The 230,686-nt window shown below is 45.8% G+C and carries 193 protein-coding genes, 1 tRNA gene and 1 pseudogene (2 of these 195 cut by a window edge); 108 read left to right on the forward strand and 87 right to left on the reverse strand.

Annotated features, from left to right (window positions below; translation table 11 throughout):
- From vmeQ to DYB02_RS22575, 3 genes are all read left to right on the forward strand, one after another.
- On the forward strand, positions 1-2,897 hold the 3' portion of the coding sequence (gene vmeQ / locus DYB02_RS22565; RefSeq protein ID WP_029804071.1) for an efflux RND transporter permease subunit VmeQ. Its footprint begins 244 nt before the window's first position; the window shows 2,897 of its 3,141 coding nt (coding positions 245-3,141); its start codon lies beyond the left edge, outside the window; its stop codon occupies positions 2,895-2,897.
- A 116-nt stretch (positions 2,898-3,013) separates the two neighbouring features.
- The gene (locus tag DYB02_RS22570; protein ID WP_023624730.1) at positions 3,014-4,117 is read left to right on the forward strand and encodes an OmpP1/FadL family transporter; all 1,104 of its coding nucleotides are present in this window, start codon (positions 3,014-3,016) and stop codon (positions 4,115-4,117) included.
- 176 nt (positions 4,118-4,293) lie between these two features.
- Positions 4,294-5,091: a hypothetical protein gene (locus tag DYB02_RS22575; protein WP_029804070.1), complete on the forward strand. Its 798-nt coding sequence runs from the start codon at positions 4,294-4,296 to the stop codon at positions 5,089-5,091.
- Between the two features lie 181 nt (positions 5,092-5,272).
- On the opposite strand, the gene speG is transcribed toward DYB02_RS22575, so the two are convergent.
- Positions 5,273-5,803 carry a spermidine N1-acetyltransferase gene (gene speG, locus DYB02_RS22580; protein WP_005459711.1) on the reverse strand — a complete coding sequence of 177 codons (531 nt, stop codon included), beginning with the start codon at positions 5,801-5,803 and terminating at the stop codon, positions 5,273-5,275.
- A 273-nt stretch (positions 5,804-6,076) separates the two neighbouring features.
- Between speG and DYB02_RS22585 the strand changes: the two genes are divergently transcribed.
- Entirely contained in the window at positions 6,077-6,229 is a 153-nt protein-coding gene (locus tag DYB02_RS22585) for a hypothetical protein (RefSeq protein WP_005459713.1), read from the forward strand.
- A gap of 127 nt (positions 6,230-6,356) precedes the next feature.
- Here the strand turns inward: DYB02_RS22585 and DYB02_RS22590 are convergent, their stop codons facing one another.
- Entirely contained in the window at positions 6,357-7,424 is a 1,068-nt protein-coding gene (locus tag DYB02_RS22590) for a sensor domain-containing diguanylate cyclase (protein WP_029804067.1), read from the reverse strand.
- Between the two features lie 302 nt (positions 7,425-7,726).
- The gene (locus tag DYB02_RS22595) at positions 7,727-8,578 is read right to left on the reverse strand and encodes a carbenicillin-hydrolyzing class A beta-lactamase CARB-18 (protein WP_005459715.1); all 852 of its coding nucleotides are present in this window, start codon (positions 8,576-8,578) and stop codon (positions 7,727-7,729) included.
- Positions 8,579-8,820: 242 nt separating this feature from the next.
- Here DYB02_RS22595 and DYB02_RS22600 point away from each other — a divergent pair, with 242 nt between their 5' ends.
- Positions 8,821-10,170 carry a ferredoxin reductase family protein gene (locus tag DYB02_RS22600; RefSeq protein WP_029804066.1) on the forward strand — a complete coding sequence of 450 codons (1,350 nt, stop codon included), beginning with the start codon at positions 8,821-8,823 and terminating at the stop codon, positions 10,168-10,170.
- Positions 10,171-10,289: 119 nt separating this feature from the next.
- On the opposite strand, the gene copI is transcribed toward DYB02_RS22600, so the two are convergent.
- The 5 genes from copI to DYB02_RS22630 form a co-directional block, all read right to left on the reverse strand.
- Positions 10,290-10,871 (reverse strand): copper-resistant cuproprotein CopI, encoded by a 582-nt coding sequence (gene copI / locus DYB02_RS22605; protein WP_029804065.1) that lies wholly within the window; start codon positions 10,869-10,871, stop codon positions 10,290-10,292.
- Between the two features lie 64 nt (positions 10,872-10,935).
- On the reverse strand, positions 10,936-14,076 hold the full coding sequence (locus tag DYB02_RS22610) for an efflux RND transporter permease subunit (RefSeq protein WP_029804063.1): 3,141 nt from the start codon (positions 14,074-14,076) through the stop codon (positions 10,936-10,938).
- A 2-nt stretch (positions 14,077-14,078) separates the two neighbouring features.
- On the reverse strand, positions 14,079-15,794 hold the full coding sequence (locus DYB02_RS22615; RefSeq protein ID WP_029822543.1) for an efflux RND transporter periplasmic adaptor subunit: 1,716 nt from the start codon (positions 15,792-15,794) through the stop codon (positions 14,079-14,081).
- Positions 15,795-15,897: 103 nt separating this feature from the next.
- Positions 15,898-17,319 (reverse strand): TolC family protein, encoded by a 1,422-nt coding sequence (locus tag DYB02_RS22620; protein ID WP_029804190.1) that lies wholly within the window; start codon positions 17,317-17,319, stop codon positions 15,898-15,900.
- A 218-nt stretch (positions 17,320-17,537) separates the two neighbouring features.
- Positions 17,538-17,957, reverse strand: coding sequence for a hypothetical protein (locus tag DYB02_RS22630; RefSeq protein ID WP_017447880.1), 420 nt, complete (start codon positions 17,955-17,957; stop codon positions 17,538-17,540).
- A 242-nt stretch (positions 17,958-18,199) separates the two neighbouring features.
- On the opposite strand from DYB02_RS22630, the gene fdhF reads away from it, so the two are divergent.
- From fdhF to DYB02_RS22645, 3 genes are all read left to right on the forward strand, one after another.
- On the forward strand, positions 18,200-22,468 hold the full coding sequence (gene fdhF / locus DYB02_RS22635; RefSeq protein WP_029804192.1) for a formate dehydrogenase subunit alpha: 4,269 nt from the start codon (positions 18,200-18,202) through the stop codon (positions 22,466-22,468).
- A 72-nt stretch (positions 22,469-22,540) separates the two neighbouring features.
- Complete coding sequence (locus tag DYB02_RS22640; protein WP_031822838.1) at positions 22,541-23,488, forward strand: endonuclease/exonuclease/phosphatase family protein; 948 nt, start codon at positions 22,541-22,543, stop codon at positions 23,486-23,488.
- Between the two features lie 176 nt (positions 23,489-23,664).
- The gene (locus DYB02_RS22645; RefSeq protein ID WP_005487881.1) at positions 23,665-24,036 is read left to right on the forward strand and encodes a hypothetical protein; all 372 of its coding nucleotides are present in this window, start codon (positions 23,665-23,667) and stop codon (positions 24,034-24,036) included.
- Positions 24,037-24,145: 109 nt separating this feature from the next.
- Here the strand turns inward: DYB02_RS22645 and DYB02_RS22650 are convergent, their stop codons facing one another.
- From DYB02_RS22650 to DYB02_RS22665, 4 genes are all read right to left on the reverse strand, one after another.
- On the reverse strand, positions 24,146-25,243 hold the full coding sequence (locus DYB02_RS22650; protein ID WP_005498311.1) for an ABC transporter permease: 1,098 nt from the start codon (positions 25,241-25,243) through the stop codon (positions 24,146-24,148).
- Positions 25,243-26,169: an ABC transporter ATP-binding protein gene (locus DYB02_RS22655; RefSeq protein ID WP_015312993.1), complete on the reverse strand. Its 927-nt coding sequence runs from the start codon at positions 26,167-26,169 to the stop codon at positions 25,243-25,245. The genes DYB02_RS22650 and DYB02_RS22655 overlap by 1 nt, the downstream gene beginning before the upstream one ends.
- A 4-nt stretch (positions 26,170-26,173) precedes the next feature.
- Positions 26,174-27,121 carry an HlyD family secretion protein gene (locus DYB02_RS22660; protein WP_005462020.1) on the reverse strand — a complete coding sequence of 316 codons (948 nt, stop codon included), beginning with the start codon at positions 27,119-27,121 and terminating at the stop codon, positions 26,174-26,176.
- A 293-nt stretch (positions 27,122-27,414) separates the two neighbouring features.
- Positions 27,415-29,046, reverse strand: coding sequence for a methyl-accepting chemotaxis protein (locus tag DYB02_RS22665; protein WP_015312995.1), 1,632 nt, complete (start codon positions 29,044-29,046; stop codon positions 27,415-27,417).
- Between the two features lie 544 nt (positions 29,047-29,590).
- On the opposite strand from DYB02_RS22665, the gene DYB02_RS22675 reads away from it, so the two are divergent.
- On the forward strand, positions 29,591-30,616 hold the full coding sequence (locus DYB02_RS22675) for a lactonase family protein (protein ID WP_029804194.1): 1,026 nt from the start codon (positions 29,591-29,593) through the stop codon (positions 30,614-30,616).
- 92 nt (positions 30,617-30,708) lie between these two features.
- Here DYB02_RS22675 and DYB02_RS22680 read toward each other — a convergent pair whose 3' ends face one another.
- Complete coding sequence (locus DYB02_RS22680) at positions 30,709-31,500, reverse strand: PhzF family phenazine biosynthesis protein (RefSeq protein WP_029804195.1); 792 nt, start codon at positions 31,498-31,500, stop codon at positions 30,709-30,711.
- A gap of 188 nt (positions 31,501-31,688) precedes the next feature.
- Here DYB02_RS22680 and DYB02_RS22685 point away from each other — a divergent pair, with 188 nt between their 5' ends.
- Positions 31,689-32,222 carry a YbhB/YbcL family Raf kinase inhibitor-like protein gene (locus tag DYB02_RS22685; RefSeq protein ID WP_029804197.1) on the forward strand — a complete coding sequence of 178 codons (534 nt, stop codon included), beginning with the start codon at positions 31,689-31,691 and terminating at the stop codon, positions 32,220-32,222.
- A gap of 21 nt (positions 32,223-32,243) precedes the next feature.
- Positions 32,244-33,023, forward strand: coding sequence for a helix-turn-helix transcriptional regulator (locus DYB02_RS22690; RefSeq protein ID WP_029804199.1), 780 nt, complete (start codon positions 32,244-32,246; stop codon positions 33,021-33,023).
- 42 nt (positions 33,024-33,065) lie between these two features.
- On the opposite strand, the gene arsB is transcribed toward DYB02_RS22690, so the two are convergent.
- Both arsB and DYB02_RS22700 read right to left on the reverse strand, forming a co-directional pair.
- Positions 33,066-34,121: an ACR3 family arsenite efflux transporter gene (arsB, locus tag DYB02_RS22695; RefSeq protein ID WP_015313000.1), complete on the reverse strand. Its 1,056-nt coding sequence runs from the start codon at positions 34,119-34,121 to the stop codon at positions 33,066-33,068.
- Between the two features lie 84 nt (positions 34,122-34,205).
- Complete coding sequence (locus DYB02_RS22700) at positions 34,206-34,547, reverse strand: ArsR/SmtB family transcription factor (protein ID WP_005482591.1); 342 nt, start codon at positions 34,545-34,547, stop codon at positions 34,206-34,208.
- Positions 34,548-35,035: 488 nt separating this feature from the next.
- Between DYB02_RS22700 and DYB02_RS22705 the strand changes: the two genes are divergently transcribed.
- From DYB02_RS22705 to DYB02_RS22740, 7 genes are all read left to right on the forward strand, one after another.
- On the forward strand, positions 35,036-36,793 hold the full coding sequence (locus DYB02_RS22705) for an SgrR family transcriptional regulator (RefSeq protein WP_029862089.1): 1,758 nt from the start codon (positions 35,036-35,038) through the stop codon (positions 36,791-36,793).
- Between the two features lie 432 nt (positions 36,794-37,225).
- The gene (locus DYB02_RS22715) at positions 37,226-37,669 is read left to right on the forward strand and encodes a PTS sugar transporter subunit IIA (RefSeq protein WP_005391226.1); all 444 of its coding nucleotides are present in this window, start codon (positions 37,226-37,228) and stop codon (positions 37,667-37,669) included.
- Between the two features lie 12 nt (positions 37,670-37,681).
- Positions 37,682-39,106, forward strand: a complete 1,425-nt coding sequence (locus DYB02_RS22720; RefSeq protein WP_015313003.1) for a PTS mannitol transporter subunit IIBC — start codon at positions 37,682-37,684, stop codon at positions 39,104-39,106.
- Between the two features lie 47 nt (positions 39,107-39,153).
- Positions 39,154-40,425 (forward strand): zinc-binding dehydrogenase, encoded by a 1,272-nt coding sequence (locus DYB02_RS22725; protein ID WP_029804201.1) that lies wholly within the window; start codon positions 39,154-39,156, stop codon positions 40,423-40,425.
- Between the two features lie 59 nt (positions 40,426-40,484).
- Positions 40,485-41,003 carry an MltR family transcriptional regulator gene (locus DYB02_RS22730; RefSeq protein ID WP_005462031.1) on the forward strand — a complete coding sequence of 173 codons (519 nt, stop codon included), beginning with the start codon at positions 40,485-40,487 and terminating at the stop codon, positions 41,001-41,003.
- Between the two features lie 9 nt (positions 41,004-41,012).
- Positions 41,013-41,747, forward strand: coding sequence for a nucleoside/nucleotide kinase family protein (locus DYB02_RS22735; protein WP_025628692.1), 735 nt, complete (start codon positions 41,013-41,015; stop codon positions 41,745-41,747).
- Positions 41,748-41,772: 25 nt separating this feature from the next.
- Positions 41,773-42,519, forward strand: coding sequence for a phosphatase (locus DYB02_RS22740; RefSeq protein ID WP_025575240.1), 747 nt, complete (start codon positions 41,773-41,775; stop codon positions 42,517-42,519).
- A gap of 76 nt (positions 42,520-42,595) precedes the next feature.
- Here the strand turns inward: DYB02_RS22740 and DYB02_RS22745 are convergent, their stop codons facing one another.
- Both DYB02_RS22745 and DYB02_RS22750 read right to left on the reverse strand, forming a co-directional pair.
- On the reverse strand, positions 42,596-43,360 hold the full coding sequence (locus DYB02_RS22745) for a hypothetical protein (RefSeq protein ID WP_029806579.1): 765 nt from the start codon (positions 43,358-43,360) through the stop codon (positions 42,596-42,598).
- 65 nt (positions 43,361-43,425) lie between these two features.
- The gene (locus DYB02_RS22750) at positions 43,426-43,761 is read right to left on the reverse strand and encodes a helix-turn-helix transcriptional regulator (RefSeq protein WP_029806577.1); all 336 of its coding nucleotides are present in this window, start codon (positions 43,759-43,761) and stop codon (positions 43,426-43,428) included.
- Between the two features lie 143 nt (positions 43,762-43,904).
- Here DYB02_RS22750 and DYB02_RS22755 point away from each other — a divergent pair, with 143 nt between their 5' ends.
- The 3 genes from DYB02_RS22755 to DYB02_RS25790 all read left to right on the forward strand — a co-directional run bounded on the left by DYB02_RS22755 (position 43,905) and on the right by DYB02_RS25790 (position 46,630).
- Positions 43,905-44,216: a hypothetical protein gene (locus DYB02_RS22755; protein WP_021448112.1), complete on the forward strand. Its 312-nt coding sequence runs from the start codon at positions 43,905-43,907 to the stop codon at positions 44,214-44,216.
- A gap of 711 nt (positions 44,217-44,927) precedes the next feature.
- The gene (locus DYB02_RS22760) at positions 44,928-46,085 is read left to right on the forward strand and encodes an amino acid permease (RefSeq protein ID WP_005462067.1); all 1,158 of its coding nucleotides are present in this window, start codon (positions 44,928-44,930) and stop codon (positions 46,083-46,085) included.
- Between the two features lie 215 nt (positions 46,086-46,300).
- Complete coding sequence (locus DYB02_RS25790) at positions 46,301-46,630, forward strand: VPA0510 family protein (protein WP_029806575.1); 330 nt, start codon at positions 46,301-46,303, stop codon at positions 46,628-46,630.
- Between the two features lie 46 nt (positions 46,631-46,676).
- On the opposite strand, the gene DYB02_RS22770 is transcribed toward DYB02_RS25790, so the two are convergent.
- The 4 genes from DYB02_RS22770 to DYB02_RS22790 all read right to left on the reverse strand — a co-directional run bounded on the left by DYB02_RS22770 (position 46,677) and on the right by DYB02_RS22790 (position 52,053).
- Positions 46,677-48,548 carry a methyl-accepting chemotaxis protein gene (locus DYB02_RS22770; protein ID WP_020835035.1) on the reverse strand — a complete coding sequence of 624 codons (1,872 nt, stop codon included), beginning with the start codon at positions 48,546-48,548 and terminating at the stop codon, positions 46,677-46,679.
- 445 nt (positions 48,549-48,993) lie between these two features.
- Positions 48,994-50,358, reverse strand: a complete 1,365-nt coding sequence (locus DYB02_RS22775; protein ID WP_005462024.1) for a YjiH family protein — start codon at positions 50,356-50,358, stop codon at positions 48,994-48,996.
- A gap of 468 nt (positions 50,359-50,826) precedes the next feature.
- Entirely contained in the window at positions 50,827-51,498 is a 672-nt protein-coding gene (locus tag DYB02_RS22785) for a YoaK family protein (protein WP_015313010.1), read from the reverse strand.
- Between the two features lie 153 nt (positions 51,499-51,651).
- Complete coding sequence (locus DYB02_RS22790) at positions 51,652-52,053, reverse strand: GFA family protein (protein WP_025552882.1); 402 nt, start codon at positions 52,051-52,053, stop codon at positions 51,652-51,654.
- Between the two features lie 160 nt (positions 52,054-52,213).
- Here DYB02_RS22790 and DYB02_RS22795 point away from each other — a divergent pair, with 160 nt between their 5' ends.
- Complete coding sequence (locus tag DYB02_RS22795) at positions 52,214-52,843, forward strand: hypothetical protein (protein WP_005482728.1); 630 nt, start codon at positions 52,214-52,216, stop codon at positions 52,841-52,843.
- 124 nt (positions 52,844-52,967) lie between these two features.
- Entirely contained in the window at positions 52,968-54,251 is a 1,284-nt protein-coding gene (gene shyA / locus DYB02_RS22800) for a peptidoglycan DD-endopeptidase ShyA (RefSeq protein WP_011106286.1), read from the forward strand.
- A 52-nt stretch (positions 54,252-54,303) separates the two neighbouring features.
- On the opposite strand, the gene DYB02_RS22805 is transcribed toward shyA, so the two are convergent.
- Together DYB02_RS22805 and DYB02_RS22810 are read right to left on the reverse strand one after the other, a co-directional pair.
- Positions 54,304-56,124, reverse strand: a complete 1,821-nt coding sequence (locus tag DYB02_RS22805) for a putative bifunctional diguanylate cyclase/phosphodiesterase (RefSeq protein ID WP_005461969.1) — start codon at positions 56,122-56,124, stop codon at positions 54,304-54,306.
- 248 nt (positions 56,125-56,372) lie between these two features.
- The gene (locus tag DYB02_RS22810; protein WP_005461973.1) at positions 56,373-57,260 is read right to left on the reverse strand and encodes a LysR family transcriptional regulator; all 888 of its coding nucleotides are present in this window, start codon (positions 57,258-57,260) and stop codon (positions 56,373-56,375) included.
- A gap of 107 nt (positions 57,261-57,367) precedes the next feature.
- Here DYB02_RS22810 and DYB02_RS22815 point away from each other — a divergent pair, with 107 nt between their 5' ends.
- From DYB02_RS22815 to DYB02_RS26000, 3 genes are all read left to right on the forward strand, one after another.
- On the forward strand, positions 57,368-58,561 hold the full coding sequence (locus DYB02_RS22815; RefSeq protein ID WP_005482745.1) for a multidrug effflux MFS transporter: 1,194 nt from the start codon (positions 57,368-57,370) through the stop codon (positions 58,559-58,561).
- Positions 58,562-58,770: 209 nt separating this feature from the next.
- The gene (locus tag DYB02_RS22825; RefSeq protein ID WP_020835039.1) at positions 58,771-59,118 is read left to right on the forward strand and encodes a hypothetical protein; all 348 of its coding nucleotides are present in this window, start codon (positions 58,771-58,773) and stop codon (positions 59,116-59,118) included.
- 132 nt (positions 59,119-59,250) lie between these two features.
- Positions 59,251-59,385, forward strand: coding sequence for a hypothetical protein (locus DYB02_RS26000; RefSeq protein WP_005461920.1), 135 nt, complete (start codon positions 59,251-59,253; stop codon positions 59,383-59,385).
- Positions 59,386-59,471: 86 nt separating this feature from the next.
- On the opposite strand, the gene DYB02_RS22835 is transcribed toward DYB02_RS26000, so the two are convergent.
- The 3 genes from DYB02_RS22835 to DYB02_RS22845 form a co-directional block, all read right to left on the reverse strand.
- Positions 59,472-60,086, reverse strand: a complete 615-nt coding sequence (locus tag DYB02_RS22835) for a glutaredoxin domain-containing protein (protein ID WP_029804672.1) — start codon at positions 60,084-60,086, stop codon at positions 59,472-59,474.
- Positions 60,087-60,130: 44 nt separating this feature from the next.
- Entirely contained in the window at positions 60,131-60,988 is an 858-nt protein-coding gene (locus tag DYB02_RS22840; protein WP_005491704.1) for a DMT family transporter, read from the reverse strand.
- Between the two features lie 474 nt (positions 60,989-61,462).
- A complete protein-coding gene (locus DYB02_RS22845) occupies positions 61,463-62,434 on the reverse strand; it encodes a porin (RefSeq protein WP_005498366.1) in 972 nt (323 codons plus the stop codon).
- A gap of 613 nt (positions 62,435-63,047) precedes the next feature.
- On the opposite strand from DYB02_RS22845, the gene DYB02_RS22850 reads away from it, so the two are divergent.
- Positions 63,048-64,076, forward strand: a complete 1,029-nt coding sequence (locus DYB02_RS22850; protein ID WP_029804671.1) for a porin — start codon at positions 63,048-63,050, stop codon at positions 64,074-64,076.
- A gap of 202 nt (positions 64,077-64,278) precedes the next feature.
- A complete protein-coding gene (locus DYB02_RS22855) occupies positions 64,279-64,893 on the forward strand; it encodes a fumarylacetoacetate hydrolase family protein (protein ID WP_005461913.1) in 615 nt (204 codons plus the stop codon).
- On the opposite strand, the gene DYB02_RS22860 is transcribed toward DYB02_RS22855, so the two are convergent.
- From DYB02_RS22860 to DYB02_RS22870, 3 genes and pseudogenes are all read right to left on the reverse strand, one after another.
- A complete protein-coding gene (locus tag DYB02_RS22860) occupies positions 64,890-65,201 on the reverse strand; it encodes an AzlD domain-containing protein (protein ID WP_015313014.1) in 312 nt (103 codons plus the stop codon). The two genes, DYB02_RS22855 and DYB02_RS22860, sit on opposite strands and share 4 nt — an antisense overlap.
- Entirely contained in the window at positions 65,201-65,911 is a 711-nt protein-coding gene (locus tag DYB02_RS22865; protein WP_020842318.1) for an AzlC family ABC transporter permease, read from the reverse strand. The genes DYB02_RS22860 and DYB02_RS22865 overlap by 1 nt, the downstream gene beginning before the upstream one ends.
- Positions 65,912-65,990: 79 nt before the next feature.
- Positions 65,991-66,817, reverse strand: a pseudogene (locus tag DYB02_RS22870) (AraC family transcriptional regulator).
- 228 nt (positions 66,818-67,045) lie between these two features.
- On the opposite strand from DYB02_RS22870, the gene DYB02_RS22875 reads away from it, so the two are divergent.
- Both DYB02_RS22875 and DYB02_RS22880 read left to right on the forward strand, forming a co-directional pair.
- Entirely contained in the window at positions 67,046-67,678 is a 633-nt protein-coding gene (locus tag DYB02_RS22875) for a LysE family translocator (protein ID WP_005498379.1), read from the forward strand.
- 79 nt (positions 67,679-67,757) lie between these two features.
- Positions 67,758-68,180, forward strand: coding sequence for a GNAT family N-acetyltransferase (locus DYB02_RS22880; protein WP_024703311.1), 423 nt, complete (start codon positions 67,758-67,760; stop codon positions 68,178-68,180).
- Positions 68,181-68,283: 103 nt separating this feature from the next.
- Here DYB02_RS22880 and DYB02_RS22885 read toward each other — a convergent pair whose 3' ends face one another.
- Positions 68,284-69,978 (reverse strand): phospho-sugar mutase, encoded by a 1,695-nt coding sequence (locus DYB02_RS22885; RefSeq protein ID WP_005482641.1) that lies wholly within the window; start codon positions 69,976-69,978, stop codon positions 68,284-68,286.
- Between the two features lie 330 nt (positions 69,979-70,308).
- Between DYB02_RS22885 and coxB the strand changes: the two genes are divergently transcribed.
- The 4 genes from coxB to DYB02_RS22905 are packed head-to-tail and all read left to right on the forward strand — an operon-like array spanning position 70,309 to position 74,602.
- Positions 70,309-71,472, forward strand: a complete 1,164-nt coding sequence (gene coxB / locus DYB02_RS22890) for a cytochrome c oxidase subunit II (protein ID WP_029804670.1) — start codon at positions 70,309-70,311, stop codon at positions 71,470-71,472.
- A complete protein-coding gene (ctaD, locus tag DYB02_RS22895; RefSeq protein WP_021450720.1) occupies positions 71,469-73,106 on the forward strand; it encodes a cytochrome c oxidase subunit I in 1,638 nt (545 codons plus the stop codon). The genes coxB and ctaD overlap by 4 nt, the downstream gene beginning before the upstream one ends.
- A 20-nt stretch (positions 73,107-73,126) precedes the next feature.
- The gene (locus DYB02_RS22900; RefSeq protein WP_005498389.1) at positions 73,127-73,666 is read left to right on the forward strand and encodes a cytochrome c oxidase assembly protein; all 540 of its coding nucleotides are present in this window, start codon (positions 73,127-73,129) and stop codon (positions 73,664-73,666) included.
- Positions 73,667-73,717: 51 nt separating this feature from the next.
- Positions 73,718-74,602, forward strand: coding sequence for a cytochrome c oxidase subunit 3 (locus DYB02_RS22905; RefSeq protein WP_015313021.1), 885 nt, complete (start codon positions 73,718-73,720; stop codon positions 74,600-74,602).
- A gap of 8 nt (positions 74,603-74,610) precedes the next feature.
- On the opposite strand, the gene DYB02_RS22910 is transcribed toward DYB02_RS22905, so the two are convergent.
- Entirely contained in the window at positions 74,611-74,847 is a 237-nt protein-coding gene (locus tag DYB02_RS22910; protein WP_005482739.1) for a DUF2909 family protein, read from the reverse strand.
- Here DYB02_RS22910 and DYB02_RS22915 point away from each other — a divergent pair.
- From DYB02_RS22915 to cyoE (DYB02_RS22930), 4 genes are read left to right on the forward strand one after another with little or no spacing between them, the layout of a single operon-like run.
- Positions 74,795-75,631: an SURF1 family protein gene (locus DYB02_RS22915; protein ID WP_041953109.1), complete on the forward strand. Its 837-nt coding sequence runs from the start codon at positions 74,795-74,797 to the stop codon at positions 75,629-75,631. The genes DYB02_RS22910 and DYB02_RS22915 overlap by 53 nt on opposite strands.
- Positions 75,628-76,164: a redox-active disulfide-containing membrane protein gene (locus DYB02_RS22920; RefSeq protein WP_005482681.1), complete on the forward strand. Its 537-nt coding sequence runs from the start codon at positions 75,628-75,630 to the stop codon at positions 76,162-76,164. Before DYB02_RS22915 ends, DYB02_RS22920 begins: the two co-directional genes overlap by 4 nt.
- Before the next feature lie 10 nt (positions 76,165-76,174).
- Positions 76,175-77,194, forward strand: coding sequence for a COX15/CtaA family protein (locus DYB02_RS22925; protein WP_005462008.1), 1,020 nt, complete (start codon positions 76,175-76,177; stop codon positions 77,192-77,194).
- A complete protein-coding gene (cyoE, locus tag DYB02_RS22930) occupies positions 77,187-78,095 on the forward strand; it encodes a heme o synthase (protein WP_005461901.1) in 909 nt (302 codons plus the stop codon). The genes DYB02_RS22925 and cyoE (DYB02_RS22930) overlap by 8 nt, the downstream gene beginning before the upstream one ends.
- 78 nt (positions 78,096-78,173) lie before the next feature.
- On the opposite strand, the gene bamJ is transcribed toward cyoE (DYB02_RS22930), so the two are convergent.
- Complete coding sequence (gene bamJ, locus DYB02_RS22935; protein WP_029806937.1) at positions 78,174-78,647, reverse strand: BamJ family beta-barrel-assembly machinery protein; 474 nt, start codon at positions 78,645-78,647, stop codon at positions 78,174-78,176.
- Positions 78,648-78,660: 13 nt separating this feature from the next.
- The gene (locus DYB02_RS22940) at positions 78,661-79,293 is read right to left on the reverse strand and encodes a thiol:disulfide interchange protein DsbA/DsbL (protein ID WP_005482658.1); all 633 of its coding nucleotides are present in this window, start codon (positions 79,291-79,293) and stop codon (positions 78,661-78,663) included.
- A gap of 290 nt (positions 79,294-79,583) precedes the next feature.
- Here DYB02_RS22940 and DYB02_RS22950 point away from each other — a divergent pair, with 290 nt between their 5' ends.
- On the forward strand, positions 79,584-80,210 hold the full coding sequence (locus DYB02_RS22950; protein ID WP_005482692.1) for an OmpA family protein: 627 nt from the start codon (positions 79,584-79,586) through the stop codon (positions 80,208-80,210).
- Positions 80,211-80,301: 91 nt separating this feature from the next.
- Here DYB02_RS22950 and DYB02_RS22955 read toward each other — a convergent pair whose 3' ends face one another.
- The 4 genes from DYB02_RS22955 to DYB02_RS22970 all read right to left on the reverse strand — a co-directional run bounded on the left by DYB02_RS22955 (position 80,302) and on the right by DYB02_RS22970 (position 82,146).
- Positions 80,302-80,661 (reverse strand): glutaredoxin family protein, encoded by a 360-nt coding sequence (locus DYB02_RS22955; protein ID WP_029804529.1) that lies wholly within the window; start codon positions 80,659-80,661, stop codon positions 80,302-80,304.
- 110 nt (positions 80,662-80,771) lie between these two features.
- Positions 80,772-81,314, reverse strand: a complete 543-nt coding sequence (locus tag DYB02_RS22960; RefSeq protein WP_005482688.1) for a hypothetical protein — start codon at positions 81,312-81,314, stop codon at positions 80,772-80,774.
- Positions 81,301-81,846 (reverse strand): YaeQ family protein, encoded by a 546-nt coding sequence (locus DYB02_RS22965; RefSeq protein WP_005482675.1) that lies wholly within the window; start codon positions 81,844-81,846, stop codon positions 81,301-81,303. Before DYB02_RS22965 ends, DYB02_RS22960 begins: the two co-directional genes overlap by 14 nt.
- 90 nt (positions 81,847-81,936) lie before the next feature.
- On the reverse strand, positions 81,937-82,146 hold the full coding sequence (locus DYB02_RS22970; RefSeq protein ID WP_005375625.1) for a cold-shock protein: 210 nt from the start codon (positions 82,144-82,146) through the stop codon (positions 81,937-81,939).
- 367 nt (positions 82,147-82,513) lie between these two features.
- Here DYB02_RS22970 and DYB02_RS22975 point away from each other — a divergent pair, with 367 nt between their 5' ends.
- Positions 82,514-82,807: an alternative ribosome-rescue factor A gene (locus DYB02_RS22975; RefSeq protein ID WP_025637468.1), complete on the forward strand. Its 294-nt coding sequence runs from the start codon at positions 82,514-82,516 to the stop codon at positions 82,805-82,807.
- A 28-nt stretch (positions 82,808-82,835) separates the two neighbouring features.
- Here DYB02_RS22975 and DYB02_RS22980 read toward each other — a convergent pair whose 3' ends face one another.
- A complete protein-coding gene (locus DYB02_RS22980; protein WP_029804527.1) occupies positions 82,836-84,179 on the reverse strand; it encodes a methyl-accepting chemotaxis protein in 1,344 nt (447 codons plus the stop codon).
- Between the two features lie 475 nt (positions 84,180-84,654).
- Here DYB02_RS22980 and DYB02_RS22990 point away from each other — a divergent pair, with 475 nt between their 5' ends.
- The 8 genes from DYB02_RS22990 (at position 84,655) to DYB02_RS23025 (ending at position 94,220) form a co-directional block, all read left to right on the forward strand.
- Entirely contained in the window at positions 84,655-86,097 is a 1,443-nt protein-coding gene (locus tag DYB02_RS22990) for a transporter substrate-binding domain-containing diguanylate cyclase (protein ID WP_023584669.1), read from the forward strand.
- Positions 86,098-86,213: 116 nt separating this feature from the next.
- Complete coding sequence (locus tag DYB02_RS22995; protein WP_025501367.1) at positions 86,214-86,960, forward strand: outer membrane lipoprotein-sorting protein; 747 nt, start codon at positions 86,214-86,216, stop codon at positions 86,958-86,960.
- Positions 86,961-87,000: 40 nt separating this feature from the next.
- Positions 87,001-88,230 carry an ABC transporter permease gene (locus tag DYB02_RS23000; RefSeq protein ID WP_029804526.1) on the forward strand — a complete coding sequence of 410 codons (1,230 nt, stop codon included), beginning with the start codon at positions 87,001-87,003 and terminating at the stop codon, positions 88,228-88,230.
- Positions 88,220-89,455, forward strand: a complete 1,236-nt coding sequence (locus DYB02_RS23005; protein ID WP_029804525.1) for an ABC transporter permease — start codon at positions 88,220-88,222, stop codon at positions 89,453-89,455. The genes DYB02_RS23000 and DYB02_RS23005 overlap by 11 nt, the downstream gene beginning before the upstream one ends.
- Positions 89,455-90,168: an ABC transporter ATP-binding protein gene (locus DYB02_RS23010; RefSeq protein WP_005482754.1), complete on the forward strand. Its 714-nt coding sequence runs from the start codon at positions 89,455-89,457 to the stop codon at positions 90,166-90,168. Before DYB02_RS23005 ends, DYB02_RS23010 begins: the two co-directional genes overlap by 1 nt.
- Positions 90,161-91,378 (forward strand): hypothetical protein, encoded by a 1,218-nt coding sequence (locus DYB02_RS23015; RefSeq protein WP_029804523.1) that lies wholly within the window; start codon positions 90,161-90,163, stop codon positions 91,376-91,378. The genes DYB02_RS23010 and DYB02_RS23015 overlap by 8 nt, the downstream gene beginning before the upstream one ends.
- 144 nt (positions 91,379-91,522) lie before the next feature.
- On the forward strand, positions 91,523-93,523 hold the full coding sequence (locus tag DYB02_RS23020; protein WP_029804522.1) for a HAMP domain-containing methyl-accepting chemotaxis protein: 2,001 nt from the start codon (positions 91,523-91,525) through the stop codon (positions 93,521-93,523).
- A 217-nt stretch (positions 93,524-93,740) separates the two neighbouring features.
- Entirely contained in the window at positions 93,741-94,220 is a 480-nt protein-coding gene (locus tag DYB02_RS23025; RefSeq protein WP_005461991.1) for a Dps family protein, read from the forward strand.
- 111 nt (positions 94,221-94,331) lie between these two features.
- On the opposite strand, the gene DYB02_RS23030 is transcribed toward DYB02_RS23025, so the two are convergent.
- From DYB02_RS23030 to DYB02_RS23050, 5 genes are all read right to left on the reverse strand, one after another.
- Positions 94,332-94,940, reverse strand: coding sequence for an HAD family hydrolase (locus tag DYB02_RS23030; RefSeq protein WP_017448065.1), 609 nt, complete (start codon positions 94,938-94,940; stop codon positions 94,332-94,334).
- Positions 94,941-95,073: 133 nt separating this feature from the next.
- Positions 95,074-96,150, reverse strand: coding sequence for a PQQ-dependent sugar dehydrogenase (locus DYB02_RS23035; protein ID WP_029804520.1), 1,077 nt, complete (start codon positions 96,148-96,150; stop codon positions 95,074-95,076).
- A gap of 164 nt (positions 96,151-96,314) precedes the next feature.
- Positions 96,315-97,463 carry an L-threonine dehydrogenase gene (gene yiaY / locus DYB02_RS23040; protein ID WP_005461954.1) on the reverse strand — a complete coding sequence of 383 codons (1,149 nt, stop codon included), beginning with the start codon at positions 97,461-97,463 and terminating at the stop codon, positions 96,315-96,317.
- Positions 97,464-97,797: 334 nt separating this feature from the next.
- Positions 97,798-98,448 carry an isoprenoid biosynthesis glyoxalase ElbB gene (gene elbB / locus DYB02_RS23045; RefSeq protein ID WP_020842295.1) on the reverse strand — a complete coding sequence of 217 codons (651 nt, stop codon included), beginning with the start codon at positions 98,446-98,448 and terminating at the stop codon, positions 97,798-97,800.
- A 12-nt stretch (positions 98,449-98,460) separates the two neighbouring features.
- Positions 98,461-98,616 carry a hypothetical protein gene (locus tag DYB02_RS23050; protein WP_005461930.1) on the reverse strand — a complete coding sequence of 52 codons (156 nt, stop codon included), beginning with the start codon at positions 98,614-98,616 and terminating at the stop codon, positions 98,461-98,463.
- 120 nt (positions 98,617-98,736) lie between these two features.
- Here DYB02_RS23050 and yddG point away from each other — a divergent pair, with 120 nt between their 5' ends.
- A complete protein-coding gene (gene yddG, locus DYB02_RS23055) occupies positions 98,737-99,639 on the forward strand; it encodes an aromatic amino acid DMT transporter YddG (RefSeq protein ID WP_005482638.1) in 903 nt (300 codons plus the stop codon).
- 190 nt (positions 99,640-99,829) lie between these two features.
- On the opposite strand, the gene DYB02_RS23060 is transcribed toward yddG, so the two are convergent.
- Complete coding sequence (locus DYB02_RS23060) at positions 99,830-100,396, reverse strand: hypothetical protein (RefSeq protein WP_029804519.1); 567 nt, start codon at positions 100,394-100,396, stop codon at positions 99,830-99,832.
- A 529-nt stretch (positions 100,397-100,925) separates the two neighbouring features.
- On the opposite strand from DYB02_RS23060, the gene DYB02_RS25795 reads away from it, so the two are divergent.
- Together DYB02_RS25795 and DYB02_RS26005 are read left to right on the forward strand one after the other, a co-directional pair.
- Complete coding sequence (locus DYB02_RS25795) at positions 100,926-101,255, forward strand: hypothetical protein (protein WP_017448068.1); 330 nt, start codon at positions 100,926-100,928, stop codon at positions 101,253-101,255.
- Between the two features lie 230 nt (positions 101,256-101,485).
- Positions 101,486-101,779 carry a hypothetical protein gene (locus DYB02_RS26005; protein WP_050551424.1) on the forward strand — a complete coding sequence of 98 codons (294 nt, stop codon included), beginning with the start codon at positions 101,486-101,488 and terminating at the stop codon, positions 101,777-101,779.
- Between the two features lie 106 nt (positions 101,780-101,885).
- Here the strand turns inward: DYB02_RS26005 and DYB02_RS23075 are convergent, their stop codons facing one another.
- The gene (locus tag DYB02_RS23075) at positions 101,886-102,782 is read right to left on the reverse strand and encodes a cation diffusion facilitator family transporter (protein WP_005462012.1); all 897 of its coding nucleotides are present in this window, start codon (positions 102,780-102,782) and stop codon (positions 101,886-101,888) included.
- A gap of 175 nt (positions 102,783-102,957) precedes the next feature.
- Positions 102,958-103,836 (reverse strand): LysR family transcriptional regulator, encoded by an 879-nt coding sequence (locus tag DYB02_RS23080; RefSeq protein ID WP_005461877.1) that lies wholly within the window; start codon positions 103,834-103,836, stop codon positions 102,958-102,960.
- A 225-nt stretch (positions 103,837-104,061) separates the two neighbouring features.
- On the opposite strand from DYB02_RS23080, the gene DYB02_RS23085 reads away from it, so the two are divergent.
- The gene (locus DYB02_RS23085) at positions 104,062-104,637 is read left to right on the forward strand and encodes a class I SAM-dependent DNA methyltransferase (RefSeq protein ID WP_029806261.1); all 576 of its coding nucleotides are present in this window, start codon (positions 104,062-104,064) and stop codon (positions 104,635-104,637) included.
- 57 nt (positions 104,638-104,694) lie between these two features.
- Here the strand turns inward: DYB02_RS23085 and DYB02_RS23090 are convergent, their stop codons facing one another.
- Entirely contained in the window at positions 104,695-106,665 is a 1,971-nt protein-coding gene (locus tag DYB02_RS23090; protein WP_029853448.1) for an acetoacetate--CoA ligase, read from the reverse strand.
- A gap of 221 nt (positions 106,666-106,886) precedes the next feature.
- Here DYB02_RS23090 and phhA point away from each other — a divergent pair, with 221 nt between their 5' ends.
- Together phhA and DYB02_RS23100 are read left to right on the forward strand one after the other, a co-directional pair.
- Positions 106,887-107,681, forward strand: coding sequence for a phenylalanine 4-monooxygenase (gene phhA, locus DYB02_RS23095; RefSeq protein ID WP_020835067.1), 795 nt, complete (start codon positions 106,887-106,889; stop codon positions 107,679-107,681).
- Positions 107,671-108,009, forward strand: coding sequence for a 4a-hydroxytetrahydrobiopterin dehydratase (locus DYB02_RS23100; protein WP_005482617.1), 339 nt, complete (start codon positions 107,671-107,673; stop codon positions 108,007-108,009). Before phhA ends, DYB02_RS23100 begins: the two co-directional genes overlap by 11 nt.
- Before the next feature lie 170 nt (positions 108,010-108,179).
- Here the strand turns inward: DYB02_RS23100 and DYB02_RS23105 are convergent, their stop codons facing one another.
- The gene (locus DYB02_RS23105) at positions 108,180-109,949 is read right to left on the reverse strand and encodes a choice-of-anchor I family protein (RefSeq protein ID WP_029806195.1); all 1,770 of its coding nucleotides are present in this window, start codon (positions 109,947-109,949) and stop codon (positions 108,180-108,182) included.
- A gap of 211 nt (positions 109,950-110,160) precedes the next feature.
- Between DYB02_RS23105 and DYB02_RS23115 the strand changes: the two genes are divergently transcribed.
- A complete protein-coding gene (locus DYB02_RS23115) occupies positions 110,161-110,505 on the forward strand; it encodes a HopJ type III effector protein (RefSeq protein WP_021451084.1) in 345 nt (114 codons plus the stop codon).
- Positions 110,506-110,546: 41 nt separating this feature from the next.
- On the opposite strand, the gene DYB02_RS23120 is transcribed toward DYB02_RS23115, so the two are convergent.
- Positions 110,547-110,855 (reverse strand): cysteine-rich CWC family protein, encoded by a 309-nt coding sequence (locus DYB02_RS23120; RefSeq protein WP_017448075.1) that lies wholly within the window; start codon positions 110,853-110,855, stop codon positions 110,547-110,549.
- A 173-nt stretch (positions 110,856-111,028) separates the two neighbouring features.
- On the opposite strand from DYB02_RS23120, the gene DYB02_RS23125 reads away from it, so the two are divergent.
- Positions 111,029-111,244, forward strand: a complete 216-nt coding sequence (locus DYB02_RS23125; RefSeq protein ID WP_005375557.1) for a DUF3820 family protein — start codon at positions 111,029-111,031, stop codon at positions 111,242-111,244.
- Positions 111,245-111,513: 269 nt separating this feature from the next.
- Positions 111,514-112,764 (forward strand): DEAD/DEAH box helicase, encoded by a 1,251-nt coding sequence (locus DYB02_RS23130; RefSeq protein WP_005462089.1) that lies wholly within the window; start codon positions 111,514-111,516, stop codon positions 112,762-112,764.
- Between the two features lie 151 nt (positions 112,765-112,915).
- Here the strand turns inward: DYB02_RS23130 and DYB02_RS23135 are convergent, their stop codons facing one another.
- The 3 genes from DYB02_RS23135 to DYB02_RS23145 form a co-directional block, all read right to left on the reverse strand.
- Positions 112,916-113,329 carry a VF530 family protein gene (locus DYB02_RS23135; RefSeq protein WP_005462112.1) on the reverse strand — a complete coding sequence of 138 codons (414 nt, stop codon included), beginning with the start codon at positions 113,327-113,329 and terminating at the stop codon, positions 112,916-112,918.
- 230 nt (positions 113,330-113,559) lie between these two features.
- Positions 113,560-114,783, reverse strand: a complete 1,224-nt coding sequence (gene trpB / locus DYB02_RS23140; protein WP_029806193.1) for a tryptophan synthase subunit beta — start codon at positions 114,781-114,783, stop codon at positions 113,560-113,562.
- Between the two features lie 480 nt (positions 114,784-115,263).
- On the reverse strand, positions 115,264-115,512 hold the full coding sequence (locus tag DYB02_RS23145) for a hypothetical protein (RefSeq protein WP_005462100.1): 249 nt from the start codon (positions 115,510-115,512) through the stop codon (positions 115,264-115,266).
- A 241-nt stretch (positions 115,513-115,753) separates the two neighbouring features.
- Between DYB02_RS23145 and pcp the strand changes: the two genes are divergently transcribed.
- The 4 genes from pcp (at position 115,754) to DYB02_RS23165 (ending at position 119,364) form a co-directional block, all read left to right on the forward strand.
- Positions 115,754-116,392: a pyroglutamyl-peptidase I gene (pcp, locus tag DYB02_RS23150; protein WP_017448077.1), complete on the forward strand. Its 639-nt coding sequence runs from the start codon at positions 115,754-115,756 to the stop codon at positions 116,390-116,392.
- Positions 116,393-116,573: 181 nt separating this feature from the next.
- A complete protein-coding gene (locus DYB02_RS23155) occupies positions 116,574-116,837 on the forward strand; it encodes a hypothetical protein (RefSeq protein ID WP_005462091.1) in 264 nt (87 codons plus the stop codon).
- A gap of 63 nt (positions 116,838-116,900) precedes the next feature.
- Positions 116,901-117,887 (forward strand): CobW family GTP-binding protein, encoded by a 987-nt coding sequence (locus DYB02_RS23160; protein WP_021487104.1) that lies wholly within the window; start codon positions 116,901-116,903, stop codon positions 117,885-117,887.
- Positions 117,888-118,071: 184 nt separating this feature from the next.
- Positions 118,072-119,364, forward strand: coding sequence for a DEAD/DEAH box helicase (locus DYB02_RS23165; protein ID WP_005482719.1), 1,293 nt, complete (start codon positions 118,072-118,074; stop codon positions 119,362-119,364).
- A gap of 91 nt (positions 119,365-119,455) precedes the next feature.
- Here DYB02_RS23165 and DYB02_RS23170 read toward each other — a convergent pair whose 3' ends face one another.
- From DYB02_RS23170 to DYB02_RS23180, 3 genes are all read right to left on the reverse strand, one after another.
- Complete coding sequence (locus DYB02_RS23170) at positions 119,456-122,476, reverse strand: DUF6701 domain-containing protein (RefSeq protein ID WP_029804872.1); 3,021 nt, start codon at positions 122,474-122,476, stop codon at positions 119,456-119,458.
- A gap of 300 nt (positions 122,477-122,776) precedes the next feature.
- Positions 122,777-123,616: an arginase family protein gene (locus DYB02_RS23175; RefSeq protein ID WP_005482584.1), complete on the reverse strand. Its 840-nt coding sequence runs from the start codon at positions 123,614-123,616 to the stop codon at positions 122,777-122,779.
- Between the two features lie 6 nt (positions 123,617-123,622).
- Positions 123,623-124,357, reverse strand: a complete 735-nt coding sequence (locus DYB02_RS23180; RefSeq protein ID WP_005482748.1) for an IclR family transcriptional regulator — start codon at positions 124,355-124,357, stop codon at positions 123,623-123,625.
- 334 nt (positions 124,358-124,691) lie between these two features.
- Between DYB02_RS23180 and DYB02_RS23185 the strand changes: the two genes are divergently transcribed.
- Positions 124,692-126,158, forward strand: coding sequence for an EAL domain-containing protein (locus DYB02_RS23185; RefSeq protein WP_029862166.1), 1,467 nt, complete (start codon positions 124,692-124,694; stop codon positions 126,156-126,158).
- A gap of 13 nt (positions 126,159-126,171) precedes the next feature.
- Here DYB02_RS23185 and modF read toward each other — a convergent pair whose 3' ends face one another.
- Entirely contained in the window at positions 126,172-127,626 is a 1,455-nt protein-coding gene (modF, locus tag DYB02_RS23190) for a molybdate ABC transporter ATP-binding protein ModF (RefSeq protein ID WP_029804867.1), read from the reverse strand.
- A 252-nt stretch (positions 127,627-127,878) separates the two neighbouring features.
- Between modF and DYB02_RS23195 the strand changes: the two genes are divergently transcribed.
- Together DYB02_RS23195 and DYB02_RS23200 are read left to right on the forward strand one after the other, a co-directional pair.
- The gene (locus tag DYB02_RS23195) at positions 127,879-129,429 is read left to right on the forward strand and encodes a methyl-accepting chemotaxis protein (RefSeq protein WP_005487868.1); all 1,551 of its coding nucleotides are present in this window, start codon (positions 127,879-127,881) and stop codon (positions 129,427-129,429) included.
- Positions 129,430-129,486: 57 nt separating this feature from the next.
- The gene (locus tag DYB02_RS23200) at positions 129,487-129,660 is read left to right on the forward strand and encodes a hypothetical protein (protein ID WP_005482667.1); all 174 of its coding nucleotides are present in this window, start codon (positions 129,487-129,489) and stop codon (positions 129,658-129,660) included.
- Positions 129,661-129,772: 112 nt separating this feature from the next.
- Here DYB02_RS23200 and DYB02_RS23210 read toward each other — a convergent pair whose 3' ends face one another.
- The 3 genes from DYB02_RS23210 to DYB02_RS23220 form a co-directional block, all read right to left on the reverse strand.
- Positions 129,773-130,636 carry a LysR family transcriptional regulator gene (locus tag DYB02_RS23210; protein WP_029862165.1) on the reverse strand — a complete coding sequence of 288 codons (864 nt, stop codon included), beginning with the start codon at positions 130,634-130,636 and terminating at the stop codon, positions 129,773-129,775.
- Between the two features lie 93 nt (positions 130,637-130,729).
- A complete protein-coding gene (locus DYB02_RS23215; RefSeq protein ID WP_029804864.1) occupies positions 130,730-133,099 on the reverse strand; it encodes an arylsulfatase in 2,370 nt (789 codons plus the stop codon).
- Between the two features lie 7 nt (positions 133,100-133,106).
- A complete protein-coding gene (locus DYB02_RS23220) occupies positions 133,107-134,345 on the reverse strand; it encodes an anaerobic sulfatase maturase (RefSeq protein ID WP_029804862.1) in 1,239 nt (412 codons plus the stop codon).
- A 135-nt stretch (positions 134,346-134,480) separates the two neighbouring features.
- On the opposite strand from DYB02_RS23220, the gene DYB02_RS23225 reads away from it, so the two are divergent.
- A complete protein-coding gene (locus tag DYB02_RS23225) occupies positions 134,481-135,434 on the forward strand; it encodes a LysR family transcriptional regulator (RefSeq protein WP_029847424.1) in 954 nt (317 codons plus the stop codon).
- Between the two features lie 24 nt (positions 135,435-135,458).
- Here the strand turns inward: DYB02_RS23225 and DYB02_RS23230 are convergent.
- Positions 135,459-135,549, reverse strand: a tRNA-Ser gene (locus tag DYB02_RS23230).
- A gap of 329 nt (positions 135,550-135,878) precedes the next feature.
- On the opposite strand from DYB02_RS23230, the gene DYB02_RS23235 reads away from it, so the two are divergent.
- Entirely contained in the window at positions 135,879-136,559 is a 681-nt protein-coding gene (locus DYB02_RS23235; protein WP_005462115.1) for a MaoC family dehydratase, read from the forward strand.
- A gap of 54 nt (positions 136,560-136,613) precedes the next feature.
- Here DYB02_RS23235 and DYB02_RS23240 read toward each other — a convergent pair whose 3' ends face one another.
- Entirely contained in the window at positions 136,614-137,441 is an 828-nt protein-coding gene (locus DYB02_RS23240) for a phosphate ABC transporter substrate-binding protein (protein WP_005462121.1), read from the reverse strand.
- Between the two features lie 256 nt (positions 137,442-137,697).
- On the opposite strand from DYB02_RS23240, the gene DYB02_RS23245 reads away from it, so the two are divergent.
- Positions 137,698-138,051 carry a DUF3024 domain-containing protein gene (locus DYB02_RS23245; protein ID WP_005462123.1) on the forward strand — a complete coding sequence of 118 codons (354 nt, stop codon included), beginning with the start codon at positions 137,698-137,700 and terminating at the stop codon, positions 138,049-138,051.
- A gap of 4 nt (positions 138,052-138,055) precedes the next feature.
- Here DYB02_RS23245 and DYB02_RS23250 read toward each other — a convergent pair whose 3' ends face one another.
- Both DYB02_RS23250 and rnb read right to left on the reverse strand, forming a co-directional pair.
- The gene (locus DYB02_RS23250) at positions 138,056-138,859 is read right to left on the reverse strand and encodes a helix-turn-helix transcriptional regulator (RefSeq protein ID WP_015313061.1); all 804 of its coding nucleotides are present in this window, start codon (positions 138,857-138,859) and stop codon (positions 138,056-138,058) included.
- A gap of 71 nt (positions 138,860-138,930) precedes the next feature.
- Positions 138,931-140,937, reverse strand: coding sequence for an exoribonuclease II (gene rnb / locus DYB02_RS23255; RefSeq protein ID WP_023585026.1), 2,007 nt, complete (start codon positions 140,935-140,937; stop codon positions 138,931-138,933).
- Positions 140,938-141,316: 379 nt separating this feature from the next.
- Between rnb and DYB02_RS23260 the strand changes: the two genes are divergently transcribed.
- Positions 141,317-143,236 (forward strand): DEAD/DEAH box helicase, encoded by a 1,920-nt coding sequence (locus DYB02_RS23260; protein ID WP_025547263.1) that lies wholly within the window; start codon positions 141,317-141,319, stop codon positions 143,234-143,236.
- Positions 143,237-143,310: 74 nt separating this feature from the next.
- On the opposite strand, the gene DYB02_RS23265 is transcribed toward DYB02_RS23260, so the two are convergent.
- Positions 143,311-144,849 carry a putative bifunctional diguanylate cyclase/phosphodiesterase gene (locus DYB02_RS23265; RefSeq protein WP_029806077.1) on the reverse strand — a complete coding sequence of 513 codons (1,539 nt, stop codon included), beginning with the start codon at positions 144,847-144,849 and terminating at the stop codon, positions 143,311-143,313.
- 360 nt (positions 144,850-145,209) lie between these two features.
- Here DYB02_RS23265 and DYB02_RS23275 point away from each other — a divergent pair, with 360 nt between their 5' ends.
- The 4 genes from DYB02_RS23275 (at position 145,210) to DYB02_RS23290 (ending at position 149,737) form a co-directional block, all read left to right on the forward strand.
- Positions 145,210-146,403, forward strand: coding sequence for an acetate/propionate family kinase (locus tag DYB02_RS23275; RefSeq protein WP_005483382.1), 1,194 nt, complete (start codon positions 145,210-145,212; stop codon positions 146,401-146,403).
- A 279-nt stretch (positions 146,404-146,682) separates the two neighbouring features.
- Positions 146,683-147,996 carry a methyl-accepting chemotaxis protein gene (locus DYB02_RS23280; RefSeq protein WP_005498481.1) on the forward strand — a complete coding sequence of 438 codons (1,314 nt, stop codon included), beginning with the start codon at positions 146,683-146,685 and terminating at the stop codon, positions 147,994-147,996.
- 285 nt (positions 147,997-148,281) lie between these two features.
- Positions 148,282-149,160, forward strand: a complete 879-nt coding sequence (locus tag DYB02_RS23285) for a DMT family transporter (RefSeq protein WP_005485953.1) — start codon at positions 148,282-148,284, stop codon at positions 149,158-149,160.
- 25 nt (positions 149,161-149,185) lie between these two features.
- Positions 149,186-149,737 (forward strand): DUF2301 domain-containing membrane protein, encoded by a 552-nt coding sequence (locus DYB02_RS23290; RefSeq protein WP_029803799.1) that lies wholly within the window; start codon positions 149,186-149,188, stop codon positions 149,735-149,737.
- A gap of 35 nt (positions 149,738-149,772) precedes the next feature.
- On the opposite strand, the gene DYB02_RS23295 is transcribed toward DYB02_RS23290, so the two are convergent.
- The 5 genes from DYB02_RS23295 to DYB02_RS23315 all read right to left on the reverse strand — a co-directional run bounded on the left by DYB02_RS23295 (position 149,773) and on the right by DYB02_RS23315 (position 154,816).
- The gene (locus tag DYB02_RS23295; protein WP_029803800.1) at positions 149,773-150,675 is read right to left on the reverse strand and encodes a hydroxymethylglutaryl-CoA lyase; all 903 of its coding nucleotides are present in this window, start codon (positions 150,673-150,675) and stop codon (positions 149,773-149,775) included.
- Positions 150,672-151,517, reverse strand: coding sequence for an enoyl-CoA hydratase-related protein (locus tag DYB02_RS23300; RefSeq protein WP_029803802.1), 846 nt, complete (start codon positions 151,515-151,517; stop codon positions 150,672-150,674). The genes DYB02_RS23295 and DYB02_RS23300 overlap by 4 nt, the downstream gene beginning before the upstream one ends.
- Positions 151,518-151,554: 37 nt before the next feature.
- On the reverse strand, positions 151,555-153,159 hold the full coding sequence (locus tag DYB02_RS23305; RefSeq protein WP_029803803.1) for a carboxyl transferase domain-containing protein: 1,605 nt from the start codon (positions 153,157-153,159) through the stop codon (positions 151,555-151,557).
- A 34-nt stretch (positions 153,160-153,193) separates the two neighbouring features.
- Positions 153,194-154,363: an isovaleryl-CoA dehydrogenase gene (locus DYB02_RS23310; RefSeq protein ID WP_029803804.1), complete on the reverse strand. Its 1,170-nt coding sequence runs from the start codon at positions 154,361-154,363 to the stop codon at positions 153,194-153,196.
- A 78-nt stretch (positions 154,364-154,441) separates the two neighbouring features.
- Positions 154,442-154,816, reverse strand: coding sequence for a MerR family transcriptional regulator (locus DYB02_RS23315; RefSeq protein ID WP_025502706.1), 375 nt, complete (start codon positions 154,814-154,816; stop codon positions 154,442-154,444).
- A 258-nt stretch (positions 154,817-155,074) separates the two neighbouring features.
- Between DYB02_RS23315 and DYB02_RS23320 the strand changes: the two genes are divergently transcribed.
- The 19 genes from DYB02_RS23320 (at position 155,075) to DYB02_RS23410 (ending at position 175,635) form a co-directional block, all read left to right on the forward strand.
- On the forward strand, positions 155,075-156,301 hold the full coding sequence (locus DYB02_RS23320; RefSeq protein WP_029803806.1) for a thiolase family protein: 1,227 nt from the start codon (positions 155,075-155,077) through the stop codon (positions 156,299-156,301).
- 29 nt (positions 156,302-156,330) lie between these two features.
- Positions 156,331-157,824, forward strand: coding sequence for a CoA-acylating methylmalonate-semialdehyde dehydrogenase (locus tag DYB02_RS23325; protein ID WP_029803808.1), 1,494 nt, complete (start codon positions 156,331-156,333; stop codon positions 157,822-157,824).
- A gap of 20 nt (positions 157,825-157,844) precedes the next feature.
- Complete coding sequence (locus DYB02_RS23330) at positions 157,845-158,999, forward strand: acyl-CoA dehydrogenase family protein (protein ID WP_029803809.1); 1,155 nt, start codon at positions 157,845-157,847, stop codon at positions 158,997-158,999.
- 41 nt (positions 159,000-159,040) lie between these two features.
- Complete coding sequence (locus tag DYB02_RS23335) at positions 159,041-159,826, forward strand: enoyl-CoA hydratase (protein WP_021450773.1); 786 nt, start codon at positions 159,041-159,043, stop codon at positions 159,824-159,826.
- A gap of 8 nt (positions 159,827-159,834) precedes the next feature.
- Positions 159,835-160,971, forward strand: coding sequence for an enoyl-CoA hydratase/isomerase family protein (locus DYB02_RS23340; RefSeq protein ID WP_029803810.1), 1,137 nt, complete (start codon positions 159,835-159,837; stop codon positions 160,969-160,971).
- Positions 160,972-160,997: 26 nt separating this feature from the next.
- Positions 160,998-161,900 carry a 3-hydroxyisobutyrate dehydrogenase gene (gene mmsB / locus DYB02_RS23345; RefSeq protein ID WP_025787751.1) on the forward strand — a complete coding sequence of 301 codons (903 nt, stop codon included), beginning with the start codon at positions 160,998-161,000 and terminating at the stop codon, positions 161,898-161,900.
- 75 nt (positions 161,901-161,975) lie between these two features.
- Positions 161,976-162,734: an SDR family oxidoreductase gene (locus DYB02_RS23350; protein WP_024703243.1), complete on the forward strand. Its 759-nt coding sequence runs from the start codon at positions 161,976-161,978 to the stop codon at positions 162,732-162,734.
- A gap of 638 nt (positions 162,735-163,372) precedes the next feature.
- Entirely contained in the window at positions 163,373-164,254 is an 882-nt protein-coding gene (gene cyoA, locus DYB02_RS23355) for a ubiquinol oxidase subunit II (RefSeq protein ID WP_005485985.1), read from the forward strand.
- 4 nt (positions 164,255-164,258) lie between these two features.
- On the forward strand, positions 164,259-166,295 hold the full coding sequence (cyoB, locus tag DYB02_RS23360) for a cytochrome o ubiquinol oxidase subunit I (RefSeq protein WP_005483356.1): 2,037 nt from the start codon (positions 164,259-164,261) through the stop codon (positions 166,293-166,295).
- Positions 166,285-166,887, forward strand: coding sequence for a cytochrome o ubiquinol oxidase subunit III (gene cyoC, locus DYB02_RS23365; protein ID WP_021821510.1), 603 nt, complete (start codon positions 166,285-166,287; stop codon positions 166,885-166,887). Before cyoB ends, cyoC begins: the two co-directional genes overlap by 11 nt.
- The gene (cyoD, locus tag DYB02_RS23370) at positions 166,887-167,198 is read left to right on the forward strand and encodes a cytochrome o ubiquinol oxidase subunit IV (protein ID WP_029861955.1); all 312 of its coding nucleotides are present in this window, start codon (positions 166,887-166,889) and stop codon (positions 167,196-167,198) included. Before cyoC ends, cyoD begins: the two co-directional genes overlap by 1 nt.
- Positions 167,159-168,073 (forward strand): heme o synthase, encoded by a 915-nt coding sequence (gene cyoE, locus DYB02_RS23375; RefSeq protein WP_195744615.1) that lies wholly within the window; start codon positions 167,159-167,161, stop codon positions 168,071-168,073. Before cyoD ends, cyoE (DYB02_RS23375) begins: the two co-directional genes overlap by 40 nt.
- Before the next feature lie 563 nt (positions 168,074-168,636).
- On the forward strand, positions 168,637-169,740 hold the full coding sequence (locus DYB02_RS23380) for an NADH:flavin oxidoreductase (protein ID WP_029803816.1): 1,104 nt from the start codon (positions 168,637-168,639) through the stop codon (positions 169,738-169,740).
- Between the two features lie 501 nt (positions 169,741-170,241).
- On the forward strand, positions 170,242-171,627 hold the full coding sequence (locus tag DYB02_RS23385) for an FAD-binding oxidoreductase (protein ID WP_029803817.1): 1,386 nt from the start codon (positions 170,242-170,244) through the stop codon (positions 171,625-171,627).
- A gap of 348 nt (positions 171,628-171,975) precedes the next feature.
- Positions 171,976-172,704 carry an arginine ABC transporter ATP-binding protein ArtP gene (gene artP / locus DYB02_RS23390; protein ID WP_005483352.1) on the forward strand — a complete coding sequence of 243 codons (729 nt, stop codon included), beginning with the start codon at positions 171,976-171,978 and terminating at the stop codon, positions 172,702-172,704.
- An 88-nt stretch (positions 172,705-172,792) separates the two neighbouring features.
- A complete protein-coding gene (locus DYB02_RS23395; protein ID WP_029803820.1) occupies positions 172,793-173,536 on the forward strand; it encodes an arginine ABC transporter substrate-binding protein in 744 nt (247 codons plus the stop codon).
- A 1-nt stretch (position 173,537) separates the two neighbouring features.
- Positions 173,538-174,227 carry an arginine ABC transporter permease ArtQ gene (gene artQ / locus DYB02_RS23400; RefSeq protein ID WP_005498519.1) on the forward strand — a complete coding sequence of 230 codons (690 nt, stop codon included), beginning with the start codon at positions 173,538-173,540 and terminating at the stop codon, positions 174,225-174,227.
- On the forward strand, positions 174,224-174,892 hold the full coding sequence (gene artM, locus DYB02_RS23405) for an arginine ABC transporter permease ArtM (RefSeq protein ID WP_020842245.1): 669 nt from the start codon (positions 174,224-174,226) through the stop codon (positions 174,890-174,892). The genes artQ and artM overlap by 4 nt, the downstream gene beginning before the upstream one ends.
- Before the next feature lie 170 nt (positions 174,893-175,062).
- The gene (locus DYB02_RS23410; RefSeq protein WP_029803821.1) at positions 175,063-175,635 is read left to right on the forward strand and encodes a dioxygenase family protein; all 573 of its coding nucleotides are present in this window, start codon (positions 175,063-175,065) and stop codon (positions 175,633-175,635) included.
- A 15-nt stretch (positions 175,636-175,650) separates the two neighbouring features.
- Here DYB02_RS23410 and DYB02_RS23415 read toward each other — a convergent pair whose 3' ends face one another.
- Positions 175,651-176,484 carry a LysR family transcriptional regulator gene (locus DYB02_RS23415; RefSeq protein WP_021452621.1) on the reverse strand — a complete coding sequence of 278 codons (834 nt, stop codon included), beginning with the start codon at positions 176,482-176,484 and terminating at the stop codon, positions 175,651-175,653.
- Positions 176,485-176,612: 128 nt separating this feature from the next.
- Between DYB02_RS23415 and DYB02_RS23420 the strand changes: the two genes are divergently transcribed.
- Positions 176,613-177,260 carry a glutathione S-transferase family protein gene (locus tag DYB02_RS23420; protein WP_029803824.1) on the forward strand — a complete coding sequence of 216 codons (648 nt, stop codon included), beginning with the start codon at positions 176,613-176,615 and terminating at the stop codon, positions 177,258-177,260.
- Positions 177,261-177,327: 67 nt separating this feature from the next.
- Here the strand turns inward: DYB02_RS23420 and DYB02_RS23425 are convergent, their stop codons facing one another.
- The 4 genes from DYB02_RS23425 to pdhA form a co-directional block, all read right to left on the reverse strand.
- The gene (locus DYB02_RS23425; RefSeq protein ID WP_029803825.1) at positions 177,328-178,989 is read right to left on the reverse strand and encodes an electron transfer flavoprotein-ubiquinone oxidoreductase; all 1,662 of its coding nucleotides are present in this window, start codon (positions 178,987-178,989) and stop codon (positions 177,328-177,330) included.
- 234 nt (positions 178,990-179,223) lie between these two features.
- On the reverse strand, positions 179,224-180,378 hold the full coding sequence (locus DYB02_RS23435; RefSeq protein WP_017448113.1) for a dihydrolipoamide acetyltransferase family protein: 1,155 nt from the start codon (positions 180,376-180,378) through the stop codon (positions 179,224-179,226).
- Positions 180,375-181,358: an alpha-ketoacid dehydrogenase subunit beta gene (locus tag DYB02_RS23440; RefSeq protein WP_029803827.1), complete on the reverse strand. Its 984-nt coding sequence runs from the start codon at positions 181,356-181,358 to the stop codon at positions 180,375-180,377. Before DYB02_RS23440 ends, DYB02_RS23435 begins: the two co-directional genes overlap by 4 nt.
- Positions 181,351-182,445, reverse strand: coding sequence for a pyruvate dehydrogenase (acetyl-transferring) E1 component subunit alpha (pdhA, locus tag DYB02_RS23445; RefSeq protein WP_029803828.1), 1,095 nt, complete (start codon positions 182,443-182,445; stop codon positions 181,351-181,353). The genes DYB02_RS23440 and pdhA overlap by 8 nt, the downstream gene beginning before the upstream one ends.
- A 685-nt stretch (positions 182,446-183,130) precedes the next feature.
- Here pdhA and DYB02_RS23450 point away from each other — a divergent pair.
- From DYB02_RS23450 to yegD, 3 genes are all read left to right on the forward strand, one after another.
- On the forward strand, positions 183,131-183,451 hold the full coding sequence (locus DYB02_RS23450) for a DOPA 4,5-dioxygenase family protein (RefSeq protein WP_029803829.1): 321 nt from the start codon (positions 183,131-183,133) through the stop codon (positions 183,449-183,451).
- A gap of 331 nt (positions 183,452-183,782) precedes the next feature.
- Positions 183,783-184,409, forward strand: a complete 627-nt coding sequence (locus tag DYB02_RS23455) for a hypothetical protein (RefSeq protein ID WP_005483333.1) — start codon at positions 183,783-183,785, stop codon at positions 184,407-184,409.
- An 85-nt stretch (positions 184,410-184,494) separates the two neighbouring features.
- On the forward strand, positions 184,495-185,847 hold the full coding sequence (gene yegD, locus DYB02_RS23460) for a molecular chaperone (RefSeq protein ID WP_023585052.1): 1,353 nt from the start codon (positions 184,495-184,497) through the stop codon (positions 185,845-185,847).
- Between the two features lie 106 nt (positions 185,848-185,953).
- On the opposite strand, the gene DYB02_RS23465 is transcribed toward yegD, so the two are convergent.
- Both DYB02_RS23465 and DYB02_RS23475 read right to left on the reverse strand, forming a co-directional pair.
- On the reverse strand, positions 185,954-186,427 hold the full coding sequence (locus DYB02_RS23465; protein WP_005455763.1) for a copper chaperone PCu(A)C: 474 nt from the start codon (positions 186,425-186,427) through the stop codon (positions 185,954-185,956).
- A 90-nt stretch (positions 186,428-186,517) separates the two neighbouring features.
- Positions 186,518-186,979: a hypothetical protein gene (locus DYB02_RS23475; RefSeq protein WP_029806848.1), complete on the reverse strand. Its 462-nt coding sequence runs from the start codon at positions 186,977-186,979 to the stop codon at positions 186,518-186,520.
- A 379-nt stretch (positions 186,980-187,358) separates the two neighbouring features.
- Between DYB02_RS23475 and DYB02_RS23480 the strand changes: the two genes are divergently transcribed.
- The 6 genes from DYB02_RS23480 to vctC all read left to right on the forward strand — a co-directional run bounded on the left by DYB02_RS23480 (position 187,359) and on the right by vctC (position 193,052).
- A complete protein-coding gene (locus tag DYB02_RS23480; protein ID WP_029806850.1) occupies positions 187,359-188,402 on the forward strand; it encodes a hypothetical protein in 1,044 nt (347 codons plus the stop codon).
- Positions 188,403-188,640: 238 nt separating this feature from the next.
- Positions 188,641-189,321 (forward strand): Crp/Fnr family transcriptional regulator, encoded by a 681-nt coding sequence (locus tag DYB02_RS23485; protein WP_029805121.1) that lies wholly within the window; start codon positions 188,641-188,643, stop codon positions 189,319-189,321.
- A gap of 163 nt (positions 189,322-189,484) precedes the next feature.
- Complete coding sequence (locus DYB02_RS23490) at positions 189,485-190,393, forward strand: siderophore ABC transporter substrate-binding protein (protein ID WP_029805123.1); 909 nt, start codon at positions 189,485-189,487, stop codon at positions 190,391-190,393.
- A gap of 22 nt (positions 190,394-190,415) precedes the next feature.
- Positions 190,416-191,351 carry an iron chelate uptake ABC transporter permease subunit VctD gene (gene vctD, locus DYB02_RS23495; protein WP_029805124.1) on the forward strand — a complete coding sequence of 312 codons (936 nt, stop codon included), beginning with the start codon at positions 190,416-190,418 and terminating at the stop codon, positions 191,349-191,351.
- Positions 191,344-192,294: an iron chelate uptake ABC transporter permease subunit VctG gene (gene vctG, locus DYB02_RS23500; RefSeq protein WP_005482136.1), complete on the forward strand. Its 951-nt coding sequence runs from the start codon at positions 191,344-191,346 to the stop codon at positions 192,292-192,294. Before vctD ends, vctG begins: the two co-directional genes overlap by 8 nt.
- 2 nt (positions 192,295-192,296) lie before the next feature.
- Positions 192,297-193,052, forward strand: coding sequence for an iron chelate ABC transporter ATP-binding protein VctC (vctC, locus tag DYB02_RS23505; RefSeq protein ID WP_005482130.1), 756 nt, complete (start codon positions 192,297-192,299; stop codon positions 193,050-193,052).
- A gap of 47 nt (positions 193,053-193,099) precedes the next feature.
- Here vctC and cueR read toward each other — a convergent pair whose 3' ends face one another.
- On the reverse strand, positions 193,100-193,486 hold the full coding sequence (cueR, locus tag DYB02_RS23510; protein WP_005486235.1) for a Cu(I)-responsive transcriptional regulator: 387 nt from the start codon (positions 193,484-193,486) through the stop codon (positions 193,100-193,102).
- A gap of 208 nt (positions 193,487-193,694) precedes the next feature.
- Positions 193,695-194,681 carry a helix-turn-helix domain-containing protein gene (locus DYB02_RS23520; protein WP_029805125.1) on the reverse strand — a complete coding sequence of 329 codons (987 nt, stop codon included), beginning with the start codon at positions 194,679-194,681 and terminating at the stop codon, positions 193,695-193,697.
- A 116-nt stretch (positions 194,682-194,797) separates the two neighbouring features.
- Between DYB02_RS23520 and DYB02_RS23525 the strand changes: the two genes are divergently transcribed.
- Together DYB02_RS23525 and DYB02_RS23530 are read left to right on the forward strand one after the other, a co-directional pair.
- Positions 194,798-196,804, forward strand: a complete 2,007-nt coding sequence (locus tag DYB02_RS23525; protein ID WP_029805126.1) for a TonB-dependent siderophore receptor — start codon at positions 194,798-194,800, stop codon at positions 196,802-196,804.
- A 59-nt stretch (positions 196,805-196,863) separates the two neighbouring features.
- Positions 196,864-197,145: a DUF2218 domain-containing protein gene (locus DYB02_RS23530; protein WP_005486246.1), complete on the forward strand. Its 282-nt coding sequence runs from the start codon at positions 196,864-196,866 to the stop codon at positions 197,143-197,145.
- Positions 197,146-197,210: 65 nt separating this feature from the next.
- Here DYB02_RS23530 and DYB02_RS23535 read toward each other — a convergent pair whose 3' ends face one another.
- Complete coding sequence (locus tag DYB02_RS23535) at positions 197,211-197,462, reverse strand: YgjV family protein (protein WP_005454365.1); 252 nt, start codon at positions 197,460-197,462, stop codon at positions 197,211-197,213.
- Positions 197,463-198,329: 867 nt separating this feature from the next.
- On the opposite strand from DYB02_RS23535, the gene DYB02_RS23545 reads away from it, so the two are divergent.
- Entirely contained in the window at positions 198,330-214,013 is a 15,684-nt protein-coding gene (locus DYB02_RS23545) for a retention module-containing protein (protein WP_047022951.1), read from the forward strand.
- A gap of 114 nt (positions 214,014-214,127) precedes the next feature.
- Here the strand turns inward: DYB02_RS23545 and DYB02_RS23550 are convergent, their stop codons facing one another.
- The 3 genes from DYB02_RS23550 to yccS all read right to left on the reverse strand — a co-directional run bounded on the left by DYB02_RS23550 (position 214,128) and on the right by yccS (position 217,112).
- Positions 214,128-214,427, reverse strand: coding sequence for a hypothetical protein (locus tag DYB02_RS23550; RefSeq protein ID WP_029804398.1), 300 nt, complete (start codon positions 214,425-214,427; stop codon positions 214,128-214,130).
- An 81-nt stretch (positions 214,428-214,508) separates the two neighbouring features.
- On the reverse strand, positions 214,509-214,706 hold the full coding sequence (locus DYB02_RS23555) for a hypothetical protein (protein ID WP_017448124.1): 198 nt from the start codon (positions 214,704-214,706) through the stop codon (positions 214,509-214,511).
- 252 nt (positions 214,707-214,958) lie between these two features.
- A complete protein-coding gene (gene yccS, locus DYB02_RS23560) occupies positions 214,959-217,112 on the reverse strand; it encodes a YccS family putative transporter (protein WP_005454352.1) in 2,154 nt (717 codons plus the stop codon).
- Positions 217,113-217,568: 456 nt separating this feature from the next.
- Here yccS and helD point away from each other — a divergent pair, with 456 nt between their 5' ends.
- Positions 217,569-219,638 carry a DNA helicase IV gene (gene helD / locus DYB02_RS23565; RefSeq protein WP_029804399.1) on the forward strand — a complete coding sequence of 690 codons (2,070 nt, stop codon included), beginning with the start codon at positions 217,569-217,571 and terminating at the stop codon, positions 219,636-219,638.
- Positions 219,639-219,716: 78 nt separating this feature from the next.
- Here helD and DYB02_RS23570 read toward each other — a convergent pair whose 3' ends face one another.
- Positions 219,717-220,172 carry a methylglyoxal synthase gene (locus DYB02_RS23570; RefSeq protein WP_005454351.1) on the reverse strand — a complete coding sequence of 152 codons (456 nt, stop codon included), beginning with the start codon at positions 220,170-220,172 and terminating at the stop codon, positions 219,717-219,719.
- A 63-nt stretch (positions 220,173-220,235) separates the two neighbouring features.
- A complete protein-coding gene (gene torT, locus DYB02_RS23575; RefSeq protein ID WP_228750870.1) occupies positions 220,236-221,285 on the reverse strand; it encodes a TMAO reductase system periplasmic protein TorT in 1,050 nt (349 codons plus the stop codon).
- 43 nt (positions 221,286-221,328) lie between these two features.
- Here torT and torS point away from each other — a divergent pair, with 43 nt between their 5' ends.
- Positions 221,329-224,295 carry a TMAO reductase system sensor histidine kinase/response regulator TorS gene (gene torS / locus DYB02_RS23580; RefSeq protein WP_029804400.1) on the forward strand — a complete coding sequence of 989 codons (2,967 nt, stop codon included), beginning with the start codon at positions 221,329-221,331 and terminating at the stop codon, positions 224,293-224,295.
- Positions 224,296-224,363: 68 nt separating this feature from the next.
- Here the strand turns inward: torS and DYB02_RS23585 are convergent, their stop codons facing one another.
- The 3 genes from DYB02_RS23585 to DYB02_RS23595 all read right to left on the reverse strand — a co-directional run bounded on the left by DYB02_RS23585 (position 224,364) and on the right by DYB02_RS23595 (position 227,404).
- On the reverse strand, positions 224,364-224,555 hold the full coding sequence (locus tag DYB02_RS23585) for a hypothetical protein (protein ID WP_005454225.1): 192 nt from the start codon (positions 224,553-224,555) through the stop codon (positions 224,364-224,366).
- Between the two features lie 18 nt (positions 224,556-224,573).
- Positions 224,574-226,928, reverse strand: a complete 2,355-nt coding sequence (locus tag DYB02_RS23590; protein ID WP_029804402.1) for a fatty acid cis/trans isomerase — start codon at positions 226,926-226,928, stop codon at positions 224,574-224,576.
- Positions 226,929-227,017: 89 nt separating this feature from the next.
- Positions 227,018-227,404 carry a winged helix-turn-helix domain-containing protein gene (locus tag DYB02_RS23595; protein ID WP_077345884.1) on the reverse strand — a complete coding sequence of 129 codons (387 nt, stop codon included), beginning with the start codon at positions 227,402-227,404 and terminating at the stop codon, positions 227,018-227,020.
- A gap of 281 nt (positions 227,405-227,685) precedes the next feature.
- Between DYB02_RS23595 and DYB02_RS23600 the strand changes: the two genes are divergently transcribed.
- Complete coding sequence (locus DYB02_RS23600; protein ID WP_021451831.1) at positions 227,686-229,200, forward strand: arylsulfatase; 1,515 nt, start codon at positions 227,686-227,688, stop codon at positions 229,198-229,200.
- 309 nt (positions 229,201-229,509) lie between these two features.
- Positions 229,510-230,686 carry the 5' portion of an arylsulfatase gene (locus DYB02_RS23605; protein WP_005454162.1) on the forward strand. The gene runs 371 nt beyond the window's last position, so the window shows 1,177 of its 1,548 coding nt (coding positions 1-1,177); the start codon lies at positions 229,510-229,512; its stop codon lies beyond the right edge, outside the window.

The raw sequence follows: 230,686 nt of genomic DNA on the forward strand, positions 1-230,686 counted from the left end.
TGATTGGTAACGATGGTTCATACACACTACGTATCTATTTTCGAGTGGGCGCAGATGGCGATATGGCGCAGGTTCGTGTGAACAACTTGGTGGCGCAAGCGACGTCGTCTCTACCACAAGAAGTAAACCAAATCGGTGTGACGGTTAAGAAGAAATCTTCCGATATGCTGGGCGTTATTACACTGCGTTCTCCGAAACAGTCTCACGATAGTATCTACCTCTCTAACTATGCGGATCTCAATATTGTTGAGCGTTTAAAACGTATCGAAGGTATGAGTGACATTACGCTGCTGGGTAAGAAAGACTACTCAATGCGTATTTGGTTGAACCCAAATAAACTGGCCACCTTGAAGCTTTCCGCTAGTGATGTTATTGGCGCAATTAAAACGCAAAACATCCAAGTGGCGGCGGGTAAGATCGGTGGTATGCCAGCTCCGGGTGACCAGCAATATCAATATGTTTTGCAAACCAAAGGTCGCCTTACTTCTGCGGAAGAGTTCGAGAACATCATCATCCGCGCGAGCAAGAAAGGTTCTTTGATTCGCTTGAAAGATGTGGCTCGTGTGGAAGTTGGCGCACAAGGTTACGAAGCTGATGGTCGTATGAATAACGAACCAGCCGCCGTTCTGGCCTTGTACCAGTTGCCGACAGCGAACGCGCTAGACGTGATGGAACGCGTGAAAGAGGCCATGAAAGAGTACGAGAAATCGTTCCCAGATGATTTGGTCTACGACATCGCTTATGACTCTACCGAATACGTAGAGACATCGATTGATGAAGTGTATGAGACGCTGGTGATTGCGGTACTTCTTGTAACCTTCGTGGTGTACGTTTTCTTGCAGAACTGGCGAGCGACCATCATTCCAACCTTAGCGATTCCGGTTTCCATCATTGCGACGTTCGCAATCATGGGCGTGATGGGCATGACCATTAACACGATCTCGTTGTTTGGCTTGATCCTCGCCATCGGTATCGTGGTGGACGATGCGATCATCGTGGTGGAGAACGTGGAGCGGGTTATCCATGAAGAGCATTTAGACCCGATTCCGGCCACGATCCAAGCTATGAAAGAAGTGACGGGTCCAGTATTGGCAACAACGCTTATTTTGTTGGCGGTATTCGTACCGGTTGCGCTATTGCCGGGTATTTCTGGTCGAATGTTCAACCAGTTCGCGGTCACCATCTGTGTGTCGGTGCTGATCTCTGCGATCAACGCATTAACGTTAACGCCAGCGCTTTGTGCGTTGATGTTGAAATCTACTCACTCGCAACCTATTGCGCCTTTGCGTGCGTTTAACCGCGGTTTTGAAGCAATAACGCGCAAATACCAAGGTTTAGTTGGCTTCTTGAGCCGTCGTATTGTGCTGAGTATCGGTGTGTATGGCGCGCTTATTGCGGTGCTGGCGTTTGCGTTCATGACCGTACCTTCTTCTTTCGTACCGAACGAAGATAAAGGCGTGTTCATGGTCGAAATGCGTTTGCCAGATGCAGCAGCATTGCAGCGTACTGCGCCATTAATGAAGAAGTACGTTGATGAGCTAAAACAGATGGAAGGTGTGGAGAACGTGGTTTCGGTTGCGGGCTTCTCGGTAATTAACATGGCGTCGATTCCAAACTCGGGCATGTTGATCATCAAACTGGATAACTGGAGCAAACGTAAAGACCCTGAGCTACACCAACGCGCATTGATGAATAAAGTTAACCAAATGCTGAACTCAACGCCAGATGCCGCTTCGTTCGTTTTCGCGACGCCGGCAATCAAAGGCATGGGTGCGGTGGATGGTTTCAACCTTGTGCTGCAAGACAACTTGGGCCGTTCTCCACAAGAGTTGGCAAAAACAACCGCTGATTTTGTTGCCCAAATCAATCAACTGCCTGAAGTGGCGCGTGCGTTCTCGATTTTCCGTGCGAACATTCCGCAACGTTACATTGATATTGACCGCGATAAAGCGATTTCGATGGGCGTACCGTTGAATGAAATCTTCAGCACACTGCAAGCACAGTTGGGCGGCGCCTACATTTCTGACTTCAACTTGTTTGGTCGTTCGTACCAAGTGAAAGTGCAAGCAGAAGAGCAATACCGTGACAACATCGACGACATCGACCATCTGTTTGTTCGCTCAAGCTCTGGAAAAATGGTGTCACTGGCAACGCTAGTGAAAGTGAAGCCGATCTTCGGCCCTGATACCTTATCGAACTACAACATGTTCAGTTCTGCAACCGTGAACGGTGCGCCAGCGCCAGGTTACAGCTCGGGTGATGTTGTAAAAGCCATTGAAAAACTGGCTGCGGAATCTTTGCCAAGTGGTTACTCGTACGAGTGGTCAGGCATGACTTACCAAGAGATGAAAGCAGGCAACATGGCGCCAATCGCGTTCGCATTGTCTTTGCTGTTCACCTACTTGTTCTTGGTGGCTCAGTACGAAAGTTGGACTATTCCTGCTGCGGTAATGATGGCGGTTCCAGTCGCGATTCTCGGCGCAATGGGCACGCTACTGCTGGTGGGACAACCGTTCGATTTGTACGTGCAGATTGGTGTGGTCATCTTGATCGGTATGTCCGCCAAAGTGGCGATTCTTATCGTGGAATTTGCCAAAGTTCTGCGAGAAGAAAAGGGCTTATCCATCATTGATGCTGCCAAAGAAGCTGCTCGAATTCGTTTCCGTGCAGTACAGATGACCGCATTCGCCTTCATCTGGGGGGTATTCCCGTTGGTGATTGCATCGGGTGCTGGTGCGGCATCTCGTCACTCACTGGGCTTTGCGGTATTCGGCGGCATGATTCTCTCTACGTTTGTAGGCACGTTGCTGACGCCGGTGTTCTTCGTGATGATGCAATCTCTGCGCGAGAAGTTTAAGCGAAAGAAACCCACTGAACTTGAGGTGAGCGAGCAATAACGCTGATTTCAACTGACTCCACAACACCCCCACGCTGTGTGCGATTGGCCAATGCCTTTCATTGATATACAACCACCGTCGCAGCGTGGGTTCCCCTAACAATAATAGGTTTTAGCATGAAAAATCTTTCAAAAATCGTCGTAGCGAGCTCTCTACTGACGTGTGCTGCTGCGCAAGCGGGTGGGTTATACCTTTACGAAACTACAGCATCGGATATTGGTTTGGCATCCGCTGGTATGGCGGCTCGTGCGCAAGATGCCTCAGTAATGGCAGCAAACCCGGCTGGTCTGGCGAATGTTTCTGGTAAATCTTTCTCTGGTAACCTGATTGGCCTTTACGGTGACGCGCAACTAGACACGATGACTGGCGATGCGGGCAACGTGATTGGTTTTGTTCCTATGGCGTCGGCATTTTACAGCCAACAAGTGAACGACAAATGGACGCTGGGTATTGGTCTGTATGGCAACTACGGTCTTGGCCTCGAGTACGAAGGTCTTTTGGGGGATCATTTAGATATTCCTACAGCAACGACGCAAGCCTTAACCATTCAACCTTCCGCTTCTTACCGCATCAATGATCACTGGTCTGTGGGTGCGGCGCTTGGCATTCAGTACGGTATGTATGAAGTGGAAACGAAGGGAGCCTTGAACTTCAATGACGAAGACCAAGATACTCAGCTCAACGGCCGAGTAGGTGTACTTTATGAGGCAACACCAGGCACGCGTCTTGGCCTGTCTTACTCTTCTGAAACCGAATTTGAATTCGACAATAGCAACTCCATTGCTCCGCAACAACTGATCTTCAGTGCTTACCACGAAGTGAATGATGACCTAGCAGTGATGTGGAACGTGAACTGGCAAGACTGGAGCGAATACACAACCACGCTTAAGGCTGCAGATTTGGTCGATGTAGAGACACAAGACACTTACCAAATCGCATTGGGTACTCAGTACAAACTGAATGAAAAAATGATGTGGAATGCAGGTTTTGCATTCGATACCAGCATGTATGAAAGCCAATCAAACGGTGACATTACCGTTCCTACTGGCAAGGCGTACCGCATTGGTACAGGTATTGATTACAAATTGGATTCAGAAAACTCAATTGGTTTCGCGTTTGAAGCGATCTTGATGGAATCGTCAGAAACGCCACGCTTACAAGCTGGCTTTGATGAGCCTGCTCTGTACTTCATGAGCATGAGCTACAACTGGAAAAACTAATCATTCCTAATCGCTAAAACGCCTTCCTTACAGGCCATTCTACCCTAACTACCTGCACTGGATGCTGTCATGCCATCTAAGGTAGTTAGGGCGCTTCTGTCACATCCAGTGAGTGATGATTCAAAAAGTATCTGCGCAGCTAAGTGCGGGTATTCAACATCTCAAAGGACTAAAAAATGAAAAATAAACTAGCGTTAGTGTGTACGACTTTGTTGGTCAGTACGCTGGCTCATGGTGCCGAGCATCGAGTAAAAGACAATAAAAACAAGTTGGCGGATGACCCAACAAAAGTCATCACGAAATTTGGCGCGTCGTACGCAAACAACTACGATTTTGATGATCAAAACATCTCATTCTCGGGCTCACTTGCGCTTGACCAAGCGCGCAAAATTAACCTGCGTATCAATGATGATGCGAGCGAGTGGCGTATTGGTGGCTCGTGGTTGTTTCCGGTCGGTATCGTGAACTTCAACTTCGGTAAAAATGAATACGTAAACGGCGCGGATCAAACCAACTACAGCGTTGGTACCTTTATGCCGCTAAGTTATTTCGGGATTGAGCCAGCTGGCTTCCAAATTTTCCCAATGGCAGGCTATACGTACAACACTGGTGATGTTCCTGTTTGTGACGGTGCAGAAAGTAGCCACTGTAGCGAGCCTAACTTTACGGGCACGCCAAGTGCAGAGAATGGCTTCAATATGATGAGCTCTTCAGGCAGCAGCGGTTACGTTGGTGCATTTGCGCTGAAATCGTTTACCAAAGAACTGACGTTAATCAGCTTCGCCGCGGGCACTTACGGCTCAGAAAACAGTGAAGGAGAGAACTACAAAGGCTTCTTTGGTGGTATGGGCCTTGGTTACCTTGTGAACAAACGCCACTCGTTTAACGTAATGACGTTTGTCATGGACAACAACACCTATCTGGATGAAGCAGACAAGCGTGTTGCGGTATCGTACCAATATCAATTTGAATAATGGAAACACAGCGCTAATGCGTTTGTGACGTCTAGTCCGTCAACACAAGCAAGCCTGTGATTCGAGCGTGTCACTGACATTATTTCAGCCCTTGCTCAGCGATGAATACTGAGGAAATTCTCAAGCAGCAATGCGAGAGATAGCACAGCATGAATAACGCCAGTGATAACGTTCAATCGGTTTACGCTTGTTCTTCAATACTCTTCTGGTATTGATGTTTCAAAACGTACATGCGCTTCACGTCACGATAGCTGCCATTAATGAAGTACTCTTCGATAAGATGGCCTTCCTCAATAAAGCCGCACTTTTTATACAGATGGATGGCAACTTCGTTCTCAACCGCAACCAATAGGTAGATTTTGCGTAAGTTTAGGATGGAGAAAGAGTAATCCAATGCGCGATGAATCATTTCCATCGCATAACCACGGCCTTGATGGTCTGGCGCGATGATGATTTGAAATTCCGCACTGCGGTGGATGTAGTTGATTTCAATCAGCTCCACCAAACCAATCAAAATGCCGTCAGCGTCTTCAACGACAAAGCGTCGTTCTGCGTCATCGTGAATGTGTTTACGGTAAAGTTCTTCGAGCTCGTCATAGGACTCGTAAGGTTCTTCAAACCAGTAGGCCATGATATTGCGATTGTTGTTGAGTTCGTGGATAAAACGCAAATCAGAGCGTTCTAACGCACGCATTTTTAGGCCTTTTTTCATCCTGCTTCTCCAATGAGTGGGAGGGAAAATCCTCCCCGGTTGATGCTAGAAAATCTTAACGTATCTTAGGGAAAACACCTCGCATATTTTCATCAACTTTGTCATTTGTATCAACGGATATTTGACCTGCGTCAAACTTTGTAAGTTGCTAAAATCATTAATAATACTCGTTAATCCAGACGATAAAAAAGCTGATTAGTAAGGGAGGCTGATTTCATATTAAATACCGCGCAACGACTTCGTGTCTTAATCTAAACAAACAAGGTATTCAATATGTTTTCAATCGGTGACGTAGTAGTAGCGACTAAAGGTGTCGAGCAAGGCGAAATGGTTGTTACAGGTTTAAGCAGCGGCGGTTTTTACGCTCACGTTAAAGCTGGCGAAAAGACGCTAACTTACCCTGCTAAAGATCTTAAGAAAGCATAATTCAATTTGCTGACTTCTTAATCCCAAGTCAGCGCAAGGTGATTCACTCCTCATCTTGAATTTACTTGGGAATCGCAAAGGTAGCGCATCAGTCGCTACCTTTTTTATTGTTGATTCATCATCTCACTCATTGCTCATTCGATACGCCTTGATGCTCGCTGTGGTTGATTTCTACGCGATTTCTCCCGGTTTCTTTCGCTTTGTATAACGCTAAATCAGCACGTTTCACTAACGGCTCAAAAGAATCATCCAAGCCACACACTTGAGTTACCCCAATACTGGCGGTGAATGTCATATCACGCCCTGAATATCGAATCGTCGTGGTTTCTAAGGCATTTCGGATGGTTTCTAACGTATCCATTGCTTCTTGAGAAGAGCGGCTTCTCAGGACGATAGCAAATTCTTCACCACCGACACGAGCAAGCAGGTCGCATTCTCGTAAATGCCCTTTAATGGTATTGGCAGCATGGATGAGAGATTTGTCGCCAGCGTCGTGCCCAAACTTGTCATTCAGTTTTTTAAAGTTATCTAAATCCAAAATCGCGACGTGGAATTTGATCCCTTGCGTGCGAAATTCAGAAAGACGATGCTCAATTTGACGCATGAATTCTCTGCGGTTTGGAATGCCAGTAAGATCGTCTGTGGTGGCGAGGTGCTCCATTTTCATGATCTGAATATGCAGTGCAATGTTCAACGCTATCCAGTTGGCAATGCATTGCAACTGTGCTGCTTGTTCCTTGGTATAAAAATGGGTTTGATGATGCGCGACGTTAAGCGTGCCCAAGCACATTTGACCATGCATCAGCGGCGCATCCATACACGTGCCCATACCGCTGGAGGTCAACATGACGCAATCTAGCTCGTCAGATTGAGAAACGTCGTCACAAATGATCAGTTGTTGGTTTTTGAACACACGCCCGACGAAGGCTTGTTCAATCGGCACGAGAAAATCGGCAGGAATCGCTTTATTGCCGGAAAAAGAGTAGACCTTGAGGTAGTCACTGTTTTCGTACAGCGTAATGCTGGTGCGGTCAGATTCAAAAATCCGATTGATCCATTCTGCGACAGTATCGAGCACCTGCTGTAACGTCTGTGATTGAGCCAAAAAGTGAACAAAGCCGATCGGTAAACATATTGGGCTTTCCATGTTTTGCGTCGACAAGTCATTTGGGTCAAAAGTTCTTTCAAGTCTCAATAGCCATCTCCCTAGACATTCCTCTAAATGTAAACAATAAGTAACACGCAGCTATTTTCAAGAAAAATACGTTCCTTTAACAGAGTATGGTTTATTTCTCGCCACTTGTGAGTGTCAGGTTGCTTAATGTGAGCTTGAACTCATGTCTAAACCGATAATTTTTATGCCTAATTAGCAAGAGGTGACCATTCGGTAAAGCGTAGCGAAGACAGCAAGAATAAGAGAGATTTGTTAAGCATTTGAGAGAGCAGGTAAGAAAAAGCCCCTCTGAATGAGAAGGGCTTGGTTGCTCGAGTTCGAGCTTAACTTTCTTTGTAGTGCTCTAAAATCAGTTGGCTGATTTGCGCGATCAGTTGATCGCGAGCTTGAAGCGAAAGGTCTGTGTCTGTGACGTAAATACTGATGTAAACCGGCTTGTAGTTGTCTTTCCAAATCATCGCGCTAATGCCGCGTGAACCGTAGTTACCTGCGCCAGAGCGGTCTGCAATCGACCAGCCTTTTGGCAGAACAGAGCGCATGAGCGAATCCGATACTTTGTTGTCTTGCATCCAGATTTTCAGCTGTGTGCGTGACTCGTAAGATAGGGCGTTATCTTCCATCAAGGTATGTAGGGTGTTTACCATGGCGTTAGGCGTTGTGGTGTCTCGCTTATCGCCCGGTTTTGCTTCATTCAAACGGGGTTCCAATCGGTCAAGTCGCGTTGCTTTGTCGCCAATAGATCGCAAAAACAGCGTGACCGCTTTAGGACCACCAATTTCATTTAGCACTAAGTTCGCGGCGGTGTTGTCGCTCATCAACATGGCGGCCTCACAAGCGTGTTCGATACGTGTGCTTTGTCCAGCCAGTTTATCCATCACCGGAGACCAAACCACAATATTGCGTTCATCGATTTTCGCTGTGGCATTTTTGTTGAGTTTGCCGCTGTCCATGTCGCTTAGCATGGTGGCACACGCTAACGTTTTGAATGTGCTCATTAATGGGAAACGTTCGTCTCCGCGATAATCCCAACGCTCGTCCGTTTGTGTATCCCAGACTGACACTCCAATTCGCCCAGATGTTTGTTTCTCGATGAGGGATATGTCTTCGTTTAATTTGGAGGCGTAACTAACAGTTGAGCAAACCATCAGCCCAACCAACAGGAATAACTTTTTCATGCGTGGTGTTCTTCGTTCTTTTGGTTTTGATTCGCACTTTGGCGATGTTAAGCAAACTATAACGAGTGAATACTCTAACCACTGTTAAATCCCTGTCGATTTTCTGTAGGATTCTGCGCAATACCTCCAAGTTTGTTATTGACCTTAGGTATATTGTGGGTTTACTCAACTTTACGAATATTGACGTTGCATTACGCTAGAAAAACTAAACTAGAGTTGTCGTCAATTTGAGAGTGATGTTCATGAAAACTGTACGAAATTTTGTATGGATGATAATTGCCGCCGTGTCTGTGTTGTGGTGGATGAGTGAACCGCAACTGCTGTCCTCGACCCAATTCTTCCAATGGCGTTCCGCGCTTATTCAATATTCTGGTGTTTTGTCGTTGGCTTTGATGTCTATTGCGATGGTGTTGGCGCTGCGCTTACCTGTGATCGAGCAATGGGTTCACGGGATGGATAAGGCCTATCGTGTGCATAAATGGCTCGGCATTGCGGGGGTTAGCCTCGGAGTCGTGCATTGGTTGACGTATAAAGTGCCAAAATGGCTGGTGTCGGCAGGAGTGCTCGAAAAACCAATCAAACACACCGGGGTTGGGCCTTCTGGGAACAACTTTGTCGGTTTAGAACTCTGGGTCAAAGAGTTGCGCGATGTGGGGCTTGGTTTGGGGGAGTGGGGTTTTTACCTGCTCTTAGCATTGCTCGTGGTGTCATTGTGGACGGTTGTTAAATACAAGCCATTTAAGTTGTCGCATCGTTTAATGGCTGCTGTGTATTTGATGATTGCTGTTCACTCCGTTTTGCTGATCAAACATGCGCACTGGGGTGAGCCAATTCATTTTGCTGCCTTGGGCTTTGCCTTGATGGGCTCTGCAGCTGCCGTTTATAGCTTGCTTGGTTTTGTCGGACGAGCAAATCGCCATCCCGCCAAAGTGGTGTCGACTCGCTACTTCCCTCAAGCGCGAGTGATGGAGCTGGTTTTGGCGCCAAGCAATAGCGGCCAAGGAAAACCTTGGCAAGGACACAAAGCTGGGCAGTTTGCTTATGTTCGTTTTGGTAATGAAGATCCGCATCCGTTTACGATTGTTTCAGGTGAGCATGAAGCAGAGGTACGCTTTTTGATCAAAGAGTTGGGTGATTTCACCACGGATTTGTACCACAGGGTTAAAATTGGTGAAGAAGTGATGGTTGAAGGCCCTTACGGACGCTTGGCGTTTGACGTCAATAAGCCGCAGATTTGGATTGCGGGTGGTGTTGGGGTCGCATCGTTCTTTGCCATCTTAGCGTCACTCAAATCGCTAAAAACGCATCCTCCTGTGCATTTGTTTTACTGCACGCGAGGTTTGGACAGTCACTTAGTGGACGAGTTGTGGAAAATGGCACGTCTTGCGCAAGTGAAGCTGAACGTGATTGATACGGCGGTGTCTCCTCGACTTAACGTAGAGCGTATCGCGAGCGAATGTGGCGATTTAGAGCGTTATGAGTTCTATTTCTGCGGGCCTGAAGCTTTTTCGCAAACACTGAAAAAAGAGTTGAATGCTTATCGCGTCGATACCAAACGTCATTACCATGAAGAGCTGTTCGTCATGCGATAGTGGCAGGGATGAACGAAACAAAAAGGAGCTGAGTGCAGCTCCTTTTGTCTTATTGTATTCATGTCTAACGTATTGTCATCATTAGATTATTTTGTTTAATCCGAAGCCTACTTATAACCTTACAACTTCACTTTTTTGACCATGCCAGCTTCTGCGTGGCCTGGAATGTTACAAGCAAACTCTACGTTGTTGTCTCCGTGGAAGTGCCACGAAATCTGTTTTGCTTTACCCGGTTCTACGGTGACAGCATTGCCTGAGTCGTGCATGTGATTACCTGACATGTTTTTCATCATCTCACGGTGCTTAAGTTGTTCTGCTGCTGAACCGATGGTGAACTCATGATCGATTTTGCCCGTGTTCATCACCACGAACTGCACGACGTCGTTCGGTTCGATTTTTACGTCTTTCTTGAAGGTGATTTTCATGTCATCGCTCAAAATTACATGGACGACTTTATCCGGTTTCGCCCCATTCGCTGGCATACCCACGGCTGACATTCCTGCCATGCCTTGCATGTTGGAGTGATCCATTTTTGAATGATCCATCGGCATCTCGTCCATGTTCATGTTATCCATCGACATCGAACCATGGTCCATTTTGCCGTGATCCATGTTGTCGTGGTTCATGTTCGAGCTATCCATTTGCGCGAATGCGCCTGCTGATACCATAGTTAGAGCAAGAGTGATAAGTGTCTTTTTCATGTTGATTTCCTTTACTATCAATGAGGTAGTGCGCCATTGCGGTTTGTACAATGGCGCTTGTTGTTTATTTCTCTGGGTTTTGAGTTTTGTTGACTTCTCGCTGCTTCCACAGCTTGAAGATTGCTGGTAACACCAGCAGAGTCAGTAGTAGGGCAGAGGCCATGCCGCCAATCATTGGTGCAGCAATGCGCTGCATGACTTGAGAGCCAGTACCTGAGCCATACATGATAGGGATAAGGCCAATGATGACCGTGAGAACCGTCATCATGACCGGACGCACACGCAGCCCCGCGCCTTCTCGAATGGCATCGGTTAAATCACCAATTTTCAGAGCTTGTTGGTTTTCTTCTGCGTGAAGTTTTTTGTGGTGCCACGCTTGGTTGAGATACACTAGCATGATGACGCCTATTTCCACCGCAACGCCAGCGAGAGCAATAAATCCGACCCCCACGGCGATGGAGAAGTTGTAGTTGAGGTAGTGCATCAACCACAAGCCACCAACCATCGCTAAAGGCAAAGTCAGCATGATGATCAGCACCTCACCCACACGGCGGAAGCTGAAGTAAAGCAACATCATGATGATCACCAAGGTTATCGGCACGACCACACTCAAGCGATCTTTCGCGCGTTCCATGTATTCGTATTGACCAGACCAAGCGAGCGAATATCCAGCCGGGAGCACCAGTTGGTCAGCCACTGCTTGCTGCGCTTCCACCACATAAGAACCAAGGTCTCGGCCATCGATATCCACAAACACCCAGCCGTTAGGACGTGCGTTTTCGGTTTTGATCATCGGCGGACCGTCTTCGTAACGAATGTCAGCGACATCAGCGAGTGCGATACGCGCTCCATTTGGTGTCACTAGCGGTAAGTTTTGCAGCTTAACCACAGAGTCACGGTAGTCTTGCGGGTAGCGAACGTTAATCGGGTAGCGTTCCAAGCCTTCAATGGTTTCTCCAACATTCATACCACCGACAGCGGTTGAGATGACTTGCTGAACGTCTTTGATGCTCAATCCATATCTCGCGGCAGCGCGGCGTTTAATGTCGATTGTTACGTAACGGCCACCGGCTACACGCTCGGCATAAACCGATGAAGTGCCGCGAACGTTGTTCAAGATAGGTTCTAACTGCGCGCCAATCTTTTCGATCTCTTTCAGGTCTGGGCCTGCGATTTTGATCCCGATTGGCGTCTTAATGCCCGTCGCAAGCATGTCGATACGCGTTTTGATCGGCATTACCCACGCGTTGGTTAGCCCCGGGAACTGCACGAGATTGTCGAATTCTTTGCGCAATGACTCTGTGGTCACGCCTTCACGCCATTGGTCATGAGGTTTGAGCTGAATTACCGTTTCAATCATGGTGAGTGGTGCTGGGTCGGTGGCGGTTTCTGCACGGCCAATCTTGCCCCAAACCGTTTTGACTTCCGGTACGGTTTTGATCAGCTTGTTCGTTTGCTGAACCAACTCACGTGCTTTACCGATGGAAATGCCCGGGTAGGTGGTCGGCATGTACATCAAATCGCCTTCATCCAATGGTGGGATGAATTCGCTGCCTAGTTGGCTAGTTGGGTAGTACGCCGATGCTAATAGGCCGAGCGCCAGTACGATCATCGCTTTCGGATATTTCAAGCTCAGATTAAGCAATGGACGATACAGCGCAACCAGACCACGGTTAACAGGGTTCTTATGTTCTGGCAGTATTTTACCGCGAATAAAGTAACCCATTAGAACTGGCACGAGCGTGATCGCAAGTGCTGCCGCTGATGCCATGGCATACGTCTTGGTAAAGGCGAGAGGAGAGAACATCTTGCCTTCTTGACCTTCCAGTGCAAACACTGGAACAAAGCTTAACGTGATGATAAGCAGCGAGAAGAATAGGGGCGCGCCCACTTCTTCAGCGGCTTTGCCAATCACTTGCCAGCGGTTCTTATCCGTGAGTGGTGTTCGCTCAATGTGCTTGTGGACGTTTTCTATCATCACGATGGCACCATCCACCATTGCACCGATGGCGATGGCAATCCCCCCGAGCGACATGATGTTGGCATTAATGCCTTGAGAATGCATCACGATGAACGCAGCAAGGATACCTACAGGCAAGCTCAGGGCGATAACCAATGAAGAGCGAATGTGGAACAAGAACAGTGCACAGACGATGGCTACGACGATGAACTCTTCCGCTAATTTCTTCCAAAGGTTATCGACAGCTGCATTGATCAGCGTAGAACGGTCGTAAGTGGCGACGATTTCAACGCCATCCGGCAAGCTACGCTGTAAATCTTCTAACTTGTCTTTAACTTTGCTGATCACTTCACTTGCGTTTTCGCCATAGCGCATCACGATCACACCACCCACCGCTTCACCTTCGCCGTTAAGCTCAGAGATACCGCGACGCATTTGTGGACCTAAGTTGATGTCAGCAATGTCACCCAATAAGAGCGGTGTACCTTTGTCGGTCACTTTAAGCGGCAGCGATTTAATGTCTTCGATGCTGGTCAAGTAACCGGTGGTGCGAACCATGTGCTCAGCTTCAGCAACTTCAACTACGGATGCCCCCGTTTCTTGGTTGCCGTTTTGAATCGCCATGTTTACTTGTTGCAGCGTTAAGTTGTATGCACGCAGCTTCGCCGGATCAATCTGGACTTGATACTGCTTAACCATACCGCCTACGGTTGCAACTTCAGAAACGCCATCGACGGTTTGCAGTTCGTACTTTAAGAACCAATCTTGCAAACTGCGCAGCTCGGCAAGGTCATGTTGACCCGTTTTGTCTTGCAATACATAGCTGTAGACCCAGCCCACACCCGTAGCATCTGGGCCTAAGGTTGGTTTTGCACTTGGTGGTAATTTAGGTGCAACTTGGCTTAGGTATTCCAAAACACGTGAACGTGCCCAGTACATGTCGGTATCGTCGTTGAAAATGATGTAAACGTACGAATCCCCGAAGAACGAATACCCACGAACGGTTTCTGCACCCGGTACGGCGAGCATCGCGGTGGTTAGCGGATAAGTGACTTGATCTTCCACCACTTGCGGTGCTTGACCCGGGTAGCTGGTTTTGATGATCACCTGAACATCAGAAAGATCCGGAATTGCATCAACAGGCGTATTCTTTACACTGTAAAGTCCTGCTAAAACAAGCATTAAGGTCGCGATCAAAACCATAAAGCGGTTGTTGAGTGACCAGCGGATAATTGCTCCAATCATAGTTAGCCCTCGATCGCTTCAATTTGTTTCAAAACGTAGTCAGAACCTTGTTTTTCAACTAGAAATCGGACTTTCTGACCTTCCTTGAAACCGGATAAATCCACTTCATCACCCACAGAGAAGTTCATTTCACCGGCATCCCAGTTCCATTCTGAAACCGGAAGGTGATTGAGCGTGATCATGCCAAAATCCGCCATTAGCATGCTGATGTCTCCCGTTACCCAAACGTCAGTCGCGAGAACGGTGTCATCGGCTTTGTAATCGACGATTTCGTATTGACCCGATGCGGCTTTTTGAATTTCGAACTCAATAGCTTGGCCCTTTTGCAGCGAGCCCATATCGACGCCGTCAGCGAGGGTAAAGTTCATAACCATCCCCGGCCAATCCCACTCTGGTACGGGCTGGTGGTTGATGGTCAACATGCGATGGTCTTTCATCACATCAGTGATCTCGCCCTTCGTCCAAGCCGTTTGTGCAGTGGCTTCGGTCGGTGATGAAATGCGCGATAGATCAGCCGTTTGGCTCGATTCTGAATCCAACATAAAGTGAGCTGAGGTTACGATGCGATCGTCTTGAGTCAGGCCTTGTAGTACCTCGATTTTGTCGTCAGCTTCTCGCCCGACTTCGATGCGCGTTGAGCGGTATTTGCCGTCTCCTTCAGACAACACGACGCGAGTCATACCCCCCGAGCGGATAACGGACGACTTGGGAATGGTTAATACCGCGTTGTCGCTGACAGGTTGTAAGGCAATATTGGCGAACATGTTCGGTTTCAGCTCGCCATTGGGATTAGAGAATTTAAGACGAACACGAAGCGTGCGCGTTTTAGGATCCAAAATTGGATATACATAATCGACGCTGCCTTGCCACTCTTTACCCGGAATCGCATCCAACGTCATAGTGGCGTCGCTGCCTGCTTTCATCCAGTGAGCTTGGCGCTCAAACACTTCGGCATCCACCCATACGTTTTCAAGTGGGCCTGCGCTGATCACTGCTTGAGCAGGGGATAGGTAACCACCTTCACGAACGTTCAAACTCGCGATGACGCCATCTTCCGGAGCTTTAATTTCAATAGTTTGTGATGCTTTCCCACGTTGAGTGATGGCTCTGATTTGAGAGCGATCAACACCCAGTGTCACCAAACGTTCTGTCGCGCCTTTCACCAGGCCACTACGTCCAGTTCGGTAGGCGTTCAGCAGCTCTTCTTGTGCTTTGACTAGCTCAGGCGAATACAACGTGAACAGCACGTCGCCTTTGTTGACCTTTTCACCCACGGCATTGATGTAAAGCTTTTCAACCCAGCCCGCCACGCGAACGTTGGTTTGCCACAAATGGCTTTCGTCAAACGCGATGTAGCCAACAGTTTCAATTCGAGGTGAAAGTTGCTCTAAAGAGACTTGAGCGGTTTTTACACCTAAGTTGTTTTCAACCGATGGGTCAATTTTTACCGTGCCGGGTTTGTCTTGTTCACCTGCGAGGTCTTCGGCGTACACTGGGATCAAGTCCATACCCATTGGCGATTTGCCCGGTTTGTCGCGCTTATAATTTGGATCCATTGGTGCAACCCAATAGAGTGGCTCGTTTGAGCTGCTTGCAGCGCTACCGCCTGTGCCGCTCATGTCGTGGTTTGCACCAGATAGGTACTGATTAACGCCAAACCCTAGTGCCCCGCCAACAAGCAGAGCGATGGTTGCTATCTTGATTGAATTTGAATTCATTCCTAATTCCTTATTTTCCCCATGAGGCATGACAGCGATGTTGATTGTTTATTGGTGTGCATTCGCCATCGTCCCCAAACTTGGGTTCTTTTATGTTTTTGTTTTAGTTCGCGCTTGCTTCAGGCGTGATGTTGGGTGTGGATACTTGATATTCGAAACCACCCAATAAAGCCGCTAAGTTGCTGTTTACGATGTTTAAATCGGTAATAAGACGTTGCTGTTCGAGCTTTAGCGCCAGCTCGTCTGTGCTTGCCATGATCACGTCGTTAAACTGTGCGGTGTTGTTTTGATAACCCCTTTCTACCGCGTGAATTCGAGCTTGAACTTGGGGAAGTAAGGTGGATTGATAACGCTCTAAACGCTGACTCAAGTTGGCGCGATCAACCAGCAATGTGTTGACCTTCGCGTTCATCTGAGTCAGTAACGTATCTTTTTGTGAGCGAGCAGCACCCACTTGATACTGAGCGGCGGCTAAGTTGCGGTCTTGGCGATTGCCAGTGAACAGGGGTATGTCCATTGTTAGATACGCGCTCACCAAGTCCGATGCAGGTTCGCCTTTCATATTGTTGGCTTGACGATAGGCGTACATCACTTCCACACCGAATTGAGGCGTGTAGGCTTGCTCTGCAATGTCCACTTGAGTTTCATTGGCAGAAATACTTACGTCTGCCATTTTCACCATCGGGTGCTCACTCAACTGTTGGTAGTGTTTGGTCGTTTCGCTATTTGCAGACAACTTTTGGTTCAATGACGCCCAAGTCAGTGTGTTGCTGGCTTGGAGTGTTGAGCGTCCGTTTTGGGTATAGGTATTGAGCCAGTCAGAGCCCAACCATTCTGAGAGTTGGGAGACCAAACGGCGCTGCATTTGTGCGTTGGCTTGCAGCTTTTCATCCAACTTACTCACTTGAAGCTGTGCATTCAGTAAATCTTGCGCTTCACTTTTGCCGATTGAGTAATTGGTTTGAATGAAGTTTTCCATTTCCGTCATGAGCCGACGGTTTTCTAGCAAAATTTGCTCTGCCTTCTGCTGATAGCCTAGCTCCAACCAAAGCTGAGTCATGCTGTTTGCCACTTCAAGCTCCCGTGCGTGAACTTGCAACGACAAACCATCGGCTTGTTGATTGGCTTTCTTTTGTTGAAGATCGAGCGTCGAGCCACGTTCGAACTGTTGCATCAAACCGACGGAGATATTGGTCATCGGATCTTCGTCAAATTTGAAGCTATCGACAGGCAAACCACCAAAACCGACTTTCAGTTTCGGGTCCATCAAGGTTGCGCTGGCTACGCCTGTTTCACGCATCGCTTCCGATTGAGCATAGAATTGCTTGCGGTTGCCATCGTTGCTCAACGCGATGCTAATGAGGTTTGCTAGCTCATTGGTTGATTGGGCTTGGATTGATTGAGCTTGCGCTTCTTGTTGTGCTTTCGTATTGGTTGGCGATTGCGCCACCACATTGAAAGCTGGTAGGGCAACCAGAACCAGTGAGCATGCTGGTGCCACTAAGCGATTTGGGTTGAATTCCATAATTTACATCCAAATTGATACCAAGCTCTTTTGCGTTTCGGGAACGATTGAACCGAGCGGGAGAGCGTTGGTATTTGCCAAACGGATGACGCACTTTTCTATCGCTAAATAGCAGGTAACAAGTGGAGTTACGAGCGAATAGCTGAGGTGAGCACGCTATCAGTTGGGCGCAAAGAAACTGCCTGCAAAGGGATGCAGGGTCGAATGCTTTGTATGGATTAAACTATCGGAGGCCGATACAAATCATGGGTGACTTGTACCACTGGAGCGGTGATTTCTGAGGCAATGGATGCGCGATAAGCCAGTGGGGATAGCTGGCTGACAGGGGCTGGTAACGGGACGAAAACGAATGAACAAGATGCTGTGCAGCAATTGTGGATCATGCCGGAACCATCAACACAGCTCATGGTCATTTCTGTAGAGTCGGAGCTCAACGATGAGGCCATCTCCATGCTCATGCTCGGGGAGCCACAGTGATCGTTCGCGCTTGCCATTTCTGTCATGTGTTCAGGCATCATAGCGCCACTCGACATCATTTTGATACTCATTAAAGGCGCGCTGTTAACCACGCTAGATACCAGCAGTATCAGCGTTGTACATAACGTTAGCCAAATTGTATGCAGTGATTTAAGGCGCATACGGAGTCCAGTCAAAATGAGTGTAAATAACGAGTAACCGCTTAATAATAAAGGTTACCCTAGGGGGAAAGTCAAGCATTCACCCCCAAGTAAGCGTGAGATATTTGGTGCATCTTGGGAGAGGTTAGACATATTAATCGCCAATAAATATCTCTTTATTGAGTTTTTTGTCACACGAACTTTCCATGGTAGGGGTTATCCTTATAGAATGTAAGGTTTAACGTGCCTGCTTCGGGGGTTGTATGATAGAAATTGTCATCGATGGAAAATATAGAATTGTAGAAGAGGGGCTAACCCTTCTGGAAGCAGCCAAAGTGTGTGGGGTCGAAATCCCTTCACTGTGCGGAATGAACAAAAGTAACGAGAAAATTCCGTGTGATTTGTGTGTTGTCGAAGTGGAAAGTGGCGGAACTAAGCGCGCTTGTGACCTCAAAGTGTACCGCGGTCTCAATGTCGTCACGCAATCAGAACAACTGAGTGAGCACCGCAGAAAAGCGCTCAACCGAATCATGACGGACCACTACGCCGACTGTGAAGCTCCATGCAAAACGGCGTGCCCTGCTGGGGTAGACATCCAATCTTACCTCTACCATATCTCGCAAAACGATCATCAAAAAGCGATTGAAGTTATTAAACGCACACTGCCAATGCCGTTGTCGATTGGGCGCGTGTGTCCGGCATTCTGCGAAAGTGAGTGTCGCCGTTCTTTGGTGGATGAGCCGATTGCCATTCGCCAACTCAAACGCCATGCCGCAGACGCAGATTTAGCGGCGCATGAAGCGTATGTCCCAGAGAAAAAACCAGCGAAGCATCGCAAGATCGCCGTTGTTGGTAGTGGCCCCGGTGGCTTAACGGCAGGTTATTACTTGTCGAATGAAGGTTATGACGTCACCGTATTTGAGTCCATGCCAAAAGCAGGCGGTTGGCTACGCTACGGCATTCCTGAATATCGCCTACCCAAAGACATTCTAGACAAAGAAATCGAACTGATGTGCCGCAACGGAATGCAAGTTGAAACCAACAAAAAGCTTGGTGTTGATTTCACGCTGTCTCAATTGAGTGAAGACTACGATGCTGTCTGTTTGGCTGTGGGGGCGTCTCAAGCGGTAGAAATGAATTATCCTGGTAGCGACTTGGACGGTTGCTACCTCGGTGTTGATTATCTGAAAGATTACGTTACAGAACAAAACTACGCGACGGGCAGAAAAGTTGCCGTGATTGGTGGTGGTAACACTGCGATCGACTGTGCGCGTACGGCGCGTCGTGCGGGTGCCGATACCACTTTGATCTATCGTCGAACTCGCGACGAAATGCCGGCCGAAGACTACGAAATCGTCGAAGCTGAACATGAGGGCGTGAAGTTCCATTTCTTGACGAATCCGGCGGAAAACATCGCGGATGAAAACGGCCGCGTGAAGGCAATTCGATTAGAGCGAATGGCGTTAGGTGAGCCAGATTCGTCTGGTCGTCGTAGCCCGAAACCAACGGGTGAGTTCTTTACTGAAGCATTTGATACCGTGATTGCAGCGGTATCGCAAAAGCCGGATCTCAGCTTCTTAGAAAACGATGAGCTGTCCATTCCTCTAACGCGTTGGAACACATCTGAATCCGATGCGCAAACCATGCACACGGGTACGGGCAATATCTTCAGTATCGGTGATTTTCGTCGTGGTCCTGCAACAGCGGTTGAAGCGGTGGGAGATGGGCGAGTTGCGGCAAAAGCGATTGATCTGTTCCTCAATGGAGATATGGCGGATATGCCGAAACCTGCGTTCAACTCTCGTAAAGAGAAAAAACTGGCGCAGGTTGACCCACTTCATTTTGAAAACATCCAAAAAGTTGCTCGTTCAATCATGCAGGAGTTGACTCCAGCGCAGCGTGAGCAGAGTTTTGCTGAAGTGGAACTGGGCTTTGATAACGAAGAGGCCATGAAAGAAGCGGCGCGCTGCTTAGAGTGTGGTTGTCAAGCGAACACCGACTGTGCCTTGCGAGATTACTCAACGGAATATCATGCTGAGCAACATTTCGATGTTTCCGTGGACGTTTCCTCTGCTAGCGTGATTGGCCATCAAGATTGGCTCGATTTACGTGCGAAAGATCTTCGTCATAAATACGAAGTAGACCGCAGTTCTGAGTTCATTGAATTTGATGCTAACCGCTGCATCAGTTGTGGTCAGTGTATTCAAGCATGCCGCGAGCAAGCGGTACATGGTGTGTTGAGTTTTGTGTCGGATAAAAATGGCCGACCAGCTTTACGACCAGATGATCGTCCACGATTCCGCTCCGATGAAAAAGGCGCAAGTTGCAACGGTTTGACGCTCATGGGCGATTCAAAATGCGTGCAATGTGGGGCGTGTGTTCAGGCATGTCCAACGGGCGCGATGGTGGACAGCCGTGACCGCTCTCAAGGCAGAACCGAACAGCTAAAAGCCGTCGATACCATTTGTACCTATTGTGGTGTGGGTTGTAAGTTGACCATGTTTGTCGATGAGCGACAAAACAAAATCCGCTATGTAAAAGGGGCGGATTCGCCAGTTAACCAAGGAATGCTGTGCGTGAAAGGCCGTTTTGGTTTTGATTTCATTAGCAGCGAAGAGCGTTTAACGACACCACTGATTCGTAAAGATGGTTGGTTGCAGCCAGCGAGTTGGGACGAAGCGATTCAGCTAGTGGCTTCGAAGCTTTCGACCATCAAGCAAGATTTTGGTAGCAACGCACTGGCCGGATTCTCTTCAGCGAAAACCACTAACGAAGATAACTACGCGTTTCAAAAATTCATCCGTCGTGAACTTGGTACGAACAACGTTGATCACTGCGCACGTTTGTGTCACGCATCAAGTGTGACAGGGCTTGAAGCATCGTTGGGGAGTGGTGCGATGACCAACGATATTCCGAGCATTAAGCATTCCGATGTGATCTTTATTATTGGTTCTGACACCACATCTGCGCACCCGATCATCGCTTCGCACATCAAACAGGCGATTCGTCATCACGGGGCGCGCTTGATTGTGGCAGACCCGAAACGAGTGGACATGGCTGAACATGCAGAGCTGTACTTAGCGCATCGTCCGGGCACGGATGTTATGTTGCTCAACGGCGTGATGCAGCAAATCATCAAAAATGGTTGGTACGATCAAGAATACATCGAAGAGCGCGTAGACGGCTTTGATACCTTGCTTCAAGAGGTGATGTCGCCAGCGTACAACCTCGACAAAGTTGAGTTAGTGACGGGCGTAAAAGCGGACGATATTTTCGCGATGGCGCGAATGATTGGTACGGCAAAACGCACGGCGGTGTATTACTCAATGGGTATTACCCAGCATACAACAGGGCACGACAACGTTCGTTCGATTGCAAACCTGCAATTGTTGTGTGGCAACATCGGTATTGAGGGTGGTGGTATTAACCCACTGCGTGGTCAATCAAACGTACAAGGTGCGTGTGATATGGGCGCTTTGCCGAACTGCTATCCGGGATATCAAAAAGTGTATAACCCGATTGTTCGTCAGAAATTCGCGATTGAGTGGGATGCGCCGAATTTACCTTCTGAGCAAGGGCTTACCCTAACGGAAATCATCGATGCGGCGTGCAAACGAGAAGTTCGCGGGATGTACATCATGGGCGAAAACCCAGTACTGAGCGATCCAAACCAAGCACACGTGATTGAAGGGTTAGAAGCACTCGACTTCTTGGTCGTGCAAGACATCTTCCTCACCGAGACGGCGCAGTACGCCGATGTGGTATTGCCTTCTTGTTCATTTGCGGAAAAATCCGGTCACTTCACCAATACTGAGCGACGCGTGCAGCGCGTTAATGCGGCAGTGAAAGCGCCGGGTGAGGCGAAAGAAGATTGGTGGATCATTCAAGCGATCGCAAACGCGATGGGCAGCGATTGGCATTACCAGTGTGTTTCTGAAATCACTAGCGAGATCGCGCGTGTAACGCCGCAATATGCAGGGTTGCGTTGGGACGCGATCACGCCGAACGGTGTTCAATGGCCAAGTAACAAGAACAATCCAAACGGTACTCGTATTATGCACCAAACCCAATTTACCCGAGGGAAAGGGCAAATGGTGGGCGTGCCGTTCCGTTATGCAGCCGAGTTGCCTGATGAAGAGTATCCTTTGGTGCTTACAACAGGGCGTGTGCTAGAACAGTTCCATACCGGTACGATGACACGCAAAACGAAAGGGTTGGATAACCTTGCTGGGCCAAGAGCGATGATCAGTGTTGAAGATGCTGAAGCAATTGGTATCCATAATGGTCAGCGCCTAAAAGTGTCGACTCGTCGTGGCAGTATCGAAATTGATGCGTTTGTGACCAAGCGAATGCAAAAAGGCGTCGTGTTTATCCCGTTCCATTTTGTTGAGTCGCCAGTCAACCGCTTGACGACTACGGCAACGGACCCGCATGCGAAAATTCCTGAATTCAAAGTCGCAGCGGTTAAGATTGAAATCAGTGAAACGGCCGCTCAACCAGAGCCTGTCGAGGAGGCGGTACACCACGTCTAACATCAACGCTTCACGCACTGGCGAGTTGAGAAATTGCATTTAAGCTTATGATATGTAATAGCGAAACGAGCAGTGCGTGTGTCGAGCGTTTTTAAGTGGATCATATTGCTTCTACCCGCTCTTATTTGGCTGGCGGTCAGGCAAATTGAACATATTTGGTGGGCGGAGAATCTTACCTCGATTCCCGCCCTCATTGTGTTCACTTACGTTATTTTAGCCTCGGCGTTTTTTATCGCTCGCAGATGGTTGCAAAGTGCATTTTCTGCCTTTGTCGCTATTTTGTTTGTCTCGTTACTTGTTCCGCCGCAGCGCAGTCATGTGGCGTCTTGCTCGCACTCGTTGAGCGTCATTCAATTTAATCTTTTTTACGAAAACTCAGACATCAATCAGTTCATCAACTATCTGTTGAGGCATCCTGCTGATTTGGTGGTGATGCAAGAGCTGACGCCGCGAGTTGGTAGCCTCTTGCACATGTTGGATGATGTCTATCCGCATTATCATGGTGGCCAACGTGACGTAGGGTACCCATCAAATTTGATGATTCTTAGCCGACACCCGATCACGGAGGTTTCGGTTTATCGTGCGCCAAATGGACAAGAAGTCATCAGAGCGGTTTGGTTGCCTAAAGGTCAAGCACCGATCACTTTGTTTGCGGCTCATCCACCATCACCAAGAACCAGCGAGCTTTGGCATCAAAGAAATGCGCTGGTGCGAACCATAGAAACTCTGACCGCGCTTTATCCCGAGCCAGAGGTGTTGGTTGTGGGGGATTTCAATCTCTCCTCGGTTAGCCCTCGTTTTTCTGCGCTGTTCCCGAGTTTTCAAACCGCGCCAGTGACGAGCTGGCCAACTAACATCAAAGGCATAAACGTGCCAGAGCCGATGATGATAGGTATTGATCACTTGTGGCTAAAATCTGAGCAAGGACAGCGAATCATTTGCTCTCGTGAATCCTCTGCTTTTCCACAAGGCTCAGATCACCGCATGGTGACAACCCAGATCGGTGTGCATATTCCATAGTTCAAGCTCTTAGAATTTGTCATGTTTCATAAGTAAAACCGGTGCTGAGCTTGTCATAGAATTGACTGTCTCTGACGATCCTCTGTTATTTGAGCAAGTTCTATAACCTAAACTTTGCTCGCTTCCTATACTGAATTAACGAAGCAGAGTTTTTATAACAACAAGAGGCAGCTTGCATGACAAGAACAACCTCATTTGCACTCGTTCTATTACTGATGTGCGCATACTTTGGTTACAACCGTTATTACGTGTATCCGCAGCAGTTGGAAACACAGGCCAAATCCATGTTGATACAAATGGCAAATCGCGAAGAGTGGATGGATGTGTTTGAAATGATGAACCGCGTAGAAGCTCACAAAGGGCATTTAGAGCTTGCAGCGCATGTTAAATCCTCTGATGGCAAGCGTGCTTACAGTGAAGGGTTCATCACCTATACCGACCGAGACGGGATGGTATGTAAAGAAGTGGTTTTTAACTTCAAAATTAACTCGTTGAAGAATTACAGCATTTCTGACTTACGCGATTGTTCTTTTGGTGAATATTACTAAACTGAATCGTGCCATTGAGCATTGTCAGTAAGGCATTCAAATTTCCAAACAAAAATAGCCTCTTTGTCGAGGCTATTTTTGTTTTTGCGAAAGAGAAAAATGGGTAACTTTAATCGAGCGATTTCTTAAACCTTAGTGACGCGACGACCAATCCAAATACGGTAAACCCGAGCAACCAAAGTGTATCTCGCCATAAGTCCATCAGATCCGCTCCTCGCAACACTATGCCTCGAATCATGCGCATAAAGTGAGTGGCGGGCAGGGCTTCTGAAATCCACTGTGCTGCGACTGGCATGCCCTCGTAAGGAAACATAAATCCAGACAGCAGAATCGAAGGCAGAAGAATGAACACCGTCATTTGCATGGCTTGAAGCTGTGTTGTGGCGATGGTGGATATGACCAATCCTAAAGTTAAGCTGGCGGCGATAAACAACAAGGTTCCAAACAGAATTTGGCTGATTGCACCGTTAATCGGTACGCCGAAAATCCAATGTCCCAACCCTAGAATGATGAAAACCTGAATTAAGCCGACAAAGATATATGGCACGATTTTCGCCACCATTAGCTCTATCGAGTGGATGGGCGTGGTGATCAATAGCTCCAAATTTCCCCGTTCACGTTCTCGTACAATCGCGGCACTGGTGAACAAAATCATCGTCATGGTGAGAATCACACCGAGTAAGCCGGGTACGATATTGACCGCAGAACGCCGACTTGGGTTGTAGTAGAGTGCGACTTCGAATGTTTTGCTTGGCGCTGGGCGAATCTCGAAATCAAAATCGGTCAATGGCATGGTTTGCAACGACAATATTGCCGAGCTGATCATGGTATCTGACCCATCCACAATCCATTGGCCAAGCTCTCGACCTTGCATCATGCGTTGTGTGAGATCGCTTGGCAAAATCAGCACGGCGCGCACAATACCATCTTGAATCGCTTGTTCAGCCTCTTGCGCGGTGGCATAGGTTTCTTTGATATCCACCACTTGAGTGACTTTGACGGACTGGGTAATGATCCGCCCGGCGGTACTGCCACTTTGGTCGACAACACCTACCGGAATGTTGCGAATGTCCGTATTGATTGCGAAACCGAACAGCAAAAGCTGGATAAGTGGGATCATCACCACCATGCCAAATGTGATTCGGTCACGGGAAAGTTGGCGAATCTCTTTGATCATGACGGCTTTCATGCGAGCGATAGGTTTCATCATTGGCGGCCTTTCCCTGTCACGCTGACAAAAACATCTTCTAAGCTTGGGCGAGCGTGGTTCATCTCAGCGTTTTGAAGTTCAGGAAACGTCTGCTTTAACCATTCAATCGGCTGCTCGACATGCTGGTGGATAAGGATGCGTAAACGAATCCCCAACTGCGCCGCAGAGCGAACTTCGTCACGTTGAATCAGCTTTTCTTTGAGTTCACGAAGTTTGTCGGCTTTCACCTCAATGATATTAACGCCCATCTGTTCCATTAACTGTTCGGGTTCGCCATCAGCACGAATTTCGCCCGATTCCATGATCGCCAGACGGTGGCAGCGTTCCGCTTCGTCCATGTAATGCGTGGTGACCAAAATCGTCGTACCTTGATCGCACAAGTCGAACAACTGCTCCCAAAAATCGCGTCGATTTTCGGGGTCAACGGCGGATGTCGGCTCATCTAAAAATAGCAGTTCGGGTTTGTGCATGGTCGCCGCGGCGAGTGAAAGGCGCTGCTTTTGACCGCCACTCATGCCGCTTACGCGCTGTTTGCGCAATTGATCCAACCCGTAAGTGGTGAGCTGCTCTTCTATCCGCTCTTTCAGCGACTGGCTGCTTAAACCGAAAATTTGCCCAATAAATTCGAGGTTTTCTTGAACGGATAGGTCGTCGTACAACGAGAACTTTTGTGTCATGTAGCCAATTTTGAGCCGCAGTTGTTCGGATTGTTTTGGGATTTCTAATCCAAGCACATCCACACTGCCTTCGCTTGGGCTGAGAAGGCCGGTGAGCACACGAATGGTGGTCGACTTACCGCAACCATTTGGCCCCAAAAATCCGTAAATGCTGCCTTTGGGCACGTTGAGTGTGATGTTATTGATAGCAGTAAAGTCGCCGAACTTTTTGACCACATTTTGAGCTTGAATTGCATACTCGGTCATTGGCTTACTCCACCAAATCTACTTGGGCAGGCACACCTGACGGCAACGTTTTTGCAGACTCAGGTAAATCAACTTCTGCTAGATACATCAATCGTGAACGTTCTTCTTCGGTTAGTGCGAAGTAGGGCGTGAATGAAGGCTCACTAGCCACCCAACGAACGGTGCCTTGTAATGGACTCTCAAGACCATCGACATTCACCGTCACGGTTTTCCCAGGAATAAACCCGATTCGATAATCGGCAGGAACATACACTCGCGCATACGGCACGCGGTTGGCTTGAATCACGGCAACCACACCGTTCACTGGTACGCGTTCGCCAAGATTGTAAGGCAAATTATCGAGCGTACCGTCACGCGTGGCCGTGATGGTGAGTTCTGCCAGCTTTTGCTCTTGCAACGCCACTTCGGCTTTTGCCGCCATTAAAGCGGCTTTAGCTTGTTCGATGTCTTCGAGGCGGGAACCTGCGGTGAGCTTACTGAACTCTTCTTTTGCTGAGTCTAATTCGGCTCTCGCCGAGTCCCTTGCCGCAAGAGCGGAATCTTTTTCGGATTGACTGATGAGTTTTTTACGCACTAGTTCTGCTTTGCGTTGATAGTTTTTCTGCGCTTCGGTGAGCTGCGCTTCCGCTCGGGCTACGCGAGCCGATGCGGCAGCAATGTCTTCTGGGCGTTCACCATTGGTCAATTTAAGCAAATACGCTCCCGCTTTGGCTTGCTCGGCAACGGCGTGTGCAAGAACTGCTTGTTGATTCTTGGTATCGAGCTGAACCAACACTTCCCCTTCACTGACCAAGCTGCCTTCTTTTACTGGAAGGGCTCTAATTATCTCATTAGATGTGGCGGTAAACGTTACGCGGTCACGCTCTAGGGTGCCAAGCGCTTGGTGCGTGTTATCTTTTGAACAGGCGCTTAAAAGGGCAATAATCAATGTGCCAAAAATGATTCGCTTCATAGTGCGGTGCTTCCTTTGAAGAAGTAATGCATGAATAGATAACTTGCGAACGGGAGCGTGTTGATTGAGCCCGCTAACCCGTCGCTAACCGCCATCCATAACGATTTCTTTTTAGAGCTTAGCATTTTATCTACAAGCGATTCTTTTTAAATAGAGAGGCTTAGCGTTGGAAGTGGGCTATGAAGGCCTCAATTTAAAGAACCTTGACCAAGCTCCGGTTTTTATCGGCAAATGACATTAAAAAAGCCCAGCGATCATCGCTGGGCTTGAATAGATAAGAATGACGTTAGTGACTATGCCGTTTTGAATTGGCCGACGATCTCTTGTAGACCTACCGCCAGCTCACTTAAATCGCGACATGCAATTGCTGTTTGGCGTGAACCTGTCGCCACTTCGCTAGAGAACTGGTTGATGTGTTCCACGTTACGATGCAGCTCTTCTGTTACCGAGCTTTGCTCGCTGCAAGCACTCGCAATTTGAATGCTCATTTCAGCAATGTTATCTGCGCCTTTTTCGATTTGGTCGATGGTTGCACCGGCTTTTTGTGCTTGCTCAACGCACTCTTGAATCAAATCGCTGCTGTTGTTTGTTGCTGAAACGGCACTCTTCGAACAATTTTGCAGTTTAGAGATGATCGTGATGATCTCTTCGGTTGAAGCTTGAGTGCGGCTTGCTAGCGTTCTCACTTCATCCGCTACGACGGCAAAACCACGGCCTTGTTCACCAGCGCGCGCAGCTTCAATGGCAGCGTTAAGCGCAAGCAAGTTGGTTTGTTCCGCGATGTCTTGGATAACGTCAACCACAACACTGATGTTAGACGCATCTTGTTCCAGTTCTGTCACCATGTTGCCAACCGATTGAATCGCCAATGATGCTTCGTGGATTTGGTTAATACATTCTTGAACGACACCGCGGCCTTCTTTCGCATCGTGAGAAGCACTGTTTGCTGTTTCTGACGCGGCTTCGGTGTTGCTGGCGACTTCATTTACTGTCGCTTGCATCTCGTTCATTGCTGTTGCGATAAGGTTTAGCTGAACTTGTTGTTCATCCATGCCTGTTGAAGTCTGTTCGGAAATCGCGCTCACTTCTTCAATGGCGGTGCCTACTTGAGCTGTGGTTGACGAGATACTGTCGACCAAAGTAAGCAACTTCGCTTGCATATCAACGCAGGCATCTGCCAAGGTGCCAAGCTCATCATGGCCAATTTTGTTACGTGGAAGCTGGTAAGTTAGGTCGCCTGACGCGATTTTCGACGCCATGTTTACCACGTAATTTAGTGGTGTGCAGATCTGTTTGGTTAGGAATAGGCCTAGCGTAAAACTCAATGCCAATAGCGCGACGATAGCAATAATGCTGTAGGTGATTGCGCTGCGCACTGCTTCATGAGCGCTAGCAATATCTTCTTGTACGTAGGTTTGGTTTAGTTCCACTAAATCACGAATCGCATCGGATAATTGTGTGAATGTAGAAAATCCGTTTAACAATGTTTCATTTGCTTCATCGATTTTATTGTTCAATAGCAACTTCGCGTATTCATTGTTAAACGCACTGTATTTAACCCAGGCACTTTTTACTTTATTGAAAGCGTCTCGGTCGCGTTGATCCCATAGTCCTTTCTCATATTGGTCTAGATATTTATCAATTTTCTGTTCAGATTTTTCTAATCCGGCTACCCATTCCATGAATTGAGGGTGATTCACATTGGTTAATAAAGAGAATTCATCCTTTCTTAAAATTCCGAGTTCAATTTCGGTATTTTTTACGAGCAATACGCTAGGTACGGTGGTTTCAGAAAATACGGTAAGTTTTCCTTCTATCATCTTGATTTCAGATGTAAAGAAAACGGAGAGAGCGATAACAGATAACGAAATGATCAAAATCAGCGCACTGATTTTATACTTGATACTTAAATTAGAAAGTTTCATAGACTCACTGATAATGGGGGTTTGAAAGGCTCGGAGTCTATTACTGAGATTTGAAATATAGTGTGATTAATGTCTCAAATAAATTTATCGTGAATAAAATTAAGTCGTAATCTAAATGTTCATAATTAAAATAAATCCTTGTTATTTATGAAATTAATTATAATTTATAAATAAATGGAAATTAATAATGTGTTTCAATTTGGTATTTATAGGAAAATTAACTGTTACATGGTTATTATTTATTTTATCCCGATTTTTGTTTCTTATTATAGCGTTTGCTAATGAAACTTAGATCTTGAACATAAAATACATTCTTCGTCTTTAATATAACACTTGAAAATAACCGTAAGTCGAGGCTTTCATACTCAAGGCTGACATACAGTTTAAAACGCTAAACCACTTTAACTGCAAACGGCGATGTCGTTGCGGTTTTAAATGAGCAATTGCTTCACATTTTAAGTGGCTGATTCGTAAAATGGATTGCGGTCTGCCATGACAATAGGCAAGGTGTTGAATAATACGAATCACTCATATAAGGCCATCCATGACAACAACTGGTCACGTGCATTTTTATATTGGCACTTACACCAACCCACCGAGTACGAGCACGGGCATTGCGCGTCTATCGTTGAACACTGAAACGGGTGAGCTGACTCGGCTTGACGATGTTGTAGTTCAACGTAATCCGTCCTATCTCACGACCACCGAACACGGGCTGTATACGTTTAGCGAAATGGATAGAAATGAAGGTGCAGAGCTCGCGTTTTTTCGCGGTAGTGAATCCGTCTCTTTGCCGATTAATGGCGATTATCCGTGTCATTTGGATATCAAAGAACCGTTGTTGGCGGTTGCTAATTATGGCTCTGGAAATGTTAGCGTATTTCAATTGGATCGCGATGGTAAACCGCTTGGTTTATTGGCGGATTTATACGTTGATGGATGCGGGCCGAATTTAGAGCGCCAAACTTCTCCTCACGCTCATCAAGTCACGTTTTTAAAGCACAGTCATCAATTGGTTGTCGTAGACTTAGGCAGCGATAGCGTCCTTATTTATGATTACGATGCCCAGCCGGATTTTTCACTGTCGCAAGTGATTCATTTACCCGCAGGTTCGGGACCGCGCCATCTGGTGTTTAACCAACAAGAGTCGACAGCGTATGTGGTTTGCGAACTGTCAGAAACCATGATTGTGCTGGTTAAGCACCAAGATAAATGGCTTATCTCGAATCAAACAGAATTATTAGAAGGGGAAGAGAATCAGCAAGCGGCGGCGGCGATTCGTCTTTCGCAAGATGAAACGTTTTTGTATGTCTCTTGCCGAGCTCAGAACAAAATCAGTGTGTTTGATGTGTCTGGCGATACGCCGAAAAGGCGAGCAGCCATTCACTGTGAAGGGTTTTTTCCACGAGATTTTGTGTTGTCTCATGATCAAAAGTGGTTGTTGGTTGCCAATCAACATTCCAACAATGTGGTGAGCTTTCGTCGCAATCCTCAAACAGGTGAAATTACCCCCACGGGTTATGACTGTGAGATAGGCTCTCCAGTGTGTATTGTCGAACAACCTTTGTAACGAATAACGCAGAAGCAGCAGGAAATAGAAAAGCCTAGCGGGCGGCTAGGCTTTCAGGATAAAAACAGTTAACGCCAATCTTCAACGTACAGTTAGACGTAAATTTTGCCTTTCATATACAACACACCATCACCAGATACTTTGACGTAATCCTCCTTGACTTCGCAGTACAGAACGCCACCACGCGCTGATGCTTGATACGCCACTAAAGATGCTTTGCCGAGCTCTTGCGCCCAATATGGTGCTAAGCCTGCGTGGATTGATCCTGTGACAGGGTCTTCATCTCCGCCGTTCGCTGGCCAAAAGTAGCGAGATACAAAGTCGTATTGACTGCCTTTTGATGTGACGACGACGTCGTAAGGGGCGAGTTGTTTCAGTTGGTCGGATCGATATTGAACATCGAAAACGGTTTGCTCATCTTCCACGATGACGAAGTAAGCTTGTGGGCTAAGCAGTACGTGTGTTACTTCGCAGTTTAATCCCTCAATTAATTGCGTAGGAATGGCGTTGACGGGGTGTGGCGCTCTTGTCGGAAATGTCATTTCAATCTTGCCAAGTGCGTTCTTAATTACGGTTAAGGTGCCCACTTTTAATGTGTGAAACTCAATACTTCCTGTAACGCCGAGTTGATCGAACAACACCATGGAAGCGGCGAGCGTTGCGTGTCCACAAAAGTCGATTTCTGTAAGTGGTGAAAACCAGCGTATTTCATATTGATTCGTCCCAATCGTTTTAACAAACGCGGTTTCAGAGAGGTTGTTTTCCGTTGCAATGTTTTGCATCAGCTCTGGTTCTAACCACTCTTGCAAGGGCACGACTGCTGCTGAGTTGCCTTTAAATTGCGTGTCTGTAAATGCGTCAACGACGTAGATATCCAGTTCCATTTTGTCTTCCTTGTTCTCTGAGCAATTAGTTAGCATAAACCAGATGCAACTCAGAGAATAAGAAATTTATGCTTGAATCTTAAAGTGTCAAAATAGACGATGATTTTATATTTTGTGATACTTATTGATGTGTCTTGGCCTGTGTTGATGAATAGACTTGAATTGAACTCACTAAAAGGAAGAAACACATGAAAGCGATTCACAAGTCTGTTTTGGCCCTTAGCGTTTTGGTGATCGGCTCTGCCCATGCTTTTGAACTAACGAGCAAAGATATTCAAGAAGGTCATCCAATGGCGAAGACATTTGAATATTCAGGTTGGGGATGTGATGGTGCGAACCAGTCTCCACAACTGATGTGGAAAGACGTTCCAAAGGGTACAAAAAGCTTTGCGATTACCGCGTACGATCCCGATGCACCAACAGGTAGTGGTTTTTGGCATTGGATAGCGTTTGATATTCCAGCCTCAGTTAACGAATTGCCTCGTGGCGTTGATATCAGCAAGCTCGGCGGTAGGGAGTCTCGTATCGATTACGGTACTACTGGTTTTGGCGGCGCATGTCCTCCAGAAAAAGATGGTATGCACCGCTATCAGTTTACCGTTTGGGCCTTACCAAGTGACAAGTTGAACTTGGATGAGAACACGCCAGCGGCGGTTGTGGGATTCACGTTGAATAATGTCGCATTGGACAAAGCGAAGTTAACCGCCACTTACACACGATAATTGAATAAGAAAGGGGAGAAGATGAGTCACCAATATCAAGTCACGTTATTTCGTGCGGAGCAGCAGCAAAAGCTGCGTAACGTTCGGATTCATTCCCCGAGTATTATCCAGATCATTAAAGGGAGTAAGCGTCTGTTTTGGAAAGACGAAGCGTTCGATATTCTTCATCCTAATATCATGCTTTGTGAAGCAAACGCTTCGCTGAATTTTGAAAACCTTCCTCAGCAAGGGCGTTTTCTCTCTCGAATGTTCAGCTTTCACTGTGTGCCTAGTGATGACATGCTGGAGCTGAGTATGAGCAATGCGTTTGGCGAAAATGTACCCGCAGTGGAGGCAGATAAAGCATTGCAAGCAACGCTGAATGCGCTGTTTTCTTTTGAGCAAGAAAGCTTGAGTGAAGCGACGCAACGTTATTGGGTGTTGGGGTTGTATCAGCAGTTAGCGGAAAGGGGATTGTTGCATCGACTTTTTACCAGCTCGAATACCTCATTTAGCGAAAAACTCAGCCGCTATTTGTCACGCTCTCCGGGCGATGAGCATCCTTTGGAACGGGTAGCTGAGCGCTTTGCTATGAGCCGAGCAACGTTGATACGCAAACTCAAGCAAGAGGGTACTCAGTATCGGGAAGTGCTGGCAGAAGTGCGTTTAAATCACGCACTCTACCTGATGCAAAATGGTGCGTATAACGTAGCGTTGCTCGCGCAGTTGTGTGGCTATCAATCGGAAGGGCGTTTTAGCCAACGCTTTAAAGGCAAGTTTGGTTTAACGCCCAGCGAGTACATCAAAACCGTTGCCAGTTAGTACCTAACATTGCTATTTGGCTCGGTCTCAATGTTTCCCATTTTAGCTTTTGTATTTGGTTTTCATCCGCAGTGCGACGTTAACCAAAGCAATCAGAACCGGAACTTCGATCAACGGGCCAATTACGCCAGCGAATGCCTGGTCGGAATTCAGGCCAAATACAGCAATGGAAACCGCAATTGCCAACTCAAAGTTGTTACCCGTTGCCGTAAATGCGATTGAGGCATTTTTATCGTAGGGGATGCCCATTCTCTTCCCGATAAAGAAGCTGGCAAAAAACATCAGTACGAAGTAGATCGCTAGTGGGACTGCGACGCGGAACACATCCATTGGCAGTTGTAAAATCATCTCTCCTTTGAGGCTGAACATCAGCACGATGGTGGCGAGCAAAGCGATCAAAGTAATGGGTGAAATTCGAGGAATAAACACATCGTTGTACCACTTCTCACCCTTTGCAGCGACTAACCACTTGCGACTGAGAAAACCAGCAAGGAAAGGAATTCCTAAGTAAATCAATACGCTTTCTGCAATGTCACCCATGGAAATATCAACCACAAAGCCTTCATAGCCAAAGAATGGTGGAAGTACCGTGATGAATAGCCAAGCCATAACGCTGTAAGTCAGAATTTGAAATGCGCTATTTAATGCCACTAAGGCCGCGCCATATTCTTTGTTGCCGCCGCCAATATCATTCCACACTAAAACCATAGCGATGCAGCGTGCAAGGCCAATCAAAATAATGCCAACCATGTAACCCGGATGATCACCAAGAAAGGTTAAGGCAAGAACGAACATCAGGATTGGACCGACGATCCAGTTCATAACCAGAGACAGCGTGATGGCCTTTTTATCTCTCGTTACCGTTCCCAATAGACCGTAGTTCACCTTGGCGAGTGGTGGGTACATCATCAAAATCAAACCAATGGCGAGCGGTACGTTCGTACTACCAACGGACATTGCTTCGTTCCATTCTGCTACTTGCGGGTAGACTGCGCCTATCCCCACGCCGATGGCCATTGCGACAAAAATCCAGACCGTTAAGTAGCGATCAAGAAAGCTCATTTTTTCACTGGCACTATTTAAAACTTCAGTCGTCATAGTGGTCTCTATTCGTTTATCGTCGAAAGGCGATGTATTAAGTTATAGTTTATCTTTGCGCGCGTGGAAAGCGCGCAACGTGTCTTAGCTAAATAAACCGGAAAACTGAGCGTTAAACGCGTTCAGTTTTTCACGTTGAATACGGTAACAAACCTTTGGCGGGTTGGGTTCTGCACTGATAAACCCGGCCTGTTTTAGAATGCGTAAGTGTTCTGATACAGTCGATTGCGCTAAACCTAACTCAGAGACTAAATCGCTATTTAAGCAGCCACCCATGGTGTCTAAAGTGTGAAGAATATGCAGAATGCGTAAGCGAGCAGGATGAGACAGCGCTTTCGCTTGAGCGGCGAGTGCTTGTTCTTTATCGAGTTGTTGTTGCGTGGTTTCAAAAGCAATTTGGCACGTTTCGTTGCATTTGTTGCTCATGAGCAGACCTTTATAGTTAATCGTCGAATTGCGATTAAGTGTACGTGTGCTTTTTCTAAGGCGCAACTGTTGAAAGGAGAATTGAAGATAAGAGATGTCAAAAAAAGGGAAGGGATGTGTCTCGCAAATATTTGGCGGACTAACAAAGAATTCGGTCAAATGGCAGCAAGTAAAAAAGCAGAACTCAAAGATACGACGAATTGGGGGTGTGGTATCAGGAGCTAAGTTCTGCTTGGGGGTTAGGTTGTGAGCAATTTTCTATATTTCCTGCGAGCCAAATCAGTATGGTGAAAAAAGGGGAGGTAAAAAAGAGAGTAGATTTCTTCGCTTTATTCCCGATAAGACCAAATAGGTGGGTTTTTCCTACAATATAGGGACGAAATGCTAGTAAAAGGGGAACAAAGTGTTTGGAAGTTTTCTTATTTTATTGCCGCCAAGTTCAGTAAAATACGCCTATTCAATGACCTCCTAGAGTTAAGGTACGTGCGGTGTCTGATCTCAACTTATTTCGTTATTACCAACGCTTGCTCTCTTTTGGTGTTGGTAATGAAGCAAAAACTACGCTGCAAGAAATCGCCGATTTGTTGTTTACTTCGCCTCGTCATGCGCGCAGTTTGTTGGCGCAGATGCAAGAGATAGCGTGGTTAAGTTGGCGACCAAAACCAGGACGGAACCAACGTTCAACATTGTTGTTAAACGTTGAACTCAGCGCGCTGAAAGAAAGCCTTGCACTAGAGCGGATCAAGCTTGGTAAGTACGAGAAAGCGCTGTCGATTCTGGATGAAGATGAAGCCGCATTTGGGCGACTCCTCAAAACAACGTCGGGCGCATCGGTAAAAGAGGGGCGGCTCAATATTCAGCTAACCTACAAACGCATGTTTGAGCGTGTTGTTCCTCATCAATTGCAGCGAAGCAGTGAGCGCTTTTTGCTACGCCAAATTTATTGCTGTTTGGTATCAAGTGATTATTACGGGCGCGTAAAACCAGAGCTGGCGCACCATTGGCGATACGATGAGCAAAAATTCGAATGGACGTTTTACCTTCGCCCCGGACTTACCTTCCACAATGGCAACCCAATAGATGCCGACACGGTGGTGAGTTTGTTTGCCAAATTGAGCTCACTAGAATACTACGAGAAAGAACTCGCGCATGTGGCGAACGTGACTGCGCCAAACCCTCTCAAAGTGGTGTTTACACTTAACCGACCTGACTTGGGTTTTGCTGGGCTTATTTCTGGCGTGAAATATGGCATTCGGCCCGTGAGTCAGGTGAACGTTGCGAACAACAAGTTGGTGGTGGGGAGTGGTCCATTTTCCGTCGTTGAACACAGTGAAAACCGTTTGAAACTGCAAGCGTTTGATGGCTATTACGCGTGTCGAGTACTAACGGATTTGGTGACGATCTGGATCGTCAACGATGAAAAGATGGAGAACCCATCGCTCGCTGCGAATACTCTGCAACCACAGCCAGTCCTTGTTGATGACATGTGCGGTCACTACATGTCGACACCGAACAGTGAAACGTCCCCAGCGAGCAAACGCAGTCGAACGGAAGACGGTTGTTTGTTCGCACTGTTTAACCATCATGCGAAGCACGCTTTGTCTCAGGCTCAGCGCCGATACATCAGTGATTTGATTCGACCGGAGCAGTTAGCCGAAGTGATGAAGAGCGAAAAGATCAATTTTGGTAGCGTCGCTGCTTATAACTTGTTGCCAAACTGGAAACCGGTGTTGCGCCCCTTTGGAGATGTGGTCAAGTTGCCAAAGCTGATCACCATCGCAGGGTACAATTACACGGCGCTACGCCGGTGCGCGCGAGCGATTTCTTCGCGTTTAGAGCGTGCGGGCAGCCGAGTGGAGATTGTTATGTACTCCTACCGAGAACTGAGCGAGAAAGCCAAAAACGGCACGCTTGATGAGACTCTGGTTGTCACCAATATCAACTTGGACGATAACCGTCATGCGTCTGCGTTTAGCAACTTCTTTAGCAATGCTGTGCTTTACCACACCTTAGGGGCGCAAAATGCGGCGTGGTTGGATGCTCAAATGGAAAATGTCCGTGCATTCTCACCGCTTGAAGATTACTTGAGCGCGTTAGAGCCGATCGCGTCCACATTGATTAGCGAATATTGGATTGCACCGATGTTCCACCATACTCAGACGCTACGTTTTCAAGGGGTCTTGGAAGATGTCGCACTCACAAACTGGGGATGGCCAGACATACGATCCGTTTGGTCTGCGGACTGATCAAAACCGCCTGAAGGGCGGTTTTTTTGTGTCTGTAGTTTGGTGAAAGCCAGTGACGTTTTTATTTCTTCTAGCCAACAAATGTGATGTTTATCTACGTTTTAGTGTGAGCTATCAATAAATGGCCCGAAATGAACTTTGAAATTAATCACGAATTATATCGAGTCAATAGGTCTAATGTGATCTGATTTAAATAATGTAACTTTAAGAATGTTTTCTAGAAAGTGATTTTGTTCAAAATTCGTCTATTGACTTGTTGTTCAAATAAAATTTGTAGATTTTTTACGTGCGGGATTTTTGAGATCTGTCCATTTAAACAAATTGACAGGCTTTAAAGTGTGATTCGAAGCGCAAAAGTAGCTCGGTTGCGCGGTTGGGACTCTGTTATTGATAATTAACCCATCAGATGACGAACTGTTGATAGGGTTAAATATGCTGTACGAGTTAATCGACCACGAACTAGTAGATGTAATTAATGATCGCGCTTACCAATGGCAAGATGCGGTTAAAAAGACCACTCAATACCTAGAAAATAAAGGTTACGTCTCCCAGCACTATGCTGATGCGATCATCCGTTCAACGGAAGAAAACGGTCCTTACTATGTGTTATGCCCTGGATTGGCTATGCCACATGCCCGACCTGAAACTGGCGTTTTAAAAACAGGCTTAGGCATCCATATTTTCCCATCACCTGTTGATTTTGGATCGGATCTCGGTCCGGCCAATATTCTTATTACCTTAGCTGCGAAAGACTCTGATACCCACATTGAGGTGATTCAAGCGTTGAGCGAGATGTTTGTGGATGAAGAGAACATTGCAAAACTGGCACAAGCCTCTTCCAAAGAACAAGTGCTAGACATAATAAAAGCATACTAAAAGGAACATAACGTGAAAGCAAACATGCGAGCCAATGTGCAAGCCTTCGGAGGTCATTTGACCGCCATGGTGCTGCCAAATATCGGAGCCTTTATCGCTTGGGGCTTTATTACTGCACTCTTTATTCCTACGGGCTGGATGCCAAACGAAGCCTTTGGCGAACTCGTGGGGCCAATGATCACTTACTTGCTGCCACTTTTGATTGGTTACACCGGTGGTCAGATTGTTGGTGAAAAACGCGGCGCGGTAGCGGGGGCTATCGGTACGATGGGCGTGATTGTCGGGGCTGATATACCCATGTTTGTTGGCGCAATGATCATGGGCCCACTGAGCGCTTGGGTTGTGGTGCAAGTGGATAAACGTATTCAACACCGCATACCTTCTGGTTTTGAAATGGTGGTCAACAACTTTTCGTTGGGTATCGTCGGTATGTTGTTGTGTTTGTTCGCTTACGAGATTGTTGGCCCTTCAGTCACCGCAGCAAACTTGTTTGTGAAATCAGGCATCGAAGCGTTGGTTGCAACGGGTTTCCTGCCTTTGTTAGCGATCATTAACGAACCAGCAAAAGTGTTGTTCCTGAACAACGCCATTGATCAAGGCATCTACTACCCACTAGGCCTGCAAGCGGCCGCAGAAACAGGCAAGTCCATCTTCTTTATGGTGGCATCTAACCCAGGCCCTGGTCTTGGTATGCTGCTGGCCTACGCGAAGTTTGGTCAGGGTTTGTCTAAACGTTCTGCGCCAAGTGCCATCATCATTCACTTCTTTGGTGGTATTCATGAGTTGTATTTCCCATACGTACTCATGAAACCAATCATGATTGTGGCAATGATTGCTGGTGCGGCGACAGGCATCGCAACCTTCAACCTATTCGATGCCGGTTTGGTCGCGGGTCCAAGTCCAGGCTCTATCTTCTCTTACCTTGCTCTTACTCCGAAAGGTAGCTTCATCGCGACCATCGCAGGTGTGACAAGTGCAACGATTGTCTCTTTCTTAGTAGCAAGTGCGATTTTGAAAGTGAGCAAATCAGAAGAAAAAGAAAGCGAGTTTGAGAAATCAGTTTCTGACATGAAAGAGATGAAAGCGGAAGGCGCAGTTAAGCCAGTTGCAGCTGCGACGACGCAAGAACTGAGCAAGCCAATTTCATTTGTCGCATTCGCATGTGATGCGGGTATGGGCTCTAGTGCAATGGGCGCATCGACCTTCAAACGCAAGCTGGTACAAGCTGGGATAGAGATTGAAGTGAAGAACTTTGCCATCGAGAAAGTCCCGAGTGAAGCCGATATCGTCGTGACACACGAGAGCTTAGAAAGCCGCGCAGTCAACGCGACAGGTTTACCAGTCGTAACGCTCAAGAACTTCCTCAACGACCCAGCGCTTGACGAGCTGATGGATAAGATTAAGCAACAAACGGTCGCGACTGAGCAACCAGCCTAACAATGCAGTTTGGGGCGGCAGATATCGCCCCAATTAGGAGAGAAATCATGGTACAAACAACGGCAGCGGTTATCTGTGGTGAGAAAAACGTTCAATTAAGAACCTTTGATTTACCAAACATTTCAGCCGACGAACTTCTGGTTAAAAACATTTCAAACAGCATTTGTCTATCCACTTACAAAGCAGCATTGTTAGGTAGCAAACACAAACGCGTTCCTGAAAACATTGACGAAGTGCCAGTGATGACAGGTCATGAATACGCAGGTGTTATTGTTGAAGTTGGTGAGAATCTAAAAGATCAATTCAAAGCTGGTGACTACTTTGTTTTGCAACCTGCCATGGGCTTGCCAACAGGCTACTCAGCGGGCTATAGCTATGAGACATTTGGTGGCAACGCGACGTATTCCGTTATTCCTAAAATCGCTATCGACCTAGGTTGCGTACTGCCTTACCACGGCGATTACTTTGCTGATGCGTCTCTGGCTGAGCCAATGTCTTGCATTATTGGTGCGTACCACGCGAGCTACCACACCACGCAATACGTGTACGAGCACGATATGGGCATTAAAGAAGGTGGTGCGTTAGCGCTTTTGGCGTGTGCTGGCCCAATGGGGATTGGTGCAATTGACTACGCGATCAACGGCCCTGTAAAGCCAAAACTGATCGTGGTGACGGACATCGACGCTGCGCGTTTAGACCGAGCTGAAAGTCTCATTCCCGTTGCAAAAGCTAAAGAGCAGGGCGTAGAACTGCACTACGTGAATACCGCTCAAATAGACGATCCGGTCGCGTATCTCAAAGCACTCAACGGTGGCAATGGTTATGACGATGTAATGGTCTACGCGGCGGTTGCTCAAGTGCTAGAACAAGCCGATGAGCTACTTGGCAATGATGGCTGCCTCAACTTCTTTGCTGGCCCAACGGATAAGAATTTCAAAGTGCCGTTTAACTTCTACAACGTGCATTACGAATCAACCCATATTGTAGGGACGTCCGGTGGTTCAAAGGGTGACATGGTGGAATCTATAGAGCTTTCCTCGCAAGGCAAGATCAACCCGTCTTTCATGATCACACATGTTGGTGGCTTACAAGCTGCGCCACATACGATTCTGAATCAGTTGGATATTCCGGGCGGTAAGAAGTTGATTTACCCACATATTGACCTGCCATTGACGGCGATTGATGACTTTTTATCGTTGGCAGACCAAGACCCGTTCTTTGCGGAACTCGATGCGATTTTGTGCGCGAACAACTATGTGTGGAACGCGCATGCAGAAAAAGCGTTACTTGAGTTTTATGACGTGAGCTTAACGGTTTAGTTGCAACGAACATGTGTGGTAGCCTTTGCGCTGCCACATAATGGAGAGGTCATAAGACGTTGTCACGTGAAGACGAATTACTGGAGAAATTGGATGAGTGTGAAAATGCCACTGCGTTTCTTCAGGTTTCTAACAAAATAATTAACCTCAAGTTAAAAGCATTACTTCCGAGTGTGTTCGTCCAAGACGACTTAGTGAAGGAGTATGCTGTGGATCCGTTATTGAGAGAAGATGGGCCATTGGTCACGACCGATGTTGTCTCCAAGTTGATGTTTGCGATGGGAAAAATCTCATTACAAACTTATGCAGACATTGGCTTGTACGATCAGGTATTGGAGTATGTGGTTACTCAGCCTGAAAAGATCGCGTTTACAGATGATGTGATTTATGACTTCATCAAAAACCAAGCGGTACTCTCTTCTCAGCAAGACTGCTTTTATCTTGAGTCGATCAATCAGCTAAAGTTCTCTTCGTTTGAGTCCTTTTCGCAAATGAGATACGAATCTCTCATCAAAACAGTGCTCAAGCTGTCGTGTGAAATGTTGATAGAAAGAATCGAAGAGGAAATCAATCAGTAAGGGTTCACCATGAAAGTGAATTTAAACGTCAGTGGCTTTGAAACCGAAGCAACCTTTCCCGATGCCGACGTAAAACGAATCCATCAGCCTCTTATCGAAAAATTTACTCGCCTCTATCATGAGAAGCAGGAACGCATAGTAGTGTTCTTGTGCGCTCCTCCGGGCAGTGGCAAGTCGACACTCGCTGCGTTCTGGGAATACTTGTCGGAACAAGATGAAAGCCAAGAGCCTTTACAAGTGCTGCCGTTTGATGGTTTCCACTATCCAAATGAGATCCTCGACAACAATACGATTGAACGAGATGGCGAGCTCGTGCCTCTGCGCAGTATTAAGGGATCCTATCAAACATTTAATCTGACGGAGCTTATCGACAAGCTCAAACAGCTCAAAATGAAAGATACAAAATGGCCATACTACGACCGCAATTTGCATGATCCAGTCGACGACGCCATTTTGGTAAATCGGAATGTGGTTGTCGTTGAGGGGAATTGGTTACTGCTTAATGAACCGGTGTGGAATGAACTGCATCGTTTGGCCGATTTTACCGTCTTTGTAGATACACAGCCTGAGTTTCTGCAAGAGCGTTTAGTCAATCGTAAGATTCGTGGTGGTACAGAGCCAGAAGCTGCATTGGAGTTTTATTTGAACTCAGATGCCGTAAATGTAGATAAGGTTTTAAATCACTCAATTCCAGCGGATCTCACGCTGTTTCTCAATCAAAACGGTTCGTTCGAAATTCGATAATTTGTCCACAATTTAGGAGGTCACCATGGATATCGTCGTTGATAGCCACACCCATACTATTGCCAGTGGACATGCCTACAGCACCATTTTAGAGAACGCATTGGCAGCCAAGAATAAGGGGTTAAAACTTCTTTGTACCACCGATCATGCTCCCGAAATGCCAGGAGCCCCTCACTACTGGCACTTCAATAATCAAAGAATTTTGCCCCGCTTTTTGCATGAGGTCGGTATTCTCCGTGGCGTTGAAGCCAACACTTTAAACGTCAAAGGCGAGATCGATCTTCCGCCTTCCTCTGATCAACATCTTGATTGGGTAATTGCTAGCTTTCATGAGCCCGTTTTTAGACCCGCAACCGAAGCGGAGCACACTGCCGCGCTGATTAACGTCATTAAAAGTGGCAGAGTGGACGTGTTAGGGCACTTAGGTAATCCCAATTACCCATTTGATATGGAGCAAGTGTTGCGTTGCGCTAAATCCCACAATGTAGCGATTGAGGTGAACAATACGTCTCTCACAGGCAAGAGCCGAAAAGGCAGTGATGCGCGCTGTGATCAAATTGTTGCCTTAGGAAAAGAGATTGGCGTGTATTTCAGTACCGGCTCTGATGCGCACTTTTGCGAAGAGATTTCAAAACTGGATCTCGCCATCGAATTGCTGGAAAAACATGGCGTGGAGAAGGACAAAATCCTAACGACTTCAACACGTCGTTTCTTGAAGTTCTTACTACTCAGAGGTAAACCACGCATTCCTGAGTTCGACGTGTTTTACTGATGTATGTGCATGAATAATCAAAAGTAGACCCCGCCAATCGGCGGGGTTTGTATTAGTTATGTACAAACTTGCTTACTTACAAAGGTGACTCAACGACTACATATTTACGATCTGCCCTAAGTGGCGCAAACCATGTGTCTTGGTATTTGAAATAGCTTTGCCCGTCTATCACTACCGTCTGCTTGGTGTGGGGAAGTGAGTCAACAATTTCGCCAAGCTTATAAGGACTTGGGGTTTTCCTAGTGATGGTTTTGCTTGTCTCTGTTGTCGTAGTGCTTACTTGGTTAGGAGAGGCAGAATAAGAGTTGGGTGAGGTTGTCACAGTACTTAAGCTCGTTGTTGTTGACGCTGAGTTAGGTAAAACATCACTACCACTGATGACTGTGTAATTTCCGGCTGGTGGGTTTTGGACATACACGTAACGACTGCCGCGCTGTTGATAATAGGCGTCTTGCACAATGGCATAGGTTACTCCAGCGAAAATCGCAAACGTAGCGATGCCAACCAGATCGTTATGGTAATAGTAATAACGACCACGATAAGGTGGATACCAATAACCAGGTCGCACATAAATGAAAGAGGAATGGTATCGCGGCGGTCTTATTACGACGGGTGGACGATGGTAGTAAGGTGGTCTGTAGTCGTGTGAAGGGCGATGGTGATGCGGCGGCCGAATCGGTCGCTCCGGACGATTTACAGGATGACTGTGGTGCTTATTGCCCGGTTGAGTAATGGGTTTCACCGAATGTTGCGGATGAGGTTTTGCCTGTAATGTTGTTGTGCCAAGTATCATGACAAACACACTGGTCGCAAGCCCTCTGAAAATTGATATGTAGTTCATAAAACGCCTCCCCTTGATATTGGAGAGTAGGGTGCTCAAAACATAAGTATAACAGAGCGAAACAATTAGGAAGCGTTAGGATCTGAGCGTTGTTCAAGTACTAGAGACAAGAGGCGCACCAGTAGGGACTGTGCTTCAGGTGATAGCAGCCGAGCAACCGTCACCAAATCTGATGCGGTCACGTGTTCTATCCCTCTAATATCGAGCGCGATATCGAGGTCAGTCAGATTTAGAGAGCGCAAAATAGAGCGGTATTGCGAAAGTTTGAGATCCGATTCGCCTCGCTCGATGCGTTGGTAGGTTTTGACGCTCATTCCTGCGATATTTGCCATTTGTTCACGCGACAAACCGTGCTCTTTTCGTCTAATAATGAGCGCTTCAACGATAGGGTCTACGTGCATGGCTTCTCCAGATAGGACAGTTTTGACCTAATCAACGCAAGAAGTGGACCACTTTAACCACCCTATCTTTACCCGATTTTAAAAAGGGTATAAGAATGGCGTTCTAATTAAATGTGCAATTATTTCAGTCAGTTCTTATAAAAATGGAAAAGCATCAGTCATATAAATCAATTACAGCAAAAGTTTCTATTCGCAAAATGCAACGCATTTTAGATCAGCTGCTGAATGAAATTGATGAGAAACACCGCGCTTCAAAAGAGAATGTTGTGACATTGACTCGGCAGTCACAGCATCGTCTGATGAGCTATAAAGAGCTTTATCTTCACCGTGAGGCTATAGCCGAAAGTGAACTGCTGTTGGCGTATGAAAGTATGAGTGATACAGAGAAACAGATAGCTGATATGGGGCTATCAGAACTAACTTATGCCATTGAAGCGCTAGATAGAGCGTGCTAACGCATTGCACAATATCGTCAACGATTGGATTGTGTTGAATAAAGGGAATAATAAACAAAGAAGGGATGCAAATGCTGGGGAACCACACCCAGCATTCGGACACTCATTTACCTAAATTTTCGAACCGTAAATCAGTGTTTAGAGGTATGTGAACCGAAGCGAGTCGGTACGCAGCGAATAATAGCGATATTGTCTGATCTAGGCTACGTCCTTGGAATCTAATACCTTAATCTAAACTGTAAATTAATTTGTACACACGCCAATAATTGAGCGCTCCAGCACGTTCTTTTTCTCATTAAGCGATAAAAGACTAACTAGCGATGAAAATAGCAACATATCTATTGCTCTAGCAAAGGGTTGTTAAAATATATCGCTGTAAGACTGACCTTTTGCTTTTCAATCGTCCTAGTTATGCCTTACAATCTTTTTCGGACCAAATCCATTCATAAAGAATGGGGTTGATGATTCCAGATGAACGATTTTGCTTCGAACCCAAAGTTGTCACATCTCATCAGCCATTAACATCGCCCAAAACGACTCCCGATTCATTCATGTGCAATTGAACTAACCACCTTTTGCTGAATGTTTCTTGTGACAGGGGTTCTTGTATCCATTTTCTGGCTAAGAGAGAAGTAGGGTCGTTTTGTGTCTGTGCTTTGGATGCTGCACAGCAGGCGAGAGATAAACGGATTGAATTTAGAGGTATTAACCGTGAACCTAAAACTTGTCGGCAGCTCCCTGATCGTTGCAGGTACTGCTCTTGGCGCTGGTATGCTTGCCATACCTATGGTGCTTGCTCAATTTGGCCTCCTTTGGGGCACTCTTCTTATGTTGTTCATCTGGGCTGGAACGACTTATGCCGCTTTGCTTCTACTTGAAGCGAGTTGCAAAGTCGGTGGTGGCGTAAGTATGAACGCAATCGCCCGCGAAACACTTGGTAAAGGCGGTCAGTTAGTGACTAATGGCCTGCTTTACGCGTTGCTTGTTTGTCTATTGATGGCTTACATCATTGGCGCTGGCGATCTAGTGCAAAAAATCACGGCATCAGTCGGCCTTTCTGTTTCCACTGTTTCTAGCCAAGTTGGCTTTACTATCTTAGTGGGTCTGATTGTTTCTGCTGGCACTGGTGTGGTCGACAAGCTGAACCGTGGTCTGTTTATCGGTATGATTGTTGCGCTTGTTTTAACGCTGTTTGCTCTTGCTCCTAGTGTTTCATTCGAAGGCCTAAACGAAGTCGTTAGTAGCGACAAAATGGCACTGATCAAAACCAGTTCTGTGCTATTCACCAGTTTTGGCTTTATGGTCGTCATTCCTTCGTTGGTGACTTACAACAAAGAAGCGAGCAAAACTCAGCTGCGCAACATGATCGTTGTCGGCTCTACGATTCCTTTGGTTTGTTACCTATTGTGGTTGTTTGCGGTTGTGGGTAATTTGCCGCCACATGAGCTGGTACAGTACTCAAACGTCACTGAACTTATCTCGGTTCTTGGTCAACAGTACAATGGCTTGGAGTTTATTCTGTCCATGTTTACTGGTTTGGCATTGCTAACTTCATTCTTGGGTGTGGCAATGGCGCTTTACGACCAAAACGCGGACTTGCTCAAAACCAGCAAGCCAGTGGTATTCGTCACCACATTTATTCTGCCGCTACTTGGTGCTGTATTTGCTCCGGAACATTTCTTAGCAATTTTAAGCTACGCAGGCATTATTCTTGTGTTCTTGGCAGTTTTTGTTCCATTGTCGATGACAATGAAAGTGCGCCGTGTACCTGTCGAAGACAACAGCGTTTATGAAGCTGGTGGCGGTGTGATGGGCATGAGTATGATCTTCCTGTTTGGCTGTTTCCTACTATTTGCGCAAGCTGTGTAATACAAGCACATTGAATACATGAGCCGCCCGTTGAAAAACGAGCGGCTTTTTTAATGGCAATGACATAAGTTTTACGAGAGATGACGGCTTTGACGTCGTGCTGATAATTGTTCATAAGCTCTGACCGAGAGGTGATACTCCTTAGCGAACGACTGACATGTGGTAAGCAGATGCTGACTAATATGGTGATAGTTATATCGATAAGGGGAATCGTTGTGTCAAAGCAATTATCTGTTGCCATGGTTGGCGTTATGCTGTCTTTGGGTGTGTTCAGTGCGGAAGCGATGGCAGATCCAAAACACAGACTCGGTCATAAACACGAGCATCATCATGACCATCACCACCATAAACGTAAGCACAAGCATAAACACCGACATCATGATGTGATTGTGGTGAACCCAAGGCCGCCAAGGCACCAATACTACTATTACGACCGCATTCCTCGTAATAGCACTTACATTCAAATTGGTAACTTTACGTATTTAAAAGTGGATGACCATTATTATCGTCGTTCAAGTGACCGATATATCCATGTAAAACTATAGATACAAAAACAGCGAGCTAGGCTCGCTGTTTTTGTTGATGAAAGACCTAAACCGTAAAGCGATTTAGGATTTCATCCTGCTTGCGTACATTGTCGTGTTGAGATTGCATCGCTTCGTTAGTGCGGTTTGCAGAATCAGCAACTTGAGTGGATAGGTCTTTAATGTTGACCGTGTTGTTGTTGATTTCTTCCGCGACAAGGCTTTGTTCTTCTGCCGCAGAGGCGATTTGTAAGTTCATGTCTGAGATCCGTTGAATCGCATCACGAATGCGTTGTAGCGCATCATTCGCCAAATCGGCTTTTTCTACCGCTTCTACAGCACTGCCTTTGCTTTGATGCATTGCGCTTGCCACCGAAGAAGCGCCAGATTGTAGCTGTTCAATCATGCTGCGAATTTCTGTTGTCGATTCCTGTGTACGTTGTGCCAGTGTGCGAACTTCATCGGCCACTACAGCAAAACCACGACCAGATTCACCTGCGCGTGCAGCCTCGATTGCAGCATTCAATGCAAGTAGGTTGGTTTGGTCTGCAATATCGTTGATAACTTTAAGAATCGTTTCGATGTTTGCTGTTGCTGACTCTAACACTTGAACTTCTTCAACCGCCAAATCAATGCTGTCTGAGAGCATATTAATGGTTTGTGTTGATTCGCTCACCACTGATGAGCCTTCAATGGTTGCTTGATCGGCTTCTTTCGCAGCGCTTGCGGCGCCTTGTGCGTTGTTCGCAACTTCTGTCGCGGTGACAGACATTTCGTGCATTGCGGTTGCCAGTTGCTCCAATTCTTGAAGCTGAGTTTGAATGGCACCAGCGGAGTCGCGTGCGCCTTCTGCCGTGATTTGAGTGCCAGTAAGAATCTGATCAGAGATAGATTTCGATTCAATGATCTGCTGCTGAAGATTTTCCATGAAGGTGTTGAAGTTTTTCGCTAGCTCAGAAAACTCCTGATCGGTGTCAGTTTCTAGGCGTTGCGTTAAATCACCTTTGCCAGATGCGACGTCTTTAATTGCCGTGTTTAGTGTATCTAGCGGGCGCATTAGGGTTCTGATCAGAAGTGTTAATGCGATAACTGAAGCAAGTACAGCGATGATTGAGTAAATGATCGCGCTATTACGTAGCTCTCCAACCACTGAGTAAGCTGCTGTTTCATCAATGATTGCACCCACGTACCAGTTCTCACTTGGGATATGAGTAAGGCTAACCATGTAAGGATTGTTATCAACTTCGATGTGTTGAGTCGCCTTATTTAAGTCAACTTGCGGTAGGTAGCTATTGAGCTTTTCACCGTTGTACTTACTTTGCGGGTGCGCAATCGTCGTGCCATCGTCAGTGACTAAGAACAAGTAACCAGCATCAAATAGGTTCACTTGGTTAACTAGGTCGGAAAGGGTAGTTAGCTCTAGGTCGTAAAACATGCCAGCTAAGAACTGGCCGTTTTGTTTTACTGGCGTACCAACAGAGATGATCACATTCTTAGATGATGCATCAACATAAGGGTCGGTAACCACCAAATCGCCTTTGTTTTTGGCTGCGATAAACCAAGGGCGTTGGCGAGGATCATAATCAGGCCCTGCATCCCAACCGTCGTCGTTTTCAATCACGAAGCCATTACTTTCGTAACCAAAACCAATCGCTAGGAAGCTCGATTTCGGAGTTGGCTTTTCAAGAATGTCTTTTACGTATGTGCGGTCGTTTGGTGATAGTTCTATGATCTCTGTGATCGAGCGTGCGAGATCTTTCTTCGCGTTCATTTCGGATTGAACGGTGTTGCTCACACTGGTCAAAATCTCTTTAACGCTTGAACTGATGTGCTCCTGAGTTTGAGAACGAATCGTCATAACTTGTTGCGTCGATAGTAGCGACACAGTAATTAGCAGCAAAATTGAAGAGGCGGTGACAACCTTATGTCTGAATTTCATGAGTTTTCCTCTAAGTCTCCCGGATAGTTTTCTTCTGCTTCCACCTCTTTTTTGGTTCGGGTGAATTCGGCAGAAAAAGAAACCTGTTGTGTTTGATTACTTTCTTATCGACATCTTTATCAAAAACATGAATCCATTTGTTGTCTTTTTTAACTAAAATTAAACAAAATGGTGATTTGAGTTAAAACTTGTGAGTTTGATCTGATTAGTGAGCCATCTTAATGAAAGCGTCATAATGAAAGGAATTGCTTAAAGAGTACTGTTGCTAACAGGTTTGATTGAGGAGTTTAGTAAAGTTTTATTTATTATAAATAAGCATTTATAGAGGTTTTTTCTTTGTAAATTATAGAGTTTACGTTGGGGGCGAAGTTAAGTAGGGAAGTAAGCCAAATTTTGTTTGTAAAAAAGGCCCCGACAGAGCGGAGCCTTTGTGTATGCTTTGATTTTAGAAAATCAGATGCGCAACACCAGCAATCACAGGAAGTGTAATCAGCGTACGCAGAATGAAGATAACAAACAGTTCTACGATGTTAACTGGAATCTTGCTACCTAGTAGTAGTGCGCCAACTTCTGACATGTAAATCAACTGAGTAACAGACATTGCTGCGATAACAAAACGAGTCATTTCGTTGTCGATAGATGCCGCCAGAATCGCAGGGATAAACATATCTGCAAAGCCAACCACGATAGTTTGCGATGCTTGTACTGCTTCAGGAATTTGTAGCAACTCTAAGTAAGGAATGAATGGCTGACCAAGGATCTCAAACACTGACGTGTATTCAGCAATCACTAGTGCAACGGTACCCAAACCCATAACCACAGGCAGTACGCCAAACACCATATCGATAGCGTTGTGCACACCTTCTTTGAATACGGACTGAACAGATTTTACTTCTGCAGCGCGTTTTAGAGCTAAGTCCATGCCCCAAGAGAATGTCGTGTGACCTTCTGGCACTGCATCTACATCTTCTGCTGGCTTGCTGCCGTCAATGTAGCGGTCTTTTTTCAGGCTTAGAGGCGGCAAACGAGGAATGATAACCGCAGCCACGATACCTGCTAAACAGATAGCTCCGTAGAAAGGTAGGAACAGGTGTTCAAGTTGAACCTGAGCAATAACAACTAAGCTGAATGTGATCGATACCGCTGAGAACGTTGTACCAACAACTGCCGCTTCACGTTGAGTGTAGAATTTGTTTTCGTACTGCTTGCTTGTCAGTAAGATGCCCACACTGCCATCACCCAACCATGATGCCATACAGTCGATCGCACTACGGCCAGGTAGGTTAAATACCGGACGCATTACTTTACTTAATAGCGCGCCAAATAGTTCTAGAAGACCGAAGTTAAGTAGTAGAGGAAGCAGAAGGCCAGCAAAAATGAATACTGCGAATAGCGTTGGTAGAAGACCAGTTAAAACAAGGCCGCCGGTGTTTTCTTCCCAAATCGCTTTTGGACCTACTTGGAAGAACGTCATCAATACCGCAGCACCACCGATTAGGCGAACAACAAGCCAAAGTGGAGACGGGTTGAAAAGTCCGTTTAAGAAACCGTTACGAAGGATCGCTGCTGGCTTGAAAATTTTACAAAGAACAGAAGCGACAGCCATGAAAGCGATAATAGCGGTAACGATAGCAATAAGTGCATCGCCAAGTAAGGCAGGAATGACTTTTGCCATGACTGCAACAGGGATAGTGAGGTCGCCATTGTAAGAAATAGGCGCCATAAACAGCAGAAGACCGATTAGGGATGGAATGAAGAACATCCAAAAGTTGCCCTTAGGTGCTTCAGTAGCATTGGTGTTGTTATGCATAGTTTTCTCGTGTTACTACTAGTCAATACTCGCCATATTCCATGACATAAATATTCACTAAACATCCGTATTTAATCACAGTGATGCGGAGGGTACCCGCAAACTGCATCCATTGCAATACTATTCATTAAATACATGTAGTTATTCAGCCGATTTATCGGATAAATTGCCAAATAACGCCATTGTGTATATGAAAATGTTGCGTGTGTTAGAAAATTGTAGCACGAGAGGCGTGCTGTGCAGATTCTTATGGGGCGCAGTGTGACTGGAATAATAAAAAGACGGGCAAATGTGATTACGATCTCACGTAAATTACCTTGGTTTTTAGGCTTAACCTTAATAGTACTAAGGGCTATAGAAGGCTGTATTGAGTGTTATATAAAGAAAGTTGAGACAGTCGAAGGTGGATTGGAATGAAGCAGAGTCGCAACGGATTCATGCATTGATGGCTGAATCCGTTGCTTGAAATTAAGCGTTTTGGTTGCGACTGATGGAGTAAAGGTAAGCCCAGTAAATTAGCGCGATACCAAAGGCTAAAATTGCAGGAAATACCAGAGCATACAAGCCATAAGCCATAAATAAGGCAGCGCCGACGCTCCCGCCTAGTAAAAAACCAAAGAAGATGAATAGAAACAACTTAGCTTTACGGCGGTCAAATTGACGTCCTCGTAAGCTCTCACCAATCATAATGCCAAGGTCGGTAATGATCCCCGTCATGTGTGTCGTTCGGACAACTGCGCCACTAAAAGTGGTGATCATCGCATTCTGCAAACCACATGCTGCTGACGCTAAGTATTGGCCGTAGGAGTCGCCCTCGACCAAGAAGCCTAAACTTAACAGTAACAAACTCCCTTCAATACAAAGTGCTACACCATAGCGTCGGCCAAGCTTTAAAGCGCTACTCTCAATAAAGAAGCCGCTAAACGCAGAGCCAATCAAAAAGCTGAATACGATAAAGAGCAGGTGAATGGAATTATCCATACCTGTTAATAGGCTATTCCCTAGCTGAGTTACGGTTCCGGAAAGATGCGTTATCGCTTGATGTTGAAAGCCGAGAAGACCAACGGCATTGACGCAGCCCGCGAGAAGGGCAAGTAGAAACGCGCCATATTCCACCCAACGAGGAAGTCTGGAAATCACAATAAAACCCCACCACATGTTAGGAGCAGATTATAACGCTCACACTGAGTTACGAAACCTTTTCCTGTTCAACTCGGTTGATCATTCTCAAAAAAATCTCATTTATAGAGCTTTTGCTCAGATAATAACAAGCCAATGAAGGGGGATTCCCCTCTATTGAATGTGTTCCATTGTGCACTCGAAACTCACCCAGCCATGTTTCCTTTGCTCATAAATCGAAATTTTTGGCTCATGAAATTCGGTGTTATTGAAAATTCCAACGGGAACAACAACGATTTCGGGAGCTGCAGATAACAACAATCGCATCGTCGTGCCACAAGCAGGGCAAAATTCGTATTTCACTTCATTACCATCGTCGCTGATTCTGGTGTAGTTGGTCGTGTCACCATCTAAAATGACCTGCTCCTTATCGAATTTGGCCTGGACACCAAAAACGCTGCCTGTTCGTTTCTGGCATTCAAAGCAGTGACAAATAGAGGTTCGCAGAGGTTCATCTTTACAGCGAAGTTGAACTAAGCCACAGGCGCACTCTCCGGTGTGAATTATGTTTGTCATCGTTATTACCTATCGATTGCCCACTAAACAGTTTATACCTAAATCCGCTCGAGTGATTTCACGATACTTGGTTCATCGAGATTTGAGTGTATGCGGTGATCCTATTCGAATTGGTATATACTCCGAACACAATTTTTAGAACAAAAACAAGGAAGTCGCCATGGCTCGCAGCAGAATTCTGCCAATTCCACTCATTCTTCTTATTCCTATCGTGCTATTAGCGATTGTTATCATTGCTGGTGTGTATCGCTTTAGCTTGTCTGATGATGAAATCATGGCCAAGTTTCCGCAAGCAGAGGTGCAATCTAATCCTATCGTTGCCGAAGTGTTGGGAGTGCAAGCGAAGAATCCGTGGACAATTCAAGTACCAGAGCAAAATGCCGTCTCTTTTTTAGAAGAGTGGGACAAGGAGAATGGCTACCTGATTGGTCAGTATGATGCAGGCGCGACAAAGGGGCAGGTTTTGGTACCGACCGCGTTTATCGCTCAACGTAAAATCAACAAAGAATTTTGGATTGCGGCGCCGATGATTGTTACGACTCAAGGCTCAGGGGCATTTTATTATGTTGGGTTATTTAAGTTTGATCCGATCCCGAGCCGAGTGGTGTTGCTAGACAGCGTGTTTATTGGTGATCGAGTTAAATTTGCTCAAATCAATTGGCAAACGGATACCAAAATTGCTATTTCATTCCTAACGCATGGCGAAAGTCAATCCATGGCAGATGAGCCAAATCAATCAAATTCAGCCACTCTAACCCGTGTAGGTAATAACCTACATATGCAACAGTGATGAATTTTTTTTGACTTCTGTAAAAATTAAGTGTTTTCTGCGCTAGATCTCGAAATTTCATAGTGATTTCTTATACGGGAATGCATAAGCTATGAGCCTTGTTTGAAAGGAGATAGTAATTCCCGTGTCTACAAATGAAATTACAAAACGGTTGCCGAATCTGACAAGTCGTAGAGCGCTACTGTTATACTCCTTGCCAGTTTTAGTTGCGATAGGTGTTTCTCACTCTCTCAAAGAGTCATCTTTAACTAAAACCATCGCATTAAACCTGCCAGAATCGCAGGTTGTTGAACGAATTCTTGATGCGACGACTGCGGAAGTCGTCACTCCACCTAATTTTGAGTATCAAATCCAAGCTGGCGATAATTTAAGTACTATCTTTAGCCAACTCGGTTTCGGTTACAGTTCATTAATGAAAGTAATGGAAACGGATTTGAACTACCTTGCACTTGATACCTTAAAGCCTGGTAATACGCTGCGTTTTTGGCGCAATGATGCCACAGGCGAGCTAGAAAAAATGGAACTGCAATTTTCGATTGCAGATAAAGTGGTTTACCAGCTGAACAGCGATGGTGGCTATGACTTTACCGATATTTCCATTCCTGGTGTTTGGCGTCAGGAGCCGCTAGTTGGCGTAATTCAAGGCAGTTTCTCTTCTTCCGCGAATCGTTTAGGTCTGAGTTCTGCAGAAATCAGCCAAGTGGTGAGCTTGCTAAAAGAGCAGGTAAACTTTGGGCGTGATCTTCGTGCGGGTGACCGATTTGAAGTGGTTCGTCGTTCACAAACTATCAATGGTGTTTCAACTGGCAAGAATGAAATCGAAGCGATCAAAATCTACAATCGTGGTCGTGAGATAACCGCGTATCTTCATACGGATGGTCAGTTCTACAACGCGAAAGGTGAAAGCCTACAGCGTGCGTTCCAACGTTATCCTGTGAGCCGTAGTTGGCGTATCAGTTCTGGATTTAACCCGAATCGTTTACACCCAGTAACAGGCCGTGTTGCACCGCATAACGGTACTGACTTTGCTGTGCCAACTGGCACACCAGTAGTGTCGACGGGGGATGGTACTGTGATTATGACCCGTAAGCACCCATATGCGGGTAACTACGTTGTTGTTGAGCACGGTAACAAATACAAAACGCGTTACCTGCATCTAAGCAAGATCTTAGTGAAGAAAGGCCAAAAAGTTTCTCGCGGTCAGCGTATCGGCTTGTCTGGTAAAACAGGCCGAGTTACTGGTCCACACCTTCATTATGAATTGATCGAGTACGGACGCCCTGTCAACGCGATGCGCGCGAATATTCCGATGGCGAGCTCTGTTCCTAAGAAGGAGATGGCAACCTTCATCGCGAATCGAGATGAAATGGATAAGCTACTAAAAAACAAAGAGAAAGCGGTTTTATAGCTGTTTAGGCTCTTAATCGAAACAAAAAGACCAAGCAATTGCTTGGTCTTTTTTATGCGCGTTTGACTTGTCTATCGTTAATCATGTGTACCAATTCATCGACGTTGTGTGGGCGAGAATAGAAGTAGCCTTGAATATAATGACAACCCATGTCGATAAGCTTATTTAGCGCCCTGTCGTCTTCTACGCCTTCTGCAATTAAGTCGACATCCAACAGTTGAGCTAACTGGGCTATCAGATACACCACTTGCTCTGACGTTTTGTTCGAGAGCATATTGCGCACAAATGTGGCGTCAATTTTGATGCTGTCGATAGGGTAATTATGAATGTAATTTAAGCTCGAATAGCCAGTGCCGAAGTCATCCAGTGCGACTTTAAAACCAAGATAACGAAGCGAGTTCAAAACCATCTGCTCGCGCCCACTTTGAGAAAGCAAAACGGTTTCAGTGAGCTCTATAACAAAGTCCGAAGCATCGTGACCGTATCGCTCGAGCAAGGTTGTTAGGTGGTTGATGTAGCGGTTTGAATCGACCAGTTCGTGTGCAGAGCAGTTGATGGATAGCTTCACGGTATAACCGAGGTGGGCCTCTAACTCTTGCTTCGCAATACATGCTAACTCTATGATTCGCTCACCTAATTCGATGATTAATCCCGATTGCTCTGCCGCTTCAATAAACTCCGCAGGGGAGATGTTGCCATACACACTGCTGTTCCAACGAGCGAGTATTTCAAAGTAATCCCAGCGATCATTGTTTACATCAACAATCGGTTGTAACACCACGTAAAGCTCATGACTTTCAGTAATGCTCGTGCTTAATTGAATGCGCATCGCTTCAATCAGTTGCGTTTGACGATGATAAAGCGCACTTAAGTGCGTGTCGTAATGTTGAATTCGTGTGTCACGGTGTTTTTTGCAATCTTTCAACGCTAAGCTGGCATTTAGGATCAGTTCATCACTGTTGAGCATGTGAACAGGCGCACGTGCAATGCCAATGCTCACGGTAAAAGAAATACGATTGGATTTGTCACTGTAACCGGCTTCAATTTTATCGAGCACTTCCTGACATACAGCCACGGGATCTTCATCGTAAGTAATAAAGGCAAACTCGTCGCCAGCAACGCGAAAAGCGTTATTTGGGGAAGACAAGCTCTGTTGAATCGCATTTGCAGTAAACTTGATGATCTGGTCACCAATGTAGTTCCCGTTGATGTCGTTTATCGATTTGAAGTTGTCGATATCCAGATACGCCAGATTAAAAGGGCGGGTGGCTTGCTGCGTTAATGTTTCTAGCGTGTCTGCCAAACAGCTGCGGTTCAACAAACCGGTGAGGTTGTCATGGGAGACTTCGTAGCTAAGTTGGTTTAGGAGTTTGTCCGAACGCTCGCTGACCCATTTTTCACGAAGGCTATGGATAATCACATTGGCATAAAAGCGATGAAGTTCGAGCACATCTTGTGCTTCTTTCGCGTGAATACTTCGAGTAAAAGTAGACAGCAAAATCCCAAGCACTTCGCCACTTTGTGTTTTCAACGGTAGGCCAAGGTAAGCTTGAACGCCATCATCCTGAAACATCTGGTCTTCAGGAAAGCGTTTATAGACCTGATCTTGGTAAAAGATGTGCTCGCCAATGTCTTTCGCGACTTTTTCACATGGAGTGCCCGACAGGTGGTAACTGAGGTTATCTGAGATCTCTCCGCCACTTGCAAAGGAAATGGTGTGCGCAGCATGTTGAAGATGAGCCACTTCAACAACGCATGTACAATGACTCTTCAACTGTTGATGGATATCTAAAGTCACTCTGTTGAGCAGAGCGCTCCCATTGAGCTTCAATATTTCATCAAGCTTTTGGACACTGATTTGTACATGATCCATTAAACACGTTACCTAGCCGTTATTAATTTCATATCGTGCTTTGATAGTTGTGCGACACGACGACTTATAATTTGATATGCATCAAGTAAACTATCGTTTACTTCAGGAGATTTTTCAAACTTTGAATCCCAACAGATAAGGAATTAACACTAATAGGTGAGTCTAGTAAGACTAGAGTGTTATCAAAGTTTGAGGCATTAATTTCAAAGTAGTCGCTTACTCACACATTTAACAAGAAAACTATCAAATTAGATGCGTTTTTCTTCTTCTAAACGGGATTTTAGATAGTCGAGGAACAATTGGGTGCGGGTGTGTTGATAATCCAGTTTTGGGTAGTACGCATACACCGTAGCCTCGTCGGCTGTAACATCCGGCAAAATAGGCACTAGCGCCCCGGATTTTAAATCGTCTTTGATCATTACGTTGTTGGTCATCAAGATACCCATTCCGCGTTTTGCTCCATGAAACAGAGCTTCTGGATTGGTCGTTGCGAAGTTGCCTGACAAGCTCACTCTTTTACCTCGGTTGGTTTTGATCTCTCTTGCAGGTTTTTCTCCCCAAATCAAAATATTGTGTTTTGTCAGCTCTTCAACATTTTGTGGCGCGCCGTATTTTTCTAAGTAACTCGGCGCTGCATAAAACTGAGCTTTGTGTTCGAACAGCGGGGTGGCTTTAAAGCTTAATGAATTGAGCTGTTCTAAATGACGACTGATGAAGAGATCCAAACTCAGTTCCGGCAGTTGACCGGGTAGCGTCGTGGTGAGTTGCAGAGTGATATCGGGGTATTTTTCTAGAAAATCATCAAGGTAGTGGACTAAAAACTTAGAACCTACTGCCAACGTTGCGCCAATCTTTAACAGACCGGCCGGAGACTGGTTTACTGAGCGAGTTTCATCTAACACGGACTGCCAAGAGTCAAGTTGCACTTTGGCTCGCTCGTAGAATAGGGCACCAGCTTCGGTTTGACTTATTGAACGAGTGGTACGCTTGAGTAACTGGACGCCAATTTTGTCCTCTAACCACTGGATACGCTTGCTGATGGCAGAGCTTGTCGTGTTGAGCTTCCGTGCGGCTGCATTGAAGCTGCCTTCTTCGATAACTCGAATGTAACTTTGTACACTTTGAATCCAATCCATTAAGTCCTCCGAGGAAATAATTCCTTTCCAATTTAGCTGATTATCATCGTTGAGTATCAAATATACACTGTTTGCAATAAGTCTGTAATACAAGTGGGAGGGGACTAGTGCGTAAAACACCGTTGTTACTTGCGATGATGATCATTGCTACTGGCCAGGTTGGCGTCAGTATCTATCTTCCTTCTTTACCGCTCATTGGCCATGACCTTAACTTGCCACAACCTTCGATTCAGAGTTTGGTGACGTTATTTTTGGTTGGTTTCGGTGTGTCACAGCTATTTTACGGTCCGCTTTCTGATGCCATTGGACGACGACCGGTGTTTATTCTCGGACAAAGCATCTGTTTAATCGGTACCGTCATTTGTATCGTCTTTGGCGATAACATTTCTGCACTTGAGGCAGGGCGATTGCTGCAAGGATTAGGAGCCGGCAGTGCCTCTGTTTTAGGGCGCTCAGTGCTACGGGACAGTTATGACGGTATGCAGTTAACTAAAGCTTTGTCGTATATCTCTGTCACTGCTTCTGTCATGCCGATTGTCGCGCCTCTTTTTGGCGGATGGATTGCGTACCACTTTAGCTGGCAAGCGGTATTTGTCTTTGTGCTGCTTTACTTGTTGGCGATATTTATCCTTGGCTACTTGGTCCTGCCAGAAACGCTGCCGTATCCAAAACGCAAGTTCGAGGTAAGGCAAGTCATGGTGAATTACTTCTACTTGCTAACGAACAAGCAAGTTATCGGGAGTGCCAGTTATAACTGGTTAAGCTACCTATCTGGCTTAGTGACACTGTCTTTATATCCATTTTTGATGCAGCAAGAATTGGGCTTAACCGCGGCTGATTATGGTTCTTTGATGATTATTCCGTCAGCTGGTTTGTTGATGGGGAGCCTCGTCCTCAATTTGATCAATAACCGTTATAAAGCACAGCAAATACTGTTGATGAGCTTTGCGATTGTCGCGCTTTCTGGGTGTTTACTGTTGGTGACGCCGTTTACGGTTGCATCGTTACTGGTCGCATTCACGTGTTTGAGTTTTGCGCAAGGGATGTCTTTTCCTGTTTCGATAAGTTTGTTGTTGTCTCCGCATAAGCAGCAAGCTGGGGCAGTGTCTGCATTGTCTGGCTCAATTCAAATGTGTTTAGCGGGTTTGTTTGGTGGCTACTTGGTTGAAAAGTGGGTGACAGATCAGCATCAGCTAGGCATTTTTTATCTATTTATCGCTCTAATTTCTTGCATCGTACTGGTGGTTAGCCAATATCGAAGGGCACCTCGTCAGACTGCGCAACCGGAAGCTTCCAGTTGAATGTTCCAGTGAAGGGAAATGTACTTGCAAGGTTAGTGGCTCCTTTCTAAAATGCGCAGCTAAATTAAGTCAGGCTTAGTGAATGACTTGAGTAAGTCGCGCTGAACTTGTTTCAATCAAGGAACAAGGTTTGGCGCGGTACTTTGATTCAAGCTAGCGCAGTAGTTTCTGCAAACTGACAACTCGCTCTCCAATCGTTAGGTGAAAGAATGCAACAAGACGAATTTGAAACACTGGTAAAAGAAATTACCTTGCAAGAAAACATGCCAAAGGCGCTAGAACTACTTAAAGCGTGTGAGGAAGAAGAAGTTGCACAAGCGGCAGAATCCCTAACTGGTCAGTTTGGTCTTGCAGAAGTTGATGGCGAAAAACGTATTTACCACATCACTCTACAAGAAGACGAGTCCGGTGTAGAGCAGGAATACGTTGAGCATGTCATGAATGAAGGCGACAACATGATTAAGTTTGCAGCTTGGTTTTTCGAAACTTTCTTTGAGATCAAGCAGAAAGACACCTACATGGCTGCAGGTAAAACTTACCAGCAACCGAAGCGATAAACAGGCTTTCTAAAAAATCAAAAAGTACTTTCTGAAAGAAAATTACAAAATAAACGTGACGTGCATCTTGTTTTTGTCTTATTGTGGTGTAAAATTACAACATAGTTAAGTCAATACATTCAGGAGAAGGTCATGGGTAACGAAATTGGTGGTGCTTACATTGGCCAGATGATTGCAAAAGACGCGATGCACAAAGCGCTTTACGGTAAAGCGAAGAAGAAAAAAGCTTCTATTTTTGCTCGTGTTATGAAAAAACTGGCGAATTAATGCAGAAAAGCCCTGATTGAAAAATCAGGGCTTTTTGTTTCTATCAACCAAATATTTATACGGTCTTTATGCTAGTGCGATAACGACTATGCCGATTGGCTTGGTATTTCTACGACGTTATTCGGCACCTTGTCTAACCCCTTTGCGGCTAACCACTTTTCTAGGTTATCTGCGCCTCCGACGTATTTTCCCTCTAACCAAATTTGCGGCACGGTCACTGGTGTTTTCTCACCGATGATCGCTTTAACTTCTGGGATCATTCTATACAGGGCAGCGCTGTTTTTGACGACATCGTGATACTCGTACTTAATACCAGCATCGTCGAGTAACTGTTTAGCTTTGACGCAATACGGACAAGTGGCTTTTCCGTAAACGATGTTGCCTTTCAGTTCATCACGTTTTACCCACTCCGAAATGACCGATTGCACGAGCACGCCTCGGTTTAGCGCTTCCCCTTGGCTCACGACTTTACCTTCAACCAGAAGAATAGGGGCGTGCCATGCACCGACTTTCAAAGGTTCCCACCAGTGAGATAACCAATCTTTCATTTCGAGTTCGACTGGTACATCCGCCAATTCGTTCGCGAAGGTGTCCACTAAAATATCTTTGGTTAGCGTACACTCGCCGCATGGGATGTTCACTTTGAACGGCCCCCAATTGCCAGCCCAGCGATAAAGTGTGATTTTGATTGGTTGTGTCATAGGCTGTTCCTCATTTCCTTTCCTGAAAATATAGAACTCAAAAGCTAGATTTTTCTTTCAACTAACTTTGTCTTTTTTGCTTCCCAGTGCGTGATGAATGCAATCGACGCCACAATAATCGCAGCGCCTAGCCACAAACGACCAGGAGGCACCCATCCAAAGACCATCCATCCAGCCAGCACATTTAAAGGCAGTTTAGCGTGATCGAAGGGTTGAACGAAGGAAGCGTCCGCAACTGCGTAAGCTTTCACAATCGCCCATTGCGCTAATGCTGTTAGTGCACCAGCAAAAAGAAGGATCAGCCAAATAGTCCAGTCACTAGGCATGGTAAAGCTTGGTATCGCTAGCACAATATTGAAAGGCGTGATCAGTAACAACAAGTAAACCACCATGGTAGACGGTGGATCGTTTACCGACATCTTTTTCACCATCAAAGAATACGCCGCCCAAAAGAAGGCCGCCCCAACAGGCAGTAGAGTTGCCCAAGTGAAGGAGTCTGACCACGGCTCTAAGATGATCATGGCACCGATAAAGCCAGTTAGTGTGGCAAGCCAGCGTGCGGTGCCCACTTTCTCTTTCAAGATAAGCCCTGAGCCTACGGTCGCAAACAGCGGAGAAGTCATTAGCAGCGCAATGCCTTGCCAAATCGGAACAGGGTAAGCGAGCGCCCAAAGCCACAGTTGGATACCGATAACAGAGAGAAAAATACGAAAAGCGTGCCAGCCAAAATGTTGAGTTCTCAAAGAGCGTCGAATGCCTAGCGTTCTTAGATAAGGAAGAATAACGAACAACGCGATCGCGTATTGAAACAATGCAAAAGTGGTGGAAGACACACCAAAGTGGATGCTTGCGATTTGGGCAAAGCTATTCACGATGGCGAATGCCAATCCTGCAGTTAGCATCCAAGAAGCACCTTGAACAGGATGATGATTCAATTGAATATTTCCGGTTTGAAAGAGGTAGACGGATAATACGTCCTAAAGCTTTTTGCGCAAATAAAAAAATGCCTCCCAGAGGGAGGCGACATTACCAATTCAAAGGACGTGCCTGTCATTACAGGTACAAAGAACGAGAAGCACAAACGCTGCCATGCATTTGCATTTCTAGTATTGCAGAACACGTGCCAATTTTTATCTTTATGATTTATAAGTATTTTTATTTTATGGCGATGCCAAGGTTAGAAGGTATGCACTAAGTCAGTGATAAATTGCATTAAAAGAGGGCAGAAGTGGTGGCTCTGAGGCTCGTATTTTTTAGTGGAGCAGTGAAGGGGTAACAGAATAAAGATGAAAATTCATTGCTTTATCTGTGAGCACCACAAAAAATGGCCGACAAAAGTGCCGGCCAAGTGGACTCGCTCTTAGGACAAGAGTGAATTAGAAGTCGTAACGTACACCTAGGCGTAGCGTATCTTCGCCTTCAGTCACTAGACCAGATGTTGCGTCTTTCACTTCATCAAGTTGGTTGATGTAGTAAGAAAGGTAAGTACGGAAGTTACTGTTTAGTTTGTAGTAACCAACTAACTCGATACCTTCAACTGAGTCGTATTTTGAGCCGTTGTCTGGATCGTTTTCTTGTGCCGTGTAAAGCGCTGCTAGCGTTACTTTGCTTGCTACTTTGTAGCTTGCAACCAACTCGTAAGCAGTAAAGTCTTCAGAATCTGTTAGTGAACCTTGAGAGTACGTACCCGCTAGGTATAGGTTATCTAGAGAGTAAGCGATACCACCTAGGATTTGGTCTTCAGAGTTGTTCTTATCTACGTCGCCGCCAGAGTAAGCCAGACCCAAATCTAGCCCCATTGGCAGAGAGTACATACCAGAGATGCCGTATTTGTCTTGGCTATCGCCAGAGTTTGCTTGGTAAGTCGCTTGAAGTTGTAGTGCATCAAACTCACCACGGTATGCGAATACGCTGTCTTGCTTATCAGAAGAAGAATCAATCACTTGCTGAACGCCAGAAAACTCAGTGATATCCGTCATGTCTGAGATGATCACGGCAGCCATGTCTTGACGGCCTACAGAGAATGCGCCAACGTCAGTATTTACACCAGCGTACATGTAGCGGTTTTTGAATTCGCTTTTACCTGTCTTTTGTTCTGCTTCGTACACACCGAATGCAGACATGCCGTTGCCGATGTCAGTTTTACCTTTAAGGTTAAGACGAGCGCGGCTTTGGTCTTCCATTGAGCCTTCTACTTCCGCACCATCTGAACCGATGAAGTCGCCACGAAACTCAACGCGACCGCCAACTTTTAGCTCAGTGCCGTCGTTTTTGTAAACTGTTGCTGCGAAAGATGGTGCTGATACCAGTGCTGTTAGAATTGCAGTAGTTAGTGCTGCCTTTTTCATTTTCTTATTACCCTAGTTGTAATCGATGGGCTTACTTGCCCGATGTGTTGATGACGCTAAGGTAAACCGCGAAAATGAAAGATAGATTGCTATTAAGTTATGATTTTATTGCACTTTTATTTCTGGCGCGTTTAAACGCCTCTTTAGAAAAGGTGCATAACTAGAAGGGTTTTAGCTTTTTTTAGCTTTTTCGTGCTTGATTACTGACCACAATTTTTCCAAAAAGTTCCTGAAGGTGTTTTAAATTCACAAATGTAAACAAATGTTTCTTAATCATCTGGCTCGATCATTTAAGTTTCATAGGGTTATGAGATTTCGTGATCTTGCACGTTACAAAACATTTCAATTTGTAAGGTTATCGATTGGATGGATGATAAGTTAGCAATCTAAATGTTTGGTTTTATTCGATTTCTTATAATTTTTCACTCGGTTACCGAAGAGTCTTCAAATAAAGTGGCGGCAGTTGTTGCGCAAAGGTAATTCAGTTTTGGCGGAAAAGATGCCCCAAAAAGCCTTTGTATACACCCGAAGCTATTGGCGTTCATTCGTACATAAATCCAAATGCTCAAGGTGCAAATCGACTAACCGACTAATAAATACATGGACTTAATAAATGAACAAAAAATTCCTAGCGGCAGCAATCGCAGCTGCAACATTCGGTACTCAAGCAGTAGCAGTGGAACTTTACAATAACGATGGCACTACGTTCTCTATTGGTGGCCATGTGTCTGTTAACCTGAACGGTTCAGAGCAAGGTGATACTGACGTAGGCACAAACTCTCCACGTATCAACTTCACAGCAACTCAGGATCTAGGTAATGGCTTTACTGCTGACGCTCGTGGTGAATGGGCACTTAACTACCTAGATGGCGGCGAAAACTCATTCAAAACTCGTCTTGGTTACTTAGGTCTGACTCACGATACATACGGTCGTGCAGTGGGCGGTACACAGTGGGCACCTTACTACGACGTAGCTGGCGTAGCAGATATGCCAATTGCATTTGCGAACGACTTTATCTATGACGACCACGGCAACCTAGGCACTGGCCGTGCAGAGAAAATGATCTCTTACCGCAACGCAATCGAACTTGGCGAAGCAGGCAAAATTAACGTTGGTCTAGGTTGGCAAGGTACGAACGAATCGACGGATACGCACACATACGATGACCGCGTACAAGTTGCAATTTCTTACGCGATCATGAGCGCAAAAGTGGGTTACACGTACAACGGTGGCGACTTCCAAGATTCAGCGTACATCGGTAAGCATTCAGCTGAATCTCACCTAGTATCTGCGGCATACGGTTCTTACGGTCAAGGTTTGTACCTAGCAGCGGTTTACGGTTCGAACGAAAACATGAACTTCGACGGTAAAACTCGTCTAGCTGAAAGCGACGCGTACGAAGCGTTGATCGCTTATGCACTGCCTAATAGCCTAAACCTGAGCATCAACTACGAAATGGTTGAAGGCAAAGACGTGAAAGGCGCGAAGACAGAAACGGCTCGTGAAGAAATGGCGCTGCAAGCAGAATACAACTTCACACCTAAGTTTGTGGGTTATGCGGGTTACCAGTTTGACTTGAACGACGCTAACGACCGCAAAACTGATGACAAATGGGCACTTGGTGCACGTTACTACCTATAATTGTCGTTACAGTTATCGATTCAAAAGCCAGCATGATGCTGGCTTTTTTCGTTTTTTCGAAGAATCAACATGCGTTTCAAACTGATGACACAAAACATAAAACGGGCTGAATGTCTTATTTTCGATACTTCAGAGCGCGTTCTAGTGTTGTTCCATCAAAAGGTTAGATTATGATGATGTTTTTGTTTTGCAGGGAAGATCAATGAGCGTCATTCAAGTTGAAGAAAAGAAAGTAGAAGTTGGAAAAGTGCTGTGTGTTGGACGTAATTACGTTGAGCACATCCATGAGTTGGACAATGCTATTCCAGAGCAAATGGTGGTGTTTAATAAACCTTCTACCTCTGTATCGACGATCTTACGCTCATTTCATCAAGAACCTTTGCATTATGAAGCGGAAATCTGCTTTCTAATCAAAGACGGTCAATACGCCGCCGTGGGTTTGGGGCTAGATCTGACGAAACGCGGTCTGCAATCTTCTCTCAAAAAGCAAGGCTTGCCTTGGGAGCGAGCAAAAGCATTTGATGGTTCTGCGGTTTTTAGCCGCTTTGTGCCTCTTGAGGGCATTGATATTCATGACCTTAACTTAGAACTATTGATTAACTGTGTTCGTGTGCAAAAAGGCCACGTACAACAGATGCTGTATCCGCCATTTGCGATTTTGGATGAGCTAAGTAGCTACACAACTTTGCAAGACGGTGATGTGGTGATGACGGGAACGCCGCAAGGGGTTGGCGAAGTCCATCAAGGCGACGTCTTCCTTGGGCGTTTAAAATGTGGCGACGTCACCTTGTTAGAAATTGAGTGGGTGGCTGATTAAAGCCAAACGCGCAAAAGAAGAAACGCCACCATACTGACAACCGTCGTTAAGAGAACGTTTTTTGTCAAATAGGCGATCAACGCAGCCAATGTCGCAGCCAATAAAAACGGGTTTTGTACGCTGACACTGAGTTCCCCTTCGGGGATGAAGACAATCGGCGCCCAGATCGCGGTTAAAACGGCCGGACTCGCGTAGTTGAGAATCTTTTGTGTGCGCGTGCCAAGCTTTAATGGCAACTTCGGTTCGAGAAACAAGTATCGGCTTGTGAACACCAACAGCGTCATGAGTAAAATTGACAGCATAATCATTAGCGTTTCTCCTGCACTTGTTCGACAAAATAGCCTGTTAACATGGCTAAAATGCTCGAAATCATCAAACTTCCTTCCACTTGGTAATAGCTTAACGCGACTGAGCCTACCAAAGCCACTAAGACGCTAGAAAGTACCGCTGCATTTTTAATCGTGGGTACGACAATCGCGATAAAGGTTGCGGCTACTGCAAATTCCAACCCCATTTCATTTAGTTCTGGGATTAGGCTACCCGCCACGATGCCTGTCAGCGTCGCAAGGTTCCAGAACAAATAGAAGCTCAATCCAGCCCCAAGGGCGTACCAGCGATTAAATTGTTCGTCAGAATGATGGCCAGCAATGGCAAACAGCTCGTCGGTTAACAGAAAACCAAGCGATAGCCGCCATTTAAGCGGAAGTGGTGCAATTTTACTGCGCATGGATACGCTGTAGAGAAAATGTCGTGAGGTGATGAAAAACGTGGTGAGCAACATAGTGGTTAACCCCGCGCCCGCTTTTATCATTCCCATCGCGACGAGCTGAGCGGAGCCCGCGAAAAGAATCGCGGATAACGCTTGTCCTTCTAGCGGGTGAAGCCCTGTATCGATCGCGAACGAACCTGCTAAGAGTCCCCAAGGCAGTACGGCAATACTCAACGGCATCATTGCGAGTGTGCCTTGCCAAAATAAAGTGGCTTTTGATTCTTCTTGTAACGGCAAAGTGTTATCCATTGTTTGTTCTTAATTGTTTTGAAGTCAGGCTATCAACGTAACGTGGTAGAGGCATATCGCCTTGTACGATATTGCGGATTTAGCTAAAGCGAAGATATTGGCCCGGCGTGACGCCCATGGCTTTCTTAAAGTGTCGATGCAGGTGGCTTTGATCATGAAAACCACATTCTTGTGCGACATCAGAGATTCTCTGCCCTTGTTTGAGCAGTTTTTTCGCCATACGTAAACGTTGCTGGATCTGGTAAGCATGAGGTGGAAAGCCAAATTGCTTTTGAAATTCGCGCAGTAAGTGAAAGGGCTCAGCCCAGCCAGTTTCGCGAGTTCTTCCAGCGACACATCGGTTTGTGGAAAGTCTTCTAAAAACTCCTTTACAAGCTGTAACTGTCGTTGCGCTTTGGTGGATTCTTTTAGTGGTGCGCGGTGAGTGCTGTGTTTACTCGCCAATTTGATCAACGTGCCGTACACCAAGGTTTCTCGCAGCAGTCGATTGTCCGATTTTTCTAGAGTCTCGAACACCAAGCGCAATTGGCTTGCCAGTTCGGGATCATAAACCACAGGTTGAGGGAAATAGGGCAGCGCGATATTGGGTGAGCCAAGCTCTTGCCCCAAGGTTTGAAATTGTTCTGGCACGGGATACATTGCTTTGTATTCCCAGCCCCCCTCGGTTGCTGAATGGCCGTTATGCACTTCATCAGCGTTAACTAAGATAATGCTGTTTTGTGGTGCAATGTGGTTGCCGCCAGTGCGGAAAAATTGTTGAGCGCCTTTTTCGATCACACCAATGGTGTAGCCTTCGTGACTGTGCCGAGAGAAGTTCTGCTTTTCATACTTAGCATCTAGCAGCTCCAAGCCACCAAGTTCTTGAGCAATTTTGAATGTCGCGATTTCCTTGTTCTTTTCTTTCATTGTTTCCAATCTGCTCGAGAAGTTCGTCATACGAGTGTAACGTATCCATCGTGCTTATTTTTGTACAAAATTGCTATTCAGTATCGTTAAAAAGGTTAATTGTTTTTATATGAGTGAATTGGTGATTTATCCTTTCTAAATATGGCTACATTTAAAGGTATTTAATCTGGTCGAGTTTGATTTATTGGTATAAGATTCGACGCCTTGTTGTAGAAAACCTGTTCCATCATGATCGATTTAGCTGTACTTCCTATTTATCTCACGGCGGTTATCGCCTTATTGCTTTTGCCTGGCCCTGATATGTTGCTGATTGCGAGCTCAAGTATGAGCTACGGCAAAAAGGTTGGCCTATTTGCCAGTCTGGGGAACGCGACGTCTGGCCTTATCCTTACTTTACTTGCTGCGATGGGGGTTTCAACCCTGATTGCGATGAGCCCTGTGGCACTCAAAGTACTTCACCTTTTAGGTGGTGCGTACCTACTTAAAATGGGTTGGGATTGCTTGAGAGCAGAAGCTTCATCTGCTCCAGAGCTTGATCAAAAAAATAAGATGGCATCGACCTACTATCAACGTGCATTAATGAGCAATTTGCTCAACCCTAAAGCGTTGGTCTTTTTTGTGATGTTTTTGCCTCAGTTCGTTTCGAGCAATATTACCGCTTCATCCGGCGAGCAGATGCTGGCGCTTGGTTTGTTGTTGAACGTTCTTGGCCTTTTGTTCAACCTGTTATTGGTAGCGTTGGCTGGTACATTAGGGAAAGGGTTGCTGGAGAATGAGAAGTTCCGCACTTACCAACACAAACTTATGGGGTTGGTGTTTGTGATCCTCGCTTTGTGGATGTTGAGCAGCTTCGTGCTATAAACCTATCAAATTCAATCGGAAAGCCAGCAATTACTGGCTTTTTGTTTTAGGATAGAAACGTTTTCCAAGGAGAGGATGTATGAAACTTGAATTTTGTTTAAACCCAGACCAAGCCGATCTTGATTGCGTTCGTGATGGCATTCGATCATATAACCGCAAGCACTTACCTGAAGGAGAAGTGAATGCGGTGGGTTGCTTTGCAAAAGATGAAGACGGCAAAATCATTGGCGGCCTTACTGGGGAAATGTTTAAAAATACAGTTTTTGTGGAGTTCTTGTGGGTGGACGCAGAAAGCAGAACATCGGGCTTAGGCAGTAAACTGATGGCAATGTTAGAGCAGCATGTGAAGCCGTATGGCGTGAGTCATGTTTATTTAGATACTTACAGCTTCCAAGCGCTCGATTTCTACCTCAAATTGGGCTTTGAAAAAGTAGGGCAGTATTCCGGTTATCCGGCTGAGGGAATCCACAAATACTTCCTCCAAAAAGAAATCGCAGAATAGTCGCTACTGATGTTTAGCGTGCTAGGAATCCAGTAAAAGAGGCGCGAACAGCGCCTCTTTTAGTATGTAGTCATGAGCTTTTCATGACAACTTGTTGAGAGAGTTACAAGCTTTTTTGGTGTGCGTCGATCAGCGCGTTCATTTTGGCTTCCGCAGCTTGTTGCGCTTGCTCGTAGCTCATGTCAGCAGGGAAGTCACTGATGACTTCGTAGTAACATTTCAACTTAGGCTCAGTACCAGAAGGACGAACGATTACGCGAGATTTGTCTTCGAGATGATAAATCAGCACATCACTTGCTGGTAAATCAATCGTCTCTTCTGAACCATCCTCAAATGTACGAACGGAAGTTTTCAAGTCCTCAGTAACCGATACTTTCTTGCCTGCAATTTCGCTCGGTGGATTTGCACGTAACTTGTCACCAATTGGTGGTGAGTTTGGATCCAACGCAATACTACGCTGAGCGTTAAAGTAAAAACCGTGTTGACGGTAAAGCGCTTCCAACTTGTCCCACAGTGTTTTGCCTTGTGCTTTGAGCTTTCCGGTTAATTGCGAAAACGCAACAATCGCGGACAAACCATCTTTATCCCACACCTTGTTGCCAACGGTGTAGCCGAGCGCCTCTTCGTAAGCAAACAAGAACGGATGTTGCTCGGTTTCTTGGCTCATCGCGACGTTGGTTAGCCATTTAAAGCCTGTTAGCGTTTGGTAATACTCTGCGCCATGCGCTTTTGCGATGCTGCTCAAGAGGCGAGATGACACGATGGTGTTACCGACCAGTGAGTTCGGCTGTTGCTCTAGCAAGTAATCACCAAACAATGAACCAACTTGGTCGCCAGTTAACATTTGGTATTCACCGTCTGGGCGTTTTACGGCGACGGCGAAACGGTCTGCATCTGGGTCGTTAGCACAGGCGATATCCGCATCTACGGATTTACCGAGCGCCATGACCATGTCCATTGCCCCTGCTTCTTCTGGATTTGGGAAGTTAACTGTGGGGAATGTGCCATCAGGTTCGCGCTGCTCCGCAACACTGGCCACTTTTTTAAAGCCAGCGTCAGCAAGTAACGTTTCTGCCATGTCTGCGCCAACACCGTGCATCGCAGTGTAAGCGATAGAAATATCGGTGTTGCTATCAGGAGTCAGTAGAGCATTTTCGTTCATGGTTTTACGGTAAGTTTGATAGTAGTCATCTTCCAACCAAACCAGTAAGCCTTGTTGTTTAGCATCGTCTAAAGACATCAACGGCAGAGGCTTTGTGGTCGCTTCATCAATTTTTGCCGCGATGCCCGAGTCGTGAGGTGGAATGATTTGCGCGCCATTTTCCCAATACACTTTGAAGCCGTTGTATTCGGGTGGATTGTGGCTAGCGGTTACAACAACGGCCGCTGCAGCATTCATTGTGCGTACACCAAAAGCAACAATAGGCGTTGCCGCGACTTGGTAGGTTAGGTAAACCTTGATACCGAGTGCTGTTAAGACAGAAGCAGTATCGTGCGCGAACTGTTTAGAATCTGGTCGGCCATCGTAACCAATAACAACGCCGCGACTCGCTGCATCTTGCACTTGTTCAAGTAAATAGTGGCCGAGACCTGTGGCAGTTTCTTGAATCACCAAACGGTTCATTCGGTTTGGACCTGCGCCCACTTTGCCACGAAGACCCGCGGTACCAAAGGCAAGACGGGAGCCGAAGCGGTCAGAAAGTTCTTGTTCATTATTCGTATCAACGAGGTGCTGAAGCTCTTCACGAGTTTTAGGGTCAGGATCTCGCGCTAGCCATTGAGTAATTAGTGCTGTCATATCTTTCATTCCTTAGCAGGGGGAGCCTACTTGTTTGGACACTTTTTCTGAAAAAGTATCCAATGTTTTCTTTTACTTTAATGTAAATGGTTCTCAATTCCATTTCAAAGAGGGCAATCGATAAACCGAACTTATTTTTCCTGTCTGAACAAAATTTAATCACATTTGATTTCTTGAAGAACTTTGGAACTATAACTAGCCTTTTAACATAAATATAACAAACTGTGTCGAAATCGTATTTTTTGTGATTTTTCGTAAAGTTGTTCGATATTTGCAATGGGACGCAAGGAAGCTCGCGCAAGCGTAGCGGCTGAGCAGAGGAGAGATCTTTTGAAAAGATTAGCGACTACTCTAGCCATACCACTGAGTGTGATTTTAATCACATTCTCCTCCTACGGTTGGTCAAAGGACAATGAACTCAACATGACCAAAGGGGTCACGGCGATAAGCGAGCAAGTGTATGAATTACATATGCTCATTTTCTACATTTGTTGCGCGATAGCTCTGGTTGTTTTTGGTGTTATGTTCTATGCCGTCATTCGTCATCGCAAGTCAAAAGGTGCAGTTGCCGCGCATTTCCACGAAAGCACCAAAGTGGAAATTATTTGGACTGTTATCCCTATCATCATTCTTGTCGCGATGGCGATTCCCGCAACGAAAACTTTAGTCGCAATGGAAGACACTAGCCAATCGGATATCACCATTCAAATCACAGGTTCGCAATGGAAGTGGCATTACAGCTACTTTGGTGAAGATGTGGAATTTTTCAGCTTGCTCGCAACCAGCCAAAAGCAGATTGACGGTATAGAGATGAAAGGCGCGCATTACTTGCTTGAAGTGGATAACCCGCTCGTGCTCCCTGTGAATCGTAAAGTGCGATTTTTACTGACCTCAGACGATGTGATTCACTCTTGGTGGGTACCTGATTTCGCCGTGAAAAAAGACACCATACCGGGTTTCATCAACGAGGCTTGGACGCGAATTGATGAGCCGGGCGTTTATCGTGGTCAGTGTGCAGAGCTTTGTGGACGAGCTCATGGCTTTATGCCAATCGTAGTCCATGCCATGCCGGAAGATGAATTCGATCAGTGGCTCTCGGGTAAGAAAGAAGAAATCGCGATGCAAAAAGCTGCGGCGCAAGAGGCGCTAACTCAAGACTTGTCGATGGATGAGCTCATGGCGCAAGGCGAAGCGATTTACTCGGCGCGTTGTGCTGTTTGTCACCAAGCTAATGGTGAGGGTATTCCGGGGGCGTTCCCTTCAATTAAAGGCAGTCCTGTCGCGACAGGTGATATCGCCGAACATATCGGTGTGGTTGTTGATGGCCGCGCAGGGACGGCGATGCAGTCTTTTGCTAACCAACTTAGTGATCAAGAAATTGCTGCGGTAATTACCTACCAACGCAATGCTTGGGGAAATGATACTGGCGATACGGTTCAAGCGGCCGACGTCAATGCCTTTAAGGCACAAAAAAGTGCCAAGGAGGAAATATGAGTAAGCCAGCAGACAAAGCCGTAAAATCGGCTCCCGTTGAAGCGCATACCGCAGCAAACGCAACAATTGCGCTAGACGACCACGATTCGCACGACGCGCCAAAAGGTATTGCTCGTTGGTTGTATTCCACCAACCATAAAGACATCGGCACGTTGTATCTTTGGTTTAGTTTCACCATGTTCCTAACGGGTGGTGCGATGGCAATGGTCATTCGTGCGGAGCTGTTTCAGCCGGGTTTGCAGCTTGTCGATCCGCAATTTTTTAATCAGATGACAACGGTTCACGGTTTGGTGATGGTGTTTGGTGCAGTCATGCCCGCGTTCACTGGATTAGCAAACTGGATGATCCCGATGATGATCGGTGCACCTGATATGGCGCTGCCACGTATGAATAACTTGAGCTTTTGGATTCTGCCTTTTGCGTTTCTCATTCTGTTGAGCTCGTTGTTCTTACCGGGCGGTGCACCGAATTTCGGTTGGACGTTTTACGCGCCGCTATCGACTACGTATGGGCCAGACAGTACTGCGCTGTTTGTGTTCTCTGTGCATATCATGGGTATCAGCTCCATCATGGGGGCGATTAACGTCATCGTGACGATTGTCAACATGCGCGCACCGGGCATGACATGGTTTAAGTTGCCGATGTTCGTTTGGACTTGGCTGATCACTGCGTTCTTACTTATTGCCGTCATGCCAGTGTTGGCGGGTGCGGTCACGATGGTACTGACCGATAAGTACTTTGGTACCAGCTTCTTTGATGCTGCGGGCGGCGGCGATCCTGTGATGTTCCAACACATTTTCTGGTTCTTTGGTCACCCAGAAGTGTACATCATGATTTTGCCGTCGTTCGGGATCATCTCTGCCATTCTTCCTGCATTTAGTGGCAAAAAGCTGTTCGGCTATCACTCTATGGTGTACGCAACATGCAGTATCGCGCTTCTTTCTTTCCTTGTGTGGGCACACCACATGTTCACGACAGGCATGCCCGTGTTTGCAGAACTGTTCTTTATGTACTGCACCATGTTGATTGCGGTACCGACCGGAGTAAAAGTGTTTAACTGGGTCGCAACCATGTGGCGTGGCGCATTGACCTTTGAAACGCCAATGTTGTTTGCGATTGCGTTTATTGTTCTGTTCACTATCGGTGGTTTCTCGGGTTTGATGCTTGCTATTGTGCCGGCGGATTTCCAGTACCACGATACCTATTTTGTGGTTGCGCACTTCCATTATGTCTTGGTGTCTGGCGCGGTCTTCTCAATCATGGCGGCGTCGTATTATTGGTTGCCGAAATGGACGGGGAATATGTACGACCACAAGTTGAGTTTGTGGCATTTCTGGTGCTCAGTCATTTCCGTTAATGTCCTTTTCTTCCCGATGCACTTTTTAGGTTTGGCGGGCATGCCGCGAAGAATCCCTGATTACGCGATTCAATTTGCGGATGTGAACCAAATCGTATCCATCGGCGGCTTTGCCTTTGGTTTGTCGCAACTGATTTTCTTGTGGGTCGTGATCAAATGTATTCGTGGCGGAGAGAAAGCGTCGGCCAAGCCTTGGGAGCGTGCAGAAGGATTAGAGTGGACTGTGCCAAGCCCTGCGCCTCATCACACCTTTAGTACGCCGCCTAAAGTGGATTAACGGAACGAGAGGCGAAGAACATGGCAGAAAAATCATCCCACAAAAAGCTCACGATAAAGTTAGTGCTGGCCACTTTTGCCATGTTCGGGTTCGGTTTTGCGCTCGTGCCGCTCTATGACGTGATGTGTGATGCGTTAGGCATCAACGGTAAAACCAGTGATGTTGCAGCGATTCAACCTACGGGGATGCAACCCGATTTGAGCCGGACGATTCGTGTGGAGTTTATGGCACACGTCAACCCAGATATGCCGTGGGAGTTTAAGCCGAAAGTCATTTCGATGAATGTTCATCCAGGTGAGGTCGTGCAAACTGAATACTTGGCATTTAACGAAAGTGGACAAAGGCTGGTGGGGCAGGCGGTGCCTTCCGTTTCTCCCGGCAACGGTGCAGCTTACTTCAACAAAATAGAGTGCTTTTGTTTTACGCAACAGCCGCTGGATGGAAAGCAGCACGCTCAGATGCCATTGATTTTCTATATTGAGCCCGATTTGCCGGACTCAATACATACATTAACGCTGTCTTATACACTCTACAAACTTCCTCCTCCCACAGGCAGTTAGCCTCTCAAGGAGTGAGATACAGGCCAAATAGTGTCTGTAAGGAGAGAACTGATGAGTAATAAACCTGGAACCTATTACGTTCCTGCTCAAAGTAGTTGGCCGATCATTGGCGCGTTTGCTCTGTTTTTAGTCGCCGTCGGTGCGGGCATGACGGTGCAAGGTACTCAAAGCGATGGTGCGGTCGGTGTTGTTGGTCGCATTGTGCTTGCCGTAGGCTTTTTGTTTCTGCTTTACATGTTGGCAGGGTGGTTTAGTAACGTCATCACCGAATCGTTGACGGGCAAATACAGCGCGCAGATCACTCGATCATTTCGTCAGGGGATGAGTTGGTTCATCTTTTCAGAAGTGATGTTCTTTGGCGCGTTTTTCGGAGCGCTGTTTTACGCCAGAATGGTGTCTGTCCCTTGGTTAGGAGGGGCTGATAATAACCTCATGACCAATGAAGTATTGTGGCCAAGCTTTGAAGCAATGTGGCCGCTCACGACAACGCCAAGTGGGGAAAGCACCCAAGCGATGCCTTGGCAAGGTATTCCGCTCACTAACACCATTATTTTGCTTCTCTCTTCTATCACGTTACACATGGCACACATCAGTTTGGAGAAAAACCGACGCACAGCGTTAGTCGTGTGGCTTGAAATCACCATCGTGTTGGCGGGCTTTTTCTTGTTCTATCAAGCCAAAGAGTACATTCACGCTTATCAGGAAATGGGGCTCACGCTTCAATCGGGGGTTTATGGCAATACGTTCTTTATGCTTACTGGTTTTCATGGCATGCACGTTTGTCTTGGCACCATATTCTTAACTGTATTGCTGTTTAGAATCGCGAAGGACCACTTTTCTCCTACCAATCATTTCGCATTTCAAGCAGGCAGTTGGTACTGGCATTTTGTTGATGTGGTATGGCTATGCCTGTTTGTTTTTGTTTATGTGTTGTAGTGACAGAGTCAGTAAGGACGTGGATTGGGTGCAAGCCAACCCGAGCTTAACGCAATCAAAAGAAGGATGACCACTAACGCAGAAAACATCACACGACGACCGAGATAGTGGCTCATGGGTTTTGTTGGCTTGTCCGGATTATCTGGGTCTTCTCGAACCATTTCGATAAGCGCTTTTGCGAGGTTGAAGATAATGAAAAGCAGCAAAAGGACCAGCGTTAATTTGAATAGGAATACGGTGGACATAGTACCTCCGGTTTCTTCGTCTTGGTTATCGCACAAGTTATGGCTATCGAAGCGGTTTGGTATTGCAGTTTGCTTAACTGTGGTTGTGTTTTCTCTGTTGGTCAAACTTGGATTTTGGCAACTAGAAAGAGGTCAGGAGAAACAAGCGCTTGAACAAGCGATACTCGCTCGGGCTGATGCCCCGTATCAATCTCTCACTTCAGTCCTTGATAACAATGACTGGCGAGAGGAGAGCGTGATTGGCGTGAAAGTGCAAGCGGAGGCAAAGCCAGAGCCGTTGCCAGTGGTTTTGCTCGATAACCAAACCTTTCAAGGCAAAGTGGGTTATCTCGCATACCAAGTGGTTTCTGTCGGTCAGGATCCAATAACCTTAGCGCTTTTAGAATTGGGTTTCGTCGAAGGGCGGCGAACTCGTGATTCTTTACCAACCGTAACGACGTTGAAGAGCCCCACAAACGTAACCGGACGTTTGTATCGCAAATCAATGAATCCGTTAAGCTCAGAATTGATGCCAGAAATGGGAGAGGGGATTCGAGTCCAAAACCTCAATATTTCCGAGCTCAATGAGTTGTTGAATGTAGAGCTGATGCCGGCAGTGTTGCAGCCAGACAACCTAGAAAACTGGGCATATCCATTTCCTTGGAATCCACTTCCACTCACGAGCGCGAAACATTTTGGGTATGCCGTACAGTGGTTTGCGATGGCTGGTGTGTTATTACTGCTCACAATGGTTGTGTGTATTCGATGGTTTAGAAAAGCGGCATCACAAGGAGGTGAGGCATGACATCTCAAGTTACAAAAGGGCGGTTTGTGCTTATCGCACTGATTTGCTTATTCGCCTTACCAGCGATTGTTGCAAAGTTGATTTTGGCGCAAGGTTGGTACGAAACGGGCGTAACAAACCGAGGAAAGCTCATCGAACCGTACACAACGTTAGCGCAGTTAGGCCAATCTGCTCCATCGGCGGTGCACGGTTGGCAACTGGCTTATGTGGTGCCTGATTCTTGCGACAGCCAATGTCAAAGACAGCTCTATTTACTCAAACAAAGCCATGTTGCTTTAGGCAAGTATCAAGAACGCGTTGTGCCAGTTTTGTGGACTTCTACAACATCAGACACGATAGAAATGCCGATGGAAACCATGGCGATGAATGAGAACGTGGCGGCAAAAGTGCAGCAAGGGCAAGTGCTGATTGTGGATCCTCTGGGGCAACTGGTGATGTCGTACACCGCAGAGCCAAACGAAGATTTGGTCAAACTCAGCAAAGATATGCTGGCGGATTTGCGTAAGTTGCTCAAATTGTCGCGAGTCGGATAGGGAGCGTATCATGACGTTAACAAAGTTGGTTAGATTAAGTTTGTGCCTGACGTTAGTCGTCATCATGTTGGGCGCCTATACCCGTTTGTCGGATGCGGGTTTGGGGTGTCCTGACTGGCCGGGGTGTTATGGTCACTTTTCTGTACCACACCATGAAGACGATGTTCTGCGCGCCAACATCAATTTTCCAGAACGCGAGATTGAGCATGAAAAAGCGTGGCTAGAGATGATTCATCGCTATTTTGCTGGAACACTCGGCATGGTGATTTTTGCTATTACCGTTATTGCTATTCGAACTGAACGCGTGAACCCATCCATTCCTATTCTGCTCAGCTTTTTGGTTGTGGGGCAGGCGATGTTAGGTATGTGGACGGTGACTCTAAAACTGATGCCTGTCATTGTCATGCTTCATCTGCTTGGTGGGTTCACCTTACTCGCGCTGCAAGCGGTGTTTTATTGCCAACTGAAAGCGAGAGACAATCTTTATTTTTCCCCCTCCTCTCGGTCGGTTAGGTTGTTTTCAGTGTTTTCCTTTTTGGTTGTGTTCTCCCAAGTGTTGCTCGGCGGTTGGACTTCATCAAACTACGCGGCTTTGATGTGTACAACGTTGCCCATTTGCGAAGGAGATTGGATGAACTACTTGGATTGGAAAGAGGCGTTCTCTTTCTGGCAAACGGGGCACGACAATTATGAATTTGGTGTGTTGGAATACCCCGCGAGGATGACAATTCATGTCTCTCATCGAATCGGCGCGATGGTCACCGCAGTGGTTGTGTTGACGTACTGTGTGGTGTTGATGAAACAAGACTCGCACCATTCTCAGAAAGTCGGCATGTGGCTTGGGATGGCGCTGGCCTGCCAGATTACGCTTGGTATTAGCAACGTGGTGTTTCAGTTACCGATTTACATCGCAGTGGCTCATAACCTGGGTGCTGCAATCATGTTGAGCCTGATTTGTGTCAGTCAGTTTTATTTGTGGCAAGGAAAAGCCGATTGGAATTATGCAGTGAAAGGAGTTCGCTATGAGTAAAGAAATTGCGTTAACACTCGATAGTCGAAAGCGTCTCGGCTCAACGTACTTAAAACTGACTAAACCTAAAGTTGTCGCGCTAATGTTAGTCACCGCCATTGTCGGTATGAGCTTGGCTCCGGTCACTGATTTCCCTTGGATTCAAGCATCCATCGGATTGATTGGAATAGGACTAATGGCTGGTTCTGCCGCGGCATTTAATCATCTTATTGACCGCAGAATTGATGCAAGAATGGCTCGTACTCATACGCGTCCTTTACCGTCGGGAGATACCAATCCCTTGTCGGTTGCGATTTTTGCCGTGGCAATCGGCGTGGTTGGTTTTGTACTCCTATATGCTTGGGTAAACGCGCTCACAGCGTGGATGACGTTTTTGAGTTTACTGGGCTATGCGGTGGTTTACACCATGTATTTGAAGCGAGCAACGCCGCAAAATATTGTGATTGCTGGCATTGCCGGTGCGATGCCGCCACTCTTAGGTTGGACAGCGGTGACGGGTGAGCTGCATGGTAACGCTTGGCTATTGGTAATGATCATTTTCATCTGGACACCGCCGCATTTCTGGGCGCTTGCGATTCATCGAGTTGAAGATTACCGTAAGGTCGATATTCCTATGCTGCCGGTAACGCACGGTATTGAATACACCAAAACGTCGATCTTACTTTACACGGTATTGCTCACATTGGTGTGCGTGATGCCTGTATTGGTGGGGATGGTCGGTTTTATCTATCTCTTTTCAGCATTGCTGCTTAATGCAGGTTTCATTTATCACGCGTGGAAACTCAAGTTTGCACCCGAGCCTAATAGTGCGATAGAGACATTCAAGTTCTCCATTTATCATCTGTTGGCGCTGTTTGTTGCGCTCCTAGCCGATCACTATATTGGAATGGTGTTGCAGTAAGCGAATAACTTAATGGTATATCTGCTAATAAAAAACGCCGCGAAAAGTGCGGCGTTTTTTATTGTATGAGAGGAAAGATTACTGAATCTCTAACAACTCAACATCAAAAATCAAAACACTTGCAGGTGGAATTGGCCCCGTTCCATTTTTGCCGTAGCCAAGTGTGCTCGGTACAAATAGACGGATTTTCTCGCCCACAACCATGTATTGGAGACCTTCTTGCCAGCCTTTAATTACTTGGTTCAAACCAAATGTAATTGGCTCGCCACGATTTACTGAACTATCGAAAACAGTGCCATCGATAAGCGTGCCGTGGTAGTGCACTTTCACTTTACTTGTTGCGGTTGGGTGAACGTCACCTGTACCTTTTTCGAGTACTAGGTATTGAAGCCCGCTCTCTGTCGTGGTCACGCCTTCTTTTTTCGCATTTTCTAATAGGAAAGTTTGGCCTTTTGCAAAGTTCTCATCTGCCACTTTGTGGTTTGTCCAAGTGCGGTAAATGAAAAATGCAGCTAAAACAAAAATAATGATAGGAAACAAAAATTTAGACACGTTGACTCCTTGTCTATTTAGGTTGCTTAAGCAAATAGTTAATAGTTTCTGCCATTGCCTCAACGCTGTCATGGCCGCCAGTAATCACTTGGTACTTACCGTTTACGATAAACGCTGGCACAGAATTGATTTGGCCACGAGTAGTGATGGATTCAGCTTTAGTGATGTATTCAAACAGTTTTTCCTGTTGAGCTTCATCAAGATGGTATGGGCTGATCAAGTTACGAGATTCAAAAGCTTTCTCTACCGCTTGTTGACGCTCTTCTGCTGTTGCATCTGCGCCCATTTGAACCGCTGCAAATAAATCAGCCATGAATGCTTTATCTGGTGTTGCGTCGAGCTGCATAACAGCAGTGTAGAAGATAATTGCGCTGATCTGAGCACTTTCATTGAAAGTCACGTGCATCTTTTCAACTTTTTGCTCTGTTAGCGATTCAATTTGAGGGACAAACTCTTCCATTGAACGACAATGGCCGCAAGTTAGGGCAAAAGCTTCGGTTAGTGGCGCCAGATTGTATTCTTGAAGAGAAACAGGCAACACTTCGTATTGCTTACCTTGTTGTGGCTGACTATTGCCGCTGTCACATGCTGACAGAGCCGCAATAGCGGCAAATAAAGCGACGCCTTTTGAGATAGTTTTAAACATAACAACGCTCTGAATGAGAAATTTACGGTAGTTTATCGGTTAACGATAGCGACTAAAACCATTAAATAACAATAAAGTGAGACGATTAGTAACAGATTGGTGTGGATATAACCGAATAGTGACATGGTGTTAGCAAATTGGACGTTTACTGTTTTGCAGCATAGGCGACAAGCCCGAACTGAGAATGGCACGAACGGTGCATATAAAACAATCAAATAGCGAAAAACACTAAAGAATATGTGTTTTTCGTCGACATAGTGAACAAGAATTCTTTCTACGTTGGTAACGGTATGAAGCATTGGTTTTTCATTGTCTGTGGCATTCTTAGTGGGTGTAGCAGCCTTAATCCAGACATGGTTCCGGGTGGGAATATGTTGGATACAGCCCCAAAAACAAACACAGAGCTGAGACACCCTGAGTGGGGGTATGCGAGTGCATCTCACGTTTCGACGGCTCCACGTGTCAACCAGACGGCGAGGGCGGCCGAAAAAAAGTCTAACAACGTGACCTCACTAGAAATGTTCTTGGATAGACACAATATCCCGCATGAGACGATCGGTGGTGGTCACCTTATGATTCGCTTAAAAGAGCAAGTTCACTTTCAGACAGGGTCGGCGCAATTGTCGTCAAACTCACAAGATTGGTTACGAAAGCTGGGGCACTATTTAGCAGGCAGAACCGATGTGGATGTGGTGATTGATGGCCATGCCGATAGCACTGGTGCGGCGAGTTTCAATGATACGCTCTCCGAAAAACGAGCTCGTGAAGTAGAAAAACAAATGCTAGCGAGTAGCATTCCGCGTCAGCGCGTTTTCTCTCGCGGATTCGGCGAATATGTGCCGCAATGTAGCAATGCCACATCAAGCGGTAAAGCGTGTAACCGACGTGTTGAGTTGATGCTGATTGTCGATGAGTAGGCCGCCAGTCGGTTTAGAAGCAAAAACATCAAAATAGAAAAGAGGCACCAAATGGTGCCTCTTTTACATCCGCCAATGTTCTTAGGGGGAACTAGGCAAATTCTTTTTCAAGATAAGCGACAATGTCTGATGACTCATAAAGCCATTGCGTTTTGCCATCTTTTTCGATACGAAGACAAGGCACTTTCACGCGACCGCCACCTTGTTCAAGTTCAGCGCGGTGAGTTGGGTCATTCTTCGCATCACGTAATTCGATATTAACGGATTGTCGTTTCATCGCACGTCGTACTTTGACGCAAAAAGGGCAAGCTTCAAACTGATATAACGCGTATTGCTTTGCTTTGTCATCGACGTTGCTCTGTGCTTCGTTAGTGCGTTTGATGCCACGAGGAGAAAAGACAGCGTTCAGCAATAAAATGATTTTGCCTAAAATCCAACGGATAAACTTCATAATGATCCCTTGATGCTCAGTGGATGAATGTCCTTAACAATGCAAACATGATGCTTGTTGCATTGGAGACGCAGTCTATCAGTTGTTTCGGATTGATAAAACCATGTATTTTATGAGGAAAATAGTCGCTTCAACCAGCCGAAAAAGCCATTTGATGCTGTTGGGTTTGCCTCTTTACCTAAATAGAAGCTTTGCATTAGCTCTGTTCTGAACGCGTCAACATCAATACGTTTAATCACAAGTTCGTGCTGTAATGTGTTTTGTGTCTGCTCCGCGTGATCGTGCGCTAAGCTAAAATCCATGTTCAGATAGCCTTGAGTGAAGAGCCACAAATGGGTGATCAGAACAAGATCTTCTGCCGATTGATTGGTGAATTTGTCTGCCTGCTCATCCCCCAGCGTATCTGCCAAGACCTTTTGCATTTGCTGTGTCGAATGAGCGTGTTGTTCATACAACGCACTTGCTTCGATATGGGATTTCGTCAGGAGCCCGAGTAGGTGAAGTACTGGATTCGTTGCTGGCTTGTTTTCACATACGCGTGCAAACAACGGAGCTTGTTCTTTCAACCAACGCTTCTTGGCTGCTTTATGCTCATCAACGAAGGGAATCTTTTTGATTCCCATTTGTTTAATCAGTTCACTAAGGGGCGTCATGACTTTGCAGTTCCTTCACTGTTACTTCGACGTGTTGATCGTTCACATCAACAAAAATAGAGGTGCCGGTAATCATAACAGAAAGGTTTGTGCCACGGTCAAGGTGCTGACAAATCATATCGATAGCGTCGTAGTCAAAGCTTTCTACGCTTACTGGAAGCATTGAAAACTTACCTGACATTTTCTCCCACCACACCGGTGCTTTAGTATTGTACGTATAGACCTTGACCTGCTTGGCAAGGCGAGAGGCTTTTTTGATTCGATCTGGTTCGGGTTCGCCGATCTCAATCCAATGCGTGATGCTTTGGTCATCTGCAACATGCCATAAATCTGGCTCTTCTGTGGTTGAGAGGCCTTTGGTAAATTCCAAGTCTTTTTGGGCATTGAGGCAGAAAGCCAAGATACGAGCCAGCATGCGTTGAGGTTTTTCAGAGGGATGCAGAGCGATAGTAAGGTTCTTGGAATCGTAGTAATCGTTATTCATATCGGAAAGAGCGATACGAAATTTATAAATGGTTGGTTTTAGAGCCATGGGTTTATATCGTTTTTATGGGCGAAAATTTGCTTTGGGCAAAAAAATAGCCAGCTTAAAAGCTGGCTATCATATCAAATTCTTTAAGAATTAAAGTACTTTGATTTGCTCTGCTTGAGGGCCTTTTTGACCTTGAGAGATAACAAATTCTACTTTCTGGCCTTCAACTAGAGTACGGAAGCCGTCACCAGTGATTGCAGAGAAGTGAGCAAATACGTCAGGACCGTTTTCTTGTTGGATGAAACCGAAGCCTTTAGTTTCGTTGAACCACTTAACTGTGCCAGTAGCTGTGTTAGACATGTCTATTTCCTAAATATCTAAATTTGTGTAATCTTTCGCCTCAACGGCGCTTATAGCGTGGAAAAATAAATTGCTATTGCGTACCACAGGACGACGGAGTTACAAGAAATCCAACGAAATGTGAAAACAAAGAACTTTCTTTCTAGCCGTGTTTGAGTCTAGGTTAAATCCTGTAGGAGTCAACATATATTAGTGCTTTATGGAGAAATATTTGTATTTAGTCACTATTTAACCGGCATGTTTTTGATTAAATTTCAAATAAATGACGTAGAAGTGAAGTTTTTAAGCATAAAATACGAGGAATTCTACAAATTTGACTTCTTTATATAATTATTGTCCAATCTGGTTCGACCATTAAGGAGGATTTATGGCAAAAGCAAAATGTAATCCTCAGCCGAATGAATTTAACAAAGACACCGAATTCGGCAGAGGCGAGATTAAAGACAATGCGCTAAAGGCAGTTGTTACCAGTCAGTTGTTCAGAACCCGAGTCGTCAAATCGAAAAAAGGTAAAGGCAGCTTCAACCGTAAAATGAAGCACCGAGGCAAAGAGCCCTATTCAAAGTTCTCACTAAAGTGGATTTTGAATAGGGCTTTTTTCTTGCTCAGAGTCAAAGAGTTGTTTGATCGAAAAGTTTCTGTTCAGGCCTATTGCTCATAAAAATCAATACTTAGCTGTCAAGTTTGCGCTAAACATTTGATGCTGAATTCAAAGGGAGATGAGTATCCTGATTGACGATAGCTGTCAGTGCGCTGATCGACTCAACTGTTAGGTGTGAACCTTCATCGATTGATTTCATAAACTCGTCCACTTCCAATAGTTTCGACATCGAACTGAGAAAGCCTTGGTTGATGACTTCGATAAATGAGCGAGTTTCGGTCGTTAGGGATTGGTTGCTCAGAACTACGTGGTTGATTTCATCAATCGACGTGCTGGTTCGAGTTGCTAAAGTTCTCACTTCATCCGCAACCACTGCAAATCCTCGTCCATGTTCACCAGCTCTAGCTGCTTCAATCGCTGCGTTTAGAGCTAGGAGATTGGTTTGTGAGGCGATGCTGTCGATCACTTTGACGATTTCAGTGACTTGCTGCGAGGTTTTAAATAGCTCTTGAACTTTATCATCACAAGCGGTGACGGCACTCAGTACTTCTTCAATCATGGTGCGAAACTCATTCAGAGAATGTTCTGCGCCGCAGACGTTTGATGTGGCTTCTTCGCTGGCATTTCTCGCGATAAAAGAAGAGTCGGCTATCGCTTGAGAGATGTTTAAATCCCTTTGAACTTTATCAGTGATGTCAGATGCAAATTTGACGACTTTGATGACGTTGCCCAACGGATCGAAGATGGGGTTGTAAGTGGCTTCAATGTACACTTTGTCACCTGAAGCTGAACGCCTTAAAAATTGTCCGGACTTAAACTGGCCGGCGGCGAGATCTTTCCAAAAGCCGGGATTTTCTTGGTAAAAATCGTCAAAGCAAAATAGTTTGTGATGTTTTCCTTGAACATCGCTTAACTCGTATCCCAAGGTTTTTAAGAAGTTTTGGTTGGCGGTCAGAATGTATCCTTCACGGTCGAACTCAATCGTGGCTAGAGACAGATCTAACGCATTCAAAATGGCTTCTTTTTGCTCTGATTCTAGCCGCTGTTGTGTCACGTCTGACGCGATCTTGACTACTTTTTCAATTTGTCCGTGTTCAGATTCAATGGGAAAGTAACTGGCTTCAAGTACCAGTCTTTCACGTTGCGAGGTTAGACGCTCAAACGTACCGCGTTTATGCTTACCCATTTTTAAGTCATCCCAAAATTGTTGGTATCGAGGGGACTGAACATAGCCTCGGTCACAGAAAATCGAATGATGTTTTCCAACAATCGCTTCTCGTGTGTATCCAACACAAGAAAGAAATAAATCATTCGCATTGAGAATGATGCCTCTCGTATCAAACTCAATCATTGCCATACTATCGGATAAGCCTTTGATGAAGCGGCTGTATTCACTTTCTGCTTCTTGGTTTCGAGTTCGCAAGCCAAACATTTTGAATTCCTTTTCTAAATGAGCTTTTCAAGAATTTAGTTTTCGCTATTTGTTCGATGTAAGTATTTGTAAATAAAGTTGTCAGTATGTAAATTTAGGCGTACATGTGCATAAAGCAAATGGCAGCAGAGTCAATTTTGTCGCGTTTTTGGCGAATGTTTGATGGCTTTGATTAGCGTTTGGGAAATAACTGTATGCAAAACAAAGGGGTGGAAGGTCACTTCTTCACAAGATGTATAGAAAACTTCTTTTTAAGAAATTGTTCAATTGAGCTTATTAATGAAGTGTATATAAACAAATTAGTGACTTCGTATTCAAAGCAAGAATAACAAAAAAGTACCAAATTTGTATTAAAAAGTACTAATTTAGATTCATATCAATAAGCATCTCATTTCGTTATTGATAGGTCTGCTATATCTTTATTCGAATCAAACAGCAGACATTGTTTTCAAAAAAAGACTGGTGAGTAGTGGGTATGGCATCAACAAGTTTTAGTACTTATGGTTACAAGTGCACTAGGGCGTGTACTTCGTTGTTATTACTATGGCTTGCCATGTGTTCGTACAGTTTCGCTCACCAAACTAAAGTCGATACATTGATTGTCACCAATTCTAAGGCTTGGAAGCCGTTCTCATATGTCTCACAAGATGGTGAACCCAAAGGCATTCTGATTGACTTCTGGCGAGAGTATGCCGAAAGAAATCACGTTCGTGTTGAGTTCCTGCTGCTCGATTGGGAAGAGTCTTTGCGTGCAGTTAAGGAGGGGCGTGCGGATGTTCACGCTGGTCTGATTTACTCTGAGGCTCGCGATAAGTACCTTGATTTTGGTGCGGTTATCATGCCTATTCAAACCAAGTTGTACGTCAATAAAGATATGCTAGCCGTTGATATTAAGGGCGTGCTTACTGGAGAGGTAGAGCTTCCTATTGGCTTGGTAAAAGGCAGCTATGAAGCGGAATTTGTGCGTGCCAACTACCCTAGAGCGTCGTTAGTGGAATATTTAAATAACGATGCGATGATCCGAGCTGCCGTCGAGAAAAATATCTTGTACTTTGTCGCCGATTTGCAAGTGGCTAACTTCCACATGGCGACAACACCAGATGCAGGCATGTTTGTGCCTACCCTCAATCTGTACAGCAAAGATCTGCGCATTGCGACAGGCCAGCACAGTTCGATTCCAGTAACGAAAATCTCCCACGACTTTGAAAAAATCATCGACTCAGACAAAGAACGGATCCTCAATCGGTGGAGTTTAGTCAAGACGGTATATCCCATTTACCTGTTGCCAATTGCCATTTTCATCATGGTTATTGCCACGCTTTACCATATCTTCGCCCTTAAGCGAATGGTGACTCTACGAACAAAGCAGCTCACCTTAGCAAATCAGCAATTGCTTGAACTGACGCTGACGGATCCGCTCACCAAACTTTATAATCGCAGGCATTTGATCGAGCGTTTGGCAACGCTGAGTTCATTGCAAAAAAACGTAACCGTGATGGTGTTTGATATTGATGACTTTAAATCGATAAACGACAAATACGGCCATTTAATCGGTGACCAAGCGATTGTCGCTGTTGCCGACACGGCAAAATCGCTGACTGACGAACGAATAACCTTAGCGCGAATCGGTGGTGAGGAATTTGCGTTGGTGACTGCCTCTCTATCTGAAAAAGAAGCAGAAACGCTTGCAAAGGCGATTTGCAGTTGTGTTTACGATCGACCAGTTTTACTCAATGGGCAAGCGATCCATGTCAGCGTGAGTTTGGGTTGCGCCTATTATCGCGAGTTCAAAGGCATCATAAACTTGCACGAAGCCGACCAACTCATGTACTGCGGCAAAATGAATGGTAAAAACTGCGCGATGTTCAAAGTGATCGATAAAAGCAAAGTTGAGCCTCTTCTTCGTCAGGTGCCTTAAGTTTTTGCGTAGTGAATCGCTATTTCGATTTTTCCTCTTGCTATACTCAATTGAATTTCAAGTTTTTATTGCCGCTTTTCGTTTCTGAGATTAGCTAAAAGACTTAGAGGAAAGTTATGCCAAAAGCTGTCGCCGCTCTGTTGTTCCTGCTTTTTACTTCACTTTCGTATGCCGAAAGTGCTTTCGATATTGTCCAAAAATCAGACCAAGCAATGAGGGGGAAATCCAGTTATAGCGAGGCAACCATGGAGATCGTTCGTCCTGATTGGACACGCTCTATGACGATGAAAAGTTGGACAAAAGGCACGGAGTTGTCGCTCGTGTTGGTAACCGCGCCAGCCAAAGATAAAGGCAGCGCATCGCTAAAGCGTCATAGAGAGATGTGGAACTGGGTGCCGAGTATTGAGCGCGTAATTAAAATCGCGCCTTCTATGTTGAGCCAATCTTGGATGGGGTCAGATTTTACTAATGATGATCTGATCAACCAATCATCAATCGTTGTGGATTATCAACACGCTTTATTCGGCAATGACAGCTTTGAGGGGGATAAAGTCTGGGTCATTGAAGCGACGGCTAAACCTGATGCGCCTGTTGTTTGGAACAAAGTTACGTTATGGATTTCTCAGTCGACGTATTTGCAACGCAAAGTGGAATTTTATGATGAGTTCGATGAACGGGTGAATGTGTTGACGACTTACGACGTTAAAGAGTTAGGCGGTAGAAAGATAGCGACGCGAATGGAGATGAAACCCGTCGATAAACCGGGGAATAAAACCATTTTTACCACGCATCAGGCACAGTTTGACTTCGATATAAATGATGACTTTTTCTCGCAGCAGCAAATGAAATCCCTGCGTGATTAACTTGCGGTAGAGACGAACAAAAGAGAGGGGTGAGAAGCGGATGCTCATCAAACTTGCATGGCGCAATTTATGGCGGCAAAAAAGGCGGACGTTACTTACGGCCACTGCTCTCGCGCTAGTGCTTTTTCTTTCCTTACTCACCAGAGCCTTCCAAGAAGGTAGCTACAGTTCCAACATCAAAAACGCCGCAAAGTTTTATACTGGGCTTATTCAATTGCAAAACCCTGAGTTTGGCGACTCATCTAGCATTGATGATGTGCTTCCTCAAACCGATACCTTTATCTCTGCATCTAGAGCAAACTCGAATATCGATATCATTCTTCCGCGTGTTGAATCTTTTGCCTTGGCGGCGAAAGGGGAGCGTTCGAAGGGTGTCATGGTTCTAGGCGTTGATCCTGAATCAGAAAATGCGTACTCCCACATTAGTGACAAGTTGGTTCAAGGTGAGTTTATCGCCTCTGGGCAAAATGCGGTTTTGGTCGGTGGCGGTTTAGCGCAGTATCTTCGTTTGAAGATTGGCGATGAGTTGGTGTTGTATGGCGCTGGGTATCGTGGTCAGACGGCTGCGGGGTTGTATCGTGTCGCGGGAATTTTGCATTTCCCGTTACAGCAGTTGGATTCCCAATTGGTTTATATGCCTCTCGATACAGCTCAGACATTGTATTCACTTGATAAACAGGTGACGGCATGGGTGCTCAATACTTCAAATTTACGCGTATTGCCCAGTGTGATTGAGCAATTAAAGCGAGATTACGGCAATAGCGTCGCCGTAAAAGGCTGGCAGGAGTTATCGCCGGAGCTTTCTCAACAAATCGCATTAGACAAAGCTGGCGGCATCTTCCTCATCTACATTCTGTATGGCATCGTTGGTTTTGGTCTATTCGCGACCATTTTGATGACGACGTTAGAACGCCAGCGTGAATTTGCCGTGATGTTGGCCACTGGGATGCTCAGGAGCAAGCTGATTGGTTTAATTTCAATTGAATCGCTTTTCATCGCCATTATTGGCATTGTTTTGGGTTTGATCGTCAGTGCACCTGTGCTTGGCTACTTCTATTTTAATCCCATTGAAATTACTGGCGAAGCTGCTCAAGTCATGTTGGAAAGTGGTTTTGAGCCCATTGTGCCTGTTTCTCTCGATCCTCACTTGCTGCTTAACCAAATTATCGTGGTTCTCATCATTTTATCCTTGTGCCTTGTCTACCCGATGATTCGTCTTCTTCGTTTACCTATCGCCAGTGGGCTGAAAGGGGGCGCGCATGTTGATTAAATTGGCTTGGCGTAATCTTTGGCGGAACAAACTAAGAACGTTCATCATGCTTGGTGCGATGGTGTTTGGTTTGATGGGCGTTGTCGCCATGATCGGATTTATGAATGGTTTAGTGGACAGCATGATCAAAAATGCGATTGCTTGGCAAACCAGCCATTTGCAGATTCATCAAAGTGCGTATCTCGTTAATCCTGAACTGAAAGACACCATACCTGACTCGCAAAGCATCGTGACAACATTAGACAAGCATCAAAGCGTGAAAGCCGTATCGGAGCGGTTTCTCGCCGATGGCATGATAGCTTCTGCCCGCAGTTCTCGCGGTATTCGTATTAATGGTATTTATCTTGAACAAGAGCAGAAGATAACGCCGCTTTCTGAGCATATCATCGATGGTTATTGGTTGGATGAAGAGGGCCGGAATCCCATTCTTGTATCGCAAAAGACGGCGAAAAGATTAAAGCTACGAGTCGGTTCAAAAGTCATTCTGACGCTTTCCGATATCAATGGGGATGTCTCTGGCGCTGCGTTTAGAGTGAAAGGCATCTTCAAAACACCGTCCACGACCTTTGATGACGGCAACGTGTACGTCCGTAAAGCTGACCTAGAGAAAATTGCAGGGATAGCAGGGGCGCATGAAATCGCCATTTTGCTCAACGCCAATGATGACGACGTGTTGCAAAATATCGTGTCGTTTACCCGAACCTTGATCGACGATGGTTCAGGAAAGCCGTTAACGGTAAGAACATGGCTAGAAATTCAACCCCTGCTTTCGACAATGATGAGCTCGATGGATATCTCCAACCAAGTCATGCTGGTGGTGTTCGTGTTGGCTATGACGCTTGGTATCGTCAATATCATGCTTATGTCGGTGTTTGAACGAACCAGAGAATTCGGCGTGCTGATGGCAGTGGGCATGCAGCAACACAAAATTCGTATTTTGATCACGTTAGAAACCATGTTCCTTGGTTTGACGGGATGTGCTTTAGGGTTATTTGGCAGCGCAGCCATGATAAAGCTGCTCAGTGTGACGGGATTGTCGCTTGGAGGGCTGGCCGATGGTTTAGGTGCATACGGCGTCGATACTCTGCTTTATCCTCGCGTTTCGTTTTACGAATATCAAATGATCATTGTAGCGATTTTTATGGCCAGTCTGTTTGCGGCTCTGTATCCCGCACGACAAATTCTCAAGCATCGACCGGCTGATGCCATGGGGGAGAAGACCTGATGACAATTAAACTTGAGCGACTGACGAAAACTTATAATCCAGACAGCGATTTCCCTGTGCATGCGGTACAACACGTTGATTTGGAAATAAAACAAGGAGAGTTTGTCGCCATCATGGGACCTTCTGGCTCGGGCAAAACAACATTGCTCAATATGCTTGGCGGCATTGATGCTCCAACTTCAGGCAGCGTTGAAATCGATGGGTGTTTAATTTCAGAGATGTCGGAGAAAGAGCTGATCGCCTATAGACGAGACAATATTGGTTTTATCTTCCAAGATTACAGTCTTCTTCCTGTTTTGACCGCGTTGGAAAACGTCGAGTTTGTGATGCAGTTACAAGGCAAAACGGAACGAGAATGCCGAGAGCGTGCCATGTCTCTCCTTGAGCAAGTTGGTTTAGCTCAGCAGATGCACAAACGTCCGAGCAAAATGTCGGGTGGCCAGCAGCAAAGAGTCGCTGTCGCACGGGCACTTGCACCTAAGCCTCGTTTTGTCATGGCAGATGAACCGACCGCCAACTTAGACGCAAAGAGCACTTCGGAGTTACTCGACATCATGGAGCAACTGAGCGAACAAGAGGGCACGACATTTATTTTCTCGACTCACGACCCGAGGGTCATCAAACGAGCCCATCGTATTATTGTGTTTGAAGACGGACGCCTCGCGAGAGATTTCGCCAACATCGGTAGCACGGCAGAGAAGTTTCATGCGTAGCGGCTTACACATTCGTTTTTCTCCGCTATGGATGGTGGTGGTTAGTCAGGCATTAAGCCTTTCCTTGCTTGGTTTTTTCAGCTTTTGTGCTGTTGCCAATATCCCTGGTTTACAACCTCAAAAATCTTGGGATTTTGATGGTTATATTAAGTATATGGCGACATACAGCATGCCAGATGATCAAAGCAATACGCTCGATCATCTGCTGCACAATCGTCTGAATTTTGAATACCGTTTTTCTCCAAACTGGCGTGTTAATGTTGGCTTGCGAAACCGAGCTTTGTGGGGCGATGCGTTAGACATTCCTCAATATCCCGAACTTGTCGCGCTAGATAATGGCTACTTTGATTTGAGCAAAAACTGGCGCGAAGACGACGTTATTCTGAATTCTCAATTTGACCGATTGTATGTGAGCTGGAAGAGCGACGATTGGAGTGCCAGTGTCGGGCGTTTTCGTATTAACTGGTCCATGAATACCATCTGGAACCCTAATGACGTTTATAACGCGTACTCGATTTACGACTTTGATTATGAAGAGAGAGCGGGCACCGATGCCATTATGGTCAGCAAAAAACTTGGTTTTGCCGACGGCTTAGATTTGGTGTTCTCTCCTTCACAAGAATCTGGGCAAAACAGTGCTTCGCTACGTTATTTTTCAAATGTTTCTGGGTGGGATTATCAAATTATCGCAGGTCGAGCACGGACGGATTACATTCTTGGAGCTGGATTTGCGACCGATGTTTACGATGCAGGGCTGCGAGGTGAGTTAACTTGGCTTGATCCAATAGACGCTGAATATCAAGGTGAGCCAACGCATAATAACACTGTAGCGAGCTTAGAAGCGGATTACAGTTTTGGTGGTGTTCGTAACTGGATGACAAGAGGGGCTTGGCTGTTTATCTCGAAACCTCAAGATGCCAACAGCGCGCTTGCTTATCTCAACTTGCCGCTGAACGCTAAAACCCTGAGCTTTACTAAAAATACCTTCTATGCCGATGTGAGTTTTGATTTAACCGCATTGAATCGTTTCACACTGTCAGCCAGCTATTATGACGATGGTTCTTACTTTGCTGGCTTATCAAGTAATTATTCTTTAGCTACCGACTGGCAACTGCTCACTGTATTACAACGTTTTTCAGGCAGTGGAGACAGTTTGTTTGGCGAAACACCAGCCACTTTGTTGTTTGCGAATATTCGATACAGCTTCTAGCTTTGCCATGTGACCAGTCGTTGTCTCTGAATACGTTTATCAATGGCGAAGAATGCCTCGTTTTTAAATGCATTTTGATACATTGATTTAACATTTGCGCAAATGTCGTTATATTTAAGGCTCATCGTTGTCAGGAGTTTATGGATGAACCTTACAATATCAGGGAAGTTGCAGCTCAGTTTCGTGCTGTTAGCCGTCGTATTTATCGCATCTGCGATTTTCACTTATCGTAATATCTACATAGTTGAACAGCATGCATCATCATTATTGAGTTCCGATTTGCCGACTGTTGATACCAGTCGTGGAATTCAGCAATCGCTTCAAGCTTCGTTGTCTTCAATCCGAGCGTACATGTTATTGGGAAGTGATGAAGCCGAAGGTTTGCGTTTGAGTCAGGAAGTACAAAGTATCATGGCATCAACGGACGATGCATTGCCAACCTTACAAGCTCTGATCTCGGAGTCAGATTTCCAGTCGATTCATCAGCAATGGGAAGCGATGAAAGTGTCACTTTCTTTGCTTATTGAGTTGAGCCACAGCGCGGAAAATCTGCCAGCGCATAATCTGTTTATTAACGAAGCTGCACCCATTGCTGAAGTCGCGCTCGACCAAATTCAAAGCCTAATTAATGAAGAGTCAGGCAATGAAATGGGCGGTGAGCGTAAGCGCTTATTTAAAGTCTACGCGGACAGTTACACTTCTCTAGCTAATGCTCTCTCGGCACTGCGTGATTTCCTGTTGTACGGACAGCAAACACATCTGGAGAAGTATCACGACCTGATCAAATTCCACAACCAATCGGTCGCAGAAATCGACGCTAAACTGGATATGTTGTCAGACAACGACCAATCACTATGGTCATTGTTTAAAGAGATGCAACAGATGTATTTCCCCTTGGCTGATCAAGTGATTACGCTGCGTCAATCAGATGAATGGAACAAAGCAAATTTGCTAATGGCAAATGAGTTGTTACCCGCGGCAAACGCGTTAAATCAAAGCCTAGAAACGATTGTGTTGGCTCAGCAAGCTAAAGCGGATCAAAGCGGTGTTGGCATCAGTCAATCAATCAAAAATGTGCTTACGTCGATGCTGGTGGCAGCATTACTGGTCGTGATTGCGGCGATTGCGATTTCAAAATACATGGGAAATACCATTGGACGCAGAGTCCAGCGATTATCAGAACGAGCGAAGATTATAGCCTCTGGCGATGTTTCTCAACCACCATTGAACGTTGTTGGCAAGGACGAGCTGGCTGACCTTACGAGCTCTATCAATCGTATGAACGAGTCACTGGCAGGCATTGTTGCAGGTGTAAATGGCAAAGCGAACCAAGTGGACACCAGCATGGGGGCACTTCTCGAATCGGCACAAGTGACATCCAATAACGTTGAACAACAACAGTCCAATATCTCAGAAATGGGGCGTCAACTCGAAGAGATTGCCTTTGCTGCGAGTAATACGTTGGATCAAGCCAATCAATCGGTGCAAAAGTTATCAGATTCAAAAGATGAGATAGAACAAGGTCGTGACGCACTCGAGCAAAATAAAGCGACCATGGAAAGTTTACACAGCAGCATAGAAAGCGCCAGCACCCAAGTTACGCAGTTAAGCAAAGAGAGCGAAGCAATTGGCCGCGTGACGGAAGTGATTGAAGGGTTAGCAGAACAGACTAATTTGCTGGCACTCAATGCGGCAATTGAAGCGGCGAGAGCTGGTGAACAAGGGCGAGGTTTTGCTGTGGTTGCCGATGAAGTGCGCATGTTGGCGACAAGAACCACGCAATCGACGACAGAAATCAACGGTATTATTAACGCAATTCAGCGTTCAACTCACACGGTGGTTCAGGAAATTGAACACAGCCAGTCGTTGGCAGAGCAAGGTGCTGAACACATCGATAATGCCGTAACGAGATTGGTTTCAACGACAGAGCAGATCGGTTCTCTAAACGAGCAAATGGCAGAATTGGCCGCTGCTGCCGAGCAGCAATCTCACGCAACGCAATCCATAAATGGGTTAATGGCAGGCATTACACAGTCGGTCGAAATGGTGGCGAGTAACAGTCAGCATGCTTCTGAGACGTCGTTGCAAGTGAAGCAACAAGTCACCGAGTTGAATCAACAAATGGCCATGTTTAAAACGGCTTAGACCCCCCCCAATGAATGCTCCTCGACCATGAAGAAATACAATGGTCGAGGGTTTCGACTATTCTACTACTCACATAACCTCATTGCTCATTGAGTTTAGGTATTAAATCTATAGCTAAAACCAAATTTCCTTCCTCACCGCTCAGATCTAATATGACTCCATCGGCAGCAAACACTGCAAAAGAATTTTTAAACTTTACTCTCCAAGGAGCAAGATTATGAGCAAACAAGTAAGCTTAATTGGTCTAGATCGTCAACAATCAGAACAACTAGCACAACAACTGAATCAGCTACTTGCCCACTATCAAGTGCTGTACATGAACACACGCGGTTATCACTGGAACATCAAAGGCCACCAGTTCTTTGAATTGCACGTAAAATTTGAAGAGATCTACACAGATCTTCAAACCAAAATTGATGAACTTGCAGAACGTATTTTAACGTTGGGTTACACACCAGCACACGCGTTTAGCCATTACTTAGAATCAAGCGAAATCAAAGAGCATCAAAACGCGACAGCGGGTGAAGAGTGCGTGAAAGGCTTGGTTGATGGTTTTGGTGTTCTGCTTGTTAAACAGCGTGAGATTTTACAAAACGCTGGTGAAGCAGACGATGAAGGTACTGCGGCACTGATGGGAGACTACATCCGTGAGCAAGAAAAACTGATGTGGATGCTTAACGCTTACCTACAAGGCTAAGTTCAAACATTTACATACGATTCGGGAATAAGCCAAAGGAGCACATGAGTGCTCCTTTTTTTGTCTCTGAGAATTGGCAATCTGATTCGTTGAGCTTTTCGGACAAAGGGATCAGTGCGCTGATTCAAAGTACGCCAGCAAATCGGACAGTTCTCTCACCGCAAGTGATGCCGAATTTTGAAATTGTTCGGTGATGCCGTGATGCACTAAACAAGACGGCATTTGTGCATTGTACGCAGCTTGTAAATCGTAAAGGAAGTCACCGACATACAGCACTTCATTTGGCATCAAACGCCACTCCTTGGCGAGCACTTGTAGCGATAAAGGATCGGGTTTTGGTGGATAACATTCACGCGTGATCACTTGCTCAACGGTGATTTGGTTATGTTCCAATTTTCTTTGTGTCGCAATTAGGCAGTTTCGCGTCACGATGGCGGTTTTAATCGCTTTTTTCTTCAAGTAGTTCAGCAATTCATGACAACCAATCATCGGGCTAGATTGTTCAGCATCGGAAATCTCGTGGTCAAAAATGACATTATGTGCATGCTCTTTGTGATGCGGGTGATCGATGCGCTCTACGAAATCCAATAAATCTTCTGTTTGAGGGCAACCGAGTTGCTGACGAAGATCTTGAAAGTTCATATCTGAACTGACGAGCGTGTTGTCTAAATCGAAAATGACGGCTTTTATTCTTTCAAGTTCTAGTGGGAAGGGAATCATAGTGGCCTCGTACAACTTAACCAAACTATCGTTATAAAAACAAAAGGTTATTGTTAAGTTTAGATTCTTCTGGCTAAGTTGTACGAAAATAAATCACTGATGCATCACAAATCGAAAAAGCGCTGCACAGTTCTTATTGCTCGGTTAAGCGGAAGATTTTGCCGCTGTCGGTCGAAAAGTAGATATAGCCATCGGGGCTTATCGTTATATCTCTGATTCGTTCTCCAAGCTTTTCCAGTAAGCGTTGCGATTCTGTGAGCTTGCCATCGTTAATGCTGACGACATTGATATGAGTGAGCTTTAACGCTCCAACTAATATTTTGCCGTCAAGTTCGGAGTATTTATCCCCGCGATAGAGCACCATATTGCTTGGAGCGATAGAGGGAATATAAACCAATTTGGGGTCTTCCATTCCTGGCAGTGATTTCGCTTCACCCACATCAAGTGGGCCCCAATATTCTTTCCCTTGTGAGACTCTTGCCCAACCGTAGTTCGCCCCTTTTCTAATTAGGTTAATTTCGTCACCTCCACGCGGCCCATGTTCAATCGACCAAAGTTGATCTGTCTCTTTGTCGTAGAACAAACCTTGTGGATTGCGATGCCCGAAACTCCAGATTTCAGGCTTTGCCTTGGAGGAAGTAAAAGGGTTATCTGTTGGCACCGAGCCGTCTAAATTCAAGCGTAGTATTGAGCCCGCGTGTGTTTGAGTATTTTGACCGTTGTCTCGTTCACCGCGATCGCCAATCGTGAAGTAGATCTTGCCATCAATAAACGCGATTCGACTGCCAAAATGTCGGCCAGTATCGGTGATGGCATCGGCGATGAAGAGATCTTTCCAGACTGTTAGTTGCTCGCCATTTAGCGTTGCGGTGGCAAGTGCGACGGTGTTTCCTTTCTTGGTCCGTTTGCTGTAGGTGAAATACAACTGTGGATTTTTCTTATCGGTATTTGGGGCGAGTGCGACATCCAGTAAACCGGCTTGTCCACTGGTGTTAACGTTCTGAACAGTATGGATTTTCTGGCGTTGACCAGTCATCACATTGAGCAATGAAATGGTGCCATTTTTCTCGTTCACGACTACGCGTTGCGAATCGATAAATTCAATGCCCCAAGGGACTTGAAACCCATTGGCAACCTCATCAGTTTGGTATTGCGCAGCATGAAGTGAAAAAGATAAACAAGCGAGCAGGGAGATGGTTACATTTCTCATGGGTCCTTCCATGTTGAAGTGCGTGGATGCTTAAAAGCTAACACTAAATGGCGAGATCCCCAAATGATGACAAGCTACAACGAGCGGTGTATGAATATAAAAAATCCCCGATACCAGATCGGGGATTGAGTTAAGGTGTTAGAGATGAATCTGTCTTTCTGCGATTACATTGCCGCTTCGAAGATTGCAGAAATCTCTTCGTGAGTTGCTTGTTTCGGGTTAGTGAAACCACACGCGTCTTTTAATGCGTTGTCTGCTAGTGTTGGGATATCTTCTAGCTTCGCACCAAGCTCTTTAATACCAGCTGGAATACCAACGTCTTTTGCTAGCGCAACGATAGCGTCGATCGCTGCCGCAGCACCTTGCTCTGCCGACATACCTTCTACATCCACACCCATCGCTTTTGCGACATCACGTAGACGCTCTGGACATACTTGCGCGTTGTAGCGTTGTACGTGAGGAAGCAAGATTGCGTTACATACACCGTGTGGTAGGTCGTAGAAACCACCTAGCTGGTGCGCCATAGCGTGAACGTAACCTAGAGATGCGTTGTTAAACGCCATGCCAGCCATGAACTGTGCGTATGCCATTTGCTCACGAGCTTCTAGGTTTTCGCCGTTTTTCACTGCGGTGCGTAGGTGCGCTTGAATTAACTCGATCGCTTTGATTGCAACAGCGTCAGTAATTGGTGTTGCCGCGATAGATACGTACGCTTCAATCGCGTGAGTTAGCGCGTCCATGCCTGTTGCCGCCGTCAAAGACGCTGGCTTAGCAAGCATTAATTCTGGATCGTTTACAGAGATAAGAGGCGTTGTGTGTTTATCAACGATTGCCATCTTAATGTGACGCTCTTCATCAGTGATGATGCAGAAACGGGTCATTTCAGATGCAGTACCTGCTGTGGTGTTGATTGCGATTAGTGGCAGCATTGGTTTTGCTGATTGATCCACGCCTTCGTAATCGCCGATTTTTCCGCCGTTAGATGCAACCAGTGCGATGCCTTTTGCACAATCGTGTGGTGAGCCACCACCAAGTGAAATTACGAAGTCACATTCGTTCTCTTTTAGAAGAGCTAAGCCATCATTAACGTTGGTGATTGTAGGGTTTGGTTGAGTGCCATCGAACACAACGGTTGCTACGCCGCGTTCAGTAAGAAGATCTTGAACCTGTTTTACTACGCCGATTTGGTTAAGGATCTTATCCGTAACGATCAAACCTTTCTTAAAGCCTTGAGATTGGATGCTGTTTGCTGCGTCTTTTAGGCAGCCAGCGCCCATTAGGTTTACCGTAGGGATAAAAAATGCACTTGTCATATTGGATTGCTCCGTTGTTATTATTAATAATCTTTCATAATTTGCCATTTAACTGTCGCACACCCCTTTCTAGAACGAAATTGATCCAGAGCAAGTTTACCCATTTAGGGGTACTTTAAAGGAAGAAACTGTGACAGCGATCTTGTTGCACAGTGTGAAGGTGCAACACAAATACAACGTAGCCCAAATATGCAACTATTAACGCAAACGATTGGTAAAAATTGAAATCTGATGATGATTTATATCTCAATTAGACTAAAGTATAAAAAATCCCCATTGATATTCGATCTATCAATGGGGATTTAAAATTGAGTTTTAAGTTATCTATCAGTAATTAGGCGATTTCGACCAATTTTGATACCAATTTATCGATTCCTGAAGCTGCTTGTGAGATATTCTGCGCTAACATGTAAGCTGGCGTAGAAAGCACATTGTGTTTCTCGTCAAACACATACTCATCTACGTTACATTCAACGTGCTCTCCACCCATTTGGTGAAACGCGGCTGCGGTTGCGTCATCATTACCTATTGTGCCTTTTACGCCATGTTCGTAAATCATAGGAATAATTACAGGGGCAATGCAGAGGTAACCGGCAGGCTTGTTAGCATTTGCGAACGCACGGCAAGCTTGTGCAACGTGTGTATTAATCGAGCATTCCGCACCAGAAACGGCAAAGTCAGTCAGATTTTTTGCTGCACCAAAGCCACCTGGTAACAATAGCGCATCAAAGTCTTCAACGTTCAGTCTAGCCACATCCTCAATGTTTCCACGTGCGATGCGTGCCGCTTCAACGAGCACGTTGCGTGGCTCATCCATTTCTTCGCCAGTGAGATGATTGATGACGTGTAATTGATCAATGTTTGGAGCGAAGCAATGCCAAGAAGCACCGGCTTTTTCGATGGCGTGCAGGGCTAGAACGGCTTCATGTAACTCTGATCCATCATAAACTCCTGAGCCACTCAAAATAACTGCGACTTTTTTCATTTTAAGATTCCTTTAGTCTGATATTTCCGTTTGTTGCTCTTTTATATTTGGGGATTGAGATTGAGCATTTGCCTTAGTTTCGACGATTTCTTGATCGTCTTCTTCTTCATCATAGTAGCGGACCACAAAAGGTGTCAGCATGACGCTCGATGGTAGAAAGTGTTTCATATCGACTCCAAACGCATAACAGAATCATTTTTATACTGAAATTTATAAAACAGTACGTTGAAGCGGATCATTTTTGAGTTAAGCTGAAGTTTCCTTTGGCATTCGTGAGTAGTAGGTCACATGAAATCCGTGCAATTTCGCTTCACACTTTATGGCTGCATTGCCATCCTCTCTTGGAGTTGCTTACTGGGTATTGCAAGGCTCGTAACCGAAAGTTTAGGGCCAGTAGGTGGGGCGGCGATGTTGTATTCGCTAAGTTCAATCTTTTTATTGATTGTGGTGGGCATCCCAAAGTTGTCTTACTTTTCTCCGAAGTATCTGATAGTTGGCGGCGCAATGTTTGTTTGCTATGAGATCTTTCTTGCGCTTGCTCTTGGGTATTCCAATTCGCGAGCTCAAGCGATTGAGGTATCTATCGTCAACTATTTATGGCCCGCACTGACGGTGTTGTTTGCAGTGTTGGGTAGCAACAAAAAGCCAAATTGGCTGTTGTATCCAGCAGTAACCCTCGCGTTTATTGGTGTGGCTTGGACAGTGAGCGGCGATAACGGTTTATCCCCGACACAAATCATCTCGAACGTAAGCAGCAATCCGCTGGTATACTTCATGGCGTTCACTGGCGCGGTGATTTGGGCGGTTTATTGTAATCTCACACAGCGACAACAATCGAAGCACAATGCGATCACGTTGTTTTTTATCGCAACTGCGGTTTCGCTTTGGGTTAAGTACGCATTTGCGGATGAGCCTACAATGACGTTCTCATGGTCAGCTCTTGGGTATCTGTTTGCATCGGCAGCGTTGATGGCGGGTGGTTATGGCTTATGGAACATCGCCATTGTTGGCGGGAACATGGTCTTTTTGGCGACTTTGTCTTACTTCACGCCGATTTTCTCTGCGCTGTTTTCGTCGCTTATCCTTGGTGTTACGTTGAGCAATAGTTTCTGGCAAGGTGTTGTTATGGTGACAGTTGGGTCACTCTTGTGTTGGTTGGTAACAAAAGAGAAGCGAGAAGCTGCTGGTTAAACCCTCATTATCTGAGTGATTAATGACTGGTTTGTGGCTTCTCTGGTTCTTGTCGGTGTTGATGGAGGCCTGCTTGAGCCGTCATCGTGTTATCGAACATGTCACCAATCATTTTCCAAGAGCAAGCATCAGTCACCAAGCTGAGATAGGTGTGGGAAGGTAAGTAGCATCATGAGATGCGATGTCTAACTTAGGCTTCGTTCCAGTTTGGTTCTTCTAACGCTGGCCAGAGCATCAAATCATCAATACCAACGTCCTTAAAGCCTATCTTTGAGTAATAGCTTTTAAGCGCTTCTACGCTTTCCTCTGAGCGATCTTCTAAAGGAAGAGCCTTTAGACCAATGATGTCGTAAATCGATGTAAAGCGTTCAATAAAGTCCTCAATTAAGGCTTTGGAATACTTATTTCCTCGATGCTCTTTCTTTACCTTTAGTTCGTGAATCACAATGAGGCGATCTGGTTCTGGACAGACACCCCAACGCATGGTTTCGTTACGTTTTGCGATGCTTTCTTTTAGCAAGTAATCATCATCAAGAATTTGGATAAAGTGGGCAATGCTGGCGTTTATGTTCAATAATTTATGACAGCTGATAGTACTCGAGGCTCTGGATAAATCTACGATGTAAAAGTCACACGTAGCGACTTCGGTCTCTTCTCCTTGGTCGACAAGAGCAAACATACTCGCTGTCATTACATTGATACATGATTCAATATCATTTGAATAAGGAGCAGTTGTCAGGGCGTAGTTTATGATCATTGTTCTGTTCCTTTTCACTCGCTAGTAGCACAACGTCGTTTAATAAACGTGACGCGAACACTTAATTTGATGAGGTGTAACAAAGTGACCTCCCTCAGATACTTTAATTAATTCATCGGGCTGTGTTGGCGGAGTGTTGACTCCCGCAATCTTCATACTCACCCCTTTTAAACTTTTTTTAAAATGTTTACAGAGCCAGTATTACTTACAGATATTGGGAGTCAATTTCTTATTATGGTTAGCGTTAATCGGATGGGTGAGCATTCCGATAACGGCCAACTGACAGCGCAGGATTTTTCACGTTTTTTCTATCTAAAACAGTGATCTATTGCACGTTTTTATTACCATTATTCTAGAAGTTTAGAATTTTAATGTCGAGTAAAAATGCAAATAAACTGCGTTCTCCACACGACCAAATTTTTCTATTATGTGCAAATTAAAAAAGTGATATATGTCAAAGTTTGCATATTAAGTCGCATTGATAATCGCCATCCCTTAAAGTTTTGACTTAACAACAAAAGGAGTAGATATGTTTGGCTTCTTTAAACGAAAAGCTTTAAAAAAAAGAGCCTTTAATCTATACAAAGAACTGGTATTTGGCAGGCTATATGAAGGCAACCGTTTCGGACTAAATGCAGAAGACTTATGCAAAACAACAGGGCTTAATCTATTCTCAACCCTCAATCTGATTCATAGACTTATAGCGACAGGATTGGTGGAGGAGTATGAGCTTGTTGATGTCGTTTGCTACCGAGCGGTGAACGTGCCAATTTATCTAGATGACACCTCTCCGCCAAGTATTATTACCGATTATGTAAAACGTGCAATTGGCCGAGTTGATTTTAAAGGACTGGCTTAACCAACACTTTTTAAAACCGCCCCAAAAGGCGGTTTTGTCGTTTTGCACTGTCATTGCGTTTTCAACCATCAAGGCTGTATTGGATGTTTACTAAAAATTTGGAGTAATCCCGAGCGCCCGAGACAGGCTTGATTTGAGGGTTGAGAAGAAAACTGAATATGTGACATTTTGACGTAGCTAAGAAAAGGTTATGTATGCTTGGTTTATTAAATAGAAAGACTTTGAAAAGCATGGCTATGAATCTATATCACGAACTGGTACGAGGTCGTATATATGAGGGTAAGCACTTTGGGCTCAATGCAGATGATATTTCACAGAGAACAGGGCTCAGTATACATGTGGCTATTGCTCTCATTCATCGGCTTATAGACAACGAATTGGTGGAAAAGTATGGTTTTAAGGACGATGTTAGCTATCGAGCAGCGAACATTCCGAGCCACCTAGACAAAACATCTGCTCCAATGAGCATTTTCCAGTACGTAAACCGCTCAATTGGTCGAGTAGACTTCAAAGATCTAGCTTGAAACACAAAGAAAAAACCGCCGTTACTGGCGGTTTTTTATTTTCGTAAAGACTGAACACTCAATTTAGGTGCTTTATGATAGAAATACCTGACTTTTATTTCGTGTTCTAACAATTCGCTACGTTTAAGTTCAGCTGCAGTTTGAATCTGTGCTTCGACAGACGCGTGGTTAGCTGTTTTCGAGTTTGTTCAAGAGTGTCGAGTTCAATCATGTCATCATCAACGTGTAGATCAATGTTCACGCGAAGCTCTTGACCAACCTTCGTAATGCCAGCCAGTTTTAACTGATGGTCAGATACTTTTTCAATTTCTAAAACGTCGTTACCAACAACCTGACAAAGCTCTTTGCTTGGTGTCATCATTAGTAACTCACGTAATGCGCCACACAACATATCAAATGGTACTTTTAGGAAGTAGAAGCCCATAAGTAGCATCATCATTGGGTCCGCGTAGACTGCGTAATGCGCGAATGGGGTAAGAGATACTAGCCATGCAGCGATAAAACCAACAGTAACTGCCACGCTTAATAGCGTATCCATTTGCCATTGTTTTTTCTCCGCATCGATCAGACCTGATGAGAAACGACGACTTTTTTTCGCCATAAACCACCAAGCGTAACCACAACCGATAACGTTCACGAGACCAAAGATAGTCGCGATTGAGGTATCAACCTCACGACCACCCGTCATCAATGCAGAGATCGCTGAGTAAAGCGAAAAACACACAACAACAAGAATCACGGCCGCTTTAATCGCAATAACGATAGGTTCGAGTACCGCTTTACCAAATGGAAATACAGATTTTGATGGCTTGCTGATGTAGGAAGATGCCGCCAGTGACAATAAAGTTAACAGTAAACTGACTAGCGAGTAAACACCGTCAAAAACGATGACAATCGACCCAACAAGCAAGCCAAGTACCATACCACCAGCTGCAAACCCAGAAGCTAAAAGGGCTGAAATGGTTAGAATACGGTTTTCGTTTTTGCTTGTCCTGTCACACATAAAAGATGCCTTTTGGTTTTAATACCTTACTATTCTTCTCTTCTGAGGCATTTTAGGCAACTACAAACTGAGTGGAAATTAAACGAGAAAGCGACCGTTTTGTTATTTTTCTTTAAATACAATGACTTAATATAACTCTTTGGTGTCAAATATATTGACAGTCACTGCCTTTTATTTAGAAGTCAAATAAATATTCGCTTAACTTATCTGCTAACCAAGTCATTGCTGGGTGTTCAATCTGACCGTTTGGGGCAAACATACAGTAGTCTTCTTGAGTCAAACCGTAAGTGTGTTTGATGACGGCAAGTTTTTGTTGGCGCAAGTAGTGGCGAATGAGCGGCTCTGGCAATACACCCCATGCGTCTTCTTCCAAAATGGTGTTGAGCATGTAATCGAAACTTGAGAAGCCAATGTATCGAGTTGAGAACGGCTGTAAGCCTGGGTTGTCTTTCTCGTTGAGGTAAACCATCAAAGCCTGCATTTGGCTGCGTAGATCTTCATCGGATACGCGACGCATCTTACTTAAGCGATGATCAACGCTACACACCGACATCATTCGGATTTTCCCCAGCGGTTTGTAAACAATGTGCGGGTCATCGATGCGTTCATAGTCGACACCGAATGCAAAATCGACTTGATGAGTACTGACTAAGTTAGCCAAGTCACCACTAGAGGCCAAGATGAGGTTAAACGTTGTAGAAGGGAATCGATTGTTGAGTCGGTGAGACAGTTCTTGCCACAAATCGTCTGGCAATGAGTCATCACGCGCCACCCAGACTTCGGCGTTGAAGCCTTCGGAGATTTGCGCGCATGTTTTTCTGATTCGTTGAGCTGTGACCAATAAATACTCGCAATCTTTGTAAATCGCTTTTCCCGCTTCCGAAAGCGTCAGTTGGTTTCCTGTTCTTGTGAACAACTCAACATCGAGCTCTTTTTCTAATGCCTTGATCGACATGCTGAGTTTGGTGCGGTTACAGTCTAACTGCCGCGCAGCTTCGGATACTGAGCCACACTCTGCGATAGTGCAGAAAGCTTCTACCTGAGTTAAGTTCATGATTTGACACAACCAATTAAGAATTTGCAATAAAGTAGGGCACGATAGAGATGTGCTCCCAAAGCTGTGAAAGATTATCGAAAAAAATAGTAATTCGCCAGATAAGTCTATGGTCTTTTAGCGGTTTTGCGGTACCCTATAGTCTATTAATTTCAAAATGCGCCAACTGCATTTTGACGTCACATAGTGATATGTGGGCTATAAGAAGTGAACATGGAGGCCACGATGGCACAAGATTGGGACGGCTTAGCAAAGAACTGGGAATCGAACCCAGCAACAGAGCAATTTGCGCAGTCGGTGTTTGCACAGTTACAACAGCTAACTCAGCTTGATGGCATTAAAGTTTTAGATTTTGGATGCGGCACCGGACAATTAAGCCAATTGTTGTCACCCATTGTTAAGGATATTGTGGCGTTAGATGCGTCTGAAGCCATGATTGAAGAGCTCGACAAGAAAGAGTTACTCAACGTTGAGCCAGTCGTAGATGCATTATCACGAGGTTTAGTGGCGCAACATCCTGCTTTCCGCGGACAATTTGATCTTGTGGTTGCGTCTTCTGTCCTTGCTTTTGTCGATGATGTGGAATCGTCGTTAGACATTGCTCATTCGTTGCTAAATGAAGGTGGTTACTTCGTTCATTTTGATTGGGTTGCAGAATCCGAGCAAGACGGTTTCACCTTAAGCCGCTCCGAGAATGCATTGAGCAACGCTGGTTTTGTCGATGTTGGAGCGAAAAAAGTGTTCGATATCACCTCTGATGGACAAACCATGTCGGTATTGATGGGCGTTGGTCGCCGTTAACTTACCAAAAAGATTAAAAAAAGCGAGCCAAGGTGCTCGCTTTTTTGTGGGTGGAATCTAAGCTGATATCGCGGTTTGAATCTCTTGTAGTATCTCTGGATTGGCAATTGCGCCTAAGTTTTCAACTTGTCGACCATTGACAACTTGCTTGACGGCAAGTTCTACCAGTTTGCCTGATCGCGTTTTCGGAATATCGCTGATGGCGAAAATGGCACTCGGCACATGGCGTGGTGAACAGGCCGATTTCAGCTGCGCTTTAATGCTGCCGATTAACTCATCATCCAACTCATCTTGGCTTTCTAATTGAACAAAAAGCCAGATCTGTTCATTTCGATCCACTTCTTTCCCAACTGCGATGGAGTCGACAATGCCATCAATAGCATTCACCTGTTGGTAAATTTCTGCGGTACCAATTCTGACGCCACCTGGATTAAGAGTGGTGTCACTACGGCCATAAAAGACAAAACCGCCAACCTCACTTTTTTCTACATCGTCGCCATGATGCCAAACATTATCGAACTTATCCCAGTAAGCGCGATGGTAACGCTCGCCTGAATCACGCCAGAACCCAGAAGGAAAATTTGGCAGTGAATTGGTGCAAACCAGCTCACCTCGTTCACCTACGACACTGTGACCTTGTGGATTAAATACTTGCACATCAACGCCTAAGCCTGCGGATTGACATTCTCCTCGATAGACTGGTGATATCGGATTGCCTAATACAAAGCATCCGCAAATATCTGTGCCCCCAGCAATGGACGCTAAATGTACGTCTTCCTTTAAGTGCTCGTAAACGTAATCGAATTGCTCAGGATAAAGTACAGAGCCAGTTGAGCAAATCGTCTTGAGTGCGGGGAAAGCATCGGCTCTTTTCGGTGAGAATTGTGCTTTTTCAATCGCTTCTAGATATTTAGCCGACGTACCAAACAAGGTCACGTCAGCATTTTGAGCAAGGTTCCACAGCACCTTGTGAGAAGGATAAACAGGGCTACCGTCAAAAATGACTAAGCAGGCTCCGCTTGCAAGGGCGGAAACGTGCCAATTCCACATCATCCAACCACAGGTCGTGTAGTAAAAAACTCGATCGTTCGGTTGAATATCGCAGTGCAGTTGATGCTCTTTGACGTGATTCAGAATGGTGCCTCCGACCGAGTGCACGATGCATTTGGGTTTACCTGTCGTACCGGATGAATACAACACAAAGAGTGGGTCATTGAAGTTAACGCGAGTGTAGGTGAGGGGCTCAGGTGAGTATTGATTAAGCACGTTTTGCCAATCTTGGGTACAAACATCACATTCAAAGATGTGAGGCTTGAGATAGCTGATTTGGCATACTTGTTTGAGGCCATCGAGATGATCGGATATATGTTGGTTTTTTTCCGCCATGTCGAAAGTTTTGCCATTGAATGTGTAGCCATCACAAGTGAACAAAATTTTTGGTTTTACCTGTCCAAAACGTTCCAGCACACTTTCTACGCCAAAATCTGGCGAGGTTGACGTCCATGTCGCACCTAAGCTGGTGGTTGCCAACATCGCGATGGCGGTTTGAGGAAGGTGCGGTAAGTAACCAGCAACAACATCGCCTTGTTTGATGCCACAATCCCTAAGCCACTGTTGAACACTCGAGACTTCATCACACAGCTGTTGCCACGTATAGGTCTGTCGTTCGTCACGCTCATTTTCAAACCAGATGGCGAGCTCATGTGGTTTTTGATAAGCAAAGCTCAATAAGTTTTCTGCGTAGTTAATATGAGCGTCAGGAAACCAACATAAATCGCGATTGAGTACTGGTTGTTGCCATTTGCTCTCGGCTTGGCTTTTTACTGTCTCACCTGCATTACCTATTACATCGCAAAAAAGCCAGACCTCTTGCCAAAACTGCTCGTTATGATCCAAAGACCATTGGTGCAGGTCTGCGTAGTTTTTTAGGTCAAACCCTTGTCGATTAATGTGTTCGATAAACTGAGTAATATTGGCTTCTGCGATACGACTTTCGCTCGGTTGCCATACTTTGTTGCTCTCGCGCATAGGTCCCTCTGTAACAAAGTGATAACAGTTTCAGTCTGAGGGGGAATGCCAATAAAGTCAAACTCCTGCTTCAAAGCTTGTTGTTTTATAAATCATGATGTTACGGTTTGATGTAAACAATATGTTACATCAAACTTTGATTGAGAAAATCGATCAGGGATTGGAAGCTCTTAAGACTCCAGATAGGCTTAATGTAAAGGATTTGTTAATGGAGATGGGTCATGACTCAATATCGTTCAAAGCCCGTTAGCCAGGATGGAAGGGTAGAATGGAGCCACGAAGAAGATGCCATTTGGAGTGACCTTGTCACGAGACAAATGAGCGTGATCAAAGAGCGTGCGTGTGATGCTTATCTACGTGGTTTGGAACTGCTGAACTTACCTCAGGATCGCGTGCCTCAGTTGCCGGAAATCAATCGAGTCTTAATGGAAACAACAGGATGGCAGGTTGAGCCTGTGCCTGCTCTGATCGATTTCGACCGATTTTTTAATTTGTTGGGTAACAAACGTTTTCCAGTCGCGACTTTCCTAAGAACCCGAGAAGAGTTCGATTATTTACAAGAGCCGGATTTTTTCCACGAAATTTTCGGCCATTGTGCCATGCTCACGCATCCAGAGTTTGCTGCGTTTACGGAACATTATGGTCAGCTCGGACAAGCGGCAACACCAAAACAGAGAGCTTACTTGGCTCGTCTTTACTGGTTTACCGTTGAATTTGGTTTAGTGAAAGAAGGCACGAAAACCAAAATCTATGGCGGCGGTATACTCTCTTCCCCAGGAGAAACCATCTACGCATTGGAAAGCGAAAGTGCAATTCGTGAGTCCTTTGACCTACAAACGGTATTAAGAACACCATATCGCATCGATATCATGCAGCCTAAATATTATGTGATTGATGATTTCTCCCAGCTTTTCCAAATTAGCCAACTGAATTTATTGAAACAAGCGGATCTAGCGATAGAAGCTGGATTGCTTCCACCACTTTTTGAACCTAAGGAACCTGCTCATGCTGAATGAACAAAAATGCGAAGCTTGTAGCTTTGATGCTATTGCCCTGACGAAAGAAGAACAGCAATCTCTATTGCTGCAGCTGTCCGATTGGCATCTCATTGAAAGGGACGACATTCCGCAACTTGAGAAGGTCTATAAGTTTAAGAACTTTAAACAAGCATGGGCGTTCAGCAACAAGATTGCGGAATTGGCAGAAGAAGAATTTCATCACCCGTCAATTTTGCTTGAGTGGGGCAAAGTCACCGTGACTTGGTGGAGCCATTCCATTAAAGGTTTGCATAAGAACGATTTCATCTGTGCGTCTAAGTGTGATGCGTTGGTGTTGAGCGAATAAACACGAATGGACAGCCGTTGTTTGCTATTCATGCTCTGAAAAGCATTAACACACTTGACCGTGAATAAAAAACGCCCGAACTGATATTCGGGCGTTTCCTATTTAGCACTTCTGTTTTATGGCCACGGTTTTAGCGCCACAGTTGTAGACACTTAGAGATACTACTGTTTTTAGAGTTCGATACGAAAAACTGAGGTTGTGCCCGATACCTCGTTACCGACGGCAATAAAATGTTGTCCGTTACGAGCAAAGTAGTTGATTGACTCGGGCGCTAGATCGCCCGCTTTAGGATTGTAAGTGTCATTTGCGCACTCACCGTCTTCTACCAACGTACATACTGGTTGGGTGTAATCGCGGTGGTTTACATAATGCAAGAACTGCGCTTGTTTTGGCTCGGTGATGTCGTAAACCATAATACCGCCTTGGCGCTCTAAACCGATAAATGCGTAGTATCGCCCATTGATTTTCGCTACTTCGATGGCTTCTGGCTCGATGCCTTTATCATCACTTCTGTCATCACCGCTACTGTTGCTGTCGTTTGTGCTGTTGAAGTATTTGCCTTCGTTCAAGAGGGCAACCGTTGCGAAGTCGTCCCCACTATCAAAAACTAGCTCACCATTTTCATTCCAAATTGAGAATGAACGCGCGCCAAATGCTTGAACGTTTTCTTCTGCGTTTAATGTGTGGTTTGGTTTGATAACTTTGAGTCTAGCTAGCTGTTTGTTGTCTTTCAGAGCTTCTGCAAGAGAGTGGTCGGTCGTAACTTTGAGTTTTTTGCCACGGACTTCGTCGATATGGCTCAAACAGGAGCCTTTGACATTGGTGTAATCTGGCGTACCTTGATAGTCATCTTCATCCCACTTGAACCCTGCTTGATCACATTCAGCTTGAGTGGTTTTAAAACCATATTCGCGACCATCCCCTTCGTTGGCTGAAACAATGTAGGTTTGGCCGTTGACAGAGTAACTGTCTAGCGTGTCGGGCATGTACAAGCCAACCAGCTGCGGATAGCTTTTCAAATTGCCGATGATCTTATCTTTATTTGAGGCGTCCAGCTTTGAATTTGACCAAGACTTTTCCCCTAAAGCGACAATTTTTTCTACCGATTGGCTTTGTGGATCAATAATCGCCATTGCGTTATTTTCCTGCAAGGCGACATAAATTTTCCCGTTGTCGGCAAACGTCAGGTATTCCGGTTCAAGGTCTTGAGCAATTGAGGCATTAGGGCCGGAAATACGCACCGCTTTTGGCAATTCATCTGAGCGTACTCCATCAAACTCGCCAAAGCCAATTTGCGTAACGTCAGCATTGTTAATACCTTTGCTCAAATCGACCAACGTCACGCTACCTTCGGGGTCGATACTGTAATCGGAGTTCGGTTCGCCTTCGTTTGCGGTGGCAATGTAACGACCATCTTTAGAAAAACCAACCATATCTGGCAGCGCACCGGTTTTGAAAGTGGTGATTAGAGAAAGATCATCCGAGCGATACAGCGCGATCAAGCCATCTTCCTGCTTATTATTGTTTTCAATCGCGACGGCGACTAAGCCATTAAATACAGCAACACTGTTGGCCGCGCCGATTTCAATCCCTGCGGAAGTGCCCGCATCGGTTAGGTCAATAAAATCGGTTTGTGAAGGCGCACTGCTTTCGTTAAGCGACAACACATCCACACGTTTGGCTTGAGCATTGACCACGTAGAGTTTGTCCGTGCACGCATCATAGTTCACGATTTCTGCGGCAGAAGTATCAAACGGCGCATCGGCGATAGATGACCCAACAAACGTCAAACCTTGGATTGAGGTTTCCCCAACAGCGGGTGAACTGATCGGCTTACATTGTGCACTGAAAGATGCGATAACATCGTTCTGTTGCGATGAACACGCGATGACGAGCGTCGATAACGCCATTGCACCTATTGCCTTAAGTGGGGTGGTCATGATATCTCCTTATCAATCCGATATACTGTCGCTCAATGCATGATTTTCAGATATCTATTCATTCACTGCAGTGGACGATAATAGAACATTGATTGACGTGTGATTTGGTAAGGCTCTGAATATATGTATGATTTATTACTCTTATATGGGCTTTTTATGAAACAAATGTGTCATTGGCGAGATTGCGATGGCATTAGGATTTGGAATGAAAATGGAACTACAACAATTTCTTGATGCGCTGGCATCGTCACCTGAAAAGATTGAATTTGAAACGACGATGGCGGTGATTGAAGACAATTACGATTTTACGCCCGCTGCATTTACGAATGGCAATACGCAAAATGACGCGAATGAAAACAACGGTTCGTGCAAAATTTTTGCATTCGGCTTATTGAACGCTCTCGATAAAGAAGCGACGTTGGCGTGTTTTGGTCGTTTCTACCGCGAGGACGTACTGCTTCACCCAGAAAACAACGATCACCAAAATATCCGCAATTTCATGGTGACGGGGTGGGAAGGCATTCAATTTGAGACTTCTGCGCTTACCGCAAAATAGTTATCATTTTAGAATCGCGTTACATGAAGAAGCCAGTCGTATTATGCGACTGGCTTTTTTTCTAAACACTTGCGGCATAAACAAAGCTGATCGGACTCCGGTTTAGGCAAGTCACGAGGCTCAATGCCAAAACACCAACACGTTTCTTTTCCTGCTGCAATATCGCAGTGAGCTTGCGAATCGCATTCAGGACAGCGGTGGGTGGAATCTTCTCCGGTGATTTGCTCGATAATGGTTTCACGTTGGAGTTCGGTTTTGTCTTTCCACTGGATGATTTCATCCATCGTTCGGTGACAGCCAGAACAAATTCCAGCGTTATTTTTACAGGCTGCTCTACACGGTGACTTCATTGCATTCTCGTTCTAATTTTTAATGTCGCGTACTCTAGCACAAAGCACCTCAAAGCCGTCAAAATAAACCGCCCTAACGGTCGTTGAGCTTCTTGCCTTATTTGGTCCTTTAACTGGTGAGGGAGCACCGCTGGTGGTACTCTTGCGTGAGATGTCTTAACCGCGCTTCATTTATGTTAGAAAAAGAAAACCTGATTAAACTGGCAAGAATGCAAATGCCATTTGGCAAATATGCAGGCAGAGTACTTATTGATTTACCTGAGGAATATTTGCTGTGGTTTGATAAAAAGGGCTGGCCGAGCGGCGAGTTAGGTGACCTATTAAAGCTGTGTTTAGCGTTAAAAATTGAAGGGCTAGACAGCGTCGTGAAACCTTTGAAAAGGATGTAACCTGCCTCTGTAACCCTATTTCCCACGATACAGTGTGTTTTACTTCTAAAGAGTCAGACTGCCTGACTCTTTTTTCTTTAAAGTGAATCGCCAATGAGCTCATAAATGATGGTTTATCATGAGGGGATTCACGAATATTAGGCAAAGAGCATTCCTGACCTTTATAGCGCTGCTCCAAACCACCTCTGTTTCGCGCATTATCGCTAACATCCTCGCGCTAAATAGCATAAGATACTCGGCCTTTACCCAGTACTGAGCCTCTCATCGTAATGACAGACAAAACACAGCAAGCGACATTTGCCGATCTTGGCCTGATTCCAACCTTAGTCGAGCGACTAGAAGCGTTAGAATATAACCAACCAACACCTATTCAATCTCATGCTATTCCTCATGTGCTTGATGGCAGGGATATGATAGGCGGAGCCAATACGGGCTCAGGTAAAACCGCCGCTTTCTCGCTGCCAATTCTGCAGAAAATTCTTCAGCAAGGTGAATCAAATGATCGTCGTGGTAACTTCGTTTCTCATCTGATTTTGGTTCCTACTCGTGAGCTGGCGTCGCAGGTGGCTTACAACGTAAAATCTTACTCATACCATCTTAGAGATAAGATCAAAACGGTTGCCGTATTTGGTGGCGTATCCGTGAACCCGCAAATGCTGGCGTTGCGTGGTGGCTGCGACATCATTGTTGCAACGCCGGGACGACTACTTGATCTGGTATCGAGTAATGCGATTAAGTTAGACCAAGTAAAAACGCTCGTGCTCGATGAAGCCGACCGTATGTTGAGTTTAGGATTTACCGAAGAGCTCAATAAGATTCTTGCCTTACTGCCAGAGAAGAAACAGACACTGCTATTTTCTGCTACTTTCCCTGAGAAAGTCACAGCGTTGGCTCAGCACTTACTTAACGATCCCGTTGAAGTTCAGTTACAGAGTGCAGAAGCCAGCACTTTGGTGCAGCGCGTGTTTAGTGTCAATAAAGGTGAAAAGACGGCGGTACTCGCACATCTAATCAAACAGCATCAATGGCGCCAGACTTTAATTTTTGTGAATGCTAAGAATGCCTGTAACCACCTAGCTCAGAAACTGTCAAAACGCGGCATCACTGCCGAAGTTTTTCATGGCGATAAAGGGCAAGGCGCTCGTACTCGCGTTCTTGATGGTTTTAAGTCTGGTGAGATTCAAGTACTGATTGCTACCGATATCGCAGCGCGCGGTCTCGATATTGAAAAATTGCCAGTGGTGATTAACTTCGATCTTCCGCGTAGTCCTGCCGATTATATGCATCGCATTGGACGCAGTGGCCGTGCGGGGGAAGTGGGTCTAGGTCTATCTCTTATCGATTACGATGACTACCACCACTTTAAAGTGATAGAAAAGAAAAATAAGTTCCAGCTTGAACGCGAGCAGGTAGAAGGCTTTGAAGTGGAAGACGACCAAAGTGAGGCCTACTTTTTACCGATGAAGCCGCGCGCAAAGCCAGCAGGAACGGGTAAAAAGAAGAAAAAGCGTAATCAGTAGAAGACGTAATCTACAAGTTAGTCGAATTACGAGAGTTTCTTGGGCAGAGATGAACCAGTTGGCCACTCGCTGCCGTTAACCCTTTTAAAGAACAATAGTAGAGCCTTACTGGATCTGTCAGTAGGGCTCTATTGTTTTCCAAGTAAGTATACTAGCGACGTGTCGGACGGCCACGAGATGAGCGTTTTTTAAATGAGGATGCTGCTTTCGCTTGTGAATTGAGAATAGAATCAACGGTTAGCGGCATTGGCTCTTTAGGCTCAAGACCGTGAGGGAAAGTACGGGCTCTTGGTGGCAAATTGTATTCTTCTTCACTCGCTCGTGGCATGCGCTTAAAGCGATAAAGATAAAAGTTTTCTAATTTTTCTCTCGCCCATTCAGTTTTCTTTAAATACTTCACGCTACTTGCAATCGAAGGCTTGGTATTAAAGCAATTAAAACGCATGGCTGTATCTAGAATGTCCCAGCCATAAAAATCTACCAACTCTTGCAACATAGTCTCTAGCTTTAACCCGTGCAGTGGGTTGTTTTGTTGCAGTTCGATTCTTTCTTCGTCAGTCATCATTTTAGGGGCCTTACTCATCAAAGGGCGGAGTTTAGCAAAGTATACATTATAGAGATATCTATAGTTAGGCAGCGATGGTTTGAATAGAAACGCCAGAAGGCCTAGGCAGCGTAGTTAAACCACTAAAGCAAAGGTAAATTGAGAGAAAACTACAAAGCCACCTTGTTTTAGGTGGCGTTGCTTTTGTCTGCGCGTTGCGATTAAACGTAACTCAGCTCAGTGGCTGCCAGTTAGATAAGCGACTCAATGCCGTATTTTGCTCCGTAGTTTTCAACCACAAAATCGATGTCTTTGTCGCCTCGACCTGAAAGGTTGACAAGAATCGAGCCTGTTTCACCTTGTTGTGCCAGTTTGATTGCGTATGCGACTGCGTGGGAAGATTCGATAGCCGGAATAATCCCTTCTTCACGAGACAACTCAAAGAAGGCGTCTATCGCTTCGTCATCGTTGATTGAACCATAGTTCACGCGTCCTATGTCTTTTAAATAACTGTGCTGTGGACCTACCGATGGGTAATCCAAGCCACTGGCGACGGAGTGTACCTCTTGTGGTTCGCCTTGTTCATCTTTAAGCATGTAAGACTTAAACCCGTGCATGATGCCTGGCTCGCCAAGCATTAGGGTGGCTGCGTGTTCACCCACTTTGTCCAAAGATCGTCCAGCAGGCTCGACGCCGTGGATCGCGACGTTTTCATCTTCTAAAAATGCGCTAAACAACCCCATGGCATTTGAGCCGCCACCCACACACGCGACAAGATTGTTCGGCAATTTGCCCGTCATTTCTTTGAACTGAACTCGCGCTTCGTTCCCGATGATGGATTGGAAATCGCGAACCATTTTAGGGAATGGGTGAGGGCCAACCACGGAACCAATGGCATAAAGCTGAGTTTCTGGATCTTTGAGGTACGCTTCAAAGGCAGCATCAACGGCTTCTTTCAGCGTTTTACGTCCGTGCGTGGCAGGAATCACGTTAGCACCAAGGATCCTCATACGGACAACGTTCGGATGCTCTTTGGCGATATCGATTTCGCCCATGTAAATGTCACATTCTAAGCCAACCAAAGCGGCAGCAGTCGCCAATGCCACGCCATGCTGGCCAGCACCAGTTTCCGCAATCAGTTTCTTTTTGCCCATTTTCTTCGCAAGGATGGCTTCACCTAAACAATGGTTAATTTTGTGAGCGCCAGTATGGTTCAAGTCTTCTCGCTTTAGATAAATGTCGGCACCGTATTTCTTAGATAGATTCGCGGCATGAAAAATAGGGCTAGGTCGACCGACAAAGTGTTTATAAAGGCGAGCTAACTCGTCTTTGAACTCTGGATCTTGGCAACATTCTTCATAAGCGGCGTTAATATCTCGCATGATTTGCTCAAGCTCTGGCGGGACAAAGCTGCCACCATATTCGCCAAAATATCCTTCATTGTTGGGCATGTTGTGGTCGAAAGAATTTTTCATTAGTTACGTCCTAGTAAATGAGAGTATTGATACTTTTATACCCAAATTCTCAAATAGGTTGTGTGATCAGTTGCTTAAATCGTGATGCTGCTATCGTGAACTAGTTAAATAGTACGAGATTGGTCTTGTCTGGAGGAAAATGTGAGTAAGAGGAACAAAAAAGGTCCCGAAAGACTCTAGGCTGTCACAAGGGTCTTTCGGGACAAACAGAGTACAAGGAAGTGTACTCTGCGATGGTGTCTGAAAACGAAAGTTAGATTCGCTTCCGTTGGCAGATGTTAGGGATTTCAAGCCATGTTATGTCAGCGAAATGTCACAACTCTTGAATTAACTCAAAAGCTTATTTTTTATTTTTGAACAATGGGTTAGGGAGCTTTCTTGTTTCTGGGATTAAAGTTATTTAGAGGGTTTTAGTTATAAAAAAAGCTTGCTAAATAACAGCAAGCTTATCTCTTTTTAGCACACGTGGATGCGCAGAAATCAGTGTTTACGTGCTGAGCCGTTTCTAACGATGTCTTTACCGTTGTCGTAAACATGTTGTGAAACCCAACGGCCCAACAAAAGTTGGTGTTTGTCGCCTAAAACTGCAACAAAAGGACGGCCGTCAGTGTTTGTTGTCGCTAGTGCAACGCCAGTTACCCCTTCCAAACCTAATGCACCGCTCTCGACTAAATGCAGAAAAGCTTCTAACTCTTCAAGACTTTCAATGACGTGGTTATCAATGTTCATGGTATTCGATCTCTTTGAACTGCCGATATTTTGTGGTCGCGTACTCTACATAAGTTAGGCACAGAAACCAAGTTCCCGCTGAGTTATGGTCGGTTCTGCGTTGATTCACTTATTGTTGGGGGGCACAGGTTAGAGTGGATTCACACAAAACAATGTGGCTTGGTTGCAAGCTGACTTTATGGTTGGAGAGTGAAAGAGGCGATGCAATAATCGGCGAAACAATTTCTTTTTGAAGGTTGCGATGAAAAAGGTTTTGATTACTGGTTTTGAACCGTTTGGTGGTGATGCAATAAATCCGGCGTTGGAGGCTGTGAAAAGGCTAGAAGAAACAAGTCTTGACGGTGGCATCATTGTTACTTGTCAGGTGCCTGTGACGCGTTTTGAGTCCATCAGTGCTGTGATTGATGCGATTGAAGCGCATCAACCAGATTGTGTTATTACCGTTGGTCAGGCCGCGGGTAGAGCGGCAATAACGCCCGAACGCGTTGCAATTAATGTGGATGACTTCCGAATTCCAGACAACGGTGGCAATCAGCCAATCGATGAGCCCATCATCGAACATGGCCCGGATGCGTATTTTTCATCTTTGCCAATCAAGCGTATTGCTCAAACGTTGCATGAGAGTGGCATCCCTTGTCAGGTTTCTAATAGCGCGGGGACTTTTGTGTGCAACCACCTGTTTTATGGTGTGCAGCATTATCTGAGGGACAAATCGATTCGGCATGGATTTGTGCATATTCCGTTGTTGCCTGAGCAAGCGACGGATGGCAATCACCCGTCAATGAGCCTCGATATGATCGTGGCTGGCCTAAAGTTGGTGGCACAAGTTGTCATTGATCACGAAAGCGATGTTGTGGTGAGTGGTGGACAAATTTGTTAGTAAGCTACTGAAATAACTAATAAGTTACTAAGCGTATGTTCTGCCAAATGTTAACTTGCTCAAATTTTGCTTGCTTCGAAAGGAGTAGCATTAGAGTGTCGGATTGAAGGTGTATGACTTTCGTTCGGTGCCCTTGTCACAGGAGGTGTCAGGGGCTTACTCTCAAAAAAGGCGAGTTATCATGAAAAGCAACAAAAGTAAGGCTATTGCACTTATCTCTGTCGTTGTTTTCGCTTTGGCTATCGCTGCGCTTAAATTCGAAAACACGCTCGGAATCCTTCCAATCTTAGTCGCGATTATCGCATTCTTTACCTGTGTCATTCACACCAGTATGTACCTGTCGAATGTGAAACGTGCAGAGGCGGTAAGTCATTCTGACTATTCTCAAAACTCAAACCGTCATACATTAAATCAAGACATAAGCGAGCGTGATAAAAAGCGTTGAAGCAAGTCACATTCTCCGTATACTTTGCCCCAGCACTAATGCACGACTGTGTCGGAGAAAAACATGTCAAATCGAGTACCTACCAACATACTGACCGGATTTTTGGGTGTCGGTAAAACGACCACGATTTTAAATCTTTTAAAGAACAAACCTGAAAATGAAAATTGGGCGGTGTTGGTCAATGAGTTTGGTGAGATTGGCATCGATGGTGCATTAATGACCGACCAAGGTGCGTTGATTAAAGAAGTGCCGGGCGGTTGCATGTGCTGTACCGCAGGCGTTCCTATGTCTGTTGGTATTACGGCATTATTGCGCCAAAAACCAGATCGTTTGTTGATTGAACCAACAGGCCTTGGTCATCCAAAACAAGTGATTGCGACGCTGACATCAGAGCAATATCTGCCATACGTTGATTTAAAGGCGACCATCGCGTTAGTCGACCCTCGTAACTTGAGCGATGAAAAATACACGTCTAATCAAAACTTTGTTGATCAGCTAGACAGTGCCGATGTGGTGATTGGCAGCAAAGTCGATCTCTGTTCAAGCCATGATATTGATGTGTTCAACGATTGGGTTACCGATCAAACGCCAGCTAAAGTGTTCAGTAAGTTGATTCACAACGGCGAGCTGCCGATTGAAGTTCTGGATATTGAACGCGTACACGGCAGTGCTTCTTCTCATATCGAAACGCATCACCATGAGCATGCACACCAAGAGCCTCAGTTTCAGTTACCACCGGGTGAAGCTTTCATCCGTAAAGAGAACAAAGGGCAGGGCTATTTCAGTTGTGGCTGGCTATTTGGCGCTGAATACAAGTTCGATTTTGATAAGCTGTTCTCGATGTTGTCTGACCTAACCGCCGAACGTGTGAAAGCGGTAGTCAACACCAATCAAGGGTGTTACGCATTTAACGTGGCAAATCGCGTGGTATCGGTCAACGAAATCAGCTTAGAAGGGTTTGAATCACGACTTGAAGTGATTGATTCTCAGCTTCTTCCTTGGGATGAACTAGAGCAAATATTACTGCAACTTGCGGGTATTGAAGGATAGGGCATTCGTCATTCTTCGCGCAAATGTTGGAATGAAACGGTGAATCGACTGCATGGCAGTGTTCACCGTTTTTTCTTTTATCGAGTTTCAGTGAGAAAAGTGAGATAAATCACTCAAATTCGGGTATAGTGCACGGCTAAATTTTTAAAGCTATTTTAAGTGGTTTGTTTAAGGAATACGCTCAATGTCATTTTCATCTCAAGGTTTTGCGCCAGAAGTGGTTAAAGCACTGGCAGAATGCGGTTATGAAAAGTTAACGCCAATTCAACAGAAGGCGATTCCAATGGCTCGTAAAGGCCATGATATTTTCGCTACAGCACAAACAGGTACTGGTAAAACTGCAGCGTTTTCATTGCCTATGATTCAACAGCTGCTAGACAGCGGTCGTACTGCTTCTCGTAAAACTGCTCGTGCACTTATCCTGGCACCAACGCGTGAACTGGCAGAGCAGATTGCTGACAACATTAAAGCGTACACCAAGTACACAGACCTATCGGTTGTGGCTGTATTTGGTGGTCGTAAAATGTCTTCACAAGTTTCTGCTTTAGAAAATGGTGTCGATATTCTGGTTGCAACGCCAGGCCGCTTGGAAGAGCACATCGAACAAGGCAACGTTTCTGTTGCTAACCTTGAGTTCCTTGTTTTTGATGAAGCTGACCGTATTCTGGATATGGGCTTTATTCATGCTGTTCGTAAGATCATGTTGGACGTTGATACTGATCCGCAAATCATGATGTTCTCGGCAACGACTTCAAGCCAGCTAAATCTGTTAGCGAAAGACATTTTGCGTAAACCAAAACGCATCGAAGTAGAGCGAGCAAATACTACCGCGCACACTGTTGCTCACGTACTTTACCCAGTCGATCAAGAACGTAAAACAGAACTGCTTTCTGAACTGATCGGTCGCAAAAACTGGCAACAAGTTTTGGTGTTTGTAAACTACAAAGAAACCGCAAATGATGTGGTGAAAGAGCTGAAACTTGACGGCATCAAAGCAGTAGTTTGTCACGGTGACCGTGCTCAGAGTGCTCGTCGTCGTGCGCTAGAAGAGTTCAAAACGGGCAAAGTTCGCGTCATGGTAGCAACGGACGTGGCAGCGCGCGGTTTGGATATTGAAGATCTACCTCACGTAGTGAACTACGACATGCCTTTCCTTGCTGAAGATTACGTTCACCGAATCGGCCGTACTGGTCGCGCGGGTAAGCAAGGTCATGCGGTTTCGTTCGTAAACCGAGATGAAGAGCTGACGGTTGTTCAAGTAGAAAACCTCATTCAGCAACGCATTCGTCGTATCGAACTTGCGGGTTATGAGCCAAAACAGCGTGAATCTTACATCGAGAAATTGAACTCGAAACCGGCGTTTAAGAACCGTCAAGGTCGTCGTAATAACCCTAACCAGTCTGCGACAGACCAAGGCTCAGCAGAGCGTCGTCTTGCAATGGTGAAGCGTTTGAAAGCGCGTCGTGGCACGAACTAAACACTGTTAGATAATTATATTCGTTTGTAATAAAAAGAGCCCCTCAATTGAGGGGCTCTTTTTATTTGCCGTCTAGTGTTGGTTTAAGATGCTAATTTAAGCCGAGCATATTCGGCTCACCACGATAGATAATGCGATCGTTTCCACGGTGAATACCAAACGTGACTATTGTTGGCGGGTTTTCTTCTTCGGGAGTCGAAGTTTCCCAGTCGTATTTGAGCCAAGGAAGTTGGTTGCCTGAGTGATCTAGATTTAGGCTGAACTGAATTTGTTCTCTTGCCGCGTCAATTTGGCTTGCAATGATGTCGTTGGTTCTGCCAACACTCATCTTAGCAACACCAGATAACTGGGCGTTATTTACCGGCGCGTTCGACCAAATAGGCGTGCTGGTGTAGTACGCTCCATTTGCGGTTGTCGAGTTGTCATCGAAGTTTGTAACAAATCTACCGTCTTGCCACACCTCTACGTCCAATGGCACTTTGATCTTCATGCCCTGATTTCCGCCAACATCCTTAAAGTTCAAACGACCAAAACGAATGTCTGGCTGCTTCGTCAGAATTTCACCGCCATCGAAGAAGTTCACCTCATCAACCACGTGAGTAGTCACTAAGCCAATTTTACTGCTCTTGCTGTTTGCACCGCGGTTGAACGGGCCATCAGGGTATTGACCTTTAGTTATATCTTTCTCCCAACACGGGCTGTTGTGACACGTTGCATTTGTAGATGCTTTTTCAATCACAAACTGACCGATACTGGCATCGCCGATGCGCTTCCATTCTGCCTTTTGTGGTGCTGGTGGCACAAAACGATCTTGGTATCCGCCAAGCTCTCCTAAGTAAAAATGCTGTTGTAAACTTGGCGCAAAATGGGCGTAGTTTTTTACGTCCTCTTTGTTTGCGTTTAGCGCAACCACATCGTAGGTAACTTTCTCAAACGGTTGATTCATGTATACAAAGCCTTGGTTTTTAGGGTAAGTCCAATCTTGACTTTGCACTTTGTAGTACTTCGGATAGAAACGTCCGATATGGCGATAACCTTCGTTAACCTTCATGCCAAAATACGTACTGTCGAGGTTTGCTTTCACTTTCAAGCTGCCGACTTCTGCCCAATACAATCCGTTAAAAACGAAGCGATGGTTCTTGGCTGATTGGTGTCCTTGAGTTAACGCATAATTACTTTTCAACAGCGTCGAGGTTTGGTTTGCCGTGTCTAATGGCGAGTGTTGCTCGCTCGACAAAACAACCGATGTTGCTGGTGCGCCATCATGCATAAAGTTGGTCGTGACCAAAGCATCACAATAAGCTGATGAGTCGATAGGATCGCTGATAGAACCCCCTTTTTGCCAGATGACGGGTTTCACCGTTAACGAGAAATATTCGCCAGCGGCAATGAACTTATCACCTTGTTCGGATGTGCCTGAAGGCAAGGTGTTTTGGTTCTCACAGATCGCCAAGGTCCATGGTCGCGAGTACACATTAAACTTGCCTGTTACTTCAACTGTGCCGTCGTCCGGACACTCTGAAAATCCTTTACATTCGAATTGGTCGGATAACGTCACCTCGAACAGTCCGGATTCGTTAGTAATTAAGCCATGTTCCGATAATCCGTCTTTGAACTCAGCAGAATAACTAAAATCACCTTCGCTTCCACCGAGAGGTTTAATCAAAGGGTGAACTACTTTGGGTTTACCATTGTAATTGCTGGCAACGACGGGTTCTCCTGTGGAGGCACAAGCGAGCAGACGTGTATGAACATTTTCTGGTTTACCAGCGATGACGCGAATTTCATTCAGTGTCCGTCTTTCATTTGAATACGCTTCGAACATAAACGGCGTAAACATGAAGTTGACTGTTTGCTCCTTAGCGGAGTCTCCGACCATCGTGAAAGTCAGATAGTAATTGGCGTCTAATGCGATCTTATCGATGTCGTTTGGAACCACACGAACAACGAGCTCACCATTATCGTTAGATTGAAACTGGTTTTCAGTTGAGGTCGGTTTCCCTTTCACTACCTCTAGCGTGAACAAGTCGGGATCAGACAATATTGCCATCACGGGTGCGCTGACTACTTCATCGTTGTTGGTTGTGATCGCTGTGAATTGCGGGAGATCGTCACCGCACATCAACGCCATGTCATCAGATGGTGTCACCGTCAGGCCCAAGTCATCGTTACTTGGAGGCAACATGCTACACTCAGGCGGCGGAGTTGCGGTGCTCGGACAAATGGAGCTCGAGTAATCACAACGTGATTGGCCAACACCGCAGAACTGAGAATACTTGCCAGTTACACTATGAGGGTGCGAACTTCCCGGCGTTTGTTGGATTTCGCCGCAAACCTGACTTCCAACACCTTGATTAAAGTTTAATGTCTGGAAGTACTTAATCGCAGTATCTTTCGCGTAGAACGAACCGTTCAGTGCGGCAGATGCACCTTTGGACTCCGTCGTGCCGTAAACCGCCATATCATCAATAAGCAGAGAACTGTGCGCCACAATATCACCGACGACGAAATGTTGTTGGAAAGGGTTATTCGTCTTGAGATGCAATTGATGGCCTTTTGATTCAATGGTGCCACAAACGTTAGCATTGAATATATCGGTCGTACTGTGAGTCAAAATTTTACCAATAATGGTGTTGTACTCACCGTCAATATGAAGCGTCGACCCCGTTAGCTCTATATCCCCATCGATGAGAACATTATGCAGTTTTGTTGGGTAGGCCGACAGAAGGTCACCATAAATAACAGTGTGTTTGTTTTGGTAATCTTCAATGCTCGAAGCTTGCGCATTGTTAACCTTCAACTCGACTGAAAGCGAGCGAAGTGAGATGCGTTTATTAGGCTCACCAATTCGGTTATTGCCCTCTAAAACAATGCCTTGATGAGCTTCTAGTATGACTTCATTCTCAGGTGAAGAGGAGATGATGGAATCACCAGCGGGTAATACGATCTTGCCATGGCAAAAAAAGGTAGTGTCTGTTCTTTGAATATCAAAAGAACTATGAGTTGAGCATATTTGGTTTAGCTCAGATGGTTTCGCAACGTCATAAACCGTTGCTTGTGCTGTTAACGGCATCAACATGGCCGTAGCAATAACGCAGTAAAGACGCATCATTAAGTATCCTAAATCTCGTGGAACTGAATGACATCAAGCGAGAGAAAATAAGTGTCTCAGAGAAATAGCGGCTAAATATTATTAGAAGAACCGCTTACTTATTGAACTATGGGGATTTTTATTTCGTATGTCATACCATAGTGATGTAAGGATATTAGAACTTAGATGGGTTGTTTGTTCAATAGATAAATGTGACATTAGTCGCATTGATGGTGTAAGTATTTGTTAGTAAATGATAATAAAAGGTGAGGCTCTACCAGAATAAGGCCAAGTGACGGCCTTATTCTGTACAATGATTCGCTACGCTGCGTGGTCGAGTAGGGGAGCCATCTGATACAACTCCTCAAGAATGGCTTTGGTTTGTCGTGAATACACCAATCGGTCACGGTCGCCTACAAGTTGAATCGCTTTTACCTTACCAGATACCAAACACAGCCTTAATGTTCTCAGTACCATTTGAATATCCAGCGATGGCGTACCTTCAAGATTGTTTTTCGTTGATAGCGAACCCAAATCTATCGTCACAATGATTTGGTCACAGTGATCCAAATAATTGCTGATTTGCTGCTTTACGTGGTTGCGATGTCTGAACGTAAACTCACGATCCGTTACCCAATCACAGCCTTGATCTTCGGCGTATTCCAAGGTTTCTTGTTTCGTGTCTTGCTCGCTTACGCCAGCAAAAAATAGCCGCACATTTTGATAGCGAGAAAGGGCAAAGTGAAACGCTGAACCCATGCGAGGTTCAAGCGTCGGCTTTAGGCTCATCTTATGGCCGATATTCACAATGCCCACTTCATCGCGGTACGACACAACGACAGGAAGCATCGATAAAATGGCTTCCGTGCAGTTAGAAACCAACACAGGGATAGAGTGGCGAGAAAGCGATAGGCTCAATGCTTCCTGAAATTCACCACTCTCTAATTTTGAGTGAGAAAAATGACCGAAGTTCGCTGCAGTCGCGTGATCATGTTGTTGATACAACCATTCGCTCGCGTTTTCCAAACTTTGGTCTGCTAATTCAAACGCACCTTTAGACATAGGGGCTAAGTGTTCGCAAACCGTCATAAAAGAAAAAGGATAATGATGCGGCTGCTTTGGTGTGTGATGAAACTTATAGCGTTTGAAAAAGCTTAACATGTTGAATTACCTTTCTGGTGGTAGTGCCCTTGCCGCCTGCAACACATGCAAAATAATGCGCTGCTTATCCTTTTCTACTCGGTGTGCCGGAGCCATAACCGAAACTGCGCCAACCAGCTTACTTCCTTTCATGACTGGCGCACTGATACCAGAAACACCAGGGTCAATCTCGGAGGTACTTACGGCATAGCCGTTCTTTCGGATTGTGGCGAGCTCTTCTTCCCATTCGTCTAAGCGATGATCTTGGCTAAAGTAACGTAAGATCTTTTCGCAACGACTTTGAGGCATAAAAGCCAGCATCACTTTAGATGAGGCGCCACGAAGCAGGGGTTGACTTTGACCCTGGACGAAGCTGCATCGTAGCGCCTGCATACTTTCTTTTTGTCTGACACAAAGCGCTCGATAACCCGATGGCACCATGTACGCCGCCATTTCCCCCGTTTGCTGTACCAAGCGCGCCAAGATGGTTTCAACCATATCAAGGCCGTGCTGAGCGGTTTCATAGCTGTGCATCAACAGTAAGGCTGCTGGCCCAACAACAAACGTCTTGTCGTGCACACTTTCTTCAATCAAGTTCCATTCTTTCAGCAGTTTTAGATGTCGATACAAACTGCTTAATGGAACGTTCAATTGTTCGCTGAGTGTTTTCGCAGAGACTGGGAATTGGCTTACCGCAACTTGCATTAATAATTGCAGTGCCTTTTCGTTTACCTGATTAGCGTTGGCTTTGTTTAATGTCATGAGAGAGTTGTAACGTGTTAAAAGATATAGGACAAATATAATTCTTAATCACTGAGAAAAGAAAAATAATTTTTATGAGTAATTCTCACTTAGTGAGAAAATGGTAGTGAGCGGTTAAATATTAAAGAAAACTTGAAAAGAGGATGTCTCACCTTTGAGTCTCGTGCCACTAAACTGGAACTTAAACAATTAAGATTTTGTTTTATTTGCGAGAGTAGGAGGTGTCTCGCATACTCAATAAATCTAATGAATAATATTGTAAACGTGAGTTGCTGGTGGGTATCGTTTTCTCGATACCATCTGAGTCAATCGGTTTATAAAAGGTCGCTTTTATATGCTGAATAAAATGCTTCTTAAGAAAGCTGCTATCTTTTTTCTGCCACTTCCTTTGGTATTTGCGGAGGTTTTGTATTTGGCACACGAGAGTGTGCAAAGTAACCTCGATCACTTGCTCGAAAAGAACATACAAATCGCGGATGAAATTCTCTTTCAAATTGAGACTGAAAACCGAACTGCGCTTATTCATCCAGAACGGTGTGAGCAGTTGCAGCAAAACCTGATGTTTGAGCGAGACATCGATGAAATGCTCATTGTCAAAGGCGATGAGATCATTTGCTCATCGAAGCTTGGACACTTATCCAAACCGCTTTCTGAATACTTAACCTTCAGGCCCAATCATGCCTTAACCTTCGGCCAGATAAACGGCTTAGATGAGCCATTGCTGCTAGTGGTGACACAAGGGCAGCAGGCATATAAAGCCATCACCATCATTGATAGAGACTATTTTGGCGCGACAATTGGATTTAACAACGATTTACGCCTCAAGCGGTCAGCTTTGTTTATTCATGACGACGTGGTGCCCGCTGGCGCATCCAGAAAAGGTACAAACCCGATTGCTTTTAATGAATCTAAGGTGTTTGAATACCAAGCGCTCGCTGAAGCTAGCGATTTATTTGTCGAGCAAAAATTGATTTCTTACATCATCTATTCAGTGCCTATTATCGCGATGATTTATCTTTGCTTATACGCGTTAAACAAGTTTGTCGATCCACAAAGAAACCTTTTAGCAGAACTAAAAAAAGCACTGAAAAAAAACGAGTTAACCTTGTATTACCAGCCTCAAGTTGATGTTGAAAGCGGATGCGTGTTTGGTTACGAAGCGCTGATACGCTGGGAGCATCAACAAAAAGGTTTTATTGCTCCAGATGAATTTGTTCCTGCGGCAGAACAGAACGGGTTAGTATCGTTGCTGACTGATTACGTTTTAGAAAAAGCGGCGGACGATTTCTCCAAACTGACGTTTACTCATCCGGTGCATCTTGGTGTCAATGTGCCTCCTGGTTACCTTGTCGGTTCTCATGTAATAAGAAAACTGCAACTCATTCACAGAAAGCTAAGTGAGAATAATGTGTCGCTCGGCATCGAAATTACGGAGCGTCAGTTGATCAATGGGGAAGCAAGGAAGCATATTGCAGCGTTGCGCGTGCACGGAATTGATGTACTGATCGACGACTTTGAAACTGGGCAAACGTCGTTAGCTTTTTTGCAGCACATGAAAATTGATTATTTGAAGATCGACAAGTGTTTTGTTGAAACCATAGGCATTCAAAGTGTGAGTGCATCCGTATTGAATGCCATCGTTCATTTTGCGGACGAGCTGCAAGTGAAGTTGATTGCCGAAGGCGTCGAAACGCCGGCGCAAGCAGAGCATTTGAAAAATATGGGAGTGCAATACCATCAAGGCTACCTGTATTCCAAACCTTTACCATATTCCCTGCTTGCGCAGCAGCCGATTTCCTAGCTCTTGTTACGCATTACCAGTGATGAATTTGAGCGCGATAACACTGCGCTTCGTCATCGAAGACAAACTCAAGATCGTTTTTGATGCTCGCAAGGCTGTCTTCTTGGTAATGGGAGACGTAAAGCAATTGGCTGAGATTTTCACGTGCAATCAGTTCCAACGTGTTTTTTACCAAGCGTCGTCCTAAAAAGTCGAGACCTTGATAAGGCTCATCCAAAATGAGTAGCGTTGGCTGCTTCACTATAGCGCGCGCGATCAACAGCAAACGTTGCTGACCGTATTCCAACTGTTTGAAAGACGTCTTTTCGTAGTGACGCATGTGTAAGATATCAAGCCACTCTTTAGCTACGTCAATCTCTTTACGCGAAGGCTGATTATACAAGCCAATCGAGTCGTAGAACCCAGACAGAATGACCTCTAACGCGCTGCAATTCACTCGGTATTGAAGATGCAGTGCAGAGGAGACCATGCCAATATGCTGTTTTATCTCCCAGATGCTTTCGCCAGAGCCTCGTTTCTTGCCGAAGATGTGGATGTCGTTACTGTAGCATTGTGGATGATCGCCAAATATCAGCCCCAATAACGTACTTTTACCACAGCCGTTTGGCCCTTTAACTTGCCAGTGTTGTCCTTTATCTATGCGCCAATTCAGGTCAGTGAAAATACGTTTTTCAGTGTATTCAACTTGGCCATTTTTTAGTTCGAAAATAGGATCATCGAAGTGCGTAGAGTGTTGGTGACGTCGTATCAACCCCATCATCTCTTCGCTTTGTTTTTGGGATTGTGACTTGATTTGTTCGATTATCGGGTGGTTGTCCCAACTCTCTTTATTCATTGTGCTGTCAAGACTGCCGGCATTAAATAGCGCCACATGATCTATCCATTCTGGCATGTCGGACTCGCGAGAAAACGTAATCAACATCTGGACGGATTGCGAAAGCGAGTGCAAATAGGTTGCGAGTGAAGCGCGGTGGGCAACATCTAGACCGACAAAAGGATTATCCAGAAGCACAAGGTCAGGTTGGGTTGCCAACGCTCTAGCGAGCATGACTCGTCTGGTCTCGCCAGTCGATAAAACACGAAAACCGCTCTGTTTTAAATGGTGAAGGTCGAGCTCTTCAAGCAGTCTTTCCGCTGTTGCTGCATCTTGGCAGCACTCAAAAATCAAAGCATAAACGGTACTGCCTTGGTCGATACGATCGAGAAAATCGGTGTCGTCCTTTTCTAGCTCACGTTCAAGTAGTCGTTGTTGCTCTGAAAGCGATACTTGCGCGACTTTCAATTCACCAAGATCCAACGTCCCTTGTGTGGGTTGCAGTTCGCCACAAAGCAGATCGCCTAGCAGGGAGCCGATGTCTCCTTCTGCACTGAAGATGCCCCAAGAGTCATTGTTATCGATTGTCCATTCATCAATGGAAAGTGTGGTGGTATGTCCTTGTACAGCAAGCTGACTAAAGCGAATAGCCATTGTGTTTGTCTTCCTTGTTATTGTTGTATTGGACTAGTTATAACAACTAACCAAGGGCCTAAGGAAGGGGATATCAGTATTAATTTTAACCAAAGCAGAGATTGTTACGACCAGAAATGAAAGACTTATGTAACGAATCTGCTGTTCAATAAGTCGCGGTAATATTTCTATATAGTCATCATTATGCGTATGGATATTATGCTGCTACACTCATATGTGGCACTTATTTATTAAATGTAAGGATGCATGTATATGAGTGAAAAGGAATACGATTATCCTGCGAGCTACAGTCTCGTTTCCATAACCGACCCATCAAGTTACATCAAATATGCCAGTGCGCATTTTAATGAAGTTGCTGGCTTTGAAGAAGGAGAGTTGATAGGAAAACCACATAACGTTGTTCGCCATCCAGATATGCCTAAACAGGCATTTAAAGACCTCTGGTCTCATCTCAAAGCTGGGAAACATTGGATGGGAATGGTGAAAAACAGACGAAAAAATGGAGGATATTACTGGGTGGATGCGTTTGCATCGCCAATCAAATACAACGGTGAAATTGTTGAATACCAATCTGTCCGTTTTAAACCAGAACGTATTTATGTCAAACGCGCAGAGAAAGCTTACGCGAAACTGCGAAATGATAAAAAACCGCTTCAACTTTACCTACCTCGAACACGTCTTTGGATGAGAGCTGCCTTTTTCCTTTTTATTTCGAACTTTTTGGGCTTGTTACTTCTAGAGATGAATCAATCACCAATGGTGGCTTTCAGCGCAGCAGCGTTACTTTCGGCATTATCCATCTACATGTTGACCAGACCAATTGAGAAGCTGGCTAAACAAGCAAGACAGGATTTCAATAACCCGTTGATGGAGTACATATACTGCGGGAAAGTGAATGATCTTGCAGAAATCGAACTGGCTATGAAAATGAGGAAGCAGTTCGCGAACGCCTTGTTAGGCAGAGTAGGAGTTTCAGTAAAAGATTCCTGTGAAGAGACGAAAACGAATGCCGATAGCGCGGCGGATAACAGTGAGCGCGTTACTGAAAACCTAAGCGCGCAAAAAATCGAAATTGATTCTGTTGCAACCGCAGTGAATGAGATGCAAGCCTCGTCTTCCGAGATATCTCATAATGCTCAAGCAACCGCAGATGCGACGCTGAAAGCGCAAAACACCATGACTGATAGCCGCAATGTTATCGATAACGTTAACCATTCCGTTCTCGACCTTGTTGGCGAGTTGGGTGAGATTTCGAAAGTGGTGATGCGTTTGAATCAACAAACGGATCAAATAGGGACGGTTATTGAGGTGATTAATGGCATTGCCGAACAAACCAATCTTCTGGCATTGAATGCTGCGATAGAAGCGGCAAGGGCAGGCGAGCAAGGTCGTGGTTTTGCGGTAGTCGCGGATGAAGTGAGAACGCTTGCCAAACGAACTCAAGAGTCCACAACAGAGATCAAATCTGCGATTGAGAGCATTCAACATGGCAGTAAGTCTGCGGTTTCTGCGTTGGAGAAAGGCAACGAGATGTCTACAGGGACGGTGACTTTGCTTGGAACGGCGCTTGAGAGCATTCAGCAACTAGAGTCGTTGATCCAAGATGTTGTAGAAAGAAATCAACAGATAGCTGTCGCCATCGAAGAGCAGGTCTACGTCACGGATGAAATCAATGAGAACATCCAATCGCTCAATTTGAAATACAGCGAGTCGTATGATCTGATGACAGAAACCAACCAGATGAACAGCAGAGTGCAAAACTGTACGAATGAACTCTCTGACATGATAAAAAAATTCGCATAAGCAGCGGAAGTAAATGGCTTAGTGCTTCTCTAAATAAAGCATAGGGTAGGAGCAAATATGGTTACGCAAAATACCAACTTTTCCCCGGAGCAACCAAAACATGAAAAAGACGAGCAACAGAATGTAGCAATAGTTGAATTCAATAGCAGTGTGCTCAGCAGGCAATCGACAGATTTTTTGACTCATGAAGAGTTAAAAATGCTGGAAGCCGTGATAGGTATTGCTTTTTAGCTTTTCTCATCAATCGGTTGTATTAAAGCAATGAAAGTGAAAAGAAAGCCGTTGATGAACAACGGCTTTTTTGTCAATAAAATCTGTTGAAAAGTAGCGGGGAATCAACTGATTAAATGATACGTTGTTGATCTTCTAATACTTTAGATTTTATCAACGCTCGCATCGCTCCATGCCTTTTACAGTTCACTTTTCGTTGGTGGTATGCGATTTGATATTGAATAAAGCAAGCGCCAAAAGGGGAAGCAAAATGCTTAATATTAAAGGTTTTTCCCCATTTCTTTGCCAAAGATAGCGGAATGACTCCGATACAGTCGCTTTGAGCTACGTGGGTGAGAATACCCAAATAGTTAGATGCGATAGAATCGATATTGTTTGATTTGACGATTAAGCCCAAATGTTTTTCAAACTCAGTATCAAAACTCCATTTACTGGCAAGTACGCAATGTTTTTCGTCGCTTAACATCTCGGTGGAGATGTGATAGTCAATCCTTGGGTGACCGTTTCGACATATAACAACACAAGGCTCTCGACAAACGTCTTCCACTATAATTGACGCTTCTCTGCTTTCAATATCTCCCAGTAGTAAATCCGCTTCATTGCTGTAAAGCAGAGAGAATAAATGGTTTTCACTTAATGTTGACTCATGAAAAAAGACATTTTCAAGCTTGGATTGCTGAGCCGGATAGATATTTGAACAGTAAACATTGTAGGGAGCAGGTTGGGTGATCACGCTATCGATTACACTCAGCGCTTGTTGTAGTTGAGGTAGCCATTTCTGGGCCGTGCTGGTTAGCTCAATATTTCGCCCTCGTTTCGTAAATAACTTTGTGTTTGTTGTGCGCTCTAGCCGTTTAATGGAAGCACTTATCGCTGGCTGAGTTACACCTAATTTATCCGCCGCTTTCGTATAAGAAAGGCACTCGGTCACCACAATAAATGTATTGATTAAGTTTAGGTCAATGGCTTTGGACATCTTGAACTCGAGTAATGAATTGGTGGGGAAATCAACGGGAGTGCGAAGTGACTCCTGAGCCACTATTAACATAATGACTCAGGAGATTTATCGCTATTGAACGATAGAGGTTGTGACTTGTTCAATTTTTTGATTGAACTCGAATGGTGCTTGGTAGTCTTTACTCACCGCGCCACCTTCATCTTCACCAATACCCACGCCATCGTCGAGCGAGAACAAGCGGCTGTTTGTGTTAGGGATAAGTTTCTTCTCAACAAGCTTATCGTTCACGTAGAGATAAACGTTACCGCCTTTACCTCTGCCAGCGGCGTTACCTTTACCACCTTGGCCGTTCTCGTCGTAACGGAATGCCACTTTAATCTCGTTCTTGCCTTCTTTTAGTTTAGAACCAGAGACTTTAGTGTACTCGTAGGTTAACCAGTTATATTCGAAGGTTGGGACGCCGTTTTTCACATATAACGTCCAACCACCGAAGTTACCGCCTTGCGCGATAATCACACCGTTAGTCTTTGACGCATTGTCTGTTGAAATGTCCGCAACAATATCAAACGATTTATTTTTGATATTTAAGAAGGAGTTTTCAGGGATGCCTCTCGCACCTTCATAAAGCGTTAGGCTCTTCTTACCAAACAGAGCATCAGGTCGGCCCGCAATTTCTGCGTTCACACGTTCCATTGTGCGATCATCGATAGGGTAGACATGGTTTTTCTCTGCTTCTTTATCGAATAGCTTCTTCAGCTCCTCAAGCTTTTGAGGGTTAGATTTTGCTAAGTCGTTGGCTAAAGAGAAATCTTTCGTTGTGTCGTACAATTCCCATTTATCATCTTGTAGGTCTCTAAACTTAGTTGACCCCTCAGTTAAAGCCCAGTGAGTAACACGCGCTAGCCATCCTTCGTGATAGATGGCACGGTTACCTCCCAGTTCGAAATATTGAGGTTTGTGTCGTGTTTGTGCTTTTGTTTCCTTAAATGTATTAGTGAAGCTCACGCCTGCCATCGGGATTTGCTCAACACCATCGACTTCTTTTGGAACTGGTAAATTAGCGGCTTCTAGTACTGTCGGAGCAATATCTACAACATGAGACCATTGATCGCGCAAAGGCTGGCCTTTGTTATCGATTCCCGCAGGCCAACTCACGACCATACCATTTCGAGTGCCACCAAAGTCTGAAGACATTCCCTTCGTCCAAGTAAATGGAGAGTCACCCGCTACGGCCCAGCCTGAAGCGTAGTGTGGGAAACTATCGGGCCCGCCTAGCTTATCGATGTTTTCTAGCACGCGGTTAGGATCTTCCGTGATGAGGTTATAGAACGCCAGTGAGTTGAAGCTACCGTTACGGTTGCCTTCTGCGCTCGCACCGTTATCGCCGACAATGTAGAAGATTAAGGTATTATCGAATTCACCATTTTTCTTGAGTGTGTCGATGACTCGACCGATCTCATGGTCAGTGTGTGCTAAGAAGCCTGCATAAACTTCCATTTGGCGTTCGAAGACACGTTTTTCATCAGATGAGAGAGAATCCCAACGAGGCACAAAGTCTGGCATTGGTGGCAAAACCGTATCTTGTGGAATAATGCCTAACTTCTTCTGACGTTCAAACGACTCTTGTCTTAGTCTGTCCCAGCCCATTGAGAACTTGCCTTTGAACTTATCAATCCATTCTCTTGGGGCCTGATGAGGCGCGTGTGCGGCACCCGGAGCGTAGTAAGCGAAGAACGGTTGGTCAGCATTGTAGCTGTGCTGCAGGTTCAACCATTTAATAGTTTGGTCGGTCATATCTGCTGTGAAGTGATAGTTCTTTTTACGCGGCGTTTTAATGCGCGTATTACCGTCAATCAACACGGGTTGGAACTGGTCGGTTTCACCACCGAAGAAGCCGTAGAATTTGTCGAAACCCACTTCAGAAGGCCAAAGCGTTTGGTTACCTGCGGGCCCTGTCTCCCAAGCTGGAATTTCGTGGTTTTTACCAAACATTGCCGTGCTGTAACCGTTATATTTCAAAATTTTTGGTAGGGCAGCGATGTAGTTTGGTCGAACGCTTGTATTGCCAGGGAAAGCCGTCGATGTTTCCGCAATTGAACCCATATTATTTTGGTGATGATTGCGGCCAGTAAGCAAGGCAGTTCGAGTTGCAGAGCTTACGCCGGTTGTATGGAATTGGTTATAGATAAGACCTTGTTTAGCTAACGCATCAAGTGTCGGCATATCAACTGCGCCACCGAAAAGGGATGACTGACTAAAACCGACGTCATCTAACAAGATAACAAGCACGTTAGGTGCATCTTTTGGTGCCGCTATTCGGCGAGTTGGTTCGGGGCGCTGAACATCTCGCACGTCGAGTTGAGTGTAAGTTTGGGGCTCAATGTCAGGAATTGGGAGCTTTGTTCTATCTACCGTTCCTGCCGCAACCAAACACGGAGCGAGCGCTCCGGTGATGGTCACCGTTGTTTTCAAAATATCCATTTATTGATTACCTTTTATTAGAGGGTGTTAGGATTAAAGGGCCGTCTAATGCTTGCATGACATAGCTTGCTGGATAGCCATGAGCTAAGATCGTCGTCATTGCTTGCAAATACTTTTGTACTGAGCTGAAAAAATAGAAATAACCATCACAAAGGACGTTTTCATACTCACCAGTGTCGGAGAGATAGCGATGTTTTGGGCAACCGCCGTTGCAGAGAGACAAGTACTGGCACTGTTTACATCGCATAGATAAGCGGGATTCTTTATTGAACTGAAGTTCGTGATTCAACGACATCTCGTGTAACGATGTTTCGAATACATTGCCGAGTTTCGACTCCGGGTAGGCGATATGGTCACAGAAATAAACGTCACCATTTGCTTCAACGGCATAAGACGAGCCGCATTTTTTTGCATGAATACAGTTTGGAGAGGGGTTGCCAAGGTATTGTGTTAATGCCTGTTCGAAGTTCGAAATGAAGACTTTTCCCACATCTTGAGAAACCCAAAGATGAAATACGTCGGTGAGAAAACGTCCGTATTCTTTGGCATCAACAGACCAAGCGATAGGTTCGTATTTCTGAGGAACTGTATGGCGTTTGTCTGTCGAGAAAATCAGATTGCTACCAAAGTGCTGGCCACGAGCTTGCTCTGTTTGTGACGGGGAAGATTCGACAAGAGGTGAGAACTGAATATGTTTCACCTTATTCTTTCGGAAAAATGAATAGATAGCCTCAGCATGTTTGCAATACTCTTTGGTCACACATGCCAAAACGTTGTATTCAACGTTCATTTTTTGTAGAAGCTTTAATGCAGAAAAGCTTTCTTTAAAAGCACTTTTTCCTTGTTTGGTTCGGTATTTTTCTTGAAGCCACTCAGGCCCATCTAAACTTAATCCAACCAAGAAGTTATTTTCTCGAAAGAATCGGCACCAATCACTGTTTAATTTAGAGCCATTGGTTTGAATTGTGTTCTTTATTAATTTTCCGTTAGCGTATTGCTTTTGAAACTCAACAGCCTTTTCAAAAAAATCAATGCCTATCAATGTAGGTTCTCCACCGTGCCATGCGAACTCGACAATAGGCGTATCTTGGCTAGAAATATAATTTTTAATATAATTCTCTAGCGTTTCTATATTCATTGATTTTTTAGATTTTAAGAGCAGGTCCTTCTCTAAATAAAAACAATATTGACAATCATAGTTGCATTTTGAGCCAACAACTTTCACTGTAGTATGTAAACCAGCCATAAGGAATTCTTCTACTCCAACCAAGATGGAACTAGTTTAATTAATATGTTCTTGTCCACAATTGATAATAGTGATACTTGATACTTATCAAAATTGATATTATGTTTTTAGGGAGTGTTGTGAGAGAGTTTAGACATGATATTTAACTATAACTTACTGAAACCGTTGGCGTTGCTGTTGGAAACAAAAAGTATCACAGCAACAGCAAACCAAATGTCGACAAGTGCTTCTGCGGTGAGCCGAACTCTAAGAAGCTTAAGGGAAATATTTCAGGATGAATTACTTACCAGAAAAAACGGCAGGATGGAGCTAACGCCAAAAGCAATCTCCATACGTGCCAAACTCAATAATATTATTCATTATATTGATGAATTAACTGAGGATATGTCTTTTGAACCATCGACATCAGATATAAAAATCAATATAGCGATGAATAGTTACATCGCATATTGGCTAGCCCCAGAAATAATTCAATACTTTTCAGAGAACGCGCCGAATATAGAATTAACCATTGAAGATTGGAATGAGTTAACGCCAGATCGAATTAATAATCATCTCGTTCATTTTGGAATTCATTATTTTCCATTAAATTTAAATAAAAACTTGGTCCAAAGAAAAGTCGGAAAAGATATGTCGGTTATGGTCTGTAGAAAAGATCATCCAATTAATAACGAGTCAATATCCTTGGAGACAATCGCGTCTTATCCTCTGGCTATCCACTTGCAAAAGCATTGGAATGAGCGGCAAGATAAACTCTCAAGATTGCTGTTGAGTCACGGTATTGACTTCAAAGTAAAACTTAAAACGACGCATATCAATGTCATTATTAATGCCGTTGAGACGACAGACTTATTGTTTCCTTGTTCAATCTACATAGCAGAACAGTTGGGTGAAAAATTTAGCTACATTACTTCGAGCGATGAGGTGTTTCTACCGCTGCAAGAAAAAGAGTTTGGCTTTATATACGACAAGGCCTACAAAAACGATCCTATGATTGTGTGGTTACACAGTACCATTTCTAAGCTGATGAATGACTTTCTAGATGTGTATAACAAGAAGTTTGACAATAGATACGAAAAAAGCCGTTGATTATCAACGGCTTTTTTCTAAATGTGGCGGAGAGATAGGGATTTGAACCCTAGATACGCTATTAACGTATGCCGGTTTTCAAGACCGGTGCTTTCAACCACTCAGCCATCTCTCCGTTGCGGGACGTATAATAGGGAGTGGAGTAGTCGTTGTAAAGCACTGAATTACAATTGAAGTGCCGTTTGATGATTTTCTAGACGCCGATGTAATAGTGAGCAACACTGAAAGTGAGTAAAAACAACGCGAAACGCACCTAAATGTAGAGTTTTTACTTTATCCTAGTGCTAATCAATAAAATGGTGTTTTATTGTTATCTTTATGAAAAATAACAAATTATAGGCTTTGAGGATACATGTGTTCGCCCGAAAGTGTTTGCAACAGTTTGTGAACTAATTCAAAATTAACTGGTATAGCCAGTTGTGCTTAATTTTTCTAAGGGTGTTTATGAAGGTCACAAATCTATTTAAAGACAAAGTTGATGCGATTTCTGCTCATCAATCCGAGTTTATGAATTGGATGTCTCCAACGCTACGCGATTACTGGAGTGACTTTTTGGGTAAGGCACAAAACAGCTTTTTGTTTTCTAATGTGCGCGACCATAATCAGCCTGCAGTAAATGAAGAAGTGGCTCCTCAACCTGCGCCGATTGTTCTTCAGCCAGAAGCTCAAAAACTGTATGACGAGCTAAGCGGTAAGATCGGTGAAGTGATCCATACGGGTGACTGGGTTCATGTATCTCAAGAGCGTATCAATCAATTTGGTGCGGTAACAGAAGATATGCAATGGATTCATACTGACCCAGAGCGTGCATCTGTTGAATCACCTTTTAAAACAACCATTGCGCATGGTTTCCTGACGTTGGCTCTACTGCCAAAACTGACGGACTCAGTTGATGCGGATAAACCATTATTTCCGACAGCGAAATTGGTTGTGAATCTAGGTTTGAACCAAGTGCGTTTTCCTTACCCAGTTAAAGCTGGTAACAACGTGCGTGCAGTAAGTACACTAACTAAAGTAACGCCTATCAAAAAAGGTTTAGAGATCGAGCGTGAAATCAAAGTGGAAATTGAAGGCGTAAGACGCCCAGGTGCGGTAGTGGTATCTGTGATTCAATTGCACTTCTAAAAACATATTCGAATCAATAAAAAAGAGAGCATTTCAATGCTCTCTTTTTTGTTTTTACTGGTTAAAGTTTTTAACTGGTATGTACCCGTAGTCAGCAATGGTTTTTTGTCCCGCTTCCGATTTTAGGAACGCGACAAAGTCTTTGCCGGCTTGATCTAGCGAGTCGACTTTGTAAAGCACCAAGAATGGTCGAGCCAGTTTGTATTTGTGATTTGCGATGTTCGCTGCTGTTGGTTCAATCCCGTTAAACTGAATCGCCTTCACAGAAAGGTCTACAGACCCCACCGAAATAAAACCAATCGCACGTGTGTTATGGTTCACAATGGTTTTAACCATGCTGTTGCTGTTTACAACTAAGTTGTTTGGGCTGATATCAGAAACCAGACGGTCGTTAATGATTTTGGTGAGACCCAACAAACTTTCAAAGCTGTAGCGCGAGCCAGAAGATGCTTCTCGTGTGACAACTGCTATCGGTTGATCCGCGCCGCCGACTTCTTTCCAGTTTTTGATTTCGCCTTTGTAGATGTCAAACAGTTGTTGTGCTGAAAGGTTAGTCACAGAGTTTGTACGGTTCACAACAACGGCAAGGCCATCGTAAGCAATTGGAAACACATTCAAGTCTTCGCCTTTTTCGCTTTCTGTCAGATAGCGAGAGCTCATACCAAGTTTCACGACACCTTTGTTCACCATGGTGATCCCCGCACTAGAACCAATGCCCTGTACAGCGATGTAATTATCTGGGTGTGTCTTATTGTATTCTTCGGCGAGTACGTCCATCACGCGAGCAACGGAAGTTGAACCTGAAATGTTGACTTCTTTCGCCATAGCAGAAGGAAGGGAGACAGCCATGGCTAGTAAAGTTGCCACAGTAAAACGTAACATATTTAAACTCCATATACGGTATAAAGCAGCGCTTATGATATTGCGTTCAGGTTACACTTTTGTGAATCAGAAAAGATTGTTCGAATGTGAAACAGCAGCGTGTTTATCGCGTTATTTGAGCAAAGTGGTGATGTACGTAGTGTTTCCTCGGAGAGTGAGATGGTAATCTCTGAGAAGTCTGTAAACGGAACGTTGGTGAAGTCAGCCTTAAATGGCGCTTGGGTGTATACTAAAAACTACCTATCAGGAGAACGTCATGTCTGTTTCTCAAATGGCAACCAGCCGCTTATATAAACTGGTTCAGATTCTTTGTTCGGCGCGCAATGCGAATTTGCCGGTAGAGCAAGGAAAATGTCTTTATGAGCCAATTGAAAACGGCGTTGAACTTCACCATGCGCATTTCTTGCTAGATTCACAACACAGTGAATACACCTCGCCAATTGCAAAAATTCTATTTGATTCTCAGACTCAGCTTTGGCGCTTTTATGTTCCCGCCTCTCGCTCAGAAGAAATTCGATGGATTCCTTACAAAAAGTTGCCGCATAGTCACACGCTTGAAGATCTCCTTGCCGAACTTGAAAGCGATCCTCAAGCGTGTTTTTGGGAGTAGGGGATTAACCTCTTACTACCTGATTACGAAAGTCTTTAGGGGTGATGTTGTAAATGGATTTAAACGCGGTACTAAAGTGAGCAGCGCTCTTAAATCCAGATTCAAATGCGATTTCTGTTATCGATTTTTGTGAAACGCGCAGTTGTGTTGCCGCGTAGTTAATACGTTTTACTTTTAATATCTGAGAAAAAGAAAGGTTTTCAGCCGCAAGGCGGCGTTTTAACGTCGCAATAGACATGCTCATGTGCGCCGCTAGGCCTTCTAACGTTATATCCTTCTCAATGTTCTTTTCGATGTACTTAATGGCCTTTTGAGACGCTGTTAGGCTGCTTGCATCGTCAATGATCGAAAGAATGTCGGGCTGAACTTCCACCATAAGAGAAAGTAGCGCCATTGCGATGTGGCTCTGAGTGTAATCAGGAGCATTGCGACTGGCTAAGACCAATAACGTATTCTTAAGCTGTGTGATTTCTGAATTGGATTCTGGCGAGAAAGGGTAGAAGCGTCGGTGTTCTGCTTCTGAATGCAATCCTGGGTGTGCTTTCTTAAACTCGCAAAATAGGCTGATGTCAAAGACTAGCGCTACAGCTTTAAAACCATTCTCGCCAGGTATGGCTTCTGCACTTCTTAAGTCAGAAGAGTTGTATAGGGTAAAGTCGCCAGCTTGTAGTTCAAATTGTTCGCCATTTGGCTGGTGGACGACTAATGCGCCTTCTTCTACGACATATAAGCCGTTATGGGTGGCGGTGTAACGTTCACTTTTGCGAGCAGTGAAGTGGTTAAAGCGAATGATCTCAATGTTCGGCATATTCGTTCTTATCGTTTTCCATGACAAATAAAAAAGGCGCTCATTCGAGCGCCTTTAAACTTCATTCGGTATTATTCTTCACTTACAGTTTGTTCTGTTTGTGGTGCTGGTTGATCAGCAAATACCTGTGTTGGCTTTGCAACTAAACTGCGGTTTTCTTGGTTAACGTCCGCAAGAACGATTTCCAATGTGTCACCCAGCTTGTACACCACCTCTTTATCGATAGAGATTGTGCCGTTGTCGCCATTGCACTCAATTCGTTCTTTATTATCAAGAATCAGGGCACCAGGAATAAAGGCTGCTGCACCATTTTCGAGAAGTCGAACACGTGCACCAGCACGATTAATATCGAAAATCTCACCTGTGAAACAAGTTTGCTTGCTTGGTTCATCTGCAAGAGTGCGTGCGTATAGCCAATCAGACACGTTACGCTCTGCAATTTTGTGGTGCTTACGGTGCAGTGCCAGTTCTTCACCCACTTGATCGTCAGGTTTTTGTACTGGTTCTTTATCTAGAATCACCGCTTTTAGCATACGGTGGTTGATCATATCGCCGTATTTACGAATCGGGGATGTCCAAGTCGCATAAATGTCTAGACCCATCGCGTAATGAGGAAGAGGTTGGTTACCCACTTCACTGTATGCTTGGAACTTACGAATGCGGTTGTCTAGGTAAGATGTCTCTTGAACCGCTAACCAACGACGTAGAGCCGCAAAGCCTTCAAGCGTTGCAATCGATTCTGCTGTGAATTCTAGCGTACCCTCAGGGTTAACGAGTTGCACAACTTCTTCGATTTTCTCTGGTTTCAAACCTGCGTGAGTGTTGAATACGCCAGTTTCGAATTTTTCACGCAGTGTACGGCCTGCACAAATGTTCGCTGTGATCATCGATTCTTCAACAAGACGGTTTGCACTGCGGCGCATATCAGCGTGAATAGCGATAACGTCATTGTCTTCACTTAGCTCAAAACGGTAGTCAGGACGGTCAGGGAATACGACTGCGTTTTTCTCACGCCATTCTGCGCGAGCTAGAGAAAACTCGTATAGATCACGTACGATAGTTGCGATTTCTTCTGAAGGTTGCCATGCGTCAGAGTTGCCGTTTTCTAGCCAATCAGAAACGTGATCGTATGCTAGGCGCGCATGTGACTTGATGTTTGCAGCGAAGAATTTGATATCGTCACCAATCACACCGTCTTTGCTCACTGTTACGGTGCAGCAGATTGCTGGGCGGATTTCGCCTTCAATTAGAGAACATAGGTTGTCCGCTAGATCGCGAGGTAACATCGGGATGTTACGGCCTGGTAGATAAATGGTGTAACCACGCTCACGCGCGACTTTATCCATTTCGTCTTCAGGTGTGATGTACGCAGTTGGGTCAGCAATCGCGATAGTTAACTCAAAATCACCAGATTCTGTTTTCTTCGCGTACAACGCGTCATCCATATCTTTGGTTGATTCACCATCGATTGTGACGAAAGGAACATGAGTCATGTCGATGCGCTCTAGATCGGCGTCATCTTTTAATTCCCAGTTCTCAATGCCAGCAGGTTCTGAGTTTGGTAGATCGTTTTGCGCTAGCGTTACCCACCACGGTGCGATTTTGTCATCAGCGTCAGTGATTTTCTCTGAAATTTCAACGAAGAACGTGTTGTCGCCTTTTAGCGGGTGACGAACAAGATGTGCTACAACCCAATCACCTTCCGCGAAGTTATCAGGCTTTAAACCTTTCTTCAGTTTCGCTTTTAGAGACAATTTCTTTAGTTGAGGATGGTCAGGCACGACATTTAGCTTGCCTTTGAACATCTTTACTCGACCGATAAAGCGAGTAAGAGATTGTTCGATCAGCTCTTGTGGTTCTGCGACTTCACGTTCATTTTCAGTACGGATGATGGCCACGACTTTGTCGCCGTGAATGCACTTTTTCATGTACGCTGGTGGGATGAAGAAGCTGGTCTTGCTGTCCACTTCCAGGAAACCAAAGCCTTTATCTGTTGCTTTGATTGAACCTTCTTTTTTAGGCAGGTTTTCTTGGATTTGCTGCTTAAGCTGGGCTAATAGCGGGTTATCTTGAAACATCTTTTCTTAACTTACCAATGGAGTTGGCCACACTATAATCATTGCGGGCTATTATTACTACCTAAAGCACACAAATTCGCTGTGAATTATTGAGGAATTAAACAGCTCAACGGTGCTTTTCTCTTCGGAGAAACGGGCGGTAGGTGGATTTTTATGCGGATATTACCATTAGTGAGAATAAATTGTGATGTAATTCAATTTTTTCTAGCTTTTTTTATGCATTTAAGGAATAATCCGCCTCCCTTAGTCGTCCCTAATGGCTTATCGCGGTTGTGTACTGTGCTAACTCCTGTCTGAATGGATTTAGTAACTGGATGAATCAGTATCGAATTGGAAGAGCATATGGGACTGTTTTTTTGTTTAATTAAGTAGGATCCCAATGCAAGATTCTGTTATTCAATTCAGCGATTTATCTCTGAATGATTCTATCCTTTCTGCTCTAGACGGAATGGGTTTCGTGTCACCAACTCCAATTCAGGCTGCGGCAATCCCACACCTATTGGAAGGTGCTGACGCGCTGGGTAAAGCACAGACGGGTACAGGTAAAACGGCAGCATTCTCTCTGCCTCTTCTAAACAAGCTAGATCTTGATCAACGTAAACCACAAGCAATCGTTCTTGCTCCAACTCGTGAGCTAGCGATCCAGGTTGCGGCTGAAATGAAAAACCTTGGTAAAAACATCAAGGGTCTTAAAGTTCTAGAAATCTACGGTGGTGCATCTATCGTAGATCAAATGCGTGCGCTTAAAAACGGCGCACACGTTGTTGTTGGTACTCCTGGCCGTGTTCAAGACCTTATCAACCGTGAACGTCTACATCTTGACGAAGTGAATACTTTCGTACTTGATGAAGCGGACGAAATGCTAAACATGGGTTTCGTGGACGACGTAACTGCAATCATGGAGCACGCTCCTGAATCAGCACAACGCGTTCTATTTTCTGCAACTATGCCACCAATGCTGAAAAACATTGTTGAGCGCTTCCTACGTGATCCTGTAACTGTTGACGTTGCTGGTAAAAACCACACTGTAGACAAAGTTCAACAACAGTTCTGGGTAGTGAAAGGTGTAGAGAAAGATGAAGCTATGTCTCGTCTTCTTGAAACTGAAGAAACTGACGCGTCAATCGTATTCGTACGTACTCGTCAAGACACCGAGCGTCTAGCTGACTGGCTATCTGCACGTGGCTTCAAAGCTGCTGCACTGCACGGTGACATTCCTCAGTCCCTACGTGAGCGTACTGTTGATCACATCAAACAAGGTGTTATCGACATCCTAGTGGCAACTGACGTTGTTGCACGTGGTCTTGATGTTCCACGTATCACTCACGTATTTAACTACGACATCCCATTCGATGTTGAGTCTTACATCCACCGTATCGGTCGTACTGGCCGTGCAGGACGTAAAGGTAAAGCGATCCTTCTAGTTCGCACTAACCAAATCCGCATGCTTCGCACTATCGAGCGCGTGACTAAGTCATCTATGGAAGAAATCCAACTTCCTCTACGTGACCAAGTTGCAGAAGCTCGTCTAAACAAGCTAGCGGCTGAACTGGAAGCTGAGAAAGAGCACAAAGCACTAGACAAGTTCGCAGAGCTAGTAGAGAAACTACAAACTTCTCTAGAAATCGACCCTGCGATGCTTGCTGCAATGCTTCTTAAGCGTCAACAAGGTAAGCGTCCTCTGTTCTACATTGGCGAAGACCCAATGGTTGAAGCGATTGAGCGTGACAAGCAACGTCGTAAAGAACGCCGTGAAGGTGGCCGTGAAGGCGGTCGTAGCTTCAACAACCAAGACTGGGATACTTACCAGCTTCAAGTTGGTCGCGAGCAAGGCGTTCAAGTTAAAGATATCGTCGGCGCTCTAGCAAACGAACTAGGCCTAGGTAAAGGTTCTATCGGTGCGATCAAGCTAGCGCAAGGTCACACATTCGTTCAGCTACCAAAAGCAATGACTTCTGAAGCTGCGAGCAAACTAAGCAAACTGCGTATCCGTCAACAAGATGTTGGTGCTGTAGTATGTGACTTCGACGATTTCCGCGAGTCTCGTGGTGGTCGCCGTGACGGTGGTCGTCGCGATGGCGGTCGTCGTGAAGGTGGTTTCCGTGGTAACCGCGAAGGTGGCAACCGTGGTGGTGAGCGTCGTGAAGGCGGTCGTCGTGAAGGTGGCTTCCGTGGTAACCGTGACGGCAACCGTGAAGGTGGCGAACGTCGTTTCGATCGTAACCGTGGTGGTGACCACCGTGGTAACTACCGTGGCGAACGTGGTCACGGCCGTGGCCGTCGCACTCAAGACGCATAATCAGCGCAGTACTACACAGTTACATAAATTGTTGTAGAGATTGATTTGAAAGCCGAGCATTAAGCTCGGCTTTTTTATGCGCGCCGGGTATGACTTTGTTTGTCGTCGTGTTCGTTAACCCAATTAATCACTTCATTCAGCGGCAGCGCAGGGCAAAATAGGTAGCCTTGAATGATGTCGCAGCCTCTGCTTCTTAAAAAATACAGCGTGTCCATGTCCTGAACGCCTTCCGCCACCACTGAGTACCCTAAACCATGTGCTAGAGCTATCGTGTTCTCTACGATGGAACGAGAGCCTTCTGTGTGGTTTGCTGTGCACAAAAACGAACGGTCGATTTTAATTTGATCCACAGGTAGATCCCGCAATAAAGAAAGCGACGAGTACCCCGTACCGAAGTCATCCAAACTGATTTTAATACCCAATCCTTTAATTTGGTGAATGAGTGGGTTGAGCTCCACAACTCTATCTATTGCCATGGTTTCCGTGATTTCCAAACTGATCAGATCGGCAAATTGCGGATTGTTTTCAAGCAGTTTCTCAAGACGATGGAAAAGAAGGTTCGAAGAGAGGTCTTTGGCTGAAAGGTTCACGTGTACAGGCAACTTAATGCCTTTTTCGATAAAGGTTTTGAGATCTTTTTCTACCTGGCCCAATACCCACATGGTGATGTTGTGGACTTGGTTGCTGCGCTCCGCGATAGGGATGAAGTCGTTGGGTGAGATAGTTTTCCCGTTTTCATCGTGCCAACGGATCACTGCCTCGAATCCGACAGCTAAATTGGTGTTCGCATCAATCAAGGGTTGGTAGTACAACTGAAACTCTTCTTTCTCTAACGCGCATTGAATGCGAGAGGAAATTTCAAGTTGGTACTTGGCACCCACGTTCATATCATCATGATAAAATGCGAATAAATTGCCGTTACGTTTGGCGTGGTACATGGCAATGTCGGCATGTTTAATCAAAAGATCATTTGAGATCGCGTCGTAAGGGTAGGTGCTTATCCCAAATACAACACGTGAAGATACTTGGAACTCATCTAGGTGAAAGCGTGCAGAGAGGGCGCAATCTAGGCTTTCGATAAGTTCTGTGCCCGTTTTCTCACAGGCGGAAGAGGTGAGAATGACAAACTCATCGCCACCCACACGGAAGATCTTGTCGTTCCCTTTGAGCTTGTCTTGCAATCGTTGACCAATCTGAATCAGTAACTGGTCTCCGCAGAAGTGTCCCATCGCATCGTTCACTTGTTTAAAGTTCACTACGTCAAACAGAATGACAGAGAAAGGGTCGCCAGATTGTATTCTGTCATCAATCAGTTCGAAGCAATATTTGCGATTGGGAAGCCCTGTCAGGGAGTCATGAACCGCATTTCGTTTTTCTCGCTCCGCGACGCTGTGTAGCTCTAAGATGGAATCGTTGCTCCACTTGATGACTAAAACGACAAAAATACTGCCACCGAATAAGAGCAAAGAAACACCAGTTTCAAGCAGTGATGCCACTGGTTTTTTCATGATTGCGTGCAAGAAAGCAGCATACGCAAAAATGAAGCAACTTATTAACATCAACAGCCATGTCCACCCGGGTACCTCTGTTTTCGAGCAAATATTTTTTGTCATCTGCCATCCCCAGCAGAGCAAAATCAAACCTAAGATCACTAATAAAAAGGCTATTGTGGGCACGCTATTACCCCGAATTATTGATGAGATTGTTATTTTTATACATCCAATAAACAACGTAGCTCATAGGTTTGAATTTGTACAAATTGACCAATTCATAAATTAGCTTTAACAAATCATATTTTTTAGACTTCAAATAAAATCAAAACTTGCTATAGATCAACAAAATTTGTTCAATCAAATCGCTTTCACTAAAAGATTGTTGAAAGATTAAAAAATTATTGAATAATAGGGCAGCAAACAAGAAGTACGCAGCGCGGAAGCGCAATTACAACCTCTGCTCCACAACAGGATAACTACATGTCTAATTCGTTTGTACTGGTGATCAACTCTGGTAGCTCTTCACTAAAATTTGCAGTCATCGATTCCGTATCGGGTGACGCGGTGCTAAGTGGTCTGGGCGAATGCTTTGGTCTATCAGACGCTCGTATGAGCTGGAAATTCAACGGTGAAAAAAAGGAAATCTCCATCGAAGGTGACGATAGCCATCACAAAATCGCTATCGGCAAACTAGTAGGTTTAACCGAAGAGTTAGGTCTAGCTCAAGACATCGTTGCTGTGGGCCATCGTATTGTTCACGGCGGTGAGAAATTCACTAAAACCGTTCGTATTACTGAAGAAGTTACACAAGAAATTGAGAAGCTTGCAGACCTTGCTCCACTTCACAACCCAGCTGGTGCTATCGGCATCCGTGCTGCTGTTGAAGCGTTTCCAAGCCTTCCACAATTTGCAGTATTCGATACAGCGTTCCACCAAACAATGCCTCAACGTGCGTTCACTGGTGCAATCGCTAAAGAACTTTACACAGATTTCGGCATTCGTCGTTACGGGTTCCACGGCACAAGTCATTACTTTGTAAGTCGCGAAGCTGCGAAGATGATCAACAAGCCGATTGAAGAATCGAGCTTCATCTCTGTTCACTTAGGTAACGGTGCTTCTGTTTGTGCAATCAACAATGGTGAATCTGTAGATACGTCTATGGGCTTCACTCCGCTGTCTGGTCTAATGATGGGTACACGTTGTGGTGACCTTGACCCAGGCATCATTGAGTACCTTCTGAAGAAAGGTTGGTCTCAAGAGAAAGTGTTCAACTCACTGAACAAAGCTTCTGGCTTCTTAGGTGTTTCTGGCCTAACAAGCGACGCACGCGGTATTTTGGAAGCAATGGAAGAAGGCCACGAAGGCGCTGCCCTTGCATTCCAAGTATTCACATATCGTGTGTCTAAATACATCGCTTCTTACCTTGCTGCGCTTGATTCATTCGACGGCATCATCTTCACTGGCGGTATTGGCGAGAACTCTATGCCAATTCGTCGTGAAATTCTGAAAAACCTAAAACTGCTAGGTTTTGTTGAAGATGTGAAAGGTAACGAAGACGCTCGATTTGGTAACGCAGGTGTGATTGCTACATCTGAGTTGCTAGGTGCGAAAGCACTGGTTATTCCTACCAACGAAGAGTGGGTAATCGCTCAACAGTCGGTGGAACTGCTGTAAAACGGCAAAAATTTTGGGAACTAAGTCAAAGCTCTTTCCGTAAGGAAAGAGCTTTTTTTTGATCTATCACTTCACTTTCCTCATATAAGCGTCTTGCCCGAATCTGATTGCGATTTTGTCGTTCACATTGATTAACAAATGTCCTCTAGTGATATTAATGTAATTAATTGTGAGCCAAGTCTAAATTCCAGTATACTGCTACCTGAGTAATATCGAGCTGTATAGATATAAATAATAAACCTTTGATTAATCAATAGATTGGTCGAGTAAGGGAAAGTAATGTTTTTTAATAAGTCGCTTCAACAAGAAAACCAACGATTAAAACAAGAGCTCTACAGCCTACAACAGATCCAGCAAAGCCTAGACGAAGAAATGTTAAGGCTGACGTTGGATGCGAAAGGCAACGTCACATCGGCAAACCAAAAGTTTTTGCAGCAACTTTCACTGTCAGATAAGGACATCTTGGCGAAGCATATTTCTGACCTTGTACCATCAAACGTGAGAAATACTGACCACTTTTACCGCATGAAACAGTCGGTTCAAGCAAAAGCATTCTGGAATGGCGCGTTTCAAATCACCAAGGGGGATGGTGAAGAGGCGTGGTTAAGAGTGGTTATTCAGCCTGTGAGAAACACAAGTGACCAGGTTGAGAGCTTTTTTGTGTTTGCCTCTGAACTGACTCGAACGATCACGACATCGCGCGAGTACGAAGACATGCTGAATGCGCTGAGCCGCTCGATGGCAGTCATTGAATTTACGTTAGACGGTACAGTGCTTAAAGCAAATGATAACTTCCTCAGCACGATGGGTTACAAGCATGAACAAATCGTGGGTAAGCATCACCGAATTTTCTGTTTGCCTGAAGAGGCAAACTCTTCGGCGTATCACGATTTTTGGAAAAGGCTGGCAAGTGGGCAGTTTGTTACCGACCGATTCAAACGCGTAGACCAATATGGCTCAGTCGTGTGGTTGGAAGCTTCTTACAACCCGATCCATAACGACAGAGGCGAGCTGTACAAAGTGGTCAAGTTTGCGACCAACATTACTCAGCAAGTGCTTCAAGAGCAATCCATGGCGCAAGCGGCGCAGTTGGCGAATGAAGTATCTCAGGAAACGGGCACTCAAACCGTCCAAGGCCGTCAAGTAATCGGCTCTACCCTTGAGAAAATGCAGACCCTTTCAGAGCAAATGCAGCAAGCCAATGCCGCCATTGAAGATTTGAAAGCTCACTCATCGAAAATCAGTGAACTGGTGAATAGCATTAGCGGAATTGCTGACCAAACGAACTTGTTGGCGCTCAACGCTGCAATAGAAGCCGCTCGTGCCGGCGATCATGGACGCGGTTTCGCGGTGGTTGCCGATGAAGTACGCCAGCTTGCCATGCGCACCAATACCACGACAGATGAGATTGTCTCGATGGTGACGGAAAATCTAGAGCGCACCAATAACGCTGTTGCACTGATTTCTCAGTGTCAAAAAGAGGCGCTTGATACTCTAGAGCTGTCTGAAAAGGCGGGCAATGTTATGAACGATATCCAAGACGGAGCAAGCCGAGTGGTTGAAGCTGTCGCACAGTTCAACCGCACCTTGTAATTAATCGCTTCAAAAACTTCTGCTTCAAAGAGCCCATTCTCGGTTCTAGTTTTCCTTCCTCGCTTCGCGAATGCCGTTTATAGCGAGGAAGGCAACACGCTGTTATTTCTCGATGAAATCTCACCTGCAATGTATAATGCCGACGTTTCGCAAACGTTAACATCTTCCATTCTTATTACACACCTCGTCAGCATTTGCGATACGAATATAAATAACTTTCGTAGATTAAAATCGATATAAATATCCCCACTGATGACGATTCATCAGGCCTTTTTGTGAGTAATTATGTTTAACTCAGAACGCAAAGCGACCGTGATTCTGGTGGCCACTACGATGATAGCGGCACTGGGCTGGATTTTTTCCAAAGAAACGATACAAGGGCTGCCTCCCTTTGGTTTTATTGGCTTGCGATTTACCATCGCCTCTCTCTGTTTACTGCCATTGTGTTACCGACCACTAAAAGCGGCACGGTTAAAAGACGTGTTGGCAGCCAGTGGCGTAGGTTTGCTGCTTGGCGGCGCTGTGATGACGTGGATTTACGCCATTTCAATCAGCGATACGCTAGGCGAGGGCGCATTTATTATGAGCCTCTCGATGCTGTTCGTGCCAATCGTGGCTTGGGTAATGTTTCAACAACGCCCTCAGCGCATCTTTTGGATCTCGTTACCTATTGCGGTGATTGGTTTAGCGTGCCTTTCATTGGCTGGAGGTTGGAAGCAGTCTGCGAGTCAACTCTGGTTTCTTGGAGCGGCGCTTATCTTGGCGCTACACTTTAATGTAAACAGCAAATATTCGCAGAAGTTGCCCGTATTACTACTGACTTGTGTGCAGCTGTTTTCAGCAGGCTGTCTAGGTCTGTTGGTGTCGTTCTTGATGGAATCACGACCAGAGCAGGTGGATTCATCCATTTGGTGGTGGTTTGCGCTCAGTACGTTGCTCGCGACGAGTTTGCGTTACGTTATGCAGACGATGGGGCAAAAGTTTGTCCAAGCAGGGAATGCGGCACTGATTATGATCTTAGAGCCGGTTTGGACGGTTGTTCTCAGCATTCTTTGGTATGGTGAAGTTCTGACGGCCAATAAACTTGTTGGTTGTCTGCTGATTCTCTTTTCTTTGGTGATTTACCGCACTGGCGGCAGATTCCGCTTCCCCAAGCGAGCGTAAATACACGCTCTAAAGATGAACGACGATGGCAAATACTGAACATAAAGAAACATTAGATTTTTTAGATAAGCTGAGCGTCTGCTTGTATCGCGCTGGCATCAGTGTGTTTGCCATCGCGCTTTTGGGGTTGGCTGCGTTGGAAGGTCAATGGCTCGACGGGGTGGATGGCAGGTATAGAGCAGTACTTGCGGTATTCGCCATTGCTGGTGCAATGTCTGCGAGTAATATTCACGTTTACAGTAAGTCAGTTCGCATCATCATCAGTTGGTCTGGTTGGATAGGGGTGATCTTGATGGTCTGCGACCCAGAGTTAAATCGAGTGTGGCTCGCATTAGGCTTTATCTTTGTCACCTTTTCTGGGATTGCGTTGAAAGAGTCGTTCTGTTTCAAAGTCCTTGGCTTGAAATTGGTACCTACGCTGTTGGTTGTGACGACATTTGCGTTGTGGTTCGAACAGTCAACCATAGTTGCAATCTCTGCGCTTCTTGCGGGTTTGATCATGGCCTACTTATCTATAGCAAAATGGCGCATGCCACTGCACTTTGATATCGGTATCAAAGCGAATTATGAAGTCTAACGGGCGGGTTAGTTGAGCACGTTATGCAAAGTGCGTTATTCCATTCTATGACGTAATGCCTGTGAAACTTTCGATGTTGGTTGGCGTTGCAGTTCATCGCTTATCATCCATCCTGCTTTGGCTAACAGCTCTAAATCCACGCTAGTTTCAATGCCCAAGCCTTGGCATAAATACAACACGTCTTCTGTAGCAACATTGCCAGATGCACCATGCGCGTATGGACACCCTCCCAATCCTGCGACACTGCTGTCTACCGTGTTGATGCCCATGCTTAAGGCCTGGTAGATATTTGCCAGCGCTTGTCCCCATGTATCATGAAAGTGTACGGCTAAACGTTGGCTTGGAATGCTCGCTAGCACCGATTCCAGCATTTCTTTTACACGATTAGGCGTACCGGTCCCGATCGTGTCGCCCAAGGACACCTCATAGCATCCCAACTCGATCAACGCTTGCGAGACGTTGGCCACTTGTGTTGGAGATGTCGCCCCATCGTAAGGGCAATCGACGACGCACGACAGATAGCCACGAACGGGAATATGGTATTTATCGGCCTGAACCATTAATGGCTCGAAGCGTTTCAAGCTCTCTGTAATTGAACAGTTGATATTATGCTGGCAAAAGCCTTCTGAAGCCGAAGTGAAAATGGCGACCTGATTGGCGCCAGCATCTAAGGCTTGCTCTAACCCTTGGAGGTTAGGGGTGAGTACCGAGTAAGTCACCGAGGCTCTTCGCGTGATATTTTGTATGACTTCTTTGGAATCTGCCATTTGCGGAACCCATTTGGGTGAGACAAATGAGCCGGCTTCGATGTGACTCAAACCCGTGTCAGAAAGCAAATCAATCAGCCGGATTTTAGTGCGAATCGAAACTGGAGATTCATTTTGAAGTCCATCTCTAGGGCCAACTTCAACAATGTTTACGTTAGTAGGCAGTGTCATTCTTCCTCCGCATCAGGTTGATGGACCCAGCTCGGAGGCCGTTTTTCTAAGAAAGCTTGTAAACCGTCTTGCCCTTGCGGCGATACACGGATATCGGCGATCAATTGGCTGGTGTAGCGGATAAGCTGAGAATCAATGGGATTTTGGTGGCATTGTTCGCACAGTGCTTTCGCTTTTCTCATCGCATCTGGGCTATTGAGTAGCAAAGAAGCGACGACTTCGCTTACGCATGATTCAAGCTCGTCATCTTCTTTCACGTCATGCACGATGCCAAACTGTTGCGCTTTAACCGCAGGGATGACTTCACCACTGAGGATGTAACGACGTGCTTGTCGATTGCCCATCGCACGCATCACGTATGGTGCAATGGTGGCGGGCACCAATCCCAGTTTGACTTCACTCAAGCAAAACTGAGCGGAGTTGCTGGCGATAGCGATATCGCTGCAGCAAATTAGCCCCAATGCGCCACCAAAGGCTGAGCCTTGTACGACAGCGATGGTGGGTTGAGGGAAGGCATCCAACGTTTCCATTAAGCGAGCGAGGCTTTGTGCATCGACTAGGTTTTCTTTTCGGGTACTATTTGCCATCGATTGCATCCAAGCTAAATCCGCACCAGAGGAAAAGTGTTTGCCATTACTGCGCAGCACTAAGCAACGCACATCGGTTCTTAGTGCAAGATAATCTAAGCGATGGATGATCAAATCAATCATGCAGGCATCGAAGGCATTGTGTTTCTTTGTCCGATTCAGCGTCAGCGTTGCAACACCGAATTCGTCAACCTGCCAAAGCACATCATTGTGTCGTTGAGCGTTTGGAACAATGCTTGGTTGTCTTTCCTGCATAATGATTTCCTTGTGAACGTTTATTTCAATTGCGCGGTTACATTCTAAAGATGCCAAATTCGCTATCAGGTATTGGCGCGTTGAGCGCGGCCATTAACGCTTGTGCAAGCACGTTTCGCGTTTCTTTGGGGTCAATGATGCCGTCGTCCCATAATCTTGCACTGGCAAAGTACGGATGCCCTTGGGTCTCATACAAGTCTATGATCGATTCTTTGAAAGTGTGTTCTTCTTGCTCGGACCATTCTTCGCCGCGACGTTGGTTTATCTCTTTGCGCACCTTAGTCAACACGCCGGCGGCTTGCTCTCCGCCCATTACGGAGATGCGTGCGTTTGGCCACATCCACATCATGGTTGGGTCATACGCTCGCCCGCACATGCCGTAGTTTCCTGCGCCGTAAGAACCGCCAATGATCACCGTGAATTTAGGCACATCAGCACACGCCACCGCCATCACCAATTTTGCACCGTGTTTGGCGATGCCTTCTTCCTCGACTTTTTTGCCGACCATGAATCCGGTGATGTTTTGCAAAAAGAGTAGCGGCGTTTTGCGTTTGGCGCACAGTTCAATAAAGTGCGCGCCTTTTTGTGAGGAGTCAGAAAACAAAATGCCGTTGTTCGCGACAATGCCAATCAACTGACCATGAATGCGCGCAAAGCCGCACACCAACGTGCGTCCGTAGAGGGCTTTAAACTCATCGAAATCCGAATCATCGACGATACGCGCAATGATTTCACGTACATCAAACGACAAACGCAAATTGGCGTTGACGATACCGTACATTTCTTCCGCATCGTAACGTGGTGGTAAGATGGCACTGTTTGATTTCGGCGGCTTTGGACGGTTCGCGTTGGCAATCGCCTCGCGCGCTAAGCCTAAGGCGTGCTCCTCGTTTTCGGCGTAATAATCTGCCACCCCCGATTTTCGACAATGCACATCTGCGCCGCCGAGTTCTTCACCAGTCACGACTTCGCCCGTTGCGGCTTTTACCAATGGGGGGCCGGCTAAAAAGATGGTGCCTTGTTCTTTCACCATTATCGACACGTCTGCCATTGCTGGGACATAAGCACCGCCTGCGGTGCACAGCCCCATAACAACGGCGATTTGAGGAATGCCTTTGGCCGACATTCTGGCTTGGTTGAAGAAGATACGGCCGAAGTGATCTTTATCGGGAAAAACGTCTGATTGATGAGGGAGATTTGCGCCGCCAGAGTCGACAAGGTAGACGCACGGTAGTTGGCAACGCTGAGCTATCTCTTGTGCTCGAAGGTGCTTTTTCACGGTAAGAGGATAATAGGTGCCGCCTTTGACCGAAGGATCGTTGGCAATCACCATGCATTGAACTCCTTCGATCATGCCGATGCCAGCCACGACACCTGCGCATGGGATGGACTCATCGTACACTTGCCAAGCGGCGAACTGACCGATTTCAAGGAAGTTGCTGCCATCATCGAGCAAATGTGAAATTCGTTCTCGAACCGGGAGTTTTCCTTTTTGTCGCTGATGAGCAATGGCACGTTCGCCGCCACCGAGTTTGATGGTGGCGATGTCTTTTTTCAGCTTTTCAACCAGCATTTCCATCGCGGCTTGGTTAGAAAGAAACAGCTCGTCAGTTGGCTTGGTTTTGCTTTTTATGATGGCCATGATGACTTCCTTTTCCTAGCGAGTGAATCAGGAGCTAGCGTGATTCCTCAAACAATTCGCGCCCGATGAGCATGCGGCGAATTTCGGAGGTTCCTGCCCCAATTTCATACAGTTTTGCATCACGCAGAAGACGTCCGGTTGCGTATTCATTGATGTAGCCATTACCGCCGAGTAGCTGAATGGCGTCGAGCGCCATTTGTGTCGCCAATTCTGCGCTGTACAAAATCACCCCAGCGGCATCTTTGCGTGTGCATTCACCACGATCACAAGCCGCTGCGACGGTGTAGACGTACGCTTTTGCAGCGTTCATTCGTGAGTACATATCGGCTAGTTTGCCCTGCACAAGCTGAAACTCGCCGATGGATTTGCCGAACTGTTTGCGCTCATGCACGTAGGGGACGACGATATCCATACACGCTTGCATAATACCGAGTGGGCCAGCAGCTAAAACAACGCGCTCGTAATCAAGCCCACTCATCAATACTTCGACGCCACAATTGAGTGCTCCGAGAATGTTTTCTTTAGGTACTTTGCAATTGTTGAAGACGAGCTCAGATGTGTTTGAGCCTCGCATTCCCAACTTATCGAGCTTTTGCGCGTCACTGAATCCGGTAAAACTGCGCTCGACAATAAACGCCGTGATCCCGCGTGAACCAGCATCAGCGTCTGTTCTCGCGTACACCACGACCACGTCCGCATCGGGGCCATTCGTGATCCACATTTTTGTGCCATTGAGTAAGAAGTGGTCGCCTTTGTCTTCGGCTTTTAATTGCATGCTGACGACATCCGAACCCGAATTGACTTCGCTCATCGCCAGAGCGCCTATGTGCGAACCATCGACTAATTTAGGCAGATACTTTTCTCGTTGCGTTGGGGTGCCGTTTCGAAAGATTTGATTTACGCAAAGATTAGAATGAGCGCCGTAGCTGAGCGCGACGGAAGCTGATGCACGACTTATCTCTTCCATTGCTACTATGTGGGCGAGGTAACCCATTTCAGCACCACCATATTCTTCGCTGACGGTTACGCCAAGCAAGCCCATTTCGCCAAGAAGTGGCCATAAATAGCTAGGAAACTGATTGTAATGGTCAATATCGGCGGCAATAGGAGCTATATGCTCACTCGCGAACGCATTGACGTGATCTCGGAGCATATCAATGGTTTCACCGAGCCCGAAATTCAGCGGGATGTAGCTCGTTTTCATAACGTCTCCCTGTTGCAGGTGTGTGACTGTGAAAATCGTGCACTGCTTGAGTGAGGGAAATTTGAGTTAGTGGCGTTGTTACTTTTCGTTGTTTTTTAGTGTTTGAAGGCAGCGTTCTTTTGCCGCATTGAGCTCGCCCATGACGACACCAATGTCATTTAACTGCTGTTGTAACACGGCTTGCTTTTCTTCAATGATATTAAGCATTTTGAGCAGCTGTTCATCCGTTTGTTGCATGTCGTAAAGTTCGAACAGTTCACGTATTTCTGCCAGCGAGAAGCCGAGCCGTTTCCCTCTAAGAATCAGTTTAAGTCGGATTTTGTCCCTACGCTGATAAATGCGCATATTGCCTTTTCGCTCTGGCTCAATCAGGCCGACGTCTTCATAAAATCGAATACTGCGCGTCGTGATGTCGAACTCTTTGGCGAGATCACTGATTTTGTATTTTTCCATAACACACTTACCTCGAATAAAAATCCAGCTTCTCGAAATCTGACCATGACTGAATAAAAATTAGGTTGTTATCAATGTGTTTCTTTACCTCACTGTAAAGGCTAGTGCTATGCTTACGTAAACGTCAAGAAATCACAGTGCGATAATTTCGTTGCCGGATAAGGGATAGAGCTTCATCGTTTGAGGTGAGCAAACCTGAATAGGCAATTGTGGTGGGTAAGTTCGTACGCTGTGATACACCGTTAGGGAACGCGAATCATGGGAAACGACATTTGGATTGTCAGTGCGAAAAGAACGCCAATTGGGCGCTTACAAGGGCTGTTGCAACCGTACTCCGCACCGCAGTTAGGCGCATTTGCCATAAAGGCCGCGATGAAATCGCTGGGTGAAAACGTACTTTCTGAGACCGTAACTGATGAAGTGTTGATGGGCTGCGTACTACCAGCCGGATGCGGACAAGCGCCGGCTAGACAGGCAGCGCTCGGTGCGGGTTTTCCACCTAGTACAGGGTGCACAACCATCAATAAAGTTTGCGGTTCGGGAATGAAAAGCGTCATGATTGCTCATGACTTGATCAAAGCTGGCACCATTCGAACGGCTGTTGCTGGAGGTATGGAAAGCATGACGAATGCGCCCTATTTGTTGAAAGAGGTGCGCAATGGCATGCGATTAGGGCATCACTCCACTTACGATCACATGTTTCTCGATGGATTGCAGGATGCCTACGAAGGGCACTTGATGGGCGTCTATGCTCAGCAAATTGCAGATAGGCTCAAATTCAGCCGTGAGAAAATGGATGAGTGGGCAACCATGTCTGCAAAACGAGCGTTAGAAGCGCAAGAGCGTGGTTTGTTTGATGATGAAATTGCACCCATTGACATCCGGACAAAAACTGCCACAACCCAACTCGATTATGATGAGCATCCTCGCTCCATCGATCTAGAAAAAATTCCTCAGCTCAAACCCGCTTTCGATAAAAAAGGCTCAGTGACTGCGGCGAACTCCAGTGCAATTTCCGATGGTGCAGCCGCGTTGATTTTGATGGATGAAGAGACGGCGCGCCACCAAAATCTTACCCCGCTTGCCATCATCAAATCGCACGCGACTCACGCGAGAAAGCCGGATGAGTTTACGTTGGCTCCGGTCTACGCCATTGAACAATTGTTGTCGCAAATGGATTGGTCGATTGACGAAATTGATCTCTGGGAAATCAACGAAGCCTTTGCGGTAGTGACACAAATTGCGGTTGCGGAATTAGGGCTTGATTCAAGTAAGGTCAATATTAAAGGCGGAGCTTGTGCGCTCGGGCATCCAATTGGTGCCAGTGGGGCTCGCATTTTGGTCACATTGATCCACAGTTTAAGACAGCTACAAGCTCTGGGGATTGATGGGGATGCAAGCAACAAGAAAGTGATGCGAGGCGTTGCGTCACTGTGTATTGGCGGTGGCGAGGCGACAGCGATAGGTATCGAGATCCCGCTGTAATTTCTGCACAGTTAACAAAGGAGTAAATGATGACTCGTTTGGTTCCCTTATTTATTGATGGTGAGTTTCGTGAGTCTCAAACCTCAGATTGGGTTGAAGTCACCAATCCCGCCACCAATGACGTAATCGCGTATGTGCCATGTTCGACAAATGCTGAGATGAAAGCGGCCATCGAAAGTGCGCAAACGGCTTTTCAATCTTGGAAAGAGGTGGCGGTATCAGAGCGAGCGCGTTTGATGCTTCGCTATCAGCATCTTTTGAAAGAACATCATGATGAAATCGCGACCTTGCTTTCGCACGAAACGGGCAAAATCTTTGCCGATGCCAAAGGCGATGTTTGGCGCGGCATAGAAGTGGTTGAGCAAGCGGCCAACATTGCCAGCAACCTGATGGGAGAAACGGTCGAAAATGTCGCGACTGAGATCGACAGCTACTCGATAATCCAGCCTTTGGGTGTGTGCTGCGGTATTACTCCGTTCAACTTTCCTGCCATGATCCCGTTGTGGATGTTTCCCATCGCAATCGCGAGCGGTAACACTTTCGTTCTTAAACCTTCCGAGCAAGTGCCTTTAACCTCGATTCGCTTAGCTGAGCTTTTTGAAGAGGCAGGTGCGCCAAAAGGCGTATTGCAGATCGTTCATGGCCGCAAAGATCAAGTCGATTTCTTGCTTGCTCATCCCGATATTCGCACGGTGTCTTTCGTCGGCTCAGTGCCTGTCGCGCAGTACATTTACACCACGGGAACTCAATACTTTAAACGCGTACAAGCCTTTGCTGGCGCTAAAAATCACATGGTTGTCATGCCTGATGCTAACAAAGATCACGTCATCAACAACTTGGTGGGATCATCGGTTGGTGCTGCAGGGCAACGTTGCATGGCGATTTCAGTCGCGGTGTTTGTTGGTGAGTCAAAAGCCTGGATTGCTGATCTCAAACAAGAAATGGCGAAAATCCATCCCGGCGCTTGGGATGATGAGGATGCTGCGTATGGTCCTTTGATCAGTGAGCAAGCCAAGCAGCGAGTTTTGGGTTTGATTGAGTTAGGCAAACAACAAGGTGCGGTGTGTGAACTTGATGGCAGCCAATGTGAAGTCGAAGGGTTTCCCGATGGTAATTGGATCGGGCCAACGCTGTTTAGTGGTGTAACGCCGAATATGTCGATTTACACCCAAGAGATCTTTGGCCCAGTTTTGGTGTGTATTGAGGTTGAGACGTTGCAAGAGGCGATCGAGCTCGTCAATCGCAATCCTTACGGTAATGGCACGTCGATATTCACCGCTAATGGCGCGGCAGCACGGAAATATCAGCACGAGATTCAAGTTGGTCAGGTCGGTATCAATGTTCCGATTCCGGTGCCTTTGCCATTCTTCTCCTTCACGGGTTGGAGGGGCAGTTTCTATGGTGATTTGCATGCGTATGGCAAGCAAGCAGTGCGTTTTTACACCGAGACTAAAACCGTAACGGTAAGGTGGTTTGATGATGACATCCCAACAGGGCCGAATTTGACCATTCAACTGCGCTAAGTGAACAGCAAGGAGCTTTTATGGACTTTGAACTTAATGAAGATCAACGTGCATTTGCCGATACGGCTCAGCAGTTTTCGTTAGAGCGTTTAGCACCAATGGCCGCAGAGTGGGATGAAAAACAGAACTTTCCTAAAGACGTATTGAGAGAGGCGGGAGAACTGGGTTTTCTCAGCCTCTATACGCCAGAAGAACATGGTGGTTTGGGGGTAAGCCGTTTGGATGCGTCGATTGTTTTTGAGCAGCTCTCAATGGGGTGCACGTCGACGACTGCTTTCATGACTATCCACAATATGGTGAGTTGGATGGTGGCGAGTTTCGCGACCGAAGACGTGAGAGCCAAATATTGTCCTAAACTCGTCACCGGAGAATGGTTGGGTTCGTATTGCTTGACGGAGCCCAATGCGGGGTCGGATGCCGCTTCGTTGAGTACAACCGCGCACAAAAAAGGCGATACATACGTGTTGAATGGCGGCAAAGCATTTATCTCCGGCGCAGGAGAGACGGATGTTTTGGTCGTGATGGCGCGAACGGGCGAAGCGGGTGCCAAAGGTGTGTCTGCATTTGTTGTTCCTGCTCAAGCTGACGGCATCAGTTATGGGCGAAAAGAGCCGAAAATGGGCTGGAACAGTCAACCAACACGCGCGGTTACGTTTGACAATGTCGTTATTCCAGCAAGTCATTTACTGGGCGAAGAAGGGCAAGGCTTCATATTTGCCATGAAAGGATTGGACGGTGGGCGCATTAATATCGCGACCTGTTCCGTTGGTACGGCGCAACAAGCTCTGAATCAAGCTACGCAATATATGCAGGAGCGAAAGCAGTTCGGAAAATCGTTAGCGCAATTTCAGGCGCTGCAATTCAAGTTAGCGGACATGGCGACGGAGCTTGTCGCAGCACGGCAATTGGTGCGTTATGCCGCCAGCAAACTCGATCGAGGCGATCCCGATGCGACGACGTACTGCGCGATGGCGAAATGCTTTGCAACCGACGTCGGTTTTCAAATTTGCGACCAAGCGTTGCAGATCTACGGCGGTTACGGGTACATAAAAGAGTATCCCATGGAGCGTTATTTCCGTGACGTTCGCGTACATCAAATTCTTGAGGGCACTAATGAAATCATGCGTCTGATCATCGCGCGTCGTCTGCTCTCAGAAACGTCAGCGTTGCTCTAACAAGCTATCGGGTCTGCGCCATCAAAAGGGGAAGTCACATTATGTCATCAACGCCACAAGCCATTGAGCACACCATTCAAAATCACGTCGCAGTGATTACGATGAATAATCCCCCCGCGAACACGTGGACGGCAGAAAGCCTTCACGCTTTAAAAGCGTTGGTGTGCACACTCAACCAAAATAAAGACGTTTATGCCTTGGTCATTACTGGCTGTGGTGACAAGTTTTTCTCGGCAGGTGCGGATCTCAAGTTGTTTGCTGATGGTGACAAAGCACGCGCATTAGAGATGGCGCGCTGCTTTGGTGAAGCATTTGAAACCCTCTCCGAGTTTCGAGGTGTATCTATTGCTGCCATTAATGGTTATGCCATGGGTGGTGGGCTAGAAGTGGCGTTGGCGTGTGATATTCGAGTGGTCGAAGAGCATGCCATACTCGCGCTGCCAGAAGCGAAAGTTGGGCTGCTTCCTTGCGCTGGTGGCACACAAAATCTCACCGCGCTTGTTGGCGAAGGATGGGCGAAACGCATGATTCTTTGCGGCGAACAAATCAGCGCCTCTCTGGCAAAAGAACTAGGCTTAGCGGAGGAGTTAGTGCCAAAAGGAGCAGCCTTAAGTAAAGCGATTGCGATGGCTGATTCGGTTGCAAATCAATCGCCTTCTTCGGTCGCCGCGTGCAAAATTCTGATTCAAAACATGCGCTCTGCGCCACTCAAACACGGCTTAATGAAAGAGCGTGAATTATTCCTCGATTTATTTGATACAGAAGATCAAACAGAAGGCGTACGCGCCTTTCTTGAAAAGCGTCCACCTAACTGGAAGAACCAATAGGAGGCTTCATGGTAGGAACGGTCACCATTACAGAAATGGATTGTGTCGATGGCGTACATCGCATCGGCGTCGCGACGTTGGATAACACGCCATCACTGAACGCATTGACGTTCGATATGTTGCTTCAATTTCACGATCAATTGATCAAATGGCAACATGATCCGCACGTGGTTTGTGTAGTGTTAAGTGGTGCGGGAGAAAAAGCATTCTGTGCTGGCGGGGATGTGCGGGCGATGTATCACGTCATGCACAATGAGAGCAAAGAAGCGACCGTAGAATTTTGCACAAAATACTTTGCGTTGGAATACGAGTGTGACTACTTAATCCATACCTACAATAAACCCATCATTGGATGGGGTGAAGGCATCGTGATGGGTGGTGGCATGGGGCTGTTTATGGGCACAAGCCACAAGGTTGTTACGCCAATATCGCGTTTAGCCATGCCAGAAATCAACATCGGTCTATATCCAGACGTAGGTGGTACTTGGTTCCTTAGTCAAATTGATCCCGAAGTGGGCTTATTTCTTGGCTTGACCGGTGCGCTCGTTAATTCGAGTGACGCTGTCACTACTGGTCTGGCGGATTGGCTGTTGCTGGAAGAGCAATATCCCACTTTGTTAAAAGAGCTACAAAAAGTGCCATGGGGGACTTCTGGTGCGAAGGAACTGGTTAGTGCACTGTTGGCGTTGTTGGAAGAACAAATCATCGACAGCAAACCAACCACGCAAATCTGCCCTCATCTCGACCAAATCAAAGAAGCTTGCAAAGGCGTAGACCTAAACCTCATTGCTCAACGCATTATGGCGATGGAAGACAGCAGCCCGTGGATTGCCGGTGCGAAAGAAACATTTTCGTCAGGCAGCCCAATTACTGCTCATATTTGCTTTCGACAAGTCAAAGAATATCACCGCTTACCTCTTGCAGACTGCTTCCGATTGGAGCTGAGCCTGTCGGTTCGTTGTGCGCTCTTAGGGGAATTTGAAGAGGGCGTTCGTGCTCGCCTTATCGACCGAGATGGTGAGCCAAACTGGATGTTTAAAACGGTCAGTGACGTCGATGAAGATGTCATCGACTTATTGTTTACCTCGCTTTGGGCTGACGATGAACACCCGCTCGCCAAGCTCGGTGAACAGCCGCTAGGTTAGCCGTTAGGTCAATAAGGAGAATAATCATGAGTACCATCGCATTTATTGGGTTGGGTCGAATGGGGAATCCAATGGCGCAGAACTTGTTAGCGTCAGGGTTTAACGTGCAAATATTTGACGTAGATGTGGAAGCCGCAAAACAACTGGTGCCATTTGGGGCAGTGGTTGCGAGCTCGCTCGAAGAAGTGGTGGATGGTGCGAGCACCGTGATCACCATGCTTCCTGCGGGGTCTCACGTTCGGTCGGTGTATTTGGGGGACTTACACGGGGGCGTTGGCGTGATGAACCTTGTCGCACCGAATACGCTATTGATTGACTGTTCGACGATCGATCCCGATTCAGCAAGATTGGTTGCCAATGAAGCGGTAAACAAGCGTTTGTTGTTTGTCGACGCACCGGTTTCGGGTGGCGTCGCGGGAGCTAAAGCGGCTACGTTGACGTTCATTGTCGGTGGCTCGGATGAGGCATTCTCAAAAGCGAACGCCATTTTGCAGTACATGGGGAAAAACGTTTTTCATGCGGGTAAAGCTGGCGATGGGCAGATGGCTAAAATCTGTAATAACCTGATGCTGGGTATTTTGATGTCAGGCACGTGTGAGGCGCTGAACTTAGGCATTGATCATGGGCTCGATCCAAAAGTCTTGTCCAACATCATGTTGCAAAGCTCGGGACGAAACTGGGCGTTAGAGCTTTACAATCCATGCCCAGGCGTGATGGATAGCGCGCCAGCCAGCCATGATTATCAACCGGGCTTTATGAGTAAGCTGATGCTAAAGGATTTAGGTTTGGGATTAGATGCCGCATTGCAAACCCACTCCTCGGTGCCTATGGGAGCGTTGGCGCGTAACCTCTATGCATTCCATAACTCGAGCGGTCATGGCGAGCTCGATTTCTCAAGTCTGTTTGAATTCTATAAGAACAACAAATGACCATTGTGCTGGGAGCAATAAGCTCCCAGTTTCGATATTTCGTGTCTGAGCATCGACAAGTTTGGGAGAGCAAATATGGACATAAAAAATAGCGTTATTGCGATTACAGGTGCAGGGCAGGGGCTGGGCCAAATGATGGCGATTACCCTCGCTCAATCCGGAGCTGATTTGGCTTTGCTCGATGTGAATGAAACCGGTTTACGAGAGACACAATCACAATGTCAGATGTTAAGTGCGAAAGTGTTCACTTATCCGGTTGATGTGACAAATGAATCGGATGTGGAAGCGACATTTGACACCATTCTTCAAGATTTCGGTCAGCTCAATGGACTCATCAACAATGCGGGAGTGCTGCGAGATGGTTTGCTTGTAAAAGCCAAAGATGGCGTTATCAGCAAAATGTCGTTGGAGCAGTTTAATCTCGTCATGAATGTCAATGTCACGGGAACATTTCTGTGTGGGCGTGAGGCTGCTGTAAAAATGATTGAAAGTGGCTCACAAGGGGTCATCATCAATATCTCCAGCGTTGCGAGAGCCGGGAATATTGGTCAAACCAACTATTCCGCCTCCAAAGCGGCGGTCGCTACCATGGCAACAACGTGGGCACGCGAGCTTGCAAGGTACGGCATTCGAGCCGCTGCGATTGCGCCGGGGGTTGTACATACGGCGATGGCTGATCAAATGAAGCCAGAGGCGATCGAACGTCTAGAAAAGATGATTCCGGTAGGGAGAATGGGGGAAGCGAGTGAAATCGCTCATGCCGTCAAATACATTCTTGAGAGTGATTACTTCACCGGCCGCGTGCTTGAGGTGGATGGCGGAATCCGAATGTAAACGCTTTTTCAGAGAATGACTCCCTCAGGGAAGCATATTTGTCTGCTTGGTGACGAGTCGCATTGAGGGCAGGATCTGCTTTCTTTTTTATTACCAATACACATATTCATGTAGTAAATAAAATTCTTGCCATATTTAATTAAGAATAAATACCATTCAAATATTACGTGAAATCATTAATTTGATGTTGGTCACAATTATTTGGTTTGGTTTTTAATCATCTTATAACTATCACCGGATTTATGATCAATTCATCAGTCCGTTCTTTCCTGTCTATCTAACACCTTATTAAATATGGCTTTTACTCTGTGGCACGTCAATTTTACGCGAGAGTTTTAGCTGGTGGTTTACACACCTAAATTTCATTATTGGAAGGTTAGTTTCCAGTTGTGACTAATGAGCTTTAACTTTTTCCTCCTCATAATGCGCCAAATGTAACATTGTGTTTCAAAGTGTAACATTAAACTCACACTGTAAGTGTGGTTTTAACCACGCTGCAATCCCGTTTGATACTCGATGATCCCAATGTTGCACATGCTCAACACATAAACATTCTAATGACTATAACAACTGGTTCTTAGCTTGATACCGAACGTAATGGCATTTGCTTTGAAACCAGACAACCATCGAGAAAGTTAATGGAAGCCTCAAGATATAAACGCATCTTGTCGAGGGGGAGTTTGGCGTGCGTCATACTTTTCCTTTCAGGATGTAATTCTGCTTTGCTTGACCCGAAAGGTGCTATTGGTGTCCAAGAAAAAGAGCTGATCATCACCGCTCTTTTGCTGATGTTAATCGTCGTGATCCCTGTGATTCTGATGACGATTTACTTCGCCTACCGATACCGAGCAAGTAACACCGACGAAGAGTACGCACCAGAATGGTCGCACTCGACCAAAATCGAAGTGGTGGTATGGACAATTCCCATCATCATTATCGCCATTCTTGCCACCATCACTTGGCGTTCTACCCACGAACTAGAGCCATCCAAACCTCTGGTGAGTGATGTCAAACCGATGACGATTGAAGTGGTTTCGCTTGATTGGAAATGGCTGTTTATCTATCCGGAAGAAAACATCGCGACCGTAAACTACGTGGCGTTTCCGAAAGATGTGCCTGTGACCTTTAAGCTGACGTCAGACAACATAATGAATGCGTTCTTTATCCCGCGTTTGGGTACTCAGATTTACGCGATGCCAGGCATGGTGACTAAGTTGAATCTGATCGCTAACCACGAAGGGGACTACAAGGGCTTTGCGTCGAACTACAGTGGCGAAGGTTTTTCGCAGATGAAGTTCACCGCATCGGCAATGCCGGATCGCGCGGCATTCCTTAACTGGGTGCAAAAAGTGAAAGCGAGCCCTGATCGAATCGAAGACTGGGAGCAATACAGCTCGCTGGCTGAGCCAAGCGTTGCTGCGCCTGTCACTCTGTTCTCAAGTGTTCCTCCGTTTCTGTTCAGCAACGTCGTGACCCAACATCCGGGTTCCATGAACTGTTTGCCTGAAAACCAAGGATAATCACATGTTTGGAAGATTAACTCTGGATTCAATTCCATATCACGAGCCGATCATCATCATCACGCTGGCTATCGTCGCGTTGGTGGGATTAGCCGTGGTGGTTGCCGTGACTAAAGCTGGAAAGTGGCAATACCTATGGAATGAATGGTTTACTTCGGTAGACCACAAAAAACTCGGCTTCATGTACATCGCGGTGGCGATGCTGATGCTTGTACGTGGCTTTGCGGACGCGGTGATGATGCGTAGCCAGCAGCTACTTTCCTCTGCGGGTGAAGCTGGCTACTTGCCGCCGCATCACTACGACCAAATCTTTACCGCGCACGGCGTGATTATGATTTTCTTCGTTGCGATGCCGCTCGTGATTGGTCTGATGAACATCATCGTACCGCTGCAAATCGGCGCGCGTGACGTGGCGTTCCCGTACCTGAATAACTTAAGTTTCTGGCTGTTTGTGGTTGGTGTGATCCTAACTAACATGTCGCTAGGTTTGGGTGAATTTGGCCGTACCGGTTGGTTGGCGTATCCGCCGCTGTCTGGCATTGAAGCAAGTCCGGGGGTCGGGGTCGACTATTGGATTTGGGCGCTGCAGATATCTGGTGTCGGTACCACGCTAACGGGTGTGAACTTCTTCGCCACCATTTTGCGTATGCGTACACCGTCAATGCCTATGATGAAGATGCCAGTTTTCACTTGGGCGTCGCTATGTGCCAACATTCTGATCATCATTTCGTTCCCAATTCTGACTGTCACAATCGCACTACTGACGCTCGACCGTTACTTGGGCATGCACTTCTTTACCAATGATCTTGGCGGCAACGTGATGATGTACGTCAACTTGATTTGGGCATGGGGCCACCCAGAAGTGTACATCTTGGTACTACCTATCTTTGGTGTGTTCTCAGAAGTGACGGCAACTTTCTCGCGTAAAAAGCTGTTTGGTTACACCTCACTGGTGTGGGCGACGATCGTCATTACCATTTTGGCGTTCGTGGTTTGGCTGCATCACTTCTTTACCATGGGTTCTGGCGCGAACGTGAATGCTTTCTTCGGCATCGCGACGATGATCATTTCCATCCCAACCGGGGTGAAGATCTTCAACTGGCTATTCACCATGTATAAAGGCCGCATTCGCTTTACCACACCGATGATGTGGACAGTAGGCTTCCTAATTACTTTCACCGTTGGTGGTATGACGGGCGTGCTGATGGCAGTACCGGGTGCGGATTTCGTTCTGCATAACTCTGTATTCCTAATCGCACACTTCCATAACGTGATTATCGGTGGTGTGGTGTTCGGCTGTTTTGCGGCGATCACGTACTGGTTCCCGAAAGCGACCGGTTTCACCATGAATGAAACTTGGGGCAAACGCGCATTCTATCTGTGGATTGTCGGTTTCTTGATGGCGTTCCTGCCGCTTTACGCGTTGGGCTTTATGGGTATGACCCGTCGTCTGAGCCAAGACATCAACCCGGAATACTTCCCACTATTGGCGGTTGCGGCGGCGGGCACGGTTGTGATCGCTCTGGGCGTATTGTCTCAGTTCATCCAAATCTACGTGAGTATTCGTGACCGCGAGCAAAACCGTGACCTAACGGGTGATCCGTGGGGCGGCCGTACATTGGAATGGGCAACGTCTTCACCTCCGCCGTTCTACAACTTTGCTCATCTGCCAAAAGGCGATGTACTGGACGCGTTCTGGTATCAAAAACAAAGTGGCGAGTTCGACCCAATGAAAGAAGTGGAGTACGAACGTATCCATATGCCGAAGAACACGGCAACGGGTATTTATGTGTCGGCTTGGGCGCTGGTCTTTGGCTTTGCGATGATCTGGTACATCTGGTGGCTAGCGGCAGCAAGTTTGGTGGGTATTGTTGTGACATGTATTCAACACAGCTACAACGATGACGTGGACTACTACGTTGAAGTGGAAGAGATCAAAGCGATCGAAGCCGCTCGCCGAGCTCAGCTAGAAGAAGCGAAGAAAGGAACCGTGAAAGACAACGAAAACAGCGATGATCTGGAGGTGACCTATGCAAACTAATGTCGCAGCTCATCATGACCACGATCACCACCATGACACGAATGGCAACAAGCTGTTTGGTTTCTGGGTTTACCTGATGAGTGACTGCGTATTGTTTGCGACTTTGTTCGCGACATACGCGGTGCTGTCTAGCAACTCGATTGCCGGTCCTACGGGTAAAGAGATTTTCGAACTGCCTTTCGTGTTTGTCGAAACCATGTTGCTGCTATTTAGTAGTATCACTTTCGGTTTTGGCATTATCGCGATGAAACGCAACGACGTGGCGGGTCTCAAGCGTTGGATGTTAGTGACGTTTGCGCTAGGTCTTGGCTTTATCTGCATGGAAGTCTACGAGTTCCATCACCTGATTAAAGAAGGCTATGGCCCGCAGACCAGCGCGTTCCTATCGGCATTCTTTACGCTGGTTGGCACGCACGGCTTGCATGTGACCTTTGGTCTGATTTGGTTGGCGGTGGCTTATCACCAGCTTTCTACTAAAGGTCTGAACGACAACATGGCGATGCGTTTTAACTGCTTGAGCCTGTTCTGGCACTTCCTAGACATTGTTTGGATTTGTGTCTTTACCATCGTTTACTTAATGGGGGTGATGTAATGGGCCAACATGTTGAAATCAGCTCGTCGGATTACTTAAAAGGCTTCGTTGCGTCGCTGATCTTAACGGTGATTCCGTTCTACTTCGTCTGGGCGCAAACACTGCCAGCGAGCACCACTTACGTTGTGATGTTTACCTGTGCTTTGGTGCAGATTTTTGTGCACTTTAAGTACTTCCTACACATGGAAGCGAAAACGTCAGACGGGCGTTGGAACTTGGTGTCATTGATGTTTACCGCCATTGTTGTGCTGATCCTGATTGCCGGTTCGATCTGGATTATCTACAACATGAACGTCAACATGAAGTTGTAGGCGCGGGTATGCTGAAAAATTATTTGTCTATCACCAAACCGGGCATTATTTTCGGCAACCTGATCTCAGTTGCGGCGGGGTTCTTCCTCGCCGCTAAATCAGAACCTGCGAGCCTGACGTTGTTTTTAACAACCTTGGCTGGCGTGGGGCTGGTGATTGCTTCAGGTTGTGTCGTGAACAATATTTTTGACCGCGATATCGATCAAAAGATGGCGCGGACACAAAATCGTGAGACCGTAAAAGGGAACATCAATATTGATGTCGCCTTTGTCTATGCCTTGGCGATGTTGCTGCTGGGCACGGCACTGCTGTTCCAATTAGTCAATCCGCTTTCGGCGGTCGTGGTGCTGCTCGGCTACGTCTACTACGTGTTCTTCTACACTATGTGGTACAAACGCAACTCAGTATACGGCACTCTTGTTGGTAGCATCTCTGGCGCCGTGCCGCCATTAGTGGGCTATTTGGCGGTAACCAATTTCATCAGCCTAGAAGCAATTCTGCTGTTTACCATGTTTTGTTTATGGCAAATGCCACACTCCTACGCGATTGCGATGTTCCGTATGCAAGACTATCGAGAAGCGGGGATTCCGGTTTTACCCGTTAAAGAGGGTATTCATAAAGCGCACCGACACATGAAAGCGTATGTGGTGGCCTTTGGCGCAGTATCGTTGGGATTGTTTTTACTTGGTGAAGCTGGGTATGAATACTTAGCGGTCGCAGCTGTCGTTTGCCTTATGTGGATGAAAGTAACCTTTCGCAGTATTGACGACAGTAACTACGTCGCGTGGTCGAAGTCGGTATTTAAAGTCTCGCTGCTGGTGGTGATGGGGATAAGTGGTGTGCTTGGCGTCGAGTTGATACCTCTTGCTCTTTAGCTTCAGGTTAATCTCTTTAGATAAAATCAAAGCTTACCTCCCTGCAAATACAAGAATGGTCTTACTTGAGAGTAAGGCCATTTTACTTTTATGAGTTTTTCGCGTTACAGGCCTTTTGGAACCCCCTCCAGTTTTGCCATCACCTAGCCATGATAGAAAAAGTAAAAATGACCAGTGTGTAAAACATAGTGGAACGAACGACTTCATCAGACGTGTGATAATGCCAGCACATAGCAACATTCAACTTTGCGACGAGAATGTTTTATATGAATTACAGGTCAGTGAAATTTTAAAGTTGGGGGTTACTAATAGGAGTCAGACAGATGTTTAATTTCATTGGGATGAGTTCCTTGAACGTCATCCACTTTAGAAGCAGTAATCCCACCAAACCTTAACCCAGATTAAAGTTTTGTCCTCCCCAAAACAGTAAGGTGCGCCTTGTTGATGTTAAGTCTCAAGGATTCAGAGAAGGAACAGCCATGCATTATGTATCGCTGTTCCTTTTTCGTTCTTGTTGATTTACAAACGCGTCAAACAATAAAAACGAATTAAGAGGACTGGTTTTGAGTATTTTGTTTTCCGAAGCCCGCATTGGCAGCATGACACTAAAGAACCGCTTTGTGCGTAGCGCAACGTGGGAAAATATGGCGACTGAAGATGGCCACATGACGGCAAAGCTTTACGATATTTACGAAGAGCTTGCTAAAGGTGAAGTCGGGCTAATCGTCACAGGTTACGCCAATATCGTTGAAGAAGAAAAGCCCAACGCAGGGATGATGGGTATTTACAACGACTCGTTCATCGGAGAATACAAAAAGCTCACAGAACTGGTTCATCAGTACGATTCTAAAATTGTGATGCAAATTGCTTATGGCGGTACTAAAACCACCTACAACGTCGGTGAGCGCGTGATTTTTGCACCGAGTGATGTGCCTGAGCGCGGCACGAATACTCAAGGCAAAGCGATGACGAAGGATGAAATCGACTACATCGTAAAAGCATTTGCATTAGCGAGTAAACGAGCTCAAGAAGCTGGTTTTGACGGTGTCGAGATTCATGCCGCGCACACTTACTTAATCAACCAGTTTTTAAGCCCGTACTACAACCGACGCGAAGACGAATACGGAGGCAGCTTAGAAAATCGTATGCGTTTGCTTTTGGAAATTTATTCTGAAACCAGAATGTTGGTGGGGGATGCGTTTCCAATTCTTGTGAAGCTAACCGCGACCGAATTCTTTGACGGCGGTTTAACATTCGATGAAACACGCATCGTATGTAAGAAACTCGAAGAAGTGGGCGCTGATGCGATCATCGTCTCCGGCAATATTCACGGTAAAGCAAACGAACTTGTCGGTGAAAGATTCGATGGTTACACACTGCAAGAAGAAGGCTATTTTCACGAATACGGGCAAGTGATCAGTCAAGATATTCATATCCCCGTGATTACGGTTGGCGGGTTACGCGATATTGATGCGATCGAGAACATTGCTGAGAATACCAACATCCAGTTTTTTGCTGTTTCACGTCCTCTACTCGCTGAGCCACAGTTGATTAAACGTTGGAAAGAAGGCAATCGTGCACCAGTAGATTGTGAGCGTTGCTCTAAATGCCGAACTAAGCGCGGTAACTTCTGTGTGGTATATAAGAACCGAAACCGCCGCAGTTAGTGAGTTTACATAACCAATGAAGAAGCCTCCTCGTATCTAAGGAGGCTTTGTTTTTATGGCCGTCTTACCGTAAACACTCGACAGCTGAGTTTGGTTTGGCTTTTCTCATCAACTAAGTCCTATCGATTTTTTAATTCCATCTCATTGATAAAAAATGGGAATAATATTAATAGTCAAAAATATCAATAATAAGACAGTGTTTCATAGATGAAACTCAATGGCGTTCTAAACTTTAAGCGTTTTTATTTCAAACTAGGCACGAGGGTAAGGTAAAGGATCTGCAATATTGAATGCTCAATGGATTGCCGATTCTGCACTTTAGGTTTCCAAGCTTGTGCCGGAAGTGAATGATGACGCTCGAATGCGGTTTGTGTTGATGCGTGTGTTGTTTACTGGAAAATGGCTACTAAAACGTCACGTTTAACAGTGAGGAAGCTTGTACAAGCTCGTAGTTGCATCACTTTTTACAAGCGCTCATGTAAAACGTGAGAGGCAACTAATATGAAGAGTTTAGAAAACACAACCATTGAACATTTCAAAAGTCACTTTCAAGGTGACGTCGTTTTACCTACCGATTCTAATTACGATGAAGTTCGCCAAATCTGGAATGGCATGATTGATCGCAAGCCGAGTTTGATTGCTCGCTGTAAGTCGACAGATGACGTTGTGATGGCGGTTAACTTTGCGCGAGACAATGGTCAGCTACTTTCTGTACGAGGTGGGGGACACAATATTGCGGGCAACGCTGTCTGTGATAATGGGGTCATGATCGACCTGTCGCTCCTTACCCAAGTCCGAGTCGATGAAAATGCAAAAAGAGCGTTTGTTGAGCCGGGCTGTACCTTAGGCGACTTAGACGAAGCCACTCAAAAACACGGGTTAGCGACCCCGGTAGGAATTAACTCTACCACTGGTATTGCTGGTCTTACTTTAGGTGGTGGTTTTGGTTGGTTGAGCCGTAAATACGGTATGACGATAGATAACTTAGTCTCTGCAAACGTCGTTACTGCCGACGGACGCCAATTGCTTGCCAGTGAAACAGAAAACGAGGATCTTTTCTGGGCGCTGCGCGGAGGCGGCGGTAATTTTGGCATTGTTACACAGTTTGAATTCCAATTGCATCCCGTTGGCCCTGAAGTACTGAGTGGTTTGATTGTCTTCCCGTTTGATCAAGCTAAATCGGTCATCACGCAGTTTGCAAAATTCACCGAATCTGCGCCAGAAGAGTTAAGTGTGTGGATGGTGAGTCGTAAAGCTCCGCCACTCCCATTCTTACCTGAAAGCGTTCACGGTAAAGAGGTTGTCGTACTGGCGATATGTTATGCAGGCGACCCATCCGAGGGTGAAAATCTAATTGCTCCACTCAGAGATTTTGGTGACGCACATGGTGAGCATGTTGGCGTACAACCATTTGCTGCATGGCAACAAGCGTTTGATCCCTTACTCACTCCGGGCGCACGTAACTATTGGAAATCGCATAACTTTAACTCGCTAAGCGAAGGTGTCATTGATGCGGCGATAGAATACGCAGGGAAGTTACCATCGCCTCAATGCGAGATTTTTATCGCTTCTCTTGGCTGCGCGGCATCTAGACCAGAACCTGAATCTATGGCTTATTCTAGCCGTGACGCTAATTACGTATTAAATGTGCACGGAAGATGGGACTCCGCAGAAGATGACCAAGCTTGTATCGCGTGGGCGAGAGACTTTTTTGCCAAAACCAAACCGTATGCCAGTGGCGGTGCGTATATCAATTTCCTAACGCAAGACGAAGCTGAACGTACAGAGTCTGCCTATGGCCCAACGTATGCGCGCTTGCAAGAAGTGAAGAAGAAGTTTGATCCAAATAACTTGTTCAGAATGAATCAAAATATCAAGCCAGAGTGAGTGACTCGATATTCTGTTCTTCGTTATGTTGTATCTGTTTGGTAACTCAAGAATACGTAGCCACGGTCAAAGCTACGTATTCTTGTCCGGCATTCAATTCTGAACTATTTCATAATTTTCTGGGGGTTATCGATATATGCAAGGTTAGATAAGTGCCAGCAAGTAAGCTGGCTTTTTTGATCAACAAATTCTGTAAAAACCAAACTCATCAAACCAGTCATATTCTCTATCCATCTGTTCGTTTCTTATACAAAAAGTTAACAAATTAAATTTTTATACATTTTTATTGCATAAAAACTCCTTGTTGGTAATATGAATGCCAAGTGACAATTAATGCGGTATTGCAGCATGAGTATTCAGGTAAGCGGAATCAACAAATCCTACGGTGACACACAAGTTCTTCACGATGTGAGTTTCAATTGTGAAAACGGTGAAACGCTAGTGTTACTGGGCCCAAGCGGCGCGGGGAAGAGTTCTTTATTACGTGTTCTAAACCTTTTAGAAGGGGCGGATAACGGCAAGTTAAACATCGCTAATGACGTCTTCGATTTTTCGGCTGAAATCAAAGAAAAGCAAGGTTTAGCGCTTCGCCGTAAAGTGGGCATGGTATTTCAGCAGTACAACTTGTGGCCTCACATGACGGTCATGGAGAACTTGATTGAAGCGCCTATTAAAGTGTCTGGAATGGATAAAGAAGAAGCTAAAACCCAAGCTATGCAAATTTTGTCTACGTTGCATTTGGCTGATAAGGCCGACGCATGGCCGATGCAGCTTTCTGGTGGTCAGCAACAACGTGTGGCGATTGCTCGTGCATTGATGATGAAACCGGAAGTCTTGCTTTTTGATGAACCGACCGCAGCTCTTGATCCTGAAATTACTAACCAAGTCGTTAAGATTATTAAAGATTTAAGCGAAACTGGCATCACCCAAGTCGTAGTGACGCATGAGGTCGATTTTGCTAAGAAGATTGCTAGCCACGTTCTGTACCTCGAGAAAGGACACATCGTAGAGCATGGTACGCACGACGCTTTTGCTAACCCGCAAACCACACAGTTTGCTGATTATCTAAAGCACTAAAAACAACACCAATAAGTTCAGTCAACTAACAGATAAGCTCGGCTGTCATTGCGAGTGTCAGCCCAAGACGTACACACGGAGTATTGCAATGAAAAAGATTCTACTAACTTCAATAATCGGCCTTATTTCTGCAAATATGGCAGCAAACGCAGTGGCACAAGATGAAATCAAATTCGCGATGGAGGCGACCTACGCACCATTCGAATACATGGATGAAAACAATCAAATCCAAGGTTTCGATGTGGATCTGGCGAATGCTCTATGTAAAGAAATGGACGCAAAATGTAGCTTCCACAACCAATCTTTCGATAGCTTGATCCCTGCATTAAAATTCAAACGTTATGATGCGGCTATTTCTGCAATGGACATTACTGAAGCGCGTCTTGAGCAAGTCAATTTCTCGAATGCTTACTACGACAACTCAGCAGCGTTTGTTTCTATCAAAGACAAAGTCGCTGACCAAAACGCGTTAGAAGGTAAGCGTGTAGGCGTGCAAAACGGTTCAACTCACCAAAGCTACCTTATCGAGCAAATGCCGGGTGTAACGTCGGTTCCTTACTCAAGCTACCAAGATGCTTTCATCGACATGAAGAATGGCCGTATTGATTCTGTATTTGGTGACACAGCGGTAGTGGCGGAGTGGTTCAAGAAGGAAGACAACCTTGCGTACGTTGGTGAGCGCGTTACGAATCCTAAATACTTCGGTAATGGTTTTGGTATCGCAGTAAACAAAGGCAACGATGAACTTGTGAACAAGCTAAACATAGCGCTAGAAGCCGTGAAAGCGAACGGCGAATACGACGAAATCTACAACAAGTACTTCGGTAAGTAATATGGCGTTAACGGGTTACTCTTTGTCGCTTGTACAAGCTAGCTGGATGACGGTTCAGCTAGCCTTCACAAGCCTTTTAGTCGGTTTAATTCTGGCAGTGGTATTCGCCAGTGGTGAAATGTCTCGTCGCGTATTCGTGAAATGGCCTACAACGGCGTTTGTTACTGTGGTGCGTGGCTTGCCAGAAATCCTTGTCGTGTTGTTCATCTATTTTGGTTCGACTCAGGTTCTGTTTTTAATCACCGGAGACTTTATTGAGGTTAGCCCGTTTTTGTCTGGTGTGGTGGCGTTATCGTTGATCTTCGCTTCCTATGCTTCTCAAACTCTGCGCGGCGCATTAAAAGCCGTAGGCAGAGGGCAGAGAGAAGCTGCAAGCGCACTCGGTATCAGTCAGTTTCACGCGTTTGTGCGCATTGTGTTGCCACAAGCCGTGCGACATGCGCTTCCTGGTTTAACCAACCAATGGTTGGTTTTGCTAAAAGACACGGCGCTGGTTTCTTTGATTGGCGTGACGGATCTGCTGAAACAAGCTCAGCTTACGTCGGCAGCAACGCACGAAGCGTTTACTTGGTATGCGACGGCAGCGGCGATTTACTTAGTGATCACGCTTATCACGCAGCGCGCGGTCAAAGTGATTGATAAGAAATTCTCAATCCAAGGCATGAGTATGGGGCAGGAGGCAAACGCATGAACGAACAACATGTATGGCAAATGCTGGATGGTTTAGGCACTAGCCTTCAATTAACGGCTGCGTCTTTGGCTGTCGGCTGTATTCTTGCACTATTGATGACCTTGACGTTGATTCTACGCACTCCGGGTTTGCACTGGGTAAGCCGTGGCATCATCACGCTGTTTACTGGGACACCGTTGCTGGTTCAGATTTTCTTGGTCTACTACGGCCCGGGTCAATTTGATGCAGTAAGAGAGAGTGTGCTGTGGACTTGGCTGAGCCAACCTTGGTTCTGTGCCATGTTAGCGTTGGCATTAAATACTGCCGCGTACAGTACTCAGCTTTTTAAAGGCGCGTTTAATGCGATTCCTTCAGGTCAATGGCAAGCGTGTCGTGCGCTGGGTATGAACAAAAGTGCCACGTTACGTGTGTTACTTCCTTATGCGATTCGCCGCGCGGTGCCTGCTTACTCAAACGAAGTGATTTTGGTGTTCAAAGGCACGTCTTTGGCAAGCACTATCACCATCATGGACTTGATGGGCTATGCGCAGCGCATTAATGCTCAAACCTACGATACATTAATGGTCTTCGGTGTAGCAGGCGCGTTTTATCTGAGCGTGAATGGGATTCTGACGCTTATCTTCCGCCAAGTTGAGAAGAAAGCTCTGGCTTTTGAAGCCGTATAAATACCAAACCATTGTTGATTTAAGTTCATCACATCTTCAATTTCACCATGCCTCTGCGACTGACTCTCTGGTAGGGGCATTTTTTATTTCTCTTCTCTTGTTTTACCCGGAAGTGTAAAACTGCGCATCTTTCACCAAACTTAAGTGAGTAGATTTTTCTGGGTAGTCACATGGAACGACGTCATTTTCTTGCGCTATGGACATTGATGTTTGCGCCATTTCTTAAAGCGGAAAGCTCGATGCGTCCGACGCCTTCTCAGACCGAAGGGCCATTTTATCCCGTGGTGAAGATTCCACTTCGCCAAAATTTAGTATTGAAACCGGATACTTTGATCGGAGAGGTGATAACGTTGCAAGGTAAAGTGTTGGATGTGTTTGGTCGTCCTATCTCTGGCGTAAAAATAGAAATTTGGCAGTGTGATGGCCAAGGAATTTATGAACATCCGAATCAACCCAGCCAAAACAAGTTTGACCCAAGTTTTTCAGGTTTTGGCGCGACAGTAACTGAAGAAGATGGACGCTATTTTTTTCAAACGTTGTTTCCTGTCCCATACAGCTCAAGACCTCCTCACATTCACATCAAACTGTGGCGTGGCGACCACGAATTGTTGACCACCCAACTCTATTTGAAAGGACAGACGAGCAACGAATGGTGGGGTGGTAAAGCTCGTGACCATTTACAGTTTGAGCCGGTAAATATTGATGGGCGAATAGTCGGAACGTTCGATTTCGTGATTGCTTAATCTGTTTGATGTTCGCTAGCAAGGCATCAACTCAGCCAGTTGCGACAAGCATTCTTTGTCTAGTATGGGATGAGGTTCGACACCAGTCACCAAAACAATATCCACCGACGGTAGTGGAGGTAGATCTTCTAAGATCTTCAGATCATCTGTGACACTGATTCTTCCCATCGCGCCAATCGCCATGCCAGAGCGAACAATGGCTCGCTGCGCAGAAGAGGTGTTACAGCAAGCTAAGAGTTGATATGGCGTTCCTCTTTTGGTCAGCGCATTAATAGCGGCGGCGTGGTATTTACAATCGGTTTGAAATAGCGCGAGAGGGACTGGCTGTGATTCGTCGATAGCGAAATCGGGGTGACTGATCCACACGCCCCTATCACTTGCGAGCCAGTATCCTTCTTCGCTATCGGGTGCACGAGTCACGATGGCGGCGTCTAATTTGCCTTCATCTAGCCATTCACGGAGCGTCACGCTTGGCTCACTGTACACCTGGATAGAGCAGGTCGGTTCGGTTTGCTGCAATACGCGGATGACTTTAGGCAGCAGACTATCGTTATAGTCTTCTGGACATCCTAAACGCAGTGGGCGTTTGTTTTCGTAGCGTTTTACTTGCTTGACTGCTTGATTGTGCAAACTTACGAGTTGCTCTGCATGTGCTCGAAGTGACATACCCGCTTCGCTCAGTACAAGGTTGCGACCTTCCTTTTCGAATAAGCTGACATGGAGTTCATCTTCAAGCTTTCGCATTTGAGCACTAAACGCGGATTGGGTGCGATTGATTTGTTTTGCAGCACGAGTGAAGCTGCCTGTTTCAACAAACGCAAGAAAGCTGCGCAGCGCGTCAATATCCATATTCTTTTCTATCCATCGTTTTTGTTGAAGTATCCCATCAAAACTATCCGTTAGTTTGAAATAAAACAATCAGATATTGTGATTTCACGCTTTAATTAATAACAACACCATTTGGCATGGAGGCAACAATGCAACTCTTTATCGGGAATCAAAACTACTCAAGTTGGTCATTGCGAGCGTGGCTCATTTTTTCTCAATACGATGTAAAAGTGGATGTGACTAAGCTAACGCTGTTTACTGAAGACTTCTACGACAAGCTGGCAAGCGTAACACCAACGGCCAAAGTGCCAACATTGGTTGATGGCGAAGTCACGGTTTGGGATTCCTTAGCGATTTTGGAATATGTGAACGAGCAGTACCTACAGGGAAAGGCGTGGCCGAGCCATGTAGCGGACAAAGCGAAAGCGCGCGCGATTTCGGCTGAAATGCATTCGGGCTTTTTTGATTTGAGAAACGAGTTACCGATGAACTGTCGCGCACGTCGAAAAGTAGATCTGAGCGATGGAGCACTAAAGGATATTGCACGCATAGACGCAATTTGGTCTGAGCAAATGGCAAAGTTCCCAGACGCTTTTTTGTTTGGAGAGTGGTCGATTGCCGATGCTATGTATGCACCGGTTGCGTTGCGCTTTGAAACTTATGGCATTGAATTGTCCCAAGACGCTAAAGCTTACCAGCAAAAAGTGCTAGCAAGCCAAGCGGTACAAAAGTGGCTAGCGGAAGCAAGTCAAGAAACAGATATTGTGGAAGAAGATGAAGCAGGAGTAGAGGTTTAAGTCCTCGATTTTGTTTCACCCTTGAAAGACAGAGCATGATAGACACGGTGCTATCATGCTCCATTGACTACATACTCTGATAATTAGGCCCGCCACCGCCTTCAGGCGTCTTCCACGTAATGTTTTGTGACGGATCTTTTATATCGCACGTTTTACAATGTACGCAGTTCGCGGCGTTGATTTGAAACTTCACTTTCCCATCAATTTCGACCACTTCGTAAACCCCGGCAGGGCAGTAACGCTGGCTTGGCTCATCAAACAACCCGAGGTGCACATCGATGGGGATATGAGGATAAGTCAAAACAAGATGGCACGGTTGGTTTTCTTCATGTTGTGTGCCGGATAAAAACACCGAAGATGGTTTATCAAAGCTGATTTCTCCATCCGGTTTTGGATACTCAATCGGCGGGCATTCATTTTGGGGTTTTAACTGTTCGTGATCGTGGGAATGGTCTTTCACTGTCCACGGTATTGGCTTTTTAATCAGAGGAAGCCACAAGTTGTGCTCGAAGGTAGAAAGAGCTCCGCCAAACAGGCTACCGAACTTATGCAGGTTCGCTCCAAAGTTACGCGTTTCGGCGAGTTCATCGTACAGCCAAGAGGCTTCAAATCGCGTTTGATAATCAGGTTCACACCTTGAGTCTTGTAATGCTTGATGAATGGCTTCTGCTGCTAGTAAGCCTGATTTCATCGCGGTGTGGCTGCCTTTTATCTTCGCAACGTTAAGTGTTCCTGCATCACAGCCAATTAATAAACCGCCGGGGAATTGTTGTTTCGGTAAAGAAGATAACCCACCTTTTGCGATGGCTCTTGCGCCATAAGCGATACGCTGTGACCCTTTTAGGTATTGTTTGATTGCAGGGTGGTGTTTAAAGCGCTGAAACTCATCGAATGGGCTCAAGTGGGGATTGCGATAGTTAAGATCGACAATCAACCCAACCGCAATTTGGCGGTTTTCCATGTGATAGAGGAATCCACCACCAGTTGTGTTGGTTTCGCTCAATGGCCAACCGGCGGAGTGGATGACGTTGCCAGTAAAATCTTTCGCATCAGCCGGCAGCTCCCAAATCTCTTTCAAGCCTAATGCGTAATGCTGAGGTTGTTTGCCCGCATCCAAATCGAAATGACGAATGAGCTCTTTTCCTAAATGCCCACGGCACCCTTCAGCAAACAGCGTGCATTTGGCTTTAAGTTCAATGCCCGGTTCGAAATTGGCTTTCTCTTGTCCGTTTTTATCCAGCCCCATATCGCTGGTGGTGATACTAGTAACGGCACCTGATTCATCGTAGTTAATGCTCGCAGCGGCAAAACCAGGAAAAACTTCAACGCCAAGTTGCTCAGCTTGAGTAGCAAGCCAGCGACAAAGATTAGCAAGGCTAATAACGTGATTGCTTTCGTCATTATGCATGGGTTTAGGCGTGAGGAAGTGGGGCACACGTATATGATTAAGCTCCGTTGTTAGATAGAGAAAATCATCATGTTGAACGGGGGCAGAAACGGGTGGTCCCATTTCCTTCCAATTTGGGAAGAGCTCATCTAAGGCGCGAGTTTCAAACACCGCGCCAGATAATATATGTGCGCCGACCTCAGAGCCTTTTTCTACCACACAAATTGACAGCGCTTCGCCTTCACGATCTTGGTTCAACTGTGCTAATCGACATGCCGCACTTAACCCCGCAGGGCCAGCTCCGACGATCACCACATCAAACTCCATGCATTCACGTTCCATTTTTGTGCTTCCTTTTTATTTTCGTCATCTGGGTGACATTTTTCGTTTATATAGAAAACTATAGCTCAGTTAACGTAAACGTGAATTCGATGAGAGGTGGTCAGGGTTTTGAAATATGAAAGAGTGACATGAGTATGAAAATCAAACCGTTAGTGATGATTGTATCTGTTCGGTTGGTGGGTTTGAATTAGTGCGTAACGCAAAAAAGGCTTCCATTTAGGAAGCCTTATGTCGTTATGACTTAGTTACACTTGGCCTTTGCAGATGTTCTGCAAGCACCTTGGTAAAGCGCGCGGCTTCACCGCCAGTACAAGCTCTGTGGTCAAAGGTAATGGACAACGGCATCGCTTTTACGGCCACGGCTTGACCGTTACGGATCACGACTCGGTCCACAATTCGTCCTGCACCGACAATCGCGACTTGCGGTGGTGAAACCACTGGTGTTGCGAAAATGCCGCCAATGGCCCCAAAGTTGGACAAAGTAATGGTTGCGTGTTGTAAGTCTTCTCTGCTGATCTTTCTATCTCGGATTCCTTTGACGGTTTGATCGAGCCAGCGACGAACGTCTTGCGGTTCATACTCATCCGCGTGGCGAAGCACGGGGACATACAGTCCGTGACGGCTATCCACCGCTACGCCAAGATTGACGGTAGGATGAACACAGCGCGTCATGGTTTCGGCATCGAACCAAGCGTTGAGAGCTGGCTCTTGTTGGCAAGCGTAAACGATAGCTTGCACCAAACGAATGCTGATGTCCTCGTTTGGCAACCAATCTTCCAATAACGCTTCTTCGGTAATGGTCACCGCTGCGACATTTTGATGCGATTCTGCCATGGTCGAGACCATCGTACGTCGCGCTCCTTTGAGCACTTCAGTGCCAGGAACTTGTTTGCCTGCTTCTTCGTAAACATCGGCATCGACGATCAAACCGCTTGGTCCGCTACCGACCATCGTTTTCAAATCTACGCCTAGCTTTTTCGCTAGCAAACGCGCGGAAGGTAAAGCGGTGATGAGTTTGTCTGTTGATTTGTTGTGGCTGCCGCCCACCCAAAAATCATCAACATTTACGTTATGAGATTGGTGAGATACGGTGCCAACAACGGTTGCGGCATCGGCGGTTTGTCGTTTTTCCGCAGAGACAGTGTTTTCTGCGCCACTTTCGTCGATTTCTAGAAGTAGGGCGCCAATATTAATTACGTCGCCTTCTTCACCATGGCGGCTGACAATTCTGCCTGCGTACGGAGCAGGAACGTCTACGGTTGCTTTCGCCGTCTCAACAGTGAGGATCACTTGGTCTAGTTTGACCATGTCGCCCACATTGACATGCCATTTTACAATTTCTGACTCAGCGAGACCTTCGCCGAGATCGGGTAAGTTAAACGTCTTCATTTCCAATCCTCCACGAGCTCGCGCGCTGCGATCACAATGTCTTCTTCCTGAACCATGAAATAATCTTCGTTACGGTAATAAGGCATAATGGTATCCATACCTGTGACTCGTTTAGGTGGCGCTTTTAGCAAGCACATCGCGTGCTCGGCGGTTCGAGCCAGCAGCTCAGAACCCACACCACACGTTTTACTGGCTTCATGTACAACCAGCAGGCGTCCGGTTTTCTCTAGTGAACGGAAAATCGTCGCGGTATCAATCGGCTTAATACTTGCCAGATCAATGACTTCGACTTCGATCCCTTGGCTTGATAGGGTTTGCGCAGCTTGGAGAGATTCAACAACACATGCTCCCCATGTCACGAGCGTAATATCTCGGCCTTTGCGCAGCGTAAAACAAGTGTCTAACGGCAATGCTTCCCCGTTATCAATCACTTCGGATTTAACGGTTCGATAGATGCGTTTGGGTTCAAAGAACATCACTGGATCGTTACTGCGAATGGCAGCAAGCAGCAAACCGTAAGCACGCTGAGGGGAAGATGGAATCACCACTTTAAAGCCTGAGGTATGTGCAAACAGTGCTTCAATGCTTTCTGAGTGGTGTTCCGGCGCGTGAATGCCGCCACCAAAAGGCGCGCGGAATACAGCCGGACAAGTGAGGCGTCCACGAGTACGGTTACGCATCCTGGCCGCGTGACACATTAGGTGCTCCATAGCCGGGAAGACGAAACCTTGGAACTGAAATTCTGCAACAGGGCGTAAACCTTGAGTTGCCATGCCCACTGCAACGCCGCCGATTAAGGCTTCTGCAAGCGGAGTATCGATGACGCGTTTTAGTCCATACTTTTGTTTGAGCCCGACGGTTGCGCGGAATACGCCGCCGTTATCACCCACGTCTTCGCCAAGTACGACGACGTTTGGATCGTGTTCCATTTCATGATGCAGAGCGAGGTTTACTGCTTCAACTAACGTAAGTTCAGCCATGTTTGCCTCCTTGCATTCGCATTGCTTTATTGATCAATTCATCGCGTTGAGCGTGAAGCTCTTGAGGAAGCGATTCGTAGAGGTAATCGAATCCAGTTTCAGGCGCTTGTTGAGGCAAGTTTAGGTAGCGTTCAACCGCGAGCTCGACTTGTTCCTTGCAGTCGCTTTGCCATTGTTGCTCTTGTTCATCGCTCCAAGCACCTTGATTGATCAAAAAGGTTTTTAGTCGGCTCACGGGCTCGAATTGCCATGCGGTTTGCACGTCATCTGCATTACGATAACGCGTCGCATCGTCGGCGGTGGTGTGGTCACTTAGGCGATAACTTACCGCTTCGATCAGTGTCGCCCCTTTGCCTTTTCGTGCTCGCTCTAATGCGGTCATGGTAGCGTCATACATAGCAACAACGTCGTTGCCATCGACGGTAATCCCTGGAATGCCAGCGCCTTTTGCTTTTTCAGAAAGAAACTCCGCCGCGCATTGCAAACTGCGTGGTACAGAAATCGCCCATTGGTTGTTATTCACCACAAAAACCAACGGAATGTTCCATGTCCCTGCGCAGTTGATGGATTCGAGAAAATCTCCTTTGGATGTCCCACCGTCGCCACACATGACCAGAGCCGCTTCGTGATTGCCTTGAATTTTCAACGCAGAAGCAACGCCGACCGCATGTGTACATTGTGTTGCGATTGGGACACAAAATGGCAAGTCTCGGCTTGGGATAGGGCTGCCTTCTGGCGCAAAGTCACTGCCGCGCTCATCGCCGCCCCAATATTGAAGGTTTTTTTCCATACCAATGTCACGACACCACATCGCAGGCATATCGCGATAATAAGGGACAAAGACGTCATCGGTTTTTAATGCCCGTCCTACCGCTATACCAATGGCTTCTGAGCCAAGGTGTGAAGGGTAGGTACCTAGCTTACCTGTTCGTTGCAACGCAACGGCTTTCTGATCGTAGGTGCGAGTTAATACCATGTCGCGGTAAAACCCGACCAAAGTTTCAATGTCAGCCCAGTTGGGTAGTTGGCCGACTAGGTTCCCATCATGGTCGATAAACCGATGCATGGGTAACGCCTGAACGTTCATCTCAAGCTCCTTTTGACGCTGCGGGTCTTTTGGACTGCAGCTGTTCATTATTAAACCAAAGTCTGTATGGGTACTCAGTCTTTGATATCAGCGCAAAAGGCCATACCTAGGGTTGCGAATGTCATCGAGCGTTTGAGGCATCTACTTGTCCCTTAAACGATTGGTCTCTCACACCGCTGCTTGTTTGAAAAACACATTGTTTTAAAACGCAAGACCTCGTGTTGACTGCTATTCACTTGGCCCAACCCTCTGATTCAATCTTGGTATAACCAGATACAGTAAGTGTAAACAAAATGTTAAATTATGCTTTAATTCGAATTTAACCCATCAGTAAAGTTTTGCTTACACCCCATTTTTGCAGAGTAAAATACTGGTTTTTTATATTATTCATTTCAAAATCTGAATTTAATCACTTTTATGTGTTACAAAGTTGCAACAAAATTGGGCTGTGAAATTTGACAAACAAAGCTAAAGTATTTGAGTGTCGTAGATTTATTTGTTGCAGAAAGATAACTTCTTCCCAATCAGACAGAATCAAGGTAGGGTGGCAGTCAATTGAAGAAGTTTGGATTCCAACGTGCCTAAGCGGCGTTAATTCGAACCTAGTGTGGCTCAGTGTTTAGATGGCTACACAGGCTTTGAATGACGGGGGAGTGCAACACTTAGAATTCAGATTGGAGAAGTTATGTACCACGTTCACGTTTACTTTCCTTTGCAACAATTGGAAAAAGCACAAGCTCTGAATGAGATCATCCGCCAAGAGCGTCAAGATGTGTTGCGCGTGTATCCATTGGTCGACAGATTAGTCGGTCCGCACAAGATGCCGATGTTTGAAATGCACCTTGAGTCGATCAGTGAAGAGTTTTTGGTTTGGTTAGATACCATTCGTGGGGATTTTTCTGTGCTTATTCACCCGGTCAGCGAACGAGAATTGCGTGATCACACAGAGAGCGCGATTTGGTTAGGTCGCGAACTAGGTGTTTTCGAAGAAAAGCTAGAAAATTAACGATTTTTGCCCAAATGGCATAGACGTATGACGTCGATATCATTTGGGCGCGTTCCCTCTCTTCCTATTCCCTTCCCTGCAATCCATCCCGTAGTGTGCTAGACCTAGAGGTGTGCCTTCGCACGTTTAAAACCGTTAGCGTGTTCGTTTTTAAAACTAATATTACTCGCTGAGTAAACATATAAGATAGAAAAATCATCGCAATTCTAATCGCTTAGAAAGGCTTAAATACGCGTTAACCGATGTGTAACGTTAGCGATGACAATTAGGGAAGTGCAGTTTACGACCTCAATAGTAACGGCAGTGGCACAGACATTTCTAAGGGGGGAGTATGTTGACGATACTGTTGATTGCATTGGCGCTGTATATTTTCTGGCTACTGTTTCGAAATGGCCCTGCATTTGCCGAGCGACTCCCAGACCACAAACGCAATTGGGTTGGCCCCACCGCTAATCAAGAAGAATGGCGCGGCTATTGTGCGGACGTATTTCAACCTTTTAGTTCCCGCACGACTTTCTATGCTATTGCCTATTTTGCCAATTATATTGCAGTGGCGAATGCGATCTCTTGGTCCATTGTCTACGAAGGCAATTATCCTGTTATGATGAGCCGTTTCGGCAGCTACTTTATTGTTAGTACGCACGACGCCATGCTGGTAGCTGGATTTGTTTCTCTGGCTTTTTTTATCATTAACTGGCAATTGGCGATGCACTGCGCGAGTTTACTCAGCCAATATTTAGTGCGAATCCTTATCATCAATCGCACGCGTTTTGTCGCCATGAGTTTAGTGTTCAGCAGCTATTTTGCTTACTTGTTAACGATAGGAATTTTTTGGCTGTTTCACGACACGTACTCAATTTGGCAAGGATTGAAACTCACGCCTGCTTTTCTTTTATTAGCGCTGTTATTAGCCGTCGTGTTACCTGCCATGAAAAAAGAAACGTCCGAAAGCGAATAAGCGTGAATCGCTCTACCGTTTGAGTAGTAATTCATGTGCCATTGAGTTAGCATTGCCGACCTTTTTTTCGTCAGTGGGAGGACTCATGTATATTGGCTTTGACTATGGCACTGCAAACTGTTCAGTGGCAAAAATGGAATCAGGCGAGCCTGTTTTGCTAAATCTTGAAGGGGATAGCCCGTTCATTCCTTCCACCCTAGCAGCTCCGACTCGTGAGTCTGTGTCTGAGCATTTGTTTCGTCACCGTGACATCAAACCGTTTGATCAAGTTGGAGAGCAGGTACTGCGCCGCGCAATCAACTTGAACCGAGAAGAGAGCATCGAGCTGGAGCCAGAAGACATCGCGTTTGGTCAGGCAGCGTTGAACCGCTATTTAGAAGACCCACGCGATATCTATTACGTGAAGTCACCAAAGTCGTTTCTTGGTGCATCTGGCTTGCGTGATGTTCAGCTGAGCTTCTTTGAAGATCTGGTTTGCGCCATGATGGACAACATCAAAGCTCAGGCGGAAAATCATGCTCAACAAAGTATTACGGATGCGGTGATTGGTCGCCCGATTAACTTTCATGGTCGTGGTGGAGAAACGGCGAACATTCAAGCGGAAAATATTCTACTTCGCGCCGCCAAACGTGCCGGTTTTAAAAATATAGAATTTCAGTTTGAGCCCGTCGCCGCTGGACTGGAATACGAAGCGACGCTTAGCGAAGACAAACTGATTTTGGTGGTGGATATCGGTGGTGGTACAACCGACTGTTCTTTGATTCAGATGGGGCCATCTTGGCGAGGAAAAGCAGACAGGACGGCAAGCTTATTGGCACACAGTGGCCAGCGTGTCGGTGGTAACGATCTGGATATTGCGTTGGCTTTTAAACAGTTGATGTTCCCGTTTGGGATGGAAAGCAAGATGGAGTCGGGCATTGTGATGCCGACGACTCAGTTTTGGAATCCGATTGCTATCAATAACGTTGAGGCGCAAAACGACTTTTACTCACGTGAGAACTTAGCGGCGTTAAAACTGTTGCAGAAACAGGCGCAAGAGCCAGAAAAACTAGCGCGCTTGCTTGAGGTTTATCACGAATCATTAGGCTACAACATTGTCCGCCGTGCAGAAGAAGCGAAGGTGGCACTCTCTGATCAAACGGCTTACCGTACTGGTATTAACTTATTGTCGGAGCTGATTGAAGTGGACGTTCAGCGTGATGAGATGATTGAAGCGATTGAATCACCAAAGAACAAGATGACGGCGCTGGTAACAGAAGCTGTTGAGCAAGCAGGCGTAAAACCGGATGCGATCTTTATGACTGGTGGTTCCGCTCGTTCGCCGATTTTACGTGACGCGGTACAAACCGTGTTGCCAAATATTCCTGTCGTCAGCGGTAACTATTTTGGTTCGGTAACCGCAGGCTTGGCACGCTGGGCGGACGTTTGCTTTAAGTGATCTTTAGTTCTGAGCGAGTTACTGATGTCACGCGCTAAATAGAACCTTTTTCTAATAAAAGAGCCCGGCAGTATGACCGGGCTCTTTTGCATGAAATGAAAGGAGCTTAGTGGTGCATGTGTTTTTCCATATGACCTTTCTTTTCCACCGCCATTTCAACATCGATTTTGCCTGCGTTTTTGAACGTCAGCGTCATTGGGAAGCGATCGCCTTCTTGCAATGTTTGCGTTGGGTTGAAGATCATTAAGTGGAAGCTGCCTGGCTTAAATACCACGGTTTCGTGTGCCGCTACACGCACTTCATCAATTTTAATCATCTTCATTACTCCGTCTTCGTTCGCGTGAGTGTGGATCTCCACACGGCCAGCGATTGGGCTTTCTGCTGCGATCAACGCGTCTTCCGTATCCCCATGGTTGGTCAGCTGAAAGAATCCGCCAATAACAGGAGCATTTGGCGGCGCTTCACGACTCCAAGGATGATCGATGTGAATTTTTCCGGTTTCGTAATCGTGAGCAAGGCTCATAGGGCTAGCAATGAGAGCGATAAGTGACAAAGTGGCGATTTTCATTTGTTTAAGCATGTGTATTTTCCTTTTAAATAGAATGACTTCCCGAGTAAATGCTCAATGGGATAGTTGTTATTATTGTGAGCTTGGGTTCTTAAAGAACCATTAGGCAGGAAAAACACAAGGAGGAGATTGTTTTGGTGCGATATGCTGGTAAACCAATCTGCCGCATTGAGCAAAATGGTAGGGCGTGAGCGCGTGTTTAACGCGGCGTAACCACTGAATGGTGGCAAGATAGAGCCCAACCGCGACAAGCAAGAAAAATTGCACGGCTTGCAGCAGTGGACATTCAAACTGGAAACCGTCGTGTAGCTTCAAGTTATCAATAAATTCGGAAGACGGTTGAGCGTTTGCAGCGATGAGTGTATTGATGTCGACCCAGTTAAAACCCTCAGCGGTACAGAGCAACACCTTTTCATTCTGAACTTTGTTAAGCCAGCTTTTATTGTGCACTTGCGTGGGATTGAGCGCCGCAATGGAGGCCAAATACAGCTGAAACAGTACCGCGAAAATAACCGCAATAGCGGCGACGCGTTGTTTCTTAGGTTGTATTTGAGTGGTTTCCATACGATTTGATATCTGGCTGATTCGGCGCAGGATACTAACAAATAACCCTAAAAATGTAACTGCAAGATTTCCAAAAAGTGATGCAAGTGTATTTTATTTGTGTGCATTACCCACCGCGCGAAAATGTGCAAAAGGAAAAACCAGGTGAGTCGTGAACCCAAGGCCATGAACGACGGGCGATAGCGAAAATTGACTGGCGAGTTAGTGTGCAAAATTTGAGGGATAAAAGATCAAACTGAACACTGATTCTGCACTTGTTTTACGTTAACGGAATTATGACAGTAATTTAATAAAGGATACGGTATTCTCTCGCTCCTTTGTGTATTCCTGAGCGTTTCTTGCTGTGGCAAGAGAGGCGTCATCTTAAGAAATTTCTCCAATGAAATACGAACAACAGATCGAATTTCGATACCCTAAAGGTCGATTCGCGATGGTGAGTGTTTATACATTCACAGGCGCCGCTATTTTAGCGTCGACGATTTTTTCTCTATTGCTATTTTTGTCAATTGACGACAACCCAATGATGCAGGCGCTTTTTGGTGGTTTGGCCATCATCTTTGAAGCTGGCAAATTTTATGCGTGGTATGAATACGGCGAGCGTCGCGCCCACAGAAATTACGGTGGGGCAATTACGGCCTTGGTGTTTTACTCTGTGCTTGCCGCTATCTCTATTGGCGGTAGTATCGGCGGCATCAACAGCGCGACTAACAGCGCACAAAGCCATATTTCTGTCGAGCAAGCAAAAATCGAAGCGTTTAACCGCCAGATTGCGTCTATCGATAAACAGATCGAGCTGAACAACATAGCGGCGCAGAAGTACATCGAAATGGAGCGCATCGCAACGGGGGTGACGCGAATTCAAGAGCAAAACAAAACCCTGCGCGAAGAGCAGCAGAGATTGGCGATGGAGCGAGACAGTTTGCCTCCGGTAACACAAGGCTCGGTCATCGGTCTGATCGATAGCCTTGCAAATGCGTTTGGTACGACATCGCAACAAGCTCAGTTATGGCTGGTGGTGTTCTTATCCATCCTTCTCGATTTCTTTGCGGCGTTTTTTGTTGGCTTGATTGGTGAAGAACAACGTTTCCGTCATTATTACCGTCGCTACGCAGGCATGGCCGTGACATCAATTCGCGATATTGACCCAGAGCCAGCGGGTTATCTTCCACACATTAAGGATGAAGATGACCCCGCCGTTGAGCAAAAAATTGAAGAACCGGAAGAGCCAAAAACACTGCTAGAACAGGTGAGCGATGCCCTTAAAACTCATCAAATCACGTGTACGAAAAAGGCGGTAGCGAAGCAATTTAGACTTTCTGCGGAAGAGGTAGACAAAGTCTTCGAAGAGCTTGCAGAGCTTGGGCTGGTGGGTAAAAAAGCCAACCACCATTACCATTGGATTGGTCAAGCTGAAGCCGCTTAATGGTCTAGACTCAGTAAATATTTAAAGAGCGTCGATGGGCGCTCTTTTTTTATTTTCAGCCCTAAAGCACCTATTTCAGTAGGTGATAATTTACTTGGTTTCATCGTCTTAATGGAAGGGGTACAATCCATCTGAGATTGTTATCAATAGTAATTGTCTGGATGAACAAGCAAACTGGCTTAGTCTTTGAGTTGCTCATTTGTCCGGATTAGCACCTTCCTAGCATAGAGAAAAACGCATGAAAATCAGCCCTTATCCGACTGGTCGCTTCAAAAACTATCTAGAACAGAAAAGTACCGCGTTTCGTGATCTCATCTATCAGTGCCAAGTAAACACTCGTTATTTTGATGCAGGCGAAGCCATTTTGCGCCAAGGCGAGCAACTTCAGTACCTGTATATCGTGCCTGTTGGACGTGTTTCTATGAGCATTTTGGCCGCCAATGGGCGACGTTTCCAACTAGGGGAGGCGAACTGCGATTACCACATTTATGGCGAAATGGAGTACTTTACTCAAACCCCTTGCCAGTGGAATGTGGTGGCTGATGAGCACATGCAAGTCGATGTCATTTGCATTCAGAAACTGACCGAAGCACTACAGCAGCACCCTGAGATGATGGTGTTTTTTGCCTCTGCACTGGCAGAAGACTATCAGGACTCAATGGATATCTATACTAACCGTTTGCTGCATCCCATCACTTACAACATTGCCTATGATCTTCTCGTCCGTAATCAGACGGATACGCTGCTTGGTGGCTTTGACAAAGTGAACCAAGAGGCGGAACGATTTGGTACGTCAGGCCGAGTTTATCGACGTGCGGTCAAAGATCTTATCGATAAAGGACTCATTGCAAAAACCGACAATGGCTTAGCGATTCTTGATGAAATGGCGTTAAAAGCGTTCATCGATTCGCACGAATAATTCAATTCGGGATTGCAATGATTACCATTCATAAGTGCTTGAAATGGTTTAATCTAAAATCACTGTAATGAATGTAAAGTCGTATAAATCTTGTTGAATGCTTTTGAGAGTAACGTTATATTGCGAACGCGCATGATAATAGATCTCATTAAGGCTCAACAAAATGAAAAAACTCGTCAGTGCGGCTGTTTTCTCGCTGCTAACCATTTCTCCATCTTTTGCTGCTAACGTTGTTATTGACCATTACATGGGAAAAACCGAGCTAGAACAATCACCTAAGCGCGTGGTTGTGATTGGTTTTGGTCCTTTAGATGCTTTGGATAACTTCGGGATTGACCCTGTAGCTGTGTCAAACGCATCTCATCTTCCGAGCTACCTTTCTAAGTACAGCAAAGAGAATTACACATCAGCAGGCAGTTTGTTTGAGCCTGACTTCGAAGCTATTTATATGCAAAAACCAGATCTGATCTTGGTTGGCCCGCGTGGCTCCACGAAATATGAAGAGCTAAGTGAAATTGCCCCAACGGTTGTGTTTGCAGCTAAAGAAGGCGAAGGCTACTGGGAAGGCACGCAGGCTCAATGGCGTAACATTGGCAAAATCTTCAACATTGAAGACAAAGTCGAGCAAAAAATTGAAACATTGGATGCTCAATTTAAAGCGATTCGCGACTACAACCAAACGAACAATAACGATGCGCTAACGATTTTGAGCATCGGTGACAACATCAGTGCCTTTGGTGCGAAGTCCCGCTTCGGCGCGATTTACAATGACTTTGGTTTCATTGAAACGGTAAAAAACATCAAGACTGGTACACACGGTGACGTAATTTCTTACGAGTTTATCCGTGAAGCTGATCCGAAAAACATTTTGGTGATCGACCGTAACTCGCTGCATGCGAAGCCAAGCCAAGACCTTCGTAAATCGATGGACAATGACTTGGTGAAAGCGACGACGGCATACAAGAACCAAAAAATTACGTTCTTGGATGTTGATGCTTGGTACTTGGCTATGTCAGGCGTGACTGCGACAGAAAAAATGGTCAACGAGATCAAAAACACTGTCGATCTTTAAGCCCGGCTAGCAGAGGTTAACTTTGAAAAAGTTATTGCTAACCCTTGTGGTTTTAAGCACGGTTTCGTTGTTTGTTGGGGTGGCAGATATGACGCCCCAACAATTGTTTTCTGGCGATGCAAAAGCGTTAGAGCTTTTTTTCACTAGCCGTATTCCTCGTTTGTTCGCGATTTTGCTTGCTGGGGCAGGGCTGAGTATCGCTGGTCTTGTGATGCAGCAGATCAGCCAAAACCGTTTTGCCTCGCCTTCGACAACGGGAACAATTGAGTGTGCCATGTTGGGCTACGTAATGAGCGTGGTGTTCTTTGGCGATGGTGATCATCTTTGGTTGGTGTTTGGTATCTCCGTGCTCGGAACGCTTACGTTTGTGCATTTCATCCAACGTATCCAATTCAAAAGTGTGGTGTTTGTACCGCTCGTCGGGATCATTTTCGGTAACGTTATTGAATCGATGACCACGTTCATCGCCTACAAGTACGATGCGCTCCAAAGCTTGAGTGCTTGGTCGGTCGCGAACTTCGCCAACATTTTGCGGGGGGATTTTGAACTGCTCTACATTGCGGTTCCGATGGTGATTCTCAGTTACTTGTTTGCCGCAAGAATCTCTGCGGTCGGTATTGGTAAAGACTTTGCCGTGAACTTGGGTTTGAACTATCAGCAAGTGGTTACTATTGGCGTGCTGTTGGTGTCCATCATGTCCGCAAGTGTGGTGATGATAGTTGGTCAGCTGCCGTTTCTTGGCCTTATTGTGCCGAACCTCGTCAGTCATTTTTACGGTGATAACCTGAAGAAAAACATTCCTTTAACCGCCATGTATGGTGCCATATTGGTACTCGGCTGTGATTTGGTGAGTCGTTTGATCATCTTCCCTCATGAAATGCCAATTTCCATTGTGATCAGCATTTTAGGTGGCGTGGTATTCATTACGATGTTGCTAAGAGGTAAGCAGCATGCGTGATTCAACCAAAATCGTTTTGCTCGGTGTTATCGCTCTGGTGTTTGCCTTTTTGTTTATCGGCATTGGCTTGAACGCAGACAACTACCAGTACTTTCTTTCGCGACGTGTACCCAAAGTGCTGGCGATTGTATTAGCTGGCGTGGCGATTGCTCAGTCATCTATGGTGTTTCAAACCATTACGCATAACCGGATATTGACGCCAAGCATTATGGGCTTTGATGCTTTGTACGTGCTAACGCAAGTGTTGATCGTATTGTTGTTTGGTGGATTGAGCACATTAGTGTTGAATATCTACGTCAACTTCACCATCGCGGCATGCATCATGGTGGCGTTTTCACTGCTTTTGTTTGGTTTCTATTTCTCCAAAGGTAGCCGAAATTTGATCACCTTATTGCTGGTCGGTTTGATATTTGGGCAGCTCTTTTCCAACGTTGCGTCTTTCTTCTCGCTATTGATGGATCCCAATACGTTCGCTTTCGTGCAGTCCAAACTGTATGCAAGCTTTAACAACGTAAAGGTTAATCTCGTGTACTTCAGTGCGCCGATGTTGATATTGGCTTGCTGGTTGCTGTTTCGTATGCATCGCACATTGGATGTGTTCTGGTTAGATCAAGACAACGCGAAAAGCTTGGGTGTTGATGTGCCGAAAGTGACGCGCAACGTCTTCATCCTTTCTGCGGTTTTGATTGCAATTTCTACCGCGTTGGTTGGCCCAATTATGTTCTTTGGTTTGCTTGTGACCAACTTGAGCCGTGAGATGTTTCATTCCTATCAACATAAAACATTGTTGATAGGCTGTTCACTGTTGGCCATTAGCTCATTGCTTTCAGGGCAGTGGATCATTGAAAACGTTTTTAATTTTGAGACAACGCTAAGCGTGGTCATTAACTTCCTTGGCGGCATTTATTTCTTGTATCTGCTGTTGAAAAACAAAGTCGTATAAACATGATAGTCATAGAGAAACTAACCAAAGCATTTGGTTCGAGTAAAGTCGTTGATAGCGCGGATACTCAGTTCGAAAAAGGCAAAGTCACGTCGATCATTGGCCCAAATGGAGCAGGCAAGAGTACCTTGCTCTCGATGGCTTCGCGTCTAACAGAGCGAGACGGTGGTAGCGTCATCATCGACTGTAAAGAGATCGCTGAGTGGGATACCAAAGAGCTGGCGAAAAGGCTTGCTGTGCTTCGCCAAGCGAACTCAATCACGATGCGATTTACCGTGAAAGAACTGGTCTCTTTTGGTCGCTTCCCTTATTCAAAAGGCAATCTTACCAAAGACGATCATGCTGTTATTGCACAAGCCATTGATTACTTAGACCTGCAAGATATTCAAGATAAATACTTGGATGAGTTGAGTGGTGGTCAGCGCCAGTTGGCGTTTATCGCCATGGTGATTGCTCAGGATACGGACTACGTTTTCTTAGATGAACCGCTGAACAACTTGGATATCAAGCATTCATTGCAGATCATGAAGGTGATTCAAAGGCTTGCTCATGACATGAACAAAGCAATGGTGGTTGTGATTCACGATATCAACTTTGCGGCGTGCTATTCCGATGTCATTCTGGCGCTTAAACAAGGTAAAGTGGTGGCAAGTGGCGCGGTTGAAGAGGTGATTCAGGCAACAACATTGGAAGACATCTACGAAACACCATTTAACATCATTGAGTTAAATGGCAAACGCATGTGCACTTACCATTAATCTGAACCAACTTGTTGCCTTTAACGAACTGCAATAGATAGGCGAGCTTACTTAGTGAGCTCGTCTATGATTGGACAGCGACTTTTTGCATCGCCAGGACAAGCCGATACCCAACCTTCCAACTGTTTTTTAATTTCCATCAGGTGAGCAATTTTCTCTTCTACTTCGCGCAGTTTATCCATCGTTCTTTCTTTCACTTCGCTGCTTTTACGGTTTGGATTATGCGCAAGCTGGACGAATTCTTTACATTCTTGAAGTGAAAATCCTGCGTTTTTTGCTCGTGAAACTAAGTTAAGTTCTTGAATATGATTATCCGAATACTCGCGATAGCCAGAATCACTGCGTGCTGGTGGAGAGATGATCCCTTTGTCTTCATACAAACGAATCGACTTTGATGACAGTCCAGTTAGCTTCGCGACAGCGCCAATATTCATGTTTAACCTCCACATTCGAGATAACGCCGATGCCGTTAATTGTCGTTGTGTATCAGCGCGTTAAACATATTGGTTTCTACGCAGCGTTTGATTTGCAACCCGATGGCATTGGCTTGATGTTTAACGCGAGTATATACTCATGTCGCTGACGATATATACCCCCAAAGTACCTAAGTAGGCTGGATAGACGCATTGTTGAGCGTTCCCGTCACTCTTTTACGATCTCATGGGGCGGCACACCGAACACTTTTTTAAACGCATTAGTGAAATTAGAAGGGTGGTGATAGCCCGCTTCGTACGCGGCTTCAGTAATCGACACTAAACCACGCTCCAAATGTACTCTTGCGATCTCAAGACGGCGATAACGGATATAACCATTCACCGTCATATTGAGTGACTGTTTAAAGCGGCGTTGTAGGTTAGACACACTCATCGAGAATACCTCTGCAATGTGTTCGAGGCTCAACTCTTGTTCAAGGTGCGTTTCGATATAGCTGACAATGTTTTCCACGCGTGAATCACTATGACGTTCGGAGATTTTATCTCGGTAACAGTTGGTGTTTTGAGGGCAAAAATCCTGTGGCATTTGTTGTGTTGCGTGAAACAGAATTTGATAAATCAAACTTTCGATTTCGAGCTTGTCTTGGAAACGATGTGGTGTATCCCGGTTGGTGAGTTCGGTGGCAAGTTCAGTTAACACCTGGTTAAGCTCTAGGTGGTAAAAGGCTTGGTGCGTTTCAAAGAAGGCAGTACTGCAACACGACTCTTCCGTACGGGACTCTAACCATTGCGGCTTTACAAGAATATTAATCTTGTTGATCTGATTGTTTTCAATAAGCGAACGACGAAAGTTAGCAGGATGAATGAGATTCACCACCACGCCTTGAGGTGTATCACTGGCATCGAGGTCGAACTGTAGATCGTCGTAGCCGAAAGAGAGTTTTCCTTCGAGAAGAATGGTGATCAACAATGAAGCGTGCGCGGTAGAGACGATATTGGAGTCAACCAATTCAATGCAGCGCCCGCCATGCACAAAAATCTGGTCATTGTACTGATAAGACAAAAATTTCCCTTCGGCCAGTTGGGTCTGGCATGGTTGCCCTTGCGTCACAATAAACTGTTTTTCCGTGGCTTCCAGTTTTTGGGTCATAGCTATTTTGCCAAGTTTAGTTCGTTTGGCGGTGACTTCCTGCATTTGACGTTTCCTCATAACACTTGTGCGATTTCGCATAACTGAATCGCCTTTGTATTTATAAAACACCTGCTTATTATATCTGAGAATTATTATCATTAATATTTAGGGATGTACTTATGGAAAGCCCAGCTTGCTCATCAATCAAGCTTTCAAGCCTTTGCCTTGCAGTGGGAATGGCATTGGCAAATCCCGTTTTAGCTCAAGAACCTGACTCTCATTTCGAAGAAGTCGTAGTATGGGGAACGAAAGTTTCCAGCAATACCGAATCGATGTTCGCGGACGATATGTCATTAAAGCAGGCCGATCATATGTCGGATCTACTGCGTGATATTCCGGGCGTTGATGTGGGTGGTACTCACTCAGTCAACCAGCGCATCACGATTCGCGGCTTGGGTGAGACTGACTTGGATATCCGTCTGGATGGCGCGTCACAACACGCGAGTATGTTCCACCACATCGGTAACTTAACGCTGAACCCAGATATTCTTAAGTCGGCAGATATTCAAGTGGGTAACAACTCAGTGACGCAAAATGGGTTGGGTGGTTCGGTGTATTTTGAAACCAAAGACGCACGTGATTTGCTTCGTTACGATGAAACTTTTGGCGCGCGTGTATACGGTGGTTTTGCATCTAACGACAACCAACAAGGCTCTTTAACGTTATACGGTTTGCTGTCAGAAAACGTAGATGCAATGGTTTATGGCCACTATGTGGCGCGTGACGATTTCAAAGATGGAAATGGCGACAAGACGTTCGGCTCGGCAGGGGACGTTTACAACATTCTTGCGAAGCTTGGTTACGAGTTTAATGACATTCACCGTTTCGAACTTTCCTACGATATGTACCGTGACAGCGGCGATTACAGTCCGCGTCCTGATATGGCAGGTAGCGCAAACAATGGCTTGTCGAGCAAGTTGCTGATCCCAACGGATTATGATCGCGATACCGTCACGCTCAGTTACGAGCTAAGAGGGGAGCAGCACCAAGGTAACGTGACGCTTTACAACACCGAAACTGAAATCAAACGTGATGAAACGGTTATGGCACCGCGTTGGCCTTCGAACCGCTTGTCAAAGAACACGGCTAAGAACCAAAACCTTGGCTTAAATGCGAAATTCCAATCGGATTTTGCTCTCGCTCAGTTTGATAACCGAGTGACTTATGGCTTTGACTACATGGATAAGACGTCATCTAGTTACTACGGCAGCAGCAAGTTTATGGATGAATCGGCAGTTTCAACGGCGCTGTTTGTTGAAGATCAGTTCTTCTTTTCGGATGCCTTCTTTATTACTGCGGGTCTGCGTTTTGATGATTACAAACGTAAAGCGGAAACAGGTACAAGCAATTTTGATGACGTGACTTGGGCATTGGCTGCAGAGTGGGCGGTGACACAAGACTGGACACTGTTTGCGAGCTCGCGTTCCCTGTTTAAGGGCCCAGAGTTGATGGAAACGTTCATCGCGTATCAAGACGTTGCGTACCTCGATGAAGGCATGAAGGCGGAAACGGGCCAAAACACCCAAGGTGGCCTGCGTTTCAACAAGACGTTAGATAAACACTTCTTCGGTGCCAATGTGACGGTTTTCCAAACAAACATTGATGATTACATTGCTGATAAATACCAAGATGCGACTCAAACCTACCTGATTTACAACATCGGTGACGTTGAGATAAAAGGCTTTGAAGCCAGTGCGTCCTACGGGTATGACAAATTCAACAGTAAGCTTTCTTACTCGCAGTCTGATACCAAAAACAAGAACACTGGCGGCCCAGTTGCAGGTGGAAATGGTCGCAGTATCGACATGGGTGACAGCATTGCTTTAACGCTGGATTACCAATCTGATTCGCTAGAAACCATCTTTGGTTGGACATCCATGTTTGTACTTGAAGAAGACAATGTGTTTGATGGTCAGCCTGCTAAAGATAGCTACGATGTGCATAATCTGTACGCTCAGTGGGTGCCGTCAAACGTTGATGGCTTATCGGTAACGTTCGGTATCGATAATATCTTCGATGAGGTTTACACATCACATGCGTCACGTTCGGGCACGGTACGCGGCTTCACGCTAGATGATTACGAACCAGGTCGCAATTTCAAGCTTTCAGCGGCTTACCAATTCTAAAACCTATTCATAAGGCTCTCGAAAGAGGGCCTTTTTCCACGAATAAGTAAAGTGACAATATGATCAAAGAAACGACCCAGATTGAAAGTGAACACGCGAGCAAATACTTAGTGACGCTATGCCGACATTTCGCACGTAAAGTGCCTGCAACGTGGGATGAACAAAGTGGCTTGGTAACATTCCCTGTTGGAAAGGCAGAATTCAGTTTGAATGGGCTCTGCCTCATTATTGCGTGTGAAGCGGATTCTGAAAAGCAGTTGGAGCAAGTGAAGGGCATTATCGAATCGCATGTCGAAATGTTTTCACGTAGAGAGACGCTCGAGCTTGATTGGATTCGATAAAAACGAAATTTAGACAATAAAAAAGCCCGCAGTGTATGACTTGCGGGCCTTTCAAAATACGAGTTTTATTGGGCTTTTTCAGGCTCTAGGCTTTTTTTTTCCTGCTGCATTTTAGCTAGGAAGTACACGTTAACACATGCAATAAAGCCGTTTGTTAGCACTACTGGCCACGAATCAATCATCAGTCCGTAAGCAGTGAACAGTGCACAGCCGATAAAGTTAAGGATACGAAGCTTAACAATATCTTTCATAGTTAGCGAAATTGCGACCATGATTGAAGCTGCGTAGCCTAAAATCTCAACCATATTCATTTCCATTATTTGACCCTCTTTAAATCTGCCGAATTTGTCGGTACCAATTCTTCTCATCTTGAGATTAGCGAGGAAGCTCCATGCCTCGAATGGTCTTTATTTTTGTATTGGCCGTACTATATCAATGGAAAAACCGTGATGAAAGCCTCAAATCAAGGTTAAGAGAAGGTTAGCGATTACGCAAACGTTTAGGGAGAAAATTACTGATAACTTTACTTATTATGTTGATTGATAATAGCGATGGGATTGATAGCTCAAACGCAGTTGAATATATGGGCATATTATCCTAATATTGCAAATGAGAATTATTTCTATTTGTGTCGTTTTTATGATGTATTTTTCTGCTAGTTTGGTTGTTTTATGCGCTGTTGCGCTTCGGACAAAACCTAATTCATGGTGTGTAGGTTTGCACATGGCTTTACACATGATGTTAGCCCTGTTTTTCCAACCTATTTATCTCGTTCAGTATCTAATTGTGACGTTCTTTTCTTCTCCTTTACTAATAAAGTTATCAACTCGCTCAAGTCTCTACAGTATTTTGTTTGCGTTTTTACCGCTTTTGATCGCAACTGGCAGTATCGCTTTTAGTTAAGTGACTTTGATAACTCCGTTTTTTATCAGACCGACTACACTTGTTTAGAAATAAGTGACGCATTTCATATAATTAATTGATATTGCGCCGCTAGGATATGTGTCCCATTTTTGTGACAGATAGTAACTTTCACTTGTTTTGGGATGTGGAACGCAATAAGTCGATTGTTTAATGAGTTGATAGTTAGTTTAATCAACCAACGATGTGCAAAACACCACATATATTCAACTAAAAACTATGCAATAGGTTAATGGGAAACGTTGGCCATTAGCGGAGGTCAGATGAGTACGCAAACCGTGCCGCAAAACGCGATTGTAAATGCTGTCAAAGGGGAAGTTTTGGTATTGGATCTTACAGGTAAGATCCGAGTGGTAAGCGCCGGAGATGCGTTAAATACAGGGGATGTCATTGTCACAGAAAACAATGCGTCTTTGGATGTTCTAATCAATAACGAGCTCTATCTTGTCGACCAAAACTGTGTCGCGTGTCTTCCTGAGCCTTCATCAGAACAACCGGAAACTTTGGTTCAAACCTCGGTTGATGGTCAAATTGCTTTCGACCCGGCGGCGATTGATAGTGCTAATTTTGACGCAAATGATGTTGCTGCTATCCAACAAGCGATTTTGGAAGGTGCCGACCCGACGGCAATTCTTGAAGCAACGGCCGCTGGTGGTGATGCGTCTGGCTCGGCAAATGCTGGCTATGTGACGGTTGAATACAACAACCCAGAAATGCTTGCCTCGACGTTTTTCGAAACCTCTGCAACACGCACTGGCGTGCAAGATCGCGAAGAAACCGATGACATTAACGTCACCATTTTTGCTGATGGTGGACAATCTCTTGAATCGGAAGTAACCGAAGGTTCGATTTCCCTTACGACTTATCCTCAATCTATTGCAACCAGCGTATCCGTTGAGGCGGGCGATCTCCCGCTTGACCCTAGCTCATTTGTGCCATCTGCTGCTTCACTAGAGTCGCTACTGGCCGAGTTGAACACCGATATTCAATCTGGTGGTAAAGCTGTCGAGTTCTCATACGACGAAGCGCAAAATGCCATCATTGGTGTTCAAGATGGCAATGAAGTCCTACGTATTGAAATTGAAGCGACTTCGCTAGGTCGTGATATCGAGTTGGAGGTGACGACCACCATAAGCCAAGGCATTGACCATGTTGCGTCTGTAGATGACGGGCAGGTGTCGATTGTTGGTGACCGCATCAGTATTGAGTTTGAGATGACGGGTACTGATATTGGTGGTAACAGCATTCGTACGCCAATTGATTTTGTCACGACGATTATCGATGGTGATAATCCAGCGCCGCAAGACATCTCGTTTGAGAATGAAGAATCTTCATCGACGCCAATTACGGGGACGTTTGTCGAAATTGGCAGTGACCAGTTGGCTTCAGTCACTTTTAATCAGGAAAGTTTGTCGCAATTTGATGGTTTGTTAACTGATAACCAAGCGACGGTTGCGACCTTGTCTGAAGATGGCAGTAACATCACGTTAACCGTAGCTGGTACGGGAGAGGTGGTATTAAGCATCACGTTAAACACCGACGGCACGTACCAATTTGAACAGTTCAAACCGCTTGAGCAGACGAATGATAGCGATACGATAGTGCTTTCCCTTCCAACGACGATCGTGGATTTCGACCAAGATACGGTCAGTAATACCTTTGTGATTACAATTGCTGATGGAGATAACCCAGTCATTAACAATGTCACAAGCTTGTCTTTAGACGAGTCTGGCGTCGAGCAAGGTTCTCTACAGGGCATCGCGATTACTAGCGGTACCGGATCAATTTCGGCAGCCGCAGGCAGCGATATTATTGATCACTTCGAAGTAGAACCAACGGAATTTAATGTCTCTGGCGAGTTGCAATCGCAAAGGCAAACTGTACTTCTTGAACTCACTTCTGATGTCAATGGCGTTCGTACTTACGAAGGCTACATTGAGCTTGATGGTGTGCGCATTACGGTATTCGACATCAGTATCGACTCACCGTCTCAAGGCGAATATCAGTTCAACCTCTATGAACAGCTGGATCATACTGGCGCAAACGACGAATCGTTAACGTTCACCATTCCAGTTTATGCCGTTGATGCCGACGGAGACCGCTCTTCTTTGACGCTAGGTTCGAACGATGCCAAAGCCGCAGAAATCGTTATAGAAGTTAAAGATGATGCGCCTTCTATTGATGGTGTGGAAGCTTTAACGGTGGATGAAGACGACCTTGCGAGCATCGGCTCGGATCAAAATGATTCTGTTTCGGTTGACGGCAAGTTCACCACGACAGAAGGCTCCGACCGAGTGGTGAGTTATCAACTCGACACATCGACCAACCCAATTGATGGCTTGACTTCACATGGTGAAGCCGTTGAGCTGGTAGAAACCGCAAATGCCGACGGCAGCTTCACTTACACCGCGACAGCAAACGGCAACTCAGTATTTACGCTGGTGGTGAATACCGATGGTTCATACAACTTTACGTTAGAAGGCCCAATCGATCACGCTAGTGGCAGTGATGCGTTAACACTGAATTTCCCGATTACAGCGACGGATTTTGATGGCGATAGCAGCACCATGGTTTTGCCTGTCACCATTCAAGACGACATTCCTACGATTGAGAATGTCGAGCCTCTCACTGTAGATGAAAATGACCTAATTTCGAATGGTGGACAATCAAACGCACTGTTGGTTGAAGGGCAGTTCACGACCACGCAAGGCTCAGATGGTGTGGTTCAGTACCAGCTTGAAACAGGTTCAGACCCGCTAAACGGTTTGACCTCCAACGGTCAAGTTATCACGTTGGCCGAAGTCAGTAATGCCGACGGTAGCTTTACCTACACGGCGACGGCAAACGGCAATTCGGTATTTACGTTACAGGTAAACAGTGACGGGAGTTACTCGTTTGAACTGCAAGGGGCTGTTGATCATGCTCCAAATAGTGACACCTTAACGTTAGACTTTTCCATCATCGCGACGGATTTTGATGGCGACACGAGCAAAATTACGTTGCCAGTCACGATCGTTGACTCATTGCCAGTTGTAACGGATTTTGAAGCGATCAGTGTTGATGAAGACGATCTGGCTGGTATCGGTTCAGACCAAAACGACCCAGTTTCAATTGATGGCCAGTTTACGACCACTGAAGGTGCAGACAGAGTTGTGAGTTACCAGCTTGACTCGAATGCGACACCTGTTGATGGATTAACCTCACAAGGCGTAGCCGTCACAATGACGGAAACGGCTAATTCTGATGGCAGCTTCACCTATACGGCAACGGCAGGGACAAATCCGGTATTTACATTAACTGTCAATCCCGACGGCAGCTACAACTTTACACTTGAAGGCGCGATTGACCACGCAGCAAACAGTGACAGCTTAACGCTCAACTTCCCGATCACAGTGACCGATTTTGATGGAGACACGACTTCCGCCGTTATTCCTGTCACGATTACCGATGACCAACCGACTATCACAAATGTTGAAGCCATCAGTGTTGATGAAGACGACTTAGCGAACATCGGTTCGGACCAAAATGATTCACTTTCGATTGATGGTCAGTTCACGACAACGCAAGGTTCTGACCGTGTGGTGAGTTACCAGTTAGATACCTCTGTCGATGTGGTTGCAGGGCTCACCTCGCAAGGCAATCCAGTGACGTTGATAGAGACTGCCAATCCTGATGGCAGCTTCAGCTACGTTGCGATCGCTGATGGCAACCCTGTCTTTACGTTGGTCGTGAAAACGGATGGCAGTTATAACTTCACACTGGAAGGCCCAATCGATCACGCTATAAATAGCGATGAGCTAACGCTGAACTTCCCAATTATTGCGACTGACTTTGATGGCGATACAACTTCTGCCACCATCTCAGTGACTATTGTCGACGATAAGCCAGTCATAACGAATGTGGATGCAATCCAAGTTGATGAAGATGACTTGACGGGGATTGGTTCAGACCAAAATGATGCACTTTCCATCAACGGCCAATTTGCAACAACGCAAGGTTCTGATGGTGTCGTTAGTTATCAATTGGATGCTTCTACCGACCCTGTCGCAGGGCTGACGTCTCAAGGCGTCGCGGTAACGATGACTGAAACGGCCAACCCAGACGGCAGTTTTACTTATCAAGCCACCGCAGGTGGTAACGTCGTCTTTACCTTGATTGTTAACGTAGATGGTTCTTATAACTTTACGCTAGAAGGCCCAATCGACCATGCCAATGGTAGTGACGATTTAACGCTGAACTTCCCAATCATTGCAACGGACTTTGATGGTGACACCAGCTCCGCGGTGATCCCAGTGACCATCGTAGATGACCAACCAACTATCACAAACGTCGATTCTATTACGGTTGATGAAGACGATTTATCGGGCGTTGGTTCTGCTCAGGATGGCGTTGTTTCTATTGACGGTAAATTCACCACAACAGAAGGTTCTGACCGAGTGGTGAGCTATCAACTCGATGGTTCGACGAACCCTGTAGCAGGATTAACGTCGCACAGCCAAGCGGTTGTACTCGTAGAAACGGCAAATGCTGACGGCAGCTTCACTTACACTGCGACGGCAGATGGCAATCCAGTATTTACGTTGGTAGTGAATGTGGATGGCTCTTACAACTTCACGTTGGAAGGGCCAATCGATCACGCTATTAATAGCGACGAGCTAACGCTGAACTTCCCAATCATCGCAACGGACTTTGATGGTGACACCAGCTCTGCGGTGATCCCAGTGACTATCGTCGATGACCAACCGACCATCACAAACGTCGATGCCATTACAGTGGATGAAGACGATTTAACGATTATTGGCTCTGCTCAAGATGGCGTTGTTTCTATTGATGGCAAGTTCACCACAACGGAAGGTTCTGACCGAGTGGTGAGCTATCAACTCGACGGCTCGACGAACCCTGTAGCAGGATTAACGTCGCACGGCGAAGTTGTTGATTTGGTTGAAACAGCGAATGCAGATGGCAGCTTTACTTACAGTGCGACAGCAAATGGCAACCCTGTCTTTACGTTGGTGGTGAATACCGATGGTTCATACAACTTTACGTTGGAAGGCCCAATCGATCACGCGACTGGTAGTGATGAACTGACGCTAAACTTTCCAATCATCGCGACCGATTTTGATGGCGATACGTCATCGGCAACCATCCCTGTAACCATTGTTGATGACCAGCCAACAATTAACAATGTTCAAGCGATCACCGTTGATGAAGATGACCTCGCGCAGATTGGCTCGGCTCAAGACGGTTCAGTATCGATTGACGGACACTTCACCACCAATCAAGGTTCTGATGGTGTAGTGAGTTACCAATTGGATGCCAGTGCGACGCCTATTGATGGGCTTACTTCGCAAGGTGTTGCGGTGACATTGAGTGAAACGGCAAATCCAGATGGTAGTTTCACTTATACGGCAACCGCAGGAACCAATCCTGTCTTTACGTTAATTGTTAATCCAGATGGCAGTTACAACTTTACGCTCGAAGGTCCAATTGACCATGCGAGTAACAGTGACGAACTGACGCTGAATTTCCCAATCATCGCGACGGATTTTGATGGTGACACCACTTCTGCCACGATTCCTGTGACCATTGTTGATGACCAACCAGTGATCACAAATGTTGCGCCAATTACGGTCGATGAAGATGACTTGAACAACATTGGTTCTGATCAAAAAGATGCGCTTTCCATAGACGGTAAATTCACTACGACTCAAGGCTCGGATAGTGTCGTCAGTTATCAGCTCGATGCGAGTGCGATGCCTGTTGATGGGCTTACTTCGCAAGGCGTTGCCGTAACCATGACTGAAACTGCAAACACAGATGGCAGTTTTACTTACACAGCCACCGCGGGTGCGAATGCTGTGTTTACGCTCGTTGTAAAACCGGATGGCAGTTATAATTTTACCCTTGAAGGGACACTTGACCATCCAATCGGTGCAGATGAGCTAACGCTGAATTTCCCTATTATTGCGACCGATTTTGATGGCGACACCACGAGCGCGACTATTCCAGTCACGATTGTTGATGATCGACCAACACTCGATGGTATCGACGTAAACAGCGTACTCACAGTAGACGAAGATGATTTGCCAACCGTGGGTTCTGATGGCAATGAACCAACGAGTATTATTGGTAAGTTTGTCGCGACAGAAGGTGCGGACCATATCGTCGAGTACCATATCGTTGACTTGAACACGCCAGTTCAAGGCTTAACGTCTGGTGGGCAATCACTGACTCTCGTTGAAGTTTCTAATTCAGGTGGCGTATCCGTTTATGAAGCCATTATTGATGGAACAACAACACCTGCTTTTCGAGTGACGTTGGATGTTTCTGATGGCAGCTACAAGTTTGAACTACTTGAGCCACTCGATCATCCAACCGCGAATGGTCAAAACGACATCGTCATCAACCTTCCTATCGCAGCGACGGATTTTGATGGTGATGTTTCGAATACTCTCACGTTGCCGATCACTGTTGTGGATGACGTACCAACCATCGACGGTTTGGCTCAGGGTAGTGAACAGACCGTCGATGAGGACGACCTACCGCAGGGTACTGACCGTACTCAAGACACCATCATCGGTGGTACCTTCGATGTAACAGAAGGGGCAGACCAAGTCACCTCGATTCAACTGAGTGATTTGACGACGCCAGTTAGTACATTGATGTCTGGCGGAGAGGTAATCACCTTAGTCTTAACGTCCAGTACTGGCGGGGTGAATGTTTATCAAGGTATCACGGTTAATTCTCAAGAAGTGGTGTTTGAGTTAACTCTGAATGCGTCAAATAGCTCCTATGAGTTTGATCTTAGAAAACCACTTGATCATCCTGATGGCAATCAGCAAAACAACATTGTAATCGAACTGCCAATCACTGTGACTGACGGTGATGGCGATGTATCACCAGTGTTCACGTTACCAATTACGGTGGTAGACGATGTACCCGTGGTAACGAATATAGACCGCTTACAAGTGCATGAAGATGATTTGCCGCTGGGCTCAGACGAGACCAAGGAGCCTCTAACGGTTTCTGGTCAGTTTGAAGTGACCAGTGCGGATGGTATCGACTCATTTGTTCTGGATCTCAATTCCAATCTACTGCCTGCACTTACTTCTGGCGGCGAGAGCATCGCGATTACTCAAGACGCTACAGCGTCAACGAGTGATGCTTTGGTTTATGTCGGAAAAACCGTTGGTGGCGACACCATTTTCACGCTGACATTGCATCAAGACGGACGCTACGATTTTGAATTGTCTGGCGCGCTCGATCATGCGACGAATTCTGATGACCTGACCATCAATCTGCCGATTGTGATTACCGACGGCGATAACGACTCCGTTAACGCGACGTTGCCAGTCACTATTTTGGATGATAAGCCGACGATTGAAGCTATTCGTCCAGGAAGTCACTTGTCCATTGATGAGGATGACATTCCGAACAAAGGGTCGGATGGTCAAGGTGATCATATTATCGGCGGACATTTTGATGTCGTTGACGGTGCAGATTCTATCGTTAGTTTCCAATTGGAGGATCTTGTCTCACCTGTTGCTGGGTTAACGTCAGCAGGTCAGTCACTAGAGCTTGTTGAATACTCAAACGCGACTGGCGTGATTGAGTACCGTGCGTACGTGCAAGGCACTACCGATATCGTGTTTAAGCTTACGTTAAATGCTGGAGAAGATAGGTATCAATTTGAATTATTTGCTCAGCTAGACCATCCAAATGGCGATGGTGAAAATGAGCTAGTGATTGACTTCCCTGTGAATGCCACGGATTTTGATGGTGATGTGTCGAACACGATTAGTTTGCCAATTACCGTTGTTGATGATGTGCCGTCTATCACTGGGGTGGATAACAGTAGCCAGTTGACGATTGACGAAGATGATTTACCTGCTGGCTCTGATACTTCTGGCTTACGAGTGTTAGATGGACACTTTAACGTTGTTGCTGGCGCTGATGAAATCGTCAGTTATCATGTTTCTGACTTAGCTGGCGCGGTCGCTGGTTTGCAGTCAAATGGTCAAGATGTGGAACTAAGACTGGTGTCTGAAGCCGACGGTGTAAGCACCTATGAAGCGGTGATTGTTGGCACGAACACGCAGATTTTTACCCTAACGTTGGATGCAAAAGACAATAGCTACCAATTTGAGTTAGTGGGCCCTGTGGATCATCCTGCTGGCCTGGGCGAAAACAGCCTAACGTTAGATATTCCTATTTCTGTTACTGACTTCGATGGTGATACATCGGCATCTGTGAACTTGCCAATCACCATCGTGGATGACGTGCCGGAAATCAAAACGGCGACGCCGTTGTTCTTAGATGAAGATGACTTGCCTTCAGGCTCAGAGCTGAGCAAAGACGGCCTAGAGGCAAGCGGCAGCTTTGATAGCGTAGAAGGTGCGGATACGATAGTTTCTTACCAGTTAGATTTGTCTGGTAACCCAATCAGCGGGGTAACGTCAGGCGGACAAGCGGTCACGCTCGTACAAACTGGTGTGAATAACAACAACTACACTTACCAAGGTCAAACGCCAGATGGAAAATCGGTATTTACTCTGGTGTTAAATGCTGACGGAACATACAAATTCACGCTAGAAGGCGTACTGGATCATGGTGTTCAGGGCGAAGATTTACTGACGCTCAATCTGCCTGTTTTTGCGACGGATGTGGATGGCGATACCGCAGGTATCAATCTTCCTGTGACGATCACAGATGATATTCCAACGATTTACGATAGTTCCATCACTCGTGTTGAAGGGCAGGGAACGCGAACCGTTCAACTGTTCCAAGACCCTGTAGAAGGCGACTTAAATTATGGTGCAGATGGCAGTGAGCTGACCTCATTTAGCGCAGACGATTCAGGTATCTATTTCAAACAGAATGGAATAGATATGACAACCGTTGATCTTAACGGCAGCAATCAAACGGTTTTTGTACATAAAACCCTAAACGGCGTTGACACTGAAATTGGGCGTTTGATTGTTCGAACTGATGGCTCTATTAGCTTTAGACCAAATGACGATCTTGATCATACCGATGCGGCTTCAATCGATTTCACGGTTCATGTTACGGCTACCGATGGTGACGGCGATACGAGTACCGCCGATCTCGACATCTCCGTGACCGACAGAAATGCACAAATCGATACCTCATCGGTGTTGTCTTTCGAAGATAAAGGCCGTGACGGTTCTATCCTTGGTACTGAGAATGCCAATACGCAAGATAACTTATCTGGTCTAGATACTACGCCAGCGAAAGTCGATCTAGTGATTAACTTGCACGACCTCGATAGAAATGAAAGCCTAGGCGATATCACGATTCGCGATGCGAGCACGCACAACGGCACGTTCTATTATCGAAATGCCAATGGTGATTACATTGAACTTACGCCAGTCAATGGCTCTGTTGTGTTGGACGGTTCGAATGTCATTCAATCATTCAATGGTGAGTTCGTTACGCTTGAGAACCTCTATTTTGTACCCGACCGCCATTTTGCGACGGGCGATAGTGGCATAGATCCACGTATCCGAGTTGAGATCCTTAATAACGGTGTGTCTGACCACATCATCAATGGCAGGCTCAACATTCAAGTGGAAAGCGTTGCAGACATCGCGACTTGGACGGCAAACAGTACCTTTAACTACACGGTTGATGAAGATGGTAACAACGTTTCTCTGAACATCAGCGCGCAAACACAAGACAGCAGTAACCCAGAAAGCATCGTGTACGAACTTGTCTTTACCCAAGGTGAGGGCAACGCAACGCTAGTTTACTCAGATGGCAGTGCCATCACGCAAACGGGTGGAGTATACCTTGTTGATGCAAGTCGAATTGGCGATGTGCAAGTCGATCCAATTGATAACTTCTCGGGTGAAATAAAAATCGATGTCACTGCGATCACCACGGAGAGCGTGAATCCACTGACAGGCAAAGAAACGGCTCGCTCAGAAACGGAAACCATCGTCATTGATGTCACTCCGGTCGCTGATGCTGGCAGCTTTACCGTTAATCGCATCAATATTTTCGAGGATAACGCTCGCACTCAAGATACGGTCGATCCGGTTACTGACCACGATCCACTTCAATTAAGCGAAGTGATTTCAATGAAACCATCCGCGGATATGGATGGTTCAGAAGAGCTGTTTGTTCGCATCTCGAATTTCTCTATCGACGGCGTGACGCTTGTTTGGCTCGATGGCGCGAATCCTTCACAGATTGTTGAAGTGACGGATGGCAACGGCAATGTGCTGTATTACGAAATTCCTGAGTCACAGCTGACGAATGTAGAAGTGTTGCCACCACTGCACAGTAACGACGATTTCACCTTCAACGTAGAAGGCATCGTAAAAGACAACGCATCGCTTTCAACAGGTTCTGCGCAAGATGTACTTTCACTCGGGAACAAAACCGTCATTGTTGATGTGAAAGGCGTAGCGGATATTCCAATCGTTGAACTCAATGATAAGTCAGGTATTTGGCAAGAGTTTGATGATGGTAACGTACGTGGCGTTCAAACATTTGTGGATGAAAATGGCCAAGTTGATATTTCGTTCAGCATTCTTTCTGGAGAGTTCAAAGACAACCCGAACGATCATTCTGAAACGGTAACGGTACTGCTTTCCAACATTCCTGATGGCGTTGAGATATTTGATAATGATGGCAACTCGGTCGATTTAACGTTCGTTGGGTACGATGGCAATAACCAGCCAATCTATGAAGCGAATATTACGCAAGCAAACATCAACTCGGGCATTGTGATTAAACCGGAAGCATCGTCTACCGAGAATATTCACATCACAGCAACCACGATCGTTACTGAAAACGATGGTCATACGCGCACCTCAACTGGGGAAATTCGTGTGATTGTTGGCCCTGTGATTGACGCAAGAAATAACTATACCGTGGTTTCGGAAGGTGACGAAGATACGCGCTTCAACATCGACTGGAAACCAACGACCAGCCAAAGTCCAGATGCCGATGAGTTCTTCTCAGAAGTGACGATTTCTGGCTTCCCTCCGAGTTGTACCGTGTTCGTGGATGGTGTAGCGCAAACGCTCGTCGCTGGTACGTTAACATTAACACCGCAAGCCAATGAATCGGAGCAAGACTTCTCTGCTCGCGTTACGCAGAGTGGTTATGTTCAAGTTGAGTTGGAACAAGATTCCAGTACCGACTTTGATTTGAGCACAACGTTGACTGTGAAAGAGATTGACCATGAGTACGTTGATGCGGCAAATCCAGGACAAGGGATTGCAGAAGCGGTGATTACAGGTTCGGTTCACGTTCAAGTGAATCCGGTTGTTGAACCAGAAGATACCTCTGGTGCGATAGGCGATCAAACGCGCTTGCTGGTCACAGAAAGTAATGGTACTGCGATAGACGTTGTTAAATCGGATGCGCAAGGTGCAATCGACTTTACAATCAACACCTCTGCGGGTGGCCAAGCTGGTGCAAACATCATTAAATATCAAGAGTTTGATGCTTCTTCGGATGAGGTGGTGACTGAACTGGTTGTTCAGTTGCACACGACCGATCCTGCCATTCTTAACCAGCTAGTCATTATCGGAGCACTGAATGAAGGTGACGGCCGTTGGACGATCATTGATGAGGAGAATTTCTGCATCAAAGCGCCATCTGGCCTTGATTTGACGCCGAACGACGACACTGACAATGGTGATAACGGCGGTTTATCGCAAATTGGTTTGACGATTTACGCGCGTGTGAATGACTTAGGTGAAGATTCGGTTGAAAAAGACGCAACTGAAATAAGACAAACGGACGTGGTGTTGGAGTTCCCAACGGTTCTTACTCCGCAAACCAGTGTCGCGGCCGAAATTGACGTGACCGATGATGTACAAATTGAAGGCTCAGAAGACAACTTTGTCGATCTTGGTGCTCAGCTTACTTCCAAGATTGATGTGATCAATCCTGATGGTGTGGAAGACGTATTGACCATCATCATTGACCCATCTTCACCTGGTATTCCACCGGGCCTAATCATTACCGGTACGGACGTTGATTTCATTAACGGCAAATACGTATTCCAAGCGGATATCGACTCAAGCGGAAACATTGTTGGCCTTGAAGGCTTAACGATGCGCGTGGCTGAAGATTATGCTGGCGACTTCGTTTTGCCTGTGAGATTTGTGACTAAAGATACGGGCTCTGCAGATGAAAAATCGTCCACAGAACTGATTCCGGTGCAAATTCTGCCAGTTGCTGACGTGCCAAGCTCGGCAGGCGACCAGCCGTTGGATCGCAACATCACGCCAGATGTCACAGTCGATATTACTGGAACACTTGGTCTTGATGCGAACAAGCAGCCTGTTGATGATCTCAATAACGATGTTCCAACCGCTGATGGTGTTGGTTATGAAGATGGATTAATTCAGCTTAATTTGAACGTCGATTTTGCAGATGGCTTCAACAACACATTAGGCGGTAGAGAAACGTTAACCAACATCAAGTTGACGCTTGATGACACGACACAGGGTGAGTTTGTCGATAGCAATGGCAATAGTTTGGGCACGAGTATCGAATTTAATGAAGCCGATATTTTAGCGGGAGCGTTGGATAACGTTCTGTTCAAACCGAGTGAAAACTACCCGGTTGGTGGTGGTCAAAATACGGTGAAAATTAACATCGAAGGCGAAATCACAGACGTTGCCGTGTTTGACCAATCGACATTGATCAATCCGGGCGATAACGTAGATGTACGCACCTTTACCGACGACGTGACATTTGAAGTCACGCCTGTCGTGGATGACATTGTAATTACAGGAACCGATCCAAGTCAGCCTATCGTCGTGACGGGTGATGAAGATACGTTGATTTCACTCAACCAGTCAGGTACTGGCGTTACGATCAGTCTGACCGACGATGATGGCTCTGAAAGTTTTGTTTCACTTAAGCTGACAGGCATTCCGAATGACTTTGTTGTTGAGTCTAATTCATCCGATTACATTGTGAAAAACGCAGGCAATGGCGAGTGGAGCATTCAAGTTAAAGACTTGACGCAAACTTCCATCGACTTGAGCGATATTCAAATTAAGCCGCCAAAACACTTTAGTGGTGAAGTTGAAATCGGTATCTCTGTCTTCATTCAAGAAGAGTTGTTGAAAGTGCCTACCGAGCGAAACAGTAACTTTACGTTAGTCGTTAACCCGATTGGCGACGACGTGGATGTTAACCCTGATACCCAAGTCTCAGGCAACGAAGGCGAAGACATTACCATCAACGTGAATGCGCTGGTGGTGGATAACAAAGAGTCGATTGGCGACGGTGCAAATTATCAAGAGAATGATCCAGAAACATTGAGGATTGAGATTTCAAACGTACCAGATGGTGCGAGCTTGTCACTTCCAGATGGAACGACATTTGTTGATCAAGGTAGTGGTGTTTTTGTCCTTGAAGTCAATGCACAAGACCTAGATCAAATCGTCTTTAACTCTGGTGATAGAAACGACAATTCTTGGGCTGGCTCGCTTCATTTTAAAGTGCAAGCGGTCGATACCGGCCTAGACGGCAGCCAAAGCTTGGGTAATGCGGAAGAGTTTGATGTGTCCGTCGATGTTACTGCGGTAAACGACAGACCTGATTTCGTTAATGTTGTCGATGTGGAAACACCTGAAGACAATGCCTTATTGCTAAATAGCTTCGGTATCTCTGATGTCGATGCGGTACTTGATAACCCGAATGCAGAGTATGTGCTTAATGTAGCGGTAGATAGCGGGTATCTCGCATTGAACGCTAACGTTATCTCGAAATATGGTTTGACGGTTCAGGGTGACGGTACAGGAGCGGTTGAGCTAAAAGGTTCAGTCGCAGATCTCAATGCCGCCATTGCAGAAGGATTGATTGAGTTCAACCCTGATCTCAACTTCTTCGGCGATGTTACCGTGAACATTACAGTCGATGACCAAGGTAACGAAGGCATTGTTATTAGTGGTGTTGATGACACTTTAAACACCAACAGCAGCAGTTTTGTGATTGATGTTACAACCGTGAACGATGCGCCTGAAACGTCGCCAGTTACCTTGACCAGTATTGGTGAAGACAGTGGTGTATTTGCAATTTCTGCATCAGATTTGCTTGTGAATGCCACTGATGTGGAAAACGACAACTTGACGGTGAGTAACGTTCAACTTGTGGACCCTAGTTCTGGCTCTTTGGCGTTTAACTCAGCCACAGGGAATTGGGAATTTACGCCAGCGCCAGGTTACAACGGCCCTGTCGAGCTGACTTACGATATTACGGACGATGGCACAACAAATGGTGTATCCGATCCTAAGACGGTATCGGGTTCTGCATCTTTTGAAGTGTTCGATGTAAACGATGCGCCTCAAACATCGGAAGTGACGCTTTCTTCGATAGAAGAAGACAGCGGCGCTGTGAGTATTACTGCCTCGGAACTATTGGCAAACGCGACCGATCCGGAAAACGATAACTTGGCGGTCAGTAATGTCACGCTTGCGGATCCATCAGCGGGAACGATCACGCAGATTAGCGCGACGGAATGGCGCTTTGAACCATCAGAAAACTTCAACGGCGACGTGAGTTTTGTCTATGACATTACTGATGATGGCACAACCAACGGAGCACCGGATCCAATCACAATCAGCGGTTCTGCGGTCATGAACGTTCAAGCGGTTAATGATGCTCCAGAGATTGATGGCTCATTAGTAACCAGCACGATCTTCGAATCGGCAGGTCAAAAAATATCAGGCATTACGATAGCGGATGTGGATTTCACTGGTATCCATGAGAACGAGATCATGACGATTTCGCTCAGCACGAGTGAAGGTGAGGTCAGTGTTATCGCGCCATCTGGCAGTGGTGTGACGCAAGGTGTTGGTTTAGCGGGTGAAACCGTGTTGATGGGAACGTTGTCCCAACTTAATGCGGTGTTGACTTCGACAGATCCAAATGTCGGTGTTTTTGTCGATGCAAGTGACGTGAACAGTTCAGCGATTTCATTGACGGTTACAGCGGACGATAATGGAATTTACTATGAGAATTCCACAGGAACGTCGCTGCAAACCACCGAAACGTTTGATATTAACGTGACACCAGTGGCAGACAAACCGACGCTTGCCTTTGACGCGAACTTTAATTACATCCAGCGCATTACTGCTAGCCAAAGTGCGAGTTTTCAGGGCGTAGCGTTAGTCGGCATTATTGCTGCACTGACGGATTTGGATGAAGTCTTAGCGTTAGAGGTGACAGGCGTTCCAAGAGGCGCAACGCTAACGAGTGATGCAACCACATCGAGCATCAGTTTTGATAGCGCGACTTCGACTTGGACAGTGCCTGCTGATGAAATTGATACGCTTCACATCGATAACGTGCGCCAAGGTGATCACGATATCACGCTGACTGCGGTTTCAACGGAATCGAATGGCGATCAAGCGTTCTCAGACCCAATCGATATCAGCATCAATGTTACGTCCAACAACCGTGACATCGATGTTTCTTCTGAAACGGAAGATAATCTGTTACTTGGTAGTGATCGCGGAATTTCCCTCATCGGCGGGGCGGGTGATGACCGCATTATCGGTGGTGACGGCGATGATATTCTCATCGGTGGTCTGGGTTCGGACATCCTAACGGGTGGCGGTGGTAACGATATCTTTAAATGGACGCAAGATACCGTTGACGAAGGTGCAGTGGATACCATCACCGACTTTACGCTTAATGAAGACACGATCGATCTTAAAGACGTGATTGCGGATTTAAATGACCCAATGGCAGGAATTGATGAGTTACTTGCGCATATTCAAGCGGACTACGATGCCACGACAGACAATGTCTCTTTGAGCATTACTACTGATGCGAACGTTCATCAGACTATTGTGGTTGAGAACTTAGGTCAGGCAATAGACTTCAATGGATTAAGCTCAAACGAGATTGTTGAATCGCTTCTTAATCGAGGTGTTATTGATAACGGATAAAGTGACTTGAGAAATGAAAAGTGCGGCGGTTAGATTTGACCGCTGCGCTTATTAGCGTTTGGTGTTCTTCAATATCTGGAAAGGGAGTTAGGTATAATTTTTATCTTGGTTTCTTTAGACGTGAATGTCGAGAAGGCTGCCAATTACCTCGTTATTTTTTTCCACAACGGACGCACCAATACGGTTGTAACTTGCGGCTTGAGTAACTTCGATAAGAGGTTCGATAACAGTGGTATGTGCGGCTAGGGAAGGGGTCGCGGCGAAAGCCACGTTTTTAGCGAGTTCGACTTTATTGAATGATAAGTCTTCACCGCCTTTTACGAAGGTTTGTTGAATCTCATGTGCAGCTTTATCCGCCATCTTGTGCGACAACTGCATGATTTGTTGACCGGAGTGAATCCCTGAAACTGGCATGATTATAATTCCACTTATTATGCTGCTGTTAGCATAGGAAGCGTTTATAAAACGTGCAAGTGATTTATATCAATAACTTAATCAAACAAACAGTTTAGATAACATTTCACGCTCTTCAGTGGAGAGCAATGGCTTTTCCTTTTTGTTCAGCGTCATGCTGATTTCGCCTTGCAATGTCTTTAACTGACTTGCCGTTAGGTCTCCAAGCTTCTTTTTTAGCTCTTTAAATTGTTGCGCTTTCATCTCTGTATCCTCGCTGTACTCAGGTTTATCCTTCATGTCCTGTCTAACGGCCTCCGTGGCCACACAACATACTTATTCAATAGAATTAGATTAGAATTTGATCGATGGTTTTTTGTCCGAGTATTGTCAAGGTGCGTTAAGTGATACGTAAGACTTTTCCTATGAAAGGTAATTTTACCTACTTCGGGTTATCTAAAATTAAAAAGGGAAGCAAAAGTGCTTCCCTAATTTCATAAAGAACGCGTGTTAAGTCACATGCACCTTTAAGTTAGTCTCTCTAAGGTCGAGTTAGTTCACACGAACGGCAAATTTGCTCGCCAGCGAGTGAAGCTCAGGCAGCATGCGATAAATAAGGTGGAGTTGTTGAAGCACCATACGCGCCGAGCTGTCATCCTCATCGCGCCATTCGTTCAAACGCTGCTCAAGTCCCGCATCGTCAATGTTGGATAAATCGCACTCTTCGCAATGTTGGTGTAATTGTTGATGCAACACATCCAAATGCTGGTGGATACAACGGTGAGCATCCAGAACCAGTTTATGAATGGATTCATCTTCGATGCGAGTACGATGGGCACCTAAAGCAGAGATGTAGCTGAGCATGGCGTGGTTGAGCGTCAGAAAGCGGAAGCTCTCATCGACGGCTGCGCGATACTTACCTGGTTCAGCAAGCATTGTGCTGATTGCTGACGTCAATGTCGCATCATTATTGTGAGCCTGACGACGAGCAATGCGGTAGCTCAGGTTGTCTTTCTTACCGATACGATATTGGCCGATGATCTGATCCAAATACTGTTTATTCGCATCTATCGCATCAGACATCACTTTATGCAGTCTTCTCGATTGCCAGTCAGGTAAAATGAACATCACAGCCGCGACGGCTAGCGCGCAGCCAATCAGTGTATCGGCAAGCCGAGGCAGCACCACTGCGTAGCCTTCACCTAACTGGTTGAACAGGAACAAGACTAACAAGGTGATAAATCCGGTCGCGTAGCCGTAGTTGTTCATCCTAAATGCAAAGAACATCACGCCCGAAACAACGATAAACACCAGCTGACTTTCTTGAGAAGGGAAGAACGTTAGCAGCGGTACGCCAATCAACAACCCCGCTAAAGTACCGATCACACGAGCCGTAAGTTTTTGGCGCGTCGCACTGTAGTTCGGCTGGCATACAAACAGCGTTGTAAGCAAAATCCAGTAACCGCGGTCAATATCAAACAGCTGAATGATGCCGTACCCAATAGTAAGCGCAATTGACATACGTAGCGCATGTCGAAACAGCATCGAATCTTTATGAAGGTTAGCCGAAATGCGCTGCCACATTGCTTTCAACGTATGTGGGTTGGTATCGGCAAGCGTGTCTTCTTCTAGGCGTTCGGCATCCGGGTTATTGATGTTGTTTAGCTGCTTTTCAACCGTAGCGAGGTTGTTGAACAGGTAAGTCAGCTGCATTAACAAACGCTTCCAATGACCTTGTTGCTGCTCTTCCAAATACGCCAGTGAATTTTGTAGTTCTGCCAAAGCCAGAATCGACTCATCGGTGTGAGTGTATTCGTTGCCGAGTTGAATAGCTTGAGCAATATCTCGGCAAGCTTGCGCTTGTGTCTCAAGAAGATATTTAAAGCGGAACAGCACGTCTGAACGCTCAAACTCCGTTGCCAAATCTTGGTAGCGGTAGTGGCTCGAACTCACGCGTTCGTGAATGTCCTGCGCGATAAAATAGATATTCAAGAATCGGTCACTTGGGCCGTCTACATGACCACGCTTGGAACGGGTGAGTAGCGTTGCTTTACACGCATTGAGTGCGGTGACCGTTGCAGCATTAAGGCGAGCCGCTTCAATACGCATTGGTTGCGGTGCAAGGTTCGTGACTGGGTGGAAAAGCTTGGCTTTGGCATCGAGATAATTAGCAAGCGCAAGAAACACGTTCGCGAGGCTTAATTGTACCGGCTGCAACGGCCAGAACATTTGCCAGATCATCGACATAAAGTAATACCAAGCGGCACCAGTTAGCAGTAACAACGGCTGGAACCAAATATTCGTGCTTTCGTGCGCGCCGAGCATGGTGTAAATGGCGATCAGCAACGAACCAAATGCGATACTGGCATACTTTGGCCCAATTGCGCCAAGCATGATAAAGCCAAACGTGGAAATAAACAGACCCGTGGCAAACAGCCAAGGGGTGTGAAACAGTATTTCAATAGAGAAGGCCGCAACCGCGAAACAGATAAACGTGAGAATCAGAGCTTTGATTCGTCCCATAAAGCTGTCATCACTTTCCGCTAGTGCAGCGGCAATCACACCTAGTATGAGAGGTGTGATCAAGGTGTTTTGTCCGAAGTACCAAGCAGGAATAACGACACCCAACAGGGTGATCAATATAAGAATGCTGTAGTTAATGGTTTTATTTGCCCAATAGAGGCGAAATTTAGAAGCTGCTTGCACAATGCGCCTTACATTTCCGATAAAAACGGAGAAAAATTCCCAATTTCACTCAAGGATGACAGCTTGAGAACGTTGACGTTCTCACGGTTAACGCTCACCAATTGAGCCTTAAAACAAACGGCTTTCACGGGCGATATCATCTTGAAGTTGTTTGGATATGTTACCAAGCTCACTATAGCGTGTTTATGATTTAATTTAAGAAAAAATCACGCTTGGTTATGAAATCGACAAAAATGTCATTGACTTAAGAATGCAGAGCAGTTTCGGATGCGAAAACCGTCTAGAGTTTGGGTTTATAGCGTTGAAGTAATGACAATTATGTTCACAAAATCAGCAGTAATGTGAATTTTATTAAAGAATCAAGGAAGATGCGTATTTAGGTGGCGGTCGCTGCTACAATTTGAAGCCCTAAAATGATATAAATCGACAACTTCTCACTTAAAAGGCGCACGTTTCATGCAGCTTACTGCCACCAGCAAAGCACAGTTTTTTATTCAAAATGAGTATTATCATGTCGAAATAAAAGAGAACAGTGTTTTATTAAGCTCAATTGGCAGTGAAGAGCATATTCCTTTCACCGTCTGGAACGGTAAAGTCAACGTGAAACGCGGCCTGTTTTGGAGCTCGCTTCAGTTCTTCGCTCACGAGCAAGATGGCAAGCAACAAAGTTGGTTAGTACAAGGTTTACCTTGGCCTCAATGCCGTAAGTTTGCGTTGGAAGCTGTGCGTCAGTATCAAGAGTGGCACAACACTCAGTGCCGAAAACTGGCGGAGTACCTTCCTAAATGGGAAGAAGAGTTGTACCAGCTCAAACACCTTCCTGCCTATCTTTCTCATTCTCAAGTTATGGCGTGGGTAGAGAAACTCAATCAAGAACTCGCAGAAATCAAGACCAGCCTAGACGAAGCTAAAATGCGCATGCCTAATCGCATGGGTGAAATTGAGCCTTGGCTGGTTGACACCTCTCATACGCTGGGAGAGCGCAATCACGAATGGTTGGAGAACGAACGTCCTAATTGGGAAGTCTTGTTCAACCGCATTGAATCGTCTCCGCTGAACTTGTCGCAACAATACGCAGTGTTGCTCAATGATGATCACAACCTTGTTTTGGCTGGGGCAGGCTCGGGTAAAACCAGCGTATTGACTGCAAGAGTGGCTTACTTACTTCAAAGCCATCAAGCTCAAGCGGAAGAACTTTTGATGCTTGCGTTTGGCCGAGATGCCGCGAAAGAAATGAAAGAGCGTTTGGTTGATAAAGTCGGTTTGGCGGCAGAAGGCGTAAGAGTCAATACCTTTCATCAACTCGGCTTGTACATTCTTAATCAAGTCGAGCAGCAGCCTGTCGAAATCAGCCCTCTTGCATTAGACGATAACCAACGCACGGCTTGGTGTGTCGACTGGTTGAAAAAGCACTGGATGACACCAACAAATTTCAAACGTTGGCAAAAGCATTTAGATAAATGGCCTATTGCTTACCTGAAAGGTGATGATGAGCTGGGTAGCCATTCGGAAAATCCGAAGCTAATTGCTTGGTTGGATTCTCAATTGTCGCATTTAGCTGCTGTTGGTTTAACGAAAAAGCAAGTGCAAGAGAAGTTGGTGGATCACCAAGACTATACCCGCCTCAATAGCGAATTAGCACTGTGTTGGCCGTGCTTTTCTGCATGGCAAAAAATGCTCAAAGAGAGCAATCAAGTCGATTTCCCAACCATGATAAGTCGAGCAACGGATTACGTGAATAAAGGGAAGTTCGTATCGCCTTGGCGTTTTGTTATGGTCGATGAGTATCAAGATATCTCTCCAGATCGTTTGGCGTTGATCGAAGCGTTATGTGAATCAACAGAGAAGCAGCCTGGCGCAACCTTGTTTGCCGTAGGCGATGACTGGCAAGCGATTTACCAGTTTGCGGGCGCAGATGTGGACTTGATTACTGGGTTTAAAGAGCGATTCGCTCACTCTACGGTACATCACCTAGACACGACCTATCGTTTCAATAATCAAATTGGCGATGTGGCGAATGCGTTCGTGCAGCAAAACCCATCACAATTACCGAAGACGCTCAACAGCCACAAACAACGCAAGCAAAAGAGCGTGCACACAGCGCCAAGCAACCAAGTTGAGAAAATCCTCGATCAATTGAATCAACAAGCGAAACAAACTAAGTCTGTATTGCTGCTTGGCCGTAATCATTACCATAAACCCGATTTGTATGATGACTGGTTAAGACGATTCCCGAATCTCGATATTCGTTTTATGACTTGTCATGCGAGTAAAGGTCGAGAAGCCGATTTTGTGATTATTTTGGCTGTGGATGAAGGGCAGTTCCCAGCGAAGAAGAAGCAGATTCACATCGATGGTGCGTTGACCGAGTCCAAAGACAAATTCCCGTATGCCGAAGAGCGCCGACTGTTCTATGTCGCGATTACGCGTGCAAAAGAGAAAGTGTGGATCACGCATACGGGGGCAGGTTCTGCATTTGTGCAAGAACTCGTAAGTGGCGACTACCCAATCGTTACCTCACGCTAAACGCACTTTTTCAACCGTTAAAAACAACAAAGGCGATACTCAGTATCGCCTTTGTTTTATCTATTCGATTACGTCGATTTACATGCGTTCTGCAAGGTAAGCTTCGTAATCTGGCACTTCGATGTCGACTTCTTGTTCTAAAAGAGGAGAGTCGAAGAGGAATTTTGCCGTTGCACGGTTAGTCGCAACTGGGATGTTCCAAACACTCGCAATACGAAGTAGGGCTTTCACATCAGGGTCGTGAGGTACGGCGTTTAGTGGATCCCAGAAGAAGACCAACACATCGATTTTACCTTCCGAAATCAATGCTCCGAGTTGTTGGTCGCCACCCATCGGGCCGCTGATCATACTCTTAATTGCTAAGCCAGTTTCTTTACTCAGCATGTGGCCAGTTGTGCCTGTAGCGTACAAGAAATGGCGTTGCAGCTTTTCTTTATTCTCTTTTACCCAGCGAAGGAGCTCAGGTTTGCAATTGTCGTGGGCAACCAATGCCACGTGTTTATGCGCAGGCATGGTACGAGTCGTTTTTTGCATCAAGTTATTCCGATTTTATGATTATGAACTGGTTATCTATCAATAAAACACTTTTTTAGCGTATCAATCAACAGCCTTTATGCTGAATGTCGGCCTATATTCTGACGGAGATAACGATTCTTCAATTGTGTCATCGTGAAGCGTCTTTGGCGTCAGTGGTTTGATGATTGGCGATGCCTGTTTTTCATACGGTTGATGGCGTAAATAGTGCGCCGCTTGCATGACAGACAGGCGGCCTTGCTGCACCATTTTGTCTGTCGGAGCAAAAAGCACTTTATTGCGCAGAAGACCACGATACACACCGTGACTCAAATACACCGATACCAAACCAATATCATGGGTTTTATCTGCGCTGCGCAATTCACTGATGGCTGCTTCTATGGCGACCGCACTGCCGACGATGTAATCAATGTTCCCCATATCAATCACGCGCTGCACTAGGTTACGCTGTAACTCTTTGTCGTTGTCTGCCCAAAAGGAGTCAACGATGTGGATGTCGCTGTTTTTGATAGCTTCATAAAACCCCGTTGTGACAGGCTTAGTGCCACCACGAGTACGCGGGCCAAGCAGTAGGGCAATATTGGTTTTACCTGAGCCTTTTGGATGGCGCTCGGCTAAGTACTTACCGGCCTCGTAACCCATCCAATACCAATCGACACCGACTTCGCCTTTGAGCAGTGTGCTCTGTTCTTCATCAAGATCGAGTTGGTTGACTGTTGCAAATACGGGCGTGTTGCCGACCCAACTTTTTAAGTTGTGTTCATAGGCGTGAGGATCAACCGTGCCTAAAATAATGGCATCCGCACCCCATTGGGTACACAGCGCAAGTTGCTGCTCTTGACGACTTTTATTTGGGTAGCCACCTGCTTCTAATACGCGCAGGTTAACGCCTTGTTTCTCTGCTTCAGAGACCATTCCATAGTTTACTGATAACCAGTAAGAATCCTTTAAATGAGGGTAGATCGCACAGATCTTTTCAGCGGCCACAGAAGGCAGTGAAGCGCAAAGTGACGCTGCCAAGACTGAATGCTTGAAAATTGTACGAATTGAGCGTTGATTTATAACCATGAAATGAAGTTCGTTGGCATAGATTAAGTAAACACTGCAAAATATAACGTAATATGTCGCCGAACACGAACATTAAGGTCATGAAAATATGTTGCTAGCAACCGCAAGCATCGGTCGTAAACTTCTGTTGTCATTCATCGCGATGGCAATGCTGGTCATGTTATCAGCATTGATTGGCGTATCCGGCTTTTCGCTGGTGGCAAAAACAGAAAGGAACGTGGTAGATGCCGCGATCCCCGCCATGATAGAAGCGCGACAAGTCTCGGAATTGAGTACTCGAATCATTTCATCGGTGCAAATGCTCTCTAATGCGCAAAATGAGCAAGAGAGGAAAGAAGCCGGACGAGTGTTGTTCGAACAACTTGAATCGCTGTTGACGCACATTAAAGAGTTAGGTGGTGAGTCATTTGATTCAAAACTGCTCGATGCACTTGAAAGCAACGTTCAGAATGTGATCAATAACCTCGCGGAGCTTGGTGTCACGGTTGAAAGAAAGTTGTGGCTCGCGAAAGAAATTGATACTCGTGTTGAAGAAATGCGCCTGCTGAGTGAAGAGTTAGAACAGCTCACTCGTACTCAAGTTCAAAACACCAGCACGATTGCGGTTGCTAACGTAACCCATATTTATGACCTGTTAGAAGCGAATAAAAAAGACCAAGTCTATCAAGCGCTCGATGCCTTGGTTGAAGTCGATCTTGACCTAACCGAGCGTCTGCACGAACTGCATCTTCTCGCTTTTAAAATGCTTAATCAAATAGAAGAAGCACGCACTCTGACCAACGTTGATCGTATCCAACAAATCCAGACGGCGTTTGAAAACAATCTTAAGATCATGAAACGCCGCGTCTTAGCGGTCGAAGACCCAACACGTTCAAAACAGATGAGCCAATTGCTCACCGAGCTCGGTAAGCGCCAAGTGGTATTTACCATTTTGCTGCAACAATACGAAAACAACGAACAATCTCAACAGTTGATGCAAAAAACGCTGGAGCTGTTTTCTGAATTGAACAGCACCGTAAACAAGCTGGTGGACGATTCCAACAAAACCACCACGTTTGCCGTTGACCAGCTGACCAATACCCTGAAATTTGCCCAATGGTCGCTAACGGTGATCTCGATTGTCGGTTTGATTGTGGTTGTGCTTATCCTTTGGCGCGTGGTGTACGTGTCGGTAGTGAAACGTCTGGCGGAATACTCTGCTGCGCTGCTTTCTGTTGCTCAAGGTAACTTGGCTGTTGAACTAGAAGTTAAAGGCAAAGACGAACTCGCGCACATGGGGCAAGCTATCATCACCGCCCGCAATACCGCCCAAGCGCTCAAAGTGGTGGCAGAAGGGGAAGCAAAAGCCAAACGGGATCTGGAAGAACACAAAGAACACCTTGAAGAATTGATTGAGCAGCGCACTTCGCAGTTGAGACAAGCAAACCTGCGCTTGAATGAAGAGGTCGTGAACCACGCTCAGGCACGTAATGAAGCCGAGCAGGCGAGCCGCGCGAAATCGGCCTTCTTAGCGACAATGAGCCATGAAATTCGAACGCCGATGAACGGCGTGCTCGGTACTGCTCGTTTGTTAATGGATTCTGGTTTAAACCCAATTCAAAAGCGTTACGCGGAGATCATCAACCGCAGTGGTAAAACCTTGCTTGCCATCTTAAATGACGTTCTTGATTACTCGAAAATTGAAGCCGGCCATCTTGAGATTCGCCGATTGGGCTTCGACCTACATCAAATGGTTGAAGACACGTTCCAACTGATGAACAGCCGAGCACAAGAGAAGCAACTGCTGTTCTCTTACCACATTGAAAGTGATGTCAGCCGATACTGGAAAGGGGATGTAACGCGCATTAGCCAAGTGCTGAACAATCTAGTGGGTAACGCGATCAAATTCACTGAAGACGGTGAAATTGATATTTACGTCAGCCTGAATCCAGAAGACGAATCGCAAGTGCTATTTGAAGTCTCAGACACAGGTATCGGCATTTCGAAAAAAGATCAGAAAACTCTGTTTGATGCCTTCACGCAAGCAGAAGGTGGTCTGAACCAAATCGGTGGTACAGGGCTTGGTTTGGCGATCAGCAAACGCATTGTAGAAGCCATGGGCGGCGTGCTAGAAGTCGACTCAGAAGAGGGCGAAGGCAGCCGTTTCTGGTTCTCCATCCCACTTGAAGAAAGCGAGCCTGTGGAAGTCGGTGTTGTGGCGAGCGCTCGCTGCAAGGTGAAAGCCAAAGTGCTGTTGGTCGAAGACAATGAAGTAAACCGCGTAGTGGCGGAAGGTTTCCTTCAGAGCATGGGGCACCAAGTTGTGATGGCGGAAGATGGCCTGCAAGCTGAACGAATCATTGATAAACAAGATTTTGACATCGCGCTTGTTGACATCAATTTACCTGATTGTGACGGCACGGATTTGATTCAACGCTTAAAACGCATCGAACGTAACAAGCCAGGTGACAAAGCGCTGTCACCGACACCTATGATTGCGGTGTCTGCTCATGTTTTTGCGGAAGAAGTGGAACGCTACTTGGCCGCGGGTTTTGATGGTTACTTGCCAAAACCGGTTGAGAAAGAAGCCCTTGCTACGTTGATTCAGGATGTTCTGGATGGCAAACAATTACTGCTTCCGCAAAGTGGAGAATGCTTACTTCTGAGCGAAACGAGCGATACCAATCTAACTATTGAAAATCAGGTCGAACAAGACCACCAACAACGAGAGGAACCAGAAATGGTCATCATTAATCCAAGCGTGATCCAGTCCGACATGAAGATTTTAGGCAGAGAAAAAATGCTGCATATCATCGACTTGTTCAGAAATACCAGTGCGGATGTACTTGGACAGTTGGTTGAGTCAGCAGAAAAAAATGACAGCCTAGCAGTGAAAAATCTCGCTCATAAACTAAAAGGCAGTGCGGGGAGTTTAGGTCTTACTGCGTTAATGAACACTTGCCAAAGTATCGAGATTGCAGCCGAACCGCTAGATACATACAACGCTCAGCAAGGTTTGTTGGACGAGCAAGTCGCAGCGTCAGTTAATGCACTTGATGAGCTGATGGCAGAATAAAGCTCTGCGTTTTAAACCTAATCCCAAACCTAAAAACAAAAACCTCCGGTAAATGCCGGAGGTTTTTTCTATTTGGTCATGTCATCTTCCCACTCGAATCGAGTGTCTAAGGCATAAGGGTCATCATCTAATGGATGTTCCACTTTGCCACGCAAGTATTCGAGTTGATGCTCAAGCATGTTGACCGTCTCGTAGTCTCCCTCTGAACAAGCAACGTAAATTTGTTGCTCCAGAGCGGCAATGTTGTCTCGGATACCCATGAGAACCCCCTTAAATCATCATCGATTCTCAAAACGATTATAGTCAAGTAATCCAAATTCGATCGGTTGATTTGTACGGTACCAATTGTGGATACGATCGCTAAACGGCCAGAATTTTTCCGAGCTACGGCGAATCGCAAAACTATCCAACAACTTAACGTAATCGGCTTCGTTTTGAATCGCGCTAAACTGATCGACAAATTCTTTTACTTGGTTTTCTTTAAGCGAGAAAAATGCTGCTGGGTAGCTACCGACAACGCCGCGCACGATGGTCATATCGTCGTTGGCGAAGTCTCGGTTGCTTTCTTCATCAAACAAACTCGAAATATTGGTGTGCGCATTATTGTGAAGTAGGGTGAACAGTTCGTCCTTACCTGACTTACTACGCACCATCAGCATCGTGATTTGTGGGACGTTTTGTAGCCCTTCACCACGCACTTGACCGATGCGCTTTAGCTCTTTTTCCGTTTTATCTGAAAGCGCAGTATCGGTAATCTCATAACGAGGCAGCAGCACTGGCGATAAGCGTTTGCGCATCATGTTCAGTAGCTCGGTTTTTGGATCGTCCGTTTTGTAAACAACGCTGGTCGGTTGATTAAAAGGCTTCACGTTACGTTGCAAAAAGTCACTAAGCTGAGGGCTTTGATCTTGATACCAGCTCGATTGAAGCTGGTGGCGCATATCCGCAGGCAGCAAGGTAACAAAGTTACTCTCGCCTTCAAGACGTAAGAAGTCCATGAACATACGCGTCATCAACTGGTGACCAAAGTTACCGTATACGTCAAATCCTGCTACCAATAGGTAGTGAATACGCTCCAGCAAAGCGTAATCTAAGATCCAGACTGTTTTTGGCTGCTCGCCAACCAACCCTTGAACTACAGATGCACTGTCAAAATGACGGAATACTGTTAATGCTGCATTTGGGTTGGTGCCGTTACCATCCCAAATGACGTCAGTCGATAGGTTTTCGCCATGCTTAAACCAGTTGTTCGTAAACTCAGATTTTGCTTCAAGATAACGCGCTTGTTGGCGTGCGTACTTAACCCAGTTTGTGACTGGAAGCGTATTACTTTCTTGTTCGGCTGGCAGTTTTAAGTTATCTGCTTGTGAACGGTAGAACTCGTTAACCTCAGGAATGTCAGCTTTGTCTGGGTCCAAGAAGAATACCCAGAAGCGATCATTGATGACGTTAAGTGCAAGCTGACCACGACAAACAGGGCCTTTAATGTACGCCATGATGGTGTTTTGCGCATTATCAAGCATGAATTTGAAGCGAGACTTCACTGGCATATCAATGAATGCCGTCATCGGGTTAGCTGCAACTTCTGGCTCGTAGCTAGGTAGCTGAGTAACGGAGTAATCCGCTTCAATAAACCACTTTTTCCAGTTACTGATGCGCTGTGTGTTGAGCGCAAATGGCATGTGCGTTTTGTCAACAATAGTGCCTTGTTCTGGAATGATTCGGTAGTAAACGCGTTCAACGCCCGGATCGTCGTAAGGGCGACGAGTGGAAATGCGCTTCACTGGTTGTCCTGGCGGCGTTGCGGAGCGCACGAGGGTAAAGAAGCGCGGTTTTTCGCTCAACTCAGAGAAGTACAGGTGCGACAGGAACAAGTGCTCGTAAATGTAACGCGACATCAACTGGTTTTTGAGGTCTGAATGGTTGAGCAGTGTTTCGTATTGATTGATTTTCGCCTGCTCTTGGTCACTGATTGGCGTGTGCATATTCATGATCGCGCCGTTTTCTAGCCAAGTCATCAGCGTGTGGTATTCGCTGTTGGTTAGATTCGGCATACCAAATGGCATTCCCCAGTTTGGGTTGTCTTTTTCGTACTGTTCGTACTCTTCAATTGTCGGGCAGGTTTGCTCACGATCAATCGAAAAATCAAAACCTTCTAATTGCACTTGGTCTGGCAAGGGATGGCGCTCTTTCTGTTGCAATAAACGAGCGATAAGGCCAGCTTCAAGGTTTGCCGCCATGCTTTGGTCGCGTTCATTCAAAACAGGGTGGAAGCCAGCGTCGCGCCATTCTTGGGTGGTTTCTGCATCTTCAAACAAGCGAGTAGGCGCAGCCGCTGTCAGGCGAGTGCCTTCATAAACCAACGCTTTCGATGCTCCGCGGTCGATCCCTTCTACCGATGAAAGTTTTAGCTGACATGGCGCATCGTAGCAGGCGTGGCAAACCACACAGCGGTTATCGACGATAGGTTTTACCTCGCGTTGGAAGAAATCTGCCTGCGGCGTTTCAACGCTGGCAGTACGCTCACGAACCAACTGAGGGCCGAACAATTGGTCAAAGTTCAGGCCAGCATAAGTAGCACAACCAGCAAACAGACTGGCAATGCAGAGTATAAAAATTAGACGCAAATTCATTGAGTTATTTTGAGTAAATTGAATTTGCATTAATTAAAGCAAAATAAGTGACGAAATACCAAAAATCGAGACAAATAGCCGCGCTTTCTTTACCTATTTATGGATTTAAATAGATAACCCTTACGGTGAATTGTCTGAATTTGATCTGGTGGCATGCCTTCGGCAATCAAGCGTTTTCGCATTCGACTGATGTGCATATCCAGCGCTCGGTCATGATCAGTGAACGGACGTTGCAAAACGGTTTGATAGAGGAAAGATTTGGTCAGTACTTTATCTTGATGCTGAATGAGCGTGCGCAGCAGTTCAAACTGAATGGGCGTGAGTTGGATATCCGTCTTTTTTGGTTGGCTTTGAATCGTAACAGACTGCGTGTACTTATCGAGCGTAAGTACATGATCTGCTGAAGAAGAGTGACCACAATCTTGGCTATCAGACGTTAAGGTTGGCAAAACTGACAAGGTTGCTTGAACGCTCACGTTGATACCCAGATTAATAATGAAATTGCGAACCATTATCATCAATGGGCAATAAAAAATCAATGCAATATATAAAGAAGATATTCAAATCGATGATGACAAGTGGTTGGTAAATGTGCTCATTGTCCGGCCTGTTATTGCAACGCTATGCCAGTTGAGATGAGGTTTGGTTATATCTTGTATAACTTCAATCGTTTTTTCAGCAGGCATACCATAAAGGAAGTTTTTAACGTGAAGGAATAAAAAACGTGAACTTTCGCAAAAATACTCTAGTACTCACGATGCTTGCAACGGCAGCTCCGATTGCCGCACAAGCAGCTTCTAAACCCAACATGCTGGTTATCATGGGTGATGACATCGGCTACGGTAACATCTCTGCTTACAACCAAGGCATGCTTGGCTACAACACACCAAACATCGACAGAATTGCGCAAGAAGGTGCGCTTTTCACAGCGTACTACGCGCAGCAATCTTGTACTGCGGGCCGTAGTACTTTCATTACTGGTCAAATGCCAATCCGTACCGGTTTGACGAAAGTAGGCCTACCAGGTGCAGAACAAGGTCTTCAACCGCAAGACATTACAATGGCGACGGCACTTAAAGATATGGGCTACGCGACAGGCCAATTTGGTAAAAACCACCTTGGTGACAAAGATGAAATGTTGCCAACAAACCACGGTTTTGATGAGTTCATGGGTAACCTTTACCACTTGAACGCGGAAGAAGAGCCTGAAAACCCTGATTACCCGAAAGATCCTGCGTTCCGCAAAAACTTTGGCCCGCGTGGCGTAATCCATTCTTATGCCGATGGCAAAATTGAAGACACAGGTCCTTTGACGCGTAAGCGCATGGAAACGGTCGACCAAGAAACGCTAGACGCGGCAATGAACTTCATGGAGCGTCAAGTTAAAGCGAACAAGCCGTTCTTCTTGTGGTACAACGCAACGCGCATGCACATTTGGACGCATGTGAAAGAAGAAAACCGTACAACAGGTTTGGGTGAATACGCAGATGGTATGGTAGAGCACGACAACATGGTTGGTGAGTTGCTAGATAAACTGGATGATCTGAAAGTTGCCGACAACACCATCGTGATTTACACCACCGATAATGGTCCGATGAACGCGACCTGGCCTGATGCAGCATTTGGTCCTTTCCGTGGTGAGAAAAACACAGGTTGGGAAGGTGGCTTCCGCGTACCAGCAATGGTTCGTTGGCCTGGGCACATTGCACCAAATACGAAGTTAAATGACATCTTTGCGGGTGAAGACTGGTTCCCAACACTGCTTTCTGCGGCGGGTAACAACACCATCAAGCAAGACTTGCTGAAAGGCTACAAATCATCGTCTGCTGATCGCACATACAAAAACCATTTAGATGGTTACAACCAAATGAATTACTTGATGGGTAAAGACAAAGAGTCTGCTCGTGATGAGTTCTTCTACTGGTCAGACGATGGCGATTTGCTAGCAATGCGTGACAAGCGCTTCAAGCTTCACTTCAAGATCCAAGAGCATGAAGGTTGGGATGTTTGGACGAAAGAGTTCACAAACCTACGTATACCAATGATCTTCGACCTTAAAGTTGACCCACTAGAGAAGGGCGACCAAGGCTTCGGTTACGAAACATGGCAGTTCAACCACGTATTCTTGCTTGTTCCTGCTCAAGCGAAAGTAGCGAAAGTTCTGAAATCATTCAAAGAGTTCCCACCACGTCAAGAGATCCCAAGCTTCTCGGTTGATAAAGTGATGGAACAAATGAAGAACCTAAGTAAAGTTCAACAAGCGAAAGGTTAATCCTAAGCGTATTTGAACCCCCAACGGTTCGCAATGATGATCTATCTTGGTTGTCGGCGCGAACCGTTTTTTATTTTATCTATTTCGCAACCCTCTAATCGTTTGTTATCTCTTCCTGCCATTCCTTGCGTTAGCGAACCTTCTCTTATCTAAACGCCTTCAGATCTTTGTTGTCGCCGTGTGAACATGTTCGCGGAAATTATTAAACCCCATTGCCTTTATTCTCATTTTGAATATTCGCAAATCCGGAGGTTGTGAACTATACATTCTGTTGCAGGAAGCACTTTTCTAATACACACAGAGGTTTATATGACAGCGAAATATGGCGTTAAACGCCGATTAGCGATTCTTGCCGCGGCTTTAATTGGCGCGACAAGCAGCAGTATCGCGGCAGAAAAACCTAACATTCTCGTCATCTGGGGTGATGATATTGGCCAGTCCAATCTCAGTGCGTACACCTTTGGCTTGATGGGATACAAAACACCAAACATCGACAGCATCGCGAAAGAGGGCATGATGTTCACAGATTACTACGGTGAACAATCTTGTACTGCGGGTCGTTCCACCTTTATTACCGGCCAGACTGTGCTCAGAACGGGTTTAAGTAAAGTCGGACTTCCTGGTGCTGACCTAGGTTTGAAAGCGGAAGACGCTACTATTGCGGAAATGCTTAAACCAATGGGTTACATGACTGGTCAGTTTGGTAAAAACCACTTAGGGGATAAAGACGAACATCTTCCTACTAACCACGGCTTCGATGAATTTTTTGGCAACCTTTACCACCTGAACGCTGAGGAAGAACCGGAGAACGTCGATTACCCTAAAGATCCTGAGTTCCGTAAGAAGTTTGGCCCACGCGGTGTGATTCGTTCGTACGCTGACGGCAAAATTGAAGATACGGGGCCTCTGACTCGTAAGCGTATGGAAACGGTGGACGAAGAGACGTTAGATGCGGCACTCGACTTCATGGATCGTGCCGTGAAAGCGAAAAAACCATTCTTCGTATGGTGGAACGCAACCCGCATGCACTTCCGTACTCACGTGAAGCCAGATAACCAAGGCAAAACCGGCATCAGTACTTATGCTGATGGTATGGTAGAGCACGACAACCATGTTGGTCAGCTACTGAAAAAAGTGGATGACTTAGGCATTAAAGACAACACCATTGTTTTCTACTCAACCGATAATGGCCCACACATGAACTCGTGGCCAGATGCGGGTACAACGCCATTCCGTGGCGAGAAAAATACCAACTGGGAAGGTGCGTACCGTGTTCCTGCAATGGTACGTTGGCCAGGTAAAATTAAAGCGGGTTCTGTCTCGAATGACATCATGCACCACATGGACTGGATGCCTACATTTGTAGCCGCCGCTGGTGATGACAACATCAAAGAGAAACTGCTTAAAGGTTACAGCGCGGGTGATAAGAAATTCAAAGTTCACCTAGATGGTTATAACTTCCTGCCATACCTCACTGGTAAAGAAG

Origin of the sequence: Vibrio parahaemolyticus, assembly GCF_900460535.1 — a bacterium.
GTDB classification, from domain to species: Bacteria; Pseudomonadota; Gammaproteobacteria; order Enterobacterales; family Vibrionaceae; genus Vibrio; species Vibrio parahaemolyticus.

Coding starts and splice junctions, on each gene's coding strand:
- DYB02_RS22995 (WP_025501367.1), top strand. CDS start 86,214: ATGCCAAAAGCTGTCGCCGCTCTGTTGTTCCTGCTTTTTACTTCACTT.
- DYB02_RS23490 (WP_029805123.1), top strand. CDS start 189,485: ATGAAAAAACTCGTCAGTGCGGCTGTTTTCTCGCTGCTAACCATTTCT.
- DYB02_RS23175 (WP_005482584.1), bottom strand. CDS start 123,616: ATGTTAAGCTTTTTCAAACGCTATAAGTTTCATCACACACCAAAGCAG.
- DYB02_RS23125 (WP_005375557.1), top strand. CDS start 111,029: ATGTTAGAAAAAGAAAACCTGATTAAACTGGCAAGAATGCAAATGCCA.
- DYB02_RS22860 (WP_015313014.1), bottom strand. CDS start 65,201: ATGATTATGCTGTCAATTTTACTCATGACGCTGTTGGTGTTCACAAGC.
- DYB02_RS23260 (WP_025547263.1), top strand. CDS start 141,317: ATGCAAGATTCTGTTATTCAATTCAGCGATTTATCTCTGAATGATTCT.
- DYB02_RS22810 (WP_005461973.1), bottom strand. CDS start 57,260: ATGGATTGGATTCAAAGTGTACAAAGTTACATTCGAGTTATCGAAGAA.
- DYB02_RS25795 (WP_017448068.1), top strand. CDS start 100,926: ATGTTTGGCTTCTTTAAACGAAAAGCTTTAAAAAAAAGAGCCTTTAAT.
- DYB02_RS22885 (WP_005482641.1), bottom strand. CDS start 69,978: ATGACAGCACTAATTACTCAATGGCTAGCGCGAGATCCTGACCCTAAA.
- speG (WP_005459711.1), bottom strand. CDS start 5,803: ATGAAAAAAGGCCTAAAAATGCGTGCGTTAGAACGCTCTGATTTGCGT.
- DYB02_RS23030 (WP_017448065.1), bottom strand. CDS start 94,940: ATGATTCCCTTCCCACTAGAACTTGAAAGAATAAAAGCCGTCATTTTC.
- DYB02_RS23280 (WP_005498481.1), top strand. CDS start 146,683: ATGTTTTTTAATAAGTCGCTTCAACAAGAAAACCAACGATTAAAACAA.
- DYB02_RS23145 (WP_005462100.1), bottom strand. CDS start 115,512: ATGAACATTGATAACCACGTCATTGAAAGTCTTGAAGAGTTAGAAGCT.
- DYB02_RS23090 (WP_029853448.1), bottom strand. CDS start 106,665: ATGCGCGAGAGCAACAAAGTATGGCAACCGAGCGAAAGTCGTATCGCA.
- DYB02_RS23310 (WP_029803804.1), bottom strand. CDS start 154,363: ATGAAAACGAGCTACATCCCGCTGAATTTCGGGCTCGGTGAAACCATT.
- DYB02_RS22660 (WP_005462020.1), bottom strand. CDS start 27,121: ATGAAGCGAATCATTTTTGGCACATTGATTATTGCCCTTTTAAGCGCC.
- DYB02_RS23290 (WP_029803799.1), top strand. CDS start 149,186: ATGGCAAATACTGAACATAAAGAAACATTAGATTTTTTAGATAAGCTG.
- DYB02_RS23555 (WP_017448124.1), bottom strand. CDS start 214,706: ATGAAGGATAAACCTGAGTACAGCGAGGATACAGAGATGAAAGCGCAA.
- DYB02_RS22940 (WP_005482658.1), bottom strand. CDS start 79,293: ATGTTTAAAACTATCTCAAAAGGCGTCGCTTTATTTGCCGCTATTGCG.
- DYB02_RS22910 (WP_005482739.1), bottom strand. CDS start 74,847: ATGTCCACCGTATTCCTATTCAAATTAACGCTGGTCCTTTTGCTGCTT.
- DYB02_RS23335 (WP_021450773.1), top strand. CDS start 159,041: ATGTCATCAACGCCACAAGCCATTGAGCACACCATTCAAAATCACGTC.
- DYB02_RS23015 (WP_029804523.1), top strand. CDS start 90,161: ATGCGTAGCGGCTTACACATTCGTTTTTCTCCGCTATGGATGGTGGTG.
- DYB02_RS23240 (WP_005462121.1), bottom strand. CDS start 137,441: ATGTTACGTTTTACTGTGGCAACTTTACTAGCCATGGCTGTCTCCCTT.
- pcp (WP_017448077.1), top strand. CDS start 115,754: ATGAAAAAGGTTTTGATTACTGGTTTTGAACCGTTTGGTGGTGATGCA.
- DYB02_RS23200 (WP_005482667.1), top strand. CDS start 129,487: ATGGTTACGCAAAATACCAACTTTTCCCCGGAGCAACCAAAACATGAA.
- DYB02_RS23005 (WP_029804525.1), top strand. CDS start 88,220: ATGTTGATTAAATTGGCTTGGCGTAATCTTTGGCGGAACAAACTAAGA.
- DYB02_RS23215 (WP_029804864.1), bottom strand. CDS start 133,099: ATGGATATTTTGAAAACAACGGTGACCATCACCGGAGCGCTCGCTCCG.
- DYB02_RS23525 (WP_029805126.1), top strand. CDS start 194,798: ATGGAAAGCCCAGCTTGCTCATCAATCAAGCTTTCAAGCCTTTGCCTT.
- DYB02_RS23170 (WP_029804872.1), bottom strand. CDS start 122,476: ATGATGCGTCTTTACTGCGTTATTGCTACGGCCATGTTGATGCCGTTA.
- DYB02_RS22845 (WP_005498366.1), bottom strand. CDS start 62,434: ATGAAAAAGGCAGCACTAACTACTGCAATTCTAACAGCACTGGTATCA.
- copI (WP_029804065.1), bottom strand. CDS start 10,871: ATGAAAAAGACACTTATCACTCTTGCTCTAACTATGGTATCAGCAGGC.
- DYB02_RS23075 (WP_005462012.1), bottom strand. CDS start 102,782: ATGTGTGACAGGACAAGCAAAAACGAAAACCGTATTCTAACCATTTCA.
- DYB02_RS22615 (WP_029822543.1), bottom strand. CDS start 15,794: ATGAATTCAAATTCAATCAAGATAGCAACCATCGCTCTGCTTGTTGGC.
- DYB02_RS22825 (WP_020835039.1), top strand. CDS start 58,771: ATGCAACAAGACGAATTTGAAACACTGGTAAAAGAAATTACCTTGCAA.
- DYB02_RS23135 (WP_005462112.1), bottom strand. CDS start 113,329: ATGATGACTGACGAAGAAAGAATCGAACTGCAACAAAACAACCCACTG.
- DYB02_RS23195 (WP_005487868.1), top strand. CDS start 127,879: ATGAGTGAAAAGGAATACGATTATCCTGCGAGCTACAGTCTCGTTTCC.
- cyoA (WP_005485985.1), top strand. CDS start 163,373: ATGGAAGCCTCAAGATATAAACGCATCTTGTCGAGGGGGAGTTTGGCG.
- DYB02_RS22725 (WP_029804201.1), top strand. CDS start 39,154: ATGGTACAAACAACGGCAGCGGTTATCTGTGGTGAGAAAAACGTTCAA.
- mmsB (WP_025787751.1), top strand. CDS start 160,998: ATGAGTACCATCGCATTTATTGGGTTGGGTCGAATGGGGAATCCAATG.
- DYB02_RS23035 (WP_029804520.1), bottom strand. CDS start 96,150: ATGAGAAATGTAACCATCTCCCTGCTCGCTTGTTTATCTTTTTCACTT.
- DYB02_RS22690 (WP_029804199.1), top strand. CDS start 32,244: ATGAGTCACCAATATCAAGTCACGTTATTTCGTGCGGAGCAGCAGCAA.
- DYB02_RS23160 (WP_021487104.1), top strand. CDS start 116,901: ATGTCAAATCGAGTACCTACCAACATACTGACCGGATTTTTGGGTGTC.
- DYB02_RS23225 (WP_029847424.1), top strand. CDS start 134,481: ATGATATTTAACTATAACTTACTGAAACCGTTGGCGTTGCTGTTGGAA.
- DYB02_RS23165 (WP_005482719.1), top strand. CDS start 118,072: ATGTCATTTTCATCTCAAGGTTTTGCGCCAGAAGTGGTTAAAGCACTG.
- DYB02_RS23485 (WP_029805121.1), top strand. CDS start 188,641: ATGAAAATCAGCCCTTATCCGACTGGTCGCTTCAAAAACTATCTAGAA.
- torS (WP_029804400.1), top strand. CDS start 221,329: ATGTTGCTAGCAACCGCAAGCATCGGTCGTAAACTTCTGTTGTCATTC.
- DYB02_RS23020 (WP_029804522.1), top strand. CDS start 91,523: ATGAACCTTACAATATCAGGGAAGTTGCAGCTCAGTTTCGTGCTGTTA.
- DYB02_RS22665 (WP_015312995.1), bottom strand. CDS start 29,046: ATGAAACTTTCTAATTTAAGTATCAAGTATAAAATCAGTGCGCTGATT.
- DYB02_RS23530 (WP_005486246.1), top strand. CDS start 196,864: ATGATCAAAGAAACGACCCAGATTGAAAGTGAACACGCGAGCAAATAC.
- DYB02_RS22990 (WP_023584669.1), top strand. CDS start 84,655: ATGGCATCAACAAGTTTTAGTACTTATGGTTACAAGTGCACTAGGGCG.
- rnb (WP_023585026.1), bottom strand. CDS start 140,937: ATGTTTCAAGATAACCCGCTATTAGCCCAGCTTAAGCAGCAAATCCAA.
- DYB02_RS22840 (WP_005491704.1), bottom strand. CDS start 60,988: ATGCTAACTGCAGGATTGGCATTCGCCATCGTGAATAGCTTTGCCCAA.
- ctaD (WP_021450720.1), top strand. CDS start 71,469: ATGAGTAAGCCAGCAGACAAAGCCGTAAAATCGGCTCCCGTTGAAGCG.
- vctC (WP_005482130.1), top strand. CDS start 192,297: ATGATAGTCATAGAGAAACTAACCAAAGCATTTGGTTCGAGTAAAGTC.
- fdhF (WP_029804192.1), top strand. CDS start 18,200: ATGATAGAAATTGTCATCGATGGAAAATATAGAATTGTAGAAGAGGGG.
- DYB02_RS22950 (WP_005482692.1), top strand. CDS start 79,584: ATGAAGCATTGGTTTTTCATTGTCTGTGGCATTCTTAGTGGGTGTAGC.
- DYB02_RS23545 (WP_047022951.1), top strand. CDS start 198,330: ATGAGTACGCAAACCGTGCCGCAAAACGCGATTGTAAATGCTGTCAAA.
- DYB02_RS26005 (WP_050551424.1), top strand. CDS start 101,486: ATGGCTATGAATCTATATCACGAACTGGTACGAGGTCGTATATATGAG.
- DYB02_RS22600 (WP_029804066.1), top strand. CDS start 8,821: ATGAAAACTGTACGAAATTTTGTATGGATGATAATTGCCGCCGTGTCT.
- DYB02_RS23415 (WP_021452621.1), bottom strand. CDS start 176,484: ATGGATATTGACGCGCTGCGCAGCTTTCTTGCGTTTGTTGAAACAGGC.
- DYB02_RS22770 (WP_020835035.1), bottom strand. CDS start 48,548: ATGAAATTCAGACATAAGGTTGTCACCGCCTCTTCAATTTTGCTGCTA.
- DYB02_RS23245 (WP_005462123.1), top strand. CDS start 137,698: ATGTCTGTTTCTCAAATGGCAACCAGCCGCTTATATAAACTGGTTCAG.
- DYB02_RS22855 (WP_005461913.1), top strand. CDS start 64,279: ATGAGCGTCATTCAAGTTGAAGAAAAGAAAGTAGAAGTTGGAAAAGTG.
- DYB02_RS22880 (WP_024703311.1), top strand. CDS start 67,758: ATGAAACTTGAATTTTGTTTAAACCCAGACCAAGCCGATCTTGATTGC.
- DYB02_RS22775 (WP_005462024.1), bottom strand. CDS start 50,358: ATGCATAACAACACCAATGCTACTGAAGCACCTAAGGGCAACTTTTGG.
- DYB02_RS23115 (WP_021451084.1), top strand. CDS start 110,161: ATGGAACTACAACAATTTCTTGATGCGCTGGCATCGTCACCTGAAAAG.
- DYB02_RS22975 (WP_025637468.1), top strand. CDS start 82,514: ATGGCAAAAGCAAAATGTAATCCTCAGCCGAATGAATTTAACAAAGAC.
- DYB02_RS23180 (WP_005482748.1), bottom strand. CDS start 124,357: ATGACATTAAACAAAGCCAACGCTAATCAGGTAAACGAAAAGGCACTG.
- DYB02_RS23235 (WP_005462115.1), top strand. CDS start 135,879: ATGAAGGTCACAAATCTATTTAAAGACAAAGTTGATGCGATTTCTGCT.
- DYB02_RS23435 (WP_017448113.1), bottom strand. CDS start 180,378: ATGAAGACGTTTAACTTACCCGATCTCGGCGAAGGTCTCGCTGAGTCA.
- DYB02_RS23265 (WP_029806077.1), bottom strand. CDS start 144,849: ATGACAAAAAATATTTGCTCGAAAACAGAGGTACCCGGGTGGACATGG.
- elbB (WP_020842295.1), bottom strand. CDS start 98,448: ATGAAAAAAGTCGCAGTTATTTTGAGTGGCTCAGGAGTTTATGATGGA.
- DYB02_RS23210 (WP_029862165.1), bottom strand. CDS start 130,636: ATGTCCAAAGCCATTGACCTAAACTTAATCAATACATTTATTGTGGTG.
- DYB02_RS23285 (WP_005485953.1), top strand. CDS start 148,282: ATGTTTAACTCAGAACGCAAAGCGACCGTGATTCTGGTGGCCACTACG.
- DYB02_RS22805 (WP_005461969.1), bottom strand. CDS start 56,124: ATGGATCATGTACAAATCAGTGTCCAAAAGCTTGATGAAATATTGAAG.
- DYB02_RS23305 (WP_029803803.1), bottom strand. CDS start 153,159: ATGGCCATCATAAAAAGCAAAACCAAGCCAACTGACGAGCTGTTTCTT.
- DYB02_RS23085 (WP_029806261.1), top strand. CDS start 104,062: ATGGCACAAGATTGGGACGGCTTAGCAAAGAACTGGGAATCGAACCCA.
- DYB02_RS23385 (WP_029803817.1), top strand. CDS start 170,242: ATGAAGAGTTTAGAAAACACAACCATTGAACATTTCAAAAGTCACTTT.
- DYB02_RS22620 (WP_029804190.1), bottom strand. CDS start 17,319: ATGGAATTCAACCCAAATCGCTTAGTGGCACCAGCATGCTCACTGGTT.
- DYB02_RS23155 (WP_005462091.1), top strand. CDS start 116,574: ATGAAAAGCAACAAAAGTAAGGCTATTGCACTTATCTCTGTCGTTGTT.
- artQ (WP_005498519.1), top strand. CDS start 173,538: ATGGCGTTAACGGGTTACTCTTTGTCGCTTGTACAAGCTAGCTGGATG.
- DYB02_RS22595 (WP_005459715.1), bottom strand. CDS start 8,578: ATGAAAAAGTTATTCCTGTTGGTTGGGCTGATGGTTTGCTCAACTGTT.
- yegD (WP_023585052.1), top strand. CDS start 184,495: ATGTATATTGGCTTTGACTATGGCACTGCAAACTGTTCAGTGGCAAAA.
- DYB02_RS23350 (WP_024703243.1), top strand. CDS start 161,976: ATGGACATAAAAAATAGCGTTATTGCGATTACAGGTGCAGGGCAGGGG.
- cyoC (WP_021821510.1), top strand. CDS start 166,285: ATGCAAACTAATGTCGCAGCTCATCATGACCACGATCACCACCATGAC.
- DYB02_RS22755 (WP_021448112.1), top strand. CDS start 43,905: ATGGAAAAGCATCAGTCATATAAATCAATTACAGCAAAAGTTTCTATT.
- DYB02_RS23025 (WP_005461991.1), top strand. CDS start 93,741: ATGAGCAAACAAGTAAGCTTAATTGGTCTAGATCGTCAACAATCAGAA.
- DYB02_RS23130 (WP_005462089.1), top strand. CDS start 111,514: ATGACAGACAAAACACAGCAAGCGACATTTGCCGATCTTGGCCTGATT.
- DYB02_RS23300 (WP_029803802.1), bottom strand. CDS start 151,517: ATGCAGGAAAGACAACCAAGCATTGTTCCAAACGCTCAACGACACAAT.
- DYB02_RS22700 (WP_005482591.1), bottom strand. CDS start 34,547: ATGAGCAACAAATGCAACGAAACGTGCCAAATTGCTTTTGAAACCACG.
- DYB02_RS22655 (WP_015312993.1), bottom strand. CDS start 26,169: ATGACCGAGTATGCAATTCAAGCTCAAAATGTGGTCAAAAAGTTCGGC.
- DYB02_RS23100 (WP_005482617.1), top strand. CDS start 107,671: ATGCTGAATGAACAAAAATGCGAAGCTTGTAGCTTTGATGCTATTGCC.
- yddG (WP_005482638.1), top strand. CDS start 98,737: ATGAAATCCGTGCAATTTCGCTTCACACTTTATGGCTGCATTGCCATC.
- DYB02_RS23480 (WP_029806850.1), top strand. CDS start 187,359: ATGAAATACGAACAACAGATCGAATTTCGATACCCTAAAGGTCGATTC.
- DYB02_RS22630 (WP_017447880.1), bottom strand. CDS start 17,957: ATGCGCCTTAAATCACTGCATACAATTTGGCTAACGTTATGTACAACG.
- DYB02_RS22850 (WP_029804671.1), top strand. CDS start 63,048: ATGAACAAAAAATTCCTAGCGGCAGCAATCGCAGCTGCAACATTCGGT.
- DYB02_RS23520 (WP_029805125.1), bottom strand. CDS start 194,681: ATGCAGGAAGTCACCGCCAAACGAACTAAACTTGGCAAAATAGCTATG.
- DYB02_RS22960 (WP_005482688.1), bottom strand. CDS start 81,314: ATGACGCCCCTTAGTGAACTGATTAAACAAATGGGAATCAAAAAGATT.
- DYB02_RS22570 (WP_023624730.1), top strand. CDS start 3,014: ATGAAAAATCTTTCAAAAATCGTCGTAGCGAGCTCTCTACTGACGTGT.
- cyoD (WP_029861955.1), top strand. CDS start 166,887: ATGGGCCAACATGTTGAAATCAGCTCGTCGGATTACTTAAAAGGCTTC.
- DYB02_RS23475 (WP_029806848.1), bottom strand. CDS start 186,979: ATGGAAACCACTCAAATACAACCTAAGAAACAACGCGTCGCCGCTATT.
- DYB02_RS23010 (WP_005482754.1), top strand. CDS start 89,455: ATGACAATTAAACTTGAGCGACTGACGAAAACTTATAATCCAGACAGC.
- vctG (WP_005482136.1), top strand. CDS start 191,344: ATGCGTGATTCAACCAAAATCGTTTTGCTCGGTGTTATCGCTCTGGTG.
- yiaY (WP_005461954.1), bottom strand. CDS start 97,463: ATGACAAGTGCATTTTTTATCCCTACGGTAAACCTAATGGGCGCTGGC.
- artP (WP_005483352.1), top strand. CDS start 171,976: ATGAGTATTCAGGTAAGCGGAATCAACAAATCCTACGGTGACACACAA.
- DYB02_RS22750 (WP_029806577.1), bottom strand. CDS start 43,761: ATGCACGTAGACCCTATCGTTGAAGCGCTCATTATTAGACGAAAAGAG.
- DYB02_RS22865 (WP_020842318.1), bottom strand. CDS start 65,911: ATGGATAACACTTTGCCGTTACAAGAAGAATCAAAAGCCACTTTATTT.
- DYB02_RS22675 (WP_029804194.1), top strand. CDS start 29,591: ATGACAACAACTGGTCACGTGCATTTTTATATTGGCACTTACACCAAC.
- modF (WP_029804867.1), bottom strand. CDS start 127,626: ATGGCTATTCGCTTTAGTCAGCTTGCTGTACAAGGACATACCACCACA.
- DYB02_RS23440 (WP_029803827.1), bottom strand. CDS start 181,358: ATGGCTGAACTTACGTTAGTTGAAGCAGTAAACCTCGCTCTGCATCAT.
- DYB02_RS26000 (WP_005461920.1), top strand. CDS start 59,251: ATGGGTAACGAAATTGGTGGTGCTTACATTGGCCAGATGATTGCAAAA.
- DYB02_RS22585 (WP_005459713.1), top strand. CDS start 6,077: ATGTTTTCAATCGGTGACGTAGTAGTAGCGACTAAAGGTGTCGAGCAA.
- DYB02_RS22915 (WP_041953109.1), top strand. CDS start 74,795: ATGAAAAGCAGCAAAAGGACCAGCGTTAATTTGAATAGGAATACGGTG.
- DYB02_RS22835 (WP_029804672.1), bottom strand. CDS start 60,086: ATGACACAACCAATCAAAATCACACTTTATCGCTGGGCTGGCAATTGG.
- DYB02_RS23340 (WP_029803810.1), top strand. CDS start 159,835: ATGGTAGGAACGGTCACCATTACAGAAATGGATTGTGTCGATGGCGTA.
- DYB02_RS22745 (WP_029806579.1), bottom strand. CDS start 43,360: ATGAACTACATATCAATTTTCAGAGGGCTTGCGACCAGTGTGTTTGTC.
- DYB02_RS23600 (WP_021451831.1), top strand. CDS start 227,686: ATGCTTGCAACGGCAGCTCCGATTGCCGCACAAGCAGCTTCTAAACCC.
- cueR (WP_005486235.1), bottom strand. CDS start 193,486: ATGAATATTGGCGCTGTCGCGAAGCTAACTGGACTGTCATCAAAGTCG.
- DYB02_RS22900 (WP_005498389.1), top strand. CDS start 73,127: ATGGCAGAAAAATCATCCCACAAAAAGCTCACGATAAAGTTAGTGCTG.
- DYB02_RS22575 (WP_029804070.1), top strand. CDS start 4,294: ATGAAAAATAAACTAGCGTTAGTGTGTACGACTTTGTTGGTCAGTACG.
- DYB02_RS23275 (WP_005483382.1), top strand. CDS start 145,210: ATGTCTAATTCGTTTGTACTGGTGATCAACTCTGGTAGCTCTTCACTA.
- helD (WP_029804399.1), top strand. CDS start 217,569: ATGCAGCTTACTGCCACCAGCAAAGCACAGTTTTTTATTCAAAATGAG.
- DYB02_RS22925 (WP_005462008.1), top strand. CDS start 76,175: ATGACGTTAACAAAGTTGGTTAGATTAAGTTTGTGCCTGACGTTAGTC.
- arsB (WP_015313000.1), bottom strand. CDS start 34,121: ATGACGACTGAAGTTTTAAATAGTGCCAGTGAAAAAATGAGCTTTCTT.
- DYB02_RS23295 (WP_029803800.1), bottom strand. CDS start 150,675: ATGACACTGCCTACTAACGTAAACATTGTTGAAGTTGGCCCTAGAGAT.
- DYB02_RS22645 (WP_005487881.1), top strand. CDS start 23,665: ATGACAAGAACAACCTCATTTGCACTCGTTCTATTACTGATGTGCGCA.
- DYB02_RS22790 (WP_025552882.1), bottom strand. CDS start 52,053: ATGACAAACATAATTCACACCGGAGAGTGCGCCTGTGGCTTAGTTCAA.
- trpB (WP_029806193.1), bottom strand. CDS start 114,783: ATGAAAAATTCTTTCGACCACAACATGCCCAACAATGAAGGATATTTT.
- DYB02_RS23585 (WP_005454225.1), bottom strand. CDS start 224,555: ATGGGTATCCGAGACAACATTGCCGCTCTGGAGCAACAAATTTACGTT.
- DYB02_RS23050 (WP_005461930.1), bottom strand. CDS start 98,616: ATGAAACACTTTCTACCATCGAGCGTCATGCTGACACCTTTTGTGGTC.
- DYB02_RS22920 (WP_005482681.1), top strand. CDS start 75,628: ATGACATCTCAAGTTACAAAAGGGCGGTTTGTGCTTATCGCACTGATT.
- DYB02_RS23465 (WP_005455763.1), bottom strand. CDS start 186,427: ATGCTTAAACAAATGAAAATCGCCACTTTGTCACTTATCGCTCTCATT.
- DYB02_RS23420 (WP_029803824.1), top strand. CDS start 176,613: ATGCAACTCTTTATCGGGAATCAAAACTACTCAAGTTGGTCATTGCGA.
- DYB02_RS23425 (WP_029803825.1), bottom strand. CDS start 178,989: ATGGAACGTGAATGCATGGAGTTTGATGTGGTGATCGTCGGAGCTGGC.
- DYB02_RS23080 (WP_005461877.1), bottom strand. CDS start 103,836: ATGAACTTAACTCAGGTAGAAGCTTTCTGCACTATCGCAGAGTGTGGC.
- DYB02_RS22795 (WP_005482728.1), top strand. CDS start 52,214: ATGGCTCGCAGCAGAATTCTGCCAATTCCACTCATTCTTCTTATTCCT.
- DYB02_RS23220 (WP_029804862.1), bottom strand. CDS start 134,345: ATGGCTGGTTTACATACTACAGTGAAAGTTGTTGGCTCAAAATGCAAC.
- DYB02_RS23120 (WP_017448075.1), bottom strand. CDS start 110,855: ATGAAGTCACCGTGTAGAGCAGCCTGTAAAAATAACGCTGGAATTTGT.
- DYB02_RS22735 (WP_025628692.1), top strand. CDS start 41,013: ATGAAAGTGAATTTAAACGTCAGTGGCTTTGAAACCGAAGCAACCTTT.
- pdhA (WP_029803828.1), bottom strand. CDS start 182,445: ATGAACGTTCAGGCGTTACCCATGCATCGGTTTATCGACCATGATGGG.
- DYB02_RS22740 (WP_025575240.1), top strand. CDS start 41,773: ATGGATATCGTCGTTGATAGCCACACCCATACTATTGCCAGTGGACAT.
- DYB02_RS22680 (WP_029804195.1), bottom strand. CDS start 31,500: ATGGAACTGGATATCTACGTCGTTGACGCATTTACAGACACGCAATTT.
- DYB02_RS23185 (WP_029862166.1), top strand. CDS start 124,692: ATGCTGAATAAAATGCTTCTTAAGAAAGCTGCTATCTTTTTTCTGCCA.
- DYB02_RS22905 (WP_015313021.1), top strand. CDS start 73,718: ATGAGTAATAAACCTGGAACCTATTACGTTCCTGCTCAAAGTAGTTGG.
- DYB02_RS23570 (WP_005454351.1), bottom strand. CDS start 220,172: ATGCAAAAAACGACTCGTACCATGCCTGCGCATAAACACGTGGCATTG.
- DYB02_RS23410 (WP_029803821.1), top strand. CDS start 175,063: ATGGAACGACGTCATTTTCTTGCGCTATGGACATTGATGTTTGCGCCA.
- DYB02_RS23395 (WP_029803820.1), top strand. CDS start 172,793: ATGAAAAAGATTCTACTAACTTCAATAATCGGCCTTATTTCTGCAAAT.
- DYB02_RS23325 (WP_029803808.1), top strand. CDS start 156,331: ATGACTCGTTTGGTTCCCTTATTTATTGATGGTGAGTTTCGTGAGTCT.
- DYB02_RS23590 (WP_029804402.1), bottom strand. CDS start 226,928: ATGAATTTGCGTCTAATTTTTATACTCTGCATTGCCAGTCTGTTTGCT.
- artM (WP_020842245.1), top strand. CDS start 174,224: ATGAACGAACAACATGTATGGCAAATGCTGGATGGTTTAGGCACTAGC.
- DYB02_RS23250 (WP_015313061.1), bottom strand. CDS start 138,859: ATGCCGAACATTGAGATCATTCGCTTTAACCACTTCACTGCTCGCAAA.
- cyoE (WP_005461901.1), top strand. CDS start 77,187: ATGAGTAAAGAAATTGCGTTAACACTCGATAGTCGAAAGCGTCTCGGC.
- DYB02_RS23450 (WP_029803829.1), top strand. CDS start 183,131: ATGTACCACGTTCACGTTTACTTTCCTTTGCAACAATTGGAAAAAGCA.
- DYB02_RS22685 (WP_029804197.1), top strand. CDS start 31,689: ATGAAAGCGATTCACAAGTCTGTTTTGGCCCTTAGCGTTTTGGTGATC.
- DYB02_RS23105 (WP_029806195.1), bottom strand. CDS start 109,949: ATGACCACCCCACTTAAGGCAATAGGTGCAATGGCGTTATCGACGCTC.
- phhA (WP_020835067.1), top strand. CDS start 106,887: ATGACTCAATATCGTTCAAAGCCCGTTAGCCAGGATGGAAGGGTAGAA.
- DYB02_RS22980 (WP_029804527.1), bottom strand. CDS start 84,179: ATGTTTGGCTTGCGAACTCGAAACCAAGAAGCAGAAAGTGAATACAGC.
- DYB02_RS22715 (WP_005391226.1), top strand. CDS start 37,226: ATGCTGTACGAGTTAATCGACCACGAACTAGTAGATGTAATTAATGAT.
- DYB02_RS22610 (WP_029804063.1), bottom strand. CDS start 14,076: ATGATTGGAGCAATTATCCGCTGGTCACTCAACAACCGCTTTATGGTT.
- DYB02_RS23330 (WP_029803809.1), top strand. CDS start 157,845: ATGGACTTTGAACTTAATGAAGATCAACGTGCATTTGCCGATACGGCT.
- DYB02_RS23455 (WP_005483333.1), top strand. CDS start 183,783: ATGTTGACGATACTGTTGATTGCATTGGCGCTGTATATTTTCTGGCTA.
- DYB02_RS22955 (WP_029804529.1), bottom strand. CDS start 80,661: ATGAAGTTTATCCGTTGGATTTTAGGCAAAATCATTTTATTGCTGAAC.
- DYB02_RS22875 (WP_005498379.1), top strand. CDS start 67,046: ATGATCGATTTAGCTGTACTTCCTATTTATCTCACGGCGGTTATCGCC.
- DYB02_RS23550 (WP_029804398.1), bottom strand. CDS start 214,427: ATGCCAGTTTCAGGGATTCACTCCGGTCAACAAATCATGCAGTTGTCG.
- DYB02_RS22965 (WP_005482675.1), bottom strand. CDS start 81,846: ATGGCTCTAAAACCAACCATTTATAAATTTCGTATCGCTCTTTCCGAT.
- DYB02_RS23535 (WP_005454365.1), bottom strand. CDS start 197,462: ATGGAAATGAATATGGTTGAGATTTTAGGCTACGCAGCTTCAATCATG.
- cyoB (WP_005483356.1), top strand. CDS start 164,259: ATGTTTGGAAGATTAACTCTGGATTCAATTCCATATCACGAGCCGATC.
- DYB02_RS23060 (WP_029804519.1), bottom strand. CDS start 100,396: ATGATCATAAACTACGCCCTGACAACTGCTCCTTATTCAAATGATATT.
- DYB02_RS23320 (WP_029803806.1), top strand. CDS start 155,075: ATGGGAAACGACATTTGGATTGTCAGTGCGAAAAGAACGCCAATTGGG.
- DYB02_RS23315 (WP_025502706.1), bottom strand. CDS start 154,816: ATGGAAAAATACAAAATCAGTGATCTCGCCAAAGAGTTCGACATCACG.
- DYB02_RS22650 (WP_005498311.1), bottom strand. CDS start 25,243: ATGAAACCTATCGCTCGCATGAAAGCCGTCATGATCAAAGAGATTCGC.
- DYB02_RS23000 (WP_029804526.1), top strand. CDS start 87,001: ATGCTCATCAAACTTGCATGGCGCAATTTATGGCGGCAAAAAAGGCGG.
- DYB02_RS22970 (WP_005375625.1), bottom strand. CDS start 82,146: ATGTCTAACACAGCTACTGGCACAGTTAAGTGGTTCAACGAAACTAAA.